This is a genomic window from Variovorax paradoxus (genome assembly GCF_029919115.1).
GTDB classification, from domain to species: domain Bacteria; phylum Pseudomonadota; class Gammaproteobacteria; order Burkholderiales; family Burkholderiaceae_C; genus Variovorax; species Variovorax paradoxus_O.
Genome location: NZ_CP123990.1, coordinates 893,378 through 1,119,062, shown reverse-complemented (window position 1 = coordinate 1,119,062; position 225,685 = coordinate 893,378). Strand labels below are relative to the sequence as shown.

Below are 225,685 nucleotides of genomic sequence, written 5' to 3'. Positions count from 1 at the left end.
GCCTTGCGTTCAGCTTTAAAGGGGTCCAGTGCCGGGAGATCGTCGATCTGCCAGGCACGCGCCCGAACCTGCTCTACGCCGAGCGATTGCGCGCCGAAATCCTCGGCAAGATCGAACGCGGGCTGTTCCGGTACGACGAATATTTTCCCACCTCACCACGCTGCCGGATCTTCGGCCACGGCGCCGGCAAGACGACCAGCGTGAAGGAGCTTCTGGAGGGCTACAAGACACGTTCGAAAGCCTCGTTGCAGCCGAGCACATGGAATGGCTACCGCAAGGCCATCGACAACGTTCTGATCCCGCAGTTCGGGGACCTGCAGGTCGGGTCCCTGAGCGCCGGCACATTGCGCGATTGGATTGCCCTGCAGCACGTCACACGGAAACGGATGAGCAATCTGCTGCTTCCACTCCGGAATGCGCTCTCCGAGGCGGTGGCCGATGAGGCCATCGCGTTCAACCCGTTGGACCGTCTGAAGATCGCGAGGATCCTGCCGCGGGACACGCTCTCGACGGACTACGCGCCGGACCCGTACACCATGGAGGAACTGCTTACCCTGCTCACCTCGATGCGGGACGCCGAACGGCACGCGTTCCAGTTCTGGGCGTTCTCCGGGGTCCGTACCAGCGAGTTGATCGCCATCACCTGGCCGGACGTTGATCTCGTGGCCAAGACGGTCCGCATCGACAAGGCGGTGGTCGATGGACAGGAGAAGGGAACAAAGACGAAAGCGGGGGTCCGCACCATCCCCTTGTTGCTGGCGGCGCGCCAGGCCTTGCAGGCGCAGCTCGCAGCCGTCGAAGCTGCCCAGGGCCGGGTGTTCCTAAATCCCCGCACGGAAGGGGAATGGACCGATCAGTCGCTGCTGAGGCTGTGGCAGCGCACCTGCAAGCGGGTCAAGGCGCGCTATCGCAACCCCTATCAAATGAGGCACACTTTTGCAAGCCATCTGCTGAGCCAAGGAGAGAACCCGGCGTACATCGCCAAGCTCTTAGGCCACGAATCAACCGAGATGGTGATCCGGCACTATGGCCGCTGGGTCGAACAGGGTGCGGAGTTGGGCTTCGACCGCCCTGCACTTCGCTACGGCCGGCAGTGTCTGCCAGGCCTGCCCGAGATCGACGACACGTGCGATTCAGGTGCGAAACGCGAGTGAAAAACGTGTGAATCGTGAGACGGAAAGGGACGGTAGAGGACGGAGCCTCTTACCCTAAGTCCTTGATTTTATTGGACCTAGCCCTTGGAATATGGTGGAGCTGGGGGGATTTGAACCCCCGTCCGCAAGCCTTCATCGCGCAGTTCTACATGTTTAGTGATCTGATTTAAGTCTCGCTTCCGGAGTCGCGCAGTCACACGCTAAACCGGACGCCAGTACCCTATTTTCTCGCCCCGACCCAAGGTACCCGGATCGGAGCCAGCCCATGTAATTATCCTTGCAGCCGGGAGGTCAGGATTGCTCCAGACCCCCTTGCCCAGCCCATCGGCCAACTGTTGCAAGGCTCACTGGCAATTAAGCAGCGAGTGCGAAACGTTCGTCGTTTGCAGTTAGTTTGTTTGAATCTGTTTTACGAGCGCATTCAGCTCGACATGCCCCGCTGCGACTCCGAACCCACGTCGAAACCAGTGCAGCCCCAAGGAAGCTATTTTAGGCCGGGTTGAGAAACTGCAAGAGCTCCATGGGCGAAGAAATTGCGGCGTCCGCTTCCCAGAGGGTGGCGTCGGCTTGCGGCCCCATGTAGCCGTAGGTTGCCGCCACGGTTTTCATGCCGGCAGCACGGCCCGCGATGATGTCGCGCTCGTCGTCTCCAACATAGATGCAGGCGCCGGATGGAATTCCAAGCCGCCGCGCCGCTTCATGCAAGGGCTCGGGATGCGGCTTGGAGAACGGCGTCGTGTCGCCGCTCACAATGGCACCGGCGCTGCCAAAAAGGGGGATGGCGCGGGTCAGCGGATCGGTAAAGCGGGCCGATTTGTTGGTAACCACGCCCCACGCCAGCCCGCGCGCGCGGATGGCGTCGATGAGCGCCTGCACGCCGTCGAACACGTGCGTGTTGAGCAGCATGCGGTTTTCGTAGGCAACGAAGAACTCCTCCCTCAGCTGCGGAAATTCCGGCGCATCGGGTGTGATGCCGAAGGCCACACCGAGCATGCCCCGCGCACCGGCGCCCGCCATGTAGCGGTAACGCTCCAGCGGGTACGACTCCAGGCCGCGATCGGTGCGCATCTTGTCGGCCGCTGCGCCCAGATCGGGCGCGCTGTCGATCAGGGTGCCGTCCAGATCGAACAGCACGGCTTGCACTGCTGGCCCCGTCACGCCTGGGATCCTGCTATCGAAGCCGGTTTTTGCGTTGCGAACATATAGTTGACGCTGGTGTCGCCACTGAGCCAGTAGCGCCGGGTCAGCGGGTTGTGCTCCATGCCCCTCGTATGCCGCAGGTCGAGCCCGGCGGCGCGGCAATGGGCTGCGAGTTCGCTGGGACGGATCAGTTTTGCATACTCGTGCGTGCCACGCGGCAACATGCCCAGAACATACTCGGCGCCGACGATTGCCAGCATGAAAGACTTCAGGCTGCGGTTGATGGTCGAAAAGAACACCCAGCCGCCGGGTTTGACCAAGGTGGCGCAGGCCTGAACGATCGAAGCCGGCTCTGGCACATGTTCGAGCATTTCCATGCAGGTCACGACGTCGAAACTGCCCGGTTGCTCCGCGGCCAATGCTTCGGCGCTGATTTCGCGGTATTTGACGCCCTTCGTTTCGGCCTCAAGCGCATGCAGCTTGGCAACCTTGAGTGCTTTGCTCGCCAAGTCGATGCCCAACACATCAGCGCCTTTTCGGGCCATCGAATCGGCAAGGATTCCTCCGCCGCAGCCGATATCAAGCACTTTGCGCTGTGAAATCGGCGCAATACCGTCAATCCATTCCAGCCGAAGCGGATTGATTTCGTGGAGCGGACGGAATTCGCTGTCCAAATCCCACCAGCGATGGGCAAGTTCCGAAAACTTGGCGAGTTCCGCCGGATCGGCATTCACGTTATCTGTCATGCCGTGATTATGAAACGGAGATTGCGCCAGCGAACATGGGCCAGCACCTGGAAACAGCCGAACGAAATTCGACAGGCATAAAAAAACCCCGCCGGAGCGGGGTTCTTTTTAGCGATTCAGTCGAATCACTTGGTGGCGCGGGTGCCAACCACTTCGATTTCCACGCGACGGTTCTTGGCGCGGCCTTCCTTGGTGCGGTTGTCCGCAACAGGCTGCTTCTCGCCCTTGCCTTCGGTGTAGACGCGGTTGCGTTCGATGCCCTTCGAGACCAGGAAGGCCTTGACGGCTTCGGCGCGGCGCACCGACAGACGCTGGTTGTAGGAGTCAGAACCGATCGAGTCGGTGTGACCCACGGCAATGATCACTTCCAGGTTGACGTCACGGATCTTCGAAACCAGATCGGTCAGCTTTGCGCGACCTTCAGGCTTGAGAACCGACTTGTCGAAGTCGAAGAATGCGTCAGCAGCGAAGGTAACCTTCGAAGCGGCGACTTGAGGTGCAGGCGTCGGAGTCGGTGCGCCCGGGGTGGGAGCAACTGCAGCCGGAGCAGCAGGAACCAGAGCACCGTCGCAACCGGCGGCGGCAGTAGCCGGCGTCCAGTTGGCATCACGCCAGCACAGTTCGTTCGTGCCGTTCTTCCAAACCAGTTCGCCGGTGCCGTTTTGCCAGTTGTCGATCGTAGGACCGCCATTCGCAGCGGTGACACGGGTCTGCGCGCCGGCGGCAGTGGCGAGCGCAGCGACTGCAAACATCATCGCCACTTTATTCAGTTTCTTCATGGTTCTCCTCTTGGGGAAAAAGCCGCAGCCGCGCTGCGAATCAAGGACGCTTTAAGTGACCACCACCCAAAACGTTGAGGCGATTGTGCCATAGGGTCTTTGGCAAACAGGCTGCAGCGCCCCCCGGAAGCGTAGGACGGAGGCGGAATAGCCGCCTTGTGTTGCGGCGGTACGACACCCCTCACAGCGTAAAATTCCGCCTTCCGCCGCCAGCCTCTCGCTCATGACCTCCTTCGCCAAAGAAACCCTGCCCATCAGTCTTGAAGAGGAAATGCGCAGCAGCTATCTCGATTACGCCATGAGCGTGATCGTGGGCCGAGCGCTTCCCGATGCGCGCGACGGCCTCAAGCCTGTGCACCGGCGCGTGCTGTATGCGATGCACGAGCTCAACAACGACTGGAACCGGGCATATAAGAAGTCCGCCCGTATCGTGGGCGACGTGATCGGCAAGTACCACCCGCACGGGGACCAGTCGGTCTACGACACCATCGTGCGGCTGGCGCAGGACTTTTCCATGCGCCATATGCTGGTGGACGGACAAGGTAACTTCGGCTCGGTCGACGGAGACAATGCGGCCGCAATGCGGTATACGGAAATCCGCCTGGCCAAAATTGCACATGAAATGCTGGCCGATATCGACAAGGAAACGGTCGATTTTCAAGACAATTACGACGGCTCCGAAAAAGAACCCAAGGTTCTGCCGAGCAAACTGCCCAATTTGCTGGTGAATGGCTCCGGCGGTATTGCGGTGGGCATGGCCACCAATATCCCGCCGCACAATCTCAATGAGGTTGTGGACGCCTGCCTGCACATGCTGCGCAATCCGCAGGCCACCATCGACGAGCTGATGGAAATCGTGCCAGCGCCCGACTTTCCCACCGCCGGCATCATTTACGGCATCAACGGCGTCCGGGACGGCTACCGCACCGGCCGGGGCAAGGTGGTGATGCGTGCCAAGTGCCACTTCGAGGACATCGACCGCGGCCAGCGCCAGGCGATCATCGTCGACGAGCTTCCCTACCAGGTCAACAAGAAGACGCTGCAGGAGCGCATGGCCGAGCTGGTGCACGAGAAGAAGATCGAAGGCATCAGCCACATCCAGGACGAGTCCGACAAGTCGGGCATGCGCCTCGTGATCGAGCTCAAGCGCGGCGAAGTGCCCGAGGTGGTGCTCAACAACCTCTACAAGCAGACGCAGCTGCAGGACACCTTCGGCATCAACATGGTGGCGCTGGTCGACGGCCAGCCCAAGCTGTGCAACCTGAAGGACCTGATCGAGGTCTTCCTGCAGCACCGCCGCGAAGTGGTGACGCGCCGCACGGTCTTCACCCTGCGCAAGGCCCGCGAGCGCGGCCACGTGCTCGAAGGCCTGGCGGTGGCGCTGGCCAATATCGACGAGTTCATCCGCATCATCCGCGAGTCGCCCACTCCGCCTGTTGCCAAGGCCGAGCTCATGACCCGCAGCTGGGACAGCAAGCTGGTGCGCGAAATGCTCACCCGTTCGCGCGCCGACGGCGGGGTGGTCAACGCCGACGACTACCGGCCTGAAGGCCTGGAGCGCGAGTTCGGCATGGGTTCAGACGGCCTCTACCGCCTTTCGGAAACCCAGGCGCAAGAAATCCTGCAGATGCGCCTGCAACGCCTCACCGGCCTCGAGCAGGACAAGATCGTTGCCGAATACAAGGAGGTCATGGCCGAGATCGACGACCTGCTCGACATCCTGGCCAAGCCCGAGCGCGTCTCGGTCATCATTGGCGAAGAGCTCGGCACCATCAAGCAGGAGTTCGGCCAGTCGAAGCTCGGCGCACGCCGCAGCCTGGTCGAGCACAGCGCCTACGACCTCTCGACCGAAGACCTGATCACACCCACCGACATGGTGGTCACGCTTTCGCACAGCGGCTACATCAAGAGCCAGCCGCTGAACGAATACCGTGCACAAAAGCGCGGCGGCCGCGGCAAGCAAGCCACCGTGACCAAGGAAGACGACTGGATCGACCAGCTCTTCATTGCCAACACGCACGACTACATCCTGTGCTTCTCCAACCGCGGCCGGCTGTACTGGCTGAAGGTGTGGGAAGTGCCGGCGGGCTCCCGCGGGTCGCGCGGCCGGCCCATCGTCAACATGTTCCCGCTGCAGGAAGGCGAGAAGATCAACGTGGCGCTCGCGCTCACCGGCGAGAAGCGCAACTTTCCGGCCGACCAGTATGTGTTCATGGCAACCTCGATGGGCACGGTCAAGAAGACCACGCTCGACGAATTCAACAACCCCCGCAAGGGCGGCATCATTGCCGTGAACCTCGACGAGGGCGACTACCTCATCGGCGCGGCGCTTACCGACGGCAAGCACGACGTGATGCTGTTCAGCGACGGCGGCAAGGCCGTGCGCTTCGACGAAGAAGACGTGCGTCCGCTGGGCCGCAATGCGCGCGGCGTGCGCGGCATGTCGCTCGACCCGGGGCAAGGCGTCATCGCCATGCTGGTGGCCGAGGACGAGCAGCAAAGCGTGCTCACGGCCACAGAAAATGGTTACGGAAAGCGTACAAGCATTACCGAGTACACGCGTCATGGCCGCGGAACCAAAGGCATGATTGCGATTCAACAGAGTGAGCGCAACGGCAAGGTCGTTGCCGCCACCCTCGTGCATGCGGACGATGAGATCATGCTCATCACCGACAAGGGCGTGCTTGTGCGCACCCGGGTTGCCGAGATTCGTGAACTAGGTCGCGCAACGCAAGGCGTCACGCTGATCGGGCTCGACGAAGGCGCCAAACTAAGCGGGCTACAGCGTATCGTCGAGAACGACGCCAACGGCGAGATCGAGCCGGGCGCAGACGATACTTCCACATCTTCAACGGAGAACCCTCAGTGAAAAAATTCAAGCTCGCACTTCTGACTGTCGCCCTGGCTGGCAGCTCGATGGCCGCCATGGCCCAGGACAAAGCTGCGCTCATCAAGCAGTTCATCGACGTGCAGCGCCCCGGCATCGAATCGCTGGCGCGCGGCCTGGTCGAACAGTCGAGCTCCCCGATTGCCCAGGCCGGCTCGCAGTACCTGCAAACGCAGGTACCCGAAGCCAAGCGCGAATCGGCCGCCAAGGCTGCCGACGCCGAGCTCAAGAAGTATTTCGACGACGCCTACCCGATCGTGCGCGACAAGGCCGTGCAGCTGGCACCGGTTGCCCTGACCCCGCTGCTCGAGCAGAACTTCACCGAAGACGAACTCAAGCAGCTCTTGGCCTGGATCAATTCGCCGCTCAGCAAGAAGTACCAGGACCTCAATCCCAAGATGCAGACCGCGCTGACCGAAAAGCTCGTGACCGAAACGCGCGCCACCATCGAACCGAAGATGCGCGCGCTCGACGAAAACGTGGCCAAGGCACTCGGTGCACCCACCGGCGGCCAGCAAGGCGGCGCTCCCGCCAAGGCCCCGGCCAAGGCTCCCGCCAAGAAGTGACGTGACTCAGCAGCAGCCCCAGCCAGTCGGCACGCGTCCATTCAATTTTTCCGCAGGTCCGGCCGCCATGCCGGAGGCGGTGCTTCAACGCGCCGCCTCCGAAATGCTCGACTGGCAGGGCAGCGGAATGAGCGTGATGGAAATGAGCCATCGCGGCAAGGAGTTCGGCGCAATCTGCAACCAGGCCGAAGCCGACATCCGCGCGCTGCTGGCTGTGCCCGAGCATTTCCACATCCTGTTCATGCAGGGTGGCGGGCTGGGCGAAAACGCCATCGTGCCGATGAACCTGTCGCGCGGCAAAACCGCCGACTTCGTCATCACCGGCAGCTGGAGCATCAAGTCCCAGAAAGAAGCGCAGCGTTATTGCACTGCGCACGTCGCCGCAAGCAACGCCGGCGACCATCACACCAGGCTGCCAGATCCTTCGAGCTGGCAACTGAGCCAAGATGCCTCGTACGTGCACCTGTGCACCAACGAGACCATCAACGGCATCGAATTCCAGCAACTGCCCGACCTCGCGGCCCTTGGCAGCACCGCGCCATTGGTCATCGACTTCTCGTCGCACGTGGCTTCGCGCAGCGTCGATTGGAGCCGCGTGGGCCTTGCATTCGGCGGTGCGCAAAAGAACCTGGGGCCGGCCGGCCTCACGCTCGTGATCGTGCGCGACGACCTGCTCGGCCATGCGCTCGAAATCTGCCCGAGCGCGTTCAACTACAAGATCGTGGCCGACAACAAGTCCATGTACAACACCCCGCCGACGTGGGGCATCTACATGGCCGGGCTCACGTTCCAGTGGCTGCTGCAGCAGACCGAAGGCGCGCTCACCGGCGTGGCCGCCATCGAGCAGCGCAACATCGCGAAGGCGAACCTGCTGTACGGGTTCATCGACGCCTCTTCGTTCTATGTGAACAAGATCGACCCGAGCTGCCGCTCGCGCATGAACGTGCCTTTCTTCCTCGCCGACGAAAGCCGCAACGATGCGTTCCTGGCCGGCGCCCGGGAAGCCGGCCTGCTGCAGCTCAAGGGCCACAAGTCGGTCGGCGGCATGCGCGCGAGCATCTACAACGCCATGCCGCTGGAAGGCGTACAGGCACTTGTGAGCTACATGCGAGAATTCGAGCGATCGCATGCCTAGGCGCATGCCCAGCTGCTCGCACCGATGACCGCCTCCGCTCCAACACCGCCCTCTTCTCCCGACAACTCCGAAAGCCTTGCCGGTCTGCGCGTGCAGATCGATTCGCTCGACCAGCAACTGCTCAGCCTGCTCAATGAGCGGGCCCACGTGGCAGAGCTGGTCGGCGAGGTCAAGAAGCGCGAAGGCACGCCGTTTTTCCGCCCCGATCGCGTGGCGCAAGTCATCGAGAAGATGCAAAAGAGCAATGCAGGCCCGCTCAAGGACCTGCATGTGGCGGCCATCTGGCGCGAGATCATGTCGGCCTGCCTGGCGCTCGAGTCGCCCCAGCGCGTTGCCGTGCTCGGCCCCGAGGGCACTTTCTGCGAGCAGGCCGCCATCGAATACTTCGGCGGCGCCGCCGACCTCATTTATTGCGCCAGCTTCGACGAGGTGTTTCATGCCACGGCAGCCGGCAGCGCCCAATATGGCGTGGTGGGCGTCGAAAATTCGACCGAAGGCGTGGTCACGCGTTCGCTCGATCTGTTCCTTCATTCGCCCACCCACGTGGTCGGCGAAGTCAGCCTGCTGGTGCGGCACCATCTTTTGCGCAGCAGCAACACGCTCGACGGCGTTGAGGCGGTGCTCGCCCATCCGCAAGCGCTTGCACAGTGCCAGACCTGGCTTTCGAAGCACCTGCCCAACGCCGAGCGGCGCGCTGTTTCAAGCAATGCCGAAGGCGCGCGGCTCGCGGCCACCAACCCGGCCTGGGCCGCGCTGGCCGGCGAACGCGCCGCCACCCGCTTCGGGCTGCACATCGTTGCGCACGCCATCCAGGACGACTCGTACAACCGTACCCGTTTCTCCGTGATCTGCCTGCCGCAAACGCTGGCCATGCCGCCGGCATCGGGGCGCGATTGCACGAGCCTGATCGTTTCCGTGCCCAACCGCCCCGGCGCCGTGCATGACCTGCTGGTCCCGCTGAAGCTCAACAACGTGTCGATGACCCGTTTCGAGTCGCGCCCCGCGCGCACCGGACAGTGGGAGTACTACTTCTACATCGACCTCGACGGCCACCCTTCGCAGCCCAACGTGGCTGCGGCACTGGCAGAGCTCCGCGGCCTCTGCGCGTTCTACAAGGTGCTTGGCGCCTACCCCGTCAAAGCCTGAGCCGGACACGCATCATGTTCGAGCAATTGGGATTGATCGGCTGCGGCCTCATGGGCGGCTCCTTTGCGCTTGCACTCAAGCGCGCAAAGCTTGTGAAACGCGTGGTCGGCTACAGCAAGTCGCCGTCCACCACCGAGCGGGCGCGCCAGCTCGGCGTGATCGACGTGGTGGCGCCCTCCGCGCTGCTCGCGGTTTCGGGTGCAGACCTTGTGCTGCTCGCGGTGCCCGTGGCGGCTTCGGAAGCCACCTTCAGGGCCATTCGCCACGGCATTTCGAGCGACACGCTCGTCATGGACGTGGGCTCGACCAAGGGCGACGTGATCGAAGCCGCGCGCAACGGCCTGCAAAGCCAGTTTGCCAACTTCGTTCCGGCTCACCCGATCGCCGGCAAGGAGGTATCGGGCATCGAACATGCCGAGGCTTCGCTCTATTCCGGCCGCAAGGTCGTGCTGACTCCCGTCAAGACCACGCTGCGCTCCAACGTGCAGCGTGCCTCGCAGCTCTGGAGCGGCATCGGCGCCAACGTGGTCACCATGACGCACGAAGAGCACGACAGCGCCTTCGCGGCCGTGAGCCATCTACCGCACCTGCTGGCCTTTGCCTACGTCAACGCCCTCATCGCCCAGCCGCAAGGCGACCGCTTCCTGAGCCTGGCCGGACCCGGCTTCCGGGATTTCTCACGTATCGCGGCCAGCGATCCTGTGATGTGGCGCGACGTGCTGCTCGCCAACCGCGAGCAGGTGCTGCTGCAATCGCAGGCTTTCCGCAAAGCATTGCTGGACCTCGAGGCGCTGATGGGCGCGGCCGACGCCCAGGCACTGGAACAATCGATTGCCGCCGCCCAGAAGGCGCGCGCCGCCTGGCAGCCCAACACCGACGCCTCACAGGACTCCTGACATGTTCTCGACGGCCTTCCTCGATATTCCGCCGCTGGTGGGCGCCGCGGGCACTGTGCAGTTGCCGGGTTCCAAGAGCATTTCGAACCGCGTGCTGTTGCTGGCCGCCCTCGCAAGCGGCACCACCACCATCCACGACCTGCTCGACTCCGACGACACCCGCGTGATGCTCGATGCGTTGCGCGCGCTCGGCTGCGGCATCGACGCCGCGGGCAGCACGCTGCGCATCACCGGCATCGGCGGGCAGCTGAAGTCCAATGGCCAGCTGCTTCCGCTTTTCCTTGGCAATGCCGGCACCGCGATGCGCCCGCTCACGGCGGCACTGTCGCTGCTCGGCGGCGATTTCGAGCTGAGCGGCGTTCCGCGCATGCATGAGCGGCCGATCGGCGATCTCGTCGATGCGCTGACCCAGCTCGGCTGCCGCATCGACTATCTCGGCAATCCCGGCTACCCGCCGCTGCGCATCAGCCCGGTCGATCACGGCGCGCTGGTGCTTGATGCGCCCATTCGCGTGCGCGGCGACGTGTCGAGCCAGTTCCTGACGGCGCTGCTGCTCGCCCTGCCGCTTGCCGCCCGCAAGGACATCGTCATCGAGGTGGTGGGCGAGCTCATCTCCAAGCCGTACATCGAGATCACGCTGAACCTGCTCGCGCGCTTCGGCATCACGGTGCGGCGCGACGGCTGGGAGCGTTTCACCATTCCGGCGGGCAGCAGCTACAGCTCGCCAAACGACATCCATGTCGAGGCCGACGCCTCTTCCGCTAGCTATTTCATAGCACTCGGAGCCATTGCCACGGGAAGTTCAAGCCAGAATGGCATCCGGATCGAAGGCGTCGGCGCCGATTCGATCCAGGGCGACATCCGCTTCATCGACGCAGCCCGGCAAATGGGCGCGCAGGTCGACAGCGGCCCGAACTGGCTCGAAGTACGCCGCGGCGCCTGGCCGCTCAAGGCCATCGACCTCGATGCCAACCACATTCCCGATGCCGCAATGACGCTGGCCGTGATGGCACTTTATGCCGACGGCCCGAGCACCTTGCGCAATATTGCCAGCTGGCGCGTCAAGGAAACCGACCGGATCGATGCCATGGCCAACGAGCTCGGAAAGCTCGGCGCCACCGTCGAATCCGGCCCCGATTTCATCAGGGTGTACCCGCTCGCGCCGGCCGATTGGCGGCCCGCAAGCATCCGCACCTACGACGACCATCGCGTGGCGATGTGCTTCTCGCTCGCAGCCTTCAATCCGGCCCGGGTGCCGGTGCGCATTCTCGAACCGCATTGCGTCGCCAAGACCTTCCCGGACTACTTCGAAACCTTGTTCTCGGTCGCCGAGGCCGCCGGGATACCCGTTATCTGCATCGATGGCCCCACCGCCTCGGGCAAGGGGACGCTCGCGGCCGAGGTGGCGCGCCTGCTCGGCTACCACTATCTGGATTCGGGCTCGCTCTATCGCGTGACCGGCCTGGCCATGCGGCGCGCCGGTCTCAGCGCCGATCCGCAGCACGAAGCGCAAATTGCCGAAATGGCACGCACCCTGCCCCTGCACTTTGCCGAAGGCAAGGTTCTGCTGGCCGGCCAAGACGTGAGCGACGAAATCCGCACCGAAGCCGCAGGCATGGATGCCTCCCGCGTTTCGACCCTTCCCGCGGTGCGCGAGGCGCTTTTGACCCTGCAGCAGAGCTTCAGGCAGCTTCCGGGCCTGGTGGCCGACGGCCGCGACATGGGCACCGTGATCTTCCCGGATGCAGAGCTCAAGGTCTTCCTGACGGCGAGCGCCGCCCAGAGGGCTGAACGCCGGCATAAGCAGTTGATTTCAAAGGGTATTTCAACTACACTTGACAGTCTTCGCTCCGACTTGGAAGCGCGCGACGCCAGGGACTCGTCCCGCAGCGTTGCACCTCTCAAGCCGGCGCAGGATGCTCGCCACCTCGACAACTCCCAGCTGTCCATCGAGCAATCGATCGATCAGGTGTTGAACTGGTGGCAAGAAAAACAACCGTTCAAGTCCGCTTGACCGGTTTGAAGCACGGCCTTTCAAGTCCGCTTGAAAAGCCGGCGCCCGACGGAATATCCAGAGGCGCATACCGCTCCAGCAGGCTCCTTCCGCGCGACAGCGCACCGGCCTGCTGGTTGTTCAACCAACCCGGGCTCACGCCCACAAAACCGCCGTCTCCAGACCCACAGCAGCCGCACGCAATTTCGCATGAGCGCCTGCCAACCCTGCCTGACGGAAGGAACCATAAATGTCTGAATCTTTTGCCGACCTATTCGAAGAGTCCCTGAAGCGTTCCGAAATGCGCACCGGCGAGGTCATCACGGCCGAAGTCGTGCGTGTCGAACACAACCACGTCGTCGTCAACGCCGGCCTCAAGTCCGAAGCGTACGTGCCGATCGAGGAGTTCAAGAACGACAAGGGCGAGCTCGAAGTCCAGGCCGGCGATTTCGTTTCCGTTGCCATCGGCAGCGTTGAAAACGGCTACGGCGACACCATCCTCTCGCGTGACACCGCCAAGCGTCTGGCTTCGTGGCTCGCGCTCGAGAAGGCCCTGGAATCCGGCGACTTCGTCACCGGCACCACCAGCGGCAAGGTCAAGGGCGGCCTCACGGTGCTCGTCAACGGCATCCGCGCATTCCTGCCCGGCTCGCTGATCGACACGCGTCCCATCAAGGACCTGACCCCGTACGAGAACAAGACCCTCGAATTCAAGGTCATCAAGCTCGACCGCAAGCGCAATAACGTCGTGCTGTCGCGCCGTGCCGTGGTCGAAGCCAGCATGGGCGAAGAACGCGCCAAGCTGATGGAAACCCTGAAGGAAGGCGCAGTCGTGCGCGGTGTCGTCAAGAACATCACCGAATACGGCGCATTCGTCGACCTCGGCGGCATCGACGGCCTGCTGCACATCACCGACATGGCATGGCGCCGCGTCCGCCACCCGAGCGAAGTCGTTCAGGCCGGCCAGGAAATCACCGCCAAGATCCTCAAGTTCGACACCGAGAAGAACCGTGTCTCGCTGGGTCTCAAGCAAATGGGCGACGACCCGTGGATGGGCGTTTCGCGCCGCTACCCGCAATCGACCCGCCTGTTCGGCAAGGTCACGAACATTGCCGACTACGGCGCGTTCGTCGAACTCGAACCCGGCATCGAAGGCCTGGTGCACGTCTCCGAAATGGACTGGACCAACAAGAACATCGCTCCGAACAAGATCGTCTCGCTGGGCGACGAAGTCGAAGTCATGGTCCTCGAAATCGACGAAGACAAGCGCCGCATCAGCCTGGGCATGAAGCAGTGCAAGGCCAACCCATGGCAAGAGTTCGCGCAAAACACCAAGCGCGGCGACCGCGTCAAGGGCCCGATCAAGTCGATCACCGACTTCGGCGTGTTCGTGGGTCTGGCTGCCGGCATCGACGGCTTGGTTCACCTCTCGGACCTCTCGTGGAACGAAGCCGGCGAAACCGCCGTTCGCAACTACAAGAAGGGCCAGGAAGTCGAAGCCATCGTGCTGGCAGTCGACGTCGACCGCGAGCGCATCTCGCTCGGCATCAAGCAGCTCGACAGCGATCCGTTCACCACGTTCACCACGGTGAACGACAAGGGCCAGATCGTGACCGGCAAGGTCAAGACGGTTGACGCCCGCGGCGCTGAAATCGACCTGGGCGAAGACATCCTCGGCTACCTGCGCGCTTCGGAAATCTCGCGCGACCGCGTCGAAGATGCCCGCAACGTGCTGAAGGAAGGCGACGAAGTCACTGCCATCGTGCTGAATGTGGATCGCAAGACCCGCAACATCCAGCTGTCGATCAAGCAGAAGGACATGGTCGACGAACAAGGCGCCATGGCCAACCTCAGCCAGCAGTCGGCACGCGAAAACGCGGGCACGACGAGCCTGGGCGCACTGCTGCGCGCCAAGCTCGACAACAACGACAGCAAGTAAGCTGAGCCAGAAGACAGAGCAGGCCCCTGGGGCCGCTCTGTCTTTTTTTTCGTCCACGTTTTTGTTTGGCCTATGACCCGCTCTGACCTCGTCGAAGAACTCGCAGCGCGCTTTGCGCAGCTGACGCACCGCGATGCCGAATACGCCGTCAAGACCATCCTCGACGCCATGAGCGACGCGCTGGTGCGCGGGCATCGCATCGAGATCCGCGGCTTCGGCAGCTTTTCGGTCAGCCGGCGTCCGCCGCGCATCGGCCGCAATCCGCGTTCGGGCGAAAGCGTTCAGATCCCCGAAAAACGGGTGCCGCATTTCAAGCCGGGCAAGGCGCTGCGCGAAGCGGTCGACGCAAAGACCGCCGAACTCGGCGGCAGCCAGCAAGCCAGGAGCAGCAAGGCCTGATCCGCATGGATGATGCAAACGTAGAATGCTCCCGGCAACGGGAATGGCTATGAAATACCTCCTGTGGCTGCTCAAGGCAGCCATTTTTTTTACGCTTTTCGCCTTCGCGCTGAACAACCAGCACGACGCGACCGTTTATTTTTTCTTCGGCACCCATTGGCGCGCGCCGTTGGTGCTCGTCGTGCTTGCGGCCTTCGCCGGTGGACTGGTGGTGGGTGCGCTCGGCATGCTGCCCGGATGGTGGAAGCACCGCGCCGCTGCAGCAGCCCAGCAACCCGCTACGCCGCAGCAGACTCCTGCAACGGCCGGGGCCGCAGTAGCAACCGCTCCCGCGGCCGCCCCTTCCATCTCCGCCACCGACCTTCCCGCCGTACGTCAACATGGACTTTGATCCCAGCTGGCTGCTGATCAGCCTGCCCGTCGCATTTGTGCTGGGTTGGCTCGCATCGCGCTTCGACATCCGGCAACTCAAGCTGGAGAACAGGCAAGCCCCCAAAGCCTATTTCCGCGGCCTCAACTTCCTGCTCAACGAGCAGCAGGACCAGGCCATCGATGCCTTCATCGAGGCTGTGCAGAACGACCCCGACACGCAGGAGCTGCACTTTGCGCTCGGCAACCTGTTTCGCCGGCGCGGCGAATACCAGCGCGCCGTGCGCGTGCACGAACACCTGCTGGGCCGCGGCGACCTGAGCCGTGCCGACCGGGAGCGTGCGCAGCACGCCCTCGCGCAAGACTTCCTGCGCGCCGGCCTGCTCGATCGCGCCGAGGCGGCGCTGCAAAAACTCGAAGGCACGCGCTACGAGAACGAAGCACGGCTCGCGCTGCTGGCCATCTACGAACGCTCGCGCGAATGGACCCAGGCCGCCGACGTGGCCCAGAAGCTCGATGAGTCCGACCAAGCGAGCTACAGCACGCGCCGGGCACACCATCTGTGCGAGCAAGCCGCCGAACAGGTGGCAGCTGGCGACCTGGCCGCGGCCGGCAGGCTGCTGTCCGAGGCGGTGGCGCTGGCTCCGCAGGCCCCGCGCCCGGCCATCGATTCGGCCACGCTGCAGCTGCGCAGCGGCGAAGCAACCGCGGCGTTCGACACCCTTCTTGCACTGAGCGACACCGCACCGCTCGCGCTGCCGCTGTATGCCTCCGCACTGCAGCAAGCTGCAGTTGCCGCGCACCGCGAGGGCGAAGCGCTCGCGCTGCTGCAACGCCGGTATGCCGATTCGCCGTCGATCGACGTGCTCGAGGCCCTGATGGCGCTCGGCGGTTCGCCGACTGCGGCCGTTCCAGCCGCCGACGGCCAGCCGCTCGCGCCGCGCGACGGCTACATCGCGCATCTCGCCCAGCAGCCTTCTTTGGTCGCCGCCTCGCGCTGGCTGGCCGGCGAGCGTTTCGAGCACGAGCAGTTCCATCCGCAAGTGCAGCGCGCGCTCGACCAGGCCACCCGTCCGCTCATGCGCTACCGCTGTGCGGCATGCGGCTTCGAGGCGCACCAGTACTTCTGGCACTGCCCCGGCTGCCAGGCCTGGGACAGCTATCCGCCGCGCCGCGTCGAAGAACTCTGAGCAACGTTCCGAACATGTTTCGGAACAATGGTCACCTGGGGCCTTGCCGCGCGCAAAGCCGTCAACGCCCTCTTCCCTGCACTCGTTGAACGCGAGCCGGCACCTCCGTCGGCAAACAGTCAAATCAACAATTCAGGGAGTTCGATCATGTTCAAGAAAATCCTGGCCGCCATGGCCATGCTGGTTGCGGTTGCTTCGTTCGCCGCCGTCGACGTCAACAAGGGCACTGCGGCCGATCTCGATGGCATCAAGGGCGTGGGCCCCTCAATGTCCAAGCGCATCCTGGACGCCCGCAAGGAAGGCGAGTTCAAGGATTGGCCCGACTTCATGCAACGCATCAAGGGCGTGAAAGAAAAGAAGGCGGCCAAGCTGTCGGCCGAAGGCCTCACGGTCAACGGCCAGGCTTTCGCCGGCCAGGCAAGCGCGCCGGCCACGGCCAAGGCCGCGAAGGCCGATACGGCAGCCAAGCCCGTGAAGGCAACCGCAGCCGATACGAAGCCCGCCACCAAGCCCTGATCGCGCTCCGGGGTCCGCTTGCGGCCCCTTGCAATGCGATGAACGAAGCCGCCGGCAAGGCGGCTTTTTTGCGCCCGCCGCCAAAGACGAATTGGGTGTCGAACGCGGCTATCACGCGGTCGCGTGGCAGGGAAATGCCTCAGCGTATGGCCCGGAATTTGCACGTATGCTCGCTTTCGTTTTCACTTTCATACGTTCCGGAGCGCTCATGAATCACAAGTTCGGTATTGCCCTCGCTGGTCTCACCCTTGGCGCCGCAGCCTTTGCGCAAACCAAGTGGGATCTGCCCACCGCCTACCCGGCGAGCAACTTCCACACCGAAAACAACGTGCAGTTCGCCAGCGATGTCGAAAAGGCCAGCGGCGGCAAGCTCAAGATCACGGTGCACGCCAACGCCTCGCTGTTCAAGGCGCCTGAAATCAAGCGCGCGGTCCAAGGAGGCCAGGCGCAACTCGGCGAGATCCTGCTGGTCAACTACCAGAACGAATGGCAGATGTTCGGTGCCGACGGCATCCCGTTTCTGGCCGACAGCTACGACGCCGCCTGGAAGCTGTATCAGGCACAGAAACCCGTGCTCGAGAAGAAGCTGGCCGAACAAGGCATCGTGCTGCTCTACGCGGTGGCCTGGCCGCCGCAGGGCATCTTCGTGAAAAAAGAAATCGCCTCGGCCGCCGACCTCAAGGGCGTGAAGTGGCGCGCCTACAGCCCCGCTACCGCGCGCATCGGCGAGCTCGTCGGCGCACAGCCGGTCACCGTGCAGCAGGCCGAACTGTCGCAAGCCATGGCCACCGGCGTGATCGAGTCCTACATGTCGTCCGGCTCGACCGGCTATGACACCAAGACCTACGAATACATCAAGAACTTCTACGACACCCAGGCCTGGCTGCCGAAGAATGCGCTGCTCATGAACAAGAAGGCCTTCGATGCCCTCGACAAGCCCACCCAGGACGCCGTATTGAAGGCGGCCGCCGATGCCGAGAAGCGTGGCTGGGACATTTCGAAGAAGAAGAACATCGAATACCTCGACCTGCTCAAGAAGAACGGGATGACGGTTCATGTGCCTTCCGCCGCACTCAAGGCAGACATGAAGAAAGTCGGCGACACCATGCTCAAGGAATGGCTCGAAAAGGCGGGCCCCGACGGCCAGACAGTGGTCGACGCCTACAAGAAGATGTGACGCCACGCCGAACAGCACCCGATGCGCAAGACGCTTGATTTTCTCTACGACAGCGCCGCCGCCCTGGCGGCGCTTTTCATGATCGGCCTGCTGGTGATGGTGCTGCTCTCCATCATCGGCCGGCAGCTTCACTTCAACATTCCGGGCATCGATGCGTACGCGGGTTACCTGATGGCCGGCGCCGGTTTTCTTGCGCTCGCGCACACGCTCAAGCGCGGCGAACATATTCGCGTGACCCTGGTGCTGCAGAACCTGCCACCCGCCGGGCAGCGCTGGCTCGAACGCTGGGCCATGGGCGCGGGCGCGCTGCTTGCGCTGCTGTTCGCTTGGTACAGCGCGCGCCTGGTTTACCAGTCCTACGACTTCCACGATATTTCAACCGGCAACGACGCCACCCCGCTGTGGCTGCCGCAACTCTCGATGGCGGTCGGTGCGCTGGTGTTCGCCATCGCGGCTTTCGACGAATTCGTGATCGAGTGGCGCGGAAGACCGGCCAAGCCGATCGGAACGGAGGCACTGCGCCATGAGTGACATTGCCGTTGCGGGACTGCTGATTGCCGCGCTCTTCCTGATCCTGGGCAGCGGCGTGTGGATCGGTCTCACGCTCTCCGGCGTGGCGTGGATCGCCATGCAGGTTTTCTCCTCGCGCCCGGCGGGCGATGCCATGGCCGTGACCATCTGGGGTTCGGCCTCGAGCTGGACACTCACTGCGTTGCCGCTGTTCATATGGATGGGCGAGATCCTGTTCCGCACCCGGCTTTCGCAGGACATGTTCAAGGGTCTTGCGCCGTGGATGCAAAGCCTGCCGGGCAGGCTGCTGCACACCAACGTGGTGGGCTGCGCGGTTTTCGCGGCAGTGTCGGGCTCGAGCGCCGCCACCTGCGCCACCATCGGCAAGATGAGCCTGCCCGAGCTCAAGCGCCGCGGCTATCCCGACGACATGGTCATCGGTACCCTGGCCGGAGCCGGTACGCTGGGCCTCCTGATCCCGCCTTCGATCATCATGATCGTCTACGGCGTGAGCGCCGATGTGTCCATAGCGCGCCTGTTCATCGCGGGTGTGATACCCGGCATCCTGCTCGCGCTGCTGTTCTCGGGGTACATCGTTTTCTGGTCGCTGCGCCATCCCGACCGCATTCCGCCGGCCGACGCCAAGCTGCCCTTTGTCGAGAAACTGCGGGCATCGCTTTCGCTGATTCCGGTCGCGCTGCTGATCCTGTCGGTGCTCGGCTCCATCTACGCGGGCATTGCCACTGCCACCGAGGCGGCGGCCGTGGGTGTCGTGGGCGCCATGATCATCTCGGCCGCTCAGGGCTCGCTCAGTTGGCACAGCTTCAAGGAGGCGCTGCTCGGTGCCACGCGGCTCTATTGCATGATGGCGCTGATCCTCGCGGGTGCGGCCTTTCTCACGCTCGCCATGGGCTACATCGGCCTGCCGCGGCACCTCGCCGAGTGGATCGGTTCGCTCGGGCTCTCGAAGTTCCAGCTGATCGTGATGCTCGCGGTTTTCTATGTCGTGCTGGGCTGCTTTCTCGACGGCATCTCGATGGTGGTGCTCACCATGGGCGTCATCATGCCGACCGTCACATCGGCCGGCATCGACCCGATCTGGTTCGGCATCTTCGTCGTGCTGGTGGTCGAGATGGCGCAGATCACGCCGCCGGTGGGCTTCAACCTCTTCGTGCTGCAGGGCATGACGGGAAGAGACCTGCTCTACATTGCCCGCGTCACGCTGCCGATGTTCTTCCTGATGGTGGCGGCCGTGCTCATCATCTACTTCGTGCCGCAGCTGGTCACCTGGCTGCCTCAGCAAATGGCGCCATGAACAGGGACGAGCGTCCCCGACAATAGACCCGATGCTGTTTCCGATTCTCGCCATCTGCGTTGGCGCCTCTGCCGGCGCACTGGCGCGCTGGGGTCTCGCGCTCTGGTTCGGGGCCGGGGGGCTCATGCCGTGGGGCACCCTGGCCGCCAACCTGATCGGGGGCTATCTCATCGGCGTGGCCATTGCCTCGTTCCAGTTGCTGCCCGATCTCGATCCCGTCTGGCGGCTGGCGCTGGTGACCGGCTTCCTCGGCGGGCTTACAACGTTCTCCAGCTTTTCGGCCGAAGTCGTGGCCATGCTCCTCGAAGGCCGGTTGGGTGTGGCCCTGCTCACGGCAACAGCGCATCTGGGCGGTTCGCTGTTCTTTACCTGGCTTGGCATACGCAGCGTTCAGGCCCTGGCCGCCTGACGCCGCGCCGCGCTTAAAAACGCGCGGAGGTCCCGGGTTTCCAGAAGGTCCCTCCAGAGGGCCGGTCGATAGAATCGATCGCAATGCCCCTGGTCTATCTCGTCGCACTTCCCTTCATTGCCAGCGTGCTGGCCGCGTTGATGCCGTCGAACGCGCGCAACCGGGAATCGACGTTGGCAGGGCTCGTCGCGCTGGGCTGCGCGGTGCAGGCCGCATGGTTTTTTCCGCAAATTGCACACGGCAACGTGCTGCGCCAGGAGATCGCGTGGCTGCCTGAGCTCGGGCTCAACCTCGTGTTTCGCATGGACGGCTTTGCCTGGCTGTTCTGCATGCTGGTGCTCGGCATCGGCGCGCTGGTGGTGCTCTATGCGCGCTACTACATGTCTGCGTCCGACCCGGTGCCGCGCTTCTTCTCGTTCTTTCTCGCGTTCATGGGCGCGATGATGGGCGTGGTGCTCTCCGGCAACCTGATCCAGCTGGTCCTGTTCTGGGAGCTCACCAGCCTGTTCTCGTTTCTGCTGATCGGCTATTGGCATCACCGGCGCGATGCACGGCGCGGCGCGCGCATGGCGCTCACCGTCACCGGTGCAGGCGGCCTCTGCCTGCTGGCCGGCGTGCTGGTGCTGGGCCGCATTGCAGGCAGCTACGAGCTCGACGTGGTGCTTGCGTCAGGCAACGAGATTCGCGCACACGCGCTCTACCCTGCCGCGCTGGTGCTGATACTTCTCGGCGCCTTTACCAAGAGCGCGCAGTTCCCGTTTCACTTCTGGTTGCCGCGCGCCATGGCGGCGCCCACGCCGGTTTCGGCCTACCTGCATTCGGCCACCATGGTGAAGCTCGGCGTGTTCCTGATGGCGCGGCTGTGGCCGGTGCTCTCTGGCACCGAGCTGTGGTTCTGGCTGGTGGGCGGCGCGGGCGCAATCACGCTGCTGCTCGGCGGCTTCGTCGCCATGTTCCAGCGCGACCTGAAGGCATTGCTGGCGTACTCGACCATCTCGCACCTCGGGCTCATCACGCTGCTGCTCGGCCTCAACAGCCCGCTGGCGGCCGTGGCGGCTGTGTTCCACGTCATGAACCACGCGACCTTCAAGGCCTCGCTCTTCATGGCGGCCGGCATCATCGACCACGAGAGCGGCACGCGAGACATCCGCAAGCTCAGCGGCCTGATGCGGCTGATGCCCATCACGGGCACGCTGGCAGTCATCGCAAGCGCCTCGATGGCCGGCGTGCCGCTGCTCAACGGCTTTCTCTCGAAGGAAATGTTCTTCGCAGAGACGGTGTTCATCCAGGCCACGCCCTGGATCAACGTGAGCCTCCCGATCATTGCCACGGTGGCCGGCATTTTCAGCGTGGCCTATTCGGCGCGCTTCGTGTTCGACGTGTTCTTCGGGCCACCCTGCGGGCCCGACGTGCCGCGGCAGCCGCACGAGCCACCGCACTGGATGCGCGTGCCGGTCGAGCTGCTGGTGCTGGTGTGCCTGGTGGTCGGCGTCGCGCCGGCCTGGTCCATCGGCCCGCTGCTGGCCGCTGCCGCAACCCCGGTGGTCGGCGGCGTGCTGCCCCAATACAGCCTGGCCGTGTGGCACGGCTTCAACCTGCCGCTGGCCATGAGCTTCGTGGCGCTGGCCGGCGGCATGGCCCTTTACCTTTCGCAGCGCCGCCGCCGCGCACGCGGCGACCTGGCGCACACGCCGCTGCTGCACCGCTTCGACGGGCAGGTGATCTTCGAACACCTGCTCGCGCAGCTCAGCGAAGCCGGCCGGCGCAGCCGACGCGTGTTGGGCACCCGCCGCCTGCAAACGCAGTTGCTGCTGCTGATTGCAGTGGCCGCCGCGGGCGCCGCGGTTTCGCTCTGGACCGCGCCCGTGGCGCGCGGCAGCCGCGAGCTGCTGCCTTTTTCGACGATGTTCGCGATGACCTGGATCATCGGCGGCGTCTGTGCGCTGGCCGCGGCATGGCAGGCCAAGTTCCACAGGCTCGCCGCGCTGATGTTGGCATCGGGCGCGGGCCTCGTGTGCTCGGTCACCTACATCTGGTTCTCGGCGCCCGACCTGGCGCTGACGCAACTCGTGGTCGAAGCCGTCACCACCGTGCTGATCCTGCTGGGGCTTCGCTGGCTGCCGATGCGCAGCAAGGACGCGATCCAGCCCGCGCGCGCCAGGCTGCGCCCCTGGGGCCGGCGCGGGCGCGACCTGCTGGTGGCGGCTGCCGTGGGCGGCGGCATGTCGGCATTGGCCTGGGTGATGATGACGCGGCCGTTTCCGCAGAGCATCTCGCCATTCTTCCTGGAGCACGCACTCTCCGAAGGCGGCGGCACCAACGTGGTCAACGTGATGCTGGTCGACTTCCGCGCTTTCGACACCTTCGGCGAAATCACGGTGCTCGGCGTGGTGGCGCTCACCGTGTATGCACTGCTGCGCCGCTTTCGTCCGGCGCGCGAATCGATGGCCCTGCCGGTGCAGCAGCGCGCACAGGCCGACGACGGCAGCAGCGACCTGCTGAACCCACGCCTCGCCAAGGACACTGCCGTCGGCTACCTCATGGTGCCAGCCGTGCTCGTGCGGCTGCTGCTGCCGCTCGCGGTGCTGGTCGCGGTCTATTTCTTCATGCGCGGCCACAACTCACCCGGTGGCGGCTTCGTCGCGGGGCTGGTGATGTCGGTGGCGCTGCTGCTGCAGTTCATCGTCTCGGGCACCGAATGGGTGGAAGAACACCTGCGCATCTATCCGCGCCGCTGGATCGCCGTCGGCCTGCTGCTGGCGCTGGTGACGGGCAGCGGCGCGGTGATGTTCGGCTATCCGTTCATGACCACGCACACGGCCCACGTGCATCTTCCGGTGCTGGGCGAGCTGCATGTGCCGAGTGCGCTCTTCTTCGACATTGGCGTGTTCGCGCTGGTGCTCGGCGCCACCATGCTCATCCTTACCGCGCTGGCCCACCAGTCGATACGCAGCCACCGCTGGGCCGACGAGCAGGCCGAAAAAGAAGCACAGGCCCAGTCCGAAGCCGTGGAGGGGGTGCACTGATGGAAATCGTGCTCGCACTCGCCATCGGCGTGCTCACCGGCTCGGGCGTGTACCTGCTGCTGCGCCCCCGCACATTCCAGGTGATCATGGGCCTCACGCTCATCTCGTACGCGGTCAACCTCTTCATCTTCAGCATGGGGCGGCTCAAGCTCGACAGCGAGCCCGTGCTGGTCAAGGGCATCGCGTCGACGCTGGCCAACACAGCCGACCCGATGCCGCAGGCGCTGGTGCTGACGGCCATCGTGATCGGCTTTGCGATGACAGCGCTGTTCCTCGTGGTGCTGCTGGCCTCGCGAGGGCTCGCAGGTACTGACCACGTGGACGGTGAAGAGCGGCAGGAGGCGGCCGAATGATGGAACCGGTTCAACTGCTCGACCGCCTGCTCGACTTCAGCATGCCGCACCTGGTGGCCGTGCCGATCCTCGTGCCCTTGCTCACCGCGGCATTGATGCTGCTGCTTGGCGAAAACCGTCGCCGCGCCAAGTCGGCCTTGAGCGTGGTCTCGGGGCTGGTCGGCCTGCTCGCGGCACTGGCGCTGCTGCGCTGGGTGAACGCACCCGATACGGGCGACGGCCCTGGCTCCATCGGCGTCTACCTGCCGGGCAACTGGCAGGCGCCCTTCGGCATTGTGCTGGTGGCGGACCGCCTGTCGACCATGATGGTGGCGCTCACGGGCGTGGTCGCCTTTGCGGCCTCGATCTATTCCACCTCGCGCTGGGACCGGGCGGGCGTGCATTTCCACCCGCTGCTGCAGCTGCAGCTCATGGGCCTGAACGGCGCCTTTCTCACCGGCGACCTGTTCAACCTGTTCGTCTTCTTCGAGGTGATGCTCGCTGCTTCCTACGGCCTGCTGCTGCACGGCTCCGGCCGGCTTCGTGTGCAGGCGGGCTTGCATTACATCGCCATCAACCTGGCCGCTTCGTCTTTGTTCCTCATCGGTGCGGCGCTGCTTTACGGCGTAACGGGCACGCTCAACATGGCCGACCTGAGCGTGCGCATCGCCGAGCTCGCGCCGGCCGATCGCGGCCTGGTGCATGCGGCCGCCGCCATACTCGCGACGGCATTTTTCGCCAAGGCGGGCGCATGGCCGCTCAACTTCTGGCTGGTGCCGGCCTATAGCGCGGCGGTGTCGCCGGTGGGTGCCGTCTTCGCGCTGCTGACCAAGCTCGGCATCTACACGCTGCTGCGCTTGTGGACCCTGCTCTTTGCACCGGATGCCGGCGCCTCGGCCGCGTTCGGCCAGTCGGCGCTCATCGCCATCGGCCTGGCCACGCTGTTCGCGGGTGCCATGGGCATCGTCGGCACGCAGCGGCTCTCCAATCTGGCAGGCTTCAGCGTGCTGGTGTCGGCCGGCACGCTGCTTGCCGCCATAGGCCTTGGCGAACCCGCCGTGTGGGCGGGGGCCCTCTACTACCTGCTGAGTTCCACGCTGGCAGTCAGCGCCTTCTTCCTGCTGATCGACATGATCGAACGCTGGCGCAACGCCGGCATGAGCGTTGCGCCGCATGAGGCCGCAGGCAATGCGCCCTTCCTTGCGGAAGACCTGCGCGTGCTCGACGACGTGAACCTCGACGACGAGGCACAGGCGCTCTATGGCCGTGCCATTCCCGCCGGCGTTGCGTTTCTCGGCCTGAGCTTCATCGGCTGCACCTTGCTGCTTGCGGGCCTGCCGCCGTTCTCCGGCTTTGTCGGCAAGTTTGCGATGCTGTCCGGCGCCTTCGTGACCAGCGGCACCTCGACGCCCGCATGGATCTTCCTGGCGCTGCTGATCGCCTCGGGCTTCCTGGCGCTGATTGCGCTGAGCCGCACCGGCATCCGCCATTTCTGGACGCAGCCGCATCCCACCATGCCCGCGCTGCCCGCTCTCGAAGTGCTGCCCGTGGCCGGCCTGCTCGCGGCCTGCGTGGCATTGACGGTGTGGGCCGGCCCCGTGATGCGCCATGCCCTCATCACCGCAGAGGGGCTGCGCACGCCCACCGCATACCGCAGTGCCGTACTCAATGCACGGCAAGTGCCCAACCCGGTGGCGCCCAAGAAGGTGGCGGCACCATGATGAAGCGCTGGATTCCTTCGCCGCCGCTGTCGATTGCGCTGTTCGTCGTATGGCTCTTGCTCAACCAGTCGCTGGATGCCACCACGCTGGTATCGGCTGCGGTGCTGGCCGTTGCAGTGCCGCTGCTGACCAAGAGCCTTCGCCCCGCTGCCGTACGAATGCGCAAGCCCTGGGTAGCCTTGGGGCTCACCGGGCGGGCCTTGGCCGACATGCTGCAATCCGCGCTCTTCGTGGCGCGCCGGCTGCTCACGCGCCGCACCTCGCGCATCGAATCGAAGTTCGTGAACGTGCCGCTCGAGCTGCGCGACCCGAACGGGCTTGCGGTGCTCGCCATGATCATGTGCCTCACGCCCGGCACCGCCTGGGGCGAAATCTCGTTCGACAGCAGCGTGCTGCTGATCCACGTGTTCGATGTCGAGGACGAAGCCGCCTTCGTCGCCATGATCAAGCAGCGCTACGAACACCCCTTGATGGAGATCTTCGAATCATGACGCCTGTACTCTTCTGGGCCTTGAGGCTGGCACTCCTGCTGCTGGCCGTGGCCATGCTCTGCGCCGTGGCCCGGCTCCTGGTCGGGCCCACCGCGCAAGACCGCGTGATGGCGCTGGACTGCCTCTACATCAACGGCATGCTGATGATGCTCGTGCTCGGCATCGTCTACGCGAGCAATGTGTACTTCGAAGCCGCCATGCTCACGGCGCTGTTCGGCTTTGTCGGGTCGACGGCCATGGCCAAGTTTCTCTTGCGCGGGGAGGTGATTGAATGAGCGACTTCATCATTGGGCCGCTGCCGCTGTGGGCCGAAATCGTCACTGCCGTTTTTGCGGTGCTCGGCGCAGCCTTCGCCGCCATCGGTTCCTTCGGCCTCGTGCGCCTGCCCACCTTCTTCCGCCGCATTCATGCGCCGACGCTCGGCGCCACGGCAGGTGTGTGGTGCATGACCATCGCCACGATCGTGTATTTCTCGGTGCAGGGTTACAACCTGTTCCTGCACGCCGTGCTGATCGTTCTGTTCATTGCGCTCACGGCGCCCATCACCACCATCTTCCTGATGCGCGCGGCGCTCTTTCGCGAGCGGCAAAAGGGCGGCGACGTGCCGCCGGCGGCAAAATCAGCCGCTTTGAACTGAACTGGACAGAGGAAGAAAGCGCCCCGCGCCTCAGCTCATCGCAAGCTGCTGCAGGCCCTTGGCACGCGCCACTTCCATTTCGCGCGGCAGCGTCACGCCGTTCTTCACCGCGAGTATTTCCGCCATCACGCTCACGGCGATTTCCGGCGGCGTCTTGCTGCCGATGTAGATGCCGATGGGGCCGCGCAGTCGCGCGAGCGATTCGGCCGTCTGGTCGAAGTGCTCGATCATGCGGTCGCGCCGCGCATCGGCATTGCGGCGCGAGCCGATGGCGCCTACGTAGAAGGCCTCGCTCTGCAGGGCTTCGAGCAATGCCAGGTCGTCGAGCTTCGGGTCGTGCGTAAGCGCAACCACGCAACTGCGCCGGTCTGGCCTGAAGGCCAGCACGGCATCGTCGGGCATCTCGGTGGTAATTTCTACGCCCGGCAACGACCATGCGGTGCGGTACTCCGCGCGCGGGTCGCACAGCGTCACGGCAAAGCCGCTGAACTTGGCCATCGTTGCCAGGTATTCGGCCAACTGGCCCGCGCCGATGAGCAGCATGCGGTACTCGGGTCCGAAGGTGTTGGTGAGCTCGGCGTCGTTTACCTTGAGTTCGTCCGGCGCCTTGGCTTCATTCAGCCGCACCGCACCGGTTGCGAGCGTGACCGTGCGCTGCATGAGCTTGCCTTGCTCGAGCTCGGCCACCAGCTTGGCAAGCAAGGTGGCGTCGGGGTCGTATTCGAGCAGCAGCTCCAGCGTACCGCCGCAGGGCAAGCCGAAGCGATGCGCCTCGTCCGCCGTGATGCCGTACTTCACGAGCTTGGGCGGTGCACCCAGGGGCACTAGTTCGCCGTGGCCGTTATTCGCATGGGCATGGCTGTAGCGGGCGATCAGGTCGTCCTCGATACAGCCGCCCGAAACCGAACCCACCACCGCGCCGTCATCCGCCAGGGCCATGATCGAGCCGACCGGCCGCGGCGACGAGCCCCAGGTGCGCACCACCGTGGTCAGCAATGCACGCTTGCCGGCCTGGCGCCAGTCGCGCAGCGTGCGCAGCACCATGACGTCTAGATTTTCCATAGCCTCGCCAGCCCTCAGCTTTCGTTGCCCGGCGCGGCGGACGCGTCCTTGTCGTCCTTCTTGCCGAGGCCCATCTTCTTCATGAAACCGGACATGACGCCGGTCTTTTCCGCGGGCGCTTCGGCCCCTTCAACGGCCGCGGCTGGAGGCGGTCCGTAGCGGCTCTGCATCTCGGCTTCGAAGCGCTTGAAAAAGTCGTCCGCGGTCGACTTGGCGGCGCCGTCGATCAGGCGCTGCCCGAGTTGGGCGATCTTGCCGCCGACCTGCGCCTGCACGGTGTAGTCGAGTTCGCAACCGGCAGGCGCCGGCTCGGCGGCAGCGCCATCCAGCGGCCTGAGCGTCACGCTGGACGATCCCTTGGCAAAGCCCGCAACGCCGCCCTGCCCTTCGAAGGTGAGCTTGTAGCCGTCGGGCGCGACAATGTCCGACAGCATCACCTTGCCGTTGAACTTGGCGGACACAGGGCCGATCTTGACGGCCAGCGCCACGCTGTACTGGTTGTCGCCCGTCAGCTCGAACTTGTCGCAGCCGGGAATGCACTTCTTGAGCGTCTCGGGGTCGTTCAGCGCTTCCCACGCCTGCTGCTGCGTGATGCCGAGGCGGCGGTTGCCGAGCATTTCCATGGTGGATTCCTTTTTTGTTTGCCGTAGGGCTTTAGCGGCCGGACCGCATCAAGGCCGCGAGGCTGGCGGCCAACTGTTCAAGAGCACTGAGATTGTGGACTGCCAGCATCGCGTCTGCATGCCGGTGCAGCACGCCGGCCCCACGCGCCAAAGGGGCGTAGCCTTCGAAGCGCAGCAGCGGATTGAGCCACAGCAGCCGGCGCGAATGGCGCTTGAGCCAGAGCAGCTCGCTTTCCAGCAGTGCCGGCTCGCCGGTATCGAGCCCGTCGCTGATCACAAGCACCAGCGTACGGCGCCCGGTGAGCCGGCGCGCATGCGCACGGCGCAGTTCGGCCAGCGAACCGCCCAGCCGCGTGCCGCCCGCGAAATCGTCGATGGCAAGGCTCGCAGTGCCCAGCATGGCGTCGGTGTCGGCCAGCCGGAAGGCCGGTGTCAGGTCCGTCAGCCCGGTACCGAATGCGAACACATCCCGCCGTCCGGCACGGCGGGTGGCTGCATGCAGAAACGCGAGCAGCAGGCGCGCATAGCGCTCCATCGAGCCCGACACATCGACCAGCACCAACAGCGGCAACGGCTGCTCGCGGCGGCTGAGCTTGGGCAGGCGCAGTATTTCGCCGCCCGTGCGCGCCGCCTCGTGCAACACACCGGGCCAGTGCATGCGCGCATGCTGCGAGCCCGCATCGTTGGCAGCACGCAACCGGCGCGACGGCAGCGAAGGGATAGGCAAGGAAATATCGCGCGCAAGGCGTTCGACCAGCCGGTATTCCGAAGCGCCGAGCGCGTTGAAGTCCGCGTGCTGCAGGCGCTGGCGGTCGCTCGATGTCATGGCCGCATCGAACTCGACCTCCTTGTCGGGCTTGGCAGCCACCGCGGGCTTGGCCGGGTCGCGCGGCGCCGTCAGCGCCTCGCGAACGCGTGGGCGGCGCTTGGAAGGCTCGGCCCTGCCCTCGGCGCTCGGCAGCATCTGCGCGAGCAGCTTGTTGGCCAGTTCGGGGTCGCGAAACCACGCATCGAACAGTTCGCGAAACACCATGCGGTCTTGCTCGCGGCTCACCATCACGGCTTCCATCGCGGCGCTCAGGTCGAGCCGGCTTTCGACGCCCACCAGCGTGGCGGCTTCGGCAGCGAGGGAGATTCGCATCGCATCGGTGCGTACACCGGCACGGCGCAGCGCGCGGCCAAACGCCGTGATGTTGCCGGCCAGCTTGCCGCTGCGTACATCGCCGAGTTGCTGGATACCGGTCATTGCGGGCGGCCTTGGCGAGCGGCGCTCAGGGCGCGGCCGGCTCCTCTGGCTTCAGCAGATCGGACGCCAACTCGTGCGTAAGTGCGGCCACGTCGTCGCGTTGCTTGAAGAGAATGCCCGCGGTGTCGACCACCACCTCTGGGTCGAGCTCGACCGTATCGAGCGCAATCAGCGCCCTGGCCCATTCGACACTTTCGGCGATACCGGGCGCACGCTGGAACGCGTTGACGAAGGGCGCATCGCGCAACCGCGCGACAAAGGCGGCCACCTGCGCCGAGAGCTTCTCGCCGGCCTCCGGCACCTGGGCCCGCACAATGGCCAGTTCGCGTTCGCGCTCAGGGTAGTCGAGCCAGTGATAAAGGCAGCGCCGCTTGACCGCATCGTTGAGCTCGCGCGTGCGGTTGCTCGTAAGAATGGTGACCGGCGGCACCACCGCGCGCACCGTGCCCAGTTCGGGAATGCTGACCTGGTACTCGCCAAGATATTCGAGCAGGAAGGCCTCGAAGGGTTCGTCGGCGCGGTCCACCTCGTCGATCAGCAGCACGGCGCCGGGCGCCGGCGTTTGCAGCGCCTGCAGCAGCGGGCGGCGAATCAGGTAGTGCGGCTGGTAGACCTCGGCCTCGACGTCGCGCGCGGCGCCGGTGGCTTCGGCCGCGCGCATGTGCAGCAGTTGCGCGGCGTAGTTCCATTCATAAAGCGCTTCGCGCTGCTCCAACCCGTCGTAGCACTGCAGCCGCAGCAGCTCGCGGCCGAGCGCGGTCGACAGCGCCTTGGCGAGCTCGGTCTTGCCGACGCCGGGCTCACCCTCGAGCAGCAGCGGGCGCTGCAGCTTGAGCGCAAGAAACACGGCTGTCGCCAGACGGCGGTCGGCAAAGTAGCCGGCCTGCATCAAGCCGTCCGCAAGGGAATCGATGGTCGGGAAGATCATGGCAAAGCGTAGCGGAAGACGCGAGATGTCGCCGCGCCTTCCGTTTCTCTCTCGCGCGGCTGCTTCAGCCCAGCGCCTTGGCCACGGCGCGCTGCGTGAGCACGCTGATCAGGTTGGCGCGATACGCGGCAGAAGCATGCAGGTCGCCGTTGAGGTCGCTGGCATCGATCTTCACGGCTGCCGCGGCGGCGGCCGTAAAGCTCTTGTTGAGCGCATCTTCGAGCCCCGCATGGCGGAACACGCCGTTGCCCGCACCGGTAATGGCAACCCGCACGCCGCTGTCGTACTGCGCCAGGAACACGCCGACCAGCGGAAAGTGCGACGCCTTCTGGCGCAGCTTTTCGTACACGGCGCGCTTGGGAACAGGGAACCGGATCGAGGTGATCAGCTCGTCTTCTTCCAGCGCCGTGGTGAAAAGCCCCAGAAAGAAGTCGTCCGCCGCGATCTCGCGCTTCGAGGTGACGACCGTTGCGCCGGAGCCGAGCACCGCACTGGGGTAGCAAGCCGCGGGGTCGTTGTTGGCCACCGATCCGCCGATGGTGCCCATCGCACGCACCTGCCGGTCGCCGATGCGCGAGGCCAGGTCGGCCAGTGCAGGGAACGCGGCTTTCACGTCGGGATTGTTGGCCACGTCCAGGTGGCGCGACATGGCGCCGATGGTGATTGCGTTGCCGTCTTTCTTGATGCCGGTGAGTTCCTTGACCCCGCCAAGGTCCACCAGCCGCTCGGGCGCCGAAAGCCTGAGCTTCATGGAGGCGAGCAGCGTCTGGCCGCCGGCCAGTGGTTTGCCGCCGGCGGTCACCAGCTTGGCCGCATCGGCCACGGTGGAGGGCCGTTCGAGTGTGAAGGCGTACATGGTGTGATTCCTTCTTTGATGTTCAGGGAGCCGGGCGGCCTTGGGTACTTGCGGAAAGGGCGGGCTCCTGCGGCTGCGTGTCTGCCGCCGCGCTTCCGCTGCCCTTTTGCATTGCCTCCCAGACACGGCTGGCCGAGGCAGGCATGTCGAAGTCTTTTACGCCGAGCGGCGCCAGCGCGTCGAGCACAGCGTTGATCACTGCCGGCGGCGAGCCGATGGCGCCCGCCTCGCCGCAGCCCTTGGTGCCGAGCGGGTTGTGCGTGCAGGGCGTGCACACGGTGTCCAGCTTGAACTGCGGAAAATCGCCGGCCCTGGGCATGGCGTAGTCCATGAAGCTGCCGGTGAGCAGCTGGCCGGTCTCGTTGTCGTACACGCAGTTTTCGAGCAGCGCCTGCCCAATGCCCTGCACCAGCCCGCCGTGCACCTGCCCTTCGACGATCATCGGGTTGATGATGGTGCCGAAGTCGTCCACCGCGGTGAAGCGGTCGACGCGGACCTCGCCGGTCTGCTTGTCGACCTCGACCTCGCAGATGTAGGTGCCGCCCGGGAACGTGAAGTTGGTCGGGTCATAGAAGGCGGTTTCGTTCAGCCCGGGCTCGAGCTTGTCGAGTGGGTAGTTGTGCGGCACGTAGGCCGTGAGCGCCACCTGGCCGAACGGAATCTTCTTGTCGGTGCCCTTGACCGTGAACTCGCCGTTCGCAAACTCGATGTCGGCGTCGCTCGCCTCCATCAGGTGGGCGGCAATCTTCTTGGCCTTGGTCTCGATCTTGTCGAGCGCCTTCATGATGGCGGCGCCGCCGACCGAGATCGACCGCGAACCATAGGTGCCCATGCCGAAAGGTACGCGGCCCGTGTCGCCGTGCACCACGTCGACGTTGTCGACCGGAATGCCCAGCCGCGCCGCAACCACCTGTGCAAACGTAGTCTCGTGGCCTTGGCCGTGGCTGTGCGAGCCGGTGAACACCGTCACGCTGCCGGTCGGGTGCACGCGGATTTCGCCGCATTCGAACAAGCCGGCCCGCGCGCCGAGCGCACCCGCAATGTTCGAGGGTGCGATGCCACAGGCCTCGATGTAGCTCGAGTAGCCGATGCCGCGCAGCTTGCCCTGCGCCTCGCTGGCCGATTTGCGCTGCGCATAGCCTTCGACTTCGGCCAGCACCTTGGCCTTGTCCATGCACGCGTGGAAGTCGCCCGTGTCGTACTGCAGCGCCACCGGAGTCTGGTACGGAAAGGTGGTGATGAAGTTGCGCTTGCGGATTTCGTCCTGGCCCAGGTTCATTTCCCAGGCGCAGCGCGACACCAGCCGCTCCAGCAGGTAGGTGGCTTCGGGCCGCCCCGCGCCGCGGTAGGCATCGACCGGCGCGGTGTTGGTGAACCACGCATCGACCTCGACATAGATCTGCGGCGTGGTGTACTGGCCCGCAAGCAGCGTGGCGTAGAGGATGGTGGGCACCGCAGTCGAGAAAGTCGACAGGTAGGCGCCCAGGTTGGCGTCGGTGTGCACGCGCATGGCCAGGAACTTGCCATCCTTGTCCATCGCCATTTCGGCGTGGCTCACATGGTCGCGGCCATGCGCATCGGACAGGAAGCACTCGGAGCGCTCGGCCGTCCACTTGATGTTGCGGTTGAGCTGCTTGGCGGCCCAGGTCAGGCACACGTCTTCGGCATACAGGAAAATCTTGGAGCCGAAGCCGCCGCCCACGTCAGGCGCGATCACGCGCACCTTGTGCTCGGGCAGGCCGAGCACAAAGGCAGTCATCAGCAGGCGCTCGACGTGCGGGTTCTGGTTGGATACATACAGCGTGTAGTCGTCGGTGCCGCGGCTGTAGCTGCCGATGGCCACGCGCGGCTCGATCGGGTTGGGCACCAGCCGGTTGTTGACCAGGTCGAGCTTGGTCACGTGCGCGGCATTGGCAAACACCGCATCCACCGCGGCCTTGTCGCCCAGCGCCCACTTGTAGCACTGGTTGTCGGGCGCTTCGTCGTGCAAGGTAACGCCGCTGGCCTTCTTGGCCGCATCGGCCACGCTCACCAGCGCGGGCAGCACGTCGTAGTCGACCACCACGGCCTCGGCCGCGTTCTTGGCCTGCTCGACCGTCTCGGCCACCACCATGGCCACGTGGTCGCCCACATAGCGCACCTTGTTGATCGCGAGGATCGGGTGCATCGGCTCCTTCATGGGAGTGCCGTCGGGGTTGTTGATGAGCCAGCCGCAGGGTAGCCCACCCATTTTTCCCTCGATGTCCTTGCCGCTGAAGATGCCGACCACGCCGGGCATCTTGAGCGCCTCGGCAATGTCGACCGACTTGATGGCGGCGTGGGCGTGCGGCGAGCGCACGAAGACCGCATGGCTCTGGTTGGCCAGCGTGATGTCGTCGGTGTAGTTGCCCGCGCCGGTCAGGAAGCGGTAGTCTTCCTTGCGCCGCAGCGCCTCGCCGATGTGGGGCAGGTTCGAGAAGTCGGAAGCACCCATGATGCTGCTCCGTTCAGGCCGTGGCCGTGGTTTTGACCGGGGTGCCCGAGGCCATGGCCTCGCCACCCATCTGCACGGCCTTGACGATGTTCTGGTAGCCCGTGCAGCGGCACAGGTTGCCGTCGAGCAGCTCGCGGATCTCCGATTCGCTCGACCTTGGGTGGTGCGTGCACAGGTCGATGGCGCTCATGACCATGCCGGGGGTGCAGAAGCCGCATTGCAGGCCGTGGCACTCCTTGAAGGCGGCCTGCATCGGGTGCATGGTGCCGTCCGGCTGGGCCACGCCCTCGATGGTGGTGATCTCTGCGCCGGCCACCTGCCCCACCAGGATGTTGCACGACTTCACCGCACGCCCGTTCAGGTGAATTGTGCATGCGCCGCATTGGGCGGTGTCGCAGCCCACATGGGTGCCGGTGAGATGAAGATGCTCGCGGATTGCGTGCACCAGAAAAGTGTTGGGGGGAGCGTCGACCGTGGCTGGTCGGCCGTTGACCGTGAAAGCTACCTGCATTTGGCTGTCTCCGTTGAAGGTGATGGCTGGTTCAGCGAATGGCATCTTGGACGCCGGTCCCCTGCACTATCCTAGGCAAAACCCTCACCGCTTGCGCAGTGGGCGCGAAATTCTCAAAATGAAACAACTTGCGGCCAGGCAAGCTTCATAAAAAGACGCCCACCATCCCGAGCAAAACCGACCCGATGTCCGCTTCCCCCGTTCCGTCCGTTCCCGAGCGCTCCCTCGCCATTGCGCAAGCCCGCCGGGAGCTGATTCACGGGGAGGCCGGCCGACCGAGGGGCACCCCACGCATCGAACCGTGGATCGTGCGCTCCTGGCAGCGCTGCATCGACGCAGGGCGGCAGCCGCAGCAGCGCGTGGACTTCGAACCCGTGGCCCGATCGGCCATCCGCGAGGTTGCCGAGCGCAACAGGGCCCTGGTGGCGGCGGCCCGCCCGGTGATCGAACGGGTGTCCCGCGCCATTGCCGACACACGCTATTTCGCGGTGCTGACCGATGCGGACGGGATCGTGGTCGACGTGGGCCCGCTGCCCGACGGCACCGACACATCCACCCGCTATGCCCGCCACATCGCGCGCGTGGGGGTCGACCTTTCGGAGAGCGCGGTGGGCACCAGCGCCATCAGCACCGCGCTCACCGAGCAGGAATCGGTGTGGCTGCACCGCGGCGAACATTTCTTCGAGGACACCAGCATCTACAGCTGCGCCGGGGCGCCGCTCTTCGGCCCGCAGGGCAATTGCATCGGCATGCTCGACCTGACCGGCGTGCAGGTGGTGGAGCGGCCCGAACTGCGGCACCTGGCCGTGCTTTCCGCGCGCAGCATCGAGAACGCGCTGGTGCTGAACGAACCCTGCGAACTGCGCCTGCATCTTTCGTGGCCGGGCTGCGCAGGCAGCGAGGCCACAGAAGGCTTGCTGTGCATCGACGAAAGCGGCAACGTCACCGGCGCCAATGCCGCGGCGCGGCAGATGCTGCATCAGCCCCTGGCGCGCAGCCAGCATGCGCTGCATTGCAACGACCTGTTCGCCCTGCCCCTGAACATGTTGTTCGACGCTGCCCGGCGCGGCGATGCCGTGCTCGAAGTGCCGCTCTGGTCGGGCCTGCGCGTTCAGGTCGAAGCCCGGCGCGGCGGAAAACGCTCGGCGGGTGCGGCGCCGGAATCCCGGCCCCGGCTGCGCGACGTGGAAACCGCGCTGATCCGCAAGGCCGTGGCCGATGCGCGCGGCAACGTGGCCGAAGCAGCGCGCACCCTCGGCATCAGCCGCGCCACGGTGTACCGCAAGCTGTGGCGCGGGCGGCCCGCCGGGTCTGCCGACTGAACCGCGGCGTTCAGGCGCCGACCGGCACCTTGTCGAGAAAGCCGGTCACCGAGCGGAGCTTGCCGGCGTCGAGCTGGGCGAAGTCGGTGCCCTGGATCAGGTCTTCAGCCCCGCTGGGGCCCAGCGTCCAGGAAAAGCGCAGGTTGTCGCCGTGCGCCTCGGCATTGCCGAACAGGCTGAAGCGAAAGCCCGGATAGCGCTGGTGCACGGCGCCGACCAGCGCGCTGATCTGCTCGCGGCCGCTGGCCTGCGCCATCGGGTCGACATAGCTCGCATCGGCGGTCCAGGCGGCTTCGATCAGCTCGGCCCGGCGCGCGGCATCGGTCTCGTTCCAGACGGCGATGTAGTGCTGGGCAATGGCGGTGGCGTTGTGTGCGGCGGTGTTCATGATGACGATTCCTTTCGAAGATCTCGACCCGCAACATCGCGGGGTGAAGGAATGGTCGCGCCGGGCGCTTCCGGCGTCGATGACCTGGGAGGTCATGGTGCGCACCGCAGCGGCTGCCACCGCCGCAGGTTTCCTCAGTTGGCCAGCGCGTTCGGAAAGAACAGCTGCTCGCCGCCGATCTTGTAGGCCGCAATGCTCTGCTGCCCCGCCGGCGAGATCACCCAATCGACGAACTTCTGCGCGCCCTTGCTGTTGAGCGAGGGGAATTTGGCCGGGCTCACGACCATCACGCCGTACTGGTTGAAGAGCCGCTTGTCGCCCTCGACCAGCACCGCAAGATCGGCGCGGTTCTTGAAGCTGAGCCAGGTGCCGCGGTCGGCCAGCACGTAACCGCCCGACGACGCCGCGATGTTGAGCGCCGGCCCCATGCCGCAGCCGCATTCCTTGTAGCCCGAGCCCTTGCGGTCGTTGGGCACCGGCTGACCCGCTTCGGCCACGCCGGCCTGCGCCCAGAGGCGGCGCTCGGCCGCGTCGGTGCCGCTCTTGTCGCCGCGCGAGACAAAGGGCGCGTTGGCCGCGGCAATCTTCTTCAGCGCGGCGGCCATGTCCTTGCCGCTGGCGCCGGCCGGGTCGGCCTTCGGGCCCACGAGCACGAAGTCGTTGTACATCACGGGGTAGCGCTTGGCGCTGAAGCCCTCGGCCACGAACTTCTCCTCGGCCGCGGTGTCGTGCACGAACAGCACATCGGCATCGCCGCGCTTGGCCATGTCGATGGCCTGGCCGGTACCCACCGCCACCACCTTGACGTCGATGTCGCTGGCCTTCTTGAAGGCCGGCAGCAGATGGGCGAACAGGCCCGATTGCTCGGTGGACGTGGTCGAGGCCATGGTGATGGTTTCGGCTTGCACGGCACCCGCGGCAACGAAGAAAACAGCCATCGCCAGCGAGGCCCGGATGCCCGCATTGCCGCGGCGCTTGAAAAACGGATTCATGCCAACTCTCCTTTGACGAACAAGCGGGCCTCTTCAGGCAGGGGCCCATGGAAAAAATCATGCACAGGCAAATCGGCCAGCACGCGGCCGTGCTCCAGGTAGACCACACGGCTGGCCAGGCGCTTCACCTGACCGAGGTTGTGGCTTGCGAACACCAGCGTGCGGCCGACTGCGGCTTCGGCAATGAGCGTTTCGACCTCGCGCTTGGCAGTGGGGTCGAGGCTGGCGGTGGGCTCGTCGAGCAGCAGCACCGCCGGATGCAGCGCCCAGGCGCGCGCCAGCGCCACCCGCTGCTGCTGGCCGCCCGACAAGGCGCGGGCATTCCGGTCGGCCAGGTCTTCGAGCCCCACGCGCGCCAGCGCCGGAACGGCGGCGCGGCGCGCATCGCGCCAGCGCGTGCCGCGCAGCCACAACGCCATCGCCACGTTGACAACCACCGAAGCGCGCAGCATGTGTGGACGCTGGAACAACATGGCCTGGTGGCGCCGCGGCGCGGCACTGGTAAAGCTGCCCGCCGCATGCGGCACCAGGCCGTGCAGCAGCCGCAGCAGCGTGGTCTTGCCGCTGCCGTTGGCGCCGATGAGCGCCACGCGCTCGCCGGCCGCAATGGTGAGCGTGGCGCCCTGCAGCGCCGCCACCCGCCCCAGGCGAACATCGACGCCGTACAGCGCGAATACGGTGTTGTCGGCACTCGCCATCTGCGCCTGTTCGTTCACGGGCGCACCTCCGGCCGCCGCCACGCCGCAAGGCCGCTGCCTTCGCCCCCGCCGCCGTCGACCCGCTCACGCCAGCCGCGAACGGCGGCAATGGCCAGGTTGAGTACCAGCACCACGCCCAGCAGCACGATGCCCAGCGCCAGCGCCAACGGCAGGTCGCCCTTGCTGGTTTCGAGCGCGATGGCGGTGGTCATCACGCGCGTGAAGCCGTCGATGTTGCCGCCCACCACCATCACCGCGCCCACTTCCGAAACAGCACGCCCGAAGGCGGCAATGAGCACGGTGAGCAGCGCATAGCGCTCGTCCCACACCAGCAGCAGCGCGCGCACCAGCGGCCCCGCGCCCAGCGAGCGCAGCTGCTCGCCGTGCGCGCGCTCGGCGTCTTCGATGGTCTGTCGCGTGAGTGCCGTAACCACCGGCAGCACCAGCACGGTCTGCGCGAGCACCATGGCCTTGAAAGAAAAAAGCCACCCCAGAAAACCCAGTGGACCGGAACGCGACAGCAGCAGGTAGATGACCAGCCCGACCACCACCGAGGGCAGCGCCAGCAGCGTGTTCAGCAGCGTGAGCAGCGCGGCGCGGCCGCGAAAGCGCGCCACGCCGAGCCATGCCCCGAGCAACAGGCCGAATCCGCAAGCCAATGCGCACGCGCTGGCACTGACCGCGAGCGACCGCCCCACAATGGCCAGCAGCACCGGATCGCCCGAGACAAGCAGCTGCCAGGCCGCGACGGCGCTCTGTGCAAAAGTGTTCACGCGGTGGGCTTCATGGGTGGAAGCGCCGCAGTATCGGGGTGTACCTCCAATTACCTATGCAATTTTTTGCATAGGTAGGCGGGTACCCGATTTGCTCAGATCGCGTCGAGCGGAAACACCGGCCGGCGCACTTTGGAAAACGGGAACAGGCTGTAGTCCGAACTGGTCACGCCCGGGCTGTCGCACTCGACCAGGGCGGCCGAAATCGGCTCGAACACCGGCCGGCAATACATGCGCGACTTGAGCAGCAAGAACCGCTCTTTGCGCGGATCGAGCCCCGCGCATTCAAAAACGCCGATGTCCCAGGGCTCCTGCGTTCGCTCGGTCACCACGATGCGCGCCGGCCCGATGTCGAACAGCACGGTGCGGCCCATGCTGCTGCGCTGGCCGGTGTAGGTGGGGCCGGTGATCACGTATTCGCCGTTGCAGATGGTGCGCACCGTGCCGGTCAGCGTGACGGGCTTCTTCGACAGGCCGATGCCTTCCAGCGACACCTTGTTGCCGAGCGCGACCGTGAGCGTGGCGCCCTCGCCTGCCGCAATGAGTTCGGCCACAGCTTCCGGGTCGCACAGCGGACCCACGCCGATGCCGTCCAGCCCTTGGGCCAGCGCCTCCTGCAGAACATCCATCGTGTCGCAGCTGCCGCCCGACATGCAGTTGTCACCATGGTCGAGCAGCAGCACGGGCCGAGTCGCGCCCTCGGCGATAGCCTTCGCGCGCGCCACTGATTCGGCCAGCGGCTCGCTGCGGTAGATGAACGCCTCGCGCTCTTCCCACATCTGCGCCGCAATGCGGTCGGCCGTGGCCTGCGCTCGCTCGGGAGATTGCGCATCGACCGCCACCACGCTCATGCAGGGCGCCTCGATGTCCGACAACGAGAAGCCGGCAAAGATCGACACCGCGAGCGACTCCGACTTCTCGGCTTCGCGCGCCGCCTCGATGGCCCGCTGCATGGCGCCGGTGAACGATGCGCTGCGCAGCGTGTGCGCCATCAACGGCAGCGGGTGCCAGCGCATCGCGGGCTTGCTGTGCCCCGCGAGCAGATCGAAAAGCAGCCGACCGGCATGCTCGCCCGTCTCGTACATGTCGATGTGCGGGTAGGTCTTGAAGCCGACGATCACGTCCGCATTGCCGACCATCGCGGGCGTGACGTTGGCATGCAGGTCGAGCGCCACGCCAATGGGCACGCCGGGCGCCGCGGCGCGCAAACGCACCAGCAGGTCGCCCTCGCCGTCCGCGCTGTTCTGCGCCACCATGGCGCCATGCAGGTCGAGCAGGATCGCATCGCAGCCCGGCACCGCATCGACGATGCATTGCGTGAGCGTGGTGTAGGCCTTTGCATCGACCGGCCCGCTGGGGTTGGCCGAGGCCGACACCGGCGTGACCAGCGTCGCGCCCGCCTGCTCGGCCAGGTCGATGAAGGCCGACATGGCGGTGCGCATGCCCTTGTTGTCCCTGTAGGCCTGCTCGCCGAACGTGGGGCCGTCGGGCCCGAAGGCCGCCAGCGGCGTGGGCACCGGCGAGAAGGTGTTGGTCTCGTGGTTGAGCCTTGCGATCAGCACCTTCATTGCGATGCCGCTCCCGCGCTTTGCAACATGGCCTGCAGCAGCACATTGCAGCCGGCCTCCAGATGGTCGGGCTGCGCGTCCTCGATCTCGTTGTGGCTGATGCCGTCCAGGCACGGCACGAAGATCATCGCCGTGGGGCACACGCGCGCCAGGTACACCGCGTCGTGCCCCGCACCGCTGATCACGTTCATCCATGTCATGCCTTGCGCCTGTGCGGCTTCACGGATGGCAGATACCAGCGTGGGCGTGAAGGGCTGCGGAGGAAAGTAGACGACCTGCTCCACCATGGCATCGACCTTGCCCTTGGCGGCAATGCGCTGCACCGCCTCCTTCAGTTCGGCGTCCATGGCCGAAAGCACCACGTCGTCCGCCGCGCGCAGGTCGACGCTGAGCTTGACGCGCCCCGGAATCACGTTGCGCGAGTTCGGATAGTTGTCGATCCAGCCCACCGTGCCGCGCGCGTGCGGCGCATGGGCCAGCGCAATGCGGTTGACCTCGATCACCAGCTCGGAAGCAGCGAGCAGCGCGTCCTTGCGCAACTCCATGGGCGTGGGCCCGGCGTGGGCTTCCATGCCCTGCACCACCACGTCGTACCAGCGTTGGCCCAAAGCGCCTTCGACCACGCCGATGACGCGCTCGTTCGCCTCGAGCACCGGCCCCTGTTCAATGTGCGCTTCAAAATAAGCGCCCACCGGCGAAGCCGCGGCCGAAGCCGGCGCGCTGCCTGCGTAGCCGATGGAAGCCAGCGCCTCGGCCACGCTGATGCCCTCGGTGTCGCGCTGCGCCAGCGCATGCTCGAGCGTGAAGGCGTCCACGAAAACGCCCGAGCCCATCATCACCGGCACGAAGCGCGAGCCCTCCTCGTTGGTCCACACCGCAATTTCCAGCGGCGCCTCGGTCACCACCTTGGCGTCATTCAGGCTGCGGATCACCTCCAGCCCGGCCAGCACGCCATAGTTGCCGTCGAACTTGCCGCCCGTGGGCTGGGTGTCGATGTGGCTACCCGTGACCACCGGCGGCAGCGTGTTGTCGCGGCCCGCGCGGCGGGCGAAGATGTTGCCGATCTGGTCGATACGCACCTCGCAGCCGGCCTCGCGCGCCCAGCGGGTGAAGAGATCGCGCCCCTGCCGGTCGAGGTCGGTCAGCGCAATGCGGCAGACGCCGCCCTTCTCGGTCGCGCCGAGCTTCGCCAGGTCCATCAGCGAGTTCCAGAGGCGGTCGCCGTTGATGCGAAGTTGGTTTGTTGTGTTCATGGCTTTGCAAAAAGAAGAAGGGTTCGCAAGCCTCAAGCAAGGCCCACGCCCAAGTAGCGGTCTTTCACATCGTGGTCGGCCATGAAGGCGGCATTGCCGGCCTCGTGCACCACCACGCCCTGCTCCAGGATGTAGTGCCGGTCGGCCAGTTGCACGCAGACTTCCAGGTTCTGCTCCACCAGCAGGATGGCCACGCCGGCCGCCTTGATGAGCTTGAGCTGCGCGACAATTTCTTCCACGATGACCGGCGCAAGGCCTTCCACGGGCTCGTCGAGAATCAGCAGGCGCGGGTGGTTCATCAGCGCGCGGCCGATGGCCAGCATCTGCTGCTCGCCGCCCGAGAGCTGGCCACCTCCGTTGCGGCGCCGCTCCTTCAGGCGAGGAAAAATGCGGTAGATGTCGTTCAGCTGCCAGGGTGAATCGCGCCGCTGGCCGAGCAACAGGTTTTCTTCGACGGTCAGCAGCTTGAACACGCCGCGGTGCTCAGGCACCAGGCACACGCCGCGCTTGGCAATGCGGTGCGGCGGCATGCCCGCGATGTCCGCGCCCTGGAAGCGCACGCGGCCGCTGGTCGGCGTGACCGCGCCGGCAATGCTCTTGAGCGTCGTCGATTTGCCCGCGCCGTTGCGGCCGAGCAGCGTGACCAGTTCGGCTTCGCCCACCGTCATCGACACGCCCTGCAGCACATGGCTCTTGCCGTAGTGAGCGTGCAGCGCCTCGACTTCGAGGATGTTCTTCCCGCTCATGCCTTGCCTCCGGTGATCATGTTGCCCAGGTAGGCTGTGCGCACACGCGCGTCGGCCCGGATGTCGCCAGGCAAGCCTTCGGCCAGCACGCGGCCCAGCTGCATCACCGTCACGGTGTCGGAGATGTCCATCACGATGTTCATGTTGTGCTCGATCAGCACCACGGTGTGCGCGTCGCGCAGGCCGCGGATCAAGCGCTTCATGTCGTCCAGGTCGTCGATGCCCATGCCCGAGGTCGGCTCGTCCAGGAAGATGGCCTTGGGCTTTGCGGCCAGCGCCATGCCCACTTCGAGGCGGCGCTGCTGGCCGTGCGAGAGCTCACTGGCGGGCACGTCGGCCAGCCGCTCCAGGCCCACGCGCTCCAGCACCTCGGCCACCGTCTCGGCGCAGGCGCGTTCGCCCACCGGCGCGCGCCAGCAGTTCATGGCCTGCCGCGGCGCGATGCCCTGTGCCGCGACGCGCAGGTTCTCGCGCACCGGCAAGCTCGCGAACAGGCTGGTCACCTGAAAAGAGCGCGCCATGCCGCGCTGCACGCGCTTGTGGTCGGGCTCGCGGGTCACATCGTGGCCATCGAACAGGATGCGGCCGCCGGTGGTGGTGCCGGTGCCCGTGAGCATGTGGAACAGCGTGGTCTTGCCTGCGCCGTTCGGGCCGATGACCGAGTGCACCGTGTTTCGCCTGATCTTCAGGTCGACCCCGCCGAGCGCGGCGAACTTGCCGTAGTGCTTGGTGACGCCGATGGCTTCGATGAGTACCGGTTCTTCGCTCATGCCTTTTCTCCTTGCGCCGGAGTTGTTTGCAATGCGCTCTTGGCGGCCCGCTCCTTGCGGAGGACGCGGCGCCACACGCTTTCACCGAGGCCCCAAAGGCCGCGTTGCATGCCGATGCTCACGCCGATCAGCAGGAGGCCCAGCAAGAGCAACCATCGCGGCCACAGCGTGGAGAGCCAGTCGGCCAGCAGCACGTAGAAGGCGGAACCCAGCACCGAGGCAAAGAGGTTGCCGGTGCCGCCGATCACGGTAATGACCAGGATCATTTCGCTGGTGTGGTACTCGGCATTCGAGAGCGGCGCAATGCCGGTCATCATCGCGTGCAGCCCGCCCGCAAGGCCCGTGACGGCACCCGAGATCACGAAGGCCAGCAGCTTGAAGCGCTTGAGGTCGTAGCCCACCGCGGCAGCGCGGTCTTCGTTGTCGCGAATCGCGAGCAGCGTGCGGCCGAACACCGAATCGGTCACGCGCAGCAGCAGGCCGAAGGCGATGAGGAACACCACCGCCACGAAGGCGTAGTACTTCCAGGGCGTGTCCATGAAGGCCGGGCGCGGCACGTCGAGCAGGCCGTTGTCGCCACCCGTGAGGCCGGAAGCGGTGTACGCCACGAAGTAGAACATCTGCGCGAAGGCCAGCGTGAGCATCACGAAGTAGGTGCCGCGCTGGCGAATGGCCACCCAGCCGACCAGCGCTGCGCCGAGCGCACCCATGGCAATGGCCGCAAGCAGCGCGATGGGCATGGGCAGTTGCAGCCGCGTGAGCAGGATGGCGATGGTGTAGCTGCCCAGCCCAAAGAAGATGCCCTGGCCGAACGACAGCAGGCCCGTGTAGCCCAGCAGCAGGTTGCAGCCCAGCGCGGCAAGCGCGTAAATCAGCACCTCGCTCGCGAGCGAACCCGAGCGCAGCACCAGCGGAAGGCCGAGCGCAACGACGAGCGCCAGGAGGAAAGTGATTTTTCTTGGCATGGCGATGTTCATCCTCTGCGGCCGAGCAAGCCATGCGGGCGCAGGAGCAGCACCGCACCCATTGCAACGTAGATCATCAGGCTCGCCCCCGGCGGCCAGATGGTGCTCATCAGGCTTTGCACGATGCCGATGAGCAGGCCGCCGACCAGCGCCCCGCCAAAGCTGCCGAGCCCGCCGATCACCACCACCACGAAAGCGACGCTGAGCGCCTCCACGCCCATGAAAGGCTCCGCGCCGCGAATAGGCGCGGCCAGCACACCCGCCAGCGCCGCGGTGGCTGCGCCCAGCGCAAACACCAGGCTGAACACGCGGAACACGTTGATGCCGAGCAGCGACACCATCTCGGTCGATTCGCTCCCCGCGCGCACCGCGCTACCCAGGCGCGTGCCTTCGAGCACCCACCACAAGAGCACCGCGAGCACGGCGGTGAAGCCGATCACGAACAGCCGGTACTTGGGGTAGATGAAGCTGCCCCACATCACCACGCCCTGCAGCAAATCCGGCGTGGGCACGCTGTTGCCGAGCGGCCCCCAGAACACGATGACGACCTCTTGGACCGCCAGTGCGAGCCCCACGGTCACGAGGATGTGGAACTCGTGCGCCTTGGCGTACACGCGGCGCAGCAGCAGCTTCTCGGCCAGCCACCCCAGCGCGCCCACGAACAGCGGCACCAGCACCAGTGCGGCCCAGAAGTCGAGGCCCCACTGCATGGCCTGAAAGCACAGGTAGGCACCCAGCAGATAGAAAGCCCCGTGCGCAAAATTCACGAAGCGCAGCAGGCCGAACACGATGGACAAGCCAACGGCCAGCAGGAAATACAGCATGCCGATGCCGATTCCGTTGATGGTCTGGAGCAGGTAGACGGTCATGGGCGCGTCGGTGTCCTCTTCGTCCTCAGGCCAGCTTGCAGCCGGTCTTGTCGATGGGGAGGAACGACTTGCCCGAACTCACTACATCCACGTAGTCGGCCGCGTTCTTCATCTTCGACTTGGCCTTGCCCTTGAGCAGGTAGTAGTCCTTGATGACCTGGTGGTCGGCCTTGCGGATTTCTTCGGTGCCGGTGAGCCCTTCGTACTTCATGCCTTCCAGCGCGGCAATCACGGCCTTCTGGTCCACGGTGCCCGCCTTGACGATGCCGTCGATGAGGATCTTGGTGCAGATGTATGAACCCGCGAGGCTGTAGTTGGGCACGATCTTCAGCTTGTCGGCAGTGAGCTTCACCAGGTCTTTGTTGAGTGTTGTGTCTGCGGTGTGCCAGTACTGCGCGCCAAAGTACACGCCGTCGCACAGGTCGGCGCCGAGCTCGTCGAACTGCTCCAGGCCCGAGGCCCAGGCCATAAGGATGGTCATGTTCTTGTGCATGCCAAAGCTCACCGCCTGGCGCAGCGCCGCCGACGATTGCGCGCCGAAGTTCAGCAGCAGCAGCACGTCGGGCTTGGCCGCCATGGCGTTGGTGAGATAGCCGCTGAATTCCTTCTCGTTGAGCGAGTGGTAGCTGTTGCCCACGTGCTCGATGCCCTTCTCCTGGAAGATGTTCTTGGCCGCGCCCAGGAGGCCTTCGCCGAACACGTATTGCGGCGTGATGGTGTACCAGCGCTTGGCCTTGGGCATGGAAGCGATCAGCGGGCGCACTGTCTGCTCGATGGCGCCGAAGGTGGGCACCGACCAGCGGAAGGTGGCGGGGTTGCAGTCCTTGCCCGTGATTTCGTCGGCGCCCGCGGTGGTGATGAACACGCCGCCGGCCTTTTCGGCCTCCTTGCCCATGGCCAGTGCTTCAGACGACAGGATGCCGCCCGCGAAGAACTTGGCGCCTTGCTGCTGCGAGGCTTCCTGCACCTTGCGAACGGCGGTGGCCGGCTTGCCTTCGGTGTCGAGCACCGTGTAGGCCAGCGGGCGCTTCAACACGCTGCCGTATTGCTCGATAGCCAGCTTCATGCCGAGGTCCGCGAACTTGCCGTTGGCCGCAAAGGCGCCCGACATGGGCACCGGGCAGCCGAAGCGAATGGCCTCGGCCGATTGGGCAAAGGCGACGCGGCCGGCCAGGAGCGAGGCGGGAGCGGCCGACAGGGCGGCGAGCTGAAGAAGGTGTCTGCGTTGCATGAAGTTCTCCGGACGTGGTTGGGAGGAAAGAGAAAGGTGCGGCCTCAGGTCGGCTGCGAATTTAAGCGGATAAATATGATTAATATGCTGGTAAAAACCCGCTAGCAATGCCCGTGCCAAAATCCGGGCAAGGCCGGGCCCGATACCTGCTCCAGATGCCTTATCACTCCCAGAAATGACTCGCTACGCATGAAATCGACGCAGGACGCCATGGCCTTTGGGCAGCACCGCCCCAAGCGGCAAAAGCTCTCCGACGTCATCGTCGAGGACGTCAAGCGCTGGATCGTTGCCGAGCGCAAGCAGCCGGGCGATCGGCTGCCGAATGAGAAGGAGCTGATCGAGCTCTTCGGCTATTCGAAGAGCACGGTGCGCGAAGCCTTGAAGGCGCTGGAAGTGCGCGGGCTGATTTCCATCCGGACGGGGCCGGGCGGCGGGGCCTATTTGCAGCAGGTGTCGGTCGACCACGCGTCGGAGCCGCTACGCAACTTTCTGCACTTTCATCACTTGGACGGCCACCACATCTACCAGCTGCGCAAGGTGCTGGAGCCCGAGTTGGCGGTGAGCGTGATCGGCAAGCTGACGCCCGAACATTTCGAACGGCTGGAAGCGAATGTGCGGCTTTGCACACTGGAGCCCACCAACGAAGACGAGCTGCGCACGCAGCGCGAGGCCGAGCTCGCGTTTCACACAATGCTGGCGGAGGCCTGCCCCAATCCGGTGCTCTCATTCATGTGCCGCTTCTTGAACGACTTGCTGCGAGACCTGGTGGTCTACAAGAAGGCGCTGGACCACCACCACTTTGGCGAGGCCAATGTCGACTACCACACGCAGTTGCTGTCGGCTTATCGCCGGGAAGACGCGGATGAGGTGCGCCGGCTGATGGCCGAGCACATGGTCGATGCCGAGGCGCACATGCATGAGATGGAGGCGCATATCGGGGCCAAGCATTTGTTGTTGCCTAGCGGGCAGCGCTGATTTAGGGCGTGTGCAAAGGCCACCGGGTACTCCCCTCCGCGAATGTCCCCCGGCCTGCGGCCTCCTCCTTAAATAAAGGAGGAGGCCGCAGGCCGGGGGACATTCGCGGAGAAAGGTACCCCGTCGGCGGGTGCGCCCCCCCGAATTCAGGCGTGCGCCTTCTCCAAGCAGTCTTGAAACGCCAGCACAGCCCGCGAAGGCTTGGGCGACCGCCGCAGCAAGCTCACGAACCGGCACGCGTAGTTGAACCGAGCCGGCAGCACAGGCTTCATGAGCCCGCGCTCCTCGAACACCTGCGCGTAGTGGTCAGGCAAAAAACCGAGGAAACGCCCCGAAAGAATCAGCGTCGCAATCGCCTCCTGGTCGAAGCCCGTCGCCTTGCGCGAGAGCTTGGCCCGGTGGCTCAGTTCCATATTCGGCGAGTGGTAACCCAGGCCCGCGAAGTGGTGCTCCCGCAGCTTGGCCCATGTGAGCTTTGCGTTGTTGCTGTCGAAGAGCGGATGTCCCTTGCCGCAGTAAAGCAGCATGGTCTCGTCGAATAGGTCGGCGTACACCAGGCTTTTCGACGCGCGATGCGCCGGGATGATGCCGATCTGGAAATTGCCCTCCAGCACGCCCTGTTCGATCGCGTTGATCGAGCCCACATGCACCGCCAGGTTCACCTCCGGCGCCAACTCGGTAAAGCGCGCAATGGCCTCGCCGATGCGCGCCTTCGGGTTGGTGGCCGTCTTGTCGAACACCGCCACCTCCAGCTGCCCGCCCATGCGGTTGTGAATGTCGTCGATGCTGCCGCGAAAGGCGTCGACCGAGGCCAGCAGCCGCAGCGTTTCGTCGTACACCCGCTGCCCCTCGGCCGTGAGCGCGAAACCGGCGCGGCCGCGCCGGCACAGCACCAACCCGAGCCGCGTTTCCAGGTCTTTCACATGCCGGCTCACCGTGGATGTGCCGATGTTCAGCTCCAGCTCTGCCGCCGCCATGCCGCCGCAATCGACCACGCTCTTGAACACCTTGAGCAGCCGCAGGTCCATGTCGCTGAGCTGCCCTAGAACGGCGCGGTTGCGCGTGCTTTGTGCACTGTTTTGGGCTTTGGCTTTTACTTGCATGAAATGTCAAGTGAACATTGATATTGCGCCATTCTCCACACTGAATGCCGTGCCAACAATCGGCACACCTCATCACCCTTCCGGAGCCCGCCCTGCGCGGGAAGCGCCATGACCCTTGCAACGCCCGCCATTGAACCGACGCCCGCCCTGCGTACCGACGCCGCCTGGCTCGACGCGCACTGGATGCCCTACACCGGCAACCGCAACTTCAAGGCCGATCCGCGCATGATCGTGGAGGCCAAGGGCGCCTACTTCACCGATGGCGACGGCCGCAAGATCTTCGACGGCCTTTCGGGCTTGTGGTGCTCGGGCCTCGGCCATGGCCGCCCCGAGATCACCGAGGCGGTGAGCCGGCAGATCGCCAAGCTCGACTACTCGCCCGCGTTCCAGTTCGGCCATCCGCTCTCTTTCGAGCTCGCCAACAAGATCAAGGAGCTCACGCCCGCGGGACTGGACTACGTGTTCTTCACCGGCTCGGGCTCCGAAGCCGCCGACACCTCGCTGAAGATGGCGCGCGCCTACTGGCGCACCAAGGGCCTCGCCAGCAAGACGCGCCTGATCGGCCGCGAAAAGGGCTACCACGGCGTCAACTTCGGTGGCATTTCGGTGGGCGGCATTGCGGCCAACCGCAAGCTGTTCGGCCAGGGCGTGGAAGCGGACCACCTGCCGCACACGCAGATTGCGGCCAATGCCTTCACGCGCGGCATGGCCGAGAACGGCGCCGAGCTGGCCGACCGCCTGCTCGATCTGATCGCGCTGCACGATGCATCGAACATCGCGGCCGTGATCGTCGAGCCCTTCGCGGGCTCGGCCGGCGTGGTGATTCCGCCCAAGGGCTACCTGAAGCGGCTGCGCGACATCTGCACCGCGAACAACATCCTCTTGATCTTCGATGAAGTGATCACCGGTTTCGGCCGCTGCGGCGCGCTCACGGGTGCCGAGGCTTTCGGTGTGACGCCCGACATCATGAACATTGCCAAGCAGGTGACCAACGGCGCGCAGCCGATGGGCGCGGTGATTGCCAGCAAGGACATCTACGACACCTTCATGGCAGCCGGCGGGCCCGACTACATGCTCGAGTTTCCGCACGGCTACACCTACGGCGCGCACCCGGTGGCCTGCGCGGCCGGCCTTGCGGCGCTTGACGTGCTGCAAAAGGAAGACATGATCGGCCGCGTGAAAACGCTTGCGCCGCATTTCGAGAATGCGGTGCACAGCCTCAAGGGCAGCAAGCACGTCACCGACATACGCAACTACGGCCTGGCTGCGGGCATCACCATCGCTGCCCTGCCGGGCGAGCCGGCGCGCCGGCCGTACGAGATTGCGATGAACTGCTGGAAGAAGGGCTTCTACGTGCGCTACGGCGGCGACACGATCCAGCTTGCGCCGCCCTTCATTGCCGAGAAGGCCGAGATCGACCGCCTGGTCAACGCACTGGCCGACGCGCTGGCCGAAACGAACTAGCGCGCGGCCGCGGCGGTTGGCGATGGGCGGCTCTGCATAATGAGCCGGCCTTCATTTCCCTCCCGTCAGGCCCGTGCAACAGATCGACCTTTCCTACGCGATCCGTCCCCGCCGCAGCGGTTCGCGGCAGATTCGCAATCCGCTGATGCAACTGCTGCAGGCGGTGCGCGAGCATGGCTCCATCTCGGCCGCCGCGCGCGCGCTCGATCTGTCTTACCGCCATGTCTGGGGCGAACTCAAGCACTGGGAACAGACGCTCGGCCATGCGCTGGTGCAGGGCGAGCAGGGCCGGCGCGCGCAGCTTTCCGAATTCGGCGACAAGCTGCTGTGGGCCGAACGCCAGGCGCAGGCGCGCCTGGCGCCGCAGATCGAGGCGCTGCACGCAGAACTCGAGCGCGCCTTCGCCCTTGCCTTCGACGACCGCACCCATGTGCTGAGCCTGCAGGCAAGCCACGACGATGCGCTTGCAATGCTGCGTACCCACGCAGCGGGCACTGCCCAGCTGCACCTCGATATTCACTTCACGGGCAGCGTCGACGCGATACGCGCGCTCAACCAGGGCCGCTGCGTTATGGCGGGCTTCCACACGCTGGAGCATCCGCCCCAGGGGTCGCTCGCGCAGCGCACGTATCAGCCGCTGCTCAAGCCCGGGCAGCACAAGCTCATCGGCTTTGCGCGGCGCACGCAGGGCCTGATCGTGGCGCCCGGCAATCCGCTGCGCCTGCGCTCGCTGGCGGATGCGGCACGGCTGCGCGCACGCTACGTCAACCGCGCCATAGGCACCGGCACGCGCGTGCTGCTGGATGAGCTGCTTTCGCAGGCCGGGCTCGGTGCAGCCGCGCTCGCGGGCTACGAACGCTGCGAAACCTCGCATGCCGCCGTGGCGCACGCGGTGGCGTCGGGCCAGGCCGATGCAGGGCTCGGGGTCGAGTCGGCAGCCCATGCCGAAGGCCTCGGCTTTGTGCCGCTGGTGCATGAGCGGTATCACCTGGCCTGCTTGAAGTCGGCACTCGAGCAACCCGCAATGCGGGCGCTGGTGGATGTGCTGCAGAGCGCAAGCTGGCAGCACCTGCTTGGCACCTTGCCCGGCTATGAGCCCGCGGGCAGCGGCGAGGTGCAGTCGCTCCGGGCCTTGCTCCCCTGGTGGACCTTCCAGCGGGAGAAGGCGCGCAAGCGCTGAAGTTGCCGCCGGAGCTTCGCGCTGGGCCGATAAGTTAAGGTTGTGCCCATGACGGATGCTGTGCATAGCGACATTCCGGCCCGGCTCGACCGCCTCCCCTGGTCGCGCTGGCATTGGCGCGTGGTGATCGCGCTTGGCGTGGCCTGGGTGCTCGACGGCCTCGAAGTGACGCTGGTCGGCTCCATAGGCGCCGTGCTCGAGCGGCCCGACACGCTGGGCCTCAGCGCCGCCGAGATCGGCTGGTCGGGTTCGATCTACATCGCGGGCGCGGTCATCGGCGCCTTGCTCTTCGGCCGGCTTACCGACCGGCTCGGGCGCAAGAAACTCTTTCTCGTCACGCTGGTGGTCTACACGCTGGGCACGCTGGCCACGGCGTTCTCACCGGATTTCGCTTTTTTTGCGCTCTGCCGTTTTGTCACCGGCCTAGGCATCGGCGGCGAATACGCGGCCATCAACTCGGCCATCGACGAGCTCATTCCGGCACGCGTGCGCGGCCGCGTCAACCTTGCCATCAACGGCAGTTTCTGGATTGGCGCGGCACTTGGGGCCGCACTCAGCCTGGTGCTGCTCGATGCGCGCGTGATCGGCCCGGTGTGGGGCTGGCGCGCCGGCTTTGCGCTGGGCGCGGTGCTGGCCGTGGCCATCCTGCTGGTGAGGCGCAACGTGCCCGAAAGCCCGCGCTGGCTGATGGCGCATGGCCGCACGGACGAGGCGCTGCGCATCGTCGAGGCCATCGAGGCCGAGGTTCGGGCGCAGCACGGTCCGCTGCCGGTAGCCGAAGGCCGCGTGGCCTACGCCGGCGGGCGCCACCGCAGTCCGTCGATGCGCGAAGTGGCGCATGTGCTGCTGCGCCGGTATCGCGAGCGCAGCGTGGTCGCGGTGGCGCTGATGGTGTCGCAGGCCTTTTTCTACAACGCGATCTTCTTCACCTACGCGCTGGTGCTCACGCGCTTCTACGGCGTGGCCGAAGACAACGTGGCGCTCTATATCTTTCCGTTCGCGCTGGGCAATGTGCTCGGGCCGCTGCTGCTGGGGCCGCTGTTCGACAGTGTCGGCCGCCGCAAGATGATTGCGCTGACCTACGTGCTTGCCGGCGTCGGGCTCGCCTTTACCGGATGGGCCTTCATGATGGGCTGGCTCGACGCACGCAGCCAGGCGCTGTGCTGGTCGGCGGTGTTCTTCCTGGCCTCGGCCGCGGCCAGCTCGGCCTATCTGACGGTGAGCGAAGTGTTTCCGCTCGAGATGCGGGCCATGGCCATCGCCATCTTCTACGCAATCGGCATGGGCGCCGGCGGCTTCGTGGCGCCGGTGCTGTTCGGCGCTCTCATCGAAACCGGCAGCCGCGGCGCCGTGATGGTGGGCTATGCCATTGGCGCCGCGCTGGTCATCGTTGCGGGACTGCTGGCGTTGCGCTATGCGGCCGATGCGGAGCGCAAGCCGCTGGAGGAAGTGGCGCCACCGCTTTCTTCGGACGGCGGCGGCCACTGAGGCGACGCGAGTTACGCGAGGGCTCCGAGGCGAATCAGAGGCTGCAGGTCCGGAAGCCGAAGAAACCGTCGTCGCGTCCCGGCAGTGCGAAGCTGCGCCGCCGCGGGGAGCGCAGGCGCGCACGGGTCGCGAACGAGGCACCGCGCAGGACGCGGGCCTTGCCGAATGCCGGGGTCGGATCGAACTCGCCGCCGCCGCTCCATGGATCGGCCCAAAAACCCGGCCATGGCCGCAGCGTGCCCGCGGTCCATTCATGCACGTCCGACCAGCGAAAGCCACGCCGGGCCGCCGTCTGCGCGGCAATCTCCCATTCGACCTCGGTCGCGATGCGACGGCCGGCCCAGCGCGCCCAGGCATCGGCCTCCCACCAGCTCAGGTGCACCGCGCTGTGGTGGCCCGCCGCACGCACGGTTGCACCGAAACGGTGCTGCAATACCGAGCCGCCGGTGCCGTGGCGGGCCGCGCCAATCTGCTCGACATGCCGCGGCCCGCGGCGTCCTTCAACCTGCGCAGCCAGCCAGCGCCAGCCTTCCGGATGCCAGAGTTCCTCGCGGTCGTAGCCGCCTTCGTCGACAAACTCGATGAACTGGTTCCAGGTCACGGGCTGTGCGTCGATCTCGAATTCGGGCACGTCGACGCGGTAGGCGCCCTGCTCCTGCGCAAAGGCAAACCCGCAGCCTTCGGGCAGGCCAAGCTCCCACTGCGTGGCGGGCAGCACCAACGGCTCGCGCGTGACCGAAATCGGCAGTTGTTCGATCCCAAGAGGCAGCCCCAGCGTTTGCGCCATGACGATGAACTGTTCTCCGCGCAGGTCTTCATGGAAAAGCGCAAGGCGGTAGAAGTACAGGCCGGGATCGGTCTCGGCCGCATGCTCCAGCAGCTCGAGCGTGCTCTCCAGTGTTTCGAGCAGATAGGCCTTGGTCTGGCCGAGGTCCGGCAGGGCCGGCGACCAGAGCTGCTGCCGCGTGGCCTGGGCCGGGTCCCACCAGCCGTCGGCGTTGGGGTCGATGGCAGCCAGCCGCGTTGGGCGCACCGGGCAGTCGGCGCCGAACGCGCGTTGCGTGTTGCGGCCAATCCACCATTCGGCAAACCAGCCGATGTGCCCGGCCAGCCACACCGGCGGCACCACGCCCGCGTCGTCCGTGGGCGGCACTGCAAGATCGGGCGAAGCCAGCGCCTCTTCGTAGAGCGACAGCAGGTGGAGCGTGTGGTTGCGCGCGTCCATGAGGGCCAGCGACAGCAGTTCGCGGCCGGCGCGCCGCATCTCGGGCGAGTCGATGGAGTGCGGCAGGCCCGCGGGCAACAAAGGCGGCGACGATGGCATGTTTCATTATGGCGAGCGGCGGCACCAGCGCGGCGCACGGCGAGCGCGTCTACGGGAATACACCGCCCGGCTGCGCCCGAAAACGGCTTTCCGCGCCGATAAAATCGCGCGTCCGCAAAAGCCCCGACCGCCGCTCGCCGGCCGAGTCCGGGCCGCTTCTGCATCCAAGCATCCATTCTTCTGGAGAAGAGCATGAATTTCCTGCTCAGATTTTCGCGCGCGGTCGATTGGCTGAACGGCCAGATCGGCAAGTACGTGATCTGGCTCATCCTTGCGTCCACCGTGATCAGCGGCGTCAATGCCGTGATTCGGAAGGTGTTCAACGTCAGCTCCAACGCCTATCTCGAAGTGCAGTGGTACCTGTTCGCCGCGTCCTTCCTGATTGCCGCGGGCTATACGCTGCTGAACCAGGAGCACGTGAAAATCGACGTGATCCTCAGCCGGCTGTCCAAGCGTGGCCAGATCTGGGTCGACATCATCGGCTTCAGCTTGTTCCTTACGCCGGTTTGCCTGGCCATCCTCTGGTACGGCATTCCGTTCTTCCTGCAGGGCTATCGCTCCGGCGAAATGTCGAACAACGCCGGCGGGCTGATCCGCTGGCCGATCTACGCCATGATCCCGCTGGGCTTCTCGCTGCTGATGCTCCAGGGCTGGTCCGAACTCATCAAGCGCATCGCGTTCCTGCAGGGCCGCATCGGCGATCCCACGCAGAAGCGGGAAGAAAAGACCGCCGAAGAAGAACTGGCGGAGTCCATCCGCCGGCTCGCCGAATCCAACGCCAAAGGCTGAGCGGTAGCACCCATGGAATTCATTACGCAAAACTTCGCCCCGATCATGTTCGCGGGGCTGATCGTCTTCCTGCTGTTCGGCTTTCCGGTGGCGTTCAGCCTCGGCGCCTGCGGCCTCTTCTTCGGCTTCGTCGGCGTGGAGCTCGGCCTCTTGCCCGAGGCGCTGCTGCAGGCGCTGCCGCTGCGGGTGTTCGGCATCATGCAGAACGACACGCTGCTGGCCATTCCGTTCTTCACGCTCATGGGACTGATCCTGGAGCGAAGCGGCATGGCCGAAGACCTGCTCGACTCGATCGGACAGCTCTTCGGCCCAGTGCGCGGCGGCCTGGCGCTGGCGGTGATCTTCGTGGGTGCGCTGCTTGCGGCCACCACCGGCGTCGTCGCGGCCTCGGTCATCTCGATGGGCCTGATCTCGCTGCCGATCATGCTGCGCTACGGCTACGACCGGCGCATCGCGTCGGGCGTGATCGCGGCTTCGGGCACGCTGGCGCAGATCATTCCGCCTTCGCTGGTGCTGATCATCATGGCCGACCAGCTTGGCCGCAGCGTGGGCGACATGTACAAGGGCGCGTTCGTGCCGGGCTTCATGCTGACCGCCATGTACGCGGGCTACGTGATCCTGCTGGCCATCTTCAAGCCCAAGTGGGTTCCGGCCCTGCCGCTCGAAGCACGCACCTTCCGCGAGCCGAGCGGTAGCAGCGGCCTGCCCTCGCTGCTGGTGCTGACCGCCCTTGCCACTGCGGCGGCCGTGTTCTTCGCCAAGCACATTGCAGACGTCCACACCTGGTGGACCGGCCAGCCCGTGACCAGCGTAGCCACCGATGAAACCATCGTCGTGTCGATGTGCGTCGGCGTGATGCTGGCCTTTTTGATCGCGGTGGCCAATCGCCTGCTACGGCTGCGCCTGCTGTCGCGCATTGCCGAACGCGTGACTTTCGTGCTGATCCCGCCGCTGCTGCTCATCTTCCTGGTGCTGGGCACGATTTTCCTTGGCGTGGCCACCCCTACCGAAGGCGGTGCCATGGGCGCGCTCGGCGCCTTCATCATGGCCATGGTGCGCGGCCGGCTCAGCATGAGCCTCCTCAAGCAGGCGCTCAACACCACCACCAAGCTGTCGTGCTTCGTGGTGTTCATCCTGATCGGCTCGACCATCTTCAGCCTGGTGTTCCAGGGCGTAGACGGGCCGCGCTGGGTCGAGCACCTGCTCACCGGCATGCCAGGCGGCCAGCTCGGCTTCCTGATCCTGGTGAACGTGCTGATCTTCTTCCTGGCGTTCTTCCTCGACTTCTTCGAGCTCTCTTTCATCGTCGTGCCGCTGCTGGCCCCCGTGGCGCACAAGCTGGGCATCGACCTGATCTGGTTCGGCGTGCTGCTGGCTGTGAACATGCAGACCTCGTTCATGCATCCGCCTTTCGGCTTTGCGCTGTTCTACCTGCGCAGCGTGGCGCCCACGAAGGCCTACAACGACAAGGTCACCAACGAACGCATCGAACCCGTCACCACCATGCAGATCTACTGGGGAGCCGTGCCGTTCGTGCTCATCCAGATCATCATGGTCGGCCTGATCATCGCGTTCCCGGCCATCGTCTCGAGCGGGCTCGACAAGGAGGTAGCGGTCGACCTCGACAAGATCGGCGCCGAGATGCAGGCCAACATGCCGAAGGACGATTCACAGCCCGCCCCCGAGCCCGAGGCCGGCGCCTCGGCACCGGCCGGCGCCGAAACGCCTGCAGCGGAAGAAGACCCGATGAAGGCCATGCAGGAACAGCTCGACCGGGACGCCGGCAAGAAGTAGTTCGAAGAAAGCCCCTGCGCCCCCCGGGTCGCAGCGGCGTACTTTTCGGAGACGCAAAAAAAAGCCCCGCGACGCGGGGCTTTTTGCTGGCCGGAATGAATCCGGATCAGAGCTTGAGCGTGGACATGAACGAGTCGAAGCGCGATTCCGCAAAACGGAACCAGAGCACCTGGTCGCGCTGGAAGCTGCGGAAGTCGGCGTAGATCTTCTTCCATTCAGGGCTCTTGGCATCATTCTCGGCATAGACCTCGAGCGAAGCCTTGTAGGCGGCGTCCATCATGGCTTGCGAGAACGGCAGCACCTTGGTCTTGGCGGCCACAAGCTGCTTGAGCGCGATGGGGTTCAACGCGTCGTACTTGGCAAGCATGTCCGACGATGCCACGGCAGCGGCGGCTTCCACGATGGCCTTGTTCTCGGCCGAGAGGCCGTCCATGGCCTTCTGGTTGATGAAGAAGTCCACTTCCGGACCGCCTTCCCACCACCCCGGGTAATAGTAGAACGGCGCGACCTTGTTGAAGCCGAGCTTCTGGTCGTCGTACGGTCCCACCCATTCGGCGGCGTCAATGGTGCCCTTTTCGAGAGCCTGGTAGATCTCGCCGCCCGGCAGGCTTTGCGGCACGGCGCCCATCTTCTGCATGACCTCGCCGATCAAGCCGCCGCCCAAGCGCATTTTCATGCCCTTGAAATCCGCCACGGACTTGATTTCCTTGCGGAACCAGCCGCCCATCTGGCAGCCCGTGTTGCCGCCGGCGAAGCTCACCATGTTGTACTTGGCGTAGAACTCGTTCATGAGCTTGCGGCCGTTGCCGTGCATCATCCACGCGGTCATCTGGCGCGAGTTCAGGCCGAACGGAATGGCCGAGCCCAGCGCGAATGCGGGGTTCTTGCCGTAGAAGTAGTAAGGCACGGTGTGGCACATCTCGACCGAACCGTTTTGAACGCCGTCCACCACGCCGAAGGGAGGCATCAGCTCGCCGCCGGCATGAACCGAGATTTCGAACTTGCCGCCCGACATGGCCTTGACCGCCTTGGCAAACACTTCAGCGCCGCCGTAGATGGTGTCCAGCGACTTGGGAAAGCTGGAGGCCAGGCGCCAGCGGACGGCGGCTTGCGCATGAACTGCGGGCGCAATGCCGGCGGCCAGAACGCCGGCAATGCCGGCGTTTTTGATGAGGGAACGACGATCCATTGAATTCACTCCGAGTGCATTGGAAAAAACGAAACGCGGCTTGTGGCCGCGTCGACGACTTTCGTAAGTCGCCGCGATTGTAAAAACGTGCTTACAGGCAGCCCGCCGGGGTTTACCCTGCGACGGAACCGAAGCGCTGCGCAATCGAGGCTTGGATGCCCGCTGCGTCAAGGCCGATGGACGCGAGCAGCTTGGCCGGATCGCCATGCTCGATGAAGCGGTCCGGCAGCCCCAGCTGGAGCACAGGCTTCTGAACGTTGGCCGCCTGCAACGCCTCGAGCACCGCACTGCCCGCGCCGCCCATGACGGCGCCCTCTTCGAGCGTGACGATGGCGTCGTGCGTGCCTGCCACCTGCAGCAGCAGGTCGACGTCGAGCGGCTTGGCCCAACGCATGTTGACCACGGTTGCGTCGAGCGATTCGGCTGCGGTGAGCGCCGGGTACAGCAAGGTGCCGAATGCAAGGATTGCAATGCGCTTGCCTTCGCGGCGTACTTCGCCCTTGCCGAACGGCAGCGAATCGAGCGCCAGGTGCGGCGTAACGCCGGCGCCCGATCCGCGCGGATAGCGCACGGCCACCGGGTGGTTCTGTTCGTAGGCGCTCGAGAGCAGCTGGCGGCATTCGCGCTCGTCGGCCGGGCACGCAATGCTCATGTTGGGAATGCAGCGCAGGAACGGAATGTCGTACGCGCCCGCATGCGTGGCGCCGTCGGCACCCACGAGGCCCGCCCGGTCCAGCGCAAACACCACAGGCAGGTTCTGGATTGCGACGTCGTGAATCAGCTGGTCGTAGGCGCGCTGCAGAAAGGTCGAATAGATGGCGACCACCGGCTTCAGGCCTTCGCATGCCAAGCCGGCCGCAAACGTTACGGCATGCTGCTCGGCAATGCCGACGTCGTAGTAGCGATCGGGAAAGCGCTGTTCGAACTCGACCAACCCCGAACCTTCGCGCATGGCCGGCGTGATGCCCACCAGGCGGCCGTCGTGCGCGGCCATGTCGCAGAGCCACTGGCCGAAGACCTGCGTGAAGGTCTGCTTGGCCACTGCGGCCGACTTGACCAGGCCCACCTGCGGATCGAACTTGCCCGGCCCGTGGTAGGCCACCGGGTCGGCCTCGGCGAGCTTGTAGCCCTGCCCCTTCTTGGTGACCACGTGCAGGAACTGCGGGCCGTCCAGGTGCTTGAGGTTTTCGAGCGTGGGCACCAGCGAATCGATGTCGTGCCCATCGATGGGGCCCACGTAGTTGAAGCCGAACTGCTCGAACAGCGTGGCCGGAACCACCATGCCCTTGGCATGCTGCTCGAAGCGCTTGGCCAGCTCGAACAGCGGCGGCGCGGCGCGCAGCACGCTCTTGCCCACGTTCTTGGCGGCGGCGTAGAAGTTGCCGCTCATCAGCTGCGCAAGGTAGCGGTTGAGCGCGCCGACCGGCGGGCTGATCGACATGTCGTTGTCGTTCAGGATCACCAGCAGCTTGCAGTCGCACACGCCGGCGTTGTTGAGCGCCTCGAAGGCCATGCCGGCGGTGAGCGCGCCGTCGCCGATGATGGCCACGGCATGGCGGTCTTCGCCCTTTTGCTTGGCGGCCATGGCCATGCCCAGCGCGGCCGAGATGCTGGTGGACGAATGCGCGGTGCCGAAGGTGTCGTATTCGCTCTCGCTACGCTGCGGGAAGCCCGAGATGCCGCCGATCTGCCGCAGCGTGGGCATGCGATCGCGCCGGCCCGTGAGGATCTTGTGCGGATAGGTCTGGTGGCCCACGTCCCACACCAGCCGGTCGTGCGGCGTGTTGAACACATGGTGCAGCGCCACGGTGAGCTCCACCGTTCCGAGATTGGAACTCAGGTGCCCGCCGGTGCGCGAAACGTTGTCGAGCACGCAGGCGCGCACTTCGTCGGACAGCTGCTTGAGCTGGGCCCGGTCGAACTGCCGGATGGGCGAGGGATCGTGCAGCGTGGGAAGCAGCGGGGCCATGGGAGCGTCGTGGTTCTTCTTGTCCATCTGTTCAACAGAGTTCATCGGTCGCGGTCGACGACCATGTGCGCCAGCGCACGCAGCGCTGCCGTGTCCGCCAGGCCGCTGCGCTCCAGGGCCGCAAGCGCTTCGGCGAGCAGCTGCCTTGCCTGCGCGCGCGCACCGTCGAGGCCCCACAGCGAAACATAAGTGGGCTTGTCTGCCGCAGCGTCCTTGCCCGCCGTCTTGCCGAGGGTTTGCGAATCGGCCGTCACGTCGAGGATGTCGTCGACCACCTGGAACGCCAGGCCGATGGCCGCGCCGTAGTCGCGCAGCGCCGCCAATGCCGCGGGCGCCACGCCGGCCGCGCAGGCCGCACCCATTTCGACACTGCCCTGCAGCAGCGCGCCGGTCTTCAGGCGGTGCATTTCACGCAGCTGCGCTTCGTTCAGCGCCAGGCCCACGCTGGCAAGGTCGATGGCCTGTCCGCCGGCCATGCCCTGGCTGCCGGCGGCGCGTGCCAGCAGCCGGCACAGCGTGGCCTGGATCGATGCGGGAATTTCGTCGCCTTCGGGCGTCAGCAGTTCGAATGCCAGGGCCTGCAGGGCGTCGCCGGCCAGCAGCGCATCGGCTTCGCCGAATTTCACGTGCACCGTGGGCTTGCCACGCCGAAGCACGTCGTTGTCCATGCACGGCAGGTCGTCGTGCACCAGCGAATAGGCATGGATGAGTTCGGTTGCGCAGGCCGCGCGCAGCGCAGCGGCCGCATTGCCGCCGACTGCTTCGCTCGCGGCCAGAACCAGCAAGGGCCGAAGCCGCTTGCCGCCGTCGAGCACGGCATAGCGCATGGCGTCGCCAAGCAGCACAGGTGAATCGACGCCGACCCAGCGCGAAAGCGCCGCTTCGACACGCGCCAGATGCGGCTCGCTCCAGCCTGCCAGACGGGCGGCGTCCCAATCGGCCACGGCGGCGCTCATTCGGCGGTCCAGGGCTTGAGGCTGCCCGCGTCCAGCACCTTGATCTGGTCTTCGACCGCCTGGAGCTTCTCGCGGCAGAAGGCGAGCAGCGCGGCGCCGCGCTGGTAGCTGCCAAGCAACTGGTCGAGCGGCAGCTGGCCGGATTCGAGCTCTGCAACCAATTGTTCCAACTCCTGGAGCCCGGCTTCGTAGCTGGCCGGCAGCGGTCCGGTGTCGGGCGAGGTCGCCGCGCTGGAGGCGGCGGAAGAAGGAACCTTGGGCATGCGGGAGAACAAGTATGAAATCGGGCATTTTAGGGCGGGGAACCGAATGAGCGCCGCTCGCCCCGCTGTGGCCGTTGCATGGCGTCGCCGACGGCCACGGGAACGCTTCGCGATCTGCAGCAAGGGCATACAAAAGGCTGCGGGCGCCGCGATGGCCCCTTGGGTACAATCGCGTGTTCCCCTGCCGGCCGCGCCGGCACAACTCTCGGGCCGTTGCCTTCCCAGACGGCGCCTTCCGTTTTTCTCTTTTTCTCCCTGTGGGGAGCTTGGTCAGGTCCTCCATGTCTGATTTAAGTCTTCAACTGCAGCAGGCCACGAGCCAACTTCCAGTTTCCGCGTACTTCGACGAGTCGCTCTACGCGCGCGAAATGCAAACGCTGTTCGCGCAAGGCCCGCGCTACGTGGGCCACCGCCTGGCCGTGCCCGAGCTCGGCGACTTCCACACCCTGCCGCAGGAGCATCAGGGCCGCGCGCTGGTGCACACGCCCAAGGGGGTGGAGCTCATCTCCAACGTGTGCCGCCACCGGCAGGCGCTCATCCTGCAGGGCCGCGGCCAGCTCGACAACCAGACCGGCGGCAATATCGTTTGCCCGCTGCACCGCTGGACCTACGCCGCTAGCGACCCGCGCACCACGGGCACGCTGATCGGCGCGCCGCATTTCGACCAGGACCCCTGCCTCAATCTGCACAACTACCCGCTCACCGAGTGGAATGGCCTCCTGTTCGAGCGCGGCGCAAACGGCCTCGGGCGCGACGTGGCGGCCGATATGGCCGATCTCGGCCCCCGCGCCGACCTGGACTTCACGGGCTACGCATTCGACCGCGTCGAACTGCACGAGTGCAACTACAACTGGAAGACCTTCATCGAGGTCTACCTTGAGGACTACCATGTCGGGCCGTTCCACCCGGGCCTTGGCAGCTTTGTCACCTGCGACGACCTGCGCTGGGAGTTCAACCGCAACTTCTCGGTGCAAACCGTGGGCGTAGCCAACCGGCTCGGCCGCGCGGGCAGCCCCATCTATCAAAAGTGGCAAGAGCAGTTGCTCAAGTACCGCGAAGGCAAGCCGCCGAAGTACGGCGCGATCTGGCTCACCTACTACCCGCACGTCATGGTCGAGTGGTATCCGCATGTGCTCACGGTATCGACGCTGCACCCGGTGAGCCCCACCAAGACGCTCAACATGGTGGAGTTCTTCTACCCCGAGGAAATCGTCGCGTTCGAGCGCGAGTTCGTCGAAGCCCAGCAGGCCGCCTACATGGAAACCTGCGTGGAAGACGACGAGATTGCCGAGCGCATGGACGCCGGCCGCCGCGCGCTGATGCTGCGCGGCGACGACGAGAGCGGCCCTTACCAGAGCCCCATGGAAGACGGCATGCAGCAGTTCCACGAGTGGTACCGCAGCGCAATGCAGCAGAACGCCTGAGCCCGTAGTGCAAGCGCTCTGGATGGTGCTCGGCGCCTTCTTGTTCGCCACCATGAGCGTGGTGGTCAAGGTGGCTTCGGTGTGGTTCAACAGTGGTGAGATGGTGCTCGGGCGCGGCCTGATCGGCATCGTTTTCTTGTGGCTGCTGGCGCGCAACCGCGGTGTTCCGCTGGCCACGCGCTATCCGGGCATGCACGCCTGGCGCAGCACCATTGGCGTGGTCTCGCTCGGCGCATGGTTCTACGCCATTGCGCACATGCCGCTGGCCACGGCCGTCACGCTCAACTACATGAGCAGCGTGTGGATCGCGGCCTTTCTGGTCGGCGGCACGCTGCTGGCCTGGGTGCCGGTGCCCGGACGCGACGGCCGCGTGGAGCGGCCGCCGCTGCAGGGCACCCTTGCGCTGACCGTGCTGGCGGGATTCGTGGGCGTGGTGCTCATGCTCAAGCCCAGCGTGGATGCGAGCCAGGGTTTCGCAGGGCTGCTCGGTCTGCTTTCCGGGCTTACGGCCGCATTCGCCTACATGCAGGTGGTGGCGCTGTCGCGCATCGGCGAGCCCGAATTGCGCACGGTGTTCTATTTCGCGGTCGGATCGGCCGTGGCCGGCGCGTTTGCCACCGCCGCCACCGGGTTTTCTGGCGGAAATTCATGGACGTGGCAGCATGCGCTGTGGCTGTTGCCGATCGGCCTGTTGGCCGCCCTGGGGCAGCTTTGCATGACGCGCGCCTATGCCACCGCAAAGACCCAGGCCGGTACGCTGGTGGTGGCCAACCTGCAGTATTCCGGCATTGTCTTTGCGGCGTTCTACAGCGTGGTGCTGTTCGACGACCGCATCGACGCCGCCGGCTGGGCCGGCATGGCGCTCATCATCGTGAGCGGCATTGCGGCCACGGTGCTGCGCCAGCGCGCAGTGCCCAAGGCGCCGGCAGAAGAACACTGAACCGCATCGAACCTCATCGACAACGAAGGAGCCCGCCATGTACACAACCCTCGTCAGCGTCGAACAACTCCAGCAACTGCAAGCTGGCGACCTGCCCCTCATGGTTTTCGACTGCAGCTTCGACCTCATGAAGCCCGAGGCAGGCGCGCAGCAATATGCCGCCGCCCACATTCCGGGCGCGGTGTATGCCAACCTCGACACCGACCTCAGCGCAAAGCACGGCATGCCCGGCGCGCACGGCGACGTGGTGGTGGCACAGGAAGACGGCGTGCCTGCCTCGGGCGGCCGCCACCCGCTGCCGAGCCGAGAAAAGTTTGCGGCCTGGCTTTCGAGCGTCGGTTTTTCCAACGAGATGCAGGCGGTGGTGTACGACCGCAACGGAGCCAACTACTGCGGCCGCCTGTGGTGGATGCTCAAGTGGATGGGCCACGACGCGGTGGCGGTGCTCGACGGCGGCCTGCAAGCCTGGCAGGCCGCGGGCGGCAAAGTCACCGACCGCGAAGAGCCCGCGCACTTCCAGTCGAACTTCGTGCCGGGGGAGCCGCTTGCAAAGCTTGTGACCACCGACACTGTGGTGGGCCGGCTCGGCCAACCTGACCAGCAGCTGATCGACGCGCGGGCTGCCGCGCGTTATCGCGGAGAGGTGGAACCTCTGGACCCGATCGCGGGTCACATCCCCGGGGCCCTGAACCGGCCCTTCGCCGAAAACCTCGGCCCCGACGGCAAATTCAAGCCGGCCTCGCAATTGCGTGCCGAGTTCGAAGCACTGCTTGCGGGACGCGATCCGGCGACGGTTGTCCACCAATGCGGCAGCGGCGTGAGCGCTGTGCCCAACCTGCTTGCAATGCAGATCGCAGGGCTTGGGACGACCGCGCTCTATGCCGGCAGCTGGAGCGAATGGAGCAACACGCCGGGGCTGCCGACCCGGCAAGGCGCTGAACCATGAAGCACATCCGACTTCGACGACGCATTTCATCCGGACTCGCATTCGCTGCTGCAGCACTGTTCGCAGCCCCCTTTGTTTCCGCGCAGGCCCAGCAGCAGCATGCGCATGTGCACGGGCAGATGAAGCTCGACGTGGCCATCGACGGCCCCACGGTGGTGATCGACATGGAGTCGCCGCTCGACAACATCGTGGGCTTCGAGCGCGCGCCCAAGACCGATGCCGAGAAGAAAACCGCCGAAGAAGCCATTGCCCAGCTGCGCGCGGCCGACAAGCTCTTTGCCATCGACCCGGCCGCCAACTGCAAGCTCGGCCCGGTCGACCTGCGCTCCAGCGCGTTGGGCCTCGGCAACCCCGACCCGAACGAGCCCCCCGGCCATGCAGACCTGGACGCCACCTTTTCCTTCAACTGCACCAATGCGGCCGCGGCAAAGTTCATTGACGTGAACCTGTTCAATGCCTTCAAGGGCACGCGCCAGATCGATTCGCAGATTGCTTCGGCGCAGGGGCAGTTCAAGCGCCAGCTCAAGCGCCCGGCCGGCGCCCAGGCCGGCCAGCCCGTGCGCCTTGGCTGGGGCAAGTAGAACTGTGGGCACCGCCCCCCAGGCCGAGTCGGCGCCGCTGCGCGTGGTGCTGGCTGCCGAAGCGCTGCGCTTTGCATGGCCGGGCATGAAAACGCCCTGCATCGATATAGAGGCTTTTCGCATCACTGCCGGCGAGCTGGTGTTCCTGCACGGCCCGAGCGGCTGCGGCAAGAGCACCCTGCTGTCTTTGCTGGCGGGCGTGCTGGTGGCCGATGAAGGCCGCGTGACGCTGCTGGGGCACGACTGGTCGCAGCTCTCCGGCGCCGCGCGCGACCGCTGCCGCGTTGCGCACGTGGGCTATATCTTTCAGCAGTTCAACCTGCTGCCGTACCTGAGCGTGCTCGACAACGTGCTGCTGCCCTGCCGCTTCTCGCAGCGGCGCGAAGCGCAGGCCGCGCGCAGCGGCAGCTCGCGCGGCTCACGTGACGAGGCCGAGCACCTGCTCGACCAGATGGGCCTCGACCGCAACCTGTGGAAGCGCCAGGCCATGCAGCTTTCGGTCGGCCAGCAGCAGCGGGTGGCAGCGGCACGTGCACTCATCGGCCAGCCCGAGGTGGTGATTGCCGACGAGCCCACCTCCGCGCTCGACGAAGACCGGCGCGAGGCCTTTCTGGACGTGTTGCTCACGGCCTGTGCAACCCACCAGAGCGCCCTGGTGTTCGTGAGCCACGACCAGCGCATTGCGCAGCGCTTTGCCCGCCACGTGCTGCTGCCCGACATCAATCGCGCAGCGACCGCGGCAATGGCGGCGGACGCATGAAGGCCCACCCATGAGCGCTCTTTTTTCCATTGCCTGGCGCAGTGCATGGAACCGCCGTTTCACGCTCGCGCTCACTGTGTTCTCTATTGCGCTGTCGACTTTCCTGCTGCTGGGCGTGGAGCGCATTCGCACCGAACTGCGCGAGAACTTTGCGTCGTCCGTTTCCGGCACCGACCTGATCGTGGGTGCGCGCACGGGCTCCACGCAGTTGCTGCTGTATTCGGTGTTCCGCATCGGCGCCGCCACCAACAACATTTCCTGGAAGAGCGTGCAGGCCCTGGCCGCGCACCAGGGCGTCGACTGGGTGGTGCCGCTTTCGCTGGGCGATTCGCACCGGGGCTTCGCGGTGCTGGCCACTTCTCCCGAATACTTCACCCGGTTCCGCTACGGCAACCGCCAGCCGCTGCAGGTGCGCGAAGGCAAGCCCTTCAGCGCACTGTTCGACGCGGTGGTGGGCGCCGAAGTGGCCGACAAGCTCGGCTACCACGTCGGCCAGAAGATCACCCTTGCCCATGGCAGCGGCGAACTCAATGCATCGGAGCACGCCGACAAGCCCTTTACCGTGGTCGGCGTGCTCGCGCGCACCGGCACGCCGGTCGACCGCACAGTGCACATCGGGCTCGAGGCGATGGAAGCCATTCATCTTGAATGGGTGGGCGGTGCACCCATGCCCGGCGTGAAGATTCCAGCCGAGCAGGTGCGCAAGTTCGACCTCACGCCAAAGAACGTGACGGCCGCCCTTGTCGGCCTGAAGAACCGCTCGGCCGTGTTCGGCGTGCAGCGCTGGATTTCCACCTACGCCGGCGAGCCGCTGATGGCCATTCTCCCCGGCGTGGCGCTCGACGAACTGTGGAGCGTGATCGGCATCGGCGAGAACGCGCTGCTGCTGATGTCGGCGCTGGTCGCGCTGGTGAGCCTTGCGGGGCTTATCTCGGTCGTGATGGCGGGGCTGAACGAGCGCCGCCGCGAACTCGCCGTGCTGCGCGCCGTGGGCGCCGGCCTGCGCCATGTGCTGGCGCTGCTCGCGCTCGAGGGCGCCATGGTGACCGTGCTGGGCGTCGCCTTCGGCCTGGTCATGGCGGTGCTTGGCATTGCCCTGCTCGCGCCATGGCTGCAGTCGCAGTTCGGACTGACACTGAGCCTTTCAGAACCTACACTGAACGAATGGCTGCTGATGGCGAGCCTGCTGGTTGCCGGCTGGCTCGCAAGCCTGCTGCCCGGCATCCGTGCCTACCGGCTCTCGTTGGCCGACGGTCTCTCACCCAGGATTTGAAACCATGCGCACCGCAAAGAAGACCTCCACGTTCCGGGCTTTCACCCGGCTTTCGATGCTGCTCGCCGGCGCCGGCCTCGCAGCCGCCACATGGGCCGCCGAACCCGCGCCCAAGGACACGACCGCATCGAATCCGCTCGGCGGCAAGGCGGCACCGGCCGCACCAGCTGCCGCGGCCAAGGGCGCCCCGGGCCAGCCGCGGCAGATCACCTGGGAAGAACTGGTGCCCAAGGACTGGGACCCGGCCAAGGAATTCAAGGGCATGGACCTGAGCTCGCTGAACGACGGCGATCCGCGCGCCAACGAGCTGCTCATGAAGATGCAGGAGGTGTCGAACAACGCACCGACCAACCCCGCGATGAACGGCGCCGAAATCAAGATTCCCGGCTTCATCGTGCCGCTTGAAGAAGCCAAGGGCGAAGTGACCGAGTTCCTGCTCGTGCCCTACTTCGGCGCCTGCATCCACACGCCGCCGCCGCCGGCCAACCAGATCCTGCACGTGGTGGCGTCAAAGGGCGCCAAGTTCCGCGCCATGGACACCGTGTGGGTGACCGGCAAGCTGCAGACGATGCGCAACGACTCGATGATGGGCGTGAGCGGCTATCACGTGAACGCGACGAGCGTCACCAAGTACGCGGGCGGCGCCAAGTAAATACCGGCACAGACCGCCGCATCGACGATGCGCGCGGGCGTGGTCGTCGGCGGCGCAAGCGGCATGCCGCTACTGCTTGCCGATTTCGGTCAGCAGCCGGGTAACGAGATAGAGGCGCGGCACGATCGAGTCGACCTCGATGTATTCGTCGCGCGCGTGATAGCCGAAGCCCGCCAAGCCGAAGCTCTCGACCACGGTGGCCTTGCCGGAGCGGCCCGCATAGCCTGCATCGGTGCCGCCGCCGGTCATTGGCGTGAGCGCGAGCTCGCGGTCGATTTCCTTGTAGATGGCCTGGGCCTTCTCGGCCAGCGCCCGGCCCTTCTCGCCCGCGACGAAAGCCGGGCGACCCACTTCCACCTTGAGCGTGGTCTCGGTGTCGGGCACAAGCTTTCCGCTCGCGAGCTTCGCCTGCAGGGCGGCCTCGAGCTTCTTCTCGGCGCCGGGCTGCGTGATGCGGATGTCGCCGAGCGCCTGCGCCTTCTCGGTGATCTGGTTGATCGGGCCGGTGGCACGCGCCACGGTCCAGTTGAGCGCCACGCCGGGAATGTCCTTGGCCACGTCCCGGGTCTGCAGCAGCTGGTACGACAGCTCGTACAGCGCGTTGCGCCCCAGCTCGGGTGCGGCACCCGCGTGCGACGCACGGCCCTTCACTTCGAGCGTGGCCTGCGCGATGCCGGCAGCGCCCAGCAGCAGCGATTCGCCCTTGGCCACCGACTTGGCCGCGGTGGGCTCGAACGACAGCACCGTGTCGTGCTGGTCGGCCATGGCCGCGATGATTTCACCGGAGCCCACCGAGCCCACTTCCTCGTCGGGGTTCATGAGTACCGTGAGCGTGTCGTAGTCGCGCCAGCCCGCATCGGCGAGGATTTTCAGCGACGCCAGCATGACCGCCAGCCCGCCCTTGTCGTCCGCAATGCCTGGGCCGTAGATCCGATTGCCGTCCACCTTGTAGGGCTGGCTGTTCAGGATGCCGGCGGCGTACACCGTGTCCATGTGGCCCTGCAGCATGATCTTGCGCTTGCCGGTTCCCTTGATGGTGCCGATGACGAGATCGGCGCCCGCTCCGGCTGCGGCCTTGCGCCGCTCGGTCTTGAAGCCGGCAGCCTTCAGGCGCCCCTCCACCACGTCGGCCATCTTGAGCAGGCCATCGACATTGAGGCTGCCCGATTCGATCAGCACCATTTCCTTGAGGTTGTCGATCACCGCTGGCTGGGCCTTTTCGGCGGCGGCAAGCAGCTTTGCATCGGGCGCGGCATGCACCGCGGCAACCGCGCCGAGCACGAGGCTCGAGGCCAGTGCAATGGCGCGCAGGGCAAAGAAAGACGAAGAGCGAACTGTCATGAAGGTTCTCTTTGTTGGAGTGGATGGCGGGCGCCAGCATATCGAGCCGAAGCCCGCCGCGCTGCAAATTGGCGACAGTGCCGTGGCGCGGGCGGAATGGCCGGCAGGCGCCGGACCGCGCATATGGTTGGCCGTGTGCAACAGGGTTCGCAGCGTCAATCGCTGCCGCGGCCGAGCCGCAGGACAGGCAGCAGGCACAGGGCGGCACAGGTTGCGCCGGCCCCCACGAGAAACGCCGCCGTGATGCCGAACCACTGCGTCGCAAGGCCGACTGCGGGCCCTGTCACTCCCATTGCGATGTCCGCAAACGCGATGAAGTTGCCTACCGCGCGGCCGCGCTGCTGTGGCGGCACCGACCGGGTCGCCAACACACCCATTGCCGGAAACACGAGCGAAAAGCCCAGCCCAGTCAGCGTTGCTCCCCCCACCGCCATTGCGGGCGTGGAGGCCCGCCAGACGAGCACCTGCCCGACGGTCTCGAAAATCAATGACCCCACGGCCACGCGCGTCGCGCCGAAGCGGTCCGGCAGGCCCGAGCCGACCAGCCGCACGAAGACATAGGCGGCACCGAAGCCGAGCAGCGCCGTGCCGGCATTCGGCCAGCCATGGGCGGCGTAGTCGAGCGTCAGGAAGGCTGCCATCGCGGCATAGGGCACCGTCGCCAGTGCGAGCACGAGGCCCGGCCGCCAGATCAGTCCAAGCACGCGATGGAAGGGCACGCGTTGTCCGCCCGCCGCGGCCACGGCCGGAAGGCGCACTGCGATGATCCAGGCCAACATCGGCGCCAGCAGCGCAACCACGCCCACGCCGCCGAAGCCGTACGACGCCTGCACGGCCAGCCCGAGCGGCGCGCCGAGCCCGAGCGCAGCGTAGATAGCGATGCCCGTCCACGACATGACTTTGCCGGTGCGAGCGGCGCCCACGCGCGCAATGCCCCAGCTCATCAAGCCGGTGAGAAACAGGCTTTCGCCAAGCCCCGCCACCAGCCGCCCCAACAGCAGGACGGCAAGCTTCCCCAGAGGGTCGATGGGCAAGGCGCTCGACAGGCCATAGGCCAGCCCCGAACAGGCGGCCAGGGGAAGGCCCAGAATCACGGCGGCGCGCGGCCCGCGCTGGTCGCAGAGCGTTCCGGCCTGGTGCCGGGTCAGCAAGGTGGCGAGCGACTGGAGGCCGATGGCCCAGCCCACGGTGGCCGCGCCGAATCCCAGGTGGTCGCGCACCTCGAGGGCGAGCGCGGCCAGGGGAACGCTGATTGCAAGGAATCCGAGGAAGACCGCCAGTACCACCGGGGCGAGCCCCTTGAAAGCAGAAGGGGTCTCGAGCGGGCGAACGGAAGCGGATGAGAAAAGTGATGTCATGCCAAGGCGCGTCTTTATGGATCGAGATACTCCCTGCTGGGATCCTCTCGACAAAGGACGCGTTGGATGACGGTAACGCTTACGGCAGTGCCATGGGAGCGACTGCGGCCGCGACTATAGCGTTGGCGCCGCGCCGCAGTCAACACCCTGCAAGAGGCGTTCTTTCATTCCTTCCTGCTGCCGCGGAGCTTCTTTGCCGCGGCCTTGCGCACCGGCTTCGGCTCCGACGCCTCGCGCGCCGACTTCATGTGCCCGCTTTCCGCCGTGGTCATGCCCACGATCCTTGCGAGCTGGCGGCTCACGCTCACATAGGCGTGGCCGATGCGGCTGTCGAAGTACAGCGAGTCGCCGCGTGCAAGGCGCACGACCTTGCCGTTGTCGAAGTGCACTTCGATTTCTCCCGAAAGCACATAGGCGAACTCTTCTCCCGCGTGCCTCACGAAGTCTTCGGGGCCATGGATGCGCCGTGCGTGCACGGTGCCGACGATCGGGCTCATCTGCTTGCCCGCGGCCGTGGTGCCCAGGAACTCGTAGGCGATTGAAAGGCCGCGATACACCACGCCCTTGCCCGCGCGCGTGACCACCGGTCCATCGAGTTGCGCTGGCTTGATGCCGGCACCCGCGAACATCGCGTTCATGTCCATTTCGAGCGCGCGGCCGAGCGCGGTGAAGTTTTCGTACCCGAGCGCGAGTTGCCCGCGTTCCGCGCGCGAAATGGTGGTGATCGACACGCCCGAACGCTCGGCCAGTTGTGCCAGCGTCCAGCCGAAACGCTTGCGTGCGGTGCGCAGCCGATTGCCGAAGGTGGTGCGGTCGAGCGTGGGCTGCTGCTCGCCCCTGGGCTTGGTCCCCGGCTTGGTGCCCGTGTGTGGATTCACGCTTGGCTCTCTCTTGTAGTGCAGCACGATTCTGCCAGTGCAATGTCCGATTCCCGGCCCAGGCTCTCGCTTTCGGTTTCGTGAATTGCGTATTCGCAAATTGCGTGGACGCAAATTCCACCGGCACGGTGCACGTTGCTACTGAATTGGCCCGCCCGAATAAATTTGCGTATACGCAAATTTCTACCTACACTTTCAGCCATGACTTCGAACACACCAGCGCCCGTTGCGGCCGACTATCTCGTGATTGGCGGCGGCATTGCCGGCGCCTCGGTGGCTTACTGGCTTGCGCCGCATGCCCGCGTGATCCTGCTCGAGCGCGAAGCCCAGCCCGGCTATCACTCCACCGGCCGCTCGGCCGCGCTCTTCATGGAAAGCTACGGCACGGCGCAGGTCCGCGCGCTCACCATGGCAAGCCGTGCGTTTCTCGAACATCCGCCCGAAGGTTTTGCCGAGCATCCGCTGCTCACGCCACGCGGTGCCTTGATGGTGGCCGACGCAGAGCACGTGGCCGAACTCGAGGCCCACTGGGAAGTGCTGCGCGCGATGAACACAGGCGCAAAGCGCCTCAGCAGCGAAGAAGCCATCGAGATGGTGCCGGCGCTGCGGCCCGAACAAGTGGCAGGCGGCGTCTATGAGCCCGATGCTTCCGACATGGACGTGCACGCCATTCACCAGGGCTACCTGCGCGGCATGCGGCAGGCCGGCGGCAAGCTGGTGTGCGACGCCGGCGTGACGGCGCTCGAACGAGTGGGCGACCACTGGCGCGTGACGGCGGGCGACGTGGTCTACGAAGCGCCGGTGGTCATCAATGCGGCGGGCGCGTGGGTCGACACCATTGCGCAACTGGCGGACGTGCGGCCCATCGGCATCGAGCCGCGCCGGCGCTCGGCGTTCATCTTCGCACCGCCCGAAGGCTGCAACGTCGCCCACTGGCCCATGGTGTTCAGCGCGGATGAGGGCTGGTACATCAAGCCCGACGCCGGCATGCTGCTCGGCTCGCCGGCCAACGCCGATCCGGTCGAGCCGCAGGACGTGCAGCCCGAAGAACTGGACGTCGCCTTTGCCATCCACCGCATCGAGGAAGCCACCACGCTCACCATTCGCCGCCCCACCCGCACATGGGCCGGCCTGCGCTCCTTCGTGGCCGATGGCGACCTGGTGGGCGGCTTCGAGCCCCAGGCGCCCGGCTTCTTCTGGCTGGCAGCGCAAGGGGGTTACGGCATCCAGACTTCGCCGGCCATGGGCGAGGCCTGTGCGGCACTCGCACGCGGATTGCCGGTGCCGCAGCGCATTGCGAGCTTTGGGCTCACGGCCGAAATGCTCGGGCCGCAGCGCTTGCGCGTCAACTGAAATAGCCGGGTAGCGAAAGGCTGGATGGCTGGAGAGAGCTGGTTCAAAGCGGCCTAGTCGGGCGCGTTCATCACCCGCGCAAACTCTTCGTCTGCGGGCACGTTGTCGGCATCGAGCTCGCTGGCGTCCGTCAGGTCGATGCCGGTCCCCGACAGGTCGTCGTCGGCTTCGGATTCCGATTCTTCGAAGTCGTCGACGGGCGAATCGTCGTCGTCATCTTCGGGCGATGGCGGTGCGGGGCGCTTCTTGGCGTCGACGTTGTTCATGATCGGTTCCTCGGCGATGAGATAGGCGAAACATTCGTCAGACCCCCGATGTTGCACCTCTTTCGGGTGCCGTGCGTCAATTCCCCGGAACAGCGTCGGTTTCGGAACGTATCCATCGCCCTCGCGCAACTCAGTCCTTGTGCGCCGGGGCCGCTTCGCCTTCGTGCGCATGGCCGTGATCGGCGTGGCCGTGTTCCGAGTGGCCGTGATCCGAGTGGCCATGATCGTGCTCGCCGTGTGCAAGCCGGCTCACAAGCGTGACGAGCGCAATGCCCACCACAAGCCAGGCGATCTGCGCCGCGGTCTGCCGCGCGGGCAAGCGCTTCTGCAGTTGTGGAATCAGGTCGGCCAGTGCCACATAGACAAAGCTGCTGCTGGCCAGCACCAGGAAGTACGGCAACCATCCGTGCAGCTGGTCGACGAGCCACCATCCGACGATGCCGCCGAGCATGGTCATGGTGCCGGCGAGCGACACCTTGACCAGCGCCGCCCGCTGGTTGGCCGAACTCTGGCGCAGCACCACGAGGTCTCCGATGTGATGCGGAACTTCGTGCGCGAGCACCGCAATGGCGGCTACCAAGCCAAGGCGCATGTCCGCGATGAAGGCGGATGCAATCAGGATGCCGTCGCCGAAGCAGTGCACGCTGTCGCCGGTGAGCACGGCCCAGCCGCCGCGCCCGTGAGGCGCGCGGCTGTGCGAGTGGCCGTGGTCGCCGTGGCCATGGTTGTGGGCGTGGCCATGGGCATGATCGTGCGCGTGGTCCGCCTTGTGCCCTGCGGCGACCGGCCCCGGCGCCGGGCTACCGTGGTGATGCTCGTGCCCGTGGTGCCAGAGCTCGGCTTTATCGAGCAAAAAGAAGAACACCAGGCCGAACAGCAGCACGCCGAAGAGCAGCGCCGGTTCGATGCGGCTTTCGAAGGCTTCGGGCAGCAGATGCATGAAGGCAGTGGCAAGCAGCGCCCCCGCAGCCAGGCTCAACAAGTGCTGCGAATTCACCCCGCCCGATCCGCTGCGCACGCCCACGCGCAAGAGCAGGGCCGCGAGCCATACGCTTCCGATGCCGGCAACCAGGGTCGCCGCAATGATCACTATCAAATTCATAGCTGCTTGCGCAATTTCGGTGGGCATCGATGCCCGACAACGTTCATACAAAGAGAAAGGCCGTCACGTGGACGGCCTTCGGCGGTGAGTGGCTACAGGCCGTCGTCAGACGACGCCATTGGCTTTGAACCAGGCCGTGGCTCGCTGCCATCCGTCCTCGGCCGCGCTTTTCACGTAGCTGGGGCGGTAGTCGGCATGGAACGCGTGGCCTGCTTCGGGATACACGACGAAGCTCGAAGCCTTGGCAGCCGGAGTCCCATTTGCCAACGCTGCTTTCATCTTATCAACCGTGTCAAGCGGGATGCCCTGGTCTTTTCCGCCGTACAAACCGAGCACGGGCGCCTGGAGGTTGGCCGCAATGTCGATGGGATGCCGGGGCGTGAGTTCGCCCGGCTGGCCGACCAGCCGGCCGTACCATGCGACGCCGGCCTTGACCTTGCCGGTGGCGGCATAGAGCCACACGATACGGCCGCCCCAGCAGAAGCCGGTAATGCCGGCCTTGGCAACATTGCCGCCGTTGGCCCCGGCATACGCAAGCGCGCCGTCCAGGTCGGCCATGACCTGCGCATCGGGCACCTTGCTCACGATGTCGGCCTGCAGCTTGGGAATGTCGGTGTAGCCGCGCGGATCGCCCTGCCGCGCATAAAGCTCGGGGGCAATGGCCAGGTAGCCGAGTTGCGCAAAGCGGCGGCAGGTATCGGCAATGTATTCATGCACGCCGAAGATCTCCTGGATCACCAGGATGACCGGCAGGCCCGTCTTGCCGGCCGGCGCCGCCGCATAGGCGGGCACCTCGAAGCCGTTGACGGTGTACTTGATGGGCCCGGCCTTCAGGCCTTCGGCCGAAGTGCTGATGGCGGTCTGTGCCATGACCGGCATCACGGCGGCCGCATAGCCCACGCCGATGGCGGCCTTGAGTGCGGTGCGGCGCGTGGCGCCCTGCTCTGTGCTCTCGCCGGGGCGAAGCGAATCGAAGTCGGAACGGCTGTCATCGCGAAGGGACATGGGAAGGGCTCCAGTGGAATCGTCGGACTGAAAGGACGTGAAAAGGGGATGCGTGAAAACGCACGCCGCAATGTAGGCGAATTCAGCCCAGCCCGTATTCGACCGGCTGTATGCCAACAGGGTTGCTTGTGACCTAAAGTCTTCAGTCGCGATAAGCGCGGCGGGCCAATGCGGCGGCCAGCACCTGCGCCGGATCGACCAGGTCCAGCCCGGCAACCGCGGCCGAGCCCTGCAGTCCGAGCGGCACCTCGGTGCAGCCCATGATGATGGTGACCGGCCCGTGGCGTTCCGCGAGCCGCAGCGCCACCTGCGAAAAACATTCTTCGGCAAGCCGCATGTTTCCGGCCTTCACGCCGTCGAAGATGCCGCGCGTGATGGTGCGGCGTTCCTCCTGCAGCGGCACAAGGCAATCGAGCCCCGCCTCGGCCAGCGCCTGCTCGTACAGACGCACGCGGTAGGTGCCCTCGGTGGCCATCAGCGCCACATTGCCCGCCCCTTGCGCGGCAAGATGCTGCGCCACCTCGCGCGCCATGTGCAGCAGTTCCACCTGGGGAAAGCGTTCCTGCAGCCGGGCATGCCAGGCATGCGCGGTGTTGCAGGCAATGGCCACGGCCTGGCTGCCCAGCGCAGCCAGCCGTCCCAGTGCCTGCAGCATCGGCTCCAGCGGCTGGTGCGCACCGTTGTCCGCCGAACCCAGCGCATGGGTGCGGTCTGGCACCGGCACCTGCGCCAGCCAGTGCTCCGGAAAAGACTGGTCACGCACCGGCTCCCCGCGTGCCTGCATCTGCTGGGCGCACGCCTGCACGAAGAGACGGACGAAGTCCGCCCCCGCGGCAGGGCCCATGCCGCCCAGAATGCCGACTACGTTGGTTGAAGCCATTGCGCGCAGTTCCGTGGATCAGGTCGCCGGCTTGTCTGAAGGGGCCTTGATGTTGTCCTTGAGCTGCTGGCTCATGGGCAAATTCAGCGGCACGTTCTTCGGCGGGATCGGCGACATGAACCACTTGGTGTAGAGCTTTTCGAACTCACCGCTCTTCATCAGGCCGGTGAAGGTGTCGTCCACCAGCTTCTTGAAGGCCGGGTCGTCCTTTGGCAGCATGCAGGCATAGGGCTCGACCTGCAGCGCCTCGCCCACCACCTCGTAGTCGGCCGGGTTCTTGGCGTTGGCAATCAGGCCGAACAGCAGGATGTCGTCCATGGCAAATGCCACGGCGCGGTCGCTCTCCACAAGCAGGAAGGCGTCGGCGTGGTCCTTGCCGAGCACGATGTCCATGTCGAGATTCTTCTCGGTGTTGTACTTGCGCATGACCAGCGCATTGGTGGTGCCGGTGGTGCTGGCCACCGTCTTCTTGGCCAGGTCCGCGTAGTCCTTGATCTTGGAAGACTTCTTGGTCAACAGGCGCGTGCCCGTGTAGAAGTGGTTGACGGCAAAGGCCACGTCCTTGCCGCGCGCGGTGTTGTTGGTGGTGGAGCCGCACTCCAGGTCGACCGTGCCGTTGGTAATCAGCGGAATGCGGTTCTGCGATGTCACCGGCATCAACTGCACCTGCAGGTTGGGCTTGTTGAGCTTTTTCTTCACCGCCTCGACCACGGCGTTGGAGAGTTCGACCGAGAACCCGATCGGCTTGTTGGGGCCGTCCAGGTAGCTGAAGGGCACCGACGACTCGCGGTAGGCGAGAGTGATCTTGCCGGACTCGGCGATCTTGGCCAGCGTGTCGGCGGCCTGGACGCCGGTGGCGGTAAGCAGCACCACGGCAGCAGCGGCCATCAATGCGGAGAGTTTCATGCGAGCCTTCTTCAGTTGGTTGAACAGAGCGGCCAGTGTAAGAAGGAGTGACACATCGCGACAATTCCAAATGAACCCTAGGTCATACCCAAAGGTTATGGCCTCGCCCTCTGCAATGCGGCCATGCGGTTTGGCTATGGGCCACCGCGCTTTTGGCATTTCCGGGCATTCGCGCGCGCCCCTACATTCACCGCACCCTCTCTCAATGTCCTTCTTCCGAAAGTTGCCTCCATGCATGTGTGTGTGCTCGGCGCCGGCATCGTGGGCCTGGCGACCGCCTGGCAGCTCGAACGCCGGGGCCATCAGGTTACGGTGATCGACCGCGCGACGCCTGGGGCCGGCGCGAGCGGCGGCAATGGCGCCCAACTCAGTTATTCGTATGTGCAGCCGCTGGCAGACGCGTCGATCTGGCGGCAATTGCCCAAGCTGCTGCTTTCGCCAAGCTCGCCGCTCAAGCTGCGGCCCCAGCTCGACCCCTTGCAGTGGCGCTGGGGGCTGGAATTTCTTGCAGCCTGCAATGCCGAGACCTCGCGCGACACCACCTCGCAGCTGCTGGCGCTTGCCGCATCGAGCCGCGCCGAGTTCGAAACCATGCGGGCCGAACTGTCGCCCGATTGCGACTTTTCCGCGACCGGCAAGCTGGTGCTCTACAGCAACGCATCGTCGCTCGAAAGCGCGCGGGCCCAGCTAGAGCTGCAACGCACCATGGGCAGCAAGCAGCGCATGGTCGCGCCGCACGAGTGCGTGGCAATCGAGCCCGCGCTCGAAAGCTACCGCAGCCAGATTGCGGGGGCGGTCTACACGCCAAGCGAATGCGCAGCCGACTGCCTCAAGGTATGCGCCGAACTCATGGGTGCGCTGCGCGCGCGCGGTGTGCGCTTTCTGCTCGGCACCGACGTGCACGGCTTTGCGCGCGACGGCGCGCGGGTGGCCGCGGTGAAATCGAGCGAAGGCGACATCGAGGCAGACGCCTTCGTGATGGCCCTGGGCTCGGCCTCGCACAAGCTCGGGCGTGCGCTTGGCGCCTACCTTCCGGTGTACCCGCTCAAGGGCTACAGCATCACGGTCGAGGTCGATCCTGCGCCCGGCGCCGCGCCCAGGGTGAACGTGACCGACAGCGCACGCAAGGTGGTGTTCGCGCGCATCGGATCGCGCCTGCGGGTGGCGGGCATGGCCGAACTCGTGGGGCACGACGCGAGCATTCCGGCCACACGCATCGAGACGCTGGCAGCCGCGACGCGTGCGGTGTTCCCGCATGCCAGCCGGCTGGAAGAACTGCATCCGTGGACCGGCATGCGGCCCGCCACGCCCAAGGGGCTGCCGATCATCGGACGGCTCGCGAGCGCGCCGTCGAACATGCTGTTCAACACCGGGCACGGCGCGCTGGGCTTCACGCTGGCCTTCGGCTCCGCACGGCGGATTGCCGAAGCGCTGGAGCCCGCGGCGGCATTGGCTTGAAACTTCGCGGACGGCAGGCGGGCCTCAGGCGGCCTGCTCGATGGCCTCGCGCATGCAGCGCGTAATGCCGCGAACCGCTACCGAATCGGGCCGTCCCGCAAAGCGCAACGCGCGCACCGGCACCGGAATGTGCGGCTCCAGTGCCAGCACCTCGACCTTGGTACTGTCGGCGGAGCGAGCCGTGCAGGCATCGACCAGCGCCACACCCAGCCCATGGTGGGCCATCGACAACGCTGCGTGGTAGGTCTGCACCGTGACCACCGCCTGCTGAAAACCCACGCCCGCCTGTCGGCAGGCCTGGCTCAAGCTGGTGCCCACCGGGTCGCGGCTGTCGAGCCCGATGACTGGCCGATCGACCAGATCGTGCAGCGCCACCGAACCGTTGCGCACCAGCGCACGCGGGAGCATGCCCTTCGGCGCAATGCACACCATGCGCGTGTCGGCGAGCGTTTCTTGCGTAAGCGAGGGATGCACCGCGGGGCTGAAGACAAAGCCCACGTCGGCCTCTTGCAGCAGCAGCGCCGACATGATCTGCGGCGAATGCAGCGATTCGACGGTGATCGAATAGCCCGGATGCTTTTCGCGAAACGCCTTGAGCGCGCGCGGCAGCACCTCGTAGCTCAGTGCCAGCACGCTCAGGATGCGCAGCTCGCCCGTGTCGCTGCCCGCGCGCAGGTTGGCTGCGAGGCGCTGCACCTCGTCGAGCTGCGCGAAAAGCCGCTCGATGTGCGGATACAGCGTGAGCGCCTCGGTGGTCGGCGTCAGCCGGCCCTTGGCGCGCTGGAACAGCGGAAAGCCCAGTTGCAGCTCGGCATGCTGCAGCGTGCGGCTTACCGCCGGCTGCGTGATGTTGATGAGCCGCGCCGCCGCGCTCACGCTGCCCGTGAGCATGATGGCGTTGAAAACCTCGATGTGACGCAGCCGCATGGAACTCAGTTGCCGACTTTGTTGCGCGAAAGGTCCATCACCATGCGGGTCGCAAGATAGAGCCGCGGCTCGATGGAATCCACCAGCACGTATTCGGCATCGGCCGAGTGCGCGCCAAAACCCTGCAGGCCGAAGCGCTCGACCACCGGCGCCTTGGTCTTGAGGGCGGCAAACGCCGCATCGGTACCGCCGCCGGCAGCCTTGTCGTCGGCGCCCAGCGGCTTGCCCACTTCGTCCTTGTAGATGCGCTGCGCGTGCGCGGCCAGCGCGCGCGAGGCGTCGGTGGCTTCGAGCGGCGGACGGCGGCGCTCGAACTTCAGCTCGACCTTGGCCTCGGGAATCAGTTGCTTCTTCACGCGCTCCTGCACCTGCTGCTCGATGCGGTCGTAGTCGCTCACCTTCAGCACGCGCACATCGGCGCTGGCGGTGGCACTGGCCGGAATCACGTTGCGGTTGCTGCCTGATTTCGAAATGGTCCAGTTCATCTTGAGGCCCGTTGCAGGGTCCGACAGGTCACGCATCTGCAGCACCTGGTGCGAGAGCTCGTAGAGCGCGTTCACGCCCTGCTCGGGCGCAGAGCCCGCATGCGATGCCTTGCCCGTGACATTGAGCGTGACCGAGGCAATGCCCGCGGTGGCAAGCGAAAGCTTGTCTTCCTTGACCGAGGCGCCCTCGAACGACAGCACCGCATCGTGCTCACCGCCAAGCCGCGTGATGAGCGCGCGCGAACCGGGCGAGCTGATTTCCTCGTCGCCGTTGATCAGCACGGTGAGCGTGCCGTAATCCTTGAACTTGAGCGCCTGCAGCATGGCCACCGTGTGGATGATGACCGCCACGCCCTGCTTGTCATCTGCAATGCCGAGGCCGTAGGCCTTGTCGCCTTCGACGCGGAACGGCTGCTTGTTGAGCATGCCCACGGCGTAGACCGTGTCCATGTGCGCAATGAGCATGATCTTCTTCTTGCCCGTGCCCTTGAAGGTCGCGCGTACGACGCGGCCTATTTTTTCGGGCGTGTCTTCCATGCGGTAGGCCTCGGCACTGGGGTCGATGAACTCGACCTCGCCGCCCAGCGCCTTGAGCTTGCCGGCGATGAGGTCGGAGATCTTCTCGAGGCCCTCCAGGTCGCGGCTGCCGGACTCGATGCCGACGAGCTGCGACAGCGAATCGAGCAGCGGCTGCTTCTGCTCGGCCGCCAGCGAGGCGATGCGCGCATCGGGTGCGGCCAGCGCGGCCTGGCAGGCTGCGGCGATCAGGAGTGCGCCGCCTGCGCGGCACCAGGAACGAACGGGGAACAGGGTCATGAACGGCTTCCTTGTGTTTTTCTGGTCCGCGCGGCGGGTACCGGGCGGGTTCGGCATTCTTCCATGCAGGCCGGCATTGCGGCGACCAGCGCATCGACAGCGCAGCGCGTCTTGGCGGGCATGTGGCGCGAGCGCGGCCACAGCACATGAATGGGCATGGCCGCGGCGCGGTGGTCGGCCAGCACGGGCTCGAGCTGTCCGGATTGCACGTAGCGTGCCAGCAGCCAATTCGGCAGCCATGCCACTCCGGCACCCGCAATGGCTGCATCGGCCACCGCCTGCAGGTCGTTCAGCCGCGCATGCCAGGGCAGATGCACGGTGTGCGCGCGGCCTTGCGGATCGCGCAGTTCCCATCGCTGCGAATGGCCGGGGCCGCAATAGTCGATGCCCCGGTGCTGCGCCAGCGCGGCCACATCAGCCGGCCGCCCGAAGCGCGCGAGGTAGGCCGGCGCGGCAGCGAGCAGCATGGTCTGCTCGCCGAGGCGGCGGGCCAACAGCCGGTCGCTGTCGGGCAGCTCGCCGATGCGCACCGCAAGATCGTAGCCCTCCTGCAGCAGGTCGACCGTGCGGTCGCTGATGGCGATGTCCACCTGCAGTTGCGGATAGCGCTCGATGAGGCCCAGCAACGCCGGCGCCGCATGGTGATGGCCGAAGGCCAGCGGCAGGCTGGCACGCAAGCGGCCGCGCGGTTCGCGCCGGCCGTTTTCGAGCCCCGACTCCGCGGCCTCGAGTTCCGCCTGCGCGCGCAGGCAGTGCTCGTAGTAGGCCTGCCCTTCCTCGGTCAGGCTCTGGCTGCGGGTGGTGCGCTGGAGCAGCCGCACGCCGAGCCGCGCCTCCAGCCGTGCAAGCGCCTTGCCCACTGCCGAACGGGTGAGGTTCAGCCGCTCGGCCGCGAGCGTGAGGCTGCCGCTTTCGACTACCTCGAGAAAAGTCTGGATGCCATCGAAACGATCGGTCATGGCTCGGGATTGTGCCTTCTGGTTCCCGAATCTACTGAACCGATGTCCTCAATGAAGAAGTTGATTCCCGACAAGATAGCGGCATGACACCGTCCTCTACTTCCACCCCCCGCCGCGCTGCCGCCGCGCTCACCGCCATTTGCCTTGTTGCACTCATGTTCGGGCTCGAAATCTCGAGCGTGGCGGTGATCCTGCCGGAGCTCGAGCGCGTGCTGCATGCCGACTTCCAGGACGCGCAATGGATCATGAACGCCTACACGCTGGCTTGCACCTCGGTGCTGATGGCGGCCGGCACGCTGGCCGACCGGTACGGCCGCCGCCGCGTGCTGATGGCCAGCCTGTGGCTGTTCGGGCTGGCATCGCTGGCATGCGGCTGGGCGTCGAGCGCGCCGCTCCTGATTGCCGCGCGTTTCGTGCAGGGCGTGGGCGCAGGCGCCATGATGATCTGCCAGTTCGCCATCCTGTCGCAGCAGTTCCGCGAACCCGCGGCCCGATCGCGCGCCTTCGCAGTGTGGGGCGTGGTCGCGGGCATCGGGCTGGGCTTTGGTCCACTGGTGGGCGCCGCCATCGTGGCGTTGGCCGACTGGCGCTGGGTCTTCCTGGTGCACGCGCCGCTGGCGCTGCTCACGCTGGGCCTGGTGCGCGCCAGCGTGCAGGAGTCGCGCGACCCCGACGCGCACCGCCTCGACGTGGCGGGCATGCTCACGCTCACGCTTGCGGTGTTTGCGCTGGTCTACTTCATCACGCTCGGCACAGTGCAGGGTTTCGCAAACGCGGCGGGGCTGGCCCTGCTGGCGTTGGCGCTGGTGAGCCTCGGGTTGTTCATTGCGGCCGAGCGGCGCAGCGCGCATCCCATGTTCGATTTTTCGGTCTTCCGCATCCACCGCTTCAACGGCGCGATGATGGGCTCGATGGGCATGAACTTCAGCTTCTGGCCGTTCATGATCTACCTGCCGATCTACTTCCAGTCGGCGCTCGGCCACAACCTGATGCACGCGGGCTGGGCCCTGCTGGCCTACACCCTGCCCACCCTGCTGGTGCCGCCGCTGGCCGAGCGGCTGGCGCTGCGCCATGGCGCCGAGCGCGTGATTCCGGGCGGCCTCGGCTTGATAGCCCTGGCCTTCCTGCTCATGGCGGCGGGCAATGCGCGCGGCAGCGACGCGGTGGTGATTGCCGCTTGCCTGGTTGCGGGCATCGGCCTCGGCCTCACGAACTCGCCCGTTACCAACACGAGCACCAGCGCGGTGTCGGCGGCGCGCGCGGGCATGGCCTCGGGCATCGACTTCAGCGCGCGGCTGATCACGCTCGCCTTGAACATCGCGCTGATGGGATTCGTGCTGGTGAGCGGCATTGCGCGCCACCTGGGTGACGCCGGCCTGCGCGCCGGGCCCGGAGAACTGCTGCAATTGGCGCAGGCGGTGGCGGCGGGCAAGCTGGACACCCTGCCAGGCGTGGCCGGCTCCGCACTCGCGCAGGCCGCCCTGCGCCAGGGCTTTGGCGACGTGATGCTCTATGCCGGTATCGGCGTGGGGCTGCTGGCGCTCGCGAGCCACGCCTTCTTCAGGCGCGGCCGCCGCTCAGTGGGCCTTGTCCCAGTCGGGGCCGATGCCGATCTCCGCTAAGAGCGGCACCTTCAGCTCCGCCACGCCGGCCATCAGGCGCGGGATTTCGGTGCGCACCCATTCGACCTCCGCCTCGGGCACTTCGAACACCAGTTCGTCGTGCACCTGCATGATCATCCGGGTGGCGCGCTTCTCGGCGTCGAGCACGTCCTGCACCTTGATCATGCTGAGCTTGATCAAGTCGGCCGCCGTGCCCTGCATGGGCGCGTTGATGGCCGCGCGCTCGGCGCCGCCGCGTCGCGGGCCGTTGGGCGAATTGATCTCCGGCAGGTACAGGCGCCGGCCGAACACGGTCTCGACGTAGCCCTTTTCCTTGGCCAGCGCCTTGGTCTCGTCCATGTACGCCTTCACGCCCGGATAGCGCGCGAAGTAGCGTTCGATGTAGGAGGCCGCGGCCTTGGTCTCGATGCCCAGGTTGCGTGCCAGCCCGAAGCTGCTCATGCCGTAGATAAGACCGAAGTTGATCACCTTGGCGTAGCGGCGCTGCTCGCTCGACACCTGGTCGGGCGTGGAGCCGAACACCTCCGCCGCGGTGGCGCGGTGCACGTCGATGCCTTCGCGGAACGCACGCAGCAAAGACTCGTCGCCGCTGATGTGCGCCATGATGCGCAGCTCGATCTGCGAGTAGTCGGCGCTTGCAATCACGCTGCCGGCGGGCGCAATGAAGGCCTCGCGCACACGGCGACCTTCGGGGGTGCGGATCGGAATGTTCTGCAGGTTGGGATCGTTGCTCGAGAGCCGCCCCGTCACCGCCACTGCCTGCGCATAGTGCGTGTGCACGCGGCCGGTGCGCGGGTTGGCCAGCTGGCCGAGCTTGTCGGTGTACGTGCCCTTGAGCTTGGACAGGCCGCGGTGCTCCAGGATCTTGGCCGGCAGCGGATAGTCCTCGGCCAGCTTCTCGAGCACTTCTTCGTCGGTGCTGGGTGCGCCGCTCGGCGTTTTCTTGACCACCGGCAGGCCCAGCTTGGTGAAGAAGATCTCGCCGATCTGCTTGGGCGAACCCAGGTTGAAAGGCTGCCCGGCAATCTCGTAGGCCTCTTGCTCGAGCGCCATGATGCGCGTGCCGAGTTCATGGCTTTGCGCGGCGAGCGTGGGTGCATCGATCAGCACGCCGTTGCGCTCCACGCGGTAGAGCGCCTCGCTCGAATCCATTTCGAGCTGATAGATGAAGCGCAGCTTTTCGTCGCGCTCGATCTGGGGCCACAGCGTCAGGTGAACATCGAGCGTCTGGTCGCTGTCTTCGCACGAATATTCGGCGGCCTTGGCAATCTCGACCTGGCTGAACGGAATCTGGTGCGCGCCCTTGCCGCACAGGTCTTCGTACGAAATGCCGCTGCGCCCCAGGTGCCGCTCGGCCAGGCTCGCAAGCCCGTGTGGCCGGTGCGCTTCGAGCACATAGCTTTGCAGCATGGTGTCATGCGCATAGCCCTGCACCTCGATGCCATGGTTGGCAAACACGTGGCGGTCGTACTTGATGTGCTGGCCGAGTTTTTTCTTCTGGGGGTTTTCGAGCCACGGCCTGAGCTTGGCGAGCACTTCGTCGATAGGCAGTTGGGCGGGCGCATCGCCGTAGTTGTGCGCCAGCGGCACGTAGGCGGCCTCGCCCGGCTCCACGCTGAAGCTCACGCCCACGATCTGCGCAACCATTTCGTCGAGCGACGTGGTCTCGGTGTCGATGGCGGCCAGATCGGCGGCCTCCAGCCTTGCGAGCCAGCTATCGAACTGCTCCCAGGTCGTGATGGTTTCGTATTTCAGGTTGCTCGCGGGCGATGCAGCCTCGATGGCGCCAAGGTTGGATGATTCATCGAACAGGCCGCCCTGGTCGGCACTCGCAGCGCCGCCGCGGGCCTGCTGCTTCTTGATGTTTTCCTCGATCAGCTCGGGCGGCACTTCCATGGCCTCGAGCGACTTCACCAGGCTCTTGAAGCCGAACTTTTCGTAGAAGGGCTTGAGCTCGGTCGTTTGCGGGGCGCCGACGGGCAGGCCTTCGAGCGAAGGCAGGCCTGTGACGTGCCCGGCCAGGTCGCAATCGGTGCGGATGGTGACCAACTGGCGGCTCAGCGGCAGCTTGTCCAAGGCCTTGCGGAGGTTCTCGCCGGCCTGGCCTTTCACCTCCGCCGCGCGTTCGATCAGCGCGTCGAGCGAACCGTATTCGAGCAGCCATTTGGCGGCTGTCTTGGGGCCGACCTTCTCGACACCAGGCACGTTGTCGACCGCGTCGCCCACCAGCGTCTGGTAGTCGATCATCAGGTTGGGCGGCACACCGAATTCCGCCGTGACACCCGCCACGTCGCGCTTCTTGCCGTTCATCGTGTCGATGATGGTGATGTGCTCGTCCACCAGTTGGCTCAGGTCCTTGTCGCCGCTGGACACGATCACTTCCACGCCCTGCGCCGCGGCCGTCTTGGCAAGCGTGCCGATCACGTCGTCGGCCTCGATGTCGGGCACGCAGAGCACGGGCCAGCCCATGAGCTTCACCACCTGGTGGATGGGGTCGATCTGGCTGCGCAGGTCGTCGGGCATCGGCGAGCGGTTGGCCTTGTATTCGGGATACAGGTCGTCGCGAAACGTCTTGCCCGGTGCGTCGAAGATGCAGGCCGCATAGTCGGCGCGAACCTCGCGGCGCAGCGCCGTCATCATGTTGATCATTCCGCGGATGGCGCCGGTGGCGGGGCTCTTCGGATCGCCGGGCACGGCCCGCAGGTCCGGCATGGCGTGGAAGGCGCGGTAAAGATAGCTCGAGCCATCGACGAGCAGCAGCGTTTTCTTGTCGGTCATCAGGCCATTTTGCCGTGCCCGGCGCGGCGCCCGGAACCACGGCGGTGCGCGCCGCAGACCGACACCTCGAAAGCGGCGCCAAGCCTACAATCCTTGCATGCCTAGCCCCACACTCCTGGTCGCCCGCCGCATTCTGCTGGCGCTGGCCTTTGCCGCTCCTTTTGCCGCCGTTCAGGCGCAGTCCGCACCCGCCCGGGTGCCTGCACCGGCCGAGCCGCTACAAAATCAGGAGCAACCCGACGGCCGACGCAACCAGAAGGTCGAGCACATCCACACCGAAGACAGCGGCGCTTCGGTCGACGAGGTCCGCTACGGCGGCCGCACGCAAAGCATCAATGTGAAGCCCAAGGCCAACGTGCCCGGCTATGAAGTGCTGCCCAACGACGCAGGCAGCGCGCGCCCGGGCTCGGCCGACTCCAACGGCAACGGCCCGCGCGTCTGGAACGTGATGAAGTTCTGACCGTGCTGCGCGTTCAATCGTCAGCGCAACGCTGAGCACCGCCATGGCAGTTTTTACCGAAGTCGAATTCGGCGAGGCAGACGCGCTCGTGCAGCGCCTGGGCCTGGGCCCCCTGCGCGAGCTGCGCGGCATCGAGGGCGGCATCGAGAACACCAACTACTTCGCCACCACCGAAAGCGGCGAGTTCGTGTTGACGCTGTTCGAGCGCCTCAGCGCCGAGCAGCTCCCCTACTACCTTTGTCTCATGAAGCACCTGGCGGGCCGCGGCCTGCCGGTGCCGGAGCCCGTGGCCGACCCGGCCGTCGCGCCGCCGTCGGGCCATGCGCTGACGATTCCCGCGAATGCGCCTTGCGAACTGCTGCTCAAGGTAGCAGGCAAGCCGGCCGCGCTGGTGCAACGGCTCTCGGGCCGAAGCGAACTGGCGCCGGGCACTGCGCATTGCGCCCAGCTGGGCGAAATGCTGGCGCGCATGCACCTGGCGGCGCGCGACTTTCCGCGCATTCAGCCGAACCTGCGCGGCCTTGCGTGGTGGAACGAGACCGTTCCCGTGGTGCTGCCCTACATCGACGAATCGCAAGCCGGGCTGCTGCGCGCCGAACTGGCCTACCAGAACCATGTGGCTGAAACATCGGCCTACGCCGCATTGCCGCGCGGCCCGGTGCATGCGGACATGTTCCGCGACAACGTGATGTTCGCAACCGGCGAAGACGCCGGCTCGGCGCCGCGCCTGACCGGCGTGTTCGACTTCTACTTTGCGGGCACCGACACGTGGCTGTTCGACCTGGCCGTGTGCCTGAACGACTGGGCCATCGACTTGCCGACCGGCGAGCACCATGCCGAACGCGCGGACTCGCTGCTGTCCGCCTACGAAACCGTGCGTCCGCTGAATGCGTCCGAGCGCGCCCTGCTGCCCGCCATGCTGCGCGCCGCGGCACTGCGCTTCTGGATTTCTCGGCTCTGGGACTTTCACCTCCCGCGCGAAGCCAGCATGCTGAAGCCGCACGATCCGGCGCACTTCGAGCGCGTGCTGCGCGGGCGCGCCTCCCATCCGCATGCCATGGCGCAATCGCTCGAGCCGCTGGCTGCCTGACACTTCAAAATGAAACTCAACCTCGTGCCGGCGCGAACCGGCGCTGCATGGGTCCGCCTCGGACTCAAGACCTTCTGGCGACAGCCGCTCGCCTTCATTTCGCTGTTCTTCCTGCTGATGGCGCTGATCTCGACGGTGTCGCTGCTGCCGCTGCTCGGCAGCGTGCTGGCGCCGGTGCTGCTGCCCTTCATGACGCTCGGGCTGATGGTGGCAACCTCGGTCGCCTACACCGACAACGCCGAGGGCATTGGCACCGCCGGCCATGCGCAGCGCCCCACGGGCTCCGCCATGTTCGTGGCGGTGGTTGCCGCCATGCGCACCGAATGGCGCTCGCTGGTCAAGCTGGGGGTGATCTCCGCCGTGTACTTTGTATTCGCCGTGCTGCTGACCTCGTTCATCGACGGCGGCCAACTGGCAAAGGCCTATCTGCTCGACGAGGCACTGACGCCCGAGATCATGGCGAGCAGCGACTTCCAGGTTGCGCGCATGTTCCTGATGTGCCTCAACCTGCCGCTTTCGCTGGCCATGTGGCATGCACCGGCGCTCGTGCACTGGCATGGCGTGGAACCCGTGAAGAGCATCTTCTTCAGCGTGGTTGCGGTGTTTCGCAACTTCGGCGCCTACGCGCTGTTCGGCCTGGCATGGCTTGGCGTGTTCCTGATCGCGGGCATCGGCATGGGCCTGGTTGCCACGGTGCTGATCGGCGTTGGCGGAGGCGGCGCCGCCGCGGCCATGGGCAACATATTGATCGTGGGCTCGGCACTGGTGCTCGCAGCCATGTCGATGAGCTCCACCTGGTTCACCTTTCGCGACAGCTTCGACCCGAACTGAGGCCATCGCCGGCCCACAGGCCGGAGCTTCCGTCAACCGGCTGCAGCCCTGTCCTTGCGCAGGCTCGCGAACAGTGACCATGCCATGGCGGCCAACAGCAGAAAACCGACTCCCAGCGCTCCCCACAGCCACCACTTGCGCGAGGGATCGGGCTGCGTCGGCACCGGCAACTGCGCAGCCGCGGCGACCACGGCATCGACCACCGCGACCGGCGGCGGCGGCAACGTGACGCTGGCCTGGTCGGCCGCCACGGGCTTGTTCGGGTTGTAGCCCGGCACCAGCGTAGCCAGCGCCAGCGCCGCGCCCGGCACACCGCCCTGCACCGCCGCATTCTTTTCTGGCGCCGTGCGCCACGCGAGCGAGAACGGCGCGGCACCTTGCGCAAGGAACACCAGCGTGCGCGGCGTGGCCGCGACTGAAATCGTCGGAGGTGTCGCTCCGAGCAGGCTCACCGGGCCGGAGGTGCGAATCCGAAGGTGCGAATAGCTCGTGCCATCGAGCGCCAACACCGGCGAACGCGCTTCGCCGCCTGCTTGCGACAGGCGATACACGACAGTGTCGAGCAGCGGCACTTCACCCGGCGTGCCCGCAGAGGACGACGGCGGCCGGCGCTGCTGGTGCCGCAAGGCATACAGCGGATTGCGGGGCACGCGCGCCGGCTCGGCGGCAGGCGCCGGAATGGCTGCGAGCAAGCCCGAAATCCCGACCTGCGCCAGCGTGTTGACGTCGGCCAGGTCGATGCGCAGGCTTTCGACCGGAACGCCGCGCGGCAACGCGTAGTCGCAATGGTCGACGCCGCAGCGCTCCGGCCTCGACGCGGCCGACCACTCGAGCGGCGCAACCGGTTCGACCTCTTGAACACTGTCTATCGCTACACCGGTCAACGGCGCGCCGTTCTTCGGGTCGCTCCATCGCAGCCGCAGAAAACGCGCCTGCACGTTGTCCAGCTCGACGGCCAGGCGCTCGATGGTCTGGCCGCCATGAGCCAGCCGCACCAGTTGCTCTTCGCCTCCTATCGGTCGCCAGTGCCGCAGGTCGTCGCTGGCCTCGAGCCTGAATGCGAACAGGCCGCGTGCGTCGGGCGCGATCTCGAACCGCGCCTGCAGCAGGCTCCCCTTGAGCTGGCTTGCGTCGATGAGCCATTGGCCCGTGTCGGCTTGCTTGCGCGCCGGCTTGCGGGCAAGCGCCAGCGACCCGTCGGGACGCACCCTGAAGCTCAACGCAGCATCGTCCGAAGCGTCCGCCGAGCCCGCGGCACTTGCTGGCAGCGCGAAGATCGGCACCTCTTTAGAGGCAAGCCGCGGCTCAGCGGCCTCGTTGCGCAGCCATGCATAAGGGACCGCGCTGCCGGCTGAATTGCGCACCCGCAGGTCGCGCAGGTCGCCGTATGCGGCGTGGGCATAAATGCCGAGCGGCAGCGTGAGCCGGTAGTACGGCCCGTTGCCTTGCAGGGCAATGGGCGCGGTGGCGGCAGGTTGTGCGAGGGCAGCACCGAACCAGGCCGTTGCCAGCACCATGGCAAGACCAATTTGCGCGACATGGCGCGATGGCTTCGCACCCGGCTTCATGCTGCATCTCCTTCAGGCAACACATCTTTCTCCATTTCGGTTTTCTTTGGCGGCACGGGGGCAAAGTACCCTACCAGCAGCAGCAATGCACCCACCGCAATGAACGACACGATGCGGAACAAACCGCCCCTGTCCGCCAGTTCGACGAAGAACAATTTCAGCACCACAACGCCCAGCAGCGCGGCGCCGCCGACCCAGAGCGTGCGCACGCCGCGAGAGTGGCCGAGCACCATCGCAATCACGCCGCAGATCGCCCAGGTGATCGAGAGCGCCGCCTGCGTGAGCCACGATCCATAGAGCGCATCGAAGCGCCATTCGACGCCCGCATAGTGATGGCAGCTGCGAAGCACCGCACCGGTCAGCAGTGCCAGCCCGGTAACGCCGAGCACGCCCTTGGCCACCATCGGCTGCACGCGCGCGAACGACCCCACGGGCAAGGCGCGCCACCAGAGCACCAGCGCAAACAGCACCAGCCACTGCGCAAGTTCGAGCGGGTTCAGCAGCGGCACATAGGGGAGCGGCGCAGCGTTGCCCGGGCTCGTTCCGTTGGTGAGCCAGACCCACGCGAGCAGGTAGGCCGCCACCGGCATTGCCGCAAATTCCAGGTACGCGGCGCGGTACTCGGCCAGCGGCCACCGCTGCAACAGGGCGCGCGAGCGCAGCAGCCACAACGCAACCACTGGCACGATGGCCCAGCCAAGCAACTGCCAGCTCGACCACTCGGCGCCGATGCGCCCGAGCTGCCATTGGCACTCGCGCGCCGCAAGCAGCAAGAAGAACCAGAAGCCCGCCACGTGGAACGGCGCCAGCGCTGCCGGAGCAAGCCAGCGCTTTTGCGCGTGCAGCAGCCGCAGGTGCCACAGCAGCGCCAGCGGCCAGGCCGCCCAGCCCAGGGCGCTCGAAGGCATGTAGACCCGCGGTGCGGCCAAGGCAACGCCCCAGGCGGCGATCAGCGCAAGGCCAGGCAGCGTCGCCAGCGTGGCACGGCCAAGCTGTGGCCAACCGCGCCGATGCGACACCACCGCCGAAAGAACGGAGGTGACGAGCACGATGGCGAGCGCAGCCGTGGCCAGATAAGCGCCCATGTCGTTGCGGCGCAGCACCTCGGCGGTTTCGCCGAGCCAGCCGAAGAGCCACCAGCCCAGGCCCCAGATCACCGGGCCCCACAGCACGGCCGGATTGGCGCACCAATCGTTGATCCAGCGCGTGCGCTTGGCGGTTGTGGTGCCTTCGGTCGCACGCCGCCATGCCTCGCTGCTCATCCATGCGCCGGCCAGCAGGGCGGCGAGGCCCAGCACCACCGGCGTCCAGAAGCCCAGGTGCGCAAAAGCCGATGGCGGCGTATTGCCGTGGTAGATCAGGACCTGGTCGAAAACGTGGAGCACCGCAGAGATGACCTGCAGCAGGCCCGCCAGCGCCGCGAGCGGCTTGTGCGCAATGCGCAGAGCCACCCAGAGCACCACCGTCGCCGTAAGCGGCCACAGCAGCGCGGCCTGCGCGAGGCTTACCTGGAACAGCATTGCCAGATGCAGCAAGCTCACCCCGGCGATTGCCGCAACGGCATTGCCGAGCGACCACACCGGCTGAATGCCGCGTGCCAACGCGGCGCGGTGCGCCTGCAGCATCGACCACGCGGCGCTGCCGAGCAGGCTCAGCGCAATGAGGCTTGCCGCCACGGCACCCTGCCAGCCGCTTGCGAGCACCTGCTGGGCGCTGCCGGGTCCATCGGCCGCGCGATGCAGGGTGGCGATGAAGCCTGCCACTGCCAGTGCCTGCATGCCGTAGGTCACAAAGGCCAGCGGGCGGAGCATGAAACGCACCGCCGCCGCAAAGGCGATGGAAGCCAGCACGGCCGTTGCCGCAGCCGCCCACGGCGGAGTGAACCATTGCCAAAGCAGCAGCGTGAGCGCACCCATGCCGAGCCACGGCAAGGCGGTACCCACCAGCGCTTCCCAGCCATTGCCTTCATCGAGCTTGGCGCGCCGGTGAATGGTCCACATCGCAAAGGCGCTCACCGCCACCAGCAGCGGGCCGATGACAGAGCCCTGCAGCAGCGGATGCCCCGGCGCCGCATCGAGTTGCGTGGCTTCGAGCAGCTTCCACACCGCGCCGGCGAACACCACGAACGAGAAGGCCCGGGCATACACACGCCCTTGCCGCGCGCCCAGCCAGTACATGCCGGCCGCCTCGACCGCCCAGGCCGCGCCCGTCCACCGGCCTTCGAGGCCGAGCGGAATGGCCAGCGTGCCGAAGATCACGCCCACGATGGCGTAGGCCTCCGCAAGCAGCGCCAGGCCCTTGGGCTGCGTGGCAAACACAAGCCGGCCGAGCACCAGGTAGAAGGCCGCGAGCGCCATCGCCGAGAAAGCAGCGCCGTATTCCCACGGCTGCATGAGCAGGTACTGCATGCCGAACGCGACCATCGGCGTGCCGAACACCAGCGAGCTGTCGACCCGGCCCGCGCGGCGCAGCGTGTCGAGCGCGCGCGTGGCCAGCGGCTCTGCGGGTTGCACGGGTGCGTCGAACAGCGTGCGCCGCGCGAACAGCAGGCCTACCGCGACGAACATCAGGAAGAAGACCAGCAGGAACGGCTGCACGATGCCGTACTGGTCGTCCGTGTAGTACTTGTGCGCCCAGCCCGCGGCCAGCGTGAAAGTGCCGACAAAGCCGATGAGGTTGAGCACCCGCCAGGCCTTGAACCAGGCGATCAGCACAATGCCGACATCGAGCACCAGCAGGTAGGTGAAGAGGCCCACAGGCCGGTTCTGTCCGGTGGAGGCAAGCACCGGCGCCGCAAAGCCCTCGAGCGCCGCAACAATGGCCAGCACCGGCGCGTTCTGCAGCACCGCGAGCACCGCGCTGAGCACCGCCACGCCGAACAGGAAGGCGAAGCCGGCCGTCGGCGGCAGCAGCTCGTGAACCTTCATGGCCGCGAGCGTGGTGAGATAGAAAACGCCGATGCCCGCACCCTGCAGGATCAGCGCATAGCCGGCGCGCTTGCGGCGCAGGAACCAGCCCAAGGCCAGCAGGCCCGCGCCCACCAGCGCCACGGCCGCGTACCGCAGCTCGACAGGCACCGTCACGCGTTCGGCCGTGTAGCGAAGCAAGAAGGCGAGCCCCAGGAACAGGATCAGCACGCCGAGCTTCACCAGCATGTTGCCGCCGAAGATCAGGTTGGCGATGGGTGCGGGCAGGCGGTCGCGCAGCGGGATTGCCGGTGGGGGCGGTGGTGGAGGCAGGCGCCGGGGCGCTGGCACGGCAACCGGTGGCTTGGCCGGTGCCGGTGCGGGAGTTGATTCGGCGGCTGCGGGCGACGGGGCCGGCATCGAGGCACGCGCTGCGGCGGCTGCGGCTGCGGCCGCTTGCGCAGGCCGCGCGAGGGGGCTCGGCGTGGCTGGTGGGATCGGGGTGGCCGGCATGACCTGGGGAACCGGCTGCGCGACCAGCGTCGCGGGGGCACTTGCCGCCGAATTGGATTGCTCATCGGCAGGCGCCGCTTCGCCAGAGCCCTGCGTGAGCCGCCGCTCGAGCATGCTCACGCGCTGTTCGAGTTCGGCCACGCGTTGCTGCAGCTTCAGCATGCCGCCCGCAGGCGCAGCCGATATGCCGGCGGCAGGGGGCGATGCGGTGCCTGAGGGCTGCGCGCGTTCGGCCTCGGTACGCTCAGGTTCGGCCGCGCTCTTCTTGCCGACGATTTTCGGCAGCGCAAATGCGCCGACAACCGCCAATATCAGCGCAGCCGGAACCGACTCTGCGATGGCCCCTATGAAAAGGCCGGCAATCATGCCAATGAACCACATCCTCAGCTCCCCTTGTTTTGGCGAGCATGGAGTGTACGGCGATTGCTTCTTTAAAAACCGCCCGAAACGCCCGTGGCTATTGCGCCTCCAGCTATTTGTTTAATAGCAAACTTGGTGGCGCTCACACGGGCGTGAGCTTGGCGACCGACAGCGCAAGCCACTTGACGCCATGCCGGCTGAACTTGACCTGCGCGCGCGCATCGTCGCCCGTGCCTTCGAGCGACAGCACCGTGCCTTCGCCGAACTTGTTGTGGAACACCTGCATGCCCGAACGCAGGCCGTGCGAAGGCGCGGTTTTCTGCGGTGGCACCGGGGGGCTCGCGAATGTGTCTTTGCTGCTGCCGTACCCGCTACCGCTGCTGTAGCTGCCGCCACCGCCGCGCGTGCTCGCATAGCCGCCGCCGTAGCCGAAGGCTGACGGCGTGAACGCCTGGTTCTTCGGCGTGAGCCACTTGAGCGCGCCTTCGGGCAACTCTTCGAAGAAGCGGCTCTTCACGTTGTAGCGCGTCTGGCCGTGCAGCATGCGGGTTTGCGAATGGCTCAGGTACAGGCGCTTGCGTGCCCGCGTGATCGCCACGTACATCAGGCGGCGCTCTTCCTCGAGGCTTTCGAAATCGCTCATCGAGTTTTCGTGCGGGAAAAGGCCCTCTTCCATGCCGGTGATGAACACGCAGTCGAACTCCAGCCCCTTGGCCGCGTGAACGGTCATCAGCTGCACGGCGTCCTGCCCGGCCTGCGCCTGGTTGTCGCCCGATTCGAGCGCCGCATGCGTGAGGAACGCGGCCAGCGGGCTCAGCGTTTCGCCGGTTTCGGCGTCGGGCGCCAGCGGCTCGTCGACCACGGGGCGGGTCAGGTCGATGCCCTGGCTCGCGGGGGACTGCCGCAGTTCGTCGACCGGCAATGCCACGGCGTCGCGGCCGAAGCCTTCCTGCGTGACGAAGCTCTCGGCCGCGTTCACCAGTTCTTCCAGATTCTCGATGCGGTCGGCGCCTTCGCGGTCGGCCTTGTAGTGTTCGACAAGGCCGCTGTGGTCGAGCACCAGCTCGATGATCTCGCGCAGGCTGACGCCCTGCGTCTGCTCGCGCAGCACGTCGATCTTGGCCACGAAGGCCGTCAGGTTCGAGCCCGCCTTGCCGCCGACGGCATGCACCGCGTCGTGCAGCGAGCGCCCCGCGGTGCGCGCTGCGTCCTGCAGTTGCTCGAGCGTGCGCGCGCCGATGCCGCGCGGCGGAAAGTTGACCACCCGCAGAAAACTCGTGTCGTCGTCCTTGTTCTCGAGCAGGCGCAAATACGCCAGCGCATGCTTGATTTCAGCGCGCTCGAAGAAGCGCAGGCCGCCGTACACGCGGTACGGCACCGAGGCATTGAAGAGCGCCGTTTCGATCACCCGGCTCTGCGCATTGCTGCGGTAGAGCACGGCCATTTCCTTGCGGTCGAAGCCGTCGCGCACAAGCTGCCGCATTTCCTCGACCATCCACTGCGCCTCGGCCAAGTCAGTGGGCGACTCGTACACGCGCACCGGCTCGCCCGGGCCTTGGTCGGTGCGCAGGTTCTTGCCCAGGCGCTTCTTGTTGTGGCTGATGAGCTCGTTGGCCGAATCGAGAATGTTGCTGTAGCTGCGGTAGTTCTGCTCCAGCTTGATCTGGTGCTGCACATCGAACTCGCGCACAAAGTCGGCCATGTTGCCCACACGCGCACCGCGAAAGGCGTAGATGCTCTGGTCGTCGTCGCCCACCGCGATCACGCTGTTCTGGCCCGGCGTGAACTGGCCCGCCACCGTGTTGCCCGAAAGCATCTTGATCCACGCGTACTGCAGCCGGTTGGTGTCCTGGAACTCGTCGATCAGGATGTGGCGAAAGCGCCGCTGGTAGTGTTCGCGCACCGGGTCGTTGTCGCGCAGCAGTTCGTAGCTGCGCAGCATGAGCTCGCCGAAATCGACCACGCCTTCGCGCTGGCACTGTTCTTCGTAGAGCTGGTACAGCTCGACCTTCTTGCGGTCGTCGTCGCTGCGGATCTCCACGTCGCGCGGGCGCAGCCCGTCTTCCTTGGCGCCCGCAATGAACCACTGCGTCTGCTTGGCCGGAAAACGCTCGTCGTCCACGTTGAACTGCTTCATCAATCGCTTGATGGCCGAAAGCTGGTCTTGCGTGTCGAGGATCTGGAATGTGGAAGGCAGGTTGGCCAGCTTCCAGTGCGCGCGCAAAAGGCGGTTGCACAGGCCGTGGAAGGTGCCGATCCACATGCCCCGCACATTGACCGGCAGCATGGCTGTCAGCCGCGTCATCATTTCCTTGGCGGCCTTGTTGGTGAAGGTCACGGCCAGGATGCCGCCGGCGGAAACCTGGCCGGTTTGCAGCAGCCAGGCAATGCGGGTGGTCAGCACCCGCGTCTTGCCCGAGCCGGCGCCGGCCAGGATGAGGGCATTGCCCGCGGGAAGAGTGACCGCGGCGCGCTGCTCCGGGTTCAGGTTCTGCAGCAACGGCAGTTCCAGGGGGTTGGCATCAGCCGCAGGTTCGTTAAACAACATCCGCCGATTGTAGAAACCAACCCGTATGCGGGTTATATGAAGAACCGGAAGACCCGCCTTTGCAAGACTGCGTAAAATCAATCACCGGGCCCAAGTTTCTTGCGTCCGGTTTTTTGTGCCCGTCTTTTGCTGAAAGACGCCCCAAAGACCGGCCGGACCAAGCGCTCATTCGTTCGTTTCAACGATTCCTTTCCAGGAGCCTGGTCATGCAGATTTTCGATTACGACAACATCCTTTTGCTCCCGCGCAAGTGCCGCGTGGAAAGCCGTTCCGAGTGCGACACCAGCGTGACGCTGGGCGCGCGCAGCTTCCGCCTGCCGGTGGTGCCGGCCAACATGAAGACGGTGGTCGACGAGTCGATCTGCCTCTGGCTCGCACAGAACGGCTACTTCTACGTGATGCACCGCTTCGACCTGGACAACGTGAAGTTCGTCAAGGAAATGCAGGGCAAGGGCGTGTTCGCCTCCATCTCGCTGGGCGTGAAGAAGCCCGACTACGACACGGTCGACCAATTGGTGGCGCAAGGGCTTGTGCCCGAATACATCACCATCGACATTGCGCACGGCCACGCCGACAGCGTGAAGAACATGATTGGCTACCTCAAGCAGAAGCTGCCGGGTTCCTTCGTGATCGCGGGCAACGTGGGCACGCCCGAGGCCGTGATCGACCTGGAGAACTGGGGCACCGACGCCACCAAGGTGGGCATCGGCCCGGGCAAGGTCTGCATCACCAAGCTCAAGACGGGTTTCGGCACCGGCGGCTGGCAGCTCAGCGCGCTCAAATGGTGTGCGCGCGTGGCCACCAAGCCGATCATTGCCGATGGCGGCATTCGCGACCACGGCGACATTGCCAAGAGCGTGCGCTTCGGCGCGTCGATGGTGATGATCGGCTCGCTGTTCGCGGGCCACGAAGAATCGCCGGGCAAGACCGTGGAAGTCGACGGCGTGCTCTTCAAGGAGTATTACGGTTCGGCCAGCGACTTCAACAAGGGCGAATACAAGCACGTCGAGGGCAAGCGCATCCTCGAGCCCATCAAGGGAAAGCTGGCCGACACGCTGGTCGAGATGGAGCAGGACGTGCAGAGCTCCATCAGCTATGCGGGCGGCCGCACGCTGATGGACATCCGCAAGGTCAACTACGTGACGCTGGGCGGCGACAACGCGGGCGAGCACCTGCTGATGTAACCGCTCTCCTCCGGAGGCCCGAAATCAGGCCTCCAGGAGCTGCACCGCGTGGCGGTGCAAGGTGTGGGCCGGATCGGCCAGCGCGTCGACGATGCTGAAGTGGTTCAGGCCCGGCAGCGATTCGCACACGGGCACTGCGTTACGGCCCCATGCCTCGCGAATCAAGGCGTTGTGCCGCAGGAACTCCCCGCTCTCATCGCCTCCCACCACCGCGTGCAGCTGGCCGCGTGCCGGCGCCGGCCACAGCGCCGGGCTGGCACGCAGTGCATCCGCATCATCGAGCTTGAGCACGTTCTCCAGAAAAGGCGTGCGCTGCAGCGGCCGAAGGTCGTACAGGCCGGAGATGGACAGCGCGTTGCGAACCAGCTGCGCCGGGAGATCTGGCGACACGGCTTTCCACGCGCAGGCAAGCAACGCAGCCGCCATGTGGCCGCCGGCCGAATGCCCGGCCACGGTGATGCGCGAGGGGTCCGCGCCAAAGCTCGCGGCGTTCCGCCACGTCCACTCGAGCGCACGCACCATCTGCATGAGGATGCCCGGCACCGTCACGGGCTGCTCGGCCGTGCCGGGGCACAACGCGTAATTGGGCATGACCACGCACATGCCGCGGTCGTTGAACGCAGGAGCAATGAAGGAATGGTCGCGCTTGTCCATTGCACGCCAGTAGCCGCCGTGAATGAACACCAGCACCGGCGCACCGGGCACCGGTGCGGGAAAGATGTCGAGCGTTTCGTTGACACCCGGGCCATAGGGCACATCGATGCGGCCGGAAAGCGCTTCGCGCGCGGCTGCCGAATCCTTGGCCCAGCGCGCAAAGTACGCGGGATGGTCTGTTACCCGCGCGAGATTGTTGTACATGCCTTCCAGCCAGGCGGGGTCGTACGAGGCCATGCGGTTCCTGCTTTCCTTCTTTTTTGGAGACCGCGCATCTTGGCGCATCTTCGCGTTTGCGCATGCGCTACCAGGGGTGTTCTGGTTAAAATCCGGCCTGCGTTGGGGGGGTAGCTCAGCTGGGAGAGCGCCGCGTTCGCAATGCGGAGGTCGTGAGTTCGATCCTCATCCTCTCCACCACCCATACAAAAGGGACTCGGATTTCTTCCGAGTCCCTTTTTTCTTGGCCTGGGATGCCCGCAACGCGCGCATTTCGCTGCTTCGCCGCTCCGTTCGGCCCCTCAATTGCAGTTACACAAAAGAGGCCGAAAGTTTTCATTTGGTAACAAAAATACCAAAGAAACACCAGAAACAAAGTATTGCATTTGACTACCAAAGTAGTAAGGTGAAATCTTCACATTAGTTCTTTGGTTTCAAACGTGAACAGAGCAGACCGAGCATTCAATCTTCCGGGGCGCCAATGCTGGCGGGCCTCCGGACTCACCAGCGGAGCATGACATTGCTCAACGTACTGGAACAACGCCGTGCCAGCCACCTCCTTCGACCCGGACTGCGGGACCGACTTCAACCTTACCGCCGATGCGGTCATGGTTGCAAGAATGCGGCTGGTGCTGTCGATCTCTGCACTGCTGGCGGTTGCAGTTGACGCAGGCGAAGCGCAAGAAGACATAGGCAACATCACGTGGCTGGCATTTGCCGGCTACCTGGTCTACAGCGTCGGTGTGTACATCTGCACGCGCACGGGCCAACGGTATTTCCGCGGCAAGGCCATCCACTGGTTCGACGTGCTGTGGTTCACGCTCCTTATCTTTGTAACGGGCGGCCTGCCGAGTCTCTACTTTCTTTTCTACTTCTTCGTCATCCTCACATCGTCGTTCCGCTGGGGCTACGAAGAAGGCGCCAGGGTCACGATGGCTTCCGTTGCGTCGTTTGCCGCCTGCGGGCTGGCCACGGGCACCGACACCTACACGCCCCAGCTGCTCATGCGCACCACGTTCCTGCTGGCGCTTGGGCACATGATCGGCCACTGGGGCGGATCGAAGGTCGAATTGCGGCGGCGCCTTTCCCTGCTCGGCCAGGTGAGCCAGCTGTCGAACCCCCGGTTCGGCGTGAACCGCACGATTGCCAGCACGATGGAAAGAACGCTCGATTTCTTCAAGGCGAGCCACTGCATCCTGCTGATGCGAAATTCGGAAACCGGCGCCTGGGTCATGCGCACGCTCAAGGAAGGCGATCCGGCAGACTCCGTCGACATCGAGACGATCAGCCGCATCTCCGATTCGCCGCTCATGGCATTGTCCGGCGAGCGCGTCGTGCTGAACAACCGCCGCCCCTGGCCCCTGAACCGGTTGCGGGCAGACGGCCATGCCTGCGACCCGCGCAACCACCGCTGGTTTGCCCTGGACGAACACGGCGCGCGCCGCAACTCTGCCGTTGCCGCAATGCTGGAGGCCCGCTCCTTCATGAGCGCGCCGCTGCCCATGCGGTTGGGCGAAGGCCGGGTCTTCGTGTCGTCGCGCGACGGGCAATTCCGCAAGTCGGACGCGCTGTTTCTCGCGCACATCATGGGGCACGTGTTCCCCGTCATCGAGACCATCGAGGTGCTGGACCGCATGGCTTCGGAGGCCGCCTCGAAAGAACGGCTGAAGATCTCGCTGGACCTGCACGACACGGCGATCCAGCCCTACATCGGCCTCAAGCTGGGGCTGAGCGCCCTGCGCAAGAAGGCTACTGCCGACAACCCGCTGATCGACGACCTGGACAAGCTCGCCAGCATGGCCGAAAGCGTGGTGACCGACCTGCGCCGCTATGCGGGAGCTGTAAAGCATGGCGCGGACACCCGCTGCGAGTTCATCCTTCCGCACCTGCACCGGCAGGCGGCACACATCAAGACACTCTACGGAATCGACATCGCGATCCTGCTCGAAAGCGATGTTCACCTGGACGACCGGATGACCGCCGAAGTGCTCCAGTTGGTGCGCGAGGGGCTGAACAACATCTGCAAGCACACGCATGCGCATCGCGGTTGCATCCGCATCGGCTGCGTGGGCGGCAAGCTGCACATCCGGATTGAAAACGAGAGCTGCGGCACGGAGTTCGCAAACTTCCGCCCCCGCTCCATCAGCGAACGCGCGGCCGCCCTTGGCGGGCGGGCGCAAGTCAGCCAGGGCGCCGGCGGCGCCACGGCAGTTCTGGTCGAAATACCCATCTGATGATGAAGAAAGAGGAGGTGCAACCATGCAACCCACCACCAGCCAGCCCATCGGCGTGATGCTTGTGGACGACCACCAGACGATGCTCTGGGGCCTGTCGAGACTGATCGACGGCGAGCAGCCGCGCATGAAGGTCGTTGCCACGGCCAACTGCTGCGAGGACGCGCTGGAGCGAACGGGGCAACTCTCGCCCGACGTGATAGTGCTCGACCTGGACCTGGCCGGCCGGTCAGCCCTGGACATTCTTCCGATGCTGCTGTCGAACGACGTGTCGCGCGCGCTCATTCTCACGGGCGAGCGCAGCCAGCAGACGCTGGATCTGGCGGTGCTGCGCGGCGCAAGGGGCGTGTTGCACAAGGATGCTTCCGCGGAGCAGGTGCTCGACGCGATAGAGCGCGTGCACAAGGGCGAGCTGTGCGTCGACCCGCAGGCCATGAGCCGGGTCTTCTCGGAGCTGACCGCGCCAAAGAAGCCTGCGAAGGCCGACCCTGAAGCTGCAAAGCTGGCCAGCCTCACGCAAAAGGAGCGGCAGGTCATCCAGGCGGTGGTCCAGGGCAGCGGCGCAGCGAACAAGACGCTGGCCTCGCGCCTCTTCGTTACCGAGCACACGTTCCGCAATCACCTTACGTCGATCTACCAGAAGCTGGGCGTGGCGAACCGGCTCGAGCTGTATATCTACGCGATCAAGCACCAGCTCGACACCGCGCCCCACTGAGCGCGACTGCCGGGCTCAGCCGCCGCCACCGAGCATCGGCCCGATGATGCGGACCATCCGGATGGCGGCCGGCGTGAGAATGACCGCAGAGATGCACGGAAAGATGCACAGCACCAGCGGCAGCAGCATCTTGGTCGGAACCTTCGCGGCAAGCTCTTCCGCGCGAACCTGGCGCTTGTGGCGCAGGTCGTCCGAAAACACGCGCAGAGATTCGCCAATGCTGGTGCCAAACCGGTCGGCCTGGGTCAGCATGGTGGCGAAGGTTCCGATTTCCTCCACGCCGGTGCGAAGTGCCAGGTTGTGCAACGACTTCTCGCGCGTGCCGCCCGCGCGCATCTCCAGATTGGTCCAGTGCAGCTCCTGTGCCAGGGCCTCGCTCTTGACGCGGATCTCCTCGGTCACCTTGACCAGCGCGGCATCGAGCCCCAGGCCCGCTTCGACGCACACCAGCATCAGGTCGGCGGCGTCGGGGAAGTTCTCGAAGATCTCGCGCTGCCGCTCCCTGACCATCAGGCGCAGCACGATGTTGGGCAGGTAGCAGCCGAGCAATGCCACCACCGCCAGCCACAACAAAGTGGTGACTCCGTCGTCCGCGCCTGCCGCGCGTACCGCCACAAAGGCCAGGCCCGCAAAGCCAAGCGGTAGCAGCGTCTTCAAGCCAAAGTAGAAGAGGCTCGCGTCAGGGTGGCGAATACCCGCGTTCAAGAACTTCAAGCGCAGGGGCGATGTTTCGCCTTCTCCCGTGGGTGAGGACAACTGGGCAAAGGGGCCGACAAACTTGACGGCAGTTTCGGTCCAGGCCGATTTGCCCGATGAAGGAGCCACCGCCCGAAGGCGCTGTTCGGTGCGCGTGGGCAGCACCCAGACGGCGAATCCGCCAACGGCGAGGGACACGGCAACAAAGACGAGGATGGGAAGCAGCATGGCATTTCTCCTTCAGACACGGATCTTCACGATCTTGCGCAGGATCAGCACGCCAACCACCATCAGGGCCAGCATGTACTTGAGGGCCGTGATGCCGATCGGATCGGTCCACAGCGGCGACATGAACTCCGGATTGAAGGCATTCAGGAGCGCCACCAGCGCAAGAGGCATGAGGCCGAGAATCCAGGCCGAGAGACGCCCTTCCGCAGACAGCACCCGCACCCGCGCCAGCAGCTTGAGCCGGTCGCGAATGAGCCTGCTCAGGTTTCCGAGCACCTCGGTCAGGTTGCCGCCGGAGTCGCGCTGGATCAGCACCGACACCACGAAGTAGCGCAGGTCAGTGAGCGGCACGCGTTCGCTCATGTTGGTGAGCGCCTGCTGCAGCGAGACGCCGAAGCCGACTTCGTCGGCCACCATGCGGAACTCGCCCGCAATTGGCTCGGACATTTCCTCGCCGATCATCTGCACGCTGCTCGCGAACGAATGGCCCGCGCGCAGTGCGCGCGTCACCAGGTCCAGCGCGTCCGGCAATTGCCGCTCGAGGTGCGCCAGGCGGCGGCTTCGCCGGTAATTCAGATAGAGCAGCGGCACGGCCGCACCGACAGCACCCACCAGCAGGGCAATCCAGGCGGGCTGGTTTGCGAGCGACACCATCGCCATGAAAACAACCATGCCGGACACGAGGCATGCGAGCAGCACGTGGGACACCGTCCACTCCATCCCGGCCTGGAGAATGAAGCGGTCCAGCCTGTGGGCTCGCGGGAGCTTGAGCAGAACGCGCTGCATCCACGGCGCCTCGCTGAGCACTCGGTCCTTCACAAGCCGCGCCTGCGCAATGCGGTCGGTGGCTGCCGAAAGCGCCTGCAGCCGCTTGCCGATTTTCTGCGCCTCGGGCCCGCGGTACGCGCGCCAGAGCATGTAGAGCCCTTCGATCACCAGCAGCACCGTCACGAAGACCAGCACGGACAGGGTAATGAGCGTGTCGCCAACAAGGTTCTGGAACATGACGGCCTCCTTATTCGTAGTGCTTGTCGGGATCGAACATGGTGTCGGGCAGCACCACGCCGAAGGAGTGCAGGCGCTCGACGAATTTCGGCCTGACGCCCGTGGCGTGGAAGTACCCGCGCACCCGGCCGTCGGGTCCCATGCCCGTCTGGCGGAAAGCGAAGATCTCTTGCATGGTGACCACCTCGCCTTCCATGCCGGTGATCTCCTGGATGCTGGTGACCTTGCGCCGGCCGTCCACCATGCGAAGAACCTGGATCACGACAGTGATGGCCGATGCGATCTGCTGGCGCACCGAGTGATGAGGAAGGTTCAGGTTGGCCATGCTGATCATGTTCTCCAGCCGTGCCAGCGCATCGCGCGGGCTGTTGGCGTGGATGGTGGTCAGCGAACCCTCGTGGCCTGTGTTCATGGCCTGCAGCATGTCGACGGCCTCTGCGCCGCGCACTTCGCCGATCACGATACGGTCGGGCCGCATGCGCAGCGCGTTGCGCACCAGCGCGCGCTGCGTGATCTCGCCCTTGCCCTCGATGTTCATCGGCCGGGTCTCCATGCGGGCGACGTGCGGCTGCTGCAACTGGAGCTCGGCCGCGTCCTCGATGGTGATGATGCGTTCGGTGGCCGGAATGAAGCCCGAGAGAATGTTAAGCAGCGTCGTCTTGCCGGCGCCGGTGCCGCCGGAGATCAGCATGTTGATCTTTGCGCTGGCCAGCCCTTCGAGCATCAGCCCCATTTGCGGCGTGAGCGTCTTGAGGTCTTCCACCAGGTTTTCCATCTTCAGCGGAATCTTTGCGAAGCGCCGAATCGACATCATCGGGCCGTCCAGCGCCACCGGCGCCACCACCGCATTGACGCGCGATCCGTCCGGAAGCCGGGCATCGACCATGGGGCTGGATTCGTCGATGCGCCGCCCCACCAGCGAGACGATCTTGTCGATGATGCGCAGCAGATGCTTCTCGTCGGTGAAGCTCACGTCCGTCAGCTCCAGCCGGCCCTTGCGCTCGACATAGATCTGGTCATGCGAGTTGACCAGGATGTCCGACACCGTAGGGTCCGCCATCAACAGCTCGATGGGGCCGAAGCCGAGCATCTCGTGCTGGATGTCGCGTATCAGCGTGCGCCGCTCGATGTCGTTCAGCGCCTCGGGCTCTTCCTGCAGCAGCCGCGCGACCATCGTGGAGATTTCCTGGCGCAGCACCTCGGGCTTCAGGGTCTCGAGCACCGCCAGGTCAAACCTGTCCAGCAGCTTCAGGTGCATGCGCTCTTTCAGGAGCTTGTAGGCGTCCGAGGCAAAGGAAGAAAGCGCTGCATCGGCCACGGGAAGCGCCGTGGGGCGCGCGACCGGCTCGGCTTCGATCGCGTTGAGCTGTTCTCTGAATGACATGTGGACCTGCCTTGCTGTTGGAGAAAGAAGATTCGTCAGGGCGCAGTGCGGGGGTCAGGCTCGGCGGAAGAGCCGGCCGATGAAGCCAGGTGCTTCCTTCTGGCGTGGACTGAGCGTGTGGGCGACTTCCACCAGCCGCTTGCAGAGTGCGCTGCCCCGCGCCATCTCCGCCAGCGGCACGCCGCGGTTGATCGAGGCATCCACGTCCTTGCCGCCGTCGGGCACGCTGACCAGCGTGGCACCGCCGAGCGAACGGCGCATGTCGGACAAGCCGATTTCCGTGCCGCCGGCGCTGCGGTTGACCAGCAGCTCGACCTTGCCGGCCGCGTAGCCGAGCGACTTGAACATCTGCATGAGCCGCGTCACGTTGCGGATGTGGGGCAAGCTGGGCTGGAGCACCGGAAAGATGCGGTCCGCGCGGTCCATCACACGGATGGCGAGCGGATCGATGCGCAGGCCCAGGTCGAACAGCACGAAGTCGTATTGCGCCACCGCCACCTGCAGGATCGCATCGATGTGCTCGGCCTTGACTTCCAGGGCGCGCGAAAGGTCTTCAGGAGCGGCAAGAATGCTGAAGCCCGGTGCCACCTTTACCGTGCTTGCAGCAAGCAATGAAGCATCGAGCCGGCCGATGTCCCGCGCCACGTCGGCCACCGTGGAGGTAGGCCGCAGGTCGCACACATACGACAGCGCATCGCCGAATTGCAGGTTCAGGTCGATCAGCAGCACCGAACGGCGCATGGAGAGCTGATGCCCGATGTTGGTCGCAAGAAAGGTGGCGCCGCTGCCGCCCTTGCACGGTATGAAGGCAACCACCTGGCCGGGCTCGCGCGCCTGCGTGCCGGCCATCTTGAGCGCAATGCGTTCCACCGCCGCCTCGAGGGCCGCCGGCTCCGGCGGCGAAGGCAGCACTTCGCGCACCCCCGAGCGCATGGCAAGGATCAGGAACTCGGGCGTCTGCATGGCGCACAGCAGCACCACCGCAATCGCGGGATGGCGCATCGTGAGCTGCTCCACCATCGCAATCTCCTGGGGGTCGCAGCACATGCCGTCCACCAGCAGCAGCTCGGGCGCCGATCGCTCGACCACCCATTGCATCCGGCTCTTTCCGCCTTCGAACGACGAGACCACATGTGAGCGGGCCTCGAGCACCTTGCGCATGTCCTGCAGATGGCCGGGGTTGGGGGAGATGATGGAGATCTTCATGGCGGGTTCCGTTTCGTCACTACGAGCAGATGGTCGGGCTGTGGGGGTCCTTGCGCATGACTTCGCGCGGCAGGAAGGTCGAAAAACTCGGCATGGGAATCAGGGGCGCAGTCGCTCCTACGATGGGCGAGATCCATTGGTAGTTGAGCCCGGTAATGCCCACCGTGACGCCTTCACACGTGGCGGCCGTGCAGCTCGCGGGCGTCCAGGCCACGCTCACCGCAGTGATCTGCGGCAGCAAGGCCTGCATGCGGGCCAGCACCAGCGCCTGCTGGGCGGTGTCGTCGCACACCACCGCGTAGCGCGCGCCGGCACGCGTGGCCTCGCTGGCCATGCTCCACGTGAACAGCATGCGCGAAAAGTCCACGATGCCCAGCAGCAGCATGAGAAATATGAGCAGTCCCAGCGCAAACTCCACGGTGGTCGCCCCGGATGTGCGGTGTCTCATGATGGAGCCCTCATGGTGGCGGTGATGTCGCTGAAGACGATGTTGCCGTTCGCATCGGCAAACACCACCCCCAACACCGACGGAAAGAGCGAATGAAAGGTGTAGCTGCTGATGCGCACAGTCACCGTGGTGATGAGCGGGTTGGCGCCCGCTGGCTGCCAGGTGCAGCAGGTGCCCACGGGCACGTTCGAAAGGCTGAGGCCGCGCGCAAGCGGTGTGCCGGTGCCGGCAGTGTTGCCGTACACCATCAGGTTGCGCGCCTCGGTGATGTGCGTGCCCGGCGTCTGGACCGACAGGTAGCGAACCGCGTCGCGTGTCGACTTGACGACCAGGTTGTACTCGTACATTGCCCGGCCGAACTCGGTCGTGATGAAGGTGAGCAGCAGCAGGAGCGGCGTGATGAGTGCCAACTCGATCAGCGCGGCGCCGCGCTGACTGTGGTTCGAAGTTCTTTTCATTCGCATCACCTCACCAGAACGGGTACCAGGGGCCCTGCCGTGCCACCGGCGAGCCCGCTCGTTGTGCAGGGGCTGCCGGCCGCGCCGGCGTTGCCGCGGAACTCCAGCCATGTGTCGCTCATGGGAATGCTCAGCGGCTGCAGCATCAGCATGCAGGCGTAGTCGATCACGCGGCCGCCGCCGTCGATTACCGGCACCGTGACGATGCGCCTGTCCAGCCCATACTGCTTGTGGCCTCCGGCAACGTTGCCGGATGCAGCCAGCTTCTGGAAGCTGTTGAGCGAAAGCCCAGTGAGGTCTTCGCAATCCTTCACCTTGCCGGTGGCGGCACAGGATGCGAAGGCCGCGCGCTTGGCCACGAAGTCGCCAAAGGCGTTGGACTGCGCGGGCCAGGTGAGCGCGGTATAGGCATAGCCCGTGTAGTCGGGCCGCTGCACGCTCGGATCGCCGGTGTTCTTGTAGATGCCGAAGCGTTGGTTCCAGACATCGACGACCGAGGTTTGCACACCGGGGGTACCGAGTGTGTCGCCCACCTTCGTTCCGCAGTGATTGTTCAGCTCGGATTCGGTCTCCGAGGCGCTGTTGCTGCCGTCGAGATTGGCCCAGCCGATCTCGCCGCCGGCCGATGCGTTCTGCGCCTGGATCAGCTTGACCCAGTCGCCGACGTTGAGCCCATAGTTGGGCGCGACGCCTCCCGCCTTCGGCTTGAGTGCGACGGGGATCGGGCAAGTGGTTTGTGCACTGGCGCGTGTGGCCACTGCGCTGGCCAGGACACTGCCTGTCGCAGGATAGGCGGCGGCATTGCCGGAGAAGGCGCCCATGGCCTTCATGAGCCAGATGACGATGTTGGGCTGCGTGTGCACGCACTGCGCATAAACAGCTACGGCGGGGTCGACCGTAGGCGCATAGGAAGCATCGCGAAAAGTGATGTCGGCGACGATCAACTGGCCCTGCCCGCTCCAGGTGGTCGATTGCATGTTGACCCGATTGGCATTGCCGGCGGTCTGGCCGGCGCTCTGCGCACGTGCAATTGCCGTGGCCTGCTTGTCGAGTTCGCGTGCGGAGGCCAAGGCGCAGCTGTCCACGGCCGTCTGCAACTCTGTCCTGACGACGAACAGGTGGCCGAAATCCAGCGCAATGCCCATGAATCCGAGGAGAAACAGCAGGACCAATGCAGTGGTGATGATCATCGCACCGCCCTGGCGGCGGCCGGAAGTGTGGGCTTGCATGATCGGCTTCCTGTGCAGTAGTGGCGGTTCGAAAAAGCCCGGCGCTTCAGTCGCAGTCCGCGCCGCTGAAGCAGATGAAAACGCGATCGACGAGGTCGCCGAAACCGGTGCCTGTTGCCAGTGGCTGCAGCGCGATGATCAGCAGGATCGAGATCACCGCGATGAGCAGCGCGTACTCCACCACCTGGGCGCCGCTTTCATCCCGGAGGAACGACTTGAACATGATGAGTACCTCGCTTTTGTACTGAGTGCCAACCGGATGGTGGGCGGCGGATGGACAAAGCGCCCCCGCCCTCCGTCCGTTCATGCGCAGGGCCCGGTTCCCTTGAGGCAGTCGGCCACGTTTGTGATGAAGGTCGAAAAACTGCCGCCGTTGGCAGTGAGCACCTTCAGCGCAACAACCAGCGCGATCGAGACGACGGCGATGATCAGCGCGTACTCGATGACTTGAGCGCCGCTCTCGTCTTTCAGGAATGACTTGAACATGGTGATGACCTCGTTTCTGTGTTGAATGGACGGTGGGAACAGCGGAAGCGGACAACGCTGTGCCCGCTCCGCCTCGAGCTGCTTATGGGCAAGTGGTTGTCGTGAGGCACTTGGTCACAGTTGCGATGAAGGTCGAGAAGCCGCCGCCGTTGGCGGTAAGCCCCTTCAGTGCAACAACCAGCGCGATCGAGACGACCGCGATGATCAGCGCGTACTCGATGACTTGGGCGCCATCGTCGTCGCGCAGGAAGCTACGGGTGTATTGGCCAATGGCCTGGAGGACGTTGTTCATGAGTTTTTCCTTCAAAGATTCAAATAGACGAATGGATTTCGTTGGTTCGTTAAACAGGTTGGGAGAATGAGTTGTTGCAGTTCGTGGCGCGCTCCTTTCAGAACGGGGTTGGTAATGCAAGCCGGGTCACTTGGCGCCGCCACCAATGGCGCCGCCGATGTTGATGACATTCACCGCCGGCGGCGGCGTCTTGTAGGAGTCGTGGTACTGCTTCATCGACTCGCCCGCCGAGCGGCCGTCCATGCCGGCAATCGGATTCCCGTCCTTGCCCGCATCGGGATTGAGGGTCATCTTCTTCCTGGCATCGCGCACCGCATCGCCAAAGCGCGCGTCGTAGTTGGGCGTGACGTGGGAGCACCCGGCGCCCAGGAGCAGCGCGAGCGCGAGAGTGGTCGACTTGATGAACATGGTGGTGCTCCTGGCTGAGGTCATTGGGTGTTGCCGGCCGGTGCAACCGGTGCCGGGGTGGCGCTTTCGAGGCTGCCGTTCAGGTACACCTCCGCACGGCTCGGAACGACGTGGTTGTCGGTCGGAACGCGGGGCACCTCGGCCAGCGGCCGCACCAGGCGCGGCGTGATCACGAACATCAGTTCGGTCTGGTCGTTCTGGAACTCGGTGCTGCGGAACAGCGCCCCCATCACCGGCACTTCGCCCAGCCCTGGGTAGCGCTTGATCGACTCGGTGACATTGCTCTTGATGAGCCCGGCGATGACGAAGCTCTGCCCGTCGTTGAGCTGCACGGTGGTGTCGGCACGGCGCACCGTCAGCGAAGGCAGCACGGCGGTGACGCCGGTCACGGTGGTGAAGGGCGAGCCGGTCTGCGACAGGTCCGACACTTCGGAAACCATCTTGAGATTGACGCGGCCGCCGTTGAGCACGGTGGGGGTGAACTTGACCCCGATGCCGAACTCCTTTTCTTCCAGCGTGATGTTCGTTCCGCCGCCGCCGGCAGCGCTCTGCGCAACCGGAATGAAGATCTTTCCGCCCGAAAGGAAGCTCGCCTGCTGGCCGCTGATGGCCATGATGTTGGGCTCCGCCAGGATGCGCACCAGGCCATCGTCCTTCTGGCCATCGATGCCGATGGACGTGCGGCCGATCCTCAGCGCCTCGATCAGGCCTCCGCCGCCGCTCAGGAAGCTGGAGATCAGCGAGTAGCTGTCGCGGCCGCCACCGCCTGTGCGGCTCAAGCCGACGCGTGCGCCCAGCCGGTCGAGCAGCGTCTTGCTGATCTCGGCAATCTTCACTTCGAGCATGACCTGCTGCGGCGCCGTGACGCGCAGCAGGTTCACGACCTTCTTGCCGTCGGCGCCGTAGGCCATGGCCAGGCTCATCACGTCGTCGAGCTTGAGGGCATCGCTGATCTCGCCGGTGAGCACGATCGATTTTTCTGCACTGCGCACGCGGATGCGGTTCTCTTCGGGCATCAACTCGGCCAGCTTCGACTGAAGTGCGCCCGGGTCGATGGTGACAATGACGTCCTTGATGTAGCAGGTGCCTTCGGCGCTTTGCAGCACCACATTCATCGAGCCGGCCTGCCGTCCGCGAAAGAAGAGATCGTTGGGGCTCAGCAGCATCACGTCGACATCGGCCACGCCGTCGCCTGCATTCTGGGCAGTGGGCGCCGCCGGTGCAGGCTGCCCTGCCGGAGCTGCGGCTGCCGCCGCCGGTGCGCGGTTCGGCGGCTGCCCGCTGACCACGATGCGCGCCACCCGTGCCTTGAGTGGAATGACCACCGACTTGCCCAGCACCGCGTAGGTGGGCTGGTCGTCCGGAATGATGGCCGTGCAGCGGCGCATGGCGGGTGCGGCGGCCGGCGCGGGCGCCGATGTCGCCGCAACAGGCGTCGGAGCCGGGGCTGCGAGCTCCGCCGCAAACCCGGGCATTGCCAGGCTCGTGAGCGCCGCCAGCAGCCAGGCGGGTGAAGAAGAGAGATATTGCACTTGTGGTTCCTCCGGACAGGGTGATCAGAAGCAGTTGAGCGAGCGGGCTGCGTGCTGGATCACTTCCACGCACTCGGATTGCCGCATCGCCACAGGGGCGGAACGCGGCACTCGCACCGGGGCCGGCCGTTCCGCCACGGTGGTGGCGATCGGCAGGATTTCCTTCTCGCCGAACAGCTGGCCCTTGGTGATGCCCGCGGTGGCTACCGTGGTCTTGTCCATCTGGTTGCGCAGCACCAGCGAGAGGGTTCCCACGCTGCGGGCAAGGTCGAGCTTTTCGGAGTCTTCGAGCGAGAGCTCCAGCGTGACAGCGCTGACGACCTTGGGCTTGGTGTCGTCGCGGTTGGCCTCTTGCGCCACGGCCAGCACCAGCACTTTTTCAAGCACCGTCTTGCTGATCTGGCGGCCCTCTTCTCCGCGGCTCTTGTCCTGCTGCGCGTTGACCATCACGTCGACGTAGTTGCCGGGCAGCGCAAAACCCGCCACGCCGACCACGTCGTTGACCCGCACGGTCATGGCGCGCTTGCCGCTGGCAATGACCGCCGAGAGCCCGCCCTGGGTGCCGACGGGTGCGAGCTTGCCTTCCAGGAGAGCCTCGCCGCGCAGCACGCCGACCTTGACCACGCGATCTTCAAGCGCCTTGGCGTCGGTGAACGATCCGGGCGGCAGCGAGCCGCTAGGCCAGTCGACCATCGACAGCATCTGGGGGTTGACCCGGCTGCCCAGTTCGATGTCGACGGCGGCGACGACCACTTTGTTGGAAGCGATTCCGCCCTGTCGGGAAACCCAGCCCGCTGCGTAGACCGCGGCCGCCAGGCCGGTCAGGAGGGCCAGCAGAAGCAGCCCGAGCGCCTTGATGTTTTTCATGCGAGTCTCCGCCGTGAATGAAGAGTGAAGAAGAAGAAGGGGCTAGACGAAGCCCAGTTGGTGCGCGAGGACTTGTGCGACCGTCCCCGCGCAGATGCAGATGCCGTAAGGCAGCTTTCCGATGGACTGCCCCGCCTCGATCGTTCCGGACGGCCGCACGCCTGCAATGCCCGAGACCGCAATGCCTTGCGCGGTAGCCTTGACGTTGGCCAGCATCCGGCCGAGGCGGCGCAGGTGAATGGCAAAGAGGATTGCAGTGACGCCGCCGGCAATGCATGTGAAGAGAATGGCCTGCAGCGTTTGGTACGGCCCAAGAAAGGCACCGACCATCGCCATCAGCTTGACGTCGCCCGCGCCCATGATTCCCAGCGCATAGAACGGCAGCATGATCGCCAGGCCCGTGCCCCATCCGCCCAGCGCATGCAGCGCACCCGACAGCGGCGTGCGCGCCGCAATGGTTCCGTAGATGAGTGCGAAGACCATGCCGCCGAAGGTGAGCCAGTTGGGAATGCGGTAGAAGCGCACGTCGCTGACCGCCGCCATCACCAGCAGGACAAACAGCCCGCCCATGCGGAAGTCCGATGCCAGCAGCGTCAGCAGATCGAGGAAGGCTTCGAATTCCGTCATGGGTCTGTGCTCCGAATGAAGAGGGTCTGTTGCACTTCAGGCACTGCGCCGCACGGCAAGCAGCAGGAGCAGGCACACAACCAGCACCAGCGCGCCGATGAGCGCAAACTCCATGAACGACATGCCTGTGTCTTCCCGCAGCAGGGTCGTGAAGGTTCTCGGCAGCGTTTCGAGCGGTTCCATGTGTGTTCCCCAGTGAGATAGCCAACCGGCGCCGCTTGGGGCCCGGAGCGGGCCAGAGCGTTTTGCCGTGGAGTCACTGTAGAAATTGCGGCGTCTGCGCACATGAGCGATGCGCCCCTTCTGGAGGGAGACAATCGCCCCGCCCGCGCCCGCTGCACCCATGACAAAGCGCCTGCCTCGCTCGGCGGCTGTCTTTGCGGCGGCGCAAAGCAAAACGCCCCGGCATTGCGCCAGGGCGTTTGTTCAATCTCGGCTCAGGAGGAGCGCGTCAGGTGTCGAGCGCGAGGTGCTGTCCGTGGAGCGCAGCGGCGGCAGGCGATGCAAGGAAAGCGATGGTCTGCGCAGCGACCGAGGTCGATACCCATTCCGCGGGGTTCGCATCGGGCATGGCCTGGCGGTTGGCCGGCGTGTCGAGCACGCTGGGCGCAACGCTGTTGACGCACACGCCATGCGGTGCGGCTTCTGCAGCCATGGCTTCCACCAGGCGCTGCAGTGCGCTTTTCGACGCGATATACGCGGCCATGGCAGGCAGGCCGCGCGCCGCCACCTTGGCGGTAACGGCAACGATGCGCCCCGAGCCGCGCTCGATCATCGAAGGCAACACCGCCTGCGTGACCGCAACGAAAGACCAGGCGTTGAGATTCATCATCCGGTCCCAGCTTGCGCGTGAGAGCGCATGGGTTGCCTCGCCCATCTCGAAGCCGCCCGCAATGTGGACCAGCGCATCGATGCGGCCGAAAGCCTTGAGTGCCTGGGTGGCCAGGTTCGACATGTCGGGTAGCGAGGTCACGTCGCCTTCGAGCAGCAAGTGCTGAGAATTGTCCAGGCCCGGAAAAACCTCGGCCAGACGGTCGGCGCGGTGATCGATCAGCGCAAGGCGGGCGCCCTGCTCGATGAAGTGCTGGGCCACCGCCCGGCCCAGCGCACCCGCGGCGCCGGTGATCACGACATGGGGCATGTCGGTGATTGTGTCGATCATGGAAATCTCCTTGGTTGAGGGCAGGCCCGTCGATGATGGCGAATCGTACCGCCGCCCCGTACAAAATCGTTGAACGCCAGAATTTTTACGCTATACTTGCGGTCTTGCCTAAAAACGCAAAACGTTTTGAGCAAGGGCTCTTAGCTCAGTTGGTAGAGCAGCGGACTCTTAATCCGTAGGTCGAGTGTTCGAGTCACTCAGGGCCCACCACCAACACCAGAAATAGCACGGTTCCCGTGCTATTTTTTTGTGAGTACCGTGCCGCAGTTGCGGCGCGCGTTCCGCAAATAAAAAAACCTCCCGCCGAAAGGCAGGGAGGTTTTTTTATGCCTCCGGGACAGCGGCGACCCGCTCACACCTTGAACACCCGCACCGCCTGCACCAGGCTATCGGCTTGCTCCTGCAGCGAGCCCGCCGCAGCCGCGGCCTCTTCCACCAGCGCGGCGTTCTGCTGCGTGGCCTGGTCCATCTGGGAGATGGCCTGGTTGACCTGCTCGATGCCCGAAGTCTGCTCCTGGCTCGCAGCCATGATCTCGCCCATGATGTCGGTCACGCGGCGCACGCTGGCCACGATCTCTTGCATCGTCTTGCCCGCCTCGGCCACCTGGTCGCTGCCCGTACCCACCTTGTCGACCGAGTCGTCGATCAGCGACTTGATTTCCTTGGCCGCGCCGGCCGAACGCTGCGCGAGATTGCGCACTTCGGACGCCACCACCGCAAATCCGCGGCCCTGCTCGCCGGCGCGCGCCGCTTCGACGGCCGCGTTCAGCGCAAGGATGTTGGTCTGGAAAGCAATGCCGTCGATCACGCCGATGATGTCGACGATCTTCCTGGACGACGCATTGATCGAGCCCATGGTGTCGACCACCTGCCCGACCACGTCGCCGCCGCGCACCGCGACCTCGGAGGCCGTGACGGCGAGTTGGTTGGCCTGGCGCGCGTTGTCGGCGTTCTGCTTCACGGTGGACGTGAGTTCTTCCATCGACGCGGCGGTCTGCTGCAGCGAGCTGGCCTGTTCTTCGGTGCGCGAGGACAGGTCGAGGTTGCCTGAAGCGATCTGGCCGCTGGCCGTGGCAATGGTGTCGGTGGAACCGCGAATCTCGGTCACCGTGCCAGCCAGGCTGCGCTGCATCTGGTGCATTGCATGCAGCAGGCTGCCGGTATCGCCCGGGCGCAGCTGCACCTCGATGCCCAGGTCGCCCGCGCCGATCTGGCGCACCACCTCGGAGGCGTAGCTGGGCTCGCCGCCGAGTTGGCGGTAGAGGTTGCGCGCCATGCCCCAGGCCATGCCGCCCACAACGACCATGAGCACACCGCCGATTGCCAGCAGGATGGCCGTGTTGCGCCAGAACACGGTGTCGATGTCATCGATGTAGTCCCCAAAGCCCACGATCCAGTCCCAGGGCTCGAACTTGACGATGGCGTAGAGCTTCTGCACCTCTTCCTTGGCTCCCGGGCGGGTGCCATAGGCCGTGAGCGTGGCAACCTTCTGGCCCGCCAGCGCGGCGCGGTAGCGCTCGCCGGCTTCCTTGCCGCCCTTGGCGTCCACGATGCCCACGCGCTTGGGGTTCGGGTGCACATAGTTCACGTCATTCGTGTAGCCGCGCACGAAGAAATACAGCTCGTCCTTGCGAAGGCTGCCGATGAGCTTCTTCGCCTCTGCCTGGGCCTGGTCGCGCGTGAGTTCACCCGACTTTTCCTGCTCATGAAGGCGTTCCAGCGAGGCATTCGCCAGCACCACCAGCGTGGAGAGCTGCGAGGTTCGCTCCTTCATCATCGATTGGCGAAGCGTCGACAGCGAGACGGAGGCCAGTACGACCATGCCGAGCAGCGCCGCGGCGCACAAAAAGAGAATTCGGGTTCGGAGCTTCATGAAGGGCAGCAGACAGCAGGAGATGAATACACCTCTGCTTATCGGCAGCAGCACCGGAAACTTTAGTTCTCGGCAGTTGCTTTTCCGAGTTTTGCCATCAATGTGAAAAAGTCACATTTCTTACCGCGGACCGGCGCACGGATGAGCATCCCAAGGCGGATGCTGGCGGCTTTCATCGGAGGCCAAGGCAATGCTCAATCAAGTCATTCATAACGCGACCATTACATTGCAGCTGCCGCTCGACCTGAGCGCCGACGCAGAGATCGCAGCGCTTCGATCCGCTGGAATTCCGGTGGACGAGTTGGGCAATGCGACGTCCGGTTATCTCTTCGTGCGAACGACCGGGCGCGGCGACCACCTGGTCAACACCTTTCGATGGTTCGCGACCAGCATCGGCAAGGCGCCCGCCGGTTCCGTCCAGAACGTGCAGGCGCCAGGTTCTGCTGTGGCCAGCGCATCGGCTTGGTGAACGGCTGGCGGAACACCGCTGCGTCAATCGTTATTGCGCTCGCATTTGCGTGAGTTGACGAGGCAGCCGGCATAGTCGGGGTCGTGCTTGAGCAGGAACATCGCGCGCGCGGCCACTGCCGTGTCCGCAAAGTCGCTGAACAAGCCGTCGACGCCGGCCTCGTAGAACGCGAGGTACTCGTTGACCGGATTGCCGCCGAAGCTGCCGGTCAGCCGCTTCTGCTCGCTGCGGAAGGTGTACGGATGGACCAGCAATCCCAGCCGATGCGCATTGGCAATCACGTCGGAGGGCGGCAGCAGAACACGGTCGCGCTCGTCGACCAGGCCGTCGCCCGTGACGTCGGCACACGCGCCGTTCTGCACCGACTTGCAGGCGCTCGAAATCAGATACGGCTTCCACGGACCGATGCCGTCCGCATACCCTCTCACCTCTTGCAGGCCGCGCGGAGTCAGCAAGTCCTTGAACTGGCCGTCGCGGTTCGACACGACCCAGTCGTAAGGCTTGTCGTAGGGCTTGCTGAAGTCGAGCGAGCCGTCTGGCCTTACGTCGTTCGCATCCACAAGCTGGATCAGCCGCACGCTCGTCTTGCTGCGCAGATAGCGAAGATTGGCGGTTTCGAACGACTGGATGAACACCGGCGCGTTGCGCTGGTTCCAGCCCGCGGCACTCAGCACGGCCAACAGGCGGTCTTCCAGCGGCAGCCCGATGTCCTGGTGATAGGTAGGATGCTTCGTCTCCGGATAGATGCCGATGCGCCGGCCTTCCTCGCGCGACTTGCGCTTGGCCAGCTCGATCACCTCGGCCAGCGTCGGGATCTGGAACCTGCCGTTGAAGGACTGGTCGCGTTCCGGAAACGACTGCACGGCGCGCAATTGCCTGATTTCAGCCAAGGTGAAATCGCTGGCAAAGAAGCCGTCGGTCGGAACACCGTCGAGCACGACCGTGCGCCGCCGATTCGCAAACTGCGGCAGTTCCTTGACGTTGGTCGTGTCAATGAGGTTGGGCTCATGCCGCGCGATCAGGTGGCCGTCCTTGGTGGCGACCAGATCGGGCTCGATGTAGTCGGCACCCAGCGAAATGCCCAGCGCATAGGCTTCCAGCGTGTGCTCAGGCAAGTAGCCATTGGCCCCGCCCCGGTGCCCGATGACCAGCGGCGCGTTGTCGGCACGGCGGCGCGCGCGTTCTTCGTGCGCGGCAGCCGGCGCGGCGGCCACAAACAACATGCCGAGGCCGAACAGGGCCGTGCAAATCTTCTTCAGGCTGTTCATGGCGAATATCCTCGTTGGTGTGCGAAAGGAACTTAGGCGCGCCGCATGACAAGCCGGTGAATCGGCTGCCGCGCGCCAGGCCGCCTGGTGATCGGATCGGGTGCGGATCATGACGCGCCGGTTTCGCATGCGCAATCCCCAGGGCAGCAGGTCCGCCCTCCTTCGATCAACCCGCCATCCAGCCTTCGACAAAGCGCGACAACAGCTCGCGCTTTTCGCCAACTTCCGCAAGCAGGAACTGCCGCGCATGCTCCTGGGCCAGTTCACTCGCCAGGAACCACTGCTCCCGCGTTTCGTCGCCCTGCGGAGGCGGCTTGCCCCAGATGGCGCTTTCGCCCAGAAAGGCCTCCGTGATGGGCAGGCGCCCATCGGTCCTGCCCAACTCCGACAGCGGGTTGAGCGGGCCGCCAAGGTCGACGCGGACATGAACGGCGTCTCCGTCCACCGCGATGGAGGGGCTCAGGCCACCGGTCTGGAGCACACGCCACAGTTGTTCGGCGGAAGCGTGGCGAACCCAGCTTTCCAACGCCCGCTTCAGGCCTTCGGTGATGATTTCTTGGTCCATACGGCAATATTTCACACTTTTCTAAAGTGATTTCACTAGCAACCGACCCTGTCCCGCACGGACAGAGCGTTTGGCATGGCATCTTGCGGTTTGCTGTCATGCATCGCAAGAAAAACAAGAACTCCGGCGACGGGGGCCCATAAGCTCGAAGCTCAAGCTCGTTGCACCCGCCTCGGCGGGTATTTTTTTGTTCCGGCTCGCGGGCTACGCTATATTTCCGGCCATGGAAAAGGCGTCAGACTTAGGCAAACCCACTGTTCCCATCGACCTGATCGGTCCGGAGCACTGGGCCCGTTCAAGCCGCCGCAGCGGCCGCACCACCAAGGTGATCTGCCTGATCGTCGGCGGCCTTGCAACCGCCGGGATCATCGCCTACGGCGTTTTCGGGGGCTTCAGCCGCTGAGCCTGCCGCTGCGGGTACTGCAGCTCGCTGCTCTTTCTGGCCGTAAATAGTGTTTACGGCACCATCGACAACCGGGACAATCGTTTCTCGTCCCTTCGTCGTCGTTTTCAAAAAGTGCCCAATCTCACCGTCGCGCGTCGCCGCAATGTTCTTGCGCTGCACCGCCGCTTTCTCGAAGGGGCCATTGCTGCCGGCCTGCCTGCCAAGGGACTGGACCAGGCCTTTGCCAGGAAGATCGAAATCTCCCCGAGCATGTGGAGCCAGATCAAGAGCTCGCGGCCCATCGGCGACACCCTGGCGCGGCAGATCGAGCGGCATTGCGAGGTAGAAGCCGGCTGGCTCGACGAAGAAGACCGCGCCTCCGAAGTGCCCGACGCGGCTGAAGAGCGCTTCATTGCGGCCGCGCGGGAGGCTTGGCGCCAGGCCAACGCGAAGGGAAAGAAAGAGCTTAGCGGCTGGCTCAAGCAGCGCGCACGCGGGCCAGACGAAGAGCCGCAGGCCTGAGCTTTTTCTTCACGCGGCGGAAGAAGGCGACATGCGCAGGATGGCCGCGCGCAAGTCTTGCGGAATTTCCACCGCGCGATGGCTCTCGAGCGAAGTCGTCACCAGCACCTGCTTCACCTGCATGCGCAGTTCGCCGCCGGCCGGCTCGAAACAGCGCAAGACGAGCGACATCGAGCGTGAACCCAGCCGCTCGACCGACAGGCCGAGCGCGACCTGGTCGCCCATACGGCTCACCGCGCGAAAGTCGGCTTCGAGCCGCACGGTGGGCAAGCCGATGCGCCGCTCCGAAATGAGCGCGTGGTAGTCGATGCCAAGGCCTTCGCTCACCCAGTCTTCCACCAGCCCATTGAGCATGACGAAATACTGCGGGTAGAACACGATGCCCGCGGGATCGCAGTCGGAAAAGCGGATCATCCGCGCGCGGCGGAACTCGGCGCTGGGCGCGTTTGCCTCGCTTGCGCTCATCAGCCCTCCTCGCCCGAGGGCTCGCTGCGCATCACGTGCACGCGAAGCTGCCCGAGTTGCGCATGCATCTGCTTCACGGTCTTCATGTCGAGACCCGAGAACATTTCGAGAATCCATTGCTCGTGTTCCTTGGCCATGGTCTCGAAGCTGGCGCGGCCCTTGGGCGTGAGGCTCACGATCCACGAACGGCGATCGTCGGGGCTGTGCGCGCGCGCCACCACGCCGTCGCGCTCGAGCTCGTCCGTCAGCCCGGTAACGTTGCCGCCCGTCACCATCAGGTAGCGCGACAGCACGCGCATCTTCAGGCCCTCTTCGTAGCGATAGAGCTGCGCCATGTAGTCGAAGCGTGCCAGCGAAATGCCGAAGCGCTCGCGCAGCCGGCGCCGAATTTCGGCCTCGATCTGGGTGGTGCTTGCGAGCATGCGCAGCCACAGCTTGAGCATGGCGTGGTCTTCACGGCCAGCGCGTGCCTCGTGGCCGAGTTCTTCGGCGTCGCTGAGCGCGGCGTGCGAGGCATCGTTGCGCATTACATGACCTCCCCGCCCGAAACCGATACCGACTGCCCGGTCACGGAGGCCGCACCTTCGCCGCACAGCCAGCGCACCGCATCGGCCACTTCGGCGGGCTGCACGATGCGCCGCTGCGGATTGACGTTGGAAAACTCGGCCAGCGCATCGGCTTCGCTGCGGCCGGTCTTGCCGACCACGTTGGCAACGCTCGCGCGCAGGATGTCGGTGTCGGTGTAGCCGGGGCATACCGCGTTCACCGTCACGCCCTTGCGGGCCACTTCGAGCGCAAGCGAGCGCGTGAGGCCGATGACGCCATGCTTGGCTGCCGTGTAGGCGGCCACGTAGGCATAGCCCTTCTGGCCAGCGGTGCTGGCAATGTTGACGATGCGGCCCCAGCCCGCCTCGAGCATGTCGGGCAGCGCCGCCTTCGCGCACAAGAAGCTGCCCGTCAGGTTGACCGACAGCATGCGCTGCCACAGCTCGACCGAGGTCTTGAGAAAAGGCGCGCTTTCGGCGGCGCCGGCGTTGTTCACCAGGATTGCGATGGGCCCTCGCCCGGCGCGTGCCTGCGCGAAGGCGGCCTGCACCGCTTGCGCATCGGCCACGTCGGCGGCCACAACCCCGTGGCCCTGGCCTGGGAGCGAGACCGCCACGCGTTGAAGTGAATCGATGTCGCGCCCAAGCAAGGTCAGCGTGGCGCCTTCAGCAGCAAGGGTGCGGGCGATTTCGGCTCCGATGCCGCGTGCGGCGCCAGTCACCAGGGCGTGGCGGCCGCTCAATGGATTTGCATGCATACCTGAAATGTTTAGTTCTGAACTATTCTAGCGAATGTGGCTTATCGCTTGTTCAGCGCACGGTCCCAGGTCTGCGCGCCGACACCGCGCTCGCGCAGCTTGAACTTCTGAACCTTGCCGTTCTCGGTGCGCGGCAAGTCGGGCAATACATCGACATAGCGAGGCACCGCAAAATACGGCAGGCGGCTCTCGCAGAAGCTCATCAGTTCCAGCGGATCGATGCGCTCGCCCTCGCGCGGCACCAGCGCGGCCATGACTTCGTCTTCCGCCAGTTCCGAACGCACCGGGTACACCGCGCAAGACGCAACGCTGCGATGGCTCAACAGCACCTGCTCGACTTCGAACGAAGAAATGTTTTCGCCGCGCCTGCGAATCGCATCCTTGATGCGGTCGACAAACCTGAAGGCTCCGTCGGCATCGCGCACCACGCGGTCGCCGGTGTGAAACCACAGATTGCGCCAGGCCTCGACCGTCTTCTCTGGCATGTTGAAGTAGCCGCTTGCGAAGGCATGAGGTTCGTCCGCGCGCAGCAGCAACTCGCCAGCCTCTCCGGCGGGCAGCTCCGCATCGCTTTCGTCGGCAACGCGCGCCTGGAAGCCGGGCCGCAGCCACCCCATGACGCCGCCGCGTGGCGAATCAGGCGCGGTGGCAATGGCAAAGTTGGTTTCGGTGGAGCCATAGCCTTCGAGCAGGCGCACGCCGGTGCGCTCGAAAAACGCCTTGCCCGCGGCGTCGGGCACGCCGGGGCCGAGGCCGATGCGTACGCGATGGTTGCGCTCGCCCTCGCCCACGGATTGCGCGAGCAGTATCGGCACCATGGCACCCAGCAGGTAGACCACGGTGGCGCCGTTCGCATGCATCGAAGGCCAGAAGCCCGAGGCCGAGAAGCGTGTTTCAAAGACGACCTCGGAGCCCGTGAGCGCGGCTTGCGCAAAGGTGTTGAGCGCGTTGATGTGAAAGAGCGGCAGCGTGGTGCACAACACGTCGTCCGCCGCCACGCCGAGTACCTCGGCGCTGTTCACGCCCCACCAGAAATACTGCGCATGCGGGCAGACCACGCCCTTGGCGGGACCCGTGGTGCCAGAGGTATACAGAATGGCGAGCGGATCGCCGGGCTGCACGTCGGCCGGCGCAGCAGCCGGGCCGCCGGAGGGATACGCCAGCACGCGCACGCTGGCCGGTGCCAGCCACGCGGCGGAATCGCCTTCAGCAGCCTCGCCGACGATCCAGATTTCCTTGAGCTTCGTTCGGCCGAGGTCGGCCGCCTGCAGGCGGCTCAGAAACCCGGCTTCGATGACCAGCAGCTTCGCTTCGCTGTGTGAAAGGAAGTACTCGATCTGCGGCCCCATCGAGGCAGTGTTGACCGGCACCGTCGAAGCACCGATCCAACCGGCACCGAAAAAGGTTTCAAGAAACTCGATGCGGTTGCCGCACATCACGGCCACGCGGTCTCCGCGCTCGATGCCCGCTTGCGCGAGTGCGCCGGCGCGAGCGCCCGCTGCTTCTGCCGCATCGGCGTGCGACCAGCGAGAGCCCGCAATGCGCAGCAATGGGCGCGCACCGAACATCGCCGCCTGCCGCTGCAGCATGGCCGGCAGCGTGCGCTGCGCCGGAGGCATCGCGCGCGGCTCACTCGTCATCGTGCGTGCCTCCGCCAAGATAGGTGGCCTGCACCCGCGGGTCGCTCGCCAGTTCGGCCGAAGCGCCTGAAAGCGCGATCTCGCCGGTTTCGAGCACGTAGCCGTGGTCCGAGGTTTCGAGCGCCGCGCGCGCGTTCTGCTCCACCAGCAGGATCGACACGCCGTCTTCGCGCAGCTTGCGCACGATGGTGAGAATGTCCCGCACGATGAGCGGTGCCAGGCCGAGGCTGGGCTCGTCGAGCATCAGCAGGCGCGGCGCCGACATCAGGGCGCGGCCCACCGCCAGCATCTGGCGTTCGCCGCCCGAGAGCGTGTCGGCGCGCTGCGCGCGGCGCTCCGCGAGCCGCGGAAAGCGGTCGTACACCGATTGCAGCCGCTTCTTCATTGCATCGCCGCGCAGCCGCTTGGCATAGGCGCCGAGCTGCAGGTTGTCCAGCACGGTGAGCTCGCCGAACAGCTCGCGCTTCTCGGGCACCAGGCACAGTCCGCGCTCCACGCGCGCCTCCACATCGAGCCCTTGCAGGTCTTCGCCCTCGAAGCGCAGCGTGCCCTTGCAGGGCAGCAGGCCCATGGCGGCGGCCAGCAGCGTGGTCTTGCCCGCGCCGTTGGGCCCGATCACCGAGATGATCTGCCCGGGCTGCAGGTCGAGCGACACGCCGCGCACCGCCTCGACCTGCCCATACGACACATGCAGGTCGCCGATCTCCAGCATCGCGCTCATTTCGTCACCCCCAGGCTTGTCACTGCATGTACTTCGCGTACCCCCTGAAGGGGGCCCGCGCCTTCGGGCGGCCGTGCGGCGCTCATACAACGCTCCCCAGGTAAGCCGCCTGCACACGCTCGTCCGCGCGCACCGCGGACGGCACGCCCTCCACGAGCTTGGAGCCGAAGTTCATCACCACCAGCCGGTCCACCAGTTTCATCACGAAGTCCATGTCGTGTTCGACGATCAGGATGGTCACGCCCTCTTCGCGCAGCTTGCGCAGCAGGTCGCCGAGCGCCATCTTTTCCTTGCGGCGCAGGCCGGCCGCGGGCTCGTCGAGCACCAGCAGCACCGGGTCTGCAGCCAGGGCGCGCGCAATTTCGAGAATGCGCTGCGTGCCCAGCGGCAGGCTGCCTGCGAGCTCGTGCGCGCGGTCGCCCAGGCCGATGCGGTCTAGCTGGCGCTGCGCCTCCTGCAGGATCTGCTTTTCCTCGGTGCGGTCCAGCCGCAGGCCGGCCTTCAAGACACCCGAGCGCGTGCGCGAATGCGCGCCCAGCGCCACGTTGTCGAGCAGGCTCATGTGCGGCCGCAGCTTCACGTGCTGGAAGGTACGCGCCAGCCCCAGCCGCGCCACCTGCCGCTGCGGCATGCCGGCGATGTCATGCTCCAGAAAGCGCACCTGGCCCGCGCTCATCGGCAGCGTGCAGGTCAGCAGGTTGAACATCGTCGACTTGCCCGCGCCGTTGGGTCCGATCAGGCCGATGATTTCTCCCGCGTTCACCTCGAAGCTCACATCGTTCACCGCCACCAGACCGCCGAAGCGCTTGACCGCACCTTTCACCGACAGCACCTGCGTGCCGCGCGCGGGCAGTTGGCGATGCGGAAGCGGATCGACCGTGGGCGCGTCGTAGCGCGACGAACCCTGGGTGCCGCCCTTGCGGCGCGTCCAGCGCCTCAGCAAGCCCATGAGACCGCCGCGCGCAAAGTGCAGCAGCAGGATGAAGAGCGTTGCGAAAGCCACGGCTTCCAGTTGCCCGGCGCGCTGGGTGAGCATGGGCAGCACGTCCTGCAGGCCGTTCTTCAGCACCAGCACCAGGGCCGCTCCCACCAATGCGCCCGCCAGCTGCCCGAGCCCGCCGGCCACCGCCATCAGCAGGTACTCGATGCTTGCGCGCACGTCGAAGGGCGACGGGCTCACGAAGCGGTTCATGTGCGCATAGAGCCAACCCGCCAGCCCCGCAAAGAGCGCGGCCGTGACAAAGAGCGTGAGCCGCACGCGGTATGCATCGGCCCCCACGCTCGCCAGCAGCGTGGCGCCGCCGCGCAGCCCGCGAATCGCACGGCCGGGGCGCGACTGCAGCAGGTTGTGGCTGAACAGGCACGCCAGCCCGACCACCACCCAGATCAGGTAGTACATCGACCGCGGATCGGCCAGCGACCAGCGCGCGACTTGCAGCGCCGGAATGTTCGACAGCCCTGTGTGGCGCCCGAGCGCATCGACGTTGCCGAACAGCATTGCGATAGACAACCCCCACGCGATGGTGCTCAGCGGCAGGAAGTGCCCGCCGAGCCGCAGCGTGAGCATGCCGATGGCAAGCGCCGAGAGTCCGGTGAGCAGCAGCGCGAACAAGAGGCCGATCCATGGCGACATGCCCTGCGTGGTCGTGAGCCACGCCGTGGCATAGGCCGCAATGCCCACGAAGGCCGCCTGACCGAAAGAGGTTGCGCCGCCCACGCCGGTGAGCAGCACCAGCCCGAGCGCCACCAGCGCGCCGATGCCGATGTCGTTGAGCAACGAAACCGTGAAGCTGCCCGCCACCGCCGGCACCAGCGCCAGCACGACGACCACGAGGGCGATCCAGCCCATGCGTTTGCGGTTGCCGTTCATCATTGGTCCACCTCGTCTTCTTCCTCTTCGGAGTGCGCGGCCATGAAGGAGCGCAGCATGAGCACCGGTATGAGCAGGCTGAACACGATCACGTCTTTCAGCGCACCGCTCCAGAACGATGCGAAGCTTTCCACCACGCCGACCGCGAGTGCGCCCACGGCCGTCATCGGGTAGCTCACGAGCCCGCCGATGATCGCGGCGACGAAGGCTTTCAAGCCGATGATGAAACCCGAGTCGTAGTACATGGTCGTTACCGGCGCGATCAGCACACCGATGAGACCGGCCAGCAGCGAGGCACAGCCGTAGGCCAGCAGCGCCGTGCGCACCGGCCGGATGCCGACCAGCCGCGCACCCACCCGGTTCACGGCCGTGGCGCGCAGCGCCTTGCCGGCCACAGTGCGCTCGAACACCAGGAAGAACAGCCCGCTCAGCACAATGGCCGCGCCCACCATCAGCACCACCTGGCCGCTGACCGTGAACCCGTCGCCCAGGGTGAACACCGCACTCGTGAGCGGCGTGGTGCGCGAGCCTTCAGGGCCGAAGAACAGCAAGCCCAGGCCCGAGAGCAGGAAGTGCAGCGCCAGCGAAACGATCAGCAGCACCAGCACCGACGCATCGGCAATCGGCTGGAACACCACGCGTGCGAGCAGCGGTGCAATGGGCACCACCAGCAGCACCGCCACCGCGATATGCACCGCCACCGGCACACCGGGCCGCGCCGCAAGCCAGGCAAGCACACACGGAATCGCGGGCAGCACGCCCCACATGAGCACCGCCTTGGGAATGCGAGCGGCTTCGCCGCGCCGCAGCAGGCTTCCGACTTCCGTTGCCAGCGCCAGCGCCGTGAGCACGGCCACCATGCCGATGGTCGGCGGCACACGGCCGGTTTCGAAAGCCGCGAGCGACAGTGCGGCAAAGGCTGCGATGTCGCCGAACGGCACGAACACCACCCGCGTGACGGAAAAGATCAGCACCAGCCCGAGCCCGGCCAGCAGATAGACGGCACCGTTGGCGAGGCCGTCGGTGATGAGAATCAGCGCGACGTCCCACGTCATAGGAAAACCTCAGGCATTGCTTTCATCTTCTTGTTCGTCGTTCTTGTCGTTTGCGAAAGAGCGGGCCGCTCAGGGGGCGAGCTTCCATTGGCCGTTGTCGAGCTTGACGATCACGCGGGCGCGCTCGTCCACACCGTAGAGGCTGCCGGGCTTGAAGCTGTACACGCCGTGCGTGCCCACCACTTCCTTGGTGCTGAAGATGGCATCCCGCAGCGCGACACGAAACTCCGCCGTGCCCGGCTCGGCCTTTTTCATGGCCCGCGAGGCGGCATCTGCAAACACCAGCCAGCCGTCGAAGGAATAGGCGGAGAAGGCATCGCTGGTCGGCGCGTTGTTCACCTTCTGGAACACCGCGCGGAAATCGGTCGCGATCTTCTTGGTGGGGTAGTTGTCGGGCAACTGCTCGGCGACGATCACCGGGCCGGTGGGCATCAGTGCGTTCTGTCCGGAGGCACCGACCACGCGCACGAAGTCGGGGTTGATGAGGCCGTGCTGCCCGTACACGCCGCCCTTGTAGCCGCGCTCCTGCAGCGCAAGGAACGGCAATGCGCCCGGCGTGCCGGCGCCGCCGGTCATCACTGCATCGGGCCGCAGCGCGACGATCTTCAGCACCTGCCCGGTCACCGAGGCATCGGCGCGCGCGTAGCGTTCGTTGCTCACCACCTTGATGCCGGCTTCGGGCGCGGCCTTCATGAGCGCGTTGTAGACCAGGTCGCCCCAGGCGTCGGTAAAACCGATGTAGCCCACCGTCTTGACGTTGTTGCGCTTCATGCGCTCGACCACCGCATCGATCATCAGCTGCGTGGGCTGCGCGACCGTCATGACCCACGAGTTCTCGCTCGGATCGAGCAGGATCGGCGTGAGGCCGATCATCGGCGTCTTCGCATCGCGGCCCACCTGAGCCATTGCGATGGCGGCCGGCACGCCCGACGTGCCCATGAGCACGTCGACCTTCTCTTCTTCGACGAGCTTGCGCGCATTGCGCCCGGCGGTCGTCGGGTCCGAGCCGTCGTCCAGCACGATGAGCTGCACCTTGCGGCCATTGATCTCGGGCTTGTAGGCCAGCGCGGCCTGCATGCCCTTCGCATACGGCACGCCCAGCGAAGAGTTGGGGCCCGAGAGCGAGACGCTCAGGCCGACCTTGAGGTCGGCCGCAAGCGCGCTCGCAACGCCGCAGGCAGTCAGCGCCGCGGCGATGGCACCGCGCGTCAAGGTCAGCATCAGGCTCTTCATGTCGTAGCTCCAGTGAGAAAGAATGGAAGGAACGGAAACTCAGATGAACAACTGAATGGCGGGCAGAGCGCGCGCAGCGTTGAGCAGGTCGACGCGCTTCTCGCGGATGCGCCAGCCCGAGGGCGTCCGCGCCAGGTGGTGGCGGGTCGTGCCGCTCAGCAAGATCTGGGATTCGCCGCGCGCCTCGACGTAGAGGAACGGCGTGCGAAGACGCACCTCGTCGCCGGTCTCGCTCTCGATGCGCGAGGGCTGGAGCACATGCTGGCTGTGGCTTGCGGGGTGCTGCGAATGGGCGCGCGGATTCTTCAGCCGGTCCACACGCAGCTGCAGCAGCAGCCGGTCTTCGTAGGCCAGCGAGTTGTGGGAGAACGGATCGGCCTGCGCGGCGCCAAGCAATGGAACCCAGTAGTGGCCGTCGTCGGCAAAGAGCGCCAGCCAGTCGTCGAAGCGCCGTTCGTCGAGCAATGCGGCCTCATGGGCGACAAAATCGCGCGGATCGCCGGTCATGCTGCCACCTCCGAAGCCATCGCCTTCGCCCAGGCGCGGAACTGGTTGCGCATGAGCAGCTCGTTGGTGCCGTTGGTGGTGATGGTGGCTTGCGCGAGCTCGGCCGCGTCGAAGTTGCGGTGCAGGCTCACCCACTCGTTTCCGCCGGCGCGCAGCCCCTGCTGGATGCTTTCGAACAGGTGCACGTCGTCGTGCGCCACCACCGACATCGGCGAGAAAACGAGCCGGTTGTAGCTCATCGCCCGCTCGAAGAGCAGCGCCGGCGCGCCCGCTGCGCGGAAGCTCCAGGCTTCGATCAGCGTGCGATCAGCGGCCAACGGACGGATCACACGAATAGCTTGCGGAGAGCCCTTCACCGAAAGGCTCGGATACAGGACCGAGTTCTGTGGCGAGCGCTGCAGGATGTCGGCCGCGCGCTCGGCGCCGTGCGCGGCCTGCATCGCTGCTTCGTACTCAGGCAACTGCGCGTAGTTGGAGTGAATGCTGAAGTTCACTCCCAGCACGCTGTGCCCGTTGGCGAACACGCGGCCACCCATCTTGTCGAAGAATTCGTAGCCCGAACCGAAGGGGAGGATCTGCTCCATCGCCATGGGCTTGGGATCGGTGGGCGCGTGGCCTTCCCACAGCGCCTCGGCCGCCTTGGTGGCCGACTCGTGCGTGGACATCGGATGCACCGTGTCGTTGATGTTCTCGAGGTACATCTTCCAGTTGCAATGGACGATGTTGCGCAGCACGCCGCCGCCGACGGTGAGCTTGCCTTCCGGCGAGCGGTCGACCATGTTGTCGATGGCGCCGAGCACCTCGCCGAAGTAATCTTCGAATGAGAGGCCGGCCTCGGAGAGGCGCACGAAGACGAAGTCGCGGTACACCTTCACGTGCTTCACCACCGACAGCCCCTGCCCCGATTCGCAAGCCTTGAGCTGGGTTCCCTCGTAGCCGTTCTTCAGAGGCAGGCCGAGCGGCGCGCCGTCGAGCTTGTAGGTCCATGCGTGGTAGGGACAGCGGAAGAAGCGGCCAGTGTTGCCGCATTCATCCGTGACCAGCTGCGTGCCCTTGTGCGCGCAGCGGTTGTACATGACATGCACCGCGCCGTCGGGCTGCCGCACCATAAGAAGCGGCCGGCCTGCGACCTCCTGCGTCACGAAATCGCCCGCCTCCGGCACCTGGCTCGCATGGCCGAGAAAGACCCAGGTGTTCGCGAACAGGCGCTCCTGCTCGAGCGCAAAGATCTCCTCGCTCAGGTACAGGTCGCGGTGAACGCGGTCGTCCTGCACCAGGGCGGCAATGCGGTCGGGATGATGGCGGTAGCTGGTCATCGGCGGCGCTCGGTTTTTCTATCAGGGAACCAGCTTCCACTGGCCCTTGTTCATCTGCACGATCACCACGCCGCGCTGGTCGGAGCCATAGCGGTCGTCCGGCTTGAAGGTGTAGATGCCATGCGTGCCCACCAGCTCCTTCGTACTCACGATGGCGTCGCGCAGAGCCGTGCGGTACTGCGGCGTGCCCGGCTCGCCCTTGGTGCGCGAGGCGGCATCGGCCAGCAGCAGGTAGGCGTCGTAGGTGTACGAGGAGAAAGCATCGGTAGGCACCGCACCGTTCACCTTGTGGTAGGCGTTGCGAAAGCCCATCGACACCTTCTTGATGGGATTGCTGTCAGGCAGCTGGTCGGCCACGAGCACCGGGCCGCTCGGCACCTGCAGGCCTTCGATGGAGGCGCCGCCCACGCGTACGAAGTCGGCATTGATAAGCCCGTGCGTGCCGTAGATCTTGCCCTTGTAGCCGCGATCGGCAAGCGCGATGTAGGGCAGCGCACCGGGCGTGCCGGAGTTGCCCGCGAACACGGCATCGGGTCGGGCCGCGACGATCTTCAGCACTTGCCCTGCCACCGAGGAATCGCTGCGCGCATAGCGCTCGTTGGCCACCACCTTGATACCGGCCTTGTCGGCGCTCTTCACAAGCGAGTCGTAGGCCAGGTCGCCGAGCGCATCGGAAAAGCCGATGAAGGCCACCGTTTTCACGCCAGACTTCTGCATGCGCTCCACCACGCCCGCGACCATGAGCGGGAACGGCTGCGACACGGTCACGGTCCACGCGCCCTCGGGGCCGGCAATGGTCACGGGCGTGGGCGAGATGAGCGGCGTGTTGAGTTCGCGCGCCACGGAGGCAATGGCCATTGCGCCCGGCACGCCGGATGTGCCGATGAGCACGTCGACCTTGTCTTCAGTCACGAGCTTGCGTGCGTTGCGCCCCGCGGTCGTGGGGTCGGAGGCATCGTCGAGCACGATGAGCTGGACCTTGCGGCCGCCGATTTCCGGATGCTCTGCAATGGCTGCGCGTATGCCCTTTTCGTACGGCACGCCCAGCGCCGCGACAGGACCTGAAAGCGAGCTGATGAAGCCGATCTTCAGGTCGGCTGCCATGGCTTGCGCGGCTGCCATTGCGACTGTGGCGAGGCCGAGGACTCGAACTAGGTTCTGTTTCATCTTGGTTGCTCCGGCTTGCGTTGCTTCGTGGGAAAAACAAGGCCTCATCTCAGGGAACCAGCTTCCACTGGCCCTTCTCGAGCTTCACGACAACACGTGAACGCTCATCGGAGCCATAGCGGTCGTTCGGCTTGAAGTTGTAGACCGAGTGCGTGCCCACCAGCTCCTTGGTGCTCACGATGGCGTCGCGCAGCGCTTCGCGAAACTGCGGCGTGCCCGGCTCCGCCTTGGTGGCAAGTGCACGTTGCGCCGCGTCGAGGTACAGCAGCCATGCATCGAAGGTGTAGGCAGAGAAGGCATCGGTCGGCGGTGCGCCGTTGGCCTTCTGGTAGGCCGCGCGGAAGTCCATCGACACCTTGCGGATCGGGTTCTCGCTGGGCAACTGCTCCGCCACGATCACCGGCCCGGTGGGGGCCAGCAAGCCCTCGACCGACGCACCGCCCACACGCACGAAGTCGGGGTTGATCAGCGCGTGCATGCCGTAGATCTGGCCCTTGTAGCCGCGCTCCGCGAGTGCCAGGTAGGGCAGCGCGCCGGGCGTGCCCGAGGTTCCGGTAATCACCGCATCGGGGCGCAGCGCGACGATCTTCAGCACCTGGCCGGTCACCGACGAATCGCCACGCGCATAGCGCTCGTTCGACACGATCTTGATGCCGGCCGGCTCCGCGCTCTTTTGCAACGCGCCGTACACAAGGTCGCCCCACGCGTCCGAAAAGCCGATGTAGCCCACCGTCTTCACGCCCGACTTCTTCATGCGCTCGACCACCGCGCTCACCATCAACGGCGCGGGCTGCGGCAGCGTGACCATCCATGCGCCCTCTTCGCCTGGCAGGTTGGCGTTGGCGATGGAGATCAGCGGCGTCTTCGTTTCACGCGCCACGCCGGCAATGGCCAGTGCGCCCGGAGAGCCCGCGGTGCCGATGATGACGTCGACCTTGTCCTCGTCGATCATCTTGCGGGCGTTGCGCGCGGCCGTCGTCGGGTCGGACGCATCGTCCAGCTGCACCAGCTGGATCTTGCGGCCGCCGAGGTCGGCCTTGTAGGCGAGCGCGGCCTTCATGCCCTTTTCATAGGGAATGCCGAGCGACGACACCGGCCCCGAAAGCGACGTGATGAAGCCGACCTTGAGATCTGCGGCCCATGCGCTGGCGGCGCTGAGTGCGCCGAGGCCCGCGGCAATGGCCGCAAGGGTGCGAATTCGGTTCAGGACTTTCATGGCGGTGCTCCAGGGTGTTATGAGTGACGAAACGAACGCTGAAAAACTAGAGGGCAAGGCTGCCGACGCTGGTGCCGCCGCAGACGTACAAGACCTGCCCGGTGACAAAGCTGTTCTCGGGCGCGGCGAAGAAACGCACGGCGCGTGCCACGTCGGCCGATTCGCCGAGGCGCTTGACGGGCACTGAGGCCGCGAGCGCGCGTTCCTTCTCGCTGCCGGCCTCGACCACGTCGTAGAACATGTCGGTGCGGATAGGACCGGGCGCGACCACGTTCACCGTGATGCCGTCCGCCGCGAGCTCGAGCGCCCAGGTGCGTGCCATGCCCAGCATGCCGGCCTTGGTCGCGGAATAGCTGGTGCGGGTGGCCAGGCCCAACGCCGCGCGAGACGAGAGCAGCACCACGCGGCCGAAGCGCTGTGCACGCATCGCGGGCAATGCACCTTGCACGAGCTGGATCGCACAGCCCAGGTGCAGGTCGACGAGCGCATCGAGATCGTCCAGCTTCACCTCAGGCAGAAGCGCGGCGCGGATCACGCCGGCGTTGTGCACGATGGTGGTCGGTTCGAAGCGCGCGACCAGCTCGCGCACCGCCCCGCCCGTCGCCGCCCGATCGCCCAGGTCGACCTCGATGCTGTGCAGCTTCGGGTGATCGATCTCGGCCTTGCGGCGCGCGAGCGAGACCACTTCGTAGCCCTGCGCGAGCAGGTCTTCGCAGATCGCCTTGCCGATGCCGGCGCTGCCGCCGGTAACCGCTGCGACCTTCGGCGTCATGCGTGTGCTCCCACCAGCGCGAGCACGCGCAGCGGGCTGCCGCTGCCCTTCTCGATCTTGAGCGGCGGGCAGATCAGCACCGCACCCGATGGCGGCAGCAGGTCGAGGTTGCTCAGGCACTGCAGGCCGTAGCGCCCCGCGCCGTGCATGTAGTAGTGGCACGGATACGGCGGGCGCAAGTGATAGCCCTGCCCGGCATCGGTGCCGATGGCCTCGGAGCCGAAGCCCAGCACGTCGCGCTGCTCCACCAGGAAGCGCACGGCCTCGGTGCTCGGGCCGGGCGTGTGCTGGCCGGTCTCGTCGAAGTTCTGATACGCCTCGGGGTCGCTGCGCTTGGACCAGTCGGTGCGCATCAGCACCCAGGCACCTTTGGGAATGCGGCCGTGCGCGGCCTCGTAGCGCTCGATGTCGGCCACGCTCAGCAGGTAGTCGTCGTTGGTCTGCACGTCGGCCGAGCAGTCGATCACGCAGGCCGGCGCCACGAAGTGCTGCACGGGAATGGTGTCGACCGAGTTGTTCGGCAGGTCGCGGCCCGAGATCCAGTGGATCGGCGCATCGAAGTGGGTGCCGGTGTGCTCGCCGCACGAAAAGTTGTTCCAGTACCAGGCCGGGCCGCGCTCGTCGTACTTCGACACTTCCTCGATGCGGAAGGGCCAGCATTGGCCCATCTCAGGCGGCAATGCGATCTGCGGGAACTCGGGTGTGAGCGTCTGCGTGAGGTCGATCACGCGGATGCGGCCGCTCGCCATGGCGGTCACCAGGCCGCCGAGGATTTCGGCGGCGGACATCAGTTCGGTGGTGGTTGTCATTGTGTGGCTCCTGTTCTCAGCCGCCCGCCGCGAGTTCGCGTTCGAGCACCTTGGGGTTGTCGCGCCAGCGCTCCAGCCACTCCTGTGCCACGTCGCCGGGGTACACGTCTTCGACCCCATCGCGCAGCGCCTTGACGATGGCGTTGGCCAGCGCGGTGGGCGCCAGCTTGGGCGGCGGGGTGTGCTGGTTCCATTCGTCGTCGATGGGGCCGGGGAACACGTTGATCACGCGGATGCCGGCGGGGCGCATCTCTGCGCGCAGGCACTGCGCAAGCGAGTGCGCCGCAGCCTTCGAGGCGCTGAAGGTGCCGTGCGGCGGGAAGTTGCTGAGCGCGTAGATCGACAGCAGGTTGACCCATGCGGTCGCGCCCGTTGCACCGTCGGCCGAGCGGCCCTTGAGCGCAGGGCCGAACTCTTGCGCGAGGCGCAGCAGGCCGAAGTAGTTGATGTCCATCTCGGCCTTGGCCACATCGGTGCCGCGGCGCGCGCCGATGCCGAAGGTGCGGTGCACCTCGGCGTTGTTGATCACGATGTCGACCTTGCCGCCGATGGAGCCTGCAAGCTCGGTCACCTGGCGGCCGTTGGTGAGGTCGAGCGGCACGAGCGTGACCTGCGGCAGAGCCGAGATGTCGTCGAGCCCGTCGCCCACCTTTTTCCACGGCTCGGCGTGGCCGACCCAGACGATGTCGGCACCGGCCTTCACCAGCGCACGCACGATGGCCTGGCCGGTTTCGGTCTTGCCGTCGGTCACCAGCACCTTGCGGAACTTCGGGTCGCTGGTCATCTCGCGCAGCATCTTGTCGTCGGCCATGTGGGGACTCCCTTCATTCGGAAAACCAATGAGAACGGCCTGGCCTGCGCGGTCGAGCCGGGCGCCGACACGGACGCGCTGGGGCGCATCGCCGACCTCCCCATGCAGGTGGACCATGAGCGTCGGGCCGGCATCCAGGTGCACCAGGCCCAGCCGCCAGGGCAACCGCTCGCGGAAGAACAGGTCGTTGCTGTGGTGCAGCGTGGTGCTGCCGAGCAGTTCGCCCTCGCCGCTCTGCGTGCGCCAGCGCAGCGCGGCGGAGAGGCACTTGTGGCAGACCTCGCGCGGCGGGTACTGCACGGTGCCGCAGTCTTCGCAGGTCTGCAGCTCGAAGCGGCCTTCGGCTGCGGCCGCCGTGAGGCCGAGCGCCACGCGGCCGCGCGCGCCGGGCGGCAGGTTCATCTGCCGTGTGCGCAGCACCGGGTTCTTGCGCGGGGGGCGCATCAAAGGCATCGTCATGCGGGTCTCCCCAGGATGACCGCGCCTGTGCACAGGCATCGGTCGTAGGTCACCATGCCGAAGCCCGCAACGAGGCCCAGCTGCGCGTCGGGTACCGCGCGCTTGCCGGCTTGGCCGGTCAGCTGGCGGATCGCCTCGACCATGCCGAGGAAACCGCCTGCCGCGCCGGCCTGCCCGGCTGAAAGCTGCCCACCGCTCGTGTTGTTCGGAAAGCTGCCGTCGAAAGTCATCGTGTGGGCCTGCACGAAGGCGGGGCCCTCACCCTTCTCGCAGAAGCCCAGGTCTTCGAACTGCATCATCACGATGACGGGGTAGTCGTCGTAGGTCTGCACGAAGTCGAGTTGTGCGGGCTGGACGCCGGCCTGTGCATACAGGTCGTCGCGGTCCATGCGCCAGCCGCCCTGCACCATCACCGGGTCTTCGGCATAGGCGTTATGGCGCTCGATGGCGCCGCGGATCACCGCGTGCGGCAGGCCCAGGTCGCGCGCGCGCTCCTCGCTCATCACCAGGAAGGCGTCGGCGCCGGCGCAGGGCATCACGCAGTCGAAGAGGTGGATGGGGTCGGAGATCGGCCGCGCAGCCATGTATTCGTCCAGCGTCAGCGCCTTCTTGAACATCGCATTCGGATTGCCGAGCGCATTGGTGCGCTGGTCCACGCAGATGCGGCCGAAGTCTTCGCGCCTGGCGCCGTAGGTGCGCATGTAGTTGGCGGTGATGAACGCGAAGATCGAGTTCGGTCCGCCCGAGCCGTAGGGGTAGCTCGCATCGCGCGCAAAGTTGCTGAAGCTGCCGAGCGTCTGGCGGAAGGAGTCGACATGGTTGGTGTCGGCGCCCACGCAGGCGACGATGTCGGCATCGCCCGCCTGCACGGCGCGCGCGGCGCGGCGCAGGCACATCACGCCCGAGGCACCGCCGGTGGGCACGTGGTCGAGCCAGCGCGGCGAAAGCCCCAAGTGCTGAGTGACGCCCACGGCCGTGTCGGGCGCGAGCGAGAAGCTGCTGAGGCACAGGCCGTCGATCTGTTCCTTGGCAACGCCGCTGGATTCGACCAGCGCCTCGATGGCCTGGCCGATGAACCAGTGCGCGGTGCGGGTGGAATAACGCACGTAGGGCACCGTGATGGGCACGGCGACCGCAACGCCTTCGTAGGAGAGCCGTTGCCTGGTCATGCCTGCCCCACTTGTCTTTTCTTCATCGAGCGGGTGTCGATGCAGTGGCCCTGCCCCGGCAGCGACTGCGCCATCTCTCGCAACTGCCCGCGCTGGATCTTCTGCGACGGCGTGAGCGGCAGCGCGTCGACGAAGGCGACGTAGCCCGGCGCCTTGTAGTAGGCCAGCTGCGCGAGCGCGTGCTGCACGATGCTCGCGGCGATCTGCTCGCGCTGCGCGGCATCGGCGCCCTCGCGCATCACGATGCAAGCCAGCACCTCGTCGCCGCGCACCGCATCGGGCGTTGCGGCCACGGCGGAGGTCTTCACCGCCGGATGCTGGTTGAGCACGCTCTCGACCTCGACGGCGGAGATGTTCTCGCCGCTGCGGCGGATCACGTTCTTCTTGCGGTCGACGAAGAAGAAGTTTCCTTCGGCGTCGCGGCGCACGAGGTCACCGGTGTGGAACCAGCCGTCCGCCCAGGCTTCGCGCGTGGCCTCGTCGTCTTTCAGGTAGCCGGAGAAGAAGTAGCGTTTCGGGTCGTCTCCGGCCGAGCGCACGAGCAGTTCACCCGGAGCGTCGGTACCGACGTCGCTGCCGTCCTCGCCCACGAGGCGGATCTGCACGAAGTTTTCCTGCCGGCCGAAGCAGCTCGTGCCCACCAAGCGCGGCTCGCGGTTGGCCATGATGCAGGCGGCCGCGCCGGTCTCGGTCATGGCCCACGCCTCCACCAGCGGAAAGCCGAAGCGCTCCTCGAAGGGTGCGTGGTTCTTTCGGTCCACACCGGCGCCGAAGCCCCAGCGGATCGCATGGTCGCGGTCTGCGGCAGATCGCGGGGCCGACAGCAGCATCGCAGGCATCACGCCCAGGTAGTGAACGATGGTCGCGCCGCTCTCGCGAGCGCTTGCAAGCCATGTCCTCGGGTGAAACCGGTCGAGCTGCACCAGGCAGCCGCCTGCCACCAGCACCACCATGGTGGAGAACGCCATCGCGTTCATGTGGTTGAGCGGCAATGGGGTGATGACGCGCTCGGCATCGGGCCGGATGCTGCAGACGCCATCGAGCGCCGCGTACCACTCGCCCGCACGGAGGAAGTAGGCGTTGCTCAGGATGCAACCCTTGGGTCGGCCAGTTGTGCCTGACGTGTAGAGCAGGCCGCATTCGGTGCCGGCGCCGATGGGTTCGTGCGACCGCGGCGCGGCGACCTTGGCGCTCGGCACCGCGTCTTCGGGTCCCATGGTCTCGAAGGGCACGCCGGCTTGCGCAGCGGCTGTGCGCAGATCATTCGCGCGCTCAGGCAGCGTCACCGCCAGGCCGATTTCGCTGTGGCCGATCAGGTACACCAGTTCCGCCGACCGCATCTCTGCATTGATCGGCACCACGCTCACGCCCAGCGCGTTGAGCGCGAACCAGTGGAAGAGAAACGCGGGCCGGTTCTCCAGCAGCAGGCCGACGCGGTGGCCATGGCCGTAGCCGGCGTTCGCGTAGGCAGTGCGAAGCCGCTCGACCTCGGCGGCTGCCTCGCCCCAGCGGATGGCACCGGCCGGAATGCCGTAGGCGGCAGCGGTCACCGACTCGGTGAACAAGAACTCGGCCTGCGGCGTGCGCTTGGCAGTTGCCGCAAAGACTTGATGGACGGTGGCGAAAACGGTGGAGTCTTGCATCGCGTCCCTAGATGAAGAGCTGCACGGCGGGCAGCGCCGCGTCGCAGTTGAGCAGGTTCACGCGCTTGAGCGTCATGCGCAGCGCGCCATCTTGCACCGTGAGGTAGTGGAAGAAGGTGCCGACGTAGAACTGCAGTTCGTCGCCCTGCGATTCGGTGTAGTGGAACTCGGTGCGCACCACGAAGCGGTTGCCTTCGGCGTCGAAAGTCTCGACCACCGGCAACTGCAGCAAGTGGTGGCAGCGGCTCGGCGGCTGCTGCGAAAAGGCACGCGGGCTCTTGAGGCGCTCGATGCGCAGTTCGCGCAGCAGCTTGTCTTCGTAAAGATGCGAGGTGTGGTTGAGCCCGTCTTCCTGGTCGGGCACGAGGGGCACCCAGTAGAAGGCGTCGTCGGTGAAGAGCGCGTTCCACTCCTCATAGCGGCGCGTGTCGAGCAGGCGCGCTTCGTTCACGACGAAGTCGATCAAGTCCTGGCGAGTGATATCGGTGCCGGCCATCACATCGTCTCCGTCATGCGCTGCACCCAACTGCGGTACTGGTTGCGCATCGGCAGTTCGTTGGTGCCGCCCGTGGTGATCTCGCCGCCCTTCAGCTCCGACGGGTCGTAGTCGCGATGCAGGCTGACCCACTCGTTGCCGCTCGCGTGCAGCCCGGCCTGCATGCCGCGGTAGGCCTGCAGGTCGTCATGCCCGACCACCGAGAACGGCGAGTTGATGAGCCGGTTGTACATGGTGGTGCGCTGCAGCAGCTCGGGCGGCGCACCCTTCAGGCGGAAGGTCCAGCTCTCGATCAGCGTCTTGTCGGCAGAGATCGGCTTCACCACGCGGATTGCCTGGATCGCACCCTTGATGGTGAGGTTCGGGTAGTACACGGTGTTGTGCCGCGCCATGCCGAGGATCTGCGCGGTCTTCTCTTCGCCGTAGCGCGCCTTCATGGCGTCGTCGTACTCGGGAATTGCCTTGTACTTGCTGTGGATGCTGAAGTGCACGCCCGTGAAGCTGTGGCCGTGGTCGTAGGTGCGAATGCCCATGTCCTCGAAGAACTTGTAGTCGGACATGAAAGGCACGAACTGCTCCACGGCCATGGGCTTGGGCTCGTCGGCGGGCTTGTCGGCCCACATGCGCTTTGCAGTGCCGGCCGACGATTCGTGCGCCACCATGGGGTGCATCGTGTCGTTGAGGTTCTCGACGAACATCTTCCAGTTGCACTGATGCATGAAACGCAGGCAACCGCCGGCAATCTCGAGCTCGCCTTCGGGCGAGCGGTCGGCCATGTTGTCGATGGAGCTCAGCGAATCACCGAAGTACTCGTCGAAGTCGGGTCCCGCATCGTTGATCTTCACGAAGATGAAGCCGCGGTGGCTGCGCACATGCTTCAGCGTGGTAAGGCCCTTGGCCGACTCGCACTCGTGCAGCGCCGTGTTCTCGTAACCGGTCTTCAGCGGAATCGCCAGCAGCGAGCCGTCGGTCTTGAAGGTCCATGCGTGGTACGGGCAGCGAAAGAACTTGCCGGTGTTGCCGCACGGTGCGCTCACCAGGCGCGAACCCTTGTGGGCGCAGCGGTTCATCATTGCGCGCACGCTGCCGTCGGTGTGGCGCACGACGATCAGCGGACGGCCGGCAATTTCGTTGCTGATCCAGTCGCCGGGCTTGGGCAGCTGGCTCTCGTGCCCGACGTAGTTCCAGGTGTTGGCGAAGAAGTGCTCCTGTTCCAACTCGAAGAGTTCCTGGCTGGTGTACAGGTCGCGGTGCACGCGGTCGTTCTGCACGAGTGCGCGCACGGCTTCGGGGTTGTCTCGGTACGAAGGCATGGTTCTCGTGGCTCCTTCACATGTCGAGCACCAGGCGCACACCCTTGGCGCGCGAGATGCAGATCTGCATGACGTTGCCCTCGGCCTTCTCGCGGGCCGTGAGCACGTAGTCGCGGTGGTCGATCTCGCCTTCGAGCACTGGCACGGCGCACACGCCGCATTCGCCGCGCTTGCAGTCGAACATCGGGTCGCAGCCGTTGTCGATGAGGCAATCGAGAATGCTCTGGTCGGCCGCGACGGTGAAGCGCTGGCCCGATTGGGCGAGTTCCACCTCGAAGGGCTGGTCGCCCTCTTCCGCGACCGGCTCCGTAAAGAGTTCGAAGTGCACGCGGTCATGCACCCAGCCGCGCGCCTGGGTGCGGGCCAGCACGGCGTCGAGCATGACCTTGGGGCCGCAGACGTAGAGGCGGTCGCCGGCCGGCACGTCGTCGAGCAGCGCATCGATATCGAGCGGTGCGCCGGCTTCGGCATCGGCATGCACGCGCAGGTCGTCGCCGAGCAGCGCCTGGAGCTCGGGCAGGAAGGCCATCAGGTCGCGGCTGCGGCCGGCGTAGTGCATGCGCACCGGCGCCTCTTCGGCGCGGCGGCGCGCGGCCATGGTGGCCAGCGGCGTCACGCCGATGCCGCCCGCCACCAGCACCGAGCCGCCGGGACCTGTGTGCAGCGGAAAGTCGTTCTTCGGCGCTTCGATGGCCAGGGTGTCGCCCTCTTTCAGCTGCTCGTGCATGAAGCGCGAACCACCGCGGCCTTCGGCTTCCTTGCGCACCGCGATCACATACTCCGTGGGGGCGTTCGTCGCATTGCGCGTCGTCGCGAAGTTGATCAGCGAATAGTGGCGCCAGTCGGTCTTGCCATCGGGCAGCTTCACCTGAACGCGGATGTGTGCACCGGCGGCAAAGCCGGGCAGCGGACGGCCGTCTTCCGCGCGCAGCCGCAGCATGCGGATGAGCGGATTGAGTTCGCGCGCTTCGGCAACGCGAAGCTGGAGCGTGGCGGTGGGTGCGGTCATCGTGCGTCCGTTGTTTCTCTTCAGGCCAGTGCGTGCTGCGCCAGCGCGGCTTGCAGCTTGTGGCCGTGTTCGTCGGCAAGTGCGGCGTCGCGCAGTTCGCGCAGGGTGGCGGGCGCGAGCCGGGGGCCGGCGCGTTCCACCGCGCGCATCACGGTGTCGTAGTTGCGGATGCCGCGCTCATGCGTGTCGCTGTAGCCCTTGACGAGGCGCTGGCACTGCGCGAGCTCCACCGCCAGCTCAGGGTTGTGCCCCGCGGCGGCGGCAATGCGCTGCAGCCATTCCTCGATGCGGCGGTTTTCCTCGGCATAGCGCATCGTCGAAAGGCGCCAGCGCTTGCATGCCGCAACCATGCGCAGCACCAGGTAGCCGTGCAGCGAGCTGGTCTGGATCACCCGGCCGTGCTGCGTCAATCGCTCGACGAGCTTCTTCGGCCATGTGGAGTTCATGAGCCAGCGGCCGATGCCGCCCGGCAGCGTCTCGCAGATTTCCTGCAGGCGCGGATGCATGTATTCGTTGATGGCAAGCACCTGGCCGGGCTGCACGCGGGCCTCGCCGCGCACGCGCTCGAACCGGGTGGCGCGGGTCTTGAGCGCGGCGACACGGGCGGTGTCTTCGTAGGACATCCAGAGCGCGAGGTGGCGAGCCGTTTCGCGCAGCAGGCGGTGGGCGCTGTCGCCGGGCAGCGCCGCAATGGCAGCCATGCGATCGAGGTAGAAGCCGGCATAGGCCGGGTCCTGGTAGTCGATGAGGCGCCGCACGCCTTCGAACAGGAAGTCTTGCGCCGCGGGCGGAAAGTCGCGCTGTACGCGCTCGACCAGCGCGCGCACGGCCGGGTGACGTGGTTGCGGAGTCGGCACAGCCGCCGCGGTTTCCGGCGGTGTCTCACCATCGTCGCCGGCCTGCGCGCGGGCAAATGCGCCACCAAAGGCCTTGAGGCTGGGCTTGACGCCCACGCCGCCGCGCTCGATGGTCGCTTCGAACTGCGCGCGGCTGAATGGCAGCACGCCCGATCCCGCCAGCGCGCCGAACAGCACCGCGCTGATCACGCTGCCCGAGGCTTCGGCGGCCTGCGCCATGTCGAAACGGATGAAGCGCTTGGCGGCCCGGGCCGTGTGCGCGAGCAACTGCGTGCTGTCGACGCGGCCGTCGCCCAGCGCGCTCTTCTCGGCAATGGAGAACACGCGGTGCGTGGATGCGATGAGCGTGGTGCGGTCGCTGGTGACCAGCCCGCGCTGCACCGCCCGGCCCGCTTCCATCAGTTCGGACGCGAGCACCACATCCACGTCGCCCGGCAGCGGCATCAGCGCCAGCACGGGCCTGCCGCCATCGGCTGCGGCCTGCGCCGTTGGATAGAGCTCCACGTAGTAGATGGTTGCGCCCGTGCGCTGCGCCACGCCTGGTACGGAGGTGGTCTGGGCGACGTAGCCGCTGGCCTCGCCCATGTCGACGATCCAGTCGGCGAGCACGCCGCCGCCCTCCCCGCCCATGGCGAGGATCGCGATCTTGATGGGTTGGGCCTTGGTCGTCATCGCTTCAGAAGGCATAGGCTTCGCGGCGGCGCGCGTCGCCGCGCTGCAGCCAGCCGATGACGGCGCTGCGAACGCGTTCGCGCAGCTTGTCCCAGCCTGTCGGGTTGCTCACGATCTGCGCCTTGTAGAACGACGGGCACAGCACGGCGGCATGCGAAACATCCCCGCAGTTTCCGCAGCCCACGCAACTGTCGAGCACGGTGGCAACGGGATCGACGCGCAGCGGATCGGGGTTGGGCTTGATGGAGAGCGACGGGCAGCCCGACAGGCGGATGCACGAGTGGTCGCCGGTGCAGGTATCCGAATCGACGCCGAACTTTTCGCGCACCATGCGCTTGCCGTCGGCGATGGCCTTGCGCACCAATGGCTTCTCGCGGCGCTGCTTGTTGAGCATGCACTCCGATTGGGCGATGAGGACCTTCGGCCCTTTTTTGGTCGTGGTGAGCGCTTCTTTCAGCGCGTCGCGCATGCCTGCCACGTCGTAGGTGCGTCGCATTGTTTTTACCCACTCCACGCCGACGCCGCGCACGGCACGCTCGATCTCGTGGCCGGTGCTGCGCGTCTTGTTGATGGCGTTGGACGAAAGGATGTCCTGCCCGCCGGTGGCCGAGGTGTAGTTGTTGTCGACAATGATGGTGAGGTTGTCGCTCTTGTTGAACACCGCGTTGGCCACGCCGCTCGTGAGGCCGTTGTGCCAGAAGCCGCCGTCGCCCATCATCGAGATGGCGCGCTTGCCGGCGGGCGCATTCAGCGCCGCCGCACCGGCACCGCCCAGGCCGTAGCCCATGGTGGTGTTGCCGATGTTGAAGGGCGGCAGGATCGAGAACAGGTGGCAGCCGATGTCGGCACTCACATGATGCGCACCGAGTTCGCGCTCGACCAGCTTCATCGCGCTGAAGATCGGTCGCTCGGGGCAACCGGTGCAAAAGCCCGGCGGGCGCGCATGCACGACATCGCCGAGCGCTGTGGACGGCATGGCCGGCTCGGGTGCCGCATCGACGCCGATGGCGGCGACTTCCTTCAGCGGGATCACCTTGCGCACCGGCGCAGGCACGGGCAGCGGTGCAAGCCGCTCGTAGCGCTCGCAGAAGGTGCGCGCACCCTTCAGCAGCTCGGACGCCGTGTATTCGCCCGCCACGGGCAGCATGTCCTTGCCGTGCAGCACAGTCGTGGAGCCCGCTTGCCGCAGGATGGTCGCGAGGTTCTGTTCGACGAAGTTGGGCTGCCCCTCTTCGACGATCAGCACCGCACGCTTGCCCTCGCAGAAGCGGATCACTTCGCTCTCGATGACCGGGTAGGCCACGTTCATCACGTAGAGCGGCACCTGGGTATTGCCGTACACGTCGGCCAGGCCCAGGCGCTCCAGCGCGCGCAGCAGCGTGTTGTAGCTGCCGCCCTGCACGATGATGCCGATGTCGTCGGCGTCTTCGGAGAAGAACTCGTTGAGCTGGCGCTCCTCGATGAAGCGCACGGCGGCGGGCCAGCGGTCTTTCACCTTCTCTTGTTCGTGCACAAAGCTCGCGGGCGGCAGCACGATGCGGCTGACGTCGCGCCGCGGGTTCTCCAGCGCCTCTTGCAGGGTGAACTTGGCGCGCTTGTTGTCGCCTGCAACGAAGTGCCCGTGCACATGGCAGGCGCGGATGCGCAGCTGCAGCATCACGGGCGTGTTGCTGGCTTCGGAAAGATCGAAGCCCGTTTTCACCGCATCGACGATGCTCGGCAGGTTGGGCCGCGGATCGAGCAGCCAGATCTGCGACTTCATCGCAAACGCATGGCTGCGCTCCTGCATGATGGAAGAGCCTTCGCCGTAGTCTTCGCCCACGATGATGAGCGCGCCGCCGGTGACGCCGCCCGAAGCCAGGTTGGCCAGTGCGTCGGACGCGACGTTGGTGCCAACGGTGGCCTTGAAGGTGACGGCGCCGCGCAGCGGATAGTTGACCGAGGCCGCCAGCGTGGCTGCGGCGGTGGCTTCGCTTGCGCTGTTCTCGAAGCGAATCCCCTGCTCGGCAAGGATGTCCTGCGCATCGGCCAGCACGTCCATCAGGTGCGAGATGGGCGCGCCCTGGTAGCCGGCCACATAGGAAACCCCCGATTCGAGCAAGGCCTTGGTGACAGCCAGAATGCCCTCACCGCGGAACACCTCCCCACCGGAAAGCCGCAATTTCTTGACTTCTTCGACGAATGAACGCTCAGCCATGTGGGTCCTTCTTCTTTCTCGTGGGAGGATGCGCTTCAGCTGCCACATCACGCTTTCTATAATGTTGACAAATGAATGTATCCACAATCATGAATTACCCTAGACATGCAAGCAGCGTGCCTGCGGCCGGCATGAGGCGCTTTCACATGAGGTGCGTTCATGGCTGAGCAACCTCCTGAAACACATCGCTTCGTCGATGACTACCTGCCCGCGCTGCTGGCGCAGGCCAGCCAGCTGATCTCCTCCGAGTTCCACGAGGTGGCACGGCAGCAAGGCTTCTCTGTTTCCGAGTGGCGCGTGATGGCATCGCTTGCAGGCAGCGAACCCATCAGCATCGGCCAGCTTGCGCAGGTGACGGTGACCAAGCAGCCCACCGTCACGCGGCTGCTCGACCGCATGGAAGCACGCGGACAGGTCGAGCGGTTGCCCCATGAGAGTGATCGCCGCATCACGCTGGTGCGCATCACGCGCAAGGGACTGAAGGCGGTGGAGCACCTGATGGAACTCGCGCGCGACCACGAGCGGCGCGTGCTCGAACCTTTCGGCCTGCGGCGTGCCGAAGAATTGAAGCAGACCCTTCGGCAGATGATCGACCTGCACGTGCACGTGCCGCTCGAAGAGCCGGAGGAAGACTAGGGAACGAGCACCGCGCGGCCGCGATGGCCGCGCTGCGCAATCCATCCAAGCGCGATGGCGGCGTCTGCGAGCGCAAAGCTCCGCACGTCGAGGTGCAAACGGCCATCTGCCAGGCGCGCGAGCAACCCGGGCGCGGCCGCACGGCCAGCGGTCTCTCGCCTGAACATGTTGAGCGGCAGCAGCGCCACGTCGCGCTGAAGAAAGTGGGCGATGTCGAGCTGCAGCGTGGGGCCCGCGGTGTAGCCGATGAGCACGGCGCGGCCGCCTGGCCGCACGGCGGGCAGCACCGTCGAGAGAACGCTGCCTCCCACTGTGTCGACCAAGAGGTCTGCACTTGCCGTGGGCGGAGCCTCTGCATCCGGATTGACCACGGCCACGTTGCAGCCGGCCTCGCGCGCCAACTGCACGGCCAGCGAACCCACGGCGCCGCTCGCGCCAGTGACCAGCACCTCTTCGCCAGGCTGCAGCCTGGCGACTTCATGCAAGGCCACCCATGCCGATGTGGTGGGCGAAAAGAACGCAGCGCCGAGTGGCATCGGCAATGCATCGGGCAGCACGCCGAGTGCTTCGTCGGGCGCATCGATCAGCTCGCACCAGGTGCCGTCGAACAAGGTCCCCAGGCCGCTGCCGCGCAGCCAGACGCGTTGGCCTTCGGCGTAGCGTTCGCTTGCGATGACGATGCCGGCGGCTTCCACGCCCGGCGTATACGGCAGCGGTGGATGCCGCAGGAAACTGCCGCGCCACACGGTCCGGTCGATGTGGCCGACCGTGGCCGCCTGCATGCGCACGATGGCGCGGCCAGGCCTGTGCACCGGGTCGGGCACCTCTTCCAGCGCGGGCACTGCATCGAAACCGTGGATGCGAACGGCCTTCATGGCAGCGTGGAGAGAAAATCGAGCACCGTGCGCGCGAAGGCCCCCGGCATCTGGTCGGGCAAGGGAACCATGCCGCCTTCGATGTCGACGATGCGCGCCTGCGGCAATTGATGCTGCAGCTCTGCCGCATGCGGCGCAGCGAACGGGTCGTGGGTTGCTCGGATGATGAGCGTGGGTTGCGTTACGCGGCCGATGCGGTCTTCCATGCGATAAGAAGCGACTGCGCGATGGCCTTCTTCGACCCGATGACCGACCTTCAACGCATCGAGCACGAAGGCCTCGAGCAGATCGGGCCGCTCGGGCGGATAGAAGCCCTGCCGTTTTTGCCACAGTGCCGCGAGGTGGCTTCCATCTTCGCTAGGCGCGACTTCGTCGATGGGCGGCCGTTGTGCTCGCGCGCGGCGAAAGGCTTCGTCGGTGTACGGCGTGGACGACAGCACCAAGCCGCGCACGCGATCGGGAAAGGCGGCCGCGAGTTCGATGGCCACGACGCCGCCGGTGTGGTGGCCCACAACATTGGCGCGCGCGATGCCCAGCTCATCGAGCAGTTCGCACGCCACGCGCGCCCATTGCTCGATGCTCGCCGGCACGCCGCCGTCAGCGGAATCGCCGAAGCCCGCCGTGTCCATCGCGATGGCCCGACAGCGCGCACCGATCAGTGGAAGCACGGCGCGATATTCAGCCCAACTACGCGGCGACTGGTGCAGCAGCAACACGGCCGGCGCATCTGCATCGCCGCACGTCGCGTAATGCACCTGCCCCACCGACAGGTCGGCAAAGGTGCGGCGAATGGTCATGACAGCGTCTCGTCGGCAGGCGCGCGCCACAGGCCGGCATGCTTCAGTTCGCCGAGCGTGCGCGAGAGCACGTCGCGCCGGTAGGCGGCGATGTCGCGGCCTTCGTAGCTGTAGAAGCCGCTGCCGCTCTTGAGCCCGAGACGCCCTTCTTCGACCATGCGATCGACAATGGCGGGCGCGGTGTAGCGACCCTTGTCGATCGACGCCGACATTTCGCGGCTGGCATGGTGCAGGATGTCGCAGCCGCCGAAGTCGATGAACTCGACCACGCCAAGCGCAGCGAAGCGCAGGCCCAGGCCGTAGCGCGTGGCCTTGTCGATCTCCTCGGCGGTGGCGGCGCCCTCCTCGATCATGCGGGCGGCCTCGTTCATCACCAATGCCTGCAGGCGCGGCACGATGTAGCCCGGCGATGCACCGCAGACCACGGGCAGCTTCCCGATCTGTTCCATCAAGGACTTGGTGCGTGCGAGCACGGCCGCATCGGTGCCCGGGTGGCAACTGAGTTCGACCACCGGAATCACATACGCCGGGTTGAGCCAGTGCATGTTGAGGAAGCGCTCGGGGAGCCGCACGAGCGCCGCGAGCTGCGTGACCAGGATGCTGCTGGTGGTCGAGGTAAGGATCGCGTCGTCGCGGCAATGCCGGTTGATCTGCTCGAACGCCTCGCGCTTGGCCTCCATGGTTTCGGGCACGCCTTCGAACACCAGCTCTGCTGCGGCCAAAGCCTGCGGTGCTTCGGCGGCGCTCACCAGGCTCACCCGTTCGGCGATGGCCTGTATCTGCTTTGCATCGATCACGCCGAGCTGCGCCAGGCCCGCGAGGCTCGCTTCGATCTCGGCCCGGGCCTCGCCCTGCAGGCGCTGCCAGGCTTCGTCGCTGCGCTGGCGAAGATCGATCAACGAGATGCGGTGGCCGGCATAGGCGAACGCAATCGCGATGCCGCGCCCCATGCGGCCGGCGCCGACGGCCGCGAAGCGTGGCAGCGTCGCGCGTTCATTCGCCATCGTGCAGCCTTTGCTTGAGTTGCGCTGCGCTCAGGCCTGCGAGGCCCAGGCTTTCGAAGGTGCGCGGGCCTTGGCGCAAGTCACGGCCGAGAAAACCGCCGACGATGGCAAGCAGCCCGTGTGCGATGGGCGCGTCCACGCCCGCATGGCGCGCGGCAGAGGCGAGAAATGCGAGGCCGAGTTCGGTGTCTTCGGTGATGTAGCGGTGCGTGTGCAGGTCGATGTTCTCGCGCCAGTCGCCCGACTTGACGAGCTGCTTGTGCGCATCGCCGTACATCCACTGGTCGTTGTTGTAGTGGTCGGCCAGCGGATAGTGCGGCGCGCCATGGCCAAGGGCCTCGCGCACGGCCATGCGCTCGCGGTCGAGCCGGTCGGTCACGTCGCGCACCGCACGCTGGGTGCCTTCGTTGTGGATGTCCCAGCGCTCGAAGTGCTGCAGCGGTGCGGCGTTCATCACCATGAGCGGCGGGTGGATGACCGGGCCGGCATTCATGAGCGCGCCCGACAGCGCATCGCCGCAGCCGTGCACGGCGGGATAGGCCCTGCGGATCACTTCGATCGCCTCGGCCTCCTTGCGGGCCGGGTAGACGCCGGTCGGCAGGCGGATGGCACGGATGGTGACGTTCACTTCGCGCTCGCCGTGCTTGCGCGCGAGGTACGGCAGCGTGCCGGTCTCGGCCCAGGCCACGTCGGCCCGGCTGCCCGCCTCTTTCACCGTTCGCGCCATCACGTAGCTGCCGAAGGTGCCGGGCGGCAGGAAGACGACTTGGCCGTCGGCCAGGTGCGGCGCCATGGCCAGCGCGATGTCGTGCTGGGCAATGGCGGGCGTGGGAAGAACGATCAGTTCAGCGCCCTTCAGGGCCGCAGCGATGTCGGCGGTGGCGAGTGCGAGCGGCACCTCGCGCGTGCCGTCGGCGTCCTTCAGCGTGATGGCGCCGGCTTGCGCCACCGCCTCGAGCGCCGCCGCATCGCGGCGCCACAGGCGCACCTCATGACCGGCTTCGGACAAGTCCGCGGCAGCCGCGTAGGCGCCATGACCACCACCAAGAATCGCAATTTTCATATTCGAGATTTGAAAAGCAGATGTCGATGAACCGGCAGCCGCGGCACGGACCGGGGAAGCAATACCCTATTACATTACTTTTCATCTGTTCAGGTGTCAATCAAATTTCGGGCGAATTGCCTCCACGAAAACCCTCAAGCAAAAAGCCCGCGCTTCTTGCGAAGCGCGGGCTTTCTTTTGGGGCAAAGCGGCCGGTCGGCCGCTCTGGAATGGATCAGCGCGTAGGCTTGAATGCACGCTTTTGTGCGTCGCGCGGCACAAAGACCTTGCCCGGGCCGCCATGGCCTGCGCCATTGCCGCGTGGAGCAAAACCTTCGCGGGGTGCAAAGCCTTCGCGCGGCGCGAAACCGCCGTCGCCGCGGCCACCACCGTGGCCGTGGCCATGGCCACCGCGCGGGGCACTGTCGCCCCAGCCCGGCTTGCGGCCATAACCACCGCCACCACCGCCATTGCCACCGTCGTCACGGCCGCCGCCGAAGCCGGCATTGTTGCCGCCTTGGAAGCCGCGCGGGCCTTGGCCCTGCGCCGGGCCGCGCGAGTTGCGGTCGTTGAAGCCGCTGGCGCCGGCATAGCCCCCGCCGTTGTTGCCGCGGTAACCACCGCCGCCGCCTGCACCGCCATTGCCGAACTTGCGGTCGCGCGACTGGTTGTCGCCGCGGCCGCCACGGTACTCGCCCATGGGCGGACGCGATTGCGGCATGCGCTGTTGCGGCTCGAGGCCTGCAACCACTTCAGCCTTGAACTGCTGGCGGCTGTATTGCTCGATGTCCATGATCTTGCGGCGATCGCGGAACTCGGCAAACGTGATGGCCAGGCCGTCGCGGCCTGCACGGCCGGTGCGGCCGATGCGGTGGGTGTAGTCCTCTGCCTTCATCGGCAGGCCGAAGTTGAAGACGTGGGTGATCGTGGGCACGTCGATGCCGCGGGCGGCAACGTCGGTAGCCACCAGGATCTGCACCTGGCCCTGGCGCAGCGCCATCAGGCGGCGGTTGCGCAGGCCCTGGCTCAGGGCGCCGTGCAGCGCCACGGCGCTGAAGCCTTCTTGCTGCAGGTCGTTGGCGAGGCCGTCGCATTCGACTTGCGTGCTCGCAAACACTATGGCCTGGTTGATGCTGGTGTCGCGCAGCCAGTGGTCGAGCAGCTTGCGCTTGTGCTGGCTGTTGTCGGCCCAGTACAGCGATTGCTTGATGTTGGCGTGCTTTTCCTGCGGGCTGTCGATGGTGATGCGCTGCGGCTCGCGCATGACGCGCTGGGCCAGCTGCTGGATGCGCGGCGCGAAGGTGGCGCTGAACATCATGGTCTGCTGGCGCTCGATCGTGAGCTGGTTGACTTCGGCCAGGTCGTCCGAGAAGCCGAGGTCGAGCATGCGGTCGGCTTCGTCGACCACCAGGAACTTGACCTTGTCGAGCTTGAGCTGCGACGAGCGCTGCAGGTCGAGCAGGCGGCCGGGGGTGGCAACCACGAGGTCGGCGTTCTGCAGCTTGGCGATCTGCAACTGGTAGGGCATGCCGCCCACCACGTTGGCAACGCGCAAACCGCGGCAATGGCGGACCAGCTCGATGGCATCGTGCGCAACCTGCTGCGCGAGTTCGCGCGTGGGGCACAGGATGAGGGCGCCGGGGGTGGCAGCCTTGAAATGGCGGGCGTTGGTCGGGTCCTTGCGCTTCGGCTTCTTGGGCACGGCCTCGCCGCGGGCGGCGGCTTCAGCGGCCAGGCGCTGGAACTCGGCCTTGGCTTCGGCTTCGGCTTCGGCCTGGCGCTTGAGCAGCGTGTGCAGCACGGGCAGCAGGAAAGCGGCGGTCTTGCCCGAACCGGTCTGGCTCGACACCATCAGGTCGACAAAACGGGCCTTGCCGTCCTGGCCGGCTTCGCCGGCCATGGCGAGCGGAATCACCTTGTCTTGCACGGTGGTGGGCTGGGTAAAGCCCAGGTCCGCCACGGCGGCAATCAGTTCCGGCGCGAGGCCGAGCTTGATGAAGCCGTTGGGAACGCGGGCTTCTTCGGCCACGGCCGCTTCGGGAGCGGCGTCGAGCGCATCGAGAATCGGCGCTTCGGACATGGTGTCCGCGGCAGCGACAAATTCGTTGTTGTTGGTGGATTGCACAGGCGCGAACTCGCCCTGCGCTTCAAAAGCGTCGGTCATGTGAATATCAATCTCAAACGCGAGCGCTGCCGTAGGCGGCGCCCCGTTGGTGGTTAAAAACATCAACCATCCAACGACGTTCAACTTCTGGCTTTCGCCGGAGGCTGCGGCCCTTTTTGATCAGCAAATGTGACCGGGCGCGGTGTGCAAGATAGGGAGATGCAAGAGACGCTGACCGGAAAACCCCGATCAGCGAAGCCCTCGATTATGGCACGACTCGGGGTTTTTACCTAATCCGTCAACTTCAAAAAGGTTTCCCGGTAGTGCGCGAGCTCCTCGATGGACTCGTGCACATCGGCCAGCGCAGTGTGCGCCTGCTGCTTCTTGAAGGCGCTGTAGGCGGCGGGTTTCCAGCGCTTGGCCAGCTCTTTGAGGGTGCTGACGTCGAGGTTGCGGTAGTGAAAATAAGCCTCGAGCTTGGGCATGAACTTGACCAGGAATCGCCGGTCCTGCCCGATGGTGTTTCCGCACATCGGAGAGCCGCTCCGGGGAACGTATTTGGCGATGAATTCGATCAGTTGCTGCTCGGCCGCGGCCTCGTCGAGCGTGGAGGCCTTCACCTTGTCGATCAGGCCGCTGCGGCCATGCGTGCCCTTGTTCCAGGCGTCCATGGCGTCGAGCACCGCGTCGCTCTGGTGGATGACCAGCACCGGGCCGTCGATGCGGGGCGTGAGATCGGGGCCGGTCACGACCACGGCAATCTCGAGCAGGCGCTCTTTCTCGGGGTCGAGGCCGCTCATTTCGCAGTCGAGCCAGACCAGGTTCTGGTCGCTTTTCTTCAGGACCGGCGGGGTCGTGACGATCGTGGGGTCAAGGGATTCGGGCATTGCAGGATTGTCGTCTAAGGCCAGCGTCGGCTGGGCCCGAGGGCTAAACTCGACGCTCCATGTCCTACTCGCTCATCTTCACCACTGCCTTCGCGGCCGCACTGGTCATTGGCCTGCTCGTGAAGTTCTGGCTCGCATCGCGGCAGGTGCGCCATGTCGCACGGCACCGCGGCGCCGTCCCGGCCGCTTTCGAGCACAAGATCACGCTCGCCGCCCACCAGAAAGCCGCCGACTACACGATTGCCAAGGCGCGCTTCGGCATGGTCGAGATGGCGTGGGGCACGGCGCTGCTGCTGGGCTGGACGCTGCTGGGCGGCCTCGACGTGCTCAACAAGCTGCTGCTCGCGTGGCTTGGCGGCGGCATGGTGCAGCAGCTGGCCCTGCTGGCGGCCTTCGCGGCCATCGGCGGCTTGCTCGAACTGCCCTTCACGCTTTGGCAGACCTTCAGGCTCGAAGAGCGCTTCGGCTTCAACAAGATGACGTTCGGCCTTTGGCTGCGCGACACCGTCGTCTCCACGCTGATCGGCGCGGCCATCGGGCTGCCGATTGCAGCGCTGATTCTTTGGCTCATGGGCGCGGCCGGCGCCACGTGGTGGCTCTGGGCCTGGGTGGCATGGATGGGCTTCAACCTGCTGCTGATGGTCGTCTACCCGATGTTCATCGCACCGCTCTACAACAAGTTCAAGCCGCTGGACGATCCCACCGTCAAGGAACGCGTCACTGCGCTGATGGCGCGCTGCGGCTTTCGGGCCAAGGGACTGTTCGTCATGGACGGAAGCCGGCGCAGCGCACATGCCAACGCCTACTTCACGGGCTTTGGCGCAAGCAAGCGGGTGGTGTTCTACGACACGCTGCTGCGCCAGCTGAACGCGGCCGAGATGGAGGCAGTGCTCGCACACGAACTCGGCCATTTCAAGCACCGGCACATCGTGAAGCGGCTGGTGGCAATGTTCGCGCTGAGCCTCGCCGGCTTCGCCCTTCTGGGCTGGGTCTCCACCCAAGTGTGGTTCTACACGGGGCTGGGCGTAGAGCCCAGCATGGAGGCACCGAACAATGCCTTGGCGCTGCTGCTGTTCATGCTCGCGGTGCCTGTGTTCGGCTTCTTCGTTGCGCCGCTGCCTGCACGGCTTTCGCGCAAGCACGAGTTCGAGGCCGACGCCTACGCTGTGGCGCAGACCAGCAGCGCCGACCTGTCGGCCGCGCTGCTCAAGCTCTACCAGGACAACGCGTCGACGCTCACGCCCGATCCGGTGTTCGTCAAGTTCTACTATTCCCATCCCCCGGCCTCCGAGCGCCTTGCGCGCATGGCGGCGGCCTGAACAACGATATTTTTCCGCGGAAGCCGAGCCCATGAGCAGCATGTTCAAGCCCAAGGACTGGAAAGCCATTCCACGCCACGCACTGAGCGCCACCGAGATCGTTTCGGGCCTTGCCAAGCTCGACGGCTGGAAGCTCACCGGAGATGGCGCCAACGTCGCGATCGAAAAAACCTTCAGCTTTGCCAACTACTTCGAGACCATCGCCTTCGTGAACGCGCTGGCCTTCGTCGCCCACACGCAAGACCACCATCCGGATCTGTCGGTGCACTACAACCGCTGCGTGGTGCGGTTCAATACGCACGACGTGGGCGGACTTTCGATCACGGACTTCGATTGCGCACGCCAGGCCGATGCACTCGTGGCCAGCCCGGCGCCGTGATGAGGAAACTCGCCGTTGGCTAAGCCGCCCCGCACGCTCCCCAAGGGAGGCGGTACATCCGCACGCGTTCTGCATGACGGGCTGGTCATTGCAAGCCACGGGCGCCATTGCCTGGTCGAAACACCCGCAGGCGACCGCCTGATCTGCCATCCGCGCGGCAAGAAGAGCCAGGCCGTGGTCGGCGACCGGGTGCGTTGGCAGGCCAGTGAAGACGAAGGCACCATCGAAGAAGTGGTGCCGCGCCGCAATCTCTTCTATCGGCAGGACGAGATCCGCACCAAGTCGTTCGCGGCCAATCTCGACCATGTGCTGATCCTGATTGCGGCGGAGCCGGAGTTTTCGGAGCATCAGCTGGCACGCGCGCTCATCGCCGCCGAAGCCGAGCACATCACGCCGATCATCGCGCTCAACAAGAGCGACCTGGCGGAGCCGTTCGAGCGCGCATGGGACAAGCTCGCGCCTTACCGCCGCATGCACCATGGCGTGCTGCCGCTGTCGCTCAAGGCGTCCGCCGAGGCCGACTACGCGTCGCTGATGAAACTGCTGGCGGGCAAGAGCACGCTGGTGCTGGGCCCTTCGGGCGCGGGCAAAAGCACGCTCATCAACCTGCTGGTGCCAGGTGCCACGGCATTGACCGGCGAAATCTCGCAGGCGCTGAATTCAGGCAAGCACACCACCACCAGCACCACCTGGTACTGGGTGGACGAAGCACGCACCACGGGCCTCATCGACTCGCCGGGCTTCCAGGAGTTCGGGCTGAACCACATCGAGCCGATGCAGCTGGCGAGCTTGATGCCGGACATTGCCGAACACGCGAATGACTGCAAGTTCTACAACTGCACCCACCTGCACGAGCCAGGCTGCGGCGTGATCGCAAATGTCGATTCACCCGCCAAGCCGGGGCCGATCAGCGCCACGCGCTACAGGATCTACGGCGAGCTCTTCGCCGAGTTGAGCCAGCCGCGCTACTGAGGCGCACCGAGCCTGGCGCTCACGGCCTGTCCAGGATTTCCTGCAGGCGCTGCACCAGCACGCTGCATTGCTCCCGTGAGCCGATGCTGATGCGCAGGTACTGCGCAATACGCGGCTGCTTGAAATGCCGCACCAGCACCGCAAGCTCGCGCAACAGTGCCGCCAGCTCGGCCGCGTCACGCCTCGGGTGCCGCGCAAACACGAAGTTGGCCTGCGAAGGCAAGACTTCGAAGCCCAGCTCTTCGAGCTGCAGGCTGAGGCCTTCGCGCGTGTCGACGATCTTGTCGCGTGTGGTTCTGAACCACGCCTCGTCTTCGATGGCCGCTACGGCACCCGCCAGCGCAAGCCGGTCGAGCGGATAGGAATTGAAGCTGTCCTTGACGCGCACGAGCGCATCGATCAGGTGCGCCTGGCCGCACGCAAAGCCGACGCGCAAACCAGCCAACGAGCGCGACTTGGACAAGGTCTGCACCACCAGCAGGTTCGGGTATTTGCCGACGAGCGGTAGCGCGCTCTCGCCGCCGAAGTCGACATACGCCTCGTCCACCAGCACCACGCGCTCGGGGCATGCCGCAAGCAGTTGCTCGATGCGCGCGAGCGGCAGGCCGATACCGGTGGGCGCGTTGGGGTTGGCGATGACAAGGCCCGCGCTGCCGCGGCGGGCCCTGGCCACCATGGCATCGACATCGATGCGGAGGCCTTCGTCCACCGGCAGCAGTTCGCAATCGATGCCGTACAGCTGCGCATAGACCCGATAGAAGCTGTAGCTCACGTCGGGCATCAACAGCGGCTCGGCTTGTTGAAAGAAGGCGAAGAACGCGTGCGCCAGCACTTCGTCCGATCCATTGCCCACAAAAACCTGATCGGCCCGCAGGCCGTGCCGCCGCGCAACTGCTTCGCGCAGCGCAAGGGACGTGGGATCGGGGTAGCGCTCCAGGCCGCTTGCGGCCGCCTGCTGGATCGCATCGACAGCCATCGGAGACGGCGGATACGGGTTCTCGTTGGTGTTGAGCTTGACGAGGTTTTCGATGCGCGGCTGCTCGCCGGGCACATAGGGTTCGAGCGCGCCGATGCGCGGGCTCCAGAAGGCCGGTATTGCAGCGGGCATGGCGTGTTCCGGGGTCAGCCGAGCAGGCGAGCCAGGGTGAGCAAGGCGAGCAGCACCATCCACATCACGACCGAGCGCCAGACCAGGCCGACCACGCTGCGCAAATGACCTGGCTCTGGCTCGCGGCCCGGTGTGCTGCCGCTGTCCAGCCGGCGGCCGTCGGCCATCGAATCTCCGGCCTGGGCACGCGGAAGAGGGTCGGTGACCGGAATCGGGCTCAACGCGCCGCCACCCAGGCGCACATTGACCGCGCCCGAGGTGGCTGCGAGGATCACTCCGTCGTTCTCGCTTCGGAAACGCCGTGCGTCGTTGCGCCAGCAGTCGATCGCTTCTTCAAAGCTGCCGACCACGGCAAAGCCCAGCGCGGTGATCCGCGCGGGCAGCCAATCGATGGCGTGCCAGGCGCGATCGGCAGCGCGCTGCACCGAAACACTCGAAGGCTGCACCGCCGCGCCGTTCTTGTGCATCCAGTAGCGCGACACGAATTCGCTCATGCGATAGAACACCGCACCCGCCGGGCCGAGCCCCAAGGCCGCGAGTATCGAGAACCACGCCAGCACGCCGAACACATGGCGATGCGCCGCAATCACCGAGTGCTCGATCACGTGCCGCACGATTTCGCTGCGCGGCAGCTCGGCCGCATCAACGCCTTGCCAGTGAGCCAGCAGCGAGCGCGCGAGCGGCTCATCGCCTTCGTCGAGCGCATCGCGAATGTCGGTGAAGTGATGGCTGAACTGCCGGAATCCGAGCGTCACGTAGAGGACGGCAATGCTCCACAGCACCGCGAACGGCAGCCCCAGGGTGTACACCAGCAGCAAGTGAATGCCCAGCGTCAAAAGCGTGGGAACCAGCACCGCGAGGCCCCAGGCCACCCATCCGTGATGCGGCTTTCCGGCATCGAAGTTGCGGCTTGTCCAGCGAGTCCATGCCAGCACGCCGCCATACACCGGGTTGTGAGGGGCGAGCGGCCGCACCTGCTCGATCAGCAACGCACACAGGATGGCAAAGAAGCTCATCCTTCGATGATAGCGAGAGCGCCTCGAGGTTCCCGGTTCAGGCCAGGGTCAGGCGGCGAGAAAACGATAGAGGTTGCGAAGCATGCCGGCTGTAGCGCCCCATACAAAGCGCTCTTCGGCGCCGTCCTGATAGGGCATCGAATACCACTCGCGCCGCGTGCCGTCCGGCGCAGGTACGGTGTGGCGCCGGTGATTGGCCGGGTCCATGAGCCAGGCCAGCGGCACCTCGAAGGCCAGTGCCACCTCATAGGGATTGATGGTGAGCTCGAAATCCGGCTTGACCAGCGCGACAACGGGCGTCACGACGAATGAAGTGACGGTCGTGTAGGTCGGAAGGCTTCCAAGCACCTCGATGAAGTGGGCGGACAAGCCGACTTCTTCCCAGGCTTCGCGCAGCGCAGCCGCCGCGACGTTCGCGTCCTCCGGATCGACGCGGCCGCCGGGAAATGCGACCTGCCCCGAATGATTCGACAGGTGCGCCGTGCGCTCCGTCAGCAGCACGGCCGCGCCTTGCGGGCGCTGCACGATTGGCACCAGCACAGCCGCCTGCGCGGGAGCGCGGTCGGTCAGGCGCGGTTCGCGCCGAAGCTCTGGCGTCCACTCCGGGGGAGTGGCAAATCGCTTGCGCAGCGCGTCGGGCCTCAATTGCGAAGGTGCCACCGCGGGCAGGCCGTCAGGACCGCCGACCACAGGTGCCTTGCGCGGATCGATCGGCAGCAGCGTGGGCGGCACCACGGCGTTGACGGGTTCGACGGGAGCAAATTGCATGGGGGCGGAGGAGTCGGTCAAGTGCGGAGTTTCAGTGAAGGAGTAGAGCTTAAAAAAGCGGCGTTGTCTTTTTACGGAAGGATCGCAAGAAGCATGCATGGAGCACCAACGCAAAAAGCCGCCAGAGCGGCGGCTTTTTGCATGGCAGGAGGCAGAGCTTACTTGGCAGCCTGCGACTTGCCCGGCAGCTTTTCCTTGATGCGTGCCGAACGGCCGCTGCGATCGCGCAGGTAGTACAGCTTGGCGCGGCGAACGTCGCCGCGGCGCTTGATTTCGATGCCGGCGATCAGCGGGCTGTAGGTTTGGAACGTACGCTCCACGCCTTCGCCGCTGGAGATCTTGCGCACGGTGAAGCCGCTGTTGAGGCCGCGATTGCGCTTGGCAATCACAACGCCTTCGTAGGCCTGCACGCGCTTGCGGGTGCCTTCGACGACGTTCACGCTGACGATGACCGTGTCACCGGGCATGAAATCGGGGATCTTCTTGCCGAGGCGGGCGATTTCTTCCTGCTCGAGGGTTTCGATGAGGTTCATGATTTCCTGATATTCGATCGTGCTCGCGCTACACAAAAGGCGCCGTTGGTTTCATTGCCTTGCTCACCGTGGTGCGCAATGAAAGCCGGACGCGGCCGGGCAGAGGATCGGGGAACCGAGGATTATAGCTTTTTTTTCAGCTCCGTCTCGTCGGCCTTGCTCAGGCGGCCCGCATCGCGTGCGGCCGCAATCAAGTCGGGGCGCCGTGCCGCGGTAATGGCCAGCCGCTGGTCGCGCCGCCAGCGCTCGATCTGCACGTGGTGGCCCGACAGCAGCGGTGCCGGCACGCCCTGCCCGTTCCACTGCTCGGGCCGGGTGTAGTGGGGGCAATCGAGCAGGCCGTCCAGCGCCGGGTTGAAGCTGTCCTGCACGTGGCTGGCCTCGTCGCCCAGCACCCCGGGCTGCAGCCGGGCCACGGCGTCGAGCAGCGCCATGGCTGCAATTTCGCCACCCGAGAGAATGAAATCGCCGAGGCTGATCTGGTGCGTGACGCGCGTGTCGATGAAGCGCTGGTCGATGCCCTCGTAGCGGCCGCAGACAAGCACCGCGCCCTCGCTCGCAGACCAGCGTTCGACCGATTCATGCCGGAGCGCTTCGCCGATGGGAGAAAACAGCACAACGGGCGCTTCCGCCCCGCGTGCGGCCAGCGCCGCATCGAGACAGGCCGAGAGCGGCTCCGCCATCATCACCATGCCCGGGCCGCCGCCGAACGGGCGGTCGTCCACCCGCTTGTAGTTGCCTTGCGCGAAGTCGCGCGGATTCCACAGCACGACCTCGACCTGCTTCGACTCGTAGGCACGGCGCGTCACGCCGCTGGCCATCAAGGGCGCGAACAGTTCGGGAAAGAGCGTGAGGACGTCGAAGCGCATGCGCGCAAGGCCCGTATCGGCGAAATCAGAAATCGGGTTGCCAGTCGACCGTGATCAGCCGGCCGGCCAGGTCGACCTTGTCGACGAAGACCGAGACGAAGGGCACCATGCGTTCGATGGTCTTGCCGTCTTCTTCGGCCGTGAGCACCAGCGTGGTTTGCGGGCCTGTAGCGAGCAGCTCGCGCACCGTACCGAGCGTGACGCCTTCCCGATTGACCACTGAAAGGCCGATCAGGTCGACCCAGTAGTACTCGTCGTCGCCGGCCGTTGGAAAGCTCGAGCGCGGCACGAACACGCGTGCGCCGCGCAGCGCCTCGGCGGCGTTACGGTCGGGCACGTCTTCGGACGATGCGACGATGCAGTCGGAATGTTCTTTGGCTTCGCGGATTGCGAGCCGGAAAGCCGCGGTTGCCGAGGCTCCGGGAGCCTGCAGGAACCAACGCTTGGAAGAAAAAAGCGCCTCGGGCTGGGCGCTGTGGGGCAGGACCTTGAACCAGCCCTTGATGCCCCATGCATCGGCGATGCGTCCTACCTCGATCGCATCCGCCGGCAATTCGGCGGCTTCGAGTGCGGGCAGCATCGTCGTGCGGGCGGCTCAGGCGCCGACGGGCCGCCCCGAGGCGGCTGCAGCCCCCTCGGGGGGCAGCGAGAACACGTCAGTGCCGAGCGTGGGGGCCATATTCAGGCTGCTGCCTTGGGGGCCGCGGCAGCGGCTTGCTTGATCAGGCGCAGGACCGTGGGCGAAGCTTGTGCGCCGACGCTCTTCCAGTAGGCCAGGCGGTCCTGGGCAATACGGATGCTTTCTTCGTTTTCCTTGGCGATCGGGTTGTAGAAACCCAGGCGCTCGATGAAACGGCCATCGCGGCGAACGCGCTTGTCCGACACGACGATGTTGAAGAACGGACGGCCTTTGGAGCCGCCGCGGGAGAGTCGAATGACGACCATGATTTATCCTTGGGTGGTGCAGCAAGCCCGTTTTCTAAACAAGAAGCCCGCTCACAGTGTTCTTTCAACGTCGAGACACGCGACATGGCCACCCGGCCAGCGACACGCTGAAAAGCCTGCGATTATAGCCCGACCTGCGTTTTCTCCGAATTCCGGCCTTTGCGCCGTTTGCTTGCGACCTGCATGACCCTCACCATCCGCCCCAGCCGCGACGAAGACATCGCGGCCATCACGGCCATCTATGCCCACCACGTGCTGAACGGCACCGGCACCTTTGAAACCGAAGCCCCCTCCGCCGCCGACATGGCCGCGCGGCGTGCCGATGTGCTCGGAAAGAACCTGCCGTACCTCGTTGCTGAAGAAAACGGCGAAGTGTTGGGTTTTGCCTACTGCAACTGGTTCAAGCCGCGCCCGGCGTACCGCTTCTCGGCGGAAGACTCGATCTACATGTCCGAAACCGCGCGCGGCAAGGGCCTTGGCGCGCAGCTCCTGACTGCCCTCTCGCAGGCCGCCGAAGCGGTAGGCGTGCGCAAGCTGATCGCGGTGATCGGCGATTCGGCCAACGCCGGCTCCATCGGCGTGCACCGCCGCAACGGGTTCACGCAGGTGGGTGTGCTCAAGGACTGCGGCTGGAAGTTCGGCGAATGGCGCGACGTGGTCCTGATGGAAAAGGTGCTCGGCGAAGGCAGCACCACCAAACCCGAATGAAAAACAAAACCGTTGCCGCCTGGCTCTCTTTTCTTGGCGGTCCGCTCGGCCTGCACCGCTTCTACCTGCGCGGCGTGGGCGACTGGCTCGGCTGGCTGCTGCCCATTCCCACGGCACTGGGCCTCTACGGCATGGAGCGCGTGCGGATGTACGGCGTGGACGACGGCTGGAGCTGGGTACTGATTCCGCTGCTCGGCTTCACCATTGCAGGATGCGCGCTGATGGCCATCATCTATGGCCTCATGACGCCCGAGAAGTGGAACGCCCGCTTCAACGCCGGCGCTCCGCCGGACGCCGAGCCGGGCCGCACAAGCTGGGCCACGATCGGCGCCGTGGTGCTTGCGCTCTTCTTCGGCAGCACCGTGCTCATGGCCAGCATCGTGTTCAGCTTTCAGCGCTACTTCGAACACCAGGTCGAAGAAGGCCGAAAGATTTCACAGTAGCTGCTTGACGCGGGCGCCAATGCGCCGCAGCGCGCCTCAGAAAATCTGCAGGCTGAGCCAGTAGGCAATTGCGGCGACGAACGCGGCCGCGGGAATCGTGAAAATCCACGCCCAGACGATGTTGCCCGCCACACCCCAGCGCACAGCACTCGCACGCTGCGCGGAACCCACGCCGACGATTGCGCCGGTGATGGTGTGGGTGGTCGACACGGGAATGCCCAGTGCAGTCGCCAGGAAGAGCGTGAGCGCACCGCCGGTTTCGGCGCAGAAACCGCCCACGGGCTTGAGCTTGGTGATCTTCTGGCCCATGGTCTTCACGATGCGCCAGCCGCCGAACATGGTGCCCAGGGCAATGGCGGCGTAGCAGCTCACGATGGTCCACGTGGGCGGGCTCGCGTCCGTGGCCGAGGCATAGCCGGTGGCGATCAGCAGCATCCAGATGATGCCGATGGTCTTCTGCGCATCGTTGCCGCCGTGGCCCAGGCTGTAGGCCCCGGCCGAAACCAGCTGCAGCCGCCGGAACCAGCGGTCCACCCGCGACGGGGTTGCGCGCCGGAAGCCCCAGGCCACCACCACCATCATCATCGAACCCAGCACGAACCCGAGGAAGGGTGAAACGAAGATGAACGCCACGGTCTTCCAGATACCGGTGGCCACCAGGCCGCTGGCCCCGGTCTTCGCGATCACGGCGCCCACGATGCCGCCAATCAGCGCGTGCGACGAGCTGCTGGGAATGCCGTAGTACCAGGTCACCAGGTTCCAGCTGATGGCGCCGATGAGCGCGCCGAAGACCACGTGCACATCCACCACCCCGGGCTGGGCAATGCCCTTGCCCACCGTGGCCGCCACGCTCAGGTGGAAGATGAAGATCGCGATCAGGTTGAAGAAGGCCGCGAACAGCACCGCGTGCCCCGGCTTGAGCACGCCGGTCGACACCACGGTGGCGATGGAGTTCGCCGCGTCGTGGAAGCCGTTCATGAAGTCGAAGGCGATCGCGAGCGCGACCAGCAATATCACCACCCAGAGGGCGACCTGAACCGTTGCCATCGATCGCTACCCGTTCAGGAGTTCTCGAGGACGATGCCCTCGATCACATTGGCCACGTCCTCGCATTTGTCGGTAATCGTCTCGAGCAATTCGTAGATTGCCTTGAGCTTGATCACTTCGCGCACGTCGGGCTCCTCGCGGAACAGCTTGCTCATGGCGCTTCGCATCACGCGGTCGGCGTCGGATTCGAGGCGGTCGATTTCCTCGCAGGTCTTCAGCGTGGCCTCGGCCACAGCCGGATCTGCGATCTTGCCGAGAAACTTGACGGCGTCCTTCAGGCGGTCGCAGCACTTCACGCTCAGGGCCGTGAGGCGCACGATCTCGTCGGTCATGTGGCGCACGTCGTACAGCGCCATGGTCTCGGCCGAGTCCTGGATCAGGTCGGCCACGTCGTCCATCGTGTTGATGAGCTTGTGGATCTGCTCGCGGTCGATGGGCGTGATGAAAGTCTTGTGGATGAGCCGGTTGACGTCGTGCGTCACGCGGTCGGCCGCACGCTCGGCATTGTCGACGTCGCGGTTGTACTGCTCACGCAGGTGCACGTCGTTGTAATTGGCCACGAGTTGCTCGAACGCCCGCGCCGCCTCGACGATGCGCTCGGCGTGCTGGTTGAACATCTCGAAAAAATTCCCCTCGCGGGGCAGCAGCTTGCCGAACATGGCGCTCTCCTGGGTTCGCTGTTGCCACAATTGCGTGACAACGTCATGAAAAACCGCGCAAGTGTAATGGGCGGAGCAAAGGCGCCCATTCCACGGGGCTCCAGCCCCTTCCCTGCGCTCAGTCGCGAATTCGCTCGATGACCTGAGAAGACACCCTGGCGAGCGCCGCGCGCGGCACCTTGTCGGGCGCAATTTCGGCAAGCGGCTTCAACACGAAGGCGCGGTCGCGCATGCGGGGGTGCGGCAGGGTCAGCGCGGGGCTGTCCTTGATTGCATTGCCATGCATCAGCAGGTCGAGATCGAGCGTGCGCGGTGCATTGGGAAAAGGCCGCTCGCGGCCGGCCTGCTCTTCGAGCAGATGCAGCTCGGACAGGAACGCCTCGGCGGTGAGCCCGGTCCGGACGGCAACCACGGCGTTGATGAAGTCAGGCCCGGTGGCATCGACCGGCGCGCTGCGGTAAAGCGACGAACGCGCCGTGACCACGGTGCGCTCGATGGCGCCGATGGCGTCCATTGCCGCTTTCACGGCGGCCTGGGCGTCGCCCAGGTTGGCGCCGATGGCGACGAAGGCCTGAACGGTCGGATAGTCCTCGCGCATGCGGCGAGCGGCAGGGCTTCCGAACGCCACCTTGCCCGAAGGCCGGCTGGGCGCGCGCCGCGCGGGCGCGGGCCCGCTCGTGGGCCTGGGCGACGGGCCGCCGCGCGAGGGCGCACGATCGCCGCCGCCGCTCTTCTTGCCGTCCTTCGGCCGGTTTGGTGCGCTCATTCGGCCGCGGCGCTCCCGCCGCCCTCGCCGCCACCACCTCCGGTTCGGGGCTTGCGGCGACGGCGGCGCTTGCGCGGCGCGGCCGCTTCGCCGTCGGGCGGCACGGCACCGGCTTCGACTTCAGTCTCCGCCTCGTCGTCGGCCTGCCGCTGATCGGAGCCGTCCTGCCGCTGGCGCGCCGCCGCCTCGCCGCGGGGCTTTGCCGCCACGGGGTCGCGCGTGCGCACACGCTGCCGGGTCTTTTGTTCGTCGCGCACCTGCTCCAGCAGGTCTTGCCGGCGCAGGTCGTCGGCGGTGCTGAACTCCTGCCACCATTCGGCAATGGCCTCGCTGACCTCGCCCACGTCGGCGCGCAACCGCATGAAGTCGAAGGCGGCGCGAAAACGCGCCTGCTCGACCAGGCTGTAGGGGGTGGAGCCGGTGCGCTTGTCGAAGCGCGGCTGCATCATCCAGATCTCGCGCATGTCACCGGCGAGCTTGCCGCGGCCCGATACGTCGCCGATGCGGGCGTTGAACACGTCGTCGATGGCGTCTTGCAGCGCCGGAAACGGCGGCTGCGGGCGCTGGCCGTGCCGGCCTTCGATGCGCTGTGCCCAGCCATCGCGCACATCGGCCCACAGCACGCAGGCCAGCAGGAAGCTGGGCGCCACGGGCTTGCCTTCGCCCACGCGCCGGTCGGTGTCCTGCAGGGCGGCCTTCACGAAAGGGGAGTCGGCGCGCTCCACCACCACGTCGAGCAGCGGATAGATGCCGGTGACAAGGCCCAGCTTGCGCAGTTGCTCGACAGTGGCAATGGCGTGGCCGGTTTGCAGCAGCTTGAGCATTTCGTCGAACAGCCGGCTTTGCGGCACGTCGGCCAGCAGCTTGCTCGACTCGACCAGCGGGGCCGCCGTCTTGGCTTCCATCTTGAAGCCCAGTGCCGCGAGCTTGGCCGAGAAGCGGATGGCGCGAATGATGCGCACCGGGTCTTCGCGGTAGCGCGTGGCGGGGTCGCCGATCATGCGCAGGGTGAGCTTCTGCGCGTCCTTGATGCCGTTGTGATAGTCGACCACGATCTGGTTGGCCGGGTCGTAGTACATGGCGTTCACCGTGAAGTCGCGGCGGGCCGCGTCTTCTTCCTGCGGGCCCCACACGTTGTCGCGCAGCACGCGGCCGCTGGCGTCCACCGCATGCTTCATGCTCGCAAGTTCGCCCTTGCTGGTGCGCTCGTTGCCGGCCACCTGCTCGGCGGCGGCGTTGTCCATGTAGGCGCGGAAGGTCGAGACCTCGATGACCTCATGCTCGCGGCCCCGGCCGTACACCACGTGCACGATGCGAAAGCGCCGTCCGATGATGAAGGCGCGCCGGAAAAGCGACTTGACCTGCTCCGGCGTGGCATTGGTGGCCACGTCGAAGTCCTTCGGTCGCAGGCCCAGCAGCAGGTCGCGCACCGCGCCGCCCACCACGTAGGCCTCGTAACCCGCCTGCTGGAGCGTGGTAACCACGTTTTTCGCGCGTTCGTCGACCAGGGCCGGATCGATCTTGTGAACCTCCGCAGGCACCTCCTGGCGCTTGCCGAAGCGGCTCTTGCCCTGCGCGCCGCCGGCCGATTTGCCGAGCAGCTTGTCGATGAATTTCTTGATCATTGTTGGTTGAAGCTCTTCTTATTCGTTTTCGAGCATGGATCGGATCAGCGGGATCGTGATCGCGCGCTGTGTCTGCAGGGCATAGCCGTCGAGCTGCGTGAGCAGCTCCATCAGGCTGCCCAGGTCGCGGCTGAAGCGGTGCAGCATGTAGTCGAGCACATCGTCCGACAGCATGACGCCTCGCGCATCGGCCGCCTGGCGCAGCACCGCGCGGCGCTCGCTTTCGCTCAGCACCTGCAGGTGGAACACATGGCCCCACCCGAGCCGGGTGCGAAGGTCTTCGCGCAGCGCCAGGTCTGCCGGCGGCAGTGCCCCGGCGGCCACCACCCCGCGCTGCAGGGTTTGTGCATTGACAAACCAGTTGAAGGCCGCGTGCTGCTGCACGGCGGTGTAGAGGTGCACGTCGTCGAGCAGCACGGCGCCCCAGCGCTCGTCGAACTCGGGCGGCTCCAGCAGGCCGGCGTGCAGCCAGCCCACGCTCGCGCCCTGCTCGCGCAGTGCGACACGCACCGATTCGAGCAGATGGGTCTTGCCGCTGCCGCCTTCGCCCCATAGATAGGTAGGCACAGGAGAGTGCGGCACCGAATTGCCGGCGCCGCCCACCCACAGTTGCAGGTGCCGCAGCGCCGCCTCGTTTGGGCCGGCAAAAAAAGCGTCGAAGCTGGGGCCCGTCGCAATGCCGATATCGAGCGCGAGCTGTTTCATCCCGGGAAGGTTCATGGAAGGGGCCGCTGGGGCCCTTAAAATCGTGAGGAATTCTATCGGCCCGGCCGCTTCGGTTGCCGGCGCCTCCACCTCTTCGCCTCCTTCCCGTCCCTTTCTCGACACCGTCCGACCATGACTTCCCCTACGCCCACCCCGCTCAGCTACAAGGATGCCGGTGTCGATATCGATGCCGGCGACGCCCTGGTCGACCGCATCAAGCCCCTGGCCAAGAAGACCCTGCGCGAAGGCGTGCTGGCCGGCATCGGCGGCTTCGGCGCCCTGTTCGAGGTGCCCAAGCGCTACAAGGAGCCGGTGCTGGTGAGCGGCACCGACGGCGTGGGCACCAAGCTCAAGCTGGCCTTCGAATGGAACATGCACGACACCGTGGGCATCGACCTGGTGGCCATGAGCGTCAACGACGTGCTGGTGCAAGGCGCCGAGCCCTTGTTCTTCCTCGACTACTTCGCCTGCGGCAAGCTCGACGTGGACACGGCCGCGGCCGTGATCGGCGGCATTGCCCGCGGCTGCGAAATCTCGGGCTGCGCGCTGATCGGCGGCGAAACCGCCGAAATGCCTGGCATGTACCCGGCCGGCGAGTACGACCTGGCGGGCTTTGCGGTCGGCGCGGTCGAAAAATCGAAAATCCTCACCGGCCAGAACGTCAAGCCCGGCGACGTGGTGCTGGGCCTGGCCTCGGCCGGCGTGCATTCCAACGGCTTCAGCCTGGTGCGCAAGGTGATCGAACGCGCCGGCGCAGACCTGCCCGCCACGCTCGACGGCAAGCCCTTCCGCCAGGCCGTGATGGAACCCACCCACCTCTATGTGAAGCCGGTGCTCGAGGCGCTGGCCAAGCACCCGATCAAGGCGCTGGCCCACATTACCGGCGGCGGGCTGCTCGAGAACATTCCGCGCGTGCTGCCCGAAGGCACGGCCGCCCACCTCAAGAAGGGCAGCTGGCCGCAGACCGAGCTCTTTGCCTGGCTGCAGAAGGTGGCCGGCATCGGAGACATCGAGATGAACCGCACCTTCAACAACGGCATCGGCATGGTGGTGGTGATCGACGCGGCCGAGGCTGCCGCGTGCGCTGCCACGCTGCGCACGGCCGGCGAAGCGGTGTACGAGATCGGCACCATCGCCGAACGCGGCACCGGCGCCGCGGTGGTGGTCGGCTGATCCCCTCTCCGAGGCTCGCAGCAAGCGCAGCACCCGGACCCTGATGGCCAAACCGCTCGTCGTCAACATCGACACCAAGCCCCAGCCCGCCTCGCGCAACGTGGTGCTGGCCAGCTATCTGCTGATGCCGGCCGCGCTGCTGCTGGTGATGTGGCAGCACCTGCTGCCAGGGCTGCTGTGCGTGTGCATCGGCTTTCTGGCCACGCGATGGTTCGCACGCCTCATCGGCGCCGGTCTTGCGCGGCTCGGGCTGCAGCCGGGCCGCGGCGATGTGCTGGCGCGCATCCTGGCGGTCACTCTGGTGCTGCTGGCGCCCATTGCGCTGATCTCGCTGGGGCTGTCGCAGGCGCGCGAGTACATCCTGGACGCACCCGACCAGTACCGCGAACTGCTCGACTACACGGCCCGTACAGTGCTGGAACTGCGGCTCAAGCTGCCGCCGGAAATTGCGGTGTACCTCCCCGAAGGTGCGGCTGAAGTGCAGCGCGTGGTGGCCAACTACCTGCGGGCGCAGGCCGGCTCGCTGGCTCTGGCCGGGCGGGCCTGGCTGGGTGGGCTGCTGTTCGCCTACGTGGGCCTCATCGTGGGCGGGCTGGCCGCCATTGCACCGCCCCCGCTGCAGCGCCGGCCGCTTTCTGCGCAGCTGTACCGGCGCATCACCATTTTTGGCGAAGCCTTCGGCCAGATCGTTGCGGCGCAGTTCTGGATTGCGGCGTTCAACACCCTGCTGACCGCCATCTTCCTGCTGTTCCTGATGCCGCTCTGGAGCCCTCATCTGCCCTACACGCCGGCGCTCATCACGCTGACCTTCGTGGCGGGCCTGGTGCCCATCGTGGGCAACCTTGTCTGCAATTCGGTCATCACGCTGGTGGCGCTGTCGGTGTCGCCCGTTACGGCCCTGGCCTGCCTGGTGTTCCTGATCATCATTCACAAGGCCGAATACGTGATCAACGCGAAGGTGGTCGGAAGCCGAACGCAGATGCGGGTATGGGAGCTGCTGGCGGTGATGTTCGTGGCCGAGGCGGTGTTCGGCCCGGCCGGGCTGGTGGCGGCGCCGCTTTTCTACGCTTACCTCAAGAAAGAGCTGCAGGCTGCCGGCCTGGTCTAGCTCCGATGTCCTGATTTGATCGGTTCTGGTCCGCTTCGGCGCGGACTGCGGGCTGGCGGCGCCCAAGAATAGGCGGCATCATTCACTCCGCCTTTCGAGCCCATATCCATGAAATCGTGTCTGATAGTGATCGATGCGCAGGAATCATTCCGCCAGCGCGCCTACTGGTCCGAAGATGTTGCCCGCCCCTATTTCGTCGCCCAGAATGCGCTGATCGAAGGCTGCATGGCCGCCGGCGTGCCGATCGTGCGCGTCTTCCACGTCGACGAGCCGGCCGTTGCAAGCCACCCCTTCGCCGTCGAATCGGGCTTGGTGCGGCCAATCGAAGGATTGGCGGCATTCGAGGCCGCTGCCACCTTTACCAAGCATCGCCACAGCGCCCTGGTCAACAGCGGGCTCGACATCTGGCTCACGCAGCAGGGCATCGGCCGGCTTATCGTGAGCGGCATCCGCACCGAGCAATGCTGCGAGACCACCACGCGCCATGCGTCCGACCTGGGCTGGGAGGTCGACTATGTGACCGATGCCACGCTGACCTTCGACATGGTGCAGCCCGATGGCCGCACGCTTGCGGCGGCCGACATCAAGGCCCGCACCGCTGCGGTGCTGGACGGCCGGTTTGCCACCGTCTGCAGCGTGGCGCAGGCGCTCGAACGCGCCGGTGCCACATCCACCGAAGGGGTGGCCGCATGACGTTGCGCGTGCAAATCCTCGCCTATGACGGGGTCGAGGCGCTGGACTTTGCCGGCCCCTTCGAAGTGTTCACCACGGCAAGCCGCGTAAGCCAGCGCCTCGACCCCGGGACGCAGGCCCCGTTCGAGGTCGCTTCCGTGGCACTCGCAAGCGCAGGCCACCCCGTGCAGGCGCGCGCCGGCTTGCGCCTGCTCGCCGACCACGCCTTGGCCGACAGCCCCAGGCCCGACGTGTTGATCGTGCCCGGCGGCGTGGTCGATGCGCCGATGGCAAGCCCTGCCACCCTGCGCTGGATTGCCGAATGCGCAGCCGGCGCACAGCTGGTCGCCTCGGTTTGCACCGGCGTGTTCCTGCTCGCAAAAAGCGGCGTGGTCACGCGCGAGGCCGTCACCACCCATTGGGAAGACATCGCGGACTTGCGCGAACAGTTTCCGCTTCTGGATGTGCGCGAGGGCGAACGCTGGATCGACAGTGGCCGCATCGTCAGCTCCGCGGGCATCAGCGCAGGCGTCGACATGAGCCTGTACCTGGTCGAGCGGCTGGCCGGCCGCGCGCTGGCCGAACGCACGGCGCGCCAGATGGACTACGCATGGAACTCCGGCAACCATCCATCCGCGTAGTGTTCGTGCTGCTGCCGGGCAGCCTGGTGCTCGACTGGGCCGGCCCCGCCGAGGCGTTGCGCATCGCGAACCAGCGGCTGCGTGCCGCGGGCCGGCCCGAGCGCTTCGAGATCGAATTCGCGAGTCCGCGGCCCACCTCGGTCGGCTCGGTGGGTGTCGCGCTTGCCAACCTTGCGCCGTTGCCGGTGCAGTGGCATGGCCCTGCGTGGGTGGTGCTGGTCGGGCTGCCAGGTGACTTCATTCCGATCGACAACCCCGAGACGCAAGACCTGCTGCACTGGCTGCGCGGCCAGCGCTTCGAGCCGGGCAGGCTCGAGCTGATCACCGTCTGCGCCGGTGCCTTGCTGGCGGCGCATGCAGGTGCGCTTTCCGGCCGTCGCGCCACCACGCACCACCATCACCTGGACGAGTTGCGCGCCGTGGAGCCGCGCTGCGACGTGGTCGCCAACCGCGTGTTCGTGATCGACCCGCCGGTCTACAGCAGCGCAGGCGTCACGACCGGCATCGACCTGGTGCTGCACCGCATTGCGGGCGTGTGCGGAGAAGCCCTCGCGGCCCAGGTGGCACAGACAATGGTGGTGGCGCAGCGGCGCGGTCCGCACGACCCGGAGCTTTCGCCCTTTCTGGCCTACCGGAACCATCTGCACGCTGCCCTGCACCGTGTGCAGGACGCCGTCAGCGAGCGGCCGCAGGCCGACTGGAGCGTGCCTCGCATGGCGGAGGTGGCGCACACCTCGGCGCGGCACCTGACGCGGCTGTTCGTGGAGCACGCGGGCGTGGCGCCGCTGGCCTATCTGCGGCGGCTGCGGCTGGCGGCGGCGCAGCTCGCGCTGGCCTCGGGCGCCAGTGTGACGCGGGCGGCGGAAATTTCGGGCTTCGGTTCGGACACGCAACTGCGGCGCGCATGGCACCAGTTTGGGCTGCCGGGCTCGCCCTCGGCCACCGCAACGCTGTCGAAGGCCTGACCCGGAGGGGCGCCAAGCTCAGCTTTCCGGCGAAGTACAGGCGCGGGCGCGCGCCAGCAGCAAGGTTTTCTCGCGCGTATTGCGCGTGAGCGACGCCGCGCGGTCGAACTCCCTGCGCGCCTCGTCGCGGCGGCCGAGCTTGTAAAGCAGGTCGCCTCGCACGGTCGGCAGCAGGTGGTAGCCCTGCAATGCCGGCTCGTTCACAAGCGCATCGACCACTTCCAGCCCCGCGGCTGGCCCGAAGGCCATCGAAAGCGCAACGGCGCGGTTCAGCTCGACGATGGGCGATGGCGACAGCTCGGCCAGTGCGTCGTACAGCGCGGCGATGCGGGGCCAATCTGTCTCTTCCGCGGTGCGCGCACGGCCGTGGCAAGCCGCGATGGCGGCCTGCAGCGCATAGGGGCCGAGCGCGCCGCCCAGCGCCTCCGCGCGAGCCAGTCCGGCCAGGCCGCGGCGGATGAGCATCTGGTCCCAGCGCGCGCGGTTCTGCTCGAGCAGCAACACCGGTTCACCCGACGGCCCCATGCGTGCGGCCGTGCGCGACGCCTGGATTTCCATCAGCGCCACGAGGCCGTGCACCTCCGAGGCGTCCGGCATCAGCTCGGCCACGATGCGCCCCAGGCGCATGGCTTCGTCGCAGAGCGCAGGCCGCATCCAGTCGTCACCGGCCGTGGCCGAATAGCCTTCGTTGAAGATGAGATAGAGCACTTCCAATACCGAGGCGAGCCGCGCCTGAAGTTCGTGCCGGCGCGGCACTTCGAAGGGCACCCGCGCTTCGAGCAACGTGCGCTTGGCCCGCACGATGCGTTGCGCCACGGTGGCCTCGGGCACGAGAAAGGCTCGGGCAATTTCATCGGTCGTGAGGCCGCCCATCAGGCGTAGCGTGAGCGCCACGCGCGCTTCGGTCGAAAGCACCGGGTGGCAGGCGGTAAACACCAGGCGCAGCAGGTCATCGCCTATGTCGTCGTCGATGGCCGCATCCACTGCTTCCGCAAAATCGGCTTGGGCCATTTCATGCCGCGCGTCGAGTTCGCGGCCGATCTCGGGCGCCTTGCGCTCGGCCAATTGGCCATGGCGCAGGCGGTCGAGCGCCCGGCGCTTGGCCACCGCGGTGAGCCAGGCGGCCGGATTGTCCGGCACACCCGATTCTGGCCACTGTTCGAGTGCAGTAACCAGCGCGTCCTGGGCCAACTCTTCCGCCAGCCCTACGTCGCGCACCATGCGCGCGACGGTTGCAATGATCTTTGCCGACTCGATGCGCCACACGGCCTCGATGGTGCGATGCACCGCTTCATGGTTGCCGCCACTGTTCATGTGCGCGCTTCCCCTTTGTCCATTGCTTGCCCTAGCATGCGCACATGAAGCGCTGCCTCCTGATCCTGGCCATGGTCTTCGGCGCCGCCCACGCCGCTGAAGTGGAACGCAACAGCCTCGGCATGGCTTTCGTCAGGCTGCCGGCCGGCGAGTTCCTGATGGGCAGCGACGAGGCGCCCGAATCGCTGGCGCGCGCCTTTCCGCAATTGCCGAAAGCGCGATTCACGCAACTGGACGACGAAGGACCGGTTCACCGGGTGCGCATCACGCGCCCGTTCTGGATGGGCCAGCACGAAGTCACGGTCGGCCAGTTCCGGCGCTTCATCGAAGCCTCGGGCTACATGCCCGAGTCGGTGGCCGACCGAACCGGCGGCTACGGCTGGCGCGCCGACTACGACCCGGCCACTACCCAGCGCGGCGATGCCTTCGAGGGTCGCGACCCACGCTATTCGTGGCGCAACCCGGGCTTTGCGCAAGGCGACGACCACCCGGTGGTCAACGTCACCTGGAACGACGCCACGGCGCTGGCTGCATGGCTGAGCAAGACCGAAGGCCGCCGCTACAGGCTGCCCACCGAGGCCGAATGGGAGTACGCGTGCCGCGCCGGCACCCGCAGCCGCTACAGCCCGGGTGACGAACCCCGGTCGCTGCTGGGCGCGGCCAACGTGTTCGATGCCAACAGCGCCCGGTACTGGCCACGTTGGCAACCCATGGCGATGGACGGCGACGATGGCTACGCCTTCACCGCGCCGGTCGGCAGCTTTGCGCCGAACCCCTGGGGCCTCTACGACATGCACGGCAATGCGTGGGAGTGGGTGGCCGATTGGCATGGCGATAAATACTACGCGCAGTCGCCAGTCGACGACCCGCAGGGCCCCGCCGATGGCCAAGTGCGGGTGCGCCGCGGCGGCTCGTGGCACACCTGGGCCTTTTATGCCCGCGCGGCCTACCGCAACTGGAACGCACCGGACACACGCTACACGCTGGTGGGCATCCGGCTGGCGCGGGAAGACTGAGCCATGAAGGCCTATCTCTTGAGGGCCTGCATCGACGCCAGCTCGGTGGTCAAGGCCTGCACGTCGGGCGGGTAGTCGGCAATTTCCTGGATCTGGCGGACTTCGATGACCTCGTTCTCGCCGCCGGGGCAGCGGGTGGCCCACTCGATGGCATCGGCGCGCGAAGGCACGTCGATGATCCAGTAGCCGCCGAGCACTTCCTTGGCTTCGGCAAAGGGGCCGTCCACCACCTTGGGCTTGCGGCCCGGAAAGCTCACGCGCGCGCCCATCGAGGGCGGGTGCAGGCCGTCGCAGCTGATCAGGATGCCGGCTTTCTGCATCGACTCGTTGTAGGCCATCATGGCCCCGACTGCCTCGACGTCGTCTGGAATGGTGCCGGGGGCGGCGGTTTCGTAGCCGTGGGGAATCATCAGCAACATGAAGCGCATGGCAGGTCTCCTGATGCGGTTTTGTTCAGTTGCCGGTCTTGGTACGGGCTTCGGTCTCGGCGCGCAGGCGGTCTTCCTGCGCCAGCAGCTCGGGTGTCATGGAGTCGCCGAAATCGGAAGCCTCGAACACCTGGCGGATCTCGATCTCGCCCTCCTGGAACGGGCTGCGCTTGATCCATTCGATGGCTTCTTCCTTCGACTTGACCTGGAGCAGCCAGAAGCCCGCCAGCAGCTCCTTCGTCTCGGCAAAGGGGCCGTCGATCACCGTTCGCTTCAGGCCTTCGCAGCGCACGCGCGCGCCCTTGGAGGAAGGATGCAACCCTTCGCCTGCCAGCAGCACGCCGGCCTTGACCAGCTCCTCGTTGAACTTGCCCATGGCCGTGAGCACTTCGGTGCTGGGCATCACGCCCGCTTCGGAATCCTTGTTCGCCTTGACCAGAACCATGAATCGCATGTCGTTTCTCCTGAAGGTTGTTGAATGAAGCCGGAGGCGTTGAAAACTGCGCGCTCCTGTTCACACGTCGGACGAGCGGAAGCCGGATCGACACGTTGGCGCCGCTCCATTTGTAATTTTATGTATCAGGAATTCAGGGCAGATAGCCGCAAAAGCGGAGGACATGTCCGTCGGGTTCGCGGATCGCGAATTCACGCAGGCCCCAGGGCTGCGACGTGGGAGGTTCGACGATGGTGACGCCGCGCTTCACGTAAGCGGCGTGCAACCCGTCGATGTCCTTGCCCACGTGGATCACGATTTCGCCGCGCCAAGGCACGGCGTCTCGCGTGTTGCACTGCCACAGGCGCAGGTAGACCGGATCGCCATAGGTTCGGTCGCCCTTTTTTACCCGCGCATAGCTGGGCGGCTCGCCGGCGATGAAGTCGAGCTCGAAACCCAATATGTCCCGAAACCAGCGCGCGGCGCGGGTCACGTCGGACACCGGCAGCACCGGCTGCACGCCATGGAATTCGTGAAGCGTGCCGAGATCGGAGGCGTCGGCAACGCCGTTCCGGGCGCTCATCAGTTGGCCGCTCGGCGCAAGGCGGCCACCCGCTCCGCGATGACGTCGACGTCCAGCGCGTCTTCCGCATGCTCCAGGTAGGTTTCCAGGTCGCGCACCGCGGCGGCGGTGTTGCCCTGCTCGGCATGTGCGATGCCGCGGTCGCGGTACTCGCCCCAGGCGGTGGGCAGCAGCGCAATGAGGCGGTCCTGCACGGCAATGGCCCGTTGCCAGTCTTCCTGGGCGCGGTGCACTTCCTTCAGGTTGCGCAGCATGCGGCCGATGATTTCGCGCGAGCTGGCCGGCTGGAGATAAAGGCCCAGCGGCACGTCGAAATCGCCGACCAGCCCGTTGCTGCGCTTGTACGGCTCGAGCCGCTCGCCGAGTTCTTCGCGCGAGAGCGACTTGCCGGTGAAGGGATCGATGACCACCTGCCCCTTCGGCAGCGTGACCTTGAGCATGAAGTGCCCCGGAAAACCGATGCCGCGCGCCTGCAGGCCCAGGCCCTGCGCGAGTTCCATCCACAGCACCGCCAGCGAAATGGGGATGCCGCGGCGCGTGCGCAGGACGGCGTTCAGGTAGCTGTTGTCGGGGTCGTAGTAGTCGTTGACGTTGCCGCCGAAGTTCAGGTCGTTGAAGAAGAACTGGTTGAGCGCGCGCAGCCGGGCAAGCGGCGCGGCGTCTGCGGGCAGCCGGCGCTTGAGGCGGGCCAGCAGCTGATCGACATCGCCGAGCACCTGCTGCACGTCGAGGTCGGGGTATTCGTCCTGCGCAAGGCTGGCGGCTGCCTCGAGCAGCGGAAAGTGGTCGTCGCTCTGCACCAGCGACTCGAAATACGCCAGTGCCGTGGGAACCTGAAAGCTGAACGTCATGTGTCTTTGTAGAGGAGCATTCGGGGAGCGTCAAGGCGGTGTTTTCAGCTTGCGCAATACGAAAACACCCGCTGCCGCAGCGGTGGTGCCGGCCTGGCCCTTGCTGTCGGAATCTGTTCCGTCTTGCTCTAGCGGCGCATGAAACTGCGCAGCCGCACGCCCACCGCAGCCAGCACCGCAAAGTACAGCAGCCCGGCGCCAGCAATCAACGCTGCAAGCAGGGCGATGCGGTGCAAGCGCTGTGCACGCAGGCCGATCCAGTCGAAATAGTACGAGCCCCAGGCCAGCAAGGCGGCCAGCACCAGCGTGGCCGCCGCCACCTGCAGGATGAACTTGCCCCAGCCCGGCTCCGGCTTGTAGCTGCCGCGCCGGATCAAGCCCACCAGCAGCCAGATGGCGTTGACCACCGCGCCAAGGCCGATGGTCAGCGTGAGTGCGGCGTGCTGCAGCACCGGCACCAGAAAGACATTGAGCAACTGGGTCAGCACCAGCACCGACACGGCAATGATCACCGGCGTGCGCATGTCGTATCTGGCGTAATAGCCCGGCGCAAGCACCTTGATGGCCACGATGCCGACCAGCCCCACACCGTAGCCCATCAATGCCAGCGTGGTGCGCTTCACGTCTTCGGCACCGTAGGCCCCGTTGTGGAAAAGCACCGCGACCAGCGGCTGCGAAAACAGCAGTAGCGCAATGGCGCACGGCGCCGAGAGCAGCACCACCAGCCGCAGGCCCCAGTCGAGCAGGGCAGAATAACGCTCGTCGTCCTTGGCGGCGCGCGCGCCGGCCAGCTGCGGCATCAGCACCACGCCAAGCGCAACGCCGAGCATCGCGGTGGGAAACTCCATCAGCCTGTCGGCATTGACCACCCAGGTGACGCTTCCGGTGGCAAGGTGAGAGGCGATCTGCGTATTGATGAGCAGCGAAATCTGCGCCACGCTCACGCCCAGCAAGGCGGGCAGCATGAGCTTCAGCACCTTGCGCGTGGTCGGGTCGGTCCAGGCGGCGCGCAGTGCGCCAAAGCTCGCGCCGATGCGCGGCATCAGGCCCAGCGCGCGCAGCGCGGGCACCTGCAGCGCCAGCTGCAGCACGCCGCCGAGCAGCACCCCGGCGCACTGCGCATAGATCGGCTCGATGCCGTAGCGCCTGAAAAGCGGCGCACCGACTGTGATGGCAAGAATCAATGAAAGATTGAGCAGCACGGGCGAGGCGGCCGGCACCGCGAACTTGCGCCACGTGTTCAGCACCCCGCCCGCCAGCGCCACGAGCGACATGAAGCCGATGTAGGGGAACATCCAGCGCGTCATGACCACGGCCGCGTCGAAGCCCTCCAACCCGCTGGCCATGGCCCACACCAGCCAGGGCGCTCCGACCACGCCGGCCGCGCACACAAGCACCAGCGCCCAGGTGAGCAGCGTGGCCACATGGTCGATCAGCGCCTTGGCGCCCTCTTCACCGGCCTCGGTCTTGTGCCCGGCCAGCACCGGAACAAAAGCCTGGCTGAAAGCGCCTTCGCCGAAAACCCGCCGGAACAGGTTGGGAATGCGAAAGGCGACGTTGAAGGCGTCGGTCAGGGCGCTGACGCCGAACACCGAGGCAAAAAGCACGTCGCGCACGAGGCCCGTGATCCGCGATGCGAGCGTCAGAAGGGAAACGGTGGAGGCGGATTTGAGCAGTGACACGGGGCGAGTGTAGGGCCCGGCAAGCCCCCGATTCGGCGAAAAACCCAACCCGGCCTATAATGGAGGGCTTTGCTGCATCATCCTCAGACACCTAAGGAACTAAATCATGGCATCCGCCAAGCCCAAGAAAAAGAACCCGCGCCTCGCCTCCGGCCGTAAGCGCGTCCGCCAGGACACCAAGCTCAACGCTGCGAACACCTCGCTGCGCTCCAAATACCGCACCGCCGTGAAGAACGTCGAAAAGGCCGTTCTGGCCGGCGACAAGACCAAGGCAAGCGAACTCTTCGCGAAGGCCCAGAGCATCGTCGACACCGTCGCCGACAAGGGCATCTTCCACAAGAACAAGGCAGCTCGCGACAAGAGCCGCCTGTCGGCGAAGGTCAAGGCCCTCGCCCTCGCGCCTGAAAAGGCAGCCGCCTGACACCTGTCAGGCAAGCCCGGATCGGAATTCTCCGGTCCGCCGTTTGATCGGGGTGCGCTGCAGCAAAGTGTAAAAAACCGCCTTCGGGCGGTTTTTTCATGGGCGATCGCTTTGTGGAAAAAGCAGGGCCGGCCGGCTCAGGTCTTGGGCGGTGCGCCGGGCGCGTCGGGAACCAGGCAAGCCTCGGCCACCTGCAGGTCGTTGTCGCGCGCAAAATTGACGCAGAAGTCCCAGGCCATGGGCTCGGCATCGCGCAGGGCCCGGTTCACGACCACGCACTTCACGCCGTTGATGGTGGTGGGAACGCACCACGGCGAATAGCTCAGGTGGCTTCCGGGATAGGCGCCCCCAGGACGAAAAGAGCACATGACGCCGGCCAGCCGCTCGGCCCAGTCGCTCGGGCGAAAAGTCCGGCCATCATGGGTGATGCCCTGGATGAAGATTTCTTTGGCAGTGGGGGAAATCATCGTTGAATGAGGCGCCCGCAGGCAGGTGCTGCGGTGCAGCAAGAGATTCTATCCGCGCCACTTTGCTGCCCGGCCCAAGGGCATTGCTGTAATGCGGAATCCTCAATGAAGCTGTCGAACCGGACGCCTAGAATCCGCGGTTCCCTATCTGGAGAACCCGAATGAGCGCTACCGCCCAGCCCACCTCGCCCCACGTCATGAACACCTACGGTCGCCTGCCGATCGCGCTGTCGCACGGCCAGGGCTGCCGAGTCTGGGACACCTCGGGCAAGGCGTACCTCGACGGCCTTGGCGGCATTGCCGTGAACACGCTGGGCCACAACCACCCCGAGCTGGTGCCGGCGCTGCAGGACCAGATCAGCAAGCTGATCCACAGCTCCAACTACTACCACGTGCCCGGCCAGGAGCAGCTTGCCACCAAGCTGACCGAGCTTTCGGGCCTGACCAACGCCTTTTTCTGCTGCACCGGCCTGGAGGCCAACGAAGCCGCGCTGAAGCTCGCGCGCAAGTTCGGCCACGACAAGGGCATCGAGCGGCCCGAAATCGTGGTTTACGAGGCCGCCTTCCATGGCCGCAGCATCGCCACCCTGTCGGCCACAGGCAACCCGAAGGTGCAGGCAGGTTTCGGTCCGCTGGTCGAGGGCTTCATCCGCGTGCCGCTGAACGACATCCAGGCACTCAAGAAGGCCACCGAAGGCAACCCCAACGTGGTGGCCGTGTTCTTCGAAACCATCCAGGGCGAAGGCGGCATCAACCCGATGCGCTGGGAGTACCTGAAGCAGGTCCGCGCCCTGTGCGACGAGCGCGACTGGCTCATGATGATCGACGAAGTGCAATGCGGCATGGGCCGCACCGGCAAGTGGTTTGCGCACCAGTGGGCCGGCATCAAGCCCGACGTGATGCCGCTGGCCAAGGGCCTGGGCTCGGGCGTGCCGATCGGCGCAGTTGTGGCCGGCCCCAAGGCCGCCAACATCTTCGGCCCGGGCAACCACGGCACCACCTTCGGCGGCAATCCGCTCGCCATGCGTGCCGGCATCGAGACCATCCGCATCATGGAAGAGCACAAGCTGCTCGAAAACGCCGCCACGGTTGGCGAGCACCTGAAGAGCGCGCTGCAGCGCGAAATCGGCGGCCTTCCCGGCGTGAAGGAAATCCGCGGCCAGGGCCTGATGCTGGGCATCGAGCTCGACCGGCCCTGCGGCGTCATCCTGAACCGCGCCTGCGATGCCGGCCTGCTGCTGAGCGTGACGGCCGACAAGGTGATCCGCCTCGTGCCGCCGCTCATCCTGAGCATTGCCGAGGCCGACGAAATCGTCGCCATCCTCGCGCCCATCGTGAAAACCTTCCTGTCGGAGCCAGCAGCGCAATGACGACCGCCGCCACGCCCAACGCCATCCGCCACTACCTGCAGTTCTCGGACTTCACGGCCGACGAGTACGCCTATCTTTTCGATCGCATGGCGATCATCAAGAAGAAGTTCAAGACCTACGAAAAGCACCAGCCGCTGACCGACCGCACGCTGGCGATGATCTTCGAAAAGGCCAGCACACGCACCCGCGTGAGCTTCGAGGCGGGCATGTACCAATTGGGCGGCAGCGTGGTTCACCTGACCACCGGCGACAGCCAGCTTGGCCGCGCCGAGCCCATCGAGGACAGCGCCAAGGTGATCAGCCGCATGGTCGACCTGGTGATGATCCGCACCTACGAGCAGACCAAGATCGATACTTTCGCGGCGCATTCGCGCGTGCCGGTGATCAACGGCCTGACCAACGAGTTCCATCCCTGCCAGATCCTTGCGGACATCTTCACCTACATCGAGCACCGCGGCTCGATCCAGGGGAAGACGGTGGCCTGGGTGGGCGACGGCAACAACATGGCCAACACCTGGCTGCAGGCGAGCGAGATCCTCGGCTTCAAGGTGCATGTGAGCACGCCCAGCGGCTACGAAGTCGACCAGTCGGTGGCGGGCCTCCGTTCGGCCGACAGCTACGAGGTCTTCAAGGACCCGATGGAAGCCTGCCGCGGCGCCGACCTTGTCACCACCGACGTCTGGACCAGCATGGGCTACGAGTCCGAGAACGAGGCTCGCCGCAAGGCCTTTGCCGACTGGTGCGTCGACGAGGACATGATGCGCGTCGCCCAGCCCGACGCCCTCTTCATGCACTGCCTGCCCGCCCACCGCGGAGAAGAAGTGCAGGCCGAAGTCATCGACGGCCCGCAGTCGGTGGTGTGGGACGAGGCCGAGAACCGGCTCCATGCGCAAAAAGCGCTGATGGAATTCTTGCTGCTCGGCAGGCTCTGAAAAAAACTGAAGGCGCGGCCGCGTGTCTCATTGCCAGCAATGCGGCGCCTGCTGCGCCAGCTACCGCGTCGACTTCAGCGTCCACGAGCTCGACGACAACGGCGGCAAGGTGCCCTCGGGCCTTGCCGTCGAAGTGAACGACGCCCTGTGCCGCATGCGCGGCACCGACCACACGCCGATGCGCTGCGCTGCGCTGACCGGCAAGGTCGGGCAGTCGGTAGCCTGCGGCATCTACGAGTGGCGGCCGAATCCGTGCCACGAGCTGCAAGCCGGCAGCGACGCCTGCGAGCGCGCACGCGCCAGGCACGGGCTGCCAGCCCTGCTCTCCTGAGCCGATCATCTCGTCACGTTGTGTGTTGGAAATAACCGACACCACGACCCCGCTCCCGGCGCTAACTTTGCGCCATGCGTTCTTTGCAAGCTCAACCCCGCATCTGGGACATTTCGCCGCCGGTGCATGAAGGCGCGCCGGTGTTTCCCGGCGACACGCCCTACCAGCAGCGATGGGCCGCAACCATTTCGCCGGATTGCCCGGTGAATGTCAGCGAGATCAAGCTCTCGCCGCACATCGGCGCGCATGCGGATGCGCCCCTGCACTACGACCCCGAAGGCCAGACCATCGGCCAAGTCGACCTTGCGCCCTTTCTGGGCACTTGCCGCGTGATTCACGCCATCGCCAAGGGCCCGCTGATCGAATGGGAGCACATCTCCCACGCCATTACCAGCCAGTTGCCGCAGCGCGTGCTGGTGCGCACCTATGCCACCATGCCCGTCGGCCATTGGGACCCGCAGCTCGCAGCGTATGCACCTTCCACCGTCGAGCGCCTGGCGGCCATGGGCGTGAAGCTCATCGGCATCGACACGGCCAGCATCGACCCGGCCGACAGCAAGACGCTGGAAAGCCATCAGCGCATCCGCCGCCTCGACCTGCGCGTGCTCGAGAACCTTGTGCTCGACGACGTGCCCGAAGGCGACTACGAACTCATCGCGCTGCCGCTCAAGCTGGTCAGCGCCGATGCCTCTCCCGTTCGCGCCGTGCTGCGCGAACTTCCACGCTGAAACCCACCCAATGACGACCCTTGAAGACTGCCGCGCGCTAGACGCGCAAGACCCGCTGCGCTCGCTGCGCGACCAATTCACCCTGCCCGATGGCGTGATCTACCTCGACGGCAACTCGCTCGGCGTGCTGCCCAAGGCCGCGCCGGCACGCATCGCCCAGGTCGTTGCGGAGGAGTGGGGCCAGGGCCTGATCCGTTCGTGGAACACGGCCAGCTGGTTCGACCTGCCGCAGCGCCTCGGCGACAAGGTGGCCCGGCTGATCGGCGCCGCACCCGGCGAAGTGGTGTGCACCGACAGCACCTCGGTCAATCTCTACAAGGTGCTCTTTGCGGCGCTTTCGCAGCAAAAGGACAGCGGCCGCAAGCTGGTGATCAGCGAGCGCAGCAACTTTCCGACCGACCTCTACATTGCCGAGTCCCTGTGCCGCGAGCGCGGCTTCACGCTCAAGCTCATCGAAGCGAACGAGCTGCAAGGCCCCGGCTCGGTGCTGACCGACGAAGTGGCCGTGCTGATGCTCACGCACGTGAACTACCGCACTGGCGCCATGCACGACATGAAGGCCACCACCGCCGCAGCGCACGCCGCAGGCGCCCTCACGGTGTGGGACTTGGCGCACTCCGCAGGCGCCGTACCGGTTGCGCTGAATGAAAGCAATGCCGACTACGCCATCGGCTGCGGCTACAAGTACCTGAACGGCGGCCCCGGCGCGCCGGCCTTCGTGTGGGTTCATACGCGGCATGCGGGCAAGTTCGAGCAACCGTTGTCGGGCTGGTGGGGCCATGCGGCGCCTTTCGAATTCACGCCGCACTACCGGCCAGCGCCGGGCGTGGGCCGCTACCTTTGCGGCACGCAACCGATCATCGCTCTGGCGGGGCTCGAATGCGGGTTGGACACCGTGCTTGCGGCCGAGGCATTCGACGGCGGCAAGGGCGGCATGGCCGCACTGCGTGCCAAGTCGCTCGCGCTCACCGATCTTTTCATTGCGCTCGTTGAAGAGCGCTGCGCGGGCCAGGGGCTTTCGCTCGTCACGCCGCGCGAACATGCGCGCCGCGGCTCGCAGGTATGCCTGAGCCGCAGCGAAGGTGCCTACGCGATCGTGCAGGCGCTGATTGCGCGCGGTGTGATCGGCGACTACCGCGCAGGCGATTCGCAAATGCCCGACATATTGCGATTCGGCTTCACGCCCCTGTACCTCGGCTTCGAGGATGTGTGGAACTCCGTCGAGCACCTTGTGCAGGTGCTGGAGGCGGGCGAGTGGCAGCGCGAAGAATTCAACCGCAAGAACGCAGTGACCTGAGCAGCACGTACCCATGAAACACAAATTGATCACCCTCTTCGCCTCACTCCTGATGCTGGCCGCACCGGCCTTCGCACAGCAGGCGAGCTACACGCTTGACCAGCTCAAGGCTTTCGTCGCCCTCACGCCCGATGCGTTCCGCCAACACGTCAAGGCCCAAGGTTTTTCCTACGCCGACAAGACCGTAACGCCCGAGGTCAGCATGATCGAATACGACAAGGTGGTCGACGACCACACGATCCGCTTCATGAAGTCCACCTACGCGGAAAGCCGCGCCGGCGAGAACAACATCCAGCTTTCGCTGACCGACAAGGCGGCCTTCGAGCGGCTGGTGAAGGAAGTGCGCGCCGCAGGCTACGCGCCGGCCGAAAAGGGCCGTATTCCGGGCGGCGAGACTTACCAGGAGTTCAAGCGCAAGAACGATGTCGTGCGTTTCGTCTATCCCGCCAAAGATTCGGTACCGGGCCTCCCCTCCTACACCGCCGTGGTCTGGCGATGATCCGCTGGCAAGCATCATGAGCACCGAAAAAATCGTTCACGAAGAAAAGGCGCAGCTGGATTTCAGCGCGTCGATGAGCTACGGCGACTACCTGCATCTCGACCAGATCCTCCACGCGCAGCACCCGCTCTCGCCCGCGCACGACGAAATGCTCTTCATCGTGCAGCACCAGACCAGCGAGCTCTGGATGAAGCTCATGCTGCACGAGCTGCGCGCCGCCACCAGCTGCATCGCGCAAGAAAAACTGGCCGACGCTTTCAAGATGCTCGCCCGCGTGAGCCGCATCATGGAACAGCTGGTTAGCGCATGGACCGTGCTCTCGACCATGACGCCGCCCGAGTACACCGCCATGCGGCCCTACCTGGCCAACTCGAGCGGCTTCCAAAGCGCGCAGTACCGCTGCATCGAGTTCGCGCTCGGCAACAAGAACGCCGCCATGCTCAAGCCGCATGCGCACCGGCCCGATCTGCTGGCGCAGGTCGACGAAGCCTACCGGTCGCCTTCGCTTTATGACGAATCGCTGAAGCTGCTGGCGCGCCGTGGCCTGCCGGTGCCCGCCGATCATCTGGAACGCGATTGGACGCAGCCCTATGAAGCCAGCGACGGTGTCGAGGCCGCATGGCTCACGGTGTACAGAAACCCGCACGACCATTGGGACCTGTACCAGCTCGGCGAAAAACTCACCGACCTGGAAGACGCTTTTCGGCTCTGGCGCTTTCGCCATGTGACCACGGTCGAGCGCGTGATCGGCTTCAAGCGCGGCACGGGCGGCACGGGCGGCGTGAGCTACCTGCGCAAGATGCTCGACGTGGTGCTGTTCCCCGAGATCTGGAAACTGCGCACGGACCTTTGATGCAGGCCGCACGCGGCCACCTTGCAAGTGCTTGCTCCATTTGCACAAAGCGCTACATTGGCATCAACGGAGGCGCTGCCAATGAAAGATGTCCAGTTCTCGCTCGAAGAGCTTGCCAACCTGCGCGAACATGGCGTGGTCCTGTTCGCGGACCGCGTGATCTTCGACGCGCAGCCCCCAATGCCCGCGCAGCAGATCGCCGCCATCCAGGCGCTGTGCGCGGGCCCCATTCCCGAGCCGCTGCTCGAACTGTGGCGGCAAACGGCGGGCGGCCGGCTCGACTACGACCTGTCGCTGCCGATGAACGGCAACATCGAATCCGTCAGTTGGTCGGAGCTGTTCTGGAACGGCAGTGACGGTTATCGCGACCTGCAGGGCTGGATCGCGCATGAGCAGGAACTTGCCGAAGAAGCTGCCGAAGAAGATGGCCGCGACTGGAGCGGCAAGCTCACGCACCTGCCATTCGGGGGCTTCGAGTATCTGGACCGGGTTTATGCGGTGGTCGAGCCCGGCCCTGAGCACGGCCACATCACCGCATGGAAGCACGGATTGCCGCCGGCCTGGACGCATGCGCTGCATGAAGACGGCGTGAGCACCATCGCACCCGACCTGTACAGCGCCCTTGGGGCACTGCATCTCGACGAAGACCCGCTGGCACCCACCGGCGATTACTTTTCCGGCCAGGCCCTGCTCCAGTACCTTGACGACCGGCACCAGGACCATGGCCTGGACCTCGACCTGATGGACAAGCTGGTGAGCTTCTATTGCCGCGCCGTGATCGACTGGCGCACGCCGCTGGCCAACGGAACGCTGCGCCGGCTGCCGGCCACTGCGCGCGCGGCGCTGCACCACGCCATTGCCAGCGACGATGCAGAGCTGGTGGCCGAGCTCGCCGCCGCAGGCGTGAGCTTCGACGGACCGCAGCAGGGAAGTGCGCTGGCCACGGACGTCGCAATAGGCAACGGTGCCTTTGCCGCAGCCATGGCGCTGGTCCGTGCGGGCGCTCCGGTGGCGCGCGACGCCTTGCGCAACATCGACGGCCAGATTTCACCCGAACTCACGCATGCGCTGCTCGCGAACGGGGCCGAGCCGAACGTGGCTGCCATCGTCAAGTGCGCGGCCTGCGGCGCGCCCGCAAGCGCCCACCTGATCGCCGATGCATGCACGCAGGCCGGCATCGACGTGTCGCCCGCTTTCGCCGCCGAGCGCGATGCGATGCTGGCCGAACTCGAGGCCACGTTGCTGGAGGTGCGCGACGGTTCCCATGGCCACTACCTCGGCCCCGAGGGGCTCGCCGAACGGATCGAGCACCTGCAGACATTCAGGCTCTGAGAACCGGGGCGCAGCGGCTTTTCAGCCCCCGTACAGCCAGGGCTGGTCCAGCAGCCGCGCGCCCAGCGTGCGCAGGGCAAGGTCGCGGCCCAGGCGCATGGGGCCGGTGGCATGAAAGACCTGTCCGTTGCGCCGCGCCCTTGCCTGCACCATCGCATTGCGCTGCCAGCGCGCCTCGGCATAACGCGCAAAGGCCGCCGGCACTTCGGCCGCCCCACCGTTGCCAAGCGCTTCAGCCAGGGCCACAGCGTCTTCGATGGCCATGCCGGCGCCCTGCGCGAGGTAAGGCACCATCGGATGCGCGGCATCGCCGACCAACGCAATGCGCTCGTGGGCCATGTCCGCCGCGCCGGACAACGGCGCGCGGTCGCAGAGCGTCCACGCACGCCAGCCGGGCATGGCTTCGAGCAGGGCTTGCAGGGCGCGGCCGCTGCGGCCCGTGGCCTGCTGCAGTGCGCCAAGACTGCTGGCCTGGTCCCAGTCGCGTGCATCGCCGGCCGGGGCGGATTCGGCAATCACCACCACGTTGAGCCAATCGCCGCCGCGTACCGGGTAAGCCACCACGTGCAGGCGGGGCCCGAGCCATACATCGATGCGGCGGCGGCGCAGCGCCTGCGGCAGTTCAGCTTGCGCGACCAGTCCGCGCCAAGCCGTGTGGCCTGTGACGCGGGGCGGCTCGGCCGCCGACGCCGATTCGAGCCGCCGGCGCGCCACGCTCCAGAGGCCGTCGGCGCCGACCAGCGCCTCCCCTTCCCAGGCGCGCGCACCGCTGCTCGAGATGCAGACGAGGTCATCGCTCATTTCGATCTGGGCAATGCGGGCATCGGTCACCAGGGTGCCCGAGCCTTGTGACCGCACGGCTTCGAGCAGCAACGAATGCAGGTCGGCCCGGTGTACGCAGAGGTAGGGGGCGCCATAGCGCCGGTGCATGGCATCGCCCAGCGGCAGGCGGGCCAGCTCGGTGCCGCTGCCGGCGCTCTGCACCACCAGCGCTTCGGGGCGCGCGGCGACGGCATCGACGCTCTTGCCCACGCCCAGTTGCTGTAGACGCCGCGTGACGTTGGGACCGATCTGGACGCCGGCGCCGATTTCGGTAAACGCAGCAGCCTGTTCGAAGACATCGACGCGATGGCCGGCTCGAAACAGCGCCAGCGCAGTAGCAAGCCCCCCGATGCCGCCGCCGGCGACGAGGATGTGTGCAGGCATCGGCCTCAGCGGCTGTGCGTGGACAGCGGGTCGCGGCCGGCTTCTTCGGCGTGTTTCTTGTCGGTGGCCTTGGGGCCGCAACTGCCGCAGCTGTCGCAGGAGCCGCAGCCTGAAGTCTTGGCGAGCGACGCCGCCAGTTGCTCGGCACGTTGCTGGTCGACAAGGCCCGCGCGGTGGGTGCCGGCCGCGACCTTCTGCGCGGCGCTGCGCCTCCAGCCCGCAGGCATCCAGCGCCACACCGCGTAGAACGCGGCAGCGGCGACGATCAATCCGACGATCAGTTGCTGTGCCATATCTTCTTGAAGCCTTTCATTGCAGGTTTTAACCTGCTCCGAGCGCCACTGCAACGCGGTAGGTAATGAAGCAGGCTGCGTAGGCAAGCGCGAAGAGATAGCCCGCCATGATCCACACATAGCGCCACGACCCTGTTTCGCGCTTCACGGCCGCCAGGGTCGAGATGCACTGCGGCGCAAACACGTACCAGACCAGCAACGACAGCGCCGTCGCGAGCGACCAGCTGCCAGCAATCAGCGGCTCGAGCTGGCCCGCCACATCGTCGCCGCTGGCCGCAAGCGCGTACACGGTGCCGAGGGCACCCACCGCCACCTCGCGCGCTGCCATGCCCGCCGCTGGCCGCAAGCGCGTACACGGTGCCGAGGGCACCCACCGCCACCTCGCGCGCTGCCATGCCCGGCACCAGCGCAATGGAGATCTGCCAGTTGAAACCGATGGGCGCAAAGATGTGCTCCAGGCCGCGTCCGATCATGCCGGCCAGGCTGTACTGGATGGCGGGCCCCGTGGCGCCTTCAGGCGGCGAAGGAAACGTCGACAGGAACCACAAGAGAATGGTGAGCGTGAGGATGATCGTGCCCACGCGCTGGATGAAGATCCATGCCCGCTCGTAGAGGCCCAGCGCGAGGTTGCGCAGGCTGGGCCAGCGGTAGGCTGGCAGCTCCATCATCAGCGGCGATTGCTGCTTGTTGTCGCGGAAGCGCTTCATCACCCATGCCACCGCCATGGCCGAGACGATGCCGAACACATACAGCGCGAACAGCACCACGCCCTGAAGGTTGAACACGCCGCCCACGGTGCGTGCCGGAATGAAGGCCGCAATCAGCAGCGCATAGACCGGCAGGCGGGCCGAACAGGTCATGAGCGGCGCAATCATGATGGTGGTGATGCGGTCGCGCCAGTTGCTGATGGTGCGCGTTGCCATCACGCCGGGAATGGCGCAGGCAAAGCTCGAAAGCAGCGGAATGAAAGAGCGGCCCGAGAGCCCCACGGTGCCCATTACGCGGTCGAGCAGGAATGCGGCACGCGGCAGGTAGCCCGAATCTTCCAGCGCCAGGATGAACAGGAACAGGATCAGGATCTGCGGCAAAAACACGATCACACCGCCCACACCGGCAATGACGCCGTCGACCAGCAGGCTTTGCAACATGCCTTCGGGCATGCGGGTCTTCAGCAGTCCGCCAAGGCCCTCGGTCGCGGCCTTGATCGCGTCCATTGGCACATTGGCCCAGCTGAACACGGCCTGGAACATCAGGAACATGGTGACCGCGAGCACCAGCATGCCCCACACGGGGTGCATCACCACGCGGTCGATGCGGTCGCTGGTAGCCAGGCTTCCAACGGGCTCGCGCACCGCAATGCCGAGGATGCGGCGCACTTCGCGCTGTGTGGCAAGCACGTCGTCCAGCCCCGGCGCCTGCCAGGGCTGCGGCGCGGCTGCGGCCACCGGCGCATCCAGCGCTTCGAGCAGGCCTTGCGCACCGCCGGAATGCACGCCAACGGTTTCGATGACCGGCACGCCCAGTTCGCGCGAGAGCACCGCCGTATCGATGGCAATGCCCTGCTTCTTGGCCATGTCGGTCATGTTGAGCGCCACCACCATCGGCAGGCCGAGGCGCTTGGCCTCGAGCACGAGCCGCAGGTTCAGCCGCAGGTTGGTGGCGTCTGTCACGCACACCAGCAGGTCGGGCAACGGCTCGCTGCTCTTGCCGGTAACCACGTCGCGCGTCACGGCCTCGTCGGCACTGAGCGCATTCAGGCTGTAGGCACCGGGCAGGTCGAGCACGAACACGCGGCGGCCCGATGCGGTGCGAAGCGTGCCCTCTTTGCGCTCGACCGTCACGCCGGCGTAGTTGGCCACCTTCTGGCGGCTGCCGGTGAGCAGGTTGAAGAGCGCCGTCTTGCCGCAGTTGGGGTTCCCGAGCAGCGCGATGCGACCCGGCTGCGCGGTGGCCGCAAGACGGCCCGGGCCCTGGATGACCGCCTCAACCATGGCAGGCGCCTTCCGGCATGCCCGGTGCCACATGGATCAGCGCGGCCTCGTGGCGGCGCAATGCGAAGGTGGTGTGGCCCAGCCGGACGGCGAGCGGCTCGCGACCCGGACGGCCGATGGCGACGATGCGCACCGCTTCGCCCGGCACGAAGCCGATTTCGGTCAGGCGCAGCGCCAGCTCCTGCCCCTCGGCATCGGCCGACCGCGCTACGTCCAGCACCGTCGCCCACTGATGGCTGGGTAATTCGTCCAGGCGGATAGACACAGGCGCAGCGGCCATGGGAAGCGGAATGGTCATGCGGTTTGGAACTCGTTCATCTCTGCAATGAGAACTATTATCATTGAAACGGGCTCACCCCTGGCCTCGGTGGGCCATCACTGCCCCCGCGTCAACCGCTCTGAAGTCTCGCCGATCGCATCCGCGAAGGCGAAGAACCCAAGCTGTTTACAGAACAAGCCAACGTATCGCCGCGTTAACGATATGGGGCATTAAATGCCGCCGATTCGTGCACTCCTGCACGGCGCTGCGCCGGCGCGTCCTCCTCATCTCCCTAAGATGAACGGACATAAAAAAGACTTCAGGGAGTCGCAGTGTTTAACCAAACGCAAGCTATTGCGTGGGGCGCTCGTGTGCGCGCTACAAGCCGCCTTTCGGCGGGTACGGCCTTGTCCATTCTGGCCGTCACGCTCGTCGGGTGCGGCGCGCCTGCAGCTAAAGACTATGGTGGCTCCTGGACGCCAGTGAACCGGTTCCAGAGTGCGGCCACCGAGATCCCGCTCTCGCCCGCCTACACGTTCTACGCCTCGCCCATGGACGCGACGCTCAGGACCATGCTGAAGCGCTGGGCGTCGGACAACGGGCTGCAGCTGTCCTATCAGATAGGTTCCGACTTCACCCTTCACCAACCCGTAGCCAAGGTCCGCACAAACGACCTCCAGTCCGCAACGGGTGAGCTGAGCGCCATCTACGCGCCGCAGGGGGTGTCCATTTCGGCGGACGGCAAGCAAATCCTGGTTCAAGCCGCGAGCGCCGCCGAGCCGGCCGCACCCGGGCCGCGCTGATGTTCAAGAACAAGGCGCCGGCTTCGAAGGTCGACGAAGCCATCGGCCAATCGGTCAACTTCGAACTCACTGTTGCGGACATTACGCGACGCAGCGAGCGGCGCGCCTGGTGGGTTGCAGGCTCCGCCGTGGTCATGTCGCTGGTGCTGCTGGGCGGCTACTTCTACGTGCTGCCGCTGAAAGAGAAAGTGCCGTACCTGGTCATCGCCGATGCGTACACAGGCACCAGTACCGCCGCGCGCCTGACGGACGATGTCGCATTGCAACGCATCACAACGAGCGAAGCGATCAATCGCAGCAACGTTGCCCACTTTGTGCTGGCCCGCGAATCCTACGACCTCGCGATTACCAATTTGCGCGACTGGACCACGGTGCTGACCATGTCGTCGGGCAACGTCTCCGGCGGCTACACCAACTTGTATTCGTCGGGAAATCCCGCCAACCCGTACACGCTTTACGGCAAGGACAAGGCCATCCGGGTCCGCATCCTGAGCATCACCCTGATCGGCGGTGGAGGCGGCGAAGTTCCCAAGGGCGCCACGGTGCGCTTCCAGCGCAGCGTCTACAACAAGCAGAACGGTTCCTCGGCGCCCCTGGACAGCAAGATCGTGACGATGGCGTTCACCTACAAGTCGAACCTCACGATGGACGAGCAGCAGCGAATCGAAAACCCGCTCGGCTTCCAGGTTACCGACTATCGCGTGGATACCGACTACGCGTCATCGCCGCCGGAAGAAGTCCTTAGTAATCCCAAGCCCGCCGAAAGCATGCCCGCGATGCCCGGCGTAGCGCTTCCGCCGGGCACCGATGGCCTTGCCGGCGCGGCAGGCGGTGCCCCAGCAGTGGCTTCGCCTGCGCAAACCGCTATGCCAACCACTCCTCCTCCACCCGGCTTCGGGGCCCCAGGTGCTCCCGCGCCCGCCCCGGCCGTCGCGCCGACAAGTGCCAATCAGGGAACGCGCCGCCGATGAAATCACAACAGTCCAACCACCGCCGACGGACGCTGATGGCCGCAGCGTGCGCAGTCATCGCCGGCGCCATGCCCTGCGCCTTTGCGCAAACCGTCCAGATGTACGAGTACCAGTCCGAACGCATCTACCCGGTGCGTGCCGGCCTGGGCATCAGCACCCAGATCGAGCTGAGTCCTGAAGAAAAGATCCTCGACTACAGCACGGGCTTCAGCAGCGGCTGGGACCTCAGCCGCCGCGACAACGTCTTCTACCTGAAGCCGAAGAACGTCGATGTGGACACCAACATGATGATCCGCACCGCGACCAATTCGTACATCTTCGAACTCAAGGTCGTGGCCACCGACTGGCGAACCCTGGAACAGGCGCGCAACGCGGGCGTTCAATACCGGATCAAGTTCACCTATCCCGCCGACATGACCTTCGGCAAGGAAGCCAAGGCCGTCGCCGAGGCGCCGGCGCTCAATACGGCGCTGCTCAAGGACCGAAGCTACAACTTCGAGTACGACTTTTCCACCAGCAGCGCCGGCGCTGCGTGGTTGGTTCCGGTCAATGTCTACGACGACAGCCGCTTCACCTACATCAAGCTGAGCGACCTCAAGCAGTTCCCGACGGGCAACTTTCCGACCGTCTACATGCGCCAGAAGGAGCGCGACGAAGACTCGCTGGTGAACACCACCGTCGAAGGCAGCACCCTCATCGTCCACGGGACCTATCCCTACCTGGTCATCCGCCACGGCGACAACGTCGTGGGTCTTCGCAGGAACACCGCCCAGTGAACCAACTTCCTCCTTCCCGACCAGGAGACGCCGTGCCTGACCACGATCAACAAGATCCCTCGTACGGCAACAGCCAGTCTGCTTCAGCAGCCAATCCCTATTCGAAGCAATTCGAGGGCATGGGTGCGCCCGCCGCACCCAACCTCGATGCGCACGCGCCGGAACTCAAGTCCAGCGAAATGCAACGCATGAATCGCCGTGCACTCGGTTTCCTCGCGGGCATCGTGCTTCTGCTCGGGTTGGCTGCCATTTGGCTGATCGGCAACGTGCTGCGCCCCGACAAGCCACAACAAGCCAAGGAAGAAGTGGTAACGGTTCCAGCAGCGCCTCAACTTCCGCCGCCACCGCCGCCTCCACGGGTCACCGCGCCACCAGCCCCTCCCATTCCCTTGGCCCAGCCGGCGCTGCCGCAGATGCCATCCGGACCGCAAGGCCCACAAGGTCCGACGCTCATGGAGCGCCGCATGGCATCGAGCGCGGGCACGATCGCAGTGAGTCCCGCTGATGGTGGCCAGCCCGGACAGGGCCAATATCCCGCCATGGCGCCAGGCATGGGCGGCATCCCCGGCATGCCCGGCGCGGGCGGCGACCAGGGCATTGCGCCGAACAGCGCCTATCGCATGAAGCCGCTGTCGGCCGTGTCGAGCGCGCAGGCCCTCGTCCACCCGAACGTGCTCATGCTGCGCGGCACCTACATCCGCTGCGTGCTGGAGACGCACATCGTCAGCGACATTCCGGGCTTCACGTCCTGCGTTGTGACCGAGCCGGTCTATTCCGTCACCGGCAAGCGCCTGCTGCTGCCGAAGGGCTCCAAGGTGCTCGGAAAGTACGACACCGAACCCAATGGCGATCGCATCGCCGTCATCTGGGACCGCATCGTCACCCCGAACGGGATCGATGTGAACATGGCCAGTCCCGGCGTCGACAACCTCGGCGGCTCGGGCCATCCGGGCCACCTCGATCAGCACTGGGGCCAGCGCATCACTTCGGCGCTGCTGATCAGCATGTTTGCCGACGCCTTCAAATACGCACTGGCACAGAACGGCCCGCAGTCGACCACCGTTGCAGCGGGCGGGCTCGCCGTTCAGTCGCCTTACGAGAGCACCACGGCGCAGACCTTGCAGAACCTGGCCAGCCAGGCCGTGCGCCGCAACGCCAACCGGCCCGACACGGTCACCATCAACCAGGGCACGGTCGTCAATGTCTACGTCGCCAAGGACGTCGACTTCAGCGCCGTGGTCGCGAGCTTCTGACACGGCATAGCGTTGCATGACCGAAGAACTCGTTGCCGCCGTCTCGAACGAATTTCTGGATTACCAGTACCAGGTGCTGGGCATCCGGGACTTCATGCACTCGCCCGACGTCACCGAAATATGCATCAACCGGCCCGGCGAGATTTACCTTGAAAACCGTTCCGGCTGGCAGCGCGTCGAGGTGCCAGGTCTCACCGCCGCGCGCGCGCTCCAGTTCTGCACCACCGTGGTCAACGAGAGCAACACGGGCCAGCGCATCACCGACGTCAACCCTGTCGTCTCGCTGACCTTTCCTACGGGCCAGCGCGCGCAGTTCGTCATTCCCCCGGCCGTCGAAGCGAGCCAGGTGTCCATCACCATCCGCCTTCCGTCCAGGCAGACCCGCACCCTGGGCCAGTACCACGAGGACGGGTTTTTCGACAAGCTGCTCGAAGAAACATCGGGTATCAGCGCGCACGACAGGGAACTGCTCGAACTGCGCGCCGCAGGTCGCTACGCAGATTTTTTCAGGCAGGCCGTCCTGCACAAGAAAAACATCGTGGTCTCGGGTGCCACCGGCAGCGGCAAGACCACCTTCATGAAGTCGCTCGTCCACCACATTCCGGCCGACGAGCGCCTCGTCACCATCGAAGACGCGCGCGAACTCTTCATCGAGCAGCCGAACGTGGTGCACCTGCTCTACTCCAAGGGCGGCCAGAGCACCGCCAACATCAGCGCGAAGACGTGCATGGAAGCATGCCTGCGCATGAAGCCCGACCGGATCATCCTGGCCGAGTTGCGCGGCGACGAGGCGTTCTATTTCATCCGCAATTGCGCCTCGGGCCATCCGGGCTCCATCACGAGCTGCCACTCTGGCAGCACCGAGCAAACCTGGGACCAGCTGGCGCTGATGGTCAAGGCCTCGAGCGAAGGCGCCGGGCTCGAGTTCGCCACCATCAAGCGGCTGCTCATGATGACCATCGACATCATCGTGCACATCAAGGCGCATGCGGGGCGGCGGTACATCACGGGCATCGACTTCGATCCCGGTCGCCTGTCGCCGTCCGGCGCTTCCTGAGGAAGAAGGAACAAACACCGTGTTCCCAGGATTGGAAGCCATCGCTTGCCCCAACCTCGCCGTTCCGGCGCAGGTGATGCGGCACGTCGTGCACGTCGAGTCCGGCGCCAATCCCTTCGCCATCGGCGTGGTCGGAGGCCGGCTCGTGCGGCAGCCCAAGACGCTCGAAGAAGCGGTGGCCACGGCGCAAATGCTCAAGTCGAAGGGCTACAACTATTCGCTTGGCGCAGCGCAAGTCAATCAAGTCAACTTTCGCAAGTACGGGTTCGACACCCATGAGAAAGCCTTCGATCTTTGCGCCAACCTGGCCGCCGGTGCCAGCATCCTCGCGAGCTGCTATGCGCGCGCTGGAGGAGACTGGGGCAAGGCCTTCAGCTGCTACTACTCGGGCAACTTTGTGACCGGCTTTCGCAGCGGCTACGTGCAGAAAATCTACGACTCCATCGGCCGCGGCGTCACCGTCGCACAAGCGCCGGCCGCGCCGCCCGCCGCGATTCCCCTGCGTCCGCCCGGCGCTCCATCCGTTGCGGCAACGCAAGCCACCACTGCGGCATCGCGCATATCGATGCGCGTAGTTCCACTGGGTACCTCCATGCCACCGGTTGCCGCGCCTGCAATCACTGCCGCGCCCGTTGTCCCGTCAGTTGCTGCCGCAGCGGGCGCCGCCCCCGATGTCTTCGTGCCCCAGGTTCGCCATCCAGGCGCGGGCAACGTGCCAGCCGCTGCAGTGCAAGCCGCTCCGATCGATCGCCCTGCCGGCGACGGCGCCTTCGTTTTCTGACGCGGCTCTTCATTTTTATCAACCAGAGAGGAACTCACCATGCACCGCCCACACAACAACACCACCGCTTCGTCGTTCGCCCGCAGCGCGCGCGCACGCACGCTTCGCGATCTCGCGATTGCCGCGCTGATCGTCCTGCCTTGCCTTGCGGCGCAGGCGGCAGGGTCTGCAGACGGCGGCCTTGGAGAAACCGCCTGCGGTTTTGTCAAAACCATCGTCGGCGTGCTCAACGCCGTGTCCATCGTGGTCGTCACCGTGGCCATCATCTTCTCTGGCTACCAGATCGCATTCGCCCACAAGCGCATCAGCGACGTGGCTCCGGTCTTCATCGGTGCCCTGCTGATCGGCGCGGCCACCCAGATCGCCAAACTGTTTCTCGGCGGCAGCTCCACCGTCGGCGGCGGCACCAGCTGCTCGGCCAGCATCGCGGTCGACCCCTTGACCCAGCTCGCCGGCATCGTGCAGTCGCTGGCCCGCTATGCATAAGAACGCGATGTTCCGCGGCTGCACGCGCCCGCCCATGTTCATGGGCGTGCCCTACGTGCCCTTCTTTCTGGGCGCGGGCGGATGCATGTTGCTGGCCATGTACTTCAACCTGTTCTATCTGCTGCTGATTCCGCCGGTGATCTTCGCCATGCGCATGATGGCCAAGCGCGACGAATTGATTTTTCGGCTGCTTGGGCTGCGCCTGCAGTTCCGCATTCGCACGCGCAACATCGCGCAGCACGAGGGTATGTGGGTGTTCACGCCCAACGTGTACCGCGGGCAGTCCAGAGACAACGTCTAGAAGAAGCCGGGATTCCACAACCATGTCCACGCCGCCCTTCAGTCCCGACACGCCCATCAGCGAATTCATTCCGCTGTCCACGCACGTGTCTCCCACCGTGCTCAAGACCACGGGCGGCGACTACTTCCTGACATGGCGGCTCGAAGGCCTGCCTTTTGTGGGCCGCGAAGAATGGGAGCTCGAGCACCGGCACAACACCTTCAACCGCATGCTGCAAACGCTGCGCGCGCCGGACTTCACCAACGTGGCCTTCTGGGTGCACGACTTGCGCCGCCGCCGGCACGTCAGGGACGGCAGCCGGTTCAAGGAAGCCTTCAATCAATCGCTGTCCGACGCGTACTTCAAAGGACTCTCGTCGCAAAAGCTCATGCAGAACGAGCTCTACGTGACGATGCTGTACCGGCCCGTGGTCTCGGGCAAACGCTTCGTCGAGAAGTCCGCCAATGTCTCCCGGCTGGCATCCGAACAGCAGCAAGCCATAGACAAGCTACTCGAACTGGCCGGCAACATGGAAGCCGTGCTCAAGGACTACGCGCCCACGCGCCTTCGCATGTACGAGGCCGCCAACGGCGTCGTCTTTTCGGAAACCCTTGAGTTCTTCGGTTACCTGCTCAACCGCGTCGACGAGCCCGTGCCGGTGCTGAAGGCGCCCGTCTACCGCTACCTGGCCGTCAGCCGCCAGCGTTTTTCTGCCAAGACCGGCGACTTTGTGCTGACCACTCCCAACGGTGTCAATCACTTCGGCGCCATCCTCAACGTCAAGGAATACCCCGACGGCACCCACCCCGGCATTCTCAACGGGCTCAAGTACCTCGACTTCGAATACGTCGTCACCCATTCGTTCAGCCCCAGCAGACCACGCAGCAGGCGGCGCCTGCGATGTATCGCTGAAGGTGGCATGGCACCTTTTTCAACAAAGCCCCAGATACCGCCAAACAAAAAGCTTTTGCAAACCTGTAACGGCGTCTCAGGCAACATCCAATTGCCGCATTTACTACGCCGATTGCAGCCAACCGGTTCGCATTCGATAGCCATCATGAAGCGCCTCGTCCCCGCTCTAGCCGTTTTCCTTGCCCTCACCACCACCGCTTGCGGCCAAGCCATGAAAAAACCCGATATCAACCTCAATCCGCACCCGAAGATGCGCTATGAAATCACGCTGACCATCGAGGATGCGCCGGGACCATTCGATGCCGTGGAGGGGTCCGCTGGCTATCAGGTAGCGAATGATCGCTGCGTCCCGCTCACCTCTTTCAGCGGCGTCAGGCTGACGCCCGAAAAGCATGTCCCGATGGCCCTGACCCGCGTGAGCGACACGGTCTACAAGGGTGAACTCTATGTCGACCTGTTGATGGACGAGGATTACTTCGGACTGGGCCTTTGCCGCTGGTCCATGCCTTTTGCCGACTTCGATCTGCAGATTGGCAATCTGGCGTTCGCCCACGCCATCGCCCTGCAAGACATTCTGGCGGGCAAGTCCGTCACCCGTTATTTCAATAATCGGTCTTACTTCAGCGAGGACGCCAGGTCGAAGAAGGACGGCCATCCCCGTGTCAGCGGTGGCAATGCGGAACGATCCGATTTTGGCGATGAATCGAAGAACACCTTCTCGACGACGATCACTGCCAAGGAGAAATTCCAATGACGATCACGTCGACGGATTACGCGCTTCTGGCCAAGGATTCATACAAAGATCACGAGCTAAAAAAGGAAGTCGTCCTGGGTGATGTGACGTATCGGGTCGAGGATCATGTCGACAACCCCAGGACCGGCTTCCAGGCGACGGCCTATCAGCGGGTCGATACCCACGAAATTGTCATTGCCTATCGCGGCACCGAGTTTGGCCGCGAGCCGGTGCAAGACGGCGTCGTCGATGCCGGCATGGCGTTGGCGGGCGTCAACGCCCAGGCGCCGGACGCCCAGGCTTTCACGCAAAGGGTGCTGGCGCAAGCCAAGGCCGATGCACAAGAAACGCAACGCCCTCTCAACGTCACCGTCACCGGCCACTCACTGGGCGGCACGCTGGCCCAACTTCACGCCCACAAGTTCGGCCTCAAGGGCGAGACCTTCAACGCCTTTGGCGCTGCGGGGCTGGTGCATGGCGTTCCCAAAGGCGGACACCAAGTCATCAACCACGTTCGCGCAGGTGATGCGGTAAGCGCAGCCAGTGCACATTTTGGCGAGGTGCGGGTCTACGCGGTCCAGCAGGATATCGACACGCTGGGCAAGGCCGGGTATCGCGACGACGGCGGCGCGCTGAGTGCGCGCAATCCCGCCAAGGCTACCGATTTCAGCGCGCACTTCGCCGACAACTTCGCGCCCGACGGCGAGACGCTGGGTCGCTCGATCATCTCGCCGGAGAACGAGGCGCGCTATCACGCCCATCGCGGCATGATCGATCGCTATCGCGACGACGTATACAACGCCCGTGCCATCGCATCCGTTCCACTGCAAACCGGGGTGCAGGCGGGGCAGACGGTCGGTCAAGGCGTGAAGTCTACCGGCCACATCGCGGGGCAGACCTACGATGCGGTGCGCAACTCCATGGAGAGCGGCGCTCGGCGGGCAGCCGATGCCCTGGAGCGGACCGGTGAAACGCTGCGCGAAGGCGCCTCCCGTGCGATCGAGAGGCGCATCCGCCCGGGGCCGTGGCTCAGCAGCCAGGCAGAGTCGGGACCGTTATTGTTGGACGACGGCCAGCACCCCGGCAATGGGTTCTACCAGCAGGCCCTAGCCGGGCTGGAGAAGATCAACACCGAGCGCAACGTCTCTTCCGACCAGCGCACCTGCAATGCCGCCGGCACATTGGCGGCTGCAGCTTGCCAAGGCAGCTTCAGGCAGATCGATCTTGTCGCCGTGAGCGACAACGGCGACAGGCTCATCGCGGTTCAGGGTAAACCGGGCTCTGTGCTTTCCAAGGTGACCTATGTGGAGACGACGGTGGCGCTGAACACCCCCGCTTTCAGAAAGCTCGCAGGCCTTTGCCGTCGCCGAGGTGCAGAACCAGCAACAGAACCAGCAGCGCTCGCAGCAGGTGAACCAGCCTCTCAAGGCGCAAGCCGGGCCGGTCCTGGCTTGAGCTAGCGCAGTCAGTCAGTCATTCCAGCCCATTGCGTTACCCAAGGAAATTTGAAGTGAAATCAAAACTACACATCACAAGCATTGCTCTCGGCGTCCTTTTCAGTGTGTTCATGACACCCCTTGCCACTCACGCGCAGGACAGGATTGTCAGGGTGCAAACTCTCCAGGACGCGTGGCAGGTACGCCGCGCGGAAACGCGTGCGTTCATCACGGCAATTGGTGACGAGAAAGCCACTCAGGCGCAGCACGCCAGCGCGCGGCGCGGCTTCGATGCGCGTTTGACTGCCGCCGAGAAGGGCGAACTGACGCCCATGGAGACCATGGAACTGTTCCAAGTCTTCTACATCCCCAAGGCGCTGCAGCAAAAGCCGCCGCGTTTCGACACAATGCTTCGAATCATTGCCGCGCAGGCCACGATGGGTTGGTACGACGCGCTGCGCTTCGCAGACGACAGTGGCCGGGCCGAGATCTCGAGCAACGAGGCCTTTTTTACGCTCGCCTTTGACAAGAGCACTCGCGACTTTGTCCGGTTCATGAAGGAGCAGCCTGACCAGGCCGCCGCAGCGGTCAAGGCCGGCATCCAAGATGCCCGCGACAAGATCGCGGGCAAGCACATCAACTACGACCCGACCTGGCCGGCCTCCTATGGCATGTTGCGCATGCAATGCGCCATGACGAACGCCACGGCATGCGAGGGGCCCTCGCCACGCGCCGCCGCCGAATGGCCTGCGCTGCTCGATCAGGCCGCCCAGCGGGTCGGCACCGTCTACCGGGCCGCCAAAGGCGAGTAAATGACACGTGCTCCTGTCTTGTCGACCTGAAGCGGGCGCCCCAGCACCATCAGTCGTTGAGCAACTGCCGCAGCACAAACGGCAGGATGCCGCCGTGCTTGTAGTAATCCACCTCGATCGGCGTGTCGATGCGAAGGCGCACCGTCACTTCCTGGTGGGAGCCATCGGCGCGATGCACGACCAGCTTCACGTCCATCTGCGGCTTGAGTTCGCCGCCAATGACCACGTCGATCTTTTCGTCGCCCGTCAGGCCCAGCGTCTGCCATGAATCTGCACCGCGGAACTGCAGCGGCAGCACGCCCATGCCGACGAGGTTGGCGCGGTGAATGCGCTCGAAGCTGCGCGCCACCACCGCCTTGATGCCCAGCAGCTGCGTGCCCTTGGCGGCCCAGTCGCGCGATGAGCCGGTGCCGTATTCCTCGCCGCCGAAGACCACCGTGGGAATGCCCTGTTCCATGTACTTCATGGCGGCGTCGTAGATGAACATCTTCTGGTTGCCAGGCTGGAACAACGTGACGCCGCCCTCTTCCTGCGTGCCGTTGACGTCCGGCGGGATCATCAGGTTCTTGATGCGCACGTTGGCAAAGGTGCCGCGCATCATCACGTCGTGGTTGCCGCGGCGCGAGCCGTAGCTGTTGAAGTCGGCCTTGGCCACGCCGTTCGCCTTGAGCCAGATGCCCGCGGGCGAGCTTTCCTTGATGGAGCCGGCCGGCGAGATGTGGTCGGTGGTGATCGAGTCGCCGAAAAGCGCCATGATGCGCGCGCCCTTGAAGCCGGCGTCCGATGCATGCGGCTGCATCTTGAAGTCGGCGAAGAACGGCGGCTCGGCAATGTAGGTCGAGGTGGGCCAGTCATAGACCTGGCCCGTGGTGCCCTGGATGCTGCTCCAGAACTTGCCCGGGTCGGTCTTGACCTTGTCGTAGTTCGCGCGGAACGACTTCGCGTTCATCGCGTAGCGCAGGTTCTCATCGATTTCCTTCGGCGTGGGCCAGATGTCGCCCAGGTACACGTCCTTGCCGTTCTTGCCCTTGCCCACGGGTTCGGTCATCAGGTCGACCATCACGTTGCCGGCAATCGCAAAGGCCACCACCAGCGGCGGCGAGGCAAGGAAGTTGGCCTTCAAGTTCGGATGGATGCGCGCCTCGAAGTTGCGGTTGCCCGAGAGCACGGCCGCGCCGACCAGGTCGTTCTTGATGATGGCGTCGTTGATCTCGGGCGTGAGGTCGCCCGCATTGCCGATGCAGGTGGTGCAACCGTAGCCGGCCAGGTAGAAGCCGAGCTTTTCGAGATACGGCAGCAGGCCGGCCTTCTCGAGGTATTCGGTGACGATGCGGGAGCCGGGCGCGAGCGAGGTCTTGACGTGCGGCTTGACCGTGAGGCCCGCCTCCACCGCCTTCTTGGCCAGCAGGCCGGCCGCGAGCATCACGCTCGGGTTGGAAGTGTTGGTGCACGAGGTAATGGCCGCGATCAGCACGTCGCCGTTGCCGATGGTCACGCCGCCCTTGGGCGCTGCCGGTGCCGTGGCGTTCACATGGGCGGCGGCCTTGGTCGACCGGTTGGCCACCATCTCGACCAGTTCGCGCGGCGCGCCGGGGGGCGGCGGCGCGGCTTCGTTGTCGTCGCCCTGCCCGCTCGTGGTCAGCGCATAGCGCAGCTTGAGCCGCTCGGCCGGCTGGTTGAAGCCGTTGGCGTCGTTGGGCTTGCTGAAGAGCTCGGAGAACTTGGTGGACAGGTGGCCCAGGTCGATGCGGTCTTGCGGCCGCTTCGGACCTGCGAGGCTCGGCGACACGGTGCCCAGGTCGAGCTTGACGATCTTGGTGTAGTCGATGTCGCCCGGTGCGGGCATGCCGAAGAGGCCTTGCGCCTTGTAGTAGGCCTCGAAGCGCTCGACCTCTTCCTTGGTGCGGCCGGTGCCTTCGAAGTAGGCGACCGTTGCCTCGTCGACCGGAAAGAAGCCCATGGTGGCGCCGTATTCAGGCGCCATGTTGCCGATGGTGGCACGGTCGGGCACGCCGATCGAAGCCGCGCCGGGCCCGAAGAATTCGACGAACTTGCCCACCACCTTCTCGGCCCGCAGGATGGAAGTGACGTACAGCACCAGGTCGGTGGCCGTTACCCCTTCGCGCAGCTTGCCCGTGAGCTCGAAGCCCACCACGTCGGGTGTCAGCATGTAGACCGGCTGTCCCAGCATGGCGGCCTCGGCTTCGATGCCGCCCACGCCCCAGCCGACCACGCCAACGCCGTTGATCATGGTGGTGTGGCTGTCGGTGCCGACCAGCGAGTCGGGGTAGTACACCGGCACCTCGGCGTTGTCACTCGAACTCTTGTAGACACCGCGCGCAAAGTATTCGAGATTGACCTGGTGCACGATGCCGAAGCCCGGCGGCACCACGCGGAAGGTGTCGAAGGCCTGCATGCCCCACTTCATGAACTGGTAGCGCTCGTTGTTGCGCTGGAACTCCAGCTTCATGTTGAGGTCGAGCGCCTTGGGCGTCCCGTAGTAGTCGACCATCACCGAGTGGTCGACCACCAGGTCGACCGGCACCAGCGGCTCGATGGTCTTGGGCGACTTGCCGAGCTTGGCAGCCACGCTGCGCATGGCGGCCAGGTCGGCCAGCAGCGGCACGCCGGTAAAGTCCTGCAGTACCACGCGGGTGACGACGAAGGGAATTTCATCGACGCGGTCTGCATTGGGCGCCCAGTGCGCCAGTTCTTCGACATGCTTGGGCGAAACCTTCTGCCCGTCGCAGTTGCGCAGCACCGACTCGAGCACGATGCGGATGGACACCGGCAGCCGGTTCACCGAGGGATATTGTTTGGCCAGCTCCTTCAGGGACCAGTATTTGCCGGAAGCGCCGGACGGGGTCTTGAAGGTCTTGAGGGTGGACGCAAAGGCGTGCGCCGGTGCTTTGGCCATTGAGGAACTCCTGTTGGTTCGATCTGTTCGTGGAAGCACCTCAAAGATAGCAGGGATCGATGTCAGTTGTTGTAGTCGGTCTTCCCTGCAATGCTCCCCAAGTGCTACGTTCCTCATGGCCAGGAATGCCGGGTAAATGGGTGTTGCCGGCATCCGCTGCGCTCAGGCCAGGGCCATGTTCGCGCTGCCGCGGGTCCGGCGCAGGCCCGTCCATTGCAGCTCGGCCAGCACCACCACGCACAGCGCCTGCGCCAGCACCCAGGCCATGCCCAATGCGGTAACCGTGAACAGGCCGCTCATCAGCAGCGCCACGCACGCCACGGCCCAGCCGAAGTTGCCGACGACCACCAGCCCGATGAGCGTGCGGGGCGGCGTGCGGCGGGTGGCCATGAAGGCCGCGGCCGCTGCATATGCCAGCAGGAATACGCCAGTGCCCATGAGCAGCGGTGCCGGCAGGCCGGTCAGCCGCGCCAGCGCATCGGTGAACGCCACCTGGATTGCGCCGGTGGCGGCGCACGAAGCCGCGTCGGCCCACATGACGTTGGAGAGGAAACGGGGGGATGCAAAGACGGACATGAGAATCTCCTTCGGGTGGTACGCCGCAAGCCTGTCCTGCCGCGTTGGACCCAATGATTTCGGAAGGCGGGCACAGCGTCGATAACCTCGGAGGTCATGGCGTGCCGACGGCGCCGCGCCAGAATGCGGGCCATGAACACACCCCGCACCCATTCGTCCAAGGCTGGCCAACCCGGCGCGCGCGACCCGTTCGGCGCGCATCTTCGGCACTGGCGCACGCATCGGCGCCTGAGCCAACTCGACCTCGCGCAAGAGGCCGAGGTTTCGACGCGCCACCTGAGCTACGTGGAAACCGGCCGCGCCGCGCCCAGCCGCGAGATGGTGCTGCGCCTGGCCGAGCGGCTGGAGGTGCCGCTGCGCGAGCGCAACGCCCTGCTGGTGGCCGCGGGCTTTGCGCCGATGTACCGGCAGCGCTCGCTCGACGACCCTGCCCTGGCCTCTGCGCGGCGGGCGGTCGACCTGGTGCTGAAGGGCCACGAGCCGTTTCCCGCCTTGGCGGTCGACCGCCACTGGAACCTTGTGGCGCACAACGCGCTGGTGCCGATGCTCATGGCCGGCGCGGCACCGGAACTGGTTCAAGCCCCGATCAACGTGCTGCGCCTGAGCCTGCACCCTGATGGGCTGGCCTCGCGCATCGCCAACCTGGCGCAATGGCGTGCCCACTTGCTCGAACGGCTGCAGCAGCAGATTGCCGCGACAGGCGATGCCGTGCTGCAGGCGCTGCACGACGAACTCGAGGCCTACCCCACGCCGAACGTGAGCCACGACGCGCCCGCCGCGAATGCGGAGCTGTCGGGCGTCGTGGTGCCCTTTCAGCTGGTTACGCCCAACGGCGTGCTGAGCTTCATCAGCACCACCACCATCTTCGGCACGCCGGTAGACGTCACTCTGCAGGAACTGGCGGTGGAGTCGTTCTTTCCGGCCGATGCGCAAACGGCTGCGGCGCTGACCGCACTGGCGGCACAGCCGACATGAAAAAAGCCCCGCCGAAGCGGGGCTTTCTTGAACCGCGAGCTACGCGTTGATCAGGCTGCGACCGCGGCAGGCGCAACGACGGCAGCCGCTTCGGTCTTGTACTCGTCGAGCTTGTCGAAGTTGAGGTACTGGTAGATCTGGGCGCTCGATGCATCGAGCACGCCCGTTGCGGCCATGTACTCCTCGCGCGTCGGAATGCGGCCAAGGCGCGAGCAAATGGCGGCTAGTTCCGCCGAGCCAAGGTACACGTTGGTGTTCTTGCCGAGGCGGTTCGGGAAGTTGCGGGTGCTGGTCGACATGACCGTCGCGCCCTCGCGCACCTGTGCCTGGTTGCCCATGCACAGCGAGCAGCCCGGCATTTCGGTGCGGGCGCCGGCATTGCCGAAGACGCCATAGTGGCCTTCTTCGGTGAGCTGGTGCGCGTCCATCTTGGTGGGCGGTGCAATCCACAGCTTGACCGGGATGTCGCGCTTGCCTTCGAGCAGCTTCGACGCGGCACGGAAATGGCCGATGTTGGTCATGCACGAACCGATGAACACTTCGTCGATTTGCGCGCCGGCCACGTCCGACAGCGTCTTCACGTCGTCGGGATCGTTCGGGCAGGCCACGATCGGTTCATGGATGTCGGCCAGGTCGATCTCGATGACGGCCGCGTAGTCGGCGTCGTCGTCGCCCTTGAGCAGCTGCGGGTCCTTGAGCCAGGCTTCCTGCGCGGCGATGCGGCGTGCCAGCGTGCGAGCATCGGCATAGCCTTCGGCAATCATCCACTTCATCAGCGTGATGTTGCTGTTGATGTATTCGATGATCGGTTCCTTGTTCAGGTGCACCGTGCAGCCGGCGGCCGAGCGTTCGGCCGAGGCGTCGCTCAGTTCGAAGGCTTGCTCCACCTTCAGGTCCGGCAGGCCTTCGATTTCAAGGATGCGGCCCGAGAAGATGTTCTTCTTGCCCTTTTTCTCGACCGTGAGCAGGCCGCTCTTGATCGCGTACAGCGGAATGGCGTTGACCAGGTCGCGCAGCGTGACGCCGGGCTGCATCTTGCCCTTGAAGCGCACGAGCACCGACTCGGGCATGTCCAGCGGCATCACGCCGGTGGCGGCCGCGAAGGCCACGAGGCCGGAACCGGCCGGGAAGCTGATGCCGATGGGGAAGCGGGTGTGGCTGTCGCCGCCCGTGCCCACGGTGTCGGGCGTGAGCAGGCGGTTGAGCCAGCTGTGGATCACGCCGTCGCCAGGGCGCAGCGACACACCGCCGCGCGTGCTGATGAAGTCGGGCAGTTCGTGATGCATCTTCACGTCCACCTTCTTGGGGTAGGCCGCGGTGTGGCAGAACGACTGCATGACGAGGTCGGCCGAGAAGCCCAGGCAGGCCAGGTCCTTCAGCTCGTCGCGCGTCATCGGGCCGGTGGTGTCTTGCGAGCCGACCGAGGTCATCTTGGGTTCGCAGTAGGTGCCCGGGCGAACGCCCTGGCCTTCAGGCAGGCCGCAGGCACGGCCGACCATCTTCTGTGCCAGCGAGAAGCCCTTCTTGGTGTCGACCGGGCTTTGCGGCAGGCGGAACAGCGTGGAAGCCGGCAGGCCCAGCGCCTCGCGCGCCTTGGACGTGAGGCCGCGGCCGATGATCAGCGGAATGCGGCCGCCGGCGCGCACTTCGTCGAACAGAACATCGCTCTTGACCTTGAATTCGGCAATCACCTTGCCGTCCTTCAGTGCCTTGCCTTCGTAGGGGCGCAGCTCGACCACGTCGCCCGTGTCCATCTGGCTCACGTCGAGTTCGATGGGCAGCGCGCCCGCGTCTTCCATGGTGTTGTAGAAGATCGGGGCGATCTTGGTGCCCAGGCACACGCCGCCGAAGCGCTTGTTGGGTATGAACGGAATGTCGTCGCCGGTGAACCAGAGCACCGAGTTGGTGGCCGACTTGCGGCTGGAACCCGTGCCGACCACGTCGCCCACGTAGGCGACCTGGTGGCCCTTCTGCTTCAGCGATTCGATGAACTTGACCGGACCGCGCTTGCCGTCTTCTTCCGGCTCGAAAGCCGTGCCTTCGCGCTTGTTCTTGAGCATGGCCAGGGCATGCATCGGGATGTCCGGACGCGTGGTGGCGTCGGGCGCGGGCGACAGGTCGTCGGTGTTGGTTTCGCCAGGCACCTTGAAGACCGTGATGGTCAGGCTTTGCGGCACTTCGGGGCGGCTGGTGAACCATTCGGCATCGGCCCAGCTTTGCAGCACGCCCTTGGCATTGGCGTTGCCCTTGTCGGCCTTTTCCTTGACGTCGTGGAACTGGTCGAACATCAACAGGGTTTTCTTGAGGCCTTCGGCCGCCACGGCGCCCACTTCGGCATCGTCGAGCAGGTCGATCATCGGGCTGATGTTGTAGCCGCCGAGCATGGTGCCGAGCAATTCGGTGGCGCGGGCGCGCGTGATGAACGCGTTCTTCTCGGTACCGTGGGCCACGGCCGCCAGGTAGCTCGCCTTGACCTTGGCCGCGTCGTCGACGCCGGCGGGCACGCGATAGGTGAGCAGATCGAGCAGGAAGGCACCGTCCTTGGCGTTCGCGCTCTTGAGGAGCTCGATGGCTTCGGCGGTTTGCTTCGCGCTCAATGGCAGCGGCGGAATACCGAGCGCGGCGCGTTCGGCAACATGGTCAACGTAGGCTTGCAACATCTTCTTTTCTCCGGAAACTGGGCTGTCGGGCGTGCAGTGCGGCAAGCAAGAGCCGCGCCGCACCCCTGGTTCGGTACTCTTACTTCTTGGCCGCGTCGGCGCCTTCGAACAGGCTCTTGGGCGGGTTCTTCTTCATTTCTTCCGCAAATGCGACCTGCTCGGCCGTCTGGCATTCATCGGCAATGCGCAGGCCCGCCTTCTGGTTCATCAGCATCGACTTGTTGCCCAGCTGGAGCCACATGGCGCCGGCGCGGGGATCTTCGAGGCGGATGGCGCCGGTGCGGCTTTCGACCGGGTGCATGCGGTACTTCAGGCCCTTGGTCGACACGTTGAAGAAGCCGGGCTTCTTTTCGTCGGCGGCCACGGTCACGTCGGCGCCGAGTTCGCATTGGGCCTTGCCGAGCGACACGCGCTTGGCGACTTCGAGGTCGGCGTCGGTCAGCACGATGTTGGTTTCATCGGCGATGGGCGTCACTTCTTCGACAGCCTTGGCAGCCTTGCGGGTGACCTGCTTCTTGGGGGGCGCCTTCTTGGCTTCAGCCTTGGCAGGGGTGGTCTGCGCCGTGGCGGCAAACGGGAGCGCCAGGGCCAGGGCTGCGATCAGAGCAATTTTCTTCATGGGTGTTTCCTTCAGGCTGGATTCGTAAGTTTCAGGAGGCCGCGAGTGCAAACCAGGCTTTTGCCTCTGGAGGCAACGCGCGCCCCGTTGCGTGGGCGCGCGTCAGCACTTGCCAAAAATGGCGATAGCTCGCGCGGTCGTGCAATGTGCCATCAATTTGTGTCGGCGCCCAATCCGCGAGTGCGGCATTTGTAATGATTTCTACGGCAATCTGAATCTGGGCCTCGTCCGGCGCAAACGCTTCGAGGATCGGCCGGATCTGGTTGGGGTGAATGCTCCACATGCGCGTGTAGCCGAATTCGGAGGCCGCCTTGCGGGCCGCCGTGCGCATGGCATCGGTGTTGTTGAACTCGGTGACCACGCAGTGCGAAGGCACCTTGCCGTAGGCGTGGGCAGCGGAGGCTATGGCCAGCTTGGCGCGCACCACCAGCGGATGCGTGAACTGGCCGGCGGCCCCCATGCCGTCGGCCGGAATGGCGCCCGCATGCGCGGAAACGAAATCCATCAGGCCGAAGCTCAGCGATTGCACGCGCGGATGCGCCGCAATTTCAAACGCGTTGTGCACGGCCAGCGGCGATTCGATGAGCACATGCAGCGGCAGCGCATCGGCGTCGGCCGCCTCCAGCGCCGCCACGGCCTGCGCCACGTCGGCCACGGATTCGACCTTGGGCACCATCAGGTGGCTCAGCCGGTGGCCAGCGCGCCCGGCAATGGTGATCACGTCGCCGGCGAAGGCCGGGTGATCGACCGGATGAACGCGCACGCCGACACGCATGCCCGGCTTTGCGGCAAGTGCCAGTTCGGTGACGAGCGCGGCATGCTCGGCCTCGCCGCCGACGGGGGCGCCGTCTTCGCAGTCAAGGGTGACGTCGAACACGCAGGCACCGAACTCCTCGGCCATTTCGGCCTGCAGCGCGAGGCTCTTCTTCATGCGCGCTTCGACGCCGCTGTAGTGGTCGCACACGGGCAACGTCACCGCGCCCGCCTGCGCGCCGAGCAGCACTTCAGCGGGATGGGCTGTGTTCGTCATGCCTTTTTCTGCGCCACGATGAACATGCGCGGAAAGGCGAGCAGCCGCTTGCCGTCGGTACGAGCGGGATAGGCCTGGTCGACACGGCGCTCGTATTCGGCCAGGTAGCTTGCGCGCAACTCGCCGGGCAGCCGATCGACGAAAGGCTTCAGCCCCGTGCCGCGCACCCATTCGACGATGGCTGCAGCGTCGGCCATGGGATGCTGGTAGATGGTGTGCCACACATCGACCTTGGCCGCTTCGGGCGCCAGCAGGTCGTAGTAGCCGCCGAGCGGCAGCAACAGCGTGCGCATGCGGTCGGCGTCGCCGATGGGCTCGGCCCACGGCGACTCGGAAGCCACTGCGCGCATCAGGCGGTGCGTGGGCTCTTCGCGGTTGTCGGGCATCTGGATGGCGAGCACACCACCCGGGGCCAGCGCAGCGAACAGGCGCGGAATCAGCGTTTCGTGATCCGGCACCCACTGCAGGGCTGCGTTGGCGTAAATGAGGTCGGGCGCTTGGTCTTGCGGCGCCCAGGTCGCAATGTCGCTCAACTCGAAGCTCGCCTGCGGCAGGCGCTCGCGCGCGCTGGCCAGCATGGCTTCGGAGTTGTCGGTTCCGACGACACGCGCCTTCGGAAACCGATGAAACAGCAGCTCGGTGGAATTGCCCGGTCCGCAGCCGAGGTCGACCACATGGGCCGCCTCGGACAACGGCACCCGCGCCAGGAGCTCCTGTGCGGGCCGGGTGCGCTCGTCCTCGTAGCGACGGTAGAGCGCGGGGTTCCAGTCGAGCATGCCGGTGCTGCGATTTGCGATTACAGGATTACAGGAGGTGAGCGACGCCCGCCTGCTCGCCCTGCAGCTCTTCCAGGGTCTTGTTGATGCGTTCCTGGCTGAATGCGTCGATTTCGAGGCCTTCGACCAGCTTGTATTCGCCGTTTTCGCAGGTGACCGGGAAGCCGAACATCGTGTCCTTCGGAATGCCGTATTGGCCGTCCGACGGAATGCCCATGGTGACCCACTTGCCGTTGGTGCCGAGGGCCCAGTCGCGCATGTGGTCGATGGCTGCGTTGGCGGCCGAGGCAGCCGACGACAGGCCGCGCGCTTCGATGATGGCCGCGCCGCGCTTGCCGACGGTCGGCAGGAAGGTGTTGGCGTTCCATTCCTGGTCGTTGATCATCTTGGCGACGCTTTCGCCCTTGATGGTGGCAAAGCGGTAGTCGGCGTACATCGTGGGCGAGTGGTTGCCCCACACGACGAGCTTTTCGATGTCGGCCACCGGCTTGCCGGTCTTGGCGGCGATCTGGCTGGCAGCGCGGTTGTGGTCCAGGCGCAGCATGGCCGTGAAGTTCTTGCGCGGCAGGTCAGGGGCGCTCTTCATCGCGATGTAGGCGTTGGTGTTGGCGGGGTTGCCGACCACCAGCACCTTCACGTTGCGGCTGGCGACGGCGTTCAGCGCCTTGCCCTGTGCCGTGAAGATGGCGCCGTTGACGGCCAGCAGCTCGGCACGTTCCATGCCCGGGCCGCGCGGACGCGAGCCGACCAGGAGCGCGTAGTCGGCGTCCTTGAAGGCGGTCATGGGGTCGCCATGGGCTTCCATGCCGGCCAGCAGCGGGAAGGCGCAGTCGTCGAGTTCCATCATCACGCCCTTGAGCGCCTTCTGGGCCTTCTCGTCGGGGATTTCGAGCAGTTGCAGGATGACCGGCTGGTCTTTGCCGAGCATTTCGCCCGACGCGATACGGAACAACAGGGCGTAACCGATTTGGCCGGCGGCACCGGTGACGGCAACGCGGACGGGTTTTTTGCTCATGGGAAGACTCCAGAAGATGGTGAAAACGGTATCGGCGGGCGCGCTTGGCGCCGGTGTCCTGCAGGGCGGGAATCCTTCCCGCGGCGCAGGCCGGCCCGCATTTTAAGCCGAATCGATGCAGCCCGTCTTATGTCTTATATAAGATATGCTCGGAGGTTCCGCCACGGCGCACCCCACCGCTGCCATGAATGCCACCGTCCTCGAAGACTCCGCGACGCCTTCCTTCAGTCCGCTCTACCAGCAGATCAAGACCTTGATCCTGCAGAGCCTGCAGGCCGGCGAGTGGAAGCCGGGCGAACCGATTCCGAGCGAAATGGATCTTGCCGTGCGCTATCGCGTGAGCCAGGGCACGGTGCGCAAGGCCATCGACGAGCTGGCGGCCGAAAATCTCGTGGTGCGGCGCCAGGGCAAGGGCACCTTCGTTGCCACGCACGCCGAGCAGCACGTGCAGTACCGCTTTCTGAAGCTCGTGCCCGATGTCGGCACGCCAAGCACCGAAGGCCCGGCCGAACGCACCATCATCGATTGCCGCCGCCAGCGCGCATCGGCCGACGTGGCTCGCGCACTGAGCCTGCGCACCGGCGACGCGGTGCTGCAGGTGCGGCGCGTGCTCGCCTACGGCGGCGTGCCGACCATTCTCGAAGACCTGTGGCTCCCCGGGGCGCCGTTCAAGGGCCTCACGGCCGAGCGGCTGCGGGCCTGGCCCGGCCCGATGTACGCGATGTTCGAAACCGAATTCGGCGTGCGCATGGTGCGCGCCGAAGAAAAAATCCGCGCGGTGCTGCCCGACGCGGAGCAGGCGGCCTTGCTCGACGTGTCGCTGCAGATGCCCTTGCTCAGCGTGGAGCGCCTGGCGCACACGTACCACGACACGCCGATGGAATTGCGCCGCGGCCTCTATCGCACGGACACGCACCATTACCGCAATCAGCTCGGCTGAGATCGCGCCAAGATGAAACCTCGATCGAACCGCATTGCAGCACCTGCGCACCGCGCGCAGCACACTCCGAAGTCAATAGCATCCGACTGCGGCACTGCGCCGACGCGGGCACCTCCGCCATGCAATGGTGCATTGCAATAGAATTTTGCGTTGTTTGCATTCCGCAGAAGAAACAAAAGCGTTCGCTATCAGAACAAGCCACCAAGCCACGAAAGCCTCCCCCCAATGACAGAGCTTGCAACCCCTCCCCGGCCGCCGCGTCGCGAATTCCGGAACATCAATGCCTTCACCGATCTCACGACCTACCGGCTGCCGCCGGCCGGCATCGTGTCGATCCTGCACCGCGTGAGCGGCGTGCTGATGTTCCTGCTGATGCCATTCATCATCTGGATGTTCGATACCTCGCTTTCGTCCGACTATTCGTTCGCCAGATTCAAGGCCGCCTTCAACAGCGGCCTTGGTTTCGTTCCGGGCTGGTTCTTCAAGCTGGTCGCTCTCGCGCTGATCTGGGCCTACCTGCACCACTTCATCGCCGGCCTGCGCCACCTCTGGATGGATGTGAGCCACGCCGCCGTCACCAAGGAATTCGGACACAGCTCCGCCCTGGTCACGCTGGCACTGAGCGTTCTGCTCACCGTGGTGCTTGGCGCCAAGTTGTTCGGCCTGTACTGAGAAGGAGCCAACCATGTCTGTGAATTACGGCTCCAAGCGCATCGTCGTCGGCGCACATTACGGTTTGCGCGACTGGCTCAGCCAGCGCATCACGGGCGGCCTCATGGCGCTCTTCACGATCATCCTGCTCGCGCAACTGATCTTCACGCGTGGCCCGCTCGGCTACGACCTCTGGGCCGGCATCTTCGCCGCGCAGTGGATGAAGGTGCTGACCTTCTCCGTGATCGCTTCCCTGCTCTATCACGTGTGGGTTGGCATGCGCGACGTGTGGATGGACTACGTCCAGCCCGTCGGCATTCGCCTCGCCCTTCAAATTTTCACCATCGTCTGGCTTGTCGGTTGTGCGGGTTGGGCCATTCAAGTGCTTTGGAAGATCTGACCCCACCATGACCTACACAAAAGAACAAATCACCAAGCGCAAGTTCGACGTCGTGATCGTCGGTGCTGGCGGCTCCGGCATGCGCGCTTCGCTGCAACTGGCACGCGCAGGCCTGAACGTGGCGGTGCTCTCCAAGGTGTTCCCCACCCGTTCGCACACCGTGGCTGCCCAAGGCGGCGTGGGCGCATCGCTCGGCAACATGAGCGAGGACAACTGGCACTACCACTTCTACGACACGATCAAGGGCTCCGACTGGCTCGGCGACCAGGACGCGATCGAGTTCATGTGCCGCGAAGCGCCCAAGGTCGTCTACGAGCTCGAGCACTTCGGCATGCCGTTCGACCGCAACCCCGACGGCACCATCTACCAGCGCCCCTTCGGCGGCCATACGGCCAACTACGGCGAAAAGCCTGTGCAGCGCGCCTGCGCCGCGGCCGACCGCACCGGCCACGCCTACGGCCAACTACGGCGAAAAGCCTGTGCAGCGCGCCTGCGCCGCGGCCGACCGCACCGGCCACGCCATGCTGCACACGCTCTACCAGAAGAACGTTGAAGCGCGCACCCAGTTCTTCGTCGAATGGATGGCGCTCGACCTGATTCGCGACGCCGAAGGCGACGTGGTGGGCGTGACGGCTCTCGAAATGGAAACCGGCGACCTGCACATCCTGCAGGCCAAGACGGTGCTGCTGGCCACCGGCGGCGCGGGCCGCATCTTCCAGGCCTCGACCAACGCCTTCATCAACACCGGCGACGGCCTGGGCATGGCCGCGCGTTCGGGCATTCCGCTGCAGGACATGGAGTTCTGGCAGTTCCACCCGACCGGCGTGGCCGGTGCCGGCGTGCTGCTGACCGAAGGCTGCCGCGGCGAAGGCGCCATCCTGCTCAACAGCAACGGCGAACGCTTCATGGAGCGCTATGCGCCCACCCTGAAAGACCTGGCACCGCGCGACTTCGTTTCGCGCTCGATGGACCAGGAAATCAAGGAAGGCCGCGGCTGCGGTCCCAACAAGGACTATGTGCTGCTGAAGCTCGACCACCTCGGTGCCGAGACCATCCACAAGCGCCTGCCCTCGGTGTACGAAATCGGCGTGAATTTCGCCAACGTCGACATCACCAAGGAACCGATTCCCGTCGTGCCGACCATCCACTATCAGATGGGCGGCATCCCGACCAACATCAATGGCCAGGTCGTCATTCAGCAGGGCGAGCAGAACAGCGCCGTGGTGAACGGCCTCTATGCCGTGGGCGAATGCTCCTGCGTGAGCGTGCACGGCGCCAACCGCCTGGGCACCAACTCGCTGCTCGACCTCTTGGTGTTCGGCCGCGCGGCCGGCAACCACATCGTCCAGTTCAACGACAAGCAAAAGGAGCACAAGCCGCTGCCGGCCGATGCCGCCGACCGCACGCTGGAGCGCCTGAACCGCCTCGAGGCAGCCACCGGCGGTGAATACGCGCAAGACGTGGCCGGCGAAATCCGCGCCGTCATGCAGCAGCACGCCGCCGTGTTCCGCAAGCAGGCTTCCATGGACGAAGGCGTGGTCAAGATCGCCGCCGTGCGCGAGCGCGTCAACGCCATCGGCCTGAAGGACAAGTCCAGGGTGTTCAACACCGCACGCATCGAAGCGCTCGAAGTCGACAACCTGATCGAAGTGGCGCAAGCCACCATGGTTTCGGCAGCGGCCCGCAAGGAATGCCGCGGCGCACACACGGTGGAAGACTACGAGCGTCCGTCGGACGACCCGGTTGCACCGCTCGGCCGCGACGACGCCAACTGGATGAAGCACACCCTCTGGTACAGCGAGGGCAACCGCCTCTCCTACAAGCCGGTCAACCTCAAGCCGCTGACGGTCGACTCCGTTCCTCCCAAGGTCCGTACGTTCTAAGCACGCAAGAACAACATCACAAGGTTTCACGATGAAGCGCACATTCCAGATCTACCGCTACGACCCGGACAAGGACGCCAAGCCCTACATGCAGACCATCGAGATCGAACTCGACGGCCATGAGCGCATGCTGCTCGACGCCCTGATGAAGCTCAAGGCGCAAGATCCCACGCTGTCGTTCCGCCGTTCGTGCCGCGAAGGCGTCTGCGGCTCCGACGCCATGAACATCAACGGCAAGAACGGCCTCGCCTGCCTGACCAACATGCTCACGCTCAAGGGCACGATCGTGTTGAAGCCGCTGCCGGGCCTGCCGGTCATCCGCGACCTGATCGTGGACATGACGCAGTTCTTCAAGCAGTACAACTCGATCAAGCCGTACCTGCAGAACGACAACGTGCCGCCCGAGAAGGAGCGCCTGCAGTCGCCCGAAGAGCGCGACGAGCTCAACGGCCTGTACGAGTGCATTCTGTGCGCGAGCTGCTCCACCAGCTGCCCAAGCTTCTGGTGGAACCCCGACAAGTTCGTGGGCCCGGCCGGCCTGCTGCAGGCCTACCGCTTCATTGCCGACAGCCGCGACGAAGCCACCGCCGAGCGACTGGACAACCTCGAAGACCCGTACCGCCTGTTCCGCTGCCACACGATCATGAACTGCGTGGACGTGTGCCCGAAGAACCTGAACCCGACCAAGGCGATCGGCAAGATCAAGGAACTGATGGTGCGCCGCGCCATCTGATCCTTTCCCGAGAGAAACCATGCAAACCGCCGCCGAACTCGCACAGCCTCTCAGCGAACGTGCGCTGAGCAAGCTGAAATGGCGCTGCCGGCGCGGTCTGCTCGAGAACGACCTGTTCATCGCGCGCTTCTTCGAGCGGCACGAGTCGCACATGACCGTCGGCCAGGCGGGAGCGATGGAGACTTTGATGGACCTGTCGGACAACGACCTCCTCGATCTTCTGCTGAGAAGAAAGGAGCCCGAGCCCGCATGGGCCGGGGCCGAGGTGGTCGAGTTGCTCCAGCTGATGCGCACCGACGGTGCACAGCGTCCCGAGACCTCCGTTTCCGCCTCCGTTTCCTCTTCGCCTTCCTGAATACTCTCTGAAAGAACCCGAAATGAAAGCTTCCGATACCAAGGCCACGCTGTCGTTCAGCAACGGCGGCGACAGCGTCGAACTGCCGATCTACAAGGGCACCGTGGGCCCGGACGTGATCGACATCCGCAAGCTGTATGCACAGACCGGCATGTTCACCTATGACCCGGGTTTCATGTCGACGGCCGCATGCCAGTCGGCCATCACGTACATCGACGGCGACAAGGGCGAACTGCTGTACCGCGGCTACCCCATCGAGCAGCTCGCAACCAACTGCGACTTCCTTGAAACCTGCCACCTGCTGCTCTACGGAGAGCTGCCGGACCAGGGCAAGAAGACCAACTTCACCAAGCTCGTGACCAACCACACGATGGTCAACGAGCAGATGCAGTTCTTCCTGCGCGGCTTCCGCCGCGATGCGCACCCGATGGCCATCATGACCGGCCTGGTGGGCGCCCTGTCGGCCTTCTATCACGACAGCACGGACATCAACAATCCCGAGCACCGCGAGATCGCCGCGATCCGCCTGATCGCGAAGATGCCCACGCTCGTGGCCATGGCCTACAAGTACACGATCGGCCAGCCGTACATGTACCCGAAGAACGACCTGAGCTACGCGGGCAACTTCCTGCACATGATGTTTGCAACACCGTGCGAGGAGTACAAGGTGAACCCGGTGCTCGAGCGCGCGCTCGACCGCATCTTCATCCTGCACGCAGACCACGAGCAGAACGCATCGACCTCGACCGTTCGCCTGTGCGGCTCGTCGGGCACCAACCCCTTCGCGGCCATTGCGGCCGGCGTGGCCTGCCTCTGGGGCCCTGCCCACGGCGGCGCCAACGAAGCGGCACTCAACATGCTCTACGACATCCAGAAGGAAGGCGGCGTGGAGAAGATCGGCGAGTTCATCAAGAAGGTGAAGGACAAGAACTCGAACGTCAAGCTCATGGGCTTTGGCCACCGCGTGTACAAGAACTACGACCCGCGCGCCAAGCTGATGCAGGAAACCTGCAACGAAGTGCTGACCGAGCTGGGCCTGGAAAACGATCCGCTCTTCAAGCTCGCCAAGGAGCTGGAAAAGATCGCCCTCGAAGACGAATACTTCGTCTCGCGCAAGCTCTATCCGAACGTCGACTTCTACTCGGGCATCGTTCAGCGCGCCATCGGCATTCCGGTGCCGCTGTTCACCGCGATCTTCGCGCTGGCCCGCACGGTGGGCTGGATTGCCCAGCTGAACGAAATGATCGGCGACCCGGAGTACAAGATCGGCCGCCCGCGCCAGCTGTTCGAAGGATCGCCCAAGCGCGACGTGCAGCCCATCGGCAAGCGCTGAAGCTGCTGAAGGCGCACTGGCGCTCACCGCGGAAAGCTGCCTTCGGGCAGCTTTTTTGCGTCTTGGCTGACAGGATTCGCACCGGGGCGTCGGTACGTTGTGCATCGGAGGTCCGAGGTCGGGCCGCCTTTTTCAACGACTTCAGGAGATCCGTCATGAAGAAAATTGCCGCGCTGATTACCGTCGCCTTCGCGTTCGCCGTGCCCCTCTCCGGCTGCAACACCTTCCGGGGTGCCGGCCAGGACATCCAGAAGGGCGGCGAAAAAGTAGAAGACGCCGCCAAGAAGCGCCAGTAAGGCACCGCCCCGGGTCTTCCAAGACCTCCGCAGGCGCCTCGGGGACTCGCCCCCCGCCTGCAAGCACACTGACGCACGCCCCGCCCCTTCGCCTGCAAAGGCAAGGAGCGGGGCGTTTTGCCATTGCGGAGCAACAAAGCTCATGCGCATTCGAGCCCGGAGACCGCGGCTCCTCGCTTCAGGGCAACAAACCCATCGCAGATGACGATGGCAAGTTGATCAAAACCCAGAGAAAATGGCGAACTCATCGCCAGATGCGATGCCCAACACCCCATGAGCACTTCGGAACGCAATTTCGCCCGACGCATCGACCTCACATCGCTGCAATTGTTCGTGGCCGTCTGCGAACTCGGCAGCATCGGGCGGGCGGCGGAACGCGAATTCATTGCCGCCTCGGCCATCAGCAAGCGTCTGTCCGACCTGGAAGCCACGCTGGGCACAACCCTTCTCTACCGCCACGCGCGCGGGGTCGATCTTTCGCCCGCGGGCGAAAGCCTGCTGCACCATGCGCGCTCGGTGCTCTACAGCCTCGAGAAGATGCAGGGCGAACTCAGCGAATACGCCGAGGGTGTGCGCGGCCATGTACGAGTGCATGCCAACATATCGGCCATCGTGCAGTTTCTTCCCGAAGACCTCGGCGCCTTCACGCGCGAGCACGACGCAATCAAGATCGACCTGGAAGAGCACCTGAGCAACGAAGTGGTGCGCGCGGTGCAGGAAGGCGCCGCCGACCTCGGCATTTGCCACATTCCCGACGGCACGAACGAGCTGCAGACGCTGCCCTACCGCCACGACCGGCTGGTGCTGATCGTGCCCGCCGGACATCCGCTTGCAACGCAAGGTTCGATCGATTTCACGGCCTCGCTCGACTTCGACCACGTCGGCCTGCACACCAACAGTTCGATCTACGTCGCCATGCACCAAGCTGCGGTTGAAGCGGGCCGCAGCGTCAAGCTGCGCATCCACGTGACTGGCCTGGATGCCATGTGCCGCATGATCGACAACGGCCTGGGCATCGGCGTGATGCCGCAGCGTGCATTCGAACTGCTGCAGGCCGGCATCGGCAGCCGCCTGTGCAGCGTGGCACTGAACGACGCCTGGTCGAACCGCGAAATCCGGCTGGTGGCGCGCGACTTCTCCACGCTGCCGGTGGCCGCGCGCACGCTGGTCAACCACTTGCACACGCCGGCGGGCGCACACGATGCGGCCGAGCCGATTGCCGCATAGAAAACAAGACAATCCACTTCCCCCACGAAAGACAAGAGACCGACATGGCACGCACGCTCTACGACAAGATCTGGGACGAACACGTCGTCCACACCGAGGAAGACGGCACCGCCATCCTCTACATCGACCGCCACCTGGTGCACGAGGTCACCAGCCCGCAGGCCTTCGAGGGGCTGCGCGAGGCCGGCCGCAAGCTGTGGCGCATCAGCTCGGTGGTGGCCACTGCCGACCACAACACGCCCACCACAGGCTGGGAGCGCGGCTACGAAGGCATTGCCGACCCCACAAGCAAGGAGCAGGTCACCACGCTCGACAAGAACATCGCGGAGTTCGGCGCCGCGGCATTCTTTCCGTTCCTGAGCAAGCGCCAGGGCATCGTGCACGTGATCGGCCCCGAATCAGGCGCCACACTGCCCGGCATGACCGTGGTCTGCGGCGACTCGCACACCTCCACGCATGGTGCATTCGGCGCACTGGCGCACGGCATCGGCACCAGCGAAGTCGAGCATGTGATGGCCACGCAAACGCTGCTTGGCAAGAAGGCGAAGAACATGCTGGTGAAGGTCGAAGGCAAGCTGCCATTCGGCTGCACGGCCAAGGACATCGTGCTCGCGATCATCGGCAAGATCGGCACTGCGGGCGGCACGGGCTACACCATCGAATTCGCGGGCTCTGCCATTCGCGACCTGAGCATGGAAGGCCGCATGACGGTCTGCAACATGGCCATCGAGGCCGGCGCGCGCGCGGGATTGGTGGCGGTCGACGAAAAGACCATCAACTACATCAAGGGCCGCCCCCTCGCACCCACGGGCGTGGAATGGGACCAGGCCGTGGCCTACTGGCGCACGCTGCAGTCCGACCCCGACGCGAAGTTCGACACCGTGGTCGAGCTCGACGCAACGCAGATCCAGCCGCAAGTGACTTGGGGCACATCGCCCGAAATGGTGGTCGACATCAACGGCCGCGTGCCCGATCCCGACAAGGAAAAGGACGCCAGCAAGCGCGGCGCCATCGAGCGCGCGCTGGTCTACATGGGCCTGGAGCCGAACAAGGCGATGAACGACATCTTCATCGACAAGGTGTTCATCGGCTCGTGCACCAACAGCCGCATCGAGGACATGCGCGAAGCCGCCGCCGTGGTGAAGAAGCTCGGCCAGAAGGTAGCCAAGAACGTCAAGCTCGCAATGGTGGTTCCGGGCTCGGGCGTGGTGAAGGAACAGGCCGAGCGCGAGGGGCTCGACCTGATCTTCAAGGCTGCGGGCTTCGAATGGCGCGAGCCCGGCTGCTCGATGTGCCTGGCCATGAATGCCGACCGCCTCGAGCCCGGCGAGCGGTGCGCATCGACCAGCAACCGCAACTTCGAAGGCCGCCAGGGCGCCGGTGGCCGCACCCACCTCGTGAGCCCGGCCATGGCCGCCGCCGCCGCGGTGCACGGCCACTTCGTCGACGTGCGCACCTTCGCCTGAGCAAGAAAGACAAGAGAGATTCACATGCAGAAATTCACCGTGCACAAGGGCCTTGTCGCCCCCATGGACCGCGAGAACGTCGACACCGACGCGATCATTCCGAAGCAGTTCCTCAAGTCGATCAAGCGCACCGGCTTCGGCCAGAACCTGTTCGACGAATGGCGCTATCTGGACGCCGGCTTTCCGGGCCAGGACCCGGCCAGCCGCAAGCCGAACCCGGACTTCGTGCTGAACCAGCCGCGCTACGCCGGCGCATCGATCCTTTTGGCGCGCAAGAACTTCGGCTGCGGTTCGTCGCGCGAACATGCGCCGTGGGCGCTCGACCAGTACGGCTTTCGCGCGATCATTGCGCCGAGCTACGCCGACATCTTCTTCAACAACAGCTTCAAGAACGGCCTGCTGCCGATCGTGCTGCCTGAAGCACAGGTGGCGCAGCTGTTCGACGAGACCTTTGCCTTCCCCGGCTATTCGCTGACCATCGACCTGGAACGCCAGGTGGTCGTGAAGCCCGACGGCGGCGAGTTCGCTTTCGACGTGCAGGCCTTCCGCAAATATTGCCTCATCAACGGTCTTGACGACATCGGCCTGACGCTGCGCCACAAGGACAAGATCAAGGCTTTCGAGGCCGAGCGGCTGGCGCAGAAGCCATGGCTTGCGCACACGATGATTGCCTGAAGCTTCGCATCTCCAATTTCAAACCTCAGACCAACTTATGAAAATCGCAGTTCTCCCGGGTGACGGCATCGGCACCGAAATCGTGGCCGAAGCCATCCGCGTGCTCGACGCGCTCGACCTCTCGTTCGAAATGGAAACTGCGCTGGTCGGCGGCGCGGCCTACGAGGCACATGGCCATCCGCTCCCCGATTCGACGCTGAAGCTCGCGAAGGAGGCCGACGCGGTGCTGTTCGGTGCCGTGGGCGACTGGAAGTACGACAAGCTCGACCGCCCCCTGCGCCCCGAGCAGGCGATTCTCGGCCTGCGCAAGAACCTCGGCCTGTTCGCCAATTTCCGCCCGGCCATCTGCTACGAGCAGCTGGTGGACGCATCGAGCCTCAAGCCCGAACTCATCGCGGGCCTGGACATCCTCATCATTCGCGAACTGACCGGCGACATCTACTTCGGCCAGCCGCGCGGCCGCCGCACCGCCGTGGACGGGCACTTTCCGGGCGCCGAAGAAGCCTTCGACACCATGCGCTATTCGCGCCCCGAGGTCGAGCGCATCGCCCGCGTGGCTTTCGAAGCCGCCCGCAAACGCAACAAGCGCGTGACCAGTGTCGACAAGGCCAACGTGCTCGAAACCTTCCAGTTCTGGAAGGACGTGGTGACCGAGGTGCACAAGGACTATCCGGACATCGAACTCGACCACATGTACGTCGACAACGCCGCCATGCAGCTGGTAAAGGCGCCCAAGAAGTTCGACGTGATCGTCACCGGCAACATGTTCGGCGACATCCTCTCGGACGAGGCGGCCATGCTCACCGGCTCCATCGGCATGCTGCCCTCGGCGTCGCTCAATTCGAGCAACCAGGGCCTGTACGAGCCCAGCCACGGCAGCGCCCCCGACATTGCCGGCAAAGGGGTTGCCAATCCTTTGGCTACAATACTGTCCGCTGCCATGATGCTCCGCTTTTCACTCAACCAAGCCGAAGCTGCCGACCGTATCGAGTCGGCGGTCAAGCATGTGCTCGCCTCGGGGCTGCGCACGGGTGACATCTGGTCAGAAGGTACGAAGCGCGTCGGCACCCGTGAGATGGGCGACGCGGTTGTTGCAGCAATCACCAAAAAGACGATTACCGGCTAACCGCAGCCCGCTTCGTCACGCCCCTCCCCGGCTCGACGAGTCGGGGGCAAAAAAGACAATTTCTTTCTTTTTCACAAGGGCAAACTGAAATGGCGAACGCATCTCAACCTCTGGTCGGCCTCGTAGGCTGGCGCGGCATGGTCGGCTCGGTCCTGATGGACCGCATGCAGGCCGAAGGCGACTTCGGGCTCATCGAGCCGCTGTTCTTCTCGACCTCCAATGCCGGCGGCAAGGCCCCGGCAATGGCCAGGAACGAGACCGCGCTGAAGGATGCGAACGACATCGACGCACTGAAGAAGTGCGACATCATCATCACCTGCCAGGGCGGCGACTACACCAGCGAGGTGTTCCCCAAGCTGCGCGCCGCCGGCTGGAGCGGCCATTGGATCGATGCCGCTTCCACGCTGCGCATGAACAACGACGCGGTCATCGTGCTCGACCCCGTCAACCTGCCGGTCATCCAGAACGCGCTCACCAACGGCGGCAAGAACTGGATCGGCGGCAACTGCACCGTGAGCTGCATGCTCATGGGCGTGGGCGCCCTCTACAAGGCCGGCCTGGTCGAGTGGATGACCAGCATGACGTACCAGGCGGCTTCTGGCGGCGGAGCGCAGCACATGCGCGAACTGCTGACGCAGTTCGGCACCTTGAACGCCGAAGTGCGTGCCCTGCTGGACGACCCGAAGTCGGCCATCCTCGAAATCGACCGCAAGGTGCTGCACAAGCAGCAAAACCTGGGCGCGGCCGAAACCGCCAACTTCGGCGCCCCGCTCGGCGGCTCGCTGATTCCCTGGATCGACAAGGACCTGGGCGACGGCATGTCCAAGGAAGAATGGAAGGCCGGAGCCGAAACCAACAAGATCCTGGGCCAGGGCGCGGGCTTCGGCACCGCCGCCGTCCCGGTCGACGGTTTTTGCGTGCGCGTTGGTGCCATGCGCTGCCACAGCCAGGCATTGACCTTCAAGCTCAAGAAGGACGTGCCGCTGGCGGACATCGAAGCCATGATCGCAGCCGACAACCAGTGGGCGAAGGTTGTGCCGAACACCCGCGAGGCTACCCTCAAGGACCTCACGCCTGTGGCAGTCACGGGCACCATGGGCATTCCCGTGGGCCGCATCCGCAAGCTTGCAATGGGCCCTGAATATGTCGGCGCTTTCACAATCGGCGACCAGCTGCTGTGGGGCGCGGCCGAACCGCTGCGCCGCATGCTGCGCATCTTGCTCGAGGCTTGATGGGGGCACGCCGGCTCCCCCAAAGCCCGAAATGTTGCTCTTCAGCAACAGAAGATGTGTGCGTAAGTATGCGCGTACTGGGTAGAACAGGCGCACCGCCTTGTCAGTACCCGGTGTTGGTGCTAACGTCCTCTTACAATTTCTGGGCCTGAGCCGCCCCCTATCAGCATGACAAGACATCTGTTGCCCGCGGCCCGCCCATCGGCCGCTCGCCCTTCTCTGCCCCTGAAAGGCCTTCGCCTTTCTGTCCTTGGTGCCGCCATGGCGGTCGCCTTGGGCGTTGCGAGCACCGATGCGAGCGCTTTTGCACTGGGCCAACTGAAGGTGCAATCGGCACTGGGCGAGCCCCTTCGCGCTGAAATCGACGTCACCGAAATGGCGGCCGCCGAAGCGGACAGCCTGAAGATCAACGTTGCCAGCGCCGACGCCTTCAAGAACGCGGGCGTTCCGTACAACGCGGCCCTGAGCGACGTAAAGGCGACGCTGCAGCGCCGCGCCGGCGGGCAATACGTGGTTCGCCTGACGGGCACCCGCCCGCTCAACGACCCGTTCATCGACCTGTTGCTCGAAGCCAATGGCTCGTCGGGCCGCATGGTGCGTGATTACACGGTGCTCCTCGACCCACCAGTAACCCGCCAGGCCGCACCCAGCGCCCCGATTTCTCCTTCCACGCCGCAGATCAGCACGCCGCCGGCGGAGCGCCCGGGGCAGGCTGCGGTCCGTGCTCGGCGTGAGCGCGCCCCTGTCGCGCCCGTTACGGCACCGCCGGCAACCGCGCCGGCGCCTGCTGCATCGCCTGCACCAGCCTCCAGCGCTGCGACACCGATCCGTCCGACAAGCGGCGAACAGGTCACGGTGCAGCGCGGCGATACCGCCAGCAAGATCGCCGGCGCCCACAAGTCCGCCGACGTCTCGCTCGACCAGATGCTGGTGGCACTCCTGCTCTCCAACCCCGATGCTTTCATCGGCGGCAACGTCAACCGCATCAAGGCCGGCGCGGTGCTCGACCTGCCGAGTGCAGCCGAGGCCGGCGCCATTCTTCCAGCAGAAGCGAAGCGCACCATTACCGCGCAAAGCCGCGACTTCGGCGCCTACCGCCAACGCCTGGCAGAGAACGCGCCCACCGCCAACGTGGCCGCTGCCGGCCGCAATGCGTCGGGCAGGGTGCAAGCCAATGTCGAAGACCGCAACGCCACCGCAAGCGCACCCGACAAGCTGACGATTTCCCAAGGCAGCGCGGCTGCCCGTGCGGCCGACGAGAAGGTCGCGCAGGCACGCCAGGCGCGGGAGAGCAACAACCGCGTTGCGGAGCTTTCGAAGAACATCAACGACCTGGCCAAGCTCAAGGCGGCCACAGGTTCTGCCGCCCCAGCCGCAGGCGCGGCGGCAGCTCCGGCACCGGCTACCCCGGGCATTCCCGTTCCCAATCCGGGCGTAGCGGCCACGGCCTCGCCGACGGTGACCAGCCCGGCACCGGCTGCACCCGCCACTGCCGCGGCGCCTGCTGCGCCCGCCGCTCCGGCAACAACGCCGGCTGCTGCCCCGGCACCCGCAGAAACGGCCACGCCCGCCACGGCGGCAATGCCCGCAGCCTCGGCTCCCGCCGCTGCGGCACCTGATGCCAACGCAACGGCTGAAACCATGCCCGGCGCTCCCGCTGCGGCCGCCAGCGCCGCCGCACCCGCACCAGCCCCCAAGCCGGTGGTAAAGGCCGCCCCGCCGCCGCCGCCAGTCGAACGCAGCTTCTTCGACGAGTTGATGGACAACCCGCTGATGCTGGCCGGCGCGGCGCTGATCGCGCTGCTGATCGGCTTCCTGCTTTACCGCGTGCTGGGCCGCCGGCGCGAGGAAATGAGCGAAAGTGTGTTCCTCGAAAGCCGCATTCCCAAAGACTCGTTCTTCGGCGCCAGCGGCGGCGAATCGGTCGACACCAAGCACCGTGGCGATTCCACCGTCTCGTCGCTGTCGTACTCGCCGAGCCAGCTCGATGCCGGCGACGTCGACCCCGTGGCCGAAGCCGACGTGTACCTTGCCTATGGCCGCGACCTGCAGGCCGAGGAAATCCTGCGCGAAGCCCTGCGCGTCAATCCCGACCGCACGGCCATTCACCTCAAGCTGCTCGAAATCCACGCCAAGCGCCGCGACGTCCGCGCTTATGAAGGCCTGGCCACCGAAGTGCACAAGCTGACCAACGGCACCGGCTCCGACTGGAACCGCGTGGTCGAAATGGGCAAGGACCTCGATCCGGGCAATCCGCTTTACGAGTCGGGCACGGCCCGGGGCGGCGTGAGCGCGGCCGAAAGCGCCGCATTTGCCGGCGCCCTGGCCACCGCGGCCAAGCCTGCTGCCGCAACGCCTCCGGCTGCAGCGCCCGCCCCCGTGGCAGCGGCTGTCGCTGCGCCGGCCTTCGTGCCTTCGGTCGCACCGCTGGACTTCGATCTGGACCTGAGCCAGCCCGCGGCACTCGCGCCAAGCCCCGCTCCGGTAAGCGCCAGCCTGCCGAAGACGGCCTACGCGCCCGCCGCTGCCGCCCCGCTGTCCAACGGCCATGCACACGCGCCGGCACCGGTCGACTTGGAAAACGATTTCGACACCGCTCCTGGCGCGCTGGCCCCGATCGGCCGCCCTGCTGGGCTGAACGACGCCAACGACAACACCCGCCCAGCCACGCTGCGCAGCGCCGACAGCCTTCCCGCAGATTCCGGCTTCATCGAATTCGACATGAGCGCACTGGCCGGCCTTCCCGCCCGTCCGGTAGCCGGCACCGCCGAAGCCACCCGCCCTGCTGCAGCCATGCCGCAAGACGACGGCGACGACAGCCCGCACGCGGTCAAGCTGTCGCTGGCCCGCGAGCTGCAGGCCATCGGCGACGTCGAAGGCGCCCGCTCGCTGGTGGAAGAAGTCGAAGCCGAAAGCGCCGGCGACCTCAAGTCGCAGGCAAGGCAACTGCTCGCCGAGCTGCGCTGAGCGGCGTCTCTTCCCGTTCCTGAATTCGTGAGGCTGGCGCTAGGCATCCGCTACAACGGCCAGGCGTACGAGGGCTGGCAGAGCCAGCGCTCGGGCCGCACGGTTCAGGACAAGCTGGAAGCGGCGCTCGGCAAGTTTGCCGCACAGCCCATCGGCACGCTGTGTGCAGGCCGAACCGACGCCGGCGTGCACGCGCTCATGCAGGTTGTGCACTTCGACACCCACGTCGAACGCGAACCCTTCTCGTGGATGCGCGGCACCAACCGCTACCTGCCGGACGACATCGCCGTGCAGTGGGCGCACCCGGTGCCCGACGAATTCCATTGCCGCGCCAGCGCCCTGGCCCGCCGCTATCTTTACGTCCTTTCGCAATCGCCCGTGCGGCCGAGCCTCGATTCGGGCCGGGTCGGCTGGTCCATGCATGCGCTCGACGGTGACGCCATGCGCGCAGCAGCCGCCCTGCTGGTGGGCAAGCACGACTTCAGCTCTTTTCGCGCCTCGGCCTGCCAGGCGCGCTCGCCGGTGAAGGATCTGCGGCGCATCGAGATCACGCGCCACGGCGAAGGCGACCGATGCCGCTGGCACTTCGAGTTCGAGGCCGATGCCTTCCTGCACCACATGATCCGCAACCTGATGGGCTGCCTGGTGCGCATAGGCCGAGGCGACGAACGGCCCGAATGGATTGCCGAAGTGCTCGAGGCTCGCAGCCGCAAGGTGGCGGCGCCCACCTTCTCCGCCGACGGGTTGTACTTTCTGGGCCCTTTGTACGACGCCAAGTGGGGTCTGCCGGCCGAGGCCACGCTGCAGGCCGGCGGCGCTCCGTATGATGGGCCGCCATGACGTCGCCGCGCACTCGCATCAAGATCTGTGGCCTCACGCGCGAGGCCGATGTGGATGCCGCTGTGCAAGCGGGTGCCGATGCAGTCGGCTTCGTGCTCTATTCCAAGAGCCCGCGTGCCGTAACCGCCGCTCGCGCCGCGGAACTGGCGTCGCGCCTGCCCCCGTTCATCACGCCGGTGCTGCTGTTCGTCAACGAGGTCGCTCCTGAAGTCGTAGCGTCCCTCGCAGGTGTGAAGGGCTCGATTGCGCAGTTCCATGGCGAAGAAACGCCCGAACAATGCGAGGAAGCCGCCGGCCGGGGCCGCTTTCGCTACATGCGCGCGGCCCGTATTCCACTCGGAGCTGCCGGAGCCGGCTTCGACCTCGTAAAATACGCTTCCGATTACTCCCACGCCCAGGCCATCCTGCTCGACGCCCATGTCGAAGGTTATGGCGGTGGCGGCAAGGCATTCGATTGGTCACTTCTTCCACGCGCCGTCGACGCTCACCTCGTCTTGAGTGGTGGGCTCACACCTGCAAACGTGAGCGATGGCATTCGCATCCTGCGGACGCGCTGCAAGACGCTGTCCGTTGATGTGAGCTCGGGCGTCGAAATCGACGGCCCGGGAAACAAGGGCCTGAAGGACGCCGAGAAAATCCGGCAATTCGTCGCAGCCGTAAGGGCAGCGGACGCCTCGTCCTTCTCCAGTTAGCCGCCGCACCCGATCGTGATTTCGGGCTGCGGCCCAACGATCGAGAACCATGCAAAGCCAATTCCAGGACTACCAGCAACCTGACGCCACGGGCCATTTCGGCAACTACGGCGGCACCTTCGCGAGCGAAACGCTCACCCACGCAATCAACGAGCTGCGCGATGCATACGCCAGGTTCAAGGACGATCCGGCGTTTCTCGCCGAATTCCACTACGAGCTGAAGCACTTCGTCGGCCGGCCCTCCCCGGTCTACCACGCCGCACGCACCAGCCGCGAGATGGGCGGCGCGCAGATCTACCTGAAGCGCGAAGACCTCAACCACACCGGCGCGCACAAGATCAACAACGTGATCGGCCAGGCGATGCTCGCGCGCCGCATGGGCAAACCCCGCGTCATCGCCGAAACCGGTGCGGGCCAGCATGGCGTGGCCACGGCCACCATCTGCGCACGCTATGGCCTCGAATGTGTGGTCTACATGGGCAGCCAGGACGTGAAGCGCCAAAGCCCCAACGTCTACCGCATGAACCTGCTCGGCGCCACGGTGGTACCGGTGGAGTCTGGCAGCAAGACGCTGAAAGACGCGCTCAACGAAGCCATGCGCGACTGGGTGACCAACGTGGAAAACACGTTCTACATCATCGGCACCGTGGCCGGCCCGCACCCCTACCCGACGATGGTGCGCGACTTCCAGAGCGTGATCGGCACCGAATGCATCGAGCAGATGCCCGCCATGCTTGCGGCGCAGGGCATTACCGGCGAAGCCGAAGGCCGGCAGCCCGACGTGGTGGTGGCCTGCGTAGGCGGCGGCAGCAATGCCATGGGCATTTTCCACCCCTACATTCCGTTTGCAGGCACGCGCCTGGTGGGCGTCGAAGCAGCGGGCGAAGGGTTGGACAGCGGCAAGCATTCAGCCTCCATCCTGCGCGGCAGCCCGGGCGTCCTGCACGGCAACCGCACCTACCTGCTGCAGAACGAAGACGGCCAGATCACTGAAACCCACAGCATCAGCGCCGGGCTCGACTACCCCGGTGTGGGCCCGGAGCATGCGCACCTGGCCGACATTGGCCGCGCCGAGTACGTCGGCATCACGGATACCGAAGCGCTCGAAGCATTTCACTACCTGTGCCGCACCGAGGGCATCATTCCGGCCCTCGAATCGAGCCACGCCGTGGCCTATGCAATGAAGCTCGCCAAGACCATGCGGCCGGACCAGTCGATCCTGGTCAACCTCTCGGGCCGCGGCGACAAGGACATCGGTACCGTGGCCGACCTGTCGGGCGTCGACTTCTACGACCGGCCCTCGATGCGCGGCCTGAGCGTGAAGGGAGGCAAGTGATGAGCCGCATTGCCGCCACCTTCGAGGCGCTGAAAAAAGACGGCCGCCGCGCGCTCATTCCTTACGTCACCGCCGGCTTTCCCTTTGCCGACATCACGCCCGAGCTGATGCACGGCATGGTCGAGGCCGGTGCCGACGTGATCGAGCTCGGCGTGCCGTTTTCAGACCCCATGGCCGATGGCCCAGTGATCCAGAAAGCCGGCGAAGACGCACTGGCCATGGGCGTCGGCATGAAGCAGGTGCTCGCCATCGTGAGCGAGTTTCGCAAGAAGGACGCAACCACACCCGTGGTGCTGATGGGCTACGCCAATCCGGTCGAGCGCTACGACCTTGTGCACGGCAAGAAGTCCTTTATCCGCGATGCATCGGCCGCGGGCGTCGACGGCCTGCTGGTGGTCGATTACCCACCCGAAGAATGCGAAGACTTCGCCGCGGAGCTCAAGGCCGCGAACATCGACCTGATCTTTCTGCTGGCCCCCACCAGCACCAGCGAGCGCATGGCACAGGTCGCGCGCATCGCAAGCGGCTATGTCTACTACGTGTCGCTCAAGGGCGTGACGGGCGCCGGCCACC

General features: G+C 65.6%; 217 protein-coding genes, 2 tRNA genes, 1 other RNA gene and 2 pseudogenes (2 of these 222 cut by a window edge). 101 read left to right on the top strand and 121 right to left on the bottom strand.

The features are described from left to right. A protein-coding gene (locus QHG62_RS05345; protein ID WP_281149814.1) for a tyrosine-type recombinase/integrase crosses the window boundary here: on the top strand, positions 1–1,154 show its 3' portion. 49 nt of this gene lie to the left of the window's left edge; the window shows 1,154 of its 1,203 coding nt (coding positions 50–1,203); its start codon lies beyond the left edge, outside the window; the stop codon is at positions 1,152–1,154. Positions 1,155–1,246: 92 nt separating this feature from the next. On the opposite strand, the gene ssrA is transcribed toward QHG62_RS05345, so the two are convergent. From ssrA to ompA, 4 genes are all read right to left on the bottom strand, one after another. After that, positions 1,247–1,631: a transfer-messenger RNA gene (ssrA, locus tag QHG62_RS05340) on the bottom strand. Between the two features lie 12 nt (positions 1,632–1,643). Further along, the gene (locus QHG62_RS05335) at positions 1,644–2,312 is read right to left on the bottom strand and encodes an HAD-IA family hydrolase (protein ID WP_281149813.1); all 669 of its coding nucleotides are present in this window, start codon (positions 2,310–2,312) and stop codon (positions 1,644–1,646) included. Further along, positions 2,309–3,040 (bottom strand): bifunctional 2-polyprenyl-6-hydroxyphenol methylase/3-demethylubiquinol 3-O-methyltransferase UbiG, encoded by a 732-nt coding sequence (ubiG, locus tag QHG62_RS05330; RefSeq protein ID WP_281149812.1) that lies wholly within the window; start codon positions 3,038–3,040, stop codon positions 2,309–2,311. The genes QHG62_RS05335 and ubiG overlap by 4 nt, the downstream gene beginning before the upstream one ends. A 125-nt stretch (positions 3,041–3,165) precedes the next feature. Next, the gene (gene ompA / locus QHG62_RS05325) at positions 3,166–3,819 is read right to left on the bottom strand and encodes an outer membrane protein OmpA (protein WP_281149809.1); all 654 of its coding nucleotides are present in this window, start codon (positions 3,817–3,819) and stop codon (positions 3,166–3,168) included. Between the two features lie 223 nt (positions 3,820–4,042). Here ompA and gyrA point away from each other — a divergent pair, with 223 nt between their 5' ends. The 21 genes from gyrA to mnhG all read left to right on the top strand — a co-directional run bounded on the left by gyrA (position 4,043) and on the right by mnhG (position 26,473). Continuing rightward, positions 4,043–6,688 carry a DNA gyrase subunit A gene (gene gyrA / locus QHG62_RS05320; RefSeq protein ID WP_281149808.1) on the top strand — a complete coding sequence of 882 codons (2,646 nt, stop codon included), beginning with the start codon at positions 4,043–4,045 and terminating at the stop codon, positions 6,686–6,688. Then, positions 6,685–7,272: a DUF2059 domain-containing protein gene (locus tag QHG62_RS05315; protein ID WP_281149807.1), complete on the top strand. Its 588-nt coding sequence runs from the start codon at positions 6,685–6,687 to the stop codon at positions 7,270–7,272. The genes gyrA and QHG62_RS05315 overlap by 4 nt, the downstream gene beginning before the upstream one ends. A gap of 1 nt (position 7,273) precedes the next feature. Then, positions 7,274–8,407: a 3-phosphoserine/phosphohydroxythreonine transaminase gene (gene serC, locus QHG62_RS05310; protein ID WP_281149806.1), complete on the top strand. Its 1,134-nt coding sequence runs from the start codon at positions 7,274–7,276 to the stop codon at positions 8,405–8,407. Between the two features lie 24 nt (positions 8,408–8,431). After that, complete coding sequence (gene pheA, locus QHG62_RS05305) at positions 8,432–9,553, top strand: prephenate dehydratase (protein ID WP_157613000.1); 1,122 nt, start codon at positions 8,432–8,434, stop codon at positions 9,551–9,553. Between the two features lie 14 nt (positions 9,554–9,567). Further along, a complete protein-coding gene (locus tag QHG62_RS05300; RefSeq protein WP_281149805.1) occupies positions 9,568–10,449 on the top strand; it encodes a prephenate dehydrogenase in 882 nt (293 codons plus the stop codon). A 1-nt stretch (position 10,450) separates the two neighbouring features. Beyond that, a complete protein-coding gene (locus QHG62_RS05295) occupies positions 10,451–12,463 on the top strand; it encodes a bifunctional 3-phosphoshikimate 1-carboxyvinyltransferase/cytidylate kinase (RefSeq protein ID WP_281149804.1) in 2,013 nt (670 codons plus the stop codon). Positions 12,464–12,692: 229 nt separating this feature from the next. Further along, entirely contained in the window at positions 12,693–14,381 is a 1,689-nt protein-coding gene (gene rpsA / locus QHG62_RS05290) for a 30S ribosomal protein S1 (protein WP_281149803.1), read from the top strand. A gap of 72 nt (positions 14,382–14,453) precedes the next feature. Then, entirely contained in the window at positions 14,454–14,780 is a 327-nt protein-coding gene (locus QHG62_RS05285) for an integration host factor subunit beta (protein WP_281149802.1), read from the top strand. A 49-nt stretch (positions 14,781–14,829) separates the two neighbouring features. After that, complete coding sequence (locus tag QHG62_RS05280) at positions 14,830–15,171, top strand: LapA family protein (RefSeq protein WP_281151511.1); 342 nt, start codon at positions 14,830–14,832, stop codon at positions 15,169–15,171. Then, positions 15,161–16,339 carry a lipopolysaccharide assembly protein LapB gene (gene lapB / locus QHG62_RS05275; protein WP_281149801.1) on the top strand — a complete coding sequence of 393 codons (1,179 nt, stop codon included), beginning with the start codon at positions 15,161–15,163 and terminating at the stop codon, positions 16,337–16,339. Before QHG62_RS05280 ends, lapB begins: the two co-directional genes overlap by 11 nt. 147 nt (positions 16,340–16,486) lie before the next feature. Next, the gene (locus QHG62_RS05270; RefSeq protein WP_281149800.1) at positions 16,487–16,855 is read left to right on the top strand and encodes a ComEA family DNA-binding protein; all 369 of its coding nucleotides are present in this window, start codon (positions 16,487–16,489) and stop codon (positions 16,853–16,855) included. A gap of 208 nt (positions 16,856–17,063) precedes the next feature. Next, positions 17,064–18,032: a TRAP transporter substrate-binding protein gene (locus QHG62_RS05265; protein ID WP_281149799.1), complete on the top strand. Its 969-nt coding sequence runs from the start codon at positions 17,064–17,066 to the stop codon at positions 18,030–18,032. Positions 18,033–18,053: 21 nt separating this feature from the next. Continuing rightward, positions 18,054–18,563 (top strand): TRAP transporter small permease, encoded by a 510-nt coding sequence (locus QHG62_RS05260; protein ID WP_281149797.1) that lies wholly within the window; start codon positions 18,054–18,056, stop codon positions 18,561–18,563. Beyond that, on the top strand, positions 18,556–19,857 hold the full coding sequence (locus QHG62_RS05255; protein ID WP_281149796.1) for a TRAP transporter large permease: 1,302 nt from the start codon (positions 18,556–18,558) through the stop codon (positions 19,855–19,857). The genes QHG62_RS05260 and QHG62_RS05255 overlap by 8 nt, the downstream gene beginning before the upstream one ends. A gap of 31 nt (positions 19,858–19,888) precedes the next feature. Continuing rightward, on the top strand, positions 19,889–20,266 hold the full coding sequence (gene crcB, locus QHG62_RS05250; RefSeq protein ID WP_281149795.1) for a fluoride efflux transporter CrcB: 378 nt from the start codon (positions 19,889–19,891) through the stop codon (positions 20,264–20,266). An 83-nt stretch (positions 20,267–20,349) separates the two neighbouring features. Further along, positions 20,350–23,292: a monovalent cation/H+ antiporter subunit A gene (locus tag QHG62_RS05245; RefSeq protein WP_281149794.1), complete on the top strand. Its 2,943-nt coding sequence runs from the start codon at positions 20,350–20,352 to the stop codon at positions 23,290–23,292. Next, positions 23,292–23,645, top strand: a complete 354-nt coding sequence (locus QHG62_RS05240; protein WP_281149793.1) for a Na+/H+ antiporter subunit C — start codon at positions 23,292–23,294, stop codon at positions 23,643–23,645. Before QHG62_RS05245 ends, QHG62_RS05240 begins: the two co-directional genes overlap by 1 nt. After that, positions 23,642–25,345 (top strand): monovalent cation/H+ antiporter subunit D, encoded by a 1,704-nt coding sequence (locus tag QHG62_RS05235; protein WP_281149792.1) that lies wholly within the window; start codon positions 23,642–23,644, stop codon positions 25,343–25,345. The genes QHG62_RS05240 and QHG62_RS05235 overlap by 4 nt, the downstream gene beginning before the upstream one ends. After that, complete coding sequence (locus QHG62_RS05230; RefSeq protein ID WP_281151509.1) at positions 25,345–25,836, top strand: Na+/H+ antiporter subunit E; 492 nt, start codon at positions 25,345–25,347, stop codon at positions 25,834–25,836. Before QHG62_RS05235 ends, QHG62_RS05230 begins: the two co-directional genes overlap by 1 nt. Continuing rightward, entirely contained in the window at positions 25,833–26,111 is a 279-nt protein-coding gene (locus QHG62_RS05225) for a K+/H+ antiporter subunit F (protein ID WP_281149791.1), read from the top strand. Before QHG62_RS05230 ends, QHG62_RS05225 begins: the two co-directional genes overlap by 4 nt. Continuing rightward, positions 26,108–26,473 carry a monovalent cation/H(+) antiporter subunit G gene (gene mnhG / locus QHG62_RS05220; RefSeq protein ID WP_281149790.1) on the top strand — a complete coding sequence of 122 codons (366 nt, stop codon included), beginning with the start codon at positions 26,108–26,110 and terminating at the stop codon, positions 26,471–26,473. The genes QHG62_RS05225 and mnhG overlap by 4 nt, the downstream gene beginning before the upstream one ends. Positions 26,474–26,503: 30 nt before the next feature. Here mnhG and QHG62_RS05215 read toward each other — a convergent pair whose 3' ends face one another. From QHG62_RS05215 to QHG62_RS05185, 7 genes are all read right to left on the bottom strand, one after another. Beyond that, positions 26,504–27,535: an XdhC family protein gene (locus QHG62_RS05215; RefSeq protein ID WP_281149788.1), complete on the bottom strand. Its 1,032-nt coding sequence runs from the start codon at positions 27,533–27,535 to the stop codon at positions 26,504–26,506. Positions 27,536–27,549: 14 nt separating this feature from the next. Continuing rightward, positions 27,550–28,158: a CoxG family protein gene (locus tag QHG62_RS05210; RefSeq protein WP_281149787.1), complete on the bottom strand. Its 609-nt coding sequence runs from the start codon at positions 28,156–28,158 to the stop codon at positions 27,550–27,552. Positions 28,159–28,189: 31 nt separating this feature from the next. Continuing rightward, complete coding sequence (locus QHG62_RS05205) at positions 28,190–29,404, bottom strand: vWA domain-containing protein (protein ID WP_281149786.1); 1,215 nt, start codon at positions 29,402–29,404, stop codon at positions 28,190–28,192. 25 nt (positions 29,405–29,429) lie between these two features. Further along, complete coding sequence (locus tag QHG62_RS05200) at positions 29,430–30,332, bottom strand: AAA family ATPase (RefSeq protein ID WP_281149785.1); 903 nt, start codon at positions 30,330–30,332, stop codon at positions 29,430–29,432. A 64-nt stretch (positions 30,333–30,396) separates the two neighbouring features. Next, complete coding sequence (locus QHG62_RS05195) at positions 30,397–31,188, bottom strand: FAD binding domain-containing protein (RefSeq protein WP_281149784.1); 792 nt, start codon at positions 31,186–31,188, stop codon at positions 30,397–30,399. Positions 31,189–31,210: 22 nt separating this feature from the next. Next, complete coding sequence (locus QHG62_RS05190) at positions 31,211–33,661, bottom strand: xanthine dehydrogenase family protein molybdopterin-binding subunit (protein WP_281149783.1); 2,451 nt, start codon at positions 33,659–33,661, stop codon at positions 31,211–31,213. 13 nt (positions 33,662–33,674) lie between these two features. After that, a complete protein-coding gene (locus QHG62_RS05185) occupies positions 33,675–34,172 on the bottom strand; it encodes a (2Fe-2S)-binding protein (RefSeq protein ID WP_281149782.1) in 498 nt (165 codons plus the stop codon). Between the two features lie 185 nt (positions 34,173–34,357). On the opposite strand from QHG62_RS05185, the gene QHG62_RS05180 reads away from it, so the two are divergent. Beyond that, a complete protein-coding gene (locus QHG62_RS05180) occupies positions 34,358–35,494 on the top strand; it encodes a helix-turn-helix domain-containing protein (protein WP_281149781.1) in 1,137 nt (378 codons plus the stop codon). 10 nt (positions 35,495–35,504) lie between these two features. Here QHG62_RS05180 and QHG62_RS05175 read toward each other — a convergent pair whose 3' ends face one another. The 11 genes from QHG62_RS05175 to QHG62_RS05125 form a co-directional block, all read right to left on the bottom strand. Continuing rightward, on the bottom strand, positions 35,505–35,882 hold the full coding sequence (locus QHG62_RS05175) for a nuclear transport factor 2 family protein (protein ID WP_281149780.1): 378 nt from the start codon (positions 35,880–35,882) through the stop codon (positions 35,505–35,507). A 134-nt stretch (positions 35,883–36,016) separates the two neighbouring features. Further along, positions 36,017–36,874, bottom strand: coding sequence for a substrate-binding domain-containing protein (locus QHG62_RS05170; protein WP_281149779.1), 858 nt, complete (start codon positions 36,872–36,874; stop codon positions 36,017–36,019). Continuing rightward, on the bottom strand, positions 36,871–37,572 hold the full coding sequence (locus QHG62_RS05165; protein WP_281151508.1) for an ABC transporter ATP-binding protein: 702 nt from the start codon (positions 37,570–37,572) through the stop codon (positions 36,871–36,873). The genes QHG62_RS05170 and QHG62_RS05165 overlap by 4 nt, the downstream gene beginning before the upstream one ends. 14 nt (positions 37,573–37,586) lie before the next feature. Then, complete coding sequence (locus QHG62_RS05160) at positions 37,587–38,345, bottom strand: ABC transporter permease (protein ID WP_281149778.1); 759 nt, start codon at positions 38,343–38,345, stop codon at positions 37,587–37,589. A gap of 95 nt (positions 38,346–38,440) precedes the next feature. Continuing rightward, positions 38,441–39,913 carry a M81 family metallopeptidase gene (locus QHG62_RS05155; protein ID WP_281149777.1) on the bottom strand — a complete coding sequence of 491 codons (1,473 nt, stop codon included), beginning with the start codon at positions 39,911–39,913 and terminating at the stop codon, positions 38,441–38,443. Continuing rightward, positions 39,910–41,166, bottom strand: a complete 1,257-nt coding sequence (locus tag QHG62_RS05150; RefSeq protein ID WP_281149776.1) for a Zn-dependent hydrolase — start codon at positions 41,164–41,166, stop codon at positions 39,910–39,912. The genes QHG62_RS05155 and QHG62_RS05150 overlap by 4 nt, the downstream gene beginning before the upstream one ends. Before the next feature lie 32 nt (positions 41,167–41,198). Then, entirely contained in the window at positions 41,199–41,912 is a 714-nt protein-coding gene (locus QHG62_RS05145) for an ABC transporter ATP-binding protein (protein ID WP_281149775.1), read from the bottom strand. Continuing rightward, positions 41,909–42,682 (bottom strand): ABC transporter ATP-binding protein, encoded by a 774-nt coding sequence (locus QHG62_RS05140; RefSeq protein ID WP_281149774.1) that lies wholly within the window; start codon positions 42,680–42,682, stop codon positions 41,909–41,911. Before QHG62_RS05140 ends, QHG62_RS05145 begins: the two co-directional genes overlap by 4 nt. Further along, positions 42,679–43,647, bottom strand: a complete 969-nt coding sequence (locus tag QHG62_RS05135; protein ID WP_281149773.1) for a branched-chain amino acid ABC transporter permease — start codon at positions 43,645–43,647, stop codon at positions 42,679–42,681. Before QHG62_RS05135 ends, QHG62_RS05140 begins: the two co-directional genes overlap by 4 nt. 8 nt (positions 43,648–43,655) lie before the next feature. Then, positions 43,656–44,516: a branched-chain amino acid ABC transporter permease gene (locus QHG62_RS05130; RefSeq protein WP_281149772.1), complete on the bottom strand. Its 861-nt coding sequence runs from the start codon at positions 44,514–44,516 to the stop codon at positions 43,656–43,658. 25 nt (positions 44,517–44,541) lie between these two features. Further along, a complete protein-coding gene (locus QHG62_RS05125; protein ID WP_281149771.1) occupies positions 44,542–45,747 on the bottom strand; it encodes an ABC transporter substrate-binding protein in 1,206 nt (401 codons plus the stop codon). A gap of 189 nt (positions 45,748–45,936) precedes the next feature. On the opposite strand from QHG62_RS05125, the gene QHG62_RS05120 reads away from it, so the two are divergent. Next, positions 45,937–46,722, top strand: a complete 786-nt coding sequence (locus QHG62_RS05120) for a FadR/GntR family transcriptional regulator (protein WP_281149770.1) — start codon at positions 45,937–45,939, stop codon at positions 46,720–46,722. Positions 46,723–46,868: 146 nt separating this feature from the next. Here the strand turns inward: QHG62_RS05120 and QHG62_RS05115 are convergent, their stop codons facing one another. Then, complete coding sequence (locus QHG62_RS05115; RefSeq protein ID WP_281149769.1) at positions 46,869–47,825, bottom strand: LysR family transcriptional regulator; 957 nt, start codon at positions 47,823–47,825, stop codon at positions 46,869–46,871. Between the two features lie 108 nt (positions 47,826–47,933). On the opposite strand from QHG62_RS05115, the gene QHG62_RS05110 reads away from it, so the two are divergent. From QHG62_RS05110 to QHG62_RS05100, 3 genes are all read left to right on the top strand, one after another. Further along, positions 47,934–49,289, top strand: coding sequence for an aspartate aminotransferase family protein (locus QHG62_RS05110; RefSeq protein WP_281149768.1), 1,356 nt, complete (start codon positions 47,934–47,936; stop codon positions 49,287–49,289). Positions 49,290–49,362: 73 nt separating this feature from the next. Then, complete coding sequence (locus QHG62_RS05105) at positions 49,363–50,469, top strand: substrate-binding domain-containing protein (RefSeq protein WP_281149767.1); 1,107 nt, start codon at positions 49,363–49,365, stop codon at positions 50,467–50,469. A gap of 48 nt (positions 50,470–50,517) precedes the next feature. After that, positions 50,518–51,957 (top strand): MFS transporter, encoded by a 1,440-nt coding sequence (locus QHG62_RS05100; protein WP_281149766.1) that lies wholly within the window; start codon positions 50,518–50,520, stop codon positions 51,955–51,957. A gap of 34 nt (positions 51,958–51,991) precedes the next feature. Here the strand turns inward: QHG62_RS05100 and QHG62_RS05095 are convergent, their stop codons facing one another. Next, positions 51,992–53,281, bottom strand: coding sequence for an SUMF1/EgtB/PvdO family nonheme iron enzyme (locus tag QHG62_RS05095; protein ID WP_281149765.1), 1,290 nt, complete (start codon positions 53,279–53,281; stop codon positions 51,992–51,994). Positions 53,282–53,473: 192 nt separating this feature from the next. Here QHG62_RS05095 and QHG62_RS05090 point away from each other — a divergent pair, with 192 nt between their 5' ends. Both QHG62_RS05090 and QHG62_RS05085 read left to right on the top strand, forming a co-directional pair. After that, positions 53,474–54,070, top strand: coding sequence for a TRAP transporter small permease subunit (locus QHG62_RS05090; RefSeq protein WP_281149764.1), 597 nt, complete (start codon positions 53,474–53,476; stop codon positions 54,068–54,070). A gap of 12 nt (positions 54,071–54,082) precedes the next feature. Further along, positions 54,083–55,864, top strand: coding sequence for a TRAP transporter large permease (locus QHG62_RS05085; RefSeq protein WP_281149761.1), 1,782 nt, complete (start codon positions 54,083–54,085; stop codon positions 55,862–55,864). A gap of 106 nt (positions 55,865–55,970) precedes the next feature. Here the strand turns inward: QHG62_RS05085 and QHG62_RS05080 are convergent, their stop codons facing one another. The 4 genes from QHG62_RS05080 to QHG62_RS05065 all read right to left on the bottom strand — a co-directional run bounded on the left by QHG62_RS05080 (position 55,971) and on the right by QHG62_RS05065 (position 60,241). Beyond that, positions 55,971–57,053 carry a TRAP transporter substrate-binding protein gene (locus tag QHG62_RS05080; RefSeq protein ID WP_281149760.1) on the bottom strand — a complete coding sequence of 361 codons (1,083 nt, stop codon included), beginning with the start codon at positions 57,051–57,053 and terminating at the stop codon, positions 55,971–55,973. Positions 57,054–57,165: 112 nt separating this feature from the next. Continuing rightward, entirely contained in the window at positions 57,166–59,022 is a 1,857-nt protein-coding gene (gene dxs, locus QHG62_RS05075) for a 1-deoxy-D-xylulose-5-phosphate synthase (RefSeq protein WP_281151506.1), read from the bottom strand. Positions 59,023–59,063: 41 nt separating this feature from the next. Beyond that, on the bottom strand, positions 59,064–59,978 hold the full coding sequence (locus tag QHG62_RS05070; protein ID WP_281149759.1) for a polyprenyl synthetase family protein: 915 nt from the start codon (positions 59,976–59,978) through the stop codon (positions 59,064–59,066). Beyond that, positions 59,975–60,241, bottom strand: coding sequence for an exodeoxyribonuclease VII small subunit (locus QHG62_RS05065; RefSeq protein WP_281149758.1), 267 nt, complete (start codon positions 60,239–60,241; stop codon positions 59,975–59,977). Before QHG62_RS05065 ends, QHG62_RS05070 begins: the two co-directional genes overlap by 4 nt. Before the next feature lie 281 nt (positions 60,242–60,522). Between QHG62_RS05065 and QHG62_RS05060 the strand changes: the two genes are divergently transcribed. The 7 genes from QHG62_RS05060 to QHG62_RS05030 are packed head-to-tail and all read left to right on the top strand — an operon-like array spanning position 60,523 to position 66,817. Next, the gene (locus tag QHG62_RS05060) at positions 60,523–61,665 is read left to right on the top strand and encodes an aromatic ring-hydroxylating oxygenase subunit alpha (RefSeq protein WP_281149756.1); all 1,143 of its coding nucleotides are present in this window, start codon (positions 60,523–60,525) and stop codon (positions 61,663–61,665) included. A 22-nt stretch (positions 61,666–61,687) separates the two neighbouring features. Beyond that, positions 61,688–62,605, top strand: coding sequence for a DMT family transporter (locus tag QHG62_RS05055; RefSeq protein WP_281151505.1), 918 nt, complete (start codon positions 61,688–61,690; stop codon positions 62,603–62,605). 37 nt (positions 62,606–62,642) lie between these two features. Beyond that, positions 62,643–63,551, top strand: coding sequence for a sulfurtransferase (locus QHG62_RS05050; protein ID WP_281149755.1), 909 nt, complete (start codon positions 62,643–62,645; stop codon positions 63,549–63,551). After that, the gene (locus QHG62_RS05045; protein ID WP_281149753.1) at positions 63,548–64,132 is read left to right on the top strand and encodes a DUF2796 domain-containing protein; all 585 of its coding nucleotides are present in this window, start codon (positions 63,548–63,550) and stop codon (positions 64,130–64,132) included. The genes QHG62_RS05050 and QHG62_RS05045 overlap by 4 nt, the downstream gene beginning before the upstream one ends. A gap of 4 nt (positions 64,133–64,136) precedes the next feature. After that, a complete protein-coding gene (locus QHG62_RS05040) occupies positions 64,137–64,892 on the top strand; it encodes an ABC transporter ATP-binding protein (RefSeq protein ID WP_281149751.1) in 756 nt (251 codons plus the stop codon). A gap of 10 nt (positions 64,893–64,902) precedes the next feature. Further along, positions 64,903–66,165 (top strand): ABC transporter permease, encoded by a 1,263-nt coding sequence (locus QHG62_RS05035; RefSeq protein WP_281149750.1) that lies wholly within the window; start codon positions 64,903–64,905, stop codon positions 66,163–66,165. Between the two features lie 4 nt (positions 66,166–66,169). Further along, on the top strand, positions 66,170–66,817 hold the full coding sequence (locus QHG62_RS05030) for a DUF3299 domain-containing protein (protein ID WP_281149749.1): 648 nt from the start codon (positions 66,170–66,172) through the stop codon (positions 66,815–66,817). 69 nt (positions 66,818–66,886) lie between these two features. Here the strand turns inward: QHG62_RS05030 and QHG62_RS05025 are convergent, their stop codons facing one another. The 3 genes from QHG62_RS05025 to QHG62_RS05015 form a co-directional block, all read right to left on the bottom strand. After that, positions 66,887–68,158, bottom strand: coding sequence for a M20/M25/M40 family metallo-hydrolase (locus QHG62_RS05025; protein ID WP_281149747.1), 1,272 nt, complete (start codon positions 68,156–68,158; stop codon positions 66,887–66,889). Positions 68,159–68,313: 155 nt separating this feature from the next. After that, positions 68,314–69,516 (bottom strand): MFS transporter, encoded by a 1,203-nt coding sequence (locus QHG62_RS05020; RefSeq protein ID WP_281149745.1) that lies wholly within the window; start codon positions 69,514–69,516, stop codon positions 68,314–68,316. A 164-nt stretch (positions 69,517–69,680) separates the two neighbouring features. After that, positions 69,681–70,394 (bottom strand): helix-turn-helix domain-containing protein, encoded by a 714-nt coding sequence (locus tag QHG62_RS05015; protein ID WP_281149744.1) that lies wholly within the window; start codon positions 70,392–70,394, stop codon positions 69,681–69,683. A gap of 201 nt (positions 70,395–70,595) precedes the next feature. Between QHG62_RS05015 and QHG62_RS05010 the strand changes: the two genes are divergently transcribed. Next, positions 70,596–71,747: an NAD(P)/FAD-dependent oxidoreductase gene (locus QHG62_RS05010; RefSeq protein ID WP_281149743.1), complete on the top strand. Its 1,152-nt coding sequence runs from the start codon at positions 70,596–70,598 to the stop codon at positions 71,745–71,747. A gap of 53 nt (positions 71,748–71,800) precedes the next feature. Here the strand turns inward: QHG62_RS05010 and QHG62_RS05005 are convergent, their stop codons facing one another. The 5 genes from QHG62_RS05005 to QHG62_RS04985 all read right to left on the bottom strand — a co-directional run bounded on the left by QHG62_RS05005 (position 71,801) and on the right by QHG62_RS04985 (position 75,906). Then, complete coding sequence (locus QHG62_RS05005) at positions 71,801–72,013, bottom strand: hypothetical protein (RefSeq protein WP_281149742.1); 213 nt, start codon at positions 72,011–72,013, stop codon at positions 71,801–71,803. Between the two features lie 130 nt (positions 72,014–72,143). After that, a complete protein-coding gene (locus QHG62_RS05000; RefSeq protein ID WP_281149741.1) occupies positions 72,144–73,115 on the bottom strand; it encodes a ZIP family metal transporter in 972 nt (323 codons plus the stop codon). Between the two features lie 105 nt (positions 73,116–73,220). Continuing rightward, the gene (locus QHG62_RS04995) at positions 73,221–74,120 is read right to left on the bottom strand and encodes a dienelactone hydrolase family protein (protein ID WP_281149740.1); all 900 of its coding nucleotides are present in this window, start codon (positions 74,118–74,120) and stop codon (positions 73,221–73,223) included. Between the two features lie 142 nt (positions 74,121–74,262). Further along, entirely contained in the window at positions 74,263–75,000 is a 738-nt protein-coding gene (locus QHG62_RS04990) for an aspartate/glutamate racemase family protein (protein ID WP_281149739.1), read from the bottom strand. 18 nt (positions 75,001–75,018) lie between these two features. Next, complete coding sequence (locus QHG62_RS04985) at positions 75,019–75,906, bottom strand: transporter substrate-binding domain-containing protein (RefSeq protein WP_281149738.1); 888 nt, start codon at positions 75,904–75,906, stop codon at positions 75,019–75,021. Positions 75,907–76,137: 231 nt separating this feature from the next. Between QHG62_RS04985 and QHG62_RS04980 the strand changes: the two genes are divergently transcribed. After that, positions 76,138–77,364 carry a D-amino acid dehydrogenase gene (locus QHG62_RS04980; protein WP_281149737.1) on the top strand — a complete coding sequence of 409 codons (1,227 nt, stop codon included), beginning with the start codon at positions 76,138–76,140 and terminating at the stop codon, positions 77,362–77,364. Between the two features lie 24 nt (positions 77,365–77,388). Here QHG62_RS04980 and QHG62_RS04975 read toward each other — a convergent pair whose 3' ends face one another. Genes QHG62_RS04975 through QHG62_RS04965 form a run of 3 tightly spaced genes read right to left on the bottom strand, consistent with a single transcriptional unit; the run spans position 77,389 to position 80,551 of the window. After that, entirely contained in the window at positions 77,389–78,291 is a 903-nt protein-coding gene (locus QHG62_RS04975) for a LysR family transcriptional regulator (RefSeq protein WP_281149736.1), read from the bottom strand. Between the two features lie 5 nt (positions 78,292–78,296). Next, a complete protein-coding gene (locus QHG62_RS04970; RefSeq protein ID WP_281149735.1) occupies positions 78,297–79,592 on the bottom strand; it encodes a M20/M25/M40 family metallo-hydrolase in 1,296 nt (431 codons plus the stop codon). Then, on the bottom strand, positions 79,589–80,551 hold the full coding sequence (locus QHG62_RS04965; RefSeq protein ID WP_281149734.1) for a LysR family transcriptional regulator: 963 nt from the start codon (positions 80,549–80,551) through the stop codon (positions 79,589–79,591). Before QHG62_RS04965 ends, QHG62_RS04970 begins: the two co-directional genes overlap by 4 nt. An 83-nt stretch (positions 80,552–80,634) precedes the next feature. On the opposite strand from QHG62_RS04965, the gene QHG62_RS04960 reads away from it, so the two are divergent. Next, entirely contained in the window at positions 80,635–82,173 is a 1,539-nt protein-coding gene (locus QHG62_RS04960) for an MFS transporter (RefSeq protein ID WP_281149733.1), read from the top strand. On the opposite strand, the gene polA is transcribed toward QHG62_RS04960, so the two are convergent. Further along, entirely contained in the window at positions 82,129–84,951 is a 2,823-nt protein-coding gene (gene polA / locus QHG62_RS04955; protein ID WP_281149732.1) for a DNA polymerase I, read from the bottom strand. The genes QHG62_RS04960 and polA overlap by 45 nt on opposite strands. 97 nt (positions 84,952–85,048) lie before the next feature. On the opposite strand from polA, the gene QHG62_RS04950 reads away from it, so the two are divergent. The 3 genes from QHG62_RS04950 to QHG62_RS04940 are packed head-to-tail and all read left to right on the top strand — an operon-like array spanning position 85,049 to position 87,332. Then, positions 85,049–85,411: a hypothetical protein gene (locus QHG62_RS04950; RefSeq protein ID WP_281149731.1), complete on the top strand. Its 363-nt coding sequence runs from the start codon at positions 85,049–85,051 to the stop codon at positions 85,409–85,411. Positions 85,412–85,454: 43 nt separating this feature from the next. Further along, entirely contained in the window at positions 85,455–86,501 is a 1,047-nt protein-coding gene (locus QHG62_RS04945) for a homoserine kinase (protein ID WP_281149730.1), read from the top strand. Positions 86,502–86,510: 9 nt separating this feature from the next. Further along, on the top strand, positions 86,511–87,332 hold the full coding sequence (locus QHG62_RS04940) for a BPSS1780 family membrane protein (RefSeq protein ID WP_281149729.1): 822 nt from the start codon (positions 86,511–86,513) through the stop codon (positions 87,330–87,332). A gap of 32 nt (positions 87,333–87,364) precedes the next feature. Here the strand turns inward: QHG62_RS04940 and QHG62_RS04935 are convergent, their stop codons facing one another. The 3 genes from QHG62_RS04935 to QHG62_RS04925 all read right to left on the bottom strand — a co-directional run bounded on the left by QHG62_RS04935 (position 87,365) and on the right by QHG62_RS04925 (position 95,227). Continuing rightward, positions 87,365–88,900, bottom strand: a complete 1,536-nt coding sequence (locus QHG62_RS04935; protein ID WP_281149728.1) for a DUF3999 domain-containing protein — start codon at positions 88,898–88,900, stop codon at positions 87,365–87,367. After that, a complete protein-coding gene (locus QHG62_RS04930; RefSeq protein ID WP_281149727.1) occupies positions 88,897–92,700 on the bottom strand; it encodes a DUF2339 domain-containing protein in 3,804 nt (1,267 codons plus the stop codon). Before QHG62_RS04930 ends, QHG62_RS04935 begins: the two co-directional genes overlap by 4 nt. A 121-nt stretch (positions 92,701–92,821) precedes the next feature. After that, positions 92,822–95,227 carry a UvrD-helicase domain-containing protein gene (locus QHG62_RS04925; protein ID WP_281149726.1) on the bottom strand — a complete coding sequence of 802 codons (2,406 nt, stop codon included), beginning with the start codon at positions 95,225–95,227 and terminating at the stop codon, positions 92,822–92,824. A 206-nt stretch (positions 95,228–95,433) separates the two neighbouring features. On the opposite strand from QHG62_RS04925, the gene QHG62_RS04920 reads away from it, so the two are divergent. Further along, the gene (locus QHG62_RS04920; RefSeq protein ID WP_281149725.1) at positions 95,434–96,411 is read left to right on the top strand and encodes a GMP reductase; all 978 of its coding nucleotides are present in this window, start codon (positions 95,434–95,436) and stop codon (positions 96,409–96,411) included. A 24-nt stretch (positions 96,412–96,435) separates the two neighbouring features. On the opposite strand, the gene QHG62_RS04915 is transcribed toward QHG62_RS04920, so the two are convergent. Continuing rightward, positions 96,436–97,302, bottom strand: a complete 867-nt coding sequence (locus QHG62_RS04915) for an alpha/beta hydrolase (RefSeq protein WP_281149724.1) — start codon at positions 97,300–97,302, stop codon at positions 96,436–96,438. A 104-nt stretch (positions 97,303–97,406) separates the two neighbouring features. Here QHG62_RS04915 and QHG62_RS04910 point away from each other — a divergent pair. From QHG62_RS04910 to QHG62_RS04900, 3 genes are all read left to right on the top strand, one after another. Beyond that, positions 97,407–97,482: transfer RNA gene (locus QHG62_RS04910), tRNA-Ala, on the top strand. Between the two features lie 344 nt (positions 97,483–97,826). After that, positions 97,827–99,515, top strand: coding sequence for a sensor histidine kinase (locus QHG62_RS04905; protein ID WP_281149723.1), 1,689 nt, complete (start codon positions 97,827–97,829; stop codon positions 99,513–99,515). A gap of 25 nt (positions 99,516–99,540) precedes the next feature. Further along, on the top strand, positions 99,541–100,230 hold the full coding sequence (locus QHG62_RS04900; RefSeq protein ID WP_281149722.1) for a response regulator: 690 nt from the start codon (positions 99,541–99,543) through the stop codon (positions 100,228–100,230). A 15-nt stretch (positions 100,231–100,245) separates the two neighbouring features. On the opposite strand, the gene QHG62_RS04895 is transcribed toward QHG62_RS04900, so the two are convergent. The 16 genes from QHG62_RS04895 to QHG62_RS04820 all read right to left on the bottom strand — a co-directional run bounded on the left by QHG62_RS04895 (position 100,246) and on the right by QHG62_RS04820 (position 112,258). Continuing rightward, the gene (locus tag QHG62_RS04895) at positions 100,246–101,154 is read right to left on the bottom strand and encodes a type II secretion system F family protein (protein ID WP_281149721.1); all 909 of its coding nucleotides are present in this window, start codon (positions 101,152–101,154) and stop codon (positions 100,246–100,248) included. Positions 101,155–101,166: 12 nt separating this feature from the next. Further along, complete coding sequence (locus tag QHG62_RS04890) at positions 101,167–102,159, bottom strand: type II secretion system F family protein (RefSeq protein WP_281149720.1); 993 nt, start codon at positions 102,157–102,159, stop codon at positions 101,167–101,169. A gap of 10 nt (positions 102,160–102,169) precedes the next feature. Then, positions 102,170–103,543, bottom strand: coding sequence for a CpaF family protein (locus QHG62_RS04885; protein WP_281149719.1), 1,374 nt, complete (start codon positions 103,541–103,543; stop codon positions 102,170–102,172). Between the two features lie 54 nt (positions 103,544–103,597). Further along, positions 103,598–104,749, bottom strand: coding sequence for an AAA family ATPase (locus QHG62_RS04880; RefSeq protein WP_281149718.1), 1,152 nt, complete (start codon positions 104,747–104,749; stop codon positions 103,598–103,600). A 19-nt stretch (positions 104,750–104,768) separates the two neighbouring features. Beyond that, entirely contained in the window at positions 104,769–105,197 is a 429-nt protein-coding gene (locus QHG62_RS04875; protein ID WP_281149717.1) for a TadE/TadG family type IV pilus assembly protein, read from the bottom strand. After that, on the bottom strand, positions 105,194–105,655 hold the full coding sequence (locus QHG62_RS04870; protein WP_281149716.1) for a TadE/TadG family type IV pilus assembly protein: 462 nt from the start codon (positions 105,653–105,655) through the stop codon (positions 105,194–105,196). Before QHG62_RS04870 ends, QHG62_RS04875 begins: the two co-directional genes overlap by 4 nt. A 5-nt stretch (positions 105,656–105,660) precedes the next feature. Then, on the bottom strand, positions 105,661–106,884 hold the full coding sequence (locus QHG62_RS04865) for a TadE/TadG family type IV pilus assembly protein (RefSeq protein WP_281149715.1): 1,224 nt from the start codon (positions 106,882–106,884) through the stop codon (positions 105,661–105,663). A gap of 46 nt (positions 106,885–106,930) precedes the next feature. Next, positions 106,931–107,107 carry a Flp family type IVb pilin gene (locus tag QHG62_RS04860; protein ID WP_281149714.1) on the bottom strand — a complete coding sequence of 59 codons (177 nt, stop codon included), beginning with the start codon at positions 107,105–107,107 and terminating at the stop codon, positions 106,931–106,933. 80 nt (positions 107,108–107,187) lie between these two features. Then, entirely contained in the window at positions 107,188–107,370 is a 183-nt protein-coding gene (locus QHG62_RS04855) for a Flp family type IVb pilin (protein WP_281149713.1), read from the bottom strand. An 82-nt stretch (positions 107,371–107,452) separates the two neighbouring features. Then, the gene (locus QHG62_RS04850; protein WP_281149712.1) at positions 107,453–107,662 is read right to left on the bottom strand and encodes a Flp family type IVb pilin; all 210 of its coding nucleotides are present in this window, start codon (positions 107,660–107,662) and stop codon (positions 107,453–107,455) included. A 126-nt stretch (positions 107,663–107,788) separates the two neighbouring features. Then, entirely contained in the window at positions 107,789–108,070 is a 282-nt protein-coding gene (locus tag QHG62_RS04845) for a hypothetical protein (protein WP_281151503.1), read from the bottom strand. 20 nt (positions 108,071–108,090) lie between these two features. Then, entirely contained in the window at positions 108,091–109,602 is a 1,512-nt protein-coding gene (locus QHG62_RS04840) for a type II and III secretion system protein family protein (protein WP_281149710.1), read from the bottom strand. Positions 109,603–109,626: 24 nt separating this feature from the next. Continuing rightward, positions 109,627–110,469 carry a Flp pilus assembly protein CpaB gene (cpaB, locus tag QHG62_RS04835; RefSeq protein ID WP_281149709.1) on the bottom strand — a complete coding sequence of 281 codons (843 nt, stop codon included), beginning with the start codon at positions 110,467–110,469 and terminating at the stop codon, positions 109,627–109,629. Between the two features lie 42 nt (positions 110,470–110,511). After that, entirely contained in the window at positions 110,512–111,096 is a 585-nt protein-coding gene (locus QHG62_RS04830) for an A24 family peptidase (RefSeq protein WP_281149708.1), read from the bottom strand. A gap of 36 nt (positions 111,097–111,132) precedes the next feature. Further along, entirely contained in the window at positions 111,133–111,279 is a 147-nt protein-coding gene (locus QHG62_RS04825) for a hypothetical protein (RefSeq protein ID WP_281149707.1), read from the bottom strand. A 268-nt stretch (positions 111,280–111,547) separates the two neighbouring features. Next, positions 111,548–112,258, bottom strand: a complete 711-nt coding sequence (locus QHG62_RS04820) for an SDR family NAD(P)-dependent oxidoreductase (protein WP_281149705.1) — start codon at positions 112,256–112,258, stop codon at positions 111,548–111,550. Between the two features lie 134 nt (positions 112,259–112,392). Between QHG62_RS04820 and QHG62_RS04815 the strand changes: the two genes are divergently transcribed. Beyond that, positions 112,393–112,468: transfer RNA gene (locus QHG62_RS04815), tRNA-Lys, on the top strand. A gap of 142 nt (positions 112,469–112,610) precedes the next feature. Here the strand turns inward: QHG62_RS04815 and QHG62_RS04810 are convergent. Further along, complete coding sequence (locus QHG62_RS04810; protein ID WP_281149703.1) at positions 112,611–114,131, bottom strand: methyl-accepting chemotaxis protein; 1,521 nt, start codon at positions 114,129–114,131, stop codon at positions 112,611–112,613. Between the two features lie 190 nt (positions 114,132–114,321). Between QHG62_RS04810 and QHG62_RS04805 the strand changes: the two genes are divergently transcribed. After that, positions 114,322–114,600: a hypothetical protein gene (locus QHG62_RS04805; RefSeq protein ID WP_281149702.1), complete on the top strand. Its 279-nt coding sequence runs from the start codon at positions 114,322–114,324 to the stop codon at positions 114,598–114,600. A gap of 23 nt (positions 114,601–114,623) precedes the next feature. On the opposite strand, the gene QHG62_RS04800 is transcribed toward QHG62_RS04805, so the two are convergent. Both QHG62_RS04800 and QHG62_RS04795 read right to left on the bottom strand, forming a co-directional pair. Further along, the gene (locus tag QHG62_RS04800; RefSeq protein WP_281149701.1) at positions 114,624–115,868 is read right to left on the bottom strand and encodes a glycerophosphodiester phosphodiesterase; all 1,245 of its coding nucleotides are present in this window, start codon (positions 115,866–115,868) and stop codon (positions 114,624–114,626) included. 166 nt (positions 115,869–116,034) lie between these two features. Next, positions 116,035–116,433 carry a hypothetical protein gene (locus tag QHG62_RS04795; protein ID WP_281149700.1) on the bottom strand — a complete coding sequence of 133 codons (399 nt, stop codon included), beginning with the start codon at positions 116,431–116,433 and terminating at the stop codon, positions 116,035–116,037. A gap of 70 nt (positions 116,434–116,503) precedes the next feature. Here QHG62_RS04795 and QHG62_RS04790 point away from each other — a divergent pair, with 70 nt between their 5' ends. Both QHG62_RS04790 and QHG62_RS04785 read left to right on the top strand, forming a co-directional pair. Continuing rightward, positions 116,504–116,836 (top strand): hypothetical protein, encoded by a 333-nt coding sequence (locus QHG62_RS04790; RefSeq protein WP_281149699.1) that lies wholly within the window; start codon positions 116,504–116,506, stop codon positions 116,834–116,836. 114 nt (positions 116,837–116,950) lie between these two features. Continuing rightward, positions 116,951–117,340: a hypothetical protein gene (locus QHG62_RS04785; RefSeq protein ID WP_281149698.1), complete on the top strand. Its 390-nt coding sequence runs from the start codon at positions 116,951–116,953 to the stop codon at positions 117,338–117,340. Positions 117,341–117,349: 9 nt separating this feature from the next. Here the strand turns inward: QHG62_RS04785 and QHG62_RS04780 are convergent, their stop codons facing one another. The 22 genes from QHG62_RS04780 to QHG62_RS04675 all read right to left on the bottom strand — a co-directional run bounded on the left by QHG62_RS04780 (position 117,350) and on the right by QHG62_RS04675 (position 142,040). After that, positions 117,350–117,805 carry an acyl-CoA thioesterase gene (locus QHG62_RS04780; protein ID WP_281149696.1) on the bottom strand — a complete coding sequence of 152 codons (456 nt, stop codon included), beginning with the start codon at positions 117,803–117,805 and terminating at the stop codon, positions 117,350–117,352. Then, positions 117,805–118,332, bottom strand: a complete 528-nt coding sequence (locus tag QHG62_RS04775) for a MarR family winged helix-turn-helix transcriptional regulator (protein ID WP_258504903.1) — start codon at positions 118,330–118,332, stop codon at positions 117,805–117,807. The genes QHG62_RS04780 and QHG62_RS04775 overlap by 1 nt, the downstream gene beginning before the upstream one ends. Next, positions 118,332–119,108: an SDR family NAD(P)-dependent oxidoreductase gene (locus QHG62_RS04770; protein ID WP_281149695.1), complete on the bottom strand. Its 777-nt coding sequence runs from the start codon at positions 119,106–119,108 to the stop codon at positions 118,332–118,334. Before QHG62_RS04770 ends, QHG62_RS04775 begins: the two co-directional genes overlap by 1 nt. Positions 119,109–119,149: 41 nt before the next feature. Then, complete coding sequence (locus QHG62_RS04765; RefSeq protein WP_281149694.1) at positions 119,150–120,748, bottom strand: ATP-dependent acyl-CoA ligase; 1,599 nt, start codon at positions 120,746–120,748, stop codon at positions 119,150–119,152. After that, the gene (locus tag QHG62_RS04760; RefSeq protein ID WP_281149693.1) at positions 120,738–121,469 is read right to left on the bottom strand and encodes an ABC transporter ATP-binding protein; all 732 of its coding nucleotides are present in this window, start codon (positions 121,467–121,469) and stop codon (positions 120,738–120,740) included. Before QHG62_RS04760 ends, QHG62_RS04765 begins: the two co-directional genes overlap by 11 nt. Before the next feature lie 82 nt (positions 121,470–121,551). Next, positions 121,552–123,339 (bottom strand): branched-chain amino acid ABC transporter ATP-binding protein/permease, encoded by a 1,788-nt coding sequence (locus QHG62_RS04755; protein ID WP_281151501.1) that lies wholly within the window; start codon positions 123,337–123,339, stop codon positions 121,552–121,554. Then, complete coding sequence (locus tag QHG62_RS04750; protein ID WP_281149692.1) at positions 123,339–124,394, bottom strand: branched-chain amino acid ABC transporter permease; 1,056 nt, start codon at positions 124,392–124,394, stop codon at positions 123,339–123,341. Before QHG62_RS04750 ends, QHG62_RS04755 begins: the two co-directional genes overlap by 1 nt. A gap of 69 nt (positions 124,395–124,463) precedes the next feature. After that, entirely contained in the window at positions 124,464–125,627 is a 1,164-nt protein-coding gene (locus QHG62_RS04745) for an ABC transporter substrate-binding protein (protein WP_281149691.1), read from the bottom strand. Positions 125,628–125,666: 39 nt separating this feature from the next. Next, positions 125,667–126,134 carry an aromatic-ring-hydroxylating dioxygenase subunit beta gene (locus QHG62_RS04740; protein WP_281149690.1) on the bottom strand — a complete coding sequence of 156 codons (468 nt, stop codon included), beginning with the start codon at positions 126,132–126,134 and terminating at the stop codon, positions 125,667–125,669. Continuing rightward, positions 126,131–127,450, bottom strand: a complete 1,320-nt coding sequence (locus QHG62_RS04735; RefSeq protein ID WP_281149689.1) for an aromatic ring-hydroxylating dioxygenase subunit alpha — start codon at positions 127,448–127,450, stop codon at positions 126,131–126,133. Before QHG62_RS04735 ends, QHG62_RS04740 begins: the two co-directional genes overlap by 4 nt. Before the next feature lie 21 nt (positions 127,451–127,471). Beyond that, positions 127,472–128,617 (bottom strand): ABC transporter substrate-binding protein, encoded by a 1,146-nt coding sequence (locus QHG62_RS04730; RefSeq protein ID WP_281149688.1) that lies wholly within the window; start codon positions 128,615–128,617, stop codon positions 127,472–127,474. Between the two features lie 49 nt (positions 128,618–128,666). Continuing rightward, on the bottom strand, positions 128,667–129,833 hold the full coding sequence (locus tag QHG62_RS04725) for an ABC transporter substrate-binding protein (protein ID WP_281149687.1): 1,167 nt from the start codon (positions 129,831–129,833) through the stop codon (positions 128,667–128,669). 46 nt (positions 129,834–129,879) lie between these two features. After that, positions 129,880–130,605 (bottom strand): SDR family NAD(P)-dependent oxidoreductase, encoded by a 726-nt coding sequence (locus QHG62_RS04720; RefSeq protein ID WP_281149686.1) that lies wholly within the window; start codon positions 130,603–130,605, stop codon positions 129,880–129,882. Then, positions 130,602–131,414 carry a cyclase family protein gene (locus QHG62_RS04715; RefSeq protein ID WP_281149685.1) on the bottom strand — a complete coding sequence of 271 codons (813 nt, stop codon included), beginning with the start codon at positions 131,412–131,414 and terminating at the stop codon, positions 130,602–130,604. Before QHG62_RS04715 ends, QHG62_RS04720 begins: the two co-directional genes overlap by 4 nt. Positions 131,415–131,430: 16 nt before the next feature. Beyond that, positions 131,431–132,684 (bottom strand): SDR family NAD(P)-dependent oxidoreductase, encoded by a 1,254-nt coding sequence (locus tag QHG62_RS04710; RefSeq protein WP_281149684.1) that lies wholly within the window; start codon positions 132,682–132,684, stop codon positions 131,431–131,433. Then, a complete protein-coding gene (locus tag QHG62_RS04705; protein ID WP_281149683.1) occupies positions 132,681–133,853 on the bottom strand; it encodes a thiolase family protein in 1,173 nt (390 codons plus the stop codon). The genes QHG62_RS04710 and QHG62_RS04705 overlap by 4 nt, the downstream gene beginning before the upstream one ends. Next, a complete protein-coding gene (locus QHG62_RS04700; RefSeq protein ID WP_281149682.1) occupies positions 133,850–135,496 on the bottom strand; it encodes an AMP-binding protein in 1,647 nt (548 codons plus the stop codon). The genes QHG62_RS04705 and QHG62_RS04700 overlap by 4 nt, the downstream gene beginning before the upstream one ends. 7 nt (positions 135,497–135,503) lie before the next feature. Then, entirely contained in the window at positions 135,504–135,992 is a 489-nt protein-coding gene (locus QHG62_RS04695; protein ID WP_258504880.1) for an aromatic-ring-hydroxylating dioxygenase subunit beta, read from the bottom strand. After that, positions 135,992–137,305, bottom strand: coding sequence for an aromatic ring-hydroxylating dioxygenase subunit alpha (locus tag QHG62_RS04690; protein ID WP_281149681.1), 1,314 nt, complete (start codon positions 137,303–137,305; stop codon positions 135,992–135,994). Before QHG62_RS04690 ends, QHG62_RS04695 begins: the two co-directional genes overlap by 1 nt. Before the next feature lie 16 nt (positions 137,306–137,321). Then, positions 137,322–138,314 (bottom strand): PDR/VanB family oxidoreductase, encoded by a 993-nt coding sequence (locus tag QHG62_RS04685; RefSeq protein ID WP_281149679.1) that lies wholly within the window; start codon positions 138,312–138,314, stop codon positions 137,322–137,324. Between the two features lie 20 nt (positions 138,315–138,334). Beyond that, complete coding sequence (locus tag QHG62_RS04680; RefSeq protein WP_281149678.1) at positions 138,335–139,843, bottom strand: indolepyruvate oxidoreductase subunit beta family protein; 1,509 nt, start codon at positions 139,841–139,843, stop codon at positions 138,335–138,337. A gap of 4 nt (positions 139,844–139,847) precedes the next feature. Then, entirely contained in the window at positions 139,848–142,040 is a 2,193-nt protein-coding gene (locus QHG62_RS04675) for an indolepyruvate ferredoxin oxidoreductase subunit alpha (RefSeq protein ID WP_281149677.1), read from the bottom strand. A 159-nt stretch (positions 142,041–142,199) separates the two neighbouring features. Between QHG62_RS04675 and QHG62_RS04670 the strand changes: the two genes are divergently transcribed. Continuing rightward, a complete protein-coding gene (locus QHG62_RS04670; RefSeq protein WP_281149676.1) occupies positions 142,200–142,676 on the top strand; it encodes a MarR family winged helix-turn-helix transcriptional regulator in 477 nt (158 codons plus the stop codon). Here QHG62_RS04670 and QHG62_RS04665 read toward each other — a convergent pair. The 6 genes from QHG62_RS04665 to orn form a co-directional block, all read right to left on the bottom strand. After that, positions 142,673–143,551 carry a quinone oxidoreductase family protein gene (locus QHG62_RS04665; protein ID WP_281149675.1) on the bottom strand — a complete coding sequence of 293 codons (879 nt, stop codon included), beginning with the start codon at positions 143,549–143,551 and terminating at the stop codon, positions 142,673–142,675. The two genes, QHG62_RS04670 and QHG62_RS04665, sit on opposite strands and share 4 nt — an antisense overlap. Then, positions 143,548–144,348 carry an alpha/beta fold hydrolase gene (locus QHG62_RS04660; protein ID WP_281149674.1) on the bottom strand — a complete coding sequence of 267 codons (801 nt, stop codon included), beginning with the start codon at positions 144,346–144,348 and terminating at the stop codon, positions 143,548–143,550. Before QHG62_RS04660 ends, QHG62_RS04665 begins: the two co-directional genes overlap by 4 nt. Then, positions 144,345–145,352, bottom strand: coding sequence for a 3-hydroxybutyryl-CoA dehydrogenase (locus tag QHG62_RS04655; RefSeq protein WP_281149672.1), 1,008 nt, complete (start codon positions 145,350–145,352; stop codon positions 144,345–144,347). Before QHG62_RS04655 ends, QHG62_RS04660 begins: the two co-directional genes overlap by 4 nt. Continuing rightward, positions 145,342–146,415, bottom strand: coding sequence for an NAD/NADP octopine/nopaline dehydrogenase family protein (locus QHG62_RS04650; protein WP_281149671.1), 1,074 nt, complete (start codon positions 146,413–146,415; stop codon positions 145,342–145,344). Before QHG62_RS04650 ends, QHG62_RS04655 begins: the two co-directional genes overlap by 11 nt. A 214-nt stretch (positions 146,416–146,629) precedes the next feature. Continuing rightward, a complete protein-coding gene (locus QHG62_RS04645) occupies positions 146,630–148,558 on the bottom strand; it encodes a DEAD/DEAH box helicase (RefSeq protein ID WP_281149670.1) in 1,929 nt (642 codons plus the stop codon). Between the two features lie 230 nt (positions 148,559–148,788). Next, on the bottom strand, positions 148,789–149,385 hold the full coding sequence (gene orn / locus QHG62_RS04640) for an oligoribonuclease (RefSeq protein WP_281149669.1): 597 nt from the start codon (positions 149,383–149,385) through the stop codon (positions 148,789–148,791). Between the two features lie 59 nt (positions 149,386–149,444). Between orn and QHG62_RS04635 the strand changes: the two genes are divergently transcribed. From QHG62_RS04635 to rsgA, 3 genes are read left to right on the top strand one after another with little or no spacing between them, the layout of a single operon-like run. Further along, positions 149,445–150,704, top strand: a complete 1,260-nt coding sequence (locus tag QHG62_RS04635; protein WP_281149668.1) for a M48 family metallopeptidase — start codon at positions 149,445–149,447, stop codon at positions 150,702–150,704. A gap of 31 nt (positions 150,705–150,735) precedes the next feature. Beyond that, positions 150,736–151,083, top strand: a complete 348-nt coding sequence (locus QHG62_RS04630; protein WP_281149667.1) for a 4a-hydroxytetrahydrobiopterin dehydratase — start codon at positions 150,736–150,738, stop codon at positions 151,081–151,083. 15 nt (positions 151,084–151,098) lie between these two features. Beyond that, positions 151,099–152,055 carry a ribosome small subunit-dependent GTPase A gene (rsgA, locus tag QHG62_RS04625; protein WP_281149666.1) on the top strand — a complete coding sequence of 319 codons (957 nt, stop codon included), beginning with the start codon at positions 151,099–151,101 and terminating at the stop codon, positions 152,053–152,055. Between the two features lie 19 nt (positions 152,056–152,074). On the opposite strand, the gene hisC is transcribed toward rsgA, so the two are convergent. From hisC to rpsP, 7 genes are all read right to left on the bottom strand, one after another. Next, entirely contained in the window at positions 152,075–153,163 is a 1,089-nt protein-coding gene (hisC, locus tag QHG62_RS04620; RefSeq protein ID WP_281149665.1) for a histidinol-phosphate transaminase, read from the bottom strand. Positions 153,164–153,177: 14 nt separating this feature from the next. Next, a complete protein-coding gene (locus QHG62_RS04615) occupies positions 153,178–154,179 on the bottom strand; it encodes a CobD/CbiB family protein (protein ID WP_258504855.1) in 1,002 nt (333 codons plus the stop codon). 48 nt (positions 154,180–154,227) lie between these two features. After that, on the bottom strand, positions 154,228–154,947 hold the full coding sequence (locus QHG62_RS04610) for a CoA pyrophosphatase (RefSeq protein ID WP_281149663.1): 720 nt from the start codon (positions 154,945–154,947) through the stop codon (positions 154,228–154,230). A gap of 158 nt (positions 154,948–155,105) precedes the next feature. After that, complete coding sequence (rplS, locus tag QHG62_RS04605) at positions 155,106–155,480, bottom strand: 50S ribosomal protein L19 (RefSeq protein ID WP_126749215.1); 375 nt, start codon at positions 155,478–155,480, stop codon at positions 155,106–155,108. Positions 155,481–155,602: 122 nt separating this feature from the next. After that, complete coding sequence (gene trmD, locus QHG62_RS04600; RefSeq protein WP_281149662.1) at positions 155,603–156,349, bottom strand: tRNA (guanosine(37)-N1)-methyltransferase TrmD; 747 nt, start codon at positions 156,347–156,349, stop codon at positions 155,603–155,605. 25 nt (positions 156,350–156,374) lie between these two features. Continuing rightward, positions 156,375–156,929: a ribosome maturation factor RimM gene (gene rimM, locus QHG62_RS04595; RefSeq protein ID WP_281149661.1), complete on the bottom strand. Its 555-nt coding sequence runs from the start codon at positions 156,927–156,929 to the stop codon at positions 156,375–156,377. A 101-nt stretch (positions 156,930–157,030) separates the two neighbouring features. Beyond that, positions 157,031–157,294, bottom strand: coding sequence for a 30S ribosomal protein S16 (rpsP, locus tag QHG62_RS04590; protein ID WP_028259818.1), 264 nt, complete (start codon positions 157,292–157,294; stop codon positions 157,031–157,033). A gap of 183 nt (positions 157,295–157,477) precedes the next feature. Between rpsP and QHG62_RS04585 the strand changes: the two genes are divergently transcribed. Next, the gene (locus QHG62_RS04585) at positions 157,478–158,002 is read left to right on the top strand and encodes a GNAT family N-acetyltransferase (RefSeq protein ID WP_281149660.1); all 525 of its coding nucleotides are present in this window, start codon (positions 157,478–157,480) and stop codon (positions 158,000–158,002) included. After that, positions 157,999–158,445: an NINE protein gene (locus tag QHG62_RS04580; RefSeq protein ID WP_281149658.1), complete on the top strand. Its 447-nt coding sequence runs from the start codon at positions 157,999–158,001 to the stop codon at positions 158,443–158,445. The genes QHG62_RS04585 and QHG62_RS04580 overlap by 4 nt, the downstream gene beginning before the upstream one ends. A gap of 36 nt (positions 158,446–158,481) precedes the next feature. Here QHG62_RS04580 and QHG62_RS04575 read toward each other — a convergent pair whose 3' ends face one another. The 5 genes from QHG62_RS04575 to hda all read right to left on the bottom strand — a co-directional run bounded on the left by QHG62_RS04575 (position 158,482) and on the right by hda (position 163,247). After that, a complete protein-coding gene (locus QHG62_RS04575) occupies positions 158,482–159,492 on the bottom strand; it encodes an inorganic phosphate transporter (RefSeq protein ID WP_281149657.1) in 1,011 nt (336 codons plus the stop codon). Positions 159,493–159,506: 14 nt separating this feature from the next. Continuing rightward, the gene (locus QHG62_RS04570) at positions 159,507–160,151 is read right to left on the bottom strand and encodes a DUF47 domain-containing protein (RefSeq protein WP_021006205.1); all 645 of its coding nucleotides are present in this window, start codon (positions 160,149–160,151) and stop codon (positions 159,507–159,509) included. Positions 160,152–160,269: 118 nt separating this feature from the next. After that, the gene (gene folK, locus QHG62_RS04565; RefSeq protein ID WP_348638681.1) at positions 160,270–160,917 is read right to left on the bottom strand and encodes a 2-amino-4-hydroxy-6-hydroxymethyldihydropteridine diphosphokinase; all 648 of its coding nucleotides are present in this window, start codon (positions 160,915–160,917) and stop codon (positions 160,270–160,272) included. Continuing rightward, complete coding sequence (pcnB, locus tag QHG62_RS04560; protein WP_281149655.1) at positions 160,914–162,542, bottom strand: polynucleotide adenylyltransferase PcnB; 1,629 nt, start codon at positions 162,540–162,542, stop codon at positions 160,914–160,916. Before pcnB ends, folK begins: the two co-directional genes overlap by 4 nt. A gap of 18 nt (positions 162,543–162,560) precedes the next feature. Next, on the bottom strand, positions 162,561–163,247 hold the full coding sequence (gene hda / locus QHG62_RS04555) for a DnaA regulatory inactivator Hda (RefSeq protein ID WP_281149654.1): 687 nt from the start codon (positions 163,245–163,247) through the stop codon (positions 162,561–162,563). A 132-nt stretch (positions 163,248–163,379) separates the two neighbouring features. On the opposite strand from hda, the gene purM reads away from it, so the two are divergent. From purM to QHG62_RS04530, 5 genes are all read left to right on the top strand, one after another. Next, positions 163,380–164,420 (top strand): phosphoribosylformylglycinamidine cyclo-ligase, encoded by a 1,041-nt coding sequence (gene purM / locus QHG62_RS04550; RefSeq protein WP_281149653.1) that lies wholly within the window; start codon positions 163,380–163,382, stop codon positions 164,418–164,420. Between the two features lie 43 nt (positions 164,421–164,463). Next, complete coding sequence (locus tag QHG62_RS04545; RefSeq protein ID WP_281149652.1) at positions 164,464–165,528, top strand: AI-2E family transporter; 1,065 nt, start codon at positions 164,464–164,466, stop codon at positions 165,526–165,528. Positions 165,529–165,636: 108 nt separating this feature from the next. After that, complete coding sequence (locus QHG62_RS04540; RefSeq protein WP_281149651.1) at positions 165,637–166,221, top strand: isochorismatase family protein; 585 nt, start codon at positions 165,637–165,639, stop codon at positions 166,219–166,221. Continuing rightward, a complete protein-coding gene (locus QHG62_RS04535) occupies positions 166,218–166,841 on the top strand; it encodes a DJ-1/PfpI family protein (RefSeq protein WP_281149650.1) in 624 nt (207 codons plus the stop codon). The genes QHG62_RS04540 and QHG62_RS04535 overlap by 4 nt, the downstream gene beginning before the upstream one ends. Continuing rightward, positions 166,811–167,806, top strand: coding sequence for a GlxA family transcriptional regulator (locus QHG62_RS04530; protein WP_281149649.1), 996 nt, complete (start codon positions 166,811–166,813; stop codon positions 167,804–167,806). The genes QHG62_RS04535 and QHG62_RS04530 overlap by 31 nt, the downstream gene beginning before the upstream one ends. 18 nt (positions 167,807–167,824) lie before the next feature. Here QHG62_RS04530 and QHG62_RS04525 read toward each other — a convergent pair whose 3' ends face one another. After that, positions 167,825–169,120, bottom strand: a complete 1,296-nt coding sequence (locus QHG62_RS04525) for an RNA polymerase sigma factor (protein WP_281149648.1) — start codon at positions 169,118–169,120, stop codon at positions 167,825–167,827. Between the two features lie 44 nt (positions 169,121–169,164). Here QHG62_RS04525 and QHG62_RS04520 point away from each other — a divergent pair, with 44 nt between their 5' ends. Continuing rightward, the gene (locus QHG62_RS04520; RefSeq protein ID WP_281149647.1) at positions 169,165–170,136 is read left to right on the top strand and encodes a formylglycine-generating enzyme family protein; all 972 of its coding nucleotides are present in this window, start codon (positions 169,165–169,167) and stop codon (positions 170,134–170,136) included. 11 nt (positions 170,137–170,147) lie between these two features. On the opposite strand, the gene QHG62_RS04515 is transcribed toward QHG62_RS04520, so the two are convergent. The 5 genes from QHG62_RS04515 to murJ form a co-directional block, all read right to left on the bottom strand. Beyond that, positions 170,148–170,564, bottom strand: coding sequence for a YciI family protein (locus tag QHG62_RS04515; RefSeq protein ID WP_281149646.1), 417 nt, complete (start codon positions 170,562–170,564; stop codon positions 170,148–170,150). A gap of 25 nt (positions 170,565–170,589) precedes the next feature. Next, positions 170,590–171,018 carry a YciI family protein gene (locus tag QHG62_RS04510; RefSeq protein ID WP_281149645.1) on the bottom strand — a complete coding sequence of 143 codons (429 nt, stop codon included), beginning with the start codon at positions 171,016–171,018 and terminating at the stop codon, positions 170,590–170,592. 133 nt (positions 171,019–171,151) lie between these two features. Then, positions 171,152–171,580: a bleomycin resistance protein gene (locus tag QHG62_RS04505; RefSeq protein WP_281149644.1), complete on the bottom strand. Its 429-nt coding sequence runs from the start codon at positions 171,578–171,580 to the stop codon at positions 171,152–171,154. Beyond that, the gene (locus QHG62_RS04500; RefSeq protein WP_157612858.1) at positions 171,580–172,431 is read right to left on the bottom strand and encodes a SirB1 family protein; all 852 of its coding nucleotides are present in this window, start codon (positions 172,429–172,431) and stop codon (positions 171,580–171,582) included. Before QHG62_RS04500 ends, QHG62_RS04505 begins: the two co-directional genes overlap by 1 nt. A 128-nt stretch (positions 172,432–172,559) precedes the next feature. Beyond that, positions 172,560–174,113 (bottom strand): murein biosynthesis integral membrane protein MurJ, encoded by a 1,554-nt coding sequence (murJ, locus tag QHG62_RS04495; RefSeq protein WP_281149643.1) that lies wholly within the window; start codon positions 174,111–174,113, stop codon positions 172,560–172,562. A gap of 106 nt (positions 174,114–174,219) precedes the next feature. On the opposite strand from murJ, the gene rpsT reads away from it, so the two are divergent. Next, positions 174,220–174,534: a 30S ribosomal protein S20 gene (gene rpsT, locus QHG62_RS04490; protein ID WP_007831346.1), complete on the top strand. Its 315-nt coding sequence runs from the start codon at positions 174,220–174,222 to the stop codon at positions 174,532–174,534. Between the two features lie 137 nt (positions 174,535–174,671). Here rpsT and QHG62_RS04485 read toward each other — a convergent pair whose 3' ends face one another. Beyond that, on the bottom strand, positions 174,672–175,001 hold the full coding sequence (locus QHG62_RS04485; protein ID WP_258504825.1) for a DUF3579 domain-containing protein: 330 nt from the start codon (positions 174,999–175,001) through the stop codon (positions 174,672–174,674). Between the two features lie 161 nt (positions 175,002–175,162). Between QHG62_RS04485 and QHG62_RS04480 the strand changes: the two genes are divergently transcribed. The 8 genes from QHG62_RS04480 to QHG62_RS04445 all read left to right on the top strand — a co-directional run bounded on the left by QHG62_RS04480 (position 175,163) and on the right by QHG62_RS04445 (position 182,343). Further along, positions 175,163–176,371, top strand: coding sequence for an aspartate aminotransferase family protein (locus tag QHG62_RS04480; RefSeq protein ID WP_281149641.1), 1,209 nt, complete (start codon positions 175,163–175,165; stop codon positions 176,369–176,371). Beyond that, entirely contained in the window at positions 176,368–177,303 is a 936-nt protein-coding gene (gene argF, locus QHG62_RS04475; RefSeq protein ID WP_281149640.1) for an ornithine carbamoyltransferase, read from the top strand. Before QHG62_RS04480 ends, argF begins: the two co-directional genes overlap by 4 nt. A 22-nt stretch (positions 177,304–177,325) precedes the next feature. Next, on the top strand, positions 177,326–177,634 hold the full coding sequence (locus QHG62_RS04470) for a YkgJ family cysteine cluster protein (RefSeq protein ID WP_281149639.1): 309 nt from the start codon (positions 177,326–177,328) through the stop codon (positions 177,632–177,634). A 74-nt stretch (positions 177,635–177,708) separates the two neighbouring features. Further along, entirely contained in the window at positions 177,709–178,362 is a 654-nt protein-coding gene (gene kynB / locus QHG62_RS04465; RefSeq protein WP_281149638.1) for an arylformamidase, read from the top strand. Between the two features lie 10 nt (positions 178,363–178,372). Next, positions 178,373–179,659, top strand: a complete 1,287-nt coding sequence (gene kynU / locus QHG62_RS04460) for a kynureninase (protein WP_281149637.1) — start codon at positions 178,373–178,375, stop codon at positions 179,657–179,659. Positions 179,660–179,672: 13 nt separating this feature from the next. After that, positions 179,673–180,158: a hypothetical protein gene (locus tag QHG62_RS04455; protein ID WP_281149636.1), complete on the top strand. Its 486-nt coding sequence runs from the start codon at positions 179,673–179,675 to the stop codon at positions 180,156–180,158. 16 nt (positions 180,159–180,174) lie between these two features. Beyond that, complete coding sequence (gene kynA, locus QHG62_RS04450) at positions 180,175–181,011, top strand: tryptophan 2,3-dioxygenase (RefSeq protein ID WP_281149635.1); 837 nt, start codon at positions 180,175–180,177, stop codon at positions 181,009–181,011. A gap of 81 nt (positions 181,012–181,092) precedes the next feature. Then, positions 181,093–182,343 (top strand): SMI1/KNR4 family protein, encoded by a 1,251-nt coding sequence (locus tag QHG62_RS04445; RefSeq protein WP_281149634.1) that lies wholly within the window; start codon positions 181,093–181,095, stop codon positions 182,341–182,343. A gap of 21 nt (positions 182,344–182,364) precedes the next feature. On the opposite strand, the gene QHG62_RS04440 is transcribed toward QHG62_RS04445, so the two are convergent. From QHG62_RS04440 to QHG62_RS04425, 4 genes and pseudogenes are all read right to left on the bottom strand, one after another. Further along, positions 182,365–183,549 (bottom strand): FAD-dependent monooxygenase, encoded by a 1,185-nt coding sequence (locus QHG62_RS04440; RefSeq protein ID WP_281149633.1) that lies wholly within the window; start codon positions 183,547–183,549, stop codon positions 182,365–182,367. A 5-nt stretch (positions 183,550–183,554) separates the two neighbouring features. Further along, the gene (locus tag QHG62_RS04435; RefSeq protein ID WP_281149631.1) at positions 183,555–183,842 is read right to left on the bottom strand and encodes a DUF6587 family protein; all 288 of its coding nucleotides are present in this window, start codon (positions 183,840–183,842) and stop codon (positions 183,555–183,557) included. A gap of 28 nt (positions 183,843–183,870) precedes the next feature. Next, positions 183,871–185,833: pseudogene (gene feoB / locus QHG62_RS04430) on the bottom strand (ferrous iron transport protein B). Beyond that, the gene (locus QHG62_RS04425) at positions 185,826–186,131 is read right to left on the bottom strand and encodes a FeoA family protein (RefSeq protein WP_281149630.1); all 306 of its coding nucleotides are present in this window, start codon (positions 186,129–186,131) and stop codon (positions 185,826–185,828) included. Before QHG62_RS04425 ends, feoB begins: the two are co-directional and overlap by 8 nt. 368 nt (positions 186,132–186,499) lie before the next feature. Between QHG62_RS04425 and QHG62_RS04420 the strand changes: the two genes are divergently transcribed. From QHG62_RS04420 to QHG62_RS04370, 11 genes are read left to right on the top strand one after another with little or no spacing between them, the layout of a single operon-like run. Next, positions 186,500–186,895, top strand: coding sequence for a hypothetical protein (locus QHG62_RS04420; protein WP_281149629.1), 396 nt, complete (start codon positions 186,500–186,502; stop codon positions 186,893–186,895). Continuing rightward, positions 186,895–187,866, top strand: a complete 972-nt coding sequence (locus QHG62_RS04415) for a virB8 family protein (protein ID WP_281149628.1) — start codon at positions 186,895–186,897, stop codon at positions 187,864–187,866. Before QHG62_RS04420 ends, QHG62_RS04415 begins: the two co-directional genes overlap by 1 nt. Continuing rightward, entirely contained in the window at positions 187,863–188,642 is a 780-nt protein-coding gene (locus QHG62_RS04410; RefSeq protein WP_281149627.1) for a TrbG/VirB9 family P-type conjugative transfer protein, read from the top strand. Before QHG62_RS04415 ends, QHG62_RS04410 begins: the two co-directional genes overlap by 4 nt. Positions 188,643–188,674: 32 nt before the next feature. Next, positions 188,675–189,895, top strand: a complete 1,221-nt coding sequence (locus QHG62_RS04405) for a TrbI/VirB10 family protein (RefSeq protein ID WP_281149626.1) — start codon at positions 188,675–188,677, stop codon at positions 189,893–189,895. 16 nt (positions 189,896–189,911) lie between these two features. Next, the gene (gene virB11, locus QHG62_RS04400) at positions 189,912–190,952 is read left to right on the top strand and encodes a P-type DNA transfer ATPase VirB11 (protein ID WP_281149625.1); all 1,041 of its coding nucleotides are present in this window, start codon (positions 189,912–189,914) and stop codon (positions 190,950–190,952) included. Positions 190,953–190,971: 19 nt separating this feature from the next. After that, positions 190,972–191,733 (top strand): lytic transglycosylase domain-containing protein, encoded by a 762-nt coding sequence (locus QHG62_RS04395; RefSeq protein ID WP_281149624.1) that lies wholly within the window; start codon positions 190,972–190,974, stop codon positions 191,731–191,733. Positions 191,734–191,772: 39 nt separating this feature from the next. Next, complete coding sequence (locus QHG62_RS04390; RefSeq protein WP_281149623.1) at positions 191,773–192,219, top strand: TrbC/VirB2 family protein; 447 nt, start codon at positions 191,773–191,775, stop codon at positions 192,217–192,219. A gap of 7 nt (positions 192,220–192,226) precedes the next feature. Further along, positions 192,227–192,520, top strand: a complete 294-nt coding sequence (locus QHG62_RS04385) for a type IV secretion system protein VirB3 (protein ID WP_281149622.1) — start codon at positions 192,227–192,229, stop codon at positions 192,518–192,520. 22 nt (positions 192,521–192,542) lie between these two features. Beyond that, a complete protein-coding gene (locus tag QHG62_RS04380; protein ID WP_281149621.1) occupies positions 192,543–194,165 on the top strand; it encodes a hypothetical protein in 1,623 nt (540 codons plus the stop codon). Further along, positions 194,162–195,604 (top strand): XVIPCD domain-containing protein, encoded by a 1,443-nt coding sequence (locus QHG62_RS04375; protein ID WP_281149620.1) that lies wholly within the window; start codon positions 194,162–194,164, stop codon positions 195,602–195,604. Before QHG62_RS04380 ends, QHG62_RS04375 begins: the two co-directional genes overlap by 4 nt. Positions 195,605–195,654: 50 nt before the next feature. Then, positions 195,655–196,392 carry a hypothetical protein gene (locus tag QHG62_RS04370; protein WP_281149619.1) on the top strand — a complete coding sequence of 246 codons (738 nt, stop codon included), beginning with the start codon at positions 195,655–195,657 and terminating at the stop codon, positions 196,390–196,392. 49 nt (positions 196,393–196,441) lie between these two features. Here QHG62_RS04370 and QHG62_RS04365 read toward each other — a convergent pair whose 3' ends face one another. Both QHG62_RS04365 and QHG62_RS04360 read right to left on the bottom strand, forming a co-directional pair. Next, entirely contained in the window at positions 196,442–199,309 is a 2,868-nt protein-coding gene (locus QHG62_RS04365; protein WP_281149618.1) for an aconitate hydratase, read from the bottom strand. A 162-nt stretch (positions 199,310–199,471) separates the two neighbouring features. Further along, positions 199,472–199,885 carry a hypothetical protein gene (locus tag QHG62_RS04360; RefSeq protein WP_281149617.1) on the bottom strand — a complete coding sequence of 138 codons (414 nt, stop codon included), beginning with the start codon at positions 199,883–199,885 and terminating at the stop codon, positions 199,472–199,474. Positions 199,886–200,017: 132 nt separating this feature from the next. Between QHG62_RS04360 and QHG62_RS04355 the strand changes: the two genes are divergently transcribed. After that, positions 200,018–200,860 carry a helix-turn-helix domain-containing protein gene (locus QHG62_RS04355; protein WP_281149616.1) on the top strand — a complete coding sequence of 281 codons (843 nt, stop codon included), beginning with the start codon at positions 200,018–200,020 and terminating at the stop codon, positions 200,858–200,860. 50 nt (positions 200,861–200,910) lie between these two features. Here the strand turns inward: QHG62_RS04355 and QHG62_RS04350 are convergent, their stop codons facing one another. The 5 genes from QHG62_RS04350 to QHG62_RS04330 all read right to left on the bottom strand — a co-directional run bounded on the left by QHG62_RS04350 (position 200,911) and on the right by QHG62_RS04330 (position 206,960). Beyond that, positions 200,911–203,520 (bottom strand): bifunctional aconitate hydratase 2/2-methylisocitrate dehydratase, encoded by a 2,610-nt coding sequence (locus QHG62_RS04350; protein WP_281149615.1) that lies wholly within the window; start codon positions 203,518–203,520, stop codon positions 200,911–200,913. A 79-nt stretch (positions 203,521–203,599) separates the two neighbouring features. Continuing rightward, complete coding sequence (locus QHG62_RS04345; RefSeq protein ID WP_281149614.1) at positions 203,600–204,139, bottom strand: hypothetical protein; 540 nt, start codon at positions 204,137–204,139, stop codon at positions 203,600–203,602. 31 nt (positions 204,140–204,170) lie between these two features. Further along, positions 204,171–205,169, bottom strand: a complete 999-nt coding sequence (locus QHG62_RS04340) for an HpcH/HpaI aldolase/citrate lyase family protein (protein ID WP_281149613.1) — start codon at positions 205,167–205,169, stop codon at positions 204,171–204,173. Further along, entirely contained in the window at positions 205,166–205,945 is a 780-nt protein-coding gene (tam, locus tag QHG62_RS04335; protein WP_281149612.1) for a trans-aconitate 2-methyltransferase, read from the bottom strand. The genes QHG62_RS04340 and tam overlap by 4 nt, the downstream gene beginning before the upstream one ends. 28 nt (positions 205,946–205,973) lie before the next feature. Continuing rightward, complete coding sequence (locus QHG62_RS04330) at positions 205,974–206,960, bottom strand: malate dehydrogenase (protein ID WP_258504789.1); 987 nt, start codon at positions 206,958–206,960, stop codon at positions 205,974–205,976. A gap of 184 nt (positions 206,961–207,144) precedes the next feature. Between QHG62_RS04330 and QHG62_RS04325 the strand changes: the two genes are divergently transcribed. The 18 genes and pseudogenes from QHG62_RS04325 to trpA form a co-directional block, all read left to right on the top strand. Next, on the top strand, positions 207,145–207,900 hold the full coding sequence (locus tag QHG62_RS04325; protein WP_281149611.1) for a GntR family transcriptional regulator: 756 nt from the start codon (positions 207,145–207,147) through the stop codon (positions 207,898–207,900). 225 nt (positions 207,901–208,125) lie between these two features. Next, on the top strand, positions 208,126–208,572 hold the full coding sequence (gene sdhC, locus QHG62_RS04320) for a succinate dehydrogenase, cytochrome b556 subunit (protein ID WP_281149610.1): 447 nt from the start codon (positions 208,126–208,128) through the stop codon (positions 208,570–208,572). A 13-nt stretch (positions 208,573–208,585) separates the two neighbouring features. Next, positions 208,586–208,951 (top strand): succinate dehydrogenase, hydrophobic membrane anchor protein, encoded by a 366-nt coding sequence (gene sdhD / locus QHG62_RS04315; RefSeq protein ID WP_281149609.1) that lies wholly within the window; start codon positions 208,586–208,588, stop codon positions 208,949–208,951. 7 nt (positions 208,952–208,958) lie between these two features. Next, positions 208,959–210,834: pseudogene (locus tag QHG62_RS04310) on the top strand (FAD-dependent oxidoreductase). Between the two features lie 31 nt (positions 210,835–210,865). After that, positions 210,866–211,567: a succinate dehydrogenase iron-sulfur subunit gene (locus QHG62_RS04305; RefSeq protein WP_055804283.1), complete on the top strand. Its 702-nt coding sequence runs from the start codon at positions 210,866–210,868 to the stop codon at positions 211,565–211,567. A 19-nt stretch (positions 211,568–211,586) separates the two neighbouring features. Further along, on the top strand, positions 211,587–211,922 hold the full coding sequence (locus QHG62_RS04300; RefSeq protein ID WP_281149607.1) for a succinate dehydrogenase assembly factor 2: 336 nt from the start codon (positions 211,587–211,589) through the stop codon (positions 211,920–211,922). 22 nt (positions 211,923–211,944) lie between these two features. Continuing rightward, entirely contained in the window at positions 211,945–213,255 is a 1,311-nt protein-coding gene (gene gltA / locus QHG62_RS04295) for a citrate synthase (protein WP_281149606.1), read from the top strand. A gap of 155 nt (positions 213,256–213,410) precedes the next feature. Then, on the top strand, positions 213,411–213,551 hold the full coding sequence (locus tag QHG62_RS04290; RefSeq protein WP_281149605.1) for an entericidin A/B family lipoprotein: 141 nt from the start codon (positions 213,411–213,413) through the stop codon (positions 213,549–213,551). A gap of 273 nt (positions 213,552–213,824) precedes the next feature. Next, a complete protein-coding gene (locus QHG62_RS04285) occupies positions 213,825–214,778 on the top strand; it encodes a LysR substrate-binding domain-containing protein (RefSeq protein WP_281149604.1) in 954 nt (317 codons plus the stop codon). A 44-nt stretch (positions 214,779–214,822) separates the two neighbouring features. Beyond that, entirely contained in the window at positions 214,823–216,244 is a 1,422-nt protein-coding gene (gene leuC, locus QHG62_RS04280) for a 3-isopropylmalate dehydratase large subunit (protein ID WP_281149603.1), read from the top strand. A 24-nt stretch (positions 216,245–216,268) separates the two neighbouring features. After that, positions 216,269–216,919, top strand: a complete 651-nt coding sequence (leuD, locus tag QHG62_RS04275; RefSeq protein WP_157612826.1) for a 3-isopropylmalate dehydratase small subunit — start codon at positions 216,269–216,271, stop codon at positions 216,917–216,919. 37 nt (positions 216,920–216,956) lie between these two features. Continuing rightward, positions 216,957–218,045 (top strand): 3-isopropylmalate dehydrogenase, encoded by a 1,089-nt coding sequence (gene leuB / locus QHG62_RS04270; RefSeq protein WP_281149602.1) that lies wholly within the window; start codon positions 216,957–216,959, stop codon positions 218,043–218,045. Positions 218,046–218,134: 89 nt separating this feature from the next. Continuing rightward, the gene (gene asd, locus QHG62_RS04265) at positions 218,135–219,277 is read left to right on the top strand and encodes an aspartate-semialdehyde dehydrogenase (protein WP_281149601.1); all 1,143 of its coding nucleotides are present in this window, start codon (positions 218,135–218,137) and stop codon (positions 219,275–219,277) included. 261 nt (positions 219,278–219,538) lie between these two features. Then, positions 219,539–222,244: a FimV/HubP family polar landmark protein gene (locus tag QHG62_RS04260; RefSeq protein WP_432445583.1), complete on the top strand. Its 2,706-nt coding sequence runs from the start codon at positions 219,539–219,541 to the stop codon at positions 222,242–222,244. Between the two features lie 27 nt (positions 222,245–222,271). Further along, entirely contained in the window at positions 222,272–223,084 is an 813-nt protein-coding gene (gene truA / locus QHG62_RS04255; protein ID WP_281149599.1) for a tRNA pseudouridine(38-40) synthase TruA, read from the top strand. Further along, complete coding sequence (locus tag QHG62_RS04250; protein WP_281149598.1) at positions 223,081–223,776, top strand: phosphoribosylanthranilate isomerase; 696 nt, start codon at positions 223,081–223,083, stop codon at positions 223,774–223,776. The genes truA and QHG62_RS04250 overlap by 4 nt, the downstream gene beginning before the upstream one ends. 49 nt (positions 223,777–223,825) lie before the next feature. Next, positions 223,826–225,112, top strand: a complete 1,287-nt coding sequence (gene trpB / locus QHG62_RS04245) for a tryptophan synthase subunit beta (protein ID WP_281149597.1) — start codon at positions 223,826–223,828, stop codon at positions 225,110–225,112. Next, positions 225,112–225,685, top strand: the 5' portion of a protein-coding gene (gene trpA / locus QHG62_RS04240) for a tryptophan synthase subunit alpha (RefSeq protein WP_281149596.1). It continues 272 nt past the right edge of the window; only the first 574 of its 846 coding nucleotides appear in the window; the start codon lies at positions 225,112–225,114; its stop codon lies off the right edge, out of view. The genes trpB and trpA overlap by 1 nt, the downstream gene beginning before the upstream one ends.

Coding starts and splice junctions, on each gene's coding strand:
- QHG62_RS04650 (WP_281149671.1), bottom strand. CDS start 146,415: ATGAAAATTGCGATTCTTGGTGGTGGTCATGGCGCCTACGCGGCTGCC.
- QHG62_RS05070 (WP_281149759.1), bottom strand. CDS start 59,978: ATGAGCGCCGCCGTGGCCGATTGGGACGCCGCCCGTCTGGCAGGCTGG.
- QHG62_RS05270 (WP_281149800.1), top strand. CDS start 16,487: ATGTTCAAGAAAATCCTGGCCGCCATGGCCATGCTGGTTGCGGTTGCT.
- QHG62_RS04445 (WP_281149634.1), top strand. CDS start 181,093: ATGAAAGATGTCCAGTTCTCGCTCGAAGAGCTTGCCAACCTGCGCGAA.
- QHG62_RS04665 (WP_281149675.1), bottom strand. CDS start 143,551: ATGAAGGCCGTTCGCATCCACGGTTTCGATGCAGTGCCCGCGCTGGAA.
- kynB (WP_281149638.1), top strand. CDS start 177,709: ATGCGTTCTTTGCAAGCTCAACCCCGCATCTGGGACATTTCGCCGCCG.
- QHG62_RS04410 (WP_281149627.1), top strand. CDS start 187,863: ATGAAATCACAACAGTCCAACCACCGCCGACGGACGCTGATGGCCGCA.
- pheA (WP_157613000.1), top strand. CDS start 8,432: ATGACCGCCTCCGCTCCAACACCGCCCTCTTCTCCCGACAACTCCGAA.
- leuB (WP_281149602.1), top strand. CDS start 216,957: ATGAAAATCGCAGTTCTCCCGGGTGACGGCATCGGCACCGAAATCGTG.
- QHG62_RS04780 (WP_281149696.1), bottom strand. CDS start 117,805: ATGAGCGCAAGCGAGGCAAACGCGCCCAGCGCCGAGTTCCGCCGCGCG.
- QHG62_RS04360 (WP_281149617.1), bottom strand. CDS start 199,885: ATGTCCGTCTTTGCATCCCCCCGTTTCCTCTCCAACGTCATGTGGGCC.
- rplS (WP_126749215.1), bottom strand. CDS start 155,480: ATGAACCTCATCGAAACCCTCGAGCAGGAAGAAATCGCCCGCCTCGGC.
- QHG62_RS05255 (WP_281149796.1), top strand. CDS start 18,556: ATGAGTGACATTGCCGTTGCGGGACTGCTGATTGCCGCGCTCTTCCTG.
- QHG62_RS05170 (WP_281149779.1), bottom strand. CDS start 36,874: ATGAATCCGTTTTTCAAGCGCCGCGGCAATGCGGGCATCCGGGCCTCG.
- QHG62_RS04285 (WP_281149604.1), top strand. CDS start 213,825: ATGAGCACTTCGGAACGCAATTTCGCCCGACGCATCGACCTCACATCG.
- QHG62_RS05215 (WP_281149788.1), bottom strand. CDS start 27,535: ATGGAAAATCTAGACGTCATGGTGCTGCGCACGCTGCGCGACTGGCGC.
- QHG62_RS04820 (WP_281149705.1), bottom strand. CDS start 112,258: ATGATCGACACAATCACCGACATGCCCCATGTCGTGATCACCGGCGCC.
- QHG62_RS04865 (WP_281149715.1), bottom strand. CDS start 106,884: ATGCAAGCCCACACTTCCGGCCGCCGCCAGGGCGGTGCGATGATCATC.
- QHG62_RS04830 (WP_281149708.1), bottom strand. CDS start 111,096: ATGACGGAATTCGAAGCCTTCCTCGATCTGCTGACGCTGCTGGCATCG.
- QHG62_RS04425 (WP_281149630.1), bottom strand. CDS start 186,131: ATGACCATTCCGCTTCCCATGGCCGCTGCGCCTGTGTCTATCCGCCTG.
- QHG62_RS04250 (WP_281149598.1), top strand. CDS start 223,081: ATGACGTCGCCGCGCACTCGCATCAAGATCTGTGGCCTCACGCGCGAG.
- QHG62_RS04585 (WP_281149660.1), top strand. CDS start 157,478: ATGACCCTCACCATCCGCCCCAGCCGCGACGAAGACATCGCGGCCATC.
- QHG62_RS04530 (WP_281149649.1), top strand. CDS start 166,811: ATGGAACTCCGGCAACCATCCATCCGCGTAGTGTTCGTGCTGCTGCCG.
- QHG62_RS04675 (WP_281149677.1), bottom strand. CDS start 142,040: ATGGCTGAGCGTTCATTCGTCGAAGAAGTCAAGAAATTGCGGCTTTCC.
- QHG62_RS05100 (WP_281149766.1), top strand. CDS start 50,518: ATGACGGATGCTGTGCATAGCGACATTCCGGCCCGGCTCGACCGCCTC.
- ompA (WP_281149809.1), bottom strand. CDS start 3,819: ATGAAGAAACTGAATAAAGTGGCGATGATGTTTGCAGTCGCTGCGCTC.
- QHG62_RS04895 (WP_281149721.1), bottom strand. CDS start 101,154: ATGCTGCTTCCCATCCTCGTCTTTGTTGCCGTGTCCCTCGCCGTTGGC.
- QHG62_RS04720 (WP_281149686.1), bottom strand. CDS start 130,605: ATGACGCCGAAGGTCGCAGCGGTTACCGGCGGCAGCGCCGGCATCGGC.
- QHG62_RS04580 (WP_281149658.1), top strand. CDS start 157,999: ATGAAAAACAAAACCGTTGCCGCCTGGCTCTCTTTTCTTGGCGGTCCG.
- QHG62_RS04860 (WP_281149714.1), bottom strand. CDS start 107,107: ATGTTCAAGTCGTTCCTCCGGGATGAAAGCGGCGCCCAGGTGGTGGAG.
- rpsP (WP_028259818.1), bottom strand. CDS start 157,294: ATGGTCGTCATTCGACTCTCCCGCGGCGGCTCCAAAGGCCGTCCGTTC.
- cpaB (WP_281149709.1), bottom strand. CDS start 110,469: ATGAAAAACATCAAGGCGCTCGGGCTGCTTCTGCTGGCCCTCCTGACC.
- QHG62_RS05265 (WP_281149799.1), top strand. CDS start 17,064: ATGAATCACAAGTTCGGTATTGCCCTCGCTGGTCTCACCCTTGGCGCC.
- QHG62_RS05175 (WP_281149780.1), bottom strand. CDS start 35,882: ATGAACACCGCCGCACACAACGCCACCGCCATTGCCCAGCACTACATC.
- trmD (WP_281149662.1), bottom strand. CDS start 156,349: ATGCGCTTCGACGTCCTCACGCTCTTTCCCGAACTGTTCGCGCCCTTG.
- rpsT (WP_007831346.1), top strand. CDS start 174,220: ATGGCATCCGCCAAGCCCAAGAAAAAGAACCCGCGCCTCGCCTCCGGC.
- hisC (WP_281149665.1), bottom strand. CDS start 153,163: ATGCCCGCTGCAATACCGGCCTTCTGGAGCCCGCGCATCGGCGCGCTC.
- QHG62_RS05235 (WP_281149792.1), top strand. CDS start 23,642: ATGATGGAACCGGTTCAACTGCTCGACCGCCTGCTCGACTTCAGCATG.
- trpB (WP_281149597.1), top strand. CDS start 223,826: ATGCAAAGCCAATTCCAGGACTACCAGCAACCTGACGCCACGGGCCAT.
- QHG62_RS04885 (WP_281149719.1), bottom strand. CDS start 103,543: ATGTCATTCAGAGAACAGCTCAACGCGATCGAAGCCGAGCCGGTCGCG.
- purM (WP_281149653.1), top strand. CDS start 163,380: ATGACTTCCCCTACGCCCACCCCGCTCAGCTACAAGGATGCCGGTGTC.
- QHG62_RS04305 (WP_055804283.1), top strand. CDS start 210,866: ATGAAGCGCACATTCCAGATCTACCGCTACGACCCGGACAAGGACGCC.
- QHG62_RS05145 (WP_281149775.1), bottom strand. CDS start 41,912: ATGAGCGGGAAGAACATCCTCGAAGTCGAGGCGCTGCACGCTCACTAC.
- QHG62_RS04810 (WP_281149703.1), bottom strand. CDS start 114,131: ATGAAGCTCCGAACCCGAATTCTCTTTTTGTGCGCCGCGGCGCTGCTC.
- QHG62_RS04545 (WP_281149652.1), top strand. CDS start 164,464: ATGGCCAAACCGCTCGTCGTCAACATCGACACCAAGCCCCAGCCCGCC.
- rpsA (WP_281149803.1), top strand. CDS start 12,693: ATGTCTGAATCTTTTGCCGACCTATTCGAAGAGTCCCTGAAGCGTTCC.
- QHG62_RS04540 (WP_281149651.1), top strand. CDS start 165,637: ATGAAATCGTGTCTGATAGTGATCGATGCGCAGGAATCATTCCGCCAG.
- QHG62_RS05240 (WP_281149793.1), top strand. CDS start 23,292: ATGGAAATCGTGCTCGCACTCGCCATCGGCGTGCTCACCGGCTCGGGC.
- QHG62_RS04660 (WP_281149674.1), bottom strand. CDS start 144,348: ATGACCATTCGCCGCACCTTTGCCGACCTGTCGGTGGGGCAGGTGCAT.
- QHG62_RS04505 (WP_281149644.1), bottom strand. CDS start 171,580: ATGAGCGCCCGGAACGGCGTTGCCGACGCCTCCGATCTCGGCACGCTT.
- QHG62_RS05060 (WP_281149756.1), top strand. CDS start 60,523: ATGTCTGATTTAAGTCTTCAACTGCAGCAGGCCACGAGCCAACTTCCA.
- leuC (WP_281149603.1), top strand. CDS start 214,823: ATGGCACGCACGCTCTACGACAAGATCTGGGACGAACACGTCGTCCAC.
- QHG62_RS05085 (WP_281149761.1), top strand. CDS start 54,083: ATGGAATTCATTACGCAAAACTTCGCCCCGATCATGTTCGCGGGGCTG.
- QHG62_RS05025 (WP_281149747.1), bottom strand. CDS start 68,158: ATGACAGTTCGCTCTTCGTCTTTCTTTGCCCTGCGCGCCATTGCACTG.
- QHG62_RS05110 (WP_281149768.1), top strand. CDS start 47,934: ATGACCCTTGCAACGCCCGCCATTGAACCGACGCCCGCCCTGCGTACC.
- QHG62_RS04485 (WP_258504825.1), bottom strand. CDS start 175,001: ATGATTTCCCCCACTGCCAAAGAAATCTTCATCCAGGGCATCACCCAT.
- QHG62_RS04710 (WP_281149684.1), bottom strand. CDS start 132,684: ATGACGATGCCTTTGATGCGCCCCCCGCGCAAGAACCCGGTGCTGCGC.
- QHG62_RS04700 (WP_281149682.1), bottom strand. CDS start 135,496: ATGCAAGACTCCACCGTTTTCGCCACCGTCCATCAAGTCTTTGCGGCA.
- QHG62_RS04365 (WP_281149618.1), bottom strand. CDS start 199,309: ATGGCCAAAGCACCGGCGCACGCCTTTGCGTCCACCCTCAAGACCTTC.
- QHG62_RS04715 (WP_281149685.1), bottom strand. CDS start 131,414: ATGACAACCACCACCGAACTGATGTCCGCCGCCGAAATCCTCGGCGGC.
- QHG62_RS04330 (WP_258504789.1), bottom strand. CDS start 206,960: ATGAGCAAAAAACCCGTCCGCGTTGCCGTCACCGGTGCCGCCGGCCAA.
- orn (WP_281149669.1), bottom strand. CDS start 149,385: ATGCCCGAATCCCTTGACCCCACGATCGTCACGACCCCGCCGGTCCTG.
- QHG62_RS04985 (WP_281149738.1), bottom strand. CDS start 75,906: ATGAAACTCTCCGCATTGATGGCCGCTGCTGCCGTGGTGCTGCTTACC.
- QHG62_RS04435 (WP_281149631.1), bottom strand. CDS start 183,842: ATGGCACAGCAACTGATCGTCGGATTGATCGTCGCCGCTGCCGCGTTC.
- QHG62_RS04300 (WP_281149607.1), top strand. CDS start 211,587: ATGCAAACCGCCGCCGAACTCGCACAGCCTCTCAGCGAACGTGCGCTG.
- QHG62_RS04855 (WP_281149713.1), bottom strand. CDS start 107,370: ATGTTCAAGTCATTCCTGAAAGACGAGAGCGGCGCTCAAGTCATCGAG.
- QHG62_RS05010 (WP_281149743.1), top strand. CDS start 70,596: ATGACTTCGAACACACCAGCGCCCGTTGCGGCCGACTATCTCGTGATT.
- QHG62_RS05130 (WP_281149772.1), bottom strand. CDS start 44,516: ATGACCGTCTACCTGCTCCAGACCATCAACGGAATCGGCATCGGCATG.
- lapB (WP_281149801.1), top strand. CDS start 15,161: ATGGACTTTGATCCCAGCTGGCTGCTGATCAGCCTGCCCGTCGCATTT.
- QHG62_RS05210 (WP_281149787.1), bottom strand. CDS start 28,158: ATGGAAATGCTCGGCAACCGCCGCCTCGGCATCACGCAGCAGCAGGCG.
- rimM (WP_281149661.1), bottom strand. CDS start 156,929: ATGCTGCCCGCACTCGAAGCCGCCGAATTGCCGGCGGATGCGATCGAG.
- QHG62_RS05185 (WP_281149782.1), bottom strand. CDS start 34,172: ATGCAGGTAGCTTTCACGGTCAACGGCCGACCAGCCACGGTCGACGCT.
- gyrA (WP_281149808.1), top strand. CDS start 4,043: ATGACCTCCTTCGCCAAAGAAACCCTGCCCATCAGTCTTGAAGAGGAA.
- QHG62_RS05295 (WP_281149804.1), top strand. CDS start 10,451: ATGTTCTCGACGGCCTTCCTCGATATTCCGCCGCTGGTGGGCGCCGCG.
- QHG62_RS04970 (WP_281149735.1), bottom strand. CDS start 79,592: ATGACCCTGTTCCCCGTTCGTTCCTGGTGCCGCGCAGGCGGCGCACTC.
- QHG62_RS04635 (WP_281149668.1), top strand. CDS start 149,445: ATGTCCTACTCGCTCATCTTCACCACTGCCTTCGCGGCCGCACTGGTC.
- QHG62_RS05020 (WP_281149745.1), bottom strand. CDS start 69,516: ATGACATCACTTTTCTCATCCGCTTCCGTTCGCCCGCTCGAGACCCCT.
- QHG62_RS04925 (WP_281149726.1), bottom strand. CDS start 95,227: ATGTTGTTTAACGAACCTGCGGCTGATGCCAACCCCCTGGAACTGCCG.
- QHG62_RS05050 (WP_281149755.1), top strand. CDS start 62,643: ATGTACACAACCCTCGTCAGCGTCGAACAACTCCAGCAACTGCAAGCT.
- QHG62_RS05000 (WP_281149741.1), bottom strand. CDS start 73,115: ATGAATTTGATAGTGATCATTGCGGCGACCCTGGTTGCCGGCATCGGA.
- QHG62_RS04920 (WP_281149725.1), top strand. CDS start 95,434: ATGCAGATTTTCGATTACGACAACATCCTTTTGCTCCCGCGCAAGTGC.
- QHG62_RS04725 (WP_281149687.1), bottom strand. CDS start 129,833: ATGAAAGTCCTGAACCGAATTCGCACCCTTGCGGCCATTGCCGCGGGC.
- QHG62_RS05165 (WP_281151508.1), bottom strand. CDS start 37,572: ATGGCGAGTGCCGACAACACCGTATTCGCGCTGTACGGCGTCGATGTT.
- QHG62_RS05230 (WP_281151509.1), top strand. CDS start 25,345: ATGAAGCGCTGGATTCCTTCGCCGCCGCTGTCGATTGCGCTGTTCGTC.
- QHG62_RS04685 (WP_281149679.1), bottom strand. CDS start 138,314: ATGACCGCACCCACCGCCACGCTCCAGCTTCGCGTTGCCGAAGCGCGC.
- QHG62_RS04775 (WP_258504903.1), bottom strand. CDS start 118,332: ATGCGCAACGATGCCTCGCACGCCGCGCTCAGCGACGCCGAAGAACTC.
- QHG62_RS04705 (WP_281149683.1), bottom strand. CDS start 133,853: ATGACCAGGCAACGGCTCTCCTACGAAGGCGTTGCGGTCGCCGTGCCC.
- QHG62_RS04390 (WP_281149623.1), top strand. CDS start 191,773: ATGCACCGCCCACACAACAACACCACCGCTTCGTCGTTCGCCCGCAGC.
- QHG62_RS04480 (WP_281149641.1), top strand. CDS start 175,163: ATGAGCGCTACCGCCCAGCCCACCTCGCCCCACGTCATGAACACCTAC.
- QHG62_RS04730 (WP_281149688.1), bottom strand. CDS start 128,617: ATGAAACAGAACCTAGTTCGAGTCCTCGGCCTCGCCACAGTCGCAATG.
- QHG62_RS05200 (WP_281149785.1), bottom strand. CDS start 30,332: ATGATCTTCCCGACCATCGATTCCCTTGCGGACGGCTTGATGCAGGCC.
- QHG62_RS04745 (WP_281149691.1), bottom strand. CDS start 125,627: ATGAAGAGCCTGATGCTGACCTTGACGCGCGGTGCCATCGCCGCGGCG.
- QHG62_RS04980 (WP_281149737.1), top strand. CDS start 76,138: ATGCATGTGTGTGTGCTCGGCGCCGGCATCGTGGGCCTGGCGACCGCC.
- QHG62_RS05095 (WP_281149765.1), bottom strand. CDS start 53,281: ATGCCATCGTCGCCGCCTTTGTTGCCCGCGGGCCTGCCGCACTCCATC.
- QHG62_RS04755 (WP_281151501.1), bottom strand. CDS start 123,339: ATGAACGGCAACCGCAAACGCATGGGCTGGATCGCCCTCGTGGTCGTC.
- QHG62_RS04765 (WP_281149694.1), bottom strand. CDS start 120,748: ATGACGAGTGAGCCGCGCGCGATGCCTCCGGCGCAGCGCACGCTGCCG.
- QHG62_RS04990 (WP_281149739.1), bottom strand. CDS start 75,000: ATGGCTTCAACCAACGTAGTCGGCATTCTGGGCGGCATGGGCCCTGCC.
- QHG62_RS05155 (WP_281149777.1), bottom strand. CDS start 39,913: ATGAAGGTGCTGATCGCAAGGCTCAACCACGAGACCAACACCTTCTCG.
- QHG62_RS04510 (WP_281149645.1), bottom strand. CDS start 171,018: ATGCGATTCATGGTTCTGGTCAAGGCGAACAAGGATTCCGAAGCGGGC.
- QHG62_RS04805 (WP_281149702.1), top strand. CDS start 114,322: ATGCTCAATCAAGTCATTCATAACGCGACCATTACATTGCAGCTGCCG.
- QHG62_RS04945 (WP_281149730.1), top strand. CDS start 85,455: ATGGCAGTTTTTACCGAAGTCGAATTCGGCGAGGCAGACGCGCTCGTG.
- QHG62_RS05090 (WP_281149764.1), top strand. CDS start 53,474: ATGAATTTCCTGCTCAGATTTTCGCGCGCGGTCGATTGGCTGAACGGC.
- QHG62_RS04770 (WP_281149695.1), bottom strand. CDS start 119,108: ATGCATGCAAATCCATTGAGCGGCCGCCACGCCCTGGTGACTGGCGCC.
- ubiG (WP_281149812.1), bottom strand. CDS start 3,040: ATGACAGATAACGTGAATGCCGATCCGGCGGAACTCGCCAAGTTTTCG.
- QHG62_RS05195 (WP_281149784.1), bottom strand. CDS start 31,188: ATGTACGCCTTCACACTCGAACGGCCCTCCACCGTGGCCGATGCGGCC.
- QHG62_RS04575 (WP_281149657.1), bottom strand. CDS start 159,492: ATGGCAACGGTTCAGGTCGCCCTCTGGGTGGTGATATTGCTGGTCGCG.
- QHG62_RS04965 (WP_281149734.1), bottom strand. CDS start 80,551: ATGACCGATCGTTTCGATGGCATCCAGACTTTTCTCGAGGTAGTCGAA.
- QHG62_RS04915 (WP_281149724.1), bottom strand. CDS start 97,302: ATGGCCTCGTACGACCCCGCCTGGCTGGAAGGCATGTACAACAATCTC.
- QHG62_RS04350 (WP_281149615.1), bottom strand. CDS start 203,520: ATGTTGCAAGCCTACGTTGACCATGTTGCCGAACGCGCCGCGCTCGGT.
- QHG62_RS05280 (WP_281151511.1), top strand. CDS start 14,830: ATGAAATACCTCCTGTGGCTGCTCAAGGCAGCCATTTTTTTTACGCTT.
- QHG62_RS04355 (WP_281149616.1), top strand. CDS start 200,018: ATGAACACACCCCGCACCCATTCGTCCAAGGCTGGCCAACCCGGCGCG.
- QHG62_RS04845 (WP_281151503.1), bottom strand. CDS start 108,070: ATGTTCATCAAGTCGACCACTCTCGCGCTCGCGCTGCTCCTGGGCGCC.
- QHG62_RS05005 (WP_281149742.1), bottom strand. CDS start 72,013: ATGAACAACGTCGACGCCAAGAAGCGCCCCGCACCGCCATCGCCCGAA.
- QHG62_RS04325 (WP_281149611.1), top strand. CDS start 207,145: ATGAATGCCACCGTCCTCGAAGACTCCGCGACGCCTTCCTTCAGTCCG.
- QHG62_RS04680 (WP_281149678.1), bottom strand. CDS start 139,843: ATGACGACCAAGGCCCAACCCATCAAGATCGCGATCCTCGCCATGGGC.
- QHG62_RS04850 (WP_281149712.1), bottom strand. CDS start 107,662: ATGAACAACGTCCTCCAGGCCATTGGCCAATACACCCGTAGCTTCCTG.
- QHG62_RS04875 (WP_281149717.1), bottom strand. CDS start 105,197: ATGAGACACCGCACATCCGGGGCGACCACCGTGGAGTTTGCGCTGGGA.
- virB11 (WP_281149625.1), top strand. CDS start 189,912: ATGACCGAAGAACTCGTTGCCGCCGTCTCGAACGAATTTCTGGATTAC.
- QHG62_RS05300 (WP_281149805.1), top strand. CDS start 9,568: ATGTTCGAGCAATTGGGATTGATCGGCTGCGGCCTCATGGGCGGCTCC.
- hda (WP_281149654.1), bottom strand. CDS start 163,247: ATGAAACAGCTCGCGCTCGATATCGGCATTGCGACGGGCCCCAGCTTC.
- QHG62_RS04930 (WP_281149727.1), bottom strand. CDS start 92,700: ATGTGGTTCATTGGCATGATTGCCGGCCTTTTCATAGGGGCCATCGCA.
- QHG62_RS05245 (WP_281149794.1), top strand. CDS start 20,350: ATGCCCCTGGTCTATCTCGTCGCACTTCCCTTCATTGCCAGCGTGCTG.
- QHG62_RS04615 (WP_258504855.1), bottom strand. CDS start 154,179: ATGAGCTTCTTTGCCATCCTGTGTGCGTTGCTGATCGAGCAGGTGCGG.
- kynA (WP_281149635.1), top strand. CDS start 180,175: ATGAGCACCGAAAAAATCGTTCACGAAGAAAAGGCGCAGCTGGATTTC.
- QHG62_RS04440 (WP_281149633.1), bottom strand. CDS start 183,549: ATGCCTGCACACATCCTCGTCGCCGGCGGCGGCATCGGGGGGCTTGCT.
- QHG62_RS05115 (WP_281149769.1), bottom strand. CDS start 47,825: ATGCAAGTAAAAGCCAAAGCCCAAAACAGTGCACAAAGCACGCGCAAC.
- QHG62_RS04695 (WP_258504880.1), bottom strand. CDS start 135,992: ATGGCCGGCACCGATATCACTCGCCAGGACTTGATCGACTTCGTCGTG.
- QHG62_RS05080 (WP_281149760.1), bottom strand. CDS start 57,053: ATGGATCGTCGTTCCCTCATCAAAAACGCCGGCATTGCCGGCGTTCTG.
- QHG62_RS05190 (WP_281149783.1), bottom strand. CDS start 33,661: ATGGGTGCTTCCGACTTCTCGAACCTGCCCCACATCGGCGAGGCGCTG.
- QHG62_RS04750 (WP_281149692.1), bottom strand. CDS start 124,394: ATGACGTGGGACGTCGCGCTGATTCTCATCACCGACGGCCTCGCCAAC.
- QHG62_RS05150 (WP_281149776.1), bottom strand. CDS start 41,166: ATGAACACAACAAACCAACTTCGCATCAACGGCGACCGCCTCTGGAAC.
- QHG62_RS04975 (WP_281149736.1), bottom strand. CDS start 78,291: ATGCGGCTGCGTCACATCGAGGTTTTCAACGCCATCATGCTCACGGGC.
- QHG62_RS04795 (WP_281149700.1), bottom strand. CDS start 116,433: ATGGACCAAGAAATCATCACCGAAGGCCTGAAGCGGGCGTTGGAAAGC.
- kynU (WP_281149637.1), top strand. CDS start 178,373: ATGACGACCCTTGAAGACTGCCGCGCGCTAGACGCGCAAGACCCGCTG.
- QHG62_RS05225 (WP_281149791.1), top strand. CDS start 25,833: ATGACGCCTGTACTCTTCTGGGCCTTGAGGCTGGCACTCCTGCTGCTG.
- QHG62_RS04520 (WP_281149647.1), top strand. CDS start 169,165: ATGAAGCGCTGCCTCCTGATCCTGGCCATGGTCTTCGGCGCCGCCCAC.
- QHG62_RS05140 (WP_281149774.1), bottom strand. CDS start 42,682: ATGAGCGAAGAACCGGTACTCATCGAAGCCATCGGCGTCACCAAGCAC.
- QHG62_RS04290 (WP_281149605.1), top strand. CDS start 213,411: ATGAAGAAAATTGCCGCGCTGATTACCGTCGCCTTCGCGTTCGCCGTG.
- QHG62_RS04995 (WP_281149740.1), bottom strand. CDS start 74,120: ATGTCCCTTCGCGATGACAGCCGTTCCGACTTCGATTCGCTTCGCCCC.
- QHG62_RS04690 (WP_281149681.1), bottom strand. CDS start 137,305: ATGCCTTCGTACCGAGACAACCCCGAAGCCGTGCGCGCACTCGTGCAG.
- QHG62_RS04960 (WP_281149733.1), top strand. CDS start 80,635: ATGACACCGTCCTCTACTTCCACCCCCCGCCGCGCTGCCGCCGCGCTC.
- QHG62_RS05030 (WP_281149749.1), top strand. CDS start 66,170: ATGCGCACCGCAAAGAAGACCTCCACGTTCCGGGCTTTCACCCGGCTT.
- QHG62_RS04800 (WP_281149701.1), bottom strand. CDS start 115,868: ATGAACAGCCTGAAGAAGATTTGCACGGCCCTGTTCGGCCTCGGCATG.
- QHG62_RS05180 (WP_281149781.1), top strand. CDS start 34,358: ATGTCCGCTTCCCCCGTTCCGTCCGTTCCCGAGCGCTCCCTCGCCATT.
- QHG62_RS05260 (WP_281149797.1), top strand. CDS start 18,054: ATGCGCAAGACGCTTGATTTTCTCTACGACAGCGCCGCCGCCCTGGCG.
- QHG62_RS04760 (WP_281149693.1), bottom strand. CDS start 121,469: ATGAGCGCGATGCTGGAGATCGGCGACCTGCATGTGTCGTATGGGCAG.
- QHG62_RS04900 (WP_281149722.1), top strand. CDS start 99,541: ATGCAACCCACCACCAGCCAGCCCATCGGCGTGATGCTTGTGGACGAC.
- sdhD (WP_281149609.1), top strand. CDS start 208,586: ATGTCTGTGAATTACGGCTCCAAGCGCATCGTCGTCGGCGCACATTAC.
- polA (WP_281149732.1), bottom strand. CDS start 84,951: ATGACCGACAAGAAAACGCTGCTGCTCGTCGATGGCTCGAGCTATCTT.
- QHG62_RS04740 (WP_281149690.1), bottom strand. CDS start 126,134: ATGACCGGCGATCCGCGCGATTTTGTCGCCCATGAGGCCGCATTGCTC.
- QHG62_RS04630 (WP_281149667.1), top strand. CDS start 150,736: ATGAGCAGCATGTTCAAGCCCAAGGACTGGAAAGCCATTCCACGCCAC.
- QHG62_RS05065 (WP_281149758.1), bottom strand. CDS start 60,241: ATGCCCAAGGTTCCTTCTTCCGCCGCCTCCAGCGCGGCGACCTCGCCC.
- QHG62_RS04415 (WP_281149628.1), top strand. CDS start 186,895: ATGTTCAAGAACAAGGCGCCGGCTTCGAAGGTCGACGAAGCCATCGGC.
- QHG62_RS04380 (WP_281149621.1), top strand. CDS start 192,543: ATGTCCACGCCGCCCTTCAGTCCCGACACGCCCATCAGCGAATTCATT.
- QHG62_RS05125 (WP_281149771.1), bottom strand. CDS start 45,747: ATGCAACGCAGACACCTTCTTCAGCTCGCCGCCCTGTCGGCCGCTCCC.
- crcB (WP_281149795.1), top strand. CDS start 19,889: ATGCTGTTTCCGATTCTCGCCATCTGCGTTGGCGCCTCTGCCGGCGCA.
- dxs (WP_281151506.1), bottom strand. CDS start 59,022: ATGGCCCCGCTGCTTCCCACGCTGCACGATCCCTCGCCCATCCGGCAG.
- QHG62_RS04340 (WP_281149613.1), bottom strand. CDS start 205,169: ATGACGAACACAGCCCATCCCGCTGAAGTGCTGCTCGGCGCGCAGGCG.
- QHG62_RS04655 (WP_281149672.1), bottom strand. CDS start 145,352: ATGGCGAATGAACGCGCGACGCTGCCACGCTTCGCGGCCGTCGGCGCC.
- mnhG (WP_281149790.1), top strand. CDS start 26,108: ATGAGCGACTTCATCATTGGGCCGCTGCCGCTGTGGGCCGAAATCGTC.
- QHG62_RS04670 (WP_281149676.1), top strand. CDS start 142,200: ATGGCTGAGCAACCTCCTGAAACACATCGCTTCGTCGATGACTACCTG.
- QHG62_RS04515 (WP_281149646.1), bottom strand. CDS start 170,564: ATGCGCTTCATGTTGCTGATGATTCCCCACGGCTACGAAACCGCCGCC.
- QHG62_RS05035 (WP_281149750.1), top strand. CDS start 64,903: ATGAGCGCTCTTTTTTCCATTGCCTGGCGCAGTGCATGGAACCGCCGT.
- QHG62_RS04890 (WP_281149720.1), bottom strand. CDS start 102,159: ATGTTCCAGAACCTTGTTGGCGACACGCTCATTACCCTGTCCGTGCTG.
- QHG62_RS04610 (WP_281149663.1), bottom strand. CDS start 154,947: ATGCAATTTGCTCCCGTCGAACCCGTCAACGCCGTGGTGCCGCCCACG.
- QHG62_RS05285 (WP_281149802.1), top strand. CDS start 14,454: ATGACCCGCTCTGACCTCGTCGAAGAACTCGCAGCGCGCTTTGCGCAG.
- QHG62_RS04525 (WP_281149648.1), bottom strand. CDS start 169,120: ATGAACAGTGGCGGCAACCATGAAGCGGTGCATCGCACCATCGAGGCC.
- QHG62_RS04535 (WP_281149650.1), top strand. CDS start 166,218: ATGACGTTGCGCGTGCAAATCCTCGCCTATGACGGGGTCGAGGCGCTG.
- QHG62_RS04645 (WP_281149670.1), bottom strand. CDS start 148,558: ATGACCGACGCTTTTGAAGCGCAGGGCGAGTTCGCGCCTGTGCAATCC.
- QHG62_RS04385 (WP_281149622.1), top strand. CDS start 192,227: ATGTTCCGCGGCTGCACGCGCCCGCCCATGTTCATGGGCGTGCCCTAC.
- QHG62_RS04940 (WP_281149729.1), top strand. CDS start 86,511: ATGAAACTCAACCTCGTGCCGGCGCGAACCGGCGCTGCATGGGTCCGC.
- argF (WP_281149640.1), top strand. CDS start 176,368: ATGACGACCGCCGCCACGCCCAACGCCATCCGCCACTACCTGCAGTTC.
- QHG62_RS04825 (WP_281149707.1), bottom strand. CDS start 111,279: ATGGAACCGCTCGAAACGCTGCCGAGAACCTTCACGACCCTGCTGCGG.
- folK (WP_348638681.1), bottom strand. CDS start 160,917: ATGAGCGCACCAAACCGGCCGAAGGACGGCAAGAAGAGCGGCGGCGGC.
- pcnB (WP_281149655.1), bottom strand. CDS start 162,542: ATGATCAAGAAATTCATCGACAAGCTGCTCGGCAAATCGGCCGGCGGC.
- gltA (WP_281149606.1), top strand. CDS start 211,945: ATGAAAGCTTCCGATACCAAGGCCACGCTGTCGTTCAGCAACGGCGGC.
- asd (WP_281149601.1), top strand. CDS start 218,135: ATGGCGAACGCATCTCAACCTCTGGTCGGCCTCGTAGGCTGGCGCGGC.
- QHG62_RS04570 (WP_021006205.1), bottom strand. CDS start 160,151: ATGTTCGGCAAGCTGCTGCCCCGCGAGGGGAATTTTTTCGAGATGTTC.
- QHG62_RS04260 (WP_432445583.1), top strand. CDS start 219,539: ATGGCGGTCGCCTTGGGCGTTGCGAGCACCGATGCGAGCGCTTTTGCA.
- QHG62_RS04735 (WP_281149689.1), bottom strand. CDS start 127,450: ATGACCAGCTACCGCCATCATCCCGACCGCATTGCCGCCCTGGTGCAG.
- QHG62_RS04935 (WP_281149728.1), bottom strand. CDS start 88,900: ATGAAGCCGGGTGCGAAGCCATCGCGCCATGTCGCGCAAATTGGTCTT.
- QHG62_RS05205 (WP_281149786.1), bottom strand. CDS start 29,404: ATGACCGGTATCCAGCAACTCGGCGATGTACGCAGCGGCAAGCTGGCC.
- QHG62_RS04870 (WP_281149716.1), bottom strand. CDS start 105,655: ATGAAAAGAACTTCGAACCACAGTCAGCGCGGCGCCGCGCTGATCGAG.
- leuD (WP_157612826.1), top strand. CDS start 216,269: ATGCAGAAATTCACCGTGCACAAGGGCCTTGTCGCCCCCATGGACCGC.
- QHG62_RS05045 (WP_281149753.1), top strand. CDS start 63,548: ATGAAGCACATCCGACTTCGACGACGCATTTCATCCGGACTCGCATTC.
- QHG62_RS04455 (WP_281149636.1), top strand. CDS start 179,673: ATGAAACACAAATTGATCACCCTCTTCGCCTCACTCCTGATGCTGGCC.
- tam (WP_281149612.1), bottom strand. CDS start 205,945: ATGCTCGACTGGAACCCCGCGCTCTACCGTCGCTACGAGGACGAGCGC.
- sdhC (WP_281149610.1), top strand. CDS start 208,126: ATGACAGAGCTTGCAACCCCTCCCCGGCCGCCGCGTCGCGAATTCCGG.
- QHG62_RS04880 (WP_281149718.1), bottom strand. CDS start 104,749: ATGAAGATCTCCATCATCTCCCCCAACCCCGGCCATCTGCAGGACATG.
- QHG62_RS04950 (WP_281149731.1), top strand. CDS start 85,049: ATGCCTAGCCCCACACTCCTGGTCGCCCGCCGCATTCTGCTGGCGCTG.
- QHG62_RS05055 (WP_281151505.1), top strand. CDS start 61,688: ATGGTGCTCGGCGCCTTCTTGTTCGCCACCATGAGCGTGGTGGTCAAG.
- QHG62_RS04500 (WP_157612858.1), bottom strand. CDS start 172,431: ATGACGTTCAGCTTTCAGGTTCCCACGGCACTGGCGTATTTCGAGTCG.
- QHG62_RS05135 (WP_281149773.1), bottom strand. CDS start 43,647: ATGCCAAGAAAAATCACTTTCCTCCTGGCGCTCGTCGTTGCGCTCGGC.
- QHG62_RS04375 (WP_281149620.1), top strand. CDS start 194,162: ATGACGATCACGTCGACGGATTACGCGCTTCTGGCCAAGGATTCATAC.
- QHG62_RS05120 (WP_281149770.1), top strand. CDS start 45,937: ATGAAATCGACGCAGGACGCCATGGCCTTTGGGCAGCACCGCCCCAAG.
- QHG62_RS04345 (WP_281149614.1), bottom strand. CDS start 204,139: ATGAAGAAAATTGCTCTGATCGCAGCCCTGGCCCTGGCGCTCCCGTTT.